This is a genomic window from Rhodococcus sp. S3 (assembly GCF_058211795.1).
Genome location: NZ_CM177074.1, coordinates 1665028 through 1895713 on the forward strand (window position 1 = coordinate 1665028; position 230686 = coordinate 1895713).

At 68.6% G+C, this 230686-nt stretch carries 194 protein-coding genes, 7 tRNA genes, 3 rRNA genes and 4 pseudogenes (2 of these 208 running past the window's edge); 120 read left to right on the top strand and 88 right to left on the bottom strand.

The features are described 5' to 3' along the window. The 4 genes from AC0LPE_RS07785 to AC0LPE_RS07800 all read left to right on the top strand — a co-directional run. Window positions 1-357 carry the 3' portion of an ABC transporter ATP-binding protein gene (locus AC0LPE_RS07785; RefSeq protein WP_490605977.1) on the top strand. The gene continues 387 nt to the left of window position 1, outside the view, so only the last 357 of its 744 coding nucleotides appear in the window; the start codon falls outside the window, past its left edge; the stop codon is at window positions 355-357. A 65-nt stretch (window positions 358-422) separates the two neighbouring features. Then, window positions 423-1493, top strand: a complete 1071-nt coding sequence (locus AC0LPE_RS07790; RefSeq protein WP_100226100.1) for a PhnD/SsuA/transferrin family substrate-binding protein — start codon at window positions 423-425, stop codon at window positions 1491-1493. Between the two features lie 51 nt (window positions 1494-1544). Next, window positions 1545-2462, top strand: a complete 918-nt coding sequence (locus AC0LPE_RS07795; protein ID WP_490605978.1) for a TauD/TfdA dioxygenase family protein — start codon at window positions 1545-1547, stop codon at window positions 2460-2462. Between the two features lie 5 nt (window positions 2463-2467). Continuing rightward, a complete protein-coding gene (locus tag AC0LPE_RS07800) occupies window positions 2468-3679 on the top strand; it encodes an MFS transporter (RefSeq protein WP_490605979.1) in 1212 nt (403 codons plus the stop codon). On the opposite strand, the gene AC0LPE_RS07805 is transcribed toward AC0LPE_RS07800, so the two are convergent. Continuing rightward, window positions 3661-4098: a PPOX class F420-dependent oxidoreductase gene (locus AC0LPE_RS07805; protein WP_490606325.1), complete on the bottom strand. Its 438-nt coding sequence runs from the start codon at window positions 4096-4098 to the stop codon at window positions 3661-3663. The two genes, AC0LPE_RS07800 and AC0LPE_RS07805, sit on opposite strands and share 19 nt — an antisense overlap. A gap of 58 nt (window positions 4099-4156) precedes the next feature. Between AC0LPE_RS07805 and AC0LPE_RS07810 the strand changes: the two genes are divergently transcribed. Continuing rightward, complete coding sequence (locus AC0LPE_RS07810) at window positions 4157-4936, top strand: maleylpyruvate isomerase family mycothiol-dependent enzyme (RefSeq protein ID WP_490605980.1); 780 nt, start codon at window positions 4157-4159, stop codon at window positions 4934-4936. 91 nt (window positions 4937-5027) lie between these two features. Here AC0LPE_RS07810 and AC0LPE_RS07815 read toward each other — a convergent pair whose 3' ends face one another. Both AC0LPE_RS07815 and AC0LPE_RS07820 read right to left on the bottom strand, forming a co-directional pair. Continuing rightward, window positions 5028-5303, bottom strand: coding sequence for a hypothetical protein (locus tag AC0LPE_RS07815; protein WP_016692063.1), 276 nt, complete (start codon window positions 5301-5303; stop codon window positions 5028-5030). A gap of 155 nt (window positions 5304-5458) precedes the next feature. Beyond that, a complete protein-coding gene (locus AC0LPE_RS07820) occupies window positions 5459-6331 on the bottom strand; it encodes a helix-turn-helix domain-containing protein (protein ID WP_088898737.1) in 873 nt (290 codons plus the stop codon). Window positions 6332-6367: 36 nt separating this feature from the next. On the opposite strand from AC0LPE_RS07820, the gene AC0LPE_RS07825 reads away from it, so the two are divergent. Together AC0LPE_RS07825 and AC0LPE_RS07830 are read left to right on the top strand one after the other, a co-directional pair. Next, a complete protein-coding gene (locus AC0LPE_RS07825) occupies window positions 6368-6928 on the top strand; it encodes a maleylpyruvate isomerase family mycothiol-dependent enzyme (protein WP_088898736.1) in 561 nt (186 codons plus the stop codon). Window positions 6929-6948: 20 nt separating this feature from the next. Further along, the gene (locus AC0LPE_RS07830; RefSeq protein ID WP_490605981.1) at window positions 6949-7857 is read left to right on the top strand and encodes a pseudouridine-5'-phosphate glycosidase; all 909 of its coding nucleotides are present in this window, start codon (window positions 6949-6951) and stop codon (window positions 7855-7857) included. A gap of 56 nt (window positions 7858-7913) precedes the next feature. Here AC0LPE_RS07830 and AC0LPE_RS07835 read toward each other — a convergent pair whose 3' ends face one another. Beyond that, entirely contained in the window at window positions 7914-8579 is a 666-nt protein-coding gene (locus AC0LPE_RS07835; protein WP_229567772.1) for an NUDIX hydrolase, read from the bottom strand. 61 nt (window positions 8580-8640) lie between these two features. On the opposite strand from AC0LPE_RS07835, the gene AC0LPE_RS07840 reads away from it, so the two are divergent. Beyond that, on the top strand, window positions 8641-9621 hold the full coding sequence (locus AC0LPE_RS07840; protein WP_229567774.1) for an ADP-ribosylglycohydrolase family protein: 981 nt from the start codon (window positions 8641-8643) through the stop codon (window positions 9619-9621). Between the two features lie 116 nt (window positions 9622-9737). Further along, window positions 9738-10343, top strand: a pseudogene (locus AC0LPE_RS07845) (iron-containing alcohol dehydrogenase); the annotation flags it as partial. 49 nt (window positions 10344-10392) lie between these two features. Here AC0LPE_RS07845 and AC0LPE_RS07850 read toward each other — a convergent pair. Then, window positions 10393-10587 carry a hypothetical protein gene (locus tag AC0LPE_RS07850; RefSeq protein ID WP_060654362.1) on the bottom strand — a complete coding sequence of 65 codons (195 nt, stop codon included), beginning with the start codon at window positions 10585-10587 and terminating at the stop codon, window positions 10393-10395. Between the two features lie 161 nt (window positions 10588-10748). Here AC0LPE_RS07850 and AC0LPE_RS07855 point away from each other — a divergent pair, with 161 nt between their 5' ends. Next, window positions 10749-11246, top strand: coding sequence for a beta-class carbonic anhydrase (locus AC0LPE_RS07855; RefSeq protein ID WP_229567775.1), 498 nt, complete (start codon window positions 10749-10751; stop codon window positions 11244-11246). 1 nt (window position 11247) lies between these two features. Here the strand turns inward: AC0LPE_RS07855 and AC0LPE_RS07860 are convergent, their stop codons facing one another. After that, window positions 11248-12021 carry a PIG-L deacetylase family protein gene (locus AC0LPE_RS07860; protein WP_490605982.1) on the bottom strand — a complete coding sequence of 258 codons (774 nt, stop codon included), beginning with the start codon at window positions 12019-12021 and terminating at the stop codon, window positions 11248-11250. A gap of 38 nt (window positions 12022-12059) precedes the next feature. Further along, window positions 12060-14102: an elongation factor G-like protein EF-G2 gene (locus AC0LPE_RS07865; protein ID WP_490605983.1), complete on the bottom strand. Its 2043-nt coding sequence runs from the start codon at window positions 14100-14102 to the stop codon at window positions 12060-12062. A gap of 100 nt (window positions 14103-14202) precedes the next feature. Between AC0LPE_RS07865 and AC0LPE_RS07870 the strand changes: the two genes are divergently transcribed. Then, the gene (locus tag AC0LPE_RS07870; protein WP_490605984.1) at window positions 14203-14577 is read left to right on the top strand and encodes an ArsR/SmtB family transcription factor; all 375 of its coding nucleotides are present in this window, start codon (window positions 14203-14205) and stop codon (window positions 14575-14577) included. Between the two features lie 22 nt (window positions 14578-14599). On the opposite strand, the gene AC0LPE_RS07875 is transcribed toward AC0LPE_RS07870, so the two are convergent. The 6 genes from AC0LPE_RS07875 to AC0LPE_RS07900 all read right to left on the bottom strand — a co-directional run bounded on the left by AC0LPE_RS07875 (window position 14600) and on the right by AC0LPE_RS07900 (window position 24584). Further along, window positions 14600-15352, bottom strand: a complete 753-nt coding sequence (locus AC0LPE_RS07875) for an energy-coupling factor ABC transporter ATP-binding protein (RefSeq protein WP_490605985.1) — start codon at window positions 15350-15352, stop codon at window positions 14600-14602. Then, on the bottom strand, window positions 15349-16107 hold the full coding sequence (cbiQ, locus tag AC0LPE_RS07880; RefSeq protein WP_490605986.1) for a cobalt ECF transporter T component CbiQ: 759 nt from the start codon (window positions 16105-16107) through the stop codon (window positions 15349-15351). Before cbiQ ends, AC0LPE_RS07875 begins: the two co-directional genes overlap by 4 nt. After that, window positions 16104-16472, bottom strand: a complete 369-nt coding sequence (locus tag AC0LPE_RS07885; RefSeq protein WP_490605987.1) for a PDGLE domain-containing protein — start codon at window positions 16470-16472, stop codon at window positions 16104-16106. Before AC0LPE_RS07885 ends, cbiQ begins: the two co-directional genes overlap by 4 nt. After that, a complete protein-coding gene (locus AC0LPE_RS07890) occupies window positions 16469-17143 on the bottom strand; it encodes an energy-coupling factor ABC transporter permease (protein ID WP_241387228.1) in 675 nt (224 codons plus the stop codon). The genes AC0LPE_RS07885 and AC0LPE_RS07890 overlap by 4 nt, the downstream gene beginning before the upstream one ends. A 185-nt stretch (window positions 17144-17328) precedes the next feature. Continuing rightward, complete coding sequence (locus AC0LPE_RS07895) at window positions 17329-19092, bottom strand: sulfite reductase subunit alpha (RefSeq protein WP_490605988.1); 1764 nt, start codon at window positions 19090-19092, stop codon at window positions 17329-17331. Beyond that, the gene (locus AC0LPE_RS07900) at window positions 19089-24584 is read right to left on the bottom strand and encodes a glutamate synthase-related protein (protein ID WP_490605989.1); all 5496 of its coding nucleotides are present in this window, start codon (window positions 24582-24584) and stop codon (window positions 19089-19091) included. The genes AC0LPE_RS07895 and AC0LPE_RS07900 overlap by 4 nt, the downstream gene beginning before the upstream one ends. 328 nt (window positions 24585-24912) lie before the next feature. On the opposite strand from AC0LPE_RS07900, the gene AC0LPE_RS07905 reads away from it, so the two are divergent. Beyond that, on the top strand, window positions 24913-26337 hold the full coding sequence (locus AC0LPE_RS07905; protein ID WP_490605990.1) for an aldehyde dehydrogenase family protein: 1425 nt from the start codon (window positions 24913-24915) through the stop codon (window positions 26335-26337). Between the two features lie 78 nt (window positions 26338-26415). Here the strand turns inward: AC0LPE_RS07905 and AC0LPE_RS07910 are convergent, their stop codons facing one another. Both AC0LPE_RS07910 and AC0LPE_RS07915 read right to left on the bottom strand, forming a co-directional pair. Further along, window positions 26416-27213, bottom strand: coding sequence for an SDR family NAD(P)-dependent oxidoreductase (locus AC0LPE_RS07910; RefSeq protein ID WP_060654350.1), 798 nt, complete (start codon window positions 27211-27213; stop codon window positions 26416-26418). A 155-nt stretch (window positions 27214-27368) separates the two neighbouring features. Beyond that, a complete protein-coding gene (locus AC0LPE_RS07915) occupies window positions 27369-27665 on the bottom strand; it encodes a chorismate mutase (RefSeq protein WP_085469565.1) in 297 nt (98 codons plus the stop codon). 319 nt (window positions 27666-27984) lie between these two features. On the opposite strand from AC0LPE_RS07915, the gene AC0LPE_RS07920 reads away from it, so the two are divergent. Both AC0LPE_RS07920 and AC0LPE_RS07925 read left to right on the top strand, forming a co-directional pair. Further along, on the top strand, window positions 27985-28932 hold the full coding sequence (locus tag AC0LPE_RS07920) for a hypothetical protein (protein ID WP_160876199.1): 948 nt from the start codon (window positions 27985-27987) through the stop codon (window positions 28930-28932). Between the two features lie 192 nt (window positions 28933-29124). Continuing rightward, complete coding sequence (locus AC0LPE_RS07925; RefSeq protein ID WP_490605991.1) at window positions 29125-30309, top strand: thiolase family protein; 1185 nt, start codon at window positions 29125-29127, stop codon at window positions 30307-30309. Window positions 30310-30386: 77 nt separating this feature from the next. Here AC0LPE_RS07925 and AC0LPE_RS07930 read toward each other — a convergent pair whose 3' ends face one another. From AC0LPE_RS07930 to AC0LPE_RS07940, 3 genes are read right to left on the bottom strand one after another with little or no spacing between them, the layout of a single operon-like run. Next, complete coding sequence (locus tag AC0LPE_RS07930) at window positions 30387-34616, bottom strand: TIGR02680 family protein (protein WP_490605992.1); 4230 nt, start codon at window positions 34614-34616, stop codon at window positions 30387-30389. Then, on the bottom strand, window positions 34613-35743 hold the full coding sequence (locus tag AC0LPE_RS07935) for a TIGR02678 family protein (protein ID WP_490605993.1): 1131 nt from the start codon (window positions 35741-35743) through the stop codon (window positions 34613-34615). The genes AC0LPE_RS07930 and AC0LPE_RS07935 overlap by 4 nt, the downstream gene beginning before the upstream one ends. Beyond that, window positions 35740-37299 carry a DUF2397 domain-containing protein gene (locus AC0LPE_RS07940; protein WP_088898723.1) on the bottom strand — a complete coding sequence of 520 codons (1560 nt, stop codon included), beginning with the start codon at window positions 37297-37299 and terminating at the stop codon, window positions 35740-35742. The genes AC0LPE_RS07935 and AC0LPE_RS07940 overlap by 4 nt, the downstream gene beginning before the upstream one ends. A gap of 173 nt (window positions 37300-37472) precedes the next feature. Between AC0LPE_RS07940 and AC0LPE_RS07945 the strand changes: the two genes are divergently transcribed. Both AC0LPE_RS07945 and AC0LPE_RS07950 read left to right on the top strand, forming a co-directional pair. Next, window positions 37473-37961, top strand: coding sequence for a MarR family winged helix-turn-helix transcriptional regulator (locus AC0LPE_RS07945; RefSeq protein ID WP_016694262.1), 489 nt, complete (start codon window positions 37473-37475; stop codon window positions 37959-37961). Next, entirely contained in the window at window positions 37954-39744 is a 1791-nt protein-coding gene (locus tag AC0LPE_RS07950; RefSeq protein ID WP_490605994.1) for an AMP-dependent synthetase/ligase, read from the top strand. The genes AC0LPE_RS07945 and AC0LPE_RS07950 overlap by 8 nt, the downstream gene beginning before the upstream one ends. Window positions 39745-39819: 75 nt before the next feature. Here the strand turns inward: AC0LPE_RS07950 and malQ are convergent, their stop codons facing one another. Then, entirely contained in the window at window positions 39820-41943 is a 2124-nt protein-coding gene (gene malQ / locus AC0LPE_RS07955; protein WP_301848475.1) for a 4-alpha-glucanotransferase, read from the bottom strand. A gap of 61 nt (window positions 41944-42004) precedes the next feature. Between malQ and AC0LPE_RS07960 the strand changes: the two genes are divergently transcribed. Next, the gene (locus AC0LPE_RS07960) at window positions 42005-42520 is read left to right on the top strand and encodes an O-acetyl-ADP-ribose deacetylase (protein ID WP_490605995.1); all 516 of its coding nucleotides are present in this window, start codon (window positions 42005-42007) and stop codon (window positions 42518-42520) included. A gap of 20 nt (window positions 42521-42540) precedes the next feature. On the opposite strand, the gene AC0LPE_RS07965 is transcribed toward AC0LPE_RS07960, so the two are convergent. After that, complete coding sequence (locus tag AC0LPE_RS07965; RefSeq protein WP_016693750.1) at window positions 42541-43974, bottom strand: TY-Chap domain-containing protein; 1434 nt, start codon at window positions 43972-43974, stop codon at window positions 42541-42543. A 197-nt stretch (window positions 43975-44171) separates the two neighbouring features. Between AC0LPE_RS07965 and AC0LPE_RS07970 the strand changes: the two genes are divergently transcribed. Further along, window positions 44172-44330 (top strand): hypothetical protein, encoded by a 159-nt coding sequence (locus AC0LPE_RS07970; RefSeq protein WP_229567795.1) that lies wholly within the window; start codon window positions 44172-44174, stop codon window positions 44328-44330. Between the two features lie 49 nt (window positions 44331-44379). On the opposite strand, the gene AC0LPE_RS07975 is transcribed toward AC0LPE_RS07970, so the two are convergent. Next, window positions 44380-45492, bottom strand: coding sequence for an alpha/beta hydrolase (locus AC0LPE_RS07975; RefSeq protein ID WP_490605996.1), 1113 nt, complete (start codon window positions 45490-45492; stop codon window positions 44380-44382). 341 nt (window positions 45493-45833) lie between these two features. Here AC0LPE_RS07975 and AC0LPE_RS07980 point away from each other — a divergent pair, with 341 nt between their 5' ends. From AC0LPE_RS07980 to AC0LPE_RS08000, 5 genes are all read left to right on the top strand, one after another. After that, window positions 45834-46148, top strand: a complete 315-nt coding sequence (locus tag AC0LPE_RS07980) for a hypothetical protein (protein WP_016693753.1) — start codon at window positions 45834-45836, stop codon at window positions 46146-46148. Window positions 46149-46242: 94 nt separating this feature from the next. Then, window positions 46243-47778 (top strand): carboxylesterase/lipase family protein, encoded by a 1536-nt coding sequence (locus AC0LPE_RS07985; RefSeq protein WP_490605997.1) that lies wholly within the window; start codon window positions 46243-46245, stop codon window positions 47776-47778. Window positions 47779-47884: 106 nt separating this feature from the next. After that, the gene (locus AC0LPE_RS07990; RefSeq protein ID WP_088898719.1) at window positions 47885-48541 is read left to right on the top strand and encodes a TetR/AcrR family transcriptional regulator; all 657 of its coding nucleotides are present in this window, start codon (window positions 47885-47887) and stop codon (window positions 48539-48541) included. Between the two features lie 10 nt (window positions 48542-48551). Beyond that, window positions 48552-49496: an ABC transporter ATP-binding protein gene (locus AC0LPE_RS07995; protein ID WP_160876181.1), complete on the top strand. Its 945-nt coding sequence runs from the start codon at window positions 48552-48554 to the stop codon at window positions 49494-49496. Continuing rightward, window positions 49493-51145, top strand: a complete 1653-nt coding sequence (locus AC0LPE_RS08000; protein ID WP_490605998.1) for an ABC transporter permease — start codon at window positions 49493-49495, stop codon at window positions 51143-51145. The genes AC0LPE_RS07995 and AC0LPE_RS08000 overlap by 4 nt, the downstream gene beginning before the upstream one ends. 4 nt (window positions 51146-51149) lie before the next feature. On the opposite strand, the gene AC0LPE_RS08005 is transcribed toward AC0LPE_RS08000, so the two are convergent. Genes AC0LPE_RS08005 through AC0LPE_RS08025 form a run of 5 tightly spaced genes read right to left on the bottom strand, consistent with a single transcriptional unit; the run spans window position 51150 to window position 54157 of the window. After that, window positions 51150-51440: a GNAT family N-acetyltransferase gene (locus AC0LPE_RS08005; RefSeq protein ID WP_016693758.1), complete on the bottom strand. Its 291-nt coding sequence runs from the start codon at window positions 51438-51440 to the stop codon at window positions 51150-51152. After that, the gene (locus tag AC0LPE_RS08010) at window positions 51437-52087 is read right to left on the bottom strand and encodes a Type 1 glutamine amidotransferase-like domain-containing protein (protein WP_490605999.1); all 651 of its coding nucleotides are present in this window, start codon (window positions 52085-52087) and stop codon (window positions 51437-51439) included. The genes AC0LPE_RS08005 and AC0LPE_RS08010 overlap by 4 nt, the downstream gene beginning before the upstream one ends. Window positions 52088-52091: 4 nt before the next feature. Then, window positions 52092-52946 carry a maleylpyruvate isomerase family mycothiol-dependent enzyme gene (locus AC0LPE_RS08015; protein WP_088898715.1) on the bottom strand — a complete coding sequence of 285 codons (855 nt, stop codon included), beginning with the start codon at window positions 52944-52946 and terminating at the stop codon, window positions 52092-52094. Beyond that, window positions 52943-53383 carry an HIT family protein gene (locus AC0LPE_RS08020; RefSeq protein ID WP_088898714.1) on the bottom strand — a complete coding sequence of 147 codons (441 nt, stop codon included), beginning with the start codon at window positions 53381-53383 and terminating at the stop codon, window positions 52943-52945. Before AC0LPE_RS08020 ends, AC0LPE_RS08015 begins: the two co-directional genes overlap by 4 nt. Window positions 53384-53392: 9 nt before the next feature. After that, on the bottom strand, window positions 53393-54157 hold the full coding sequence (locus AC0LPE_RS08025) for an SIR2 family NAD-dependent protein deacylase (RefSeq protein WP_088898713.1): 765 nt from the start codon (window positions 54155-54157) through the stop codon (window positions 53393-53395). A gap of 631 nt (window positions 54158-54788) precedes the next feature. Here AC0LPE_RS08025 and AC0LPE_RS08030 point away from each other — a divergent pair. From AC0LPE_RS08030 to AC0LPE_RS08040, 3 genes are read left to right on the top strand one after another with little or no spacing between them, the layout of a single operon-like run. Continuing rightward, window positions 54789-55916 (top strand): Re/Si-specific NAD(P)(+) transhydrogenase subunit alpha, encoded by a 1128-nt coding sequence (locus tag AC0LPE_RS08030; protein ID WP_006552915.1) that lies wholly within the window; start codon window positions 54789-54791, stop codon window positions 55914-55916. After that, window positions 55917-56246: an NAD(P) transhydrogenase subunit alpha part 2 gene (locus AC0LPE_RS08035; protein WP_006552916.1), complete on the top strand. Its 330-nt coding sequence runs from the start codon at window positions 55917-55919 to the stop codon at window positions 56244-56246. Further along, on the top strand, window positions 56246-57670 hold the full coding sequence (locus AC0LPE_RS08040; protein WP_088898712.1) for an NAD(P)(+) transhydrogenase (Re/Si-specific) subunit beta: 1425 nt from the start codon (window positions 56246-56248) through the stop codon (window positions 57668-57670). The genes AC0LPE_RS08035 and AC0LPE_RS08040 overlap by 1 nt, the downstream gene beginning before the upstream one ends. A gap of 85 nt (window positions 57671-57755) precedes the next feature. On the opposite strand, the gene AC0LPE_RS08045 is transcribed toward AC0LPE_RS08040, so the two are convergent. From AC0LPE_RS08045 to pdhA, 3 genes are read right to left on the bottom strand one after another with little or no spacing between them, the layout of a single operon-like run. Further along, window positions 57756-59069, bottom strand: coding sequence for a dihydrolipoamide acetyltransferase family protein (locus tag AC0LPE_RS08045; protein WP_490606000.1), 1314 nt, complete (start codon window positions 59067-59069; stop codon window positions 57756-57758). A gap of 9 nt (window positions 59070-59078) precedes the next feature. Then, a complete protein-coding gene (locus AC0LPE_RS08050; protein ID WP_016693765.1) occupies window positions 59079-60062 on the bottom strand; it encodes an alpha-ketoacid dehydrogenase subunit beta in 984 nt (327 codons plus the stop codon). Further along, window positions 60059-61156: a pyruvate dehydrogenase (acetyl-transferring) E1 component subunit alpha gene (pdhA, locus tag AC0LPE_RS08055; RefSeq protein WP_490606001.1), complete on the bottom strand. Its 1098-nt coding sequence runs from the start codon at window positions 61154-61156 to the stop codon at window positions 60059-60061. The genes AC0LPE_RS08050 and pdhA overlap by 4 nt, the downstream gene beginning before the upstream one ends. A 166-nt stretch (window positions 61157-61322) precedes the next feature. Between pdhA and AC0LPE_RS08060 the strand changes: the two genes are divergently transcribed. Beyond that, entirely contained in the window at window positions 61323-61811 is a 489-nt protein-coding gene (locus AC0LPE_RS08060; protein ID WP_490606002.1) for an Lrp/AsnC family transcriptional regulator, read from the top strand. Between the two features lie 4 nt (window positions 61812-61815). Here the strand turns inward: AC0LPE_RS08060 and AC0LPE_RS08065 are convergent, their stop codons facing one another. Beyond that, window positions 61816-62289 (bottom strand): acyl-CoA thioesterase, encoded by a 474-nt coding sequence (locus AC0LPE_RS08065; protein ID WP_024103679.1) that lies wholly within the window; start codon window positions 62287-62289, stop codon window positions 61816-61818. A gap of 184 nt (window positions 62290-62473) precedes the next feature. Here AC0LPE_RS08065 and AC0LPE_RS08070 point away from each other — a divergent pair, with 184 nt between their 5' ends. Beyond that, window positions 62474-63313 (top strand): sulfurtransferase, encoded by an 840-nt coding sequence (locus AC0LPE_RS08070; protein ID WP_490606003.1) that lies wholly within the window; start codon window positions 62474-62476, stop codon window positions 63311-63313. 132 nt (window positions 63314-63445) lie between these two features. After that, window positions 63446-64297, top strand: coding sequence for a DUF5995 family protein (locus tag AC0LPE_RS08075; RefSeq protein WP_160877180.1), 852 nt, complete (start codon window positions 63446-63448; stop codon window positions 64295-64297). Between the two features lie 28 nt (window positions 64298-64325). Here AC0LPE_RS08075 and AC0LPE_RS08080 read toward each other — a convergent pair whose 3' ends face one another. After that, a complete protein-coding gene (locus tag AC0LPE_RS08080; RefSeq protein WP_229567806.1) occupies window positions 64326-65144 on the bottom strand; it encodes a shikimate 5-dehydrogenase in 819 nt (272 codons plus the stop codon). Between the two features lie 92 nt (window positions 65145-65236). On the opposite strand from AC0LPE_RS08080, the gene AC0LPE_RS08085 reads away from it, so the two are divergent. After that, entirely contained in the window at window positions 65237-66019 is a 783-nt protein-coding gene (locus AC0LPE_RS08085) for an enoyl-CoA hydratase/isomerase family protein (RefSeq protein WP_088899332.1), read from the top strand. 62 nt (window positions 66020-66081) lie between these two features. Here AC0LPE_RS08085 and AC0LPE_RS08090 read toward each other — a convergent pair whose 3' ends face one another. Then, a complete protein-coding gene (locus AC0LPE_RS08090; protein ID WP_160877210.1) occupies window positions 66082-66753 on the bottom strand; it encodes an HNH endonuclease family protein in 672 nt (223 codons plus the stop codon). 70 nt (window positions 66754-66823) lie between these two features. Beyond that, entirely contained in the window at window positions 66824-67747 is a 924-nt protein-coding gene (locus tag AC0LPE_RS08095) for an alcohol dehydrogenase catalytic domain-containing protein (RefSeq protein ID WP_160877182.1), read from the bottom strand. A gap of 49 nt (window positions 67748-67796) precedes the next feature. Between AC0LPE_RS08095 and AC0LPE_RS08100 the strand changes: the two genes are divergently transcribed. From AC0LPE_RS08100 to AC0LPE_RS08135, 8 genes are all read left to right on the top strand, one after another. Beyond that, window positions 67797-70604: a DEAD/DEAH box helicase gene (locus AC0LPE_RS08100; protein WP_490606004.1), complete on the top strand. Its 2808-nt coding sequence runs from the start codon at window positions 67797-67799 to the stop codon at window positions 70602-70604. Then, window positions 70605-71375: an SWIM zinc finger family protein gene (locus AC0LPE_RS08105; RefSeq protein WP_145691552.1), complete on the top strand. Its 771-nt coding sequence runs from the start codon at window positions 70605-70607 to the stop codon at window positions 71373-71375. A 109-nt stretch (window positions 71376-71484) separates the two neighbouring features. Next, entirely contained in the window at window positions 71485-72036 is a 552-nt protein-coding gene (locus AC0LPE_RS08110) for a DUF1360 domain-containing protein (RefSeq protein ID WP_145691553.1), read from the top strand. Window positions 72037-72199: 163 nt separating this feature from the next. Next, window positions 72200-73732 carry a CoA-acylating methylmalonate-semialdehyde dehydrogenase gene (locus tag AC0LPE_RS08115; RefSeq protein ID WP_490606005.1) on the top strand — a complete coding sequence of 511 codons (1533 nt, stop codon included), beginning with the start codon at window positions 72200-72202 and terminating at the stop codon, window positions 73730-73732. 11 nt (window positions 73733-73743) lie between these two features. Continuing rightward, window positions 73744-74898, top strand: coding sequence for an isobutyryl-CoA dehydrogenase (locus AC0LPE_RS08120; RefSeq protein ID WP_088899327.1), 1155 nt, complete (start codon window positions 73744-73746; stop codon window positions 74896-74898). After that, window positions 74895-75959: an enoyl-CoA hydratase/isomerase family protein gene (locus tag AC0LPE_RS08125; protein ID WP_145691555.1), complete on the top strand. Its 1065-nt coding sequence runs from the start codon at window positions 74895-74897 to the stop codon at window positions 75957-75959. The genes AC0LPE_RS08120 and AC0LPE_RS08125 overlap by 4 nt, the downstream gene beginning before the upstream one ends. Continuing rightward, entirely contained in the window at window positions 75956-76864 is a 909-nt protein-coding gene (gene mmsB / locus AC0LPE_RS08130; protein WP_145691556.1) for a 3-hydroxyisobutyrate dehydrogenase, read from the top strand. The genes AC0LPE_RS08125 and mmsB overlap by 4 nt, the downstream gene beginning before the upstream one ends. Continuing rightward, the gene (locus AC0LPE_RS08135) at window positions 76861-77637 is read left to right on the top strand and encodes an enoyl-CoA hydratase (protein WP_006552563.1); all 777 of its coding nucleotides are present in this window, start codon (window positions 76861-76863) and stop codon (window positions 77635-77637) included. The genes mmsB and AC0LPE_RS08135 overlap by 4 nt, the downstream gene beginning before the upstream one ends. 74 nt (window positions 77638-77711) lie before the next feature. On the opposite strand, the gene AC0LPE_RS08140 is transcribed toward AC0LPE_RS08135, so the two are convergent. From AC0LPE_RS08140 to AC0LPE_RS08155, 4 genes are all read right to left on the bottom strand, one after another. Then, window positions 77712-78239 carry a MarR family winged helix-turn-helix transcriptional regulator gene (locus AC0LPE_RS08140; protein WP_006552564.1) on the bottom strand — a complete coding sequence of 176 codons (528 nt, stop codon included), beginning with the start codon at window positions 78237-78239 and terminating at the stop codon, window positions 77712-77714. 72 nt (window positions 78240-78311) lie between these two features. After that, a complete protein-coding gene (locus AC0LPE_RS08145; RefSeq protein ID WP_145691558.1) occupies window positions 78312-79460 on the bottom strand; it encodes a sulfotransferase family protein in 1149 nt (382 codons plus the stop codon). A 12-nt stretch (window positions 79461-79472) separates the two neighbouring features. Then, window positions 79473-80264 (bottom strand): SDR family oxidoreductase, encoded by a 792-nt coding sequence (locus AC0LPE_RS08150; protein ID WP_145691559.1) that lies wholly within the window; start codon window positions 80262-80264, stop codon window positions 79473-79475. After that, window positions 80261-81427 carry a hypothetical protein gene (locus tag AC0LPE_RS08155; protein ID WP_490606006.1) on the bottom strand — a complete coding sequence of 389 codons (1167 nt, stop codon included), beginning with the start codon at window positions 81425-81427 and terminating at the stop codon, window positions 80261-80263. Before AC0LPE_RS08155 ends, AC0LPE_RS08150 begins: the two co-directional genes overlap by 4 nt. Before the next feature lie 82 nt (window positions 81428-81509). On the opposite strand from AC0LPE_RS08155, the gene AC0LPE_RS08160 reads away from it, so the two are divergent. From AC0LPE_RS08160 to AC0LPE_RS08185, 6 genes are all read left to right on the top strand, one after another. Then, window positions 81510-82451 (top strand): IclR family transcriptional regulator, encoded by a 942-nt coding sequence (locus tag AC0LPE_RS08160; RefSeq protein WP_088899321.1) that lies wholly within the window; start codon window positions 81510-81512, stop codon window positions 82449-82451. Window positions 82452-82566: 115 nt separating this feature from the next. Then, window positions 82567-83499, top strand: coding sequence for a sulfate adenylyltransferase subunit CysD (cysD, locus tag AC0LPE_RS08165; protein WP_016693785.1), 933 nt, complete (start codon window positions 82567-82569; stop codon window positions 83497-83499). Next, window positions 83499-85334: an adenylyl-sulfate kinase gene (gene cysC, locus AC0LPE_RS08170; RefSeq protein ID WP_490606007.1), complete on the top strand. Its 1836-nt coding sequence runs from the start codon at window positions 83499-83501 to the stop codon at window positions 85332-85334. Before cysD ends, cysC begins: the two co-directional genes overlap by 1 nt. Next, window positions 85331-86512 (top strand): 3'(2'),5'-bisphosphate nucleotidase CysQ, encoded by a 1182-nt coding sequence (locus AC0LPE_RS08175; protein ID WP_160877190.1) that lies wholly within the window; start codon window positions 85331-85333, stop codon window positions 86510-86512. Before cysC ends, AC0LPE_RS08175 begins: the two co-directional genes overlap by 4 nt. A 52-nt stretch (window positions 86513-86564) precedes the next feature. Next, window positions 86565-87563, top strand: a complete 999-nt coding sequence (locus tag AC0LPE_RS08180; RefSeq protein WP_490606008.1) for an MBL fold metallo-hydrolase — start codon at window positions 86565-86567, stop codon at window positions 87561-87563. Beyond that, on the top strand, window positions 87560-87922 hold the full coding sequence (locus AC0LPE_RS08185; RefSeq protein WP_490606009.1) for a nuclear transport factor 2 family protein: 363 nt from the start codon (window positions 87560-87562) through the stop codon (window positions 87920-87922). The genes AC0LPE_RS08180 and AC0LPE_RS08185 overlap by 4 nt, the downstream gene beginning before the upstream one ends. Before the next feature lie 67 nt (window positions 87923-87989). Here AC0LPE_RS08185 and AC0LPE_RS08190 read toward each other — a convergent pair. The 3 genes from AC0LPE_RS08190 to AC0LPE_RS08200 form a co-directional block, all read right to left on the bottom strand. Further along, window positions 87990-88065 (bottom strand) — tRNA-Arg (locus tag AC0LPE_RS08190). 121 nt (window positions 88066-88186) lie between these two features. After that, complete coding sequence (locus AC0LPE_RS08195) at window positions 88187-88894, bottom strand: DUF305 domain-containing protein (RefSeq protein ID WP_490606010.1); 708 nt, start codon at window positions 88892-88894, stop codon at window positions 88187-88189. 2 nt (window positions 88895-88896) lie between these two features. Next, window positions 88897-89718 (bottom strand): thioredoxin-like domain-containing protein, encoded by an 822-nt coding sequence (locus tag AC0LPE_RS08200; protein ID WP_160877198.1) that lies wholly within the window; start codon window positions 89716-89718, stop codon window positions 88897-88899. Between the two features lie 155 nt (window positions 89719-89873). Between AC0LPE_RS08200 and argS the strand changes: the two genes are divergently transcribed. The 8 genes from argS to prfA all read left to right on the top strand — a co-directional run bounded on the left by argS (window position 89874) and on the right by prfA (window position 100304). Further along, window positions 89874-91526, top strand: a complete 1653-nt coding sequence (gene argS / locus AC0LPE_RS08205) for an arginine--tRNA ligase (RefSeq protein WP_016693792.1) — start codon at window positions 89874-89876, stop codon at window positions 91524-91526. Then, window positions 91523-92944, top strand: a complete 1422-nt coding sequence (lysA, locus tag AC0LPE_RS08210; protein ID WP_490606011.1) for a diaminopimelate decarboxylase — start codon at window positions 91523-91525, stop codon at window positions 92942-92944. The genes argS and lysA overlap by 4 nt, the downstream gene beginning before the upstream one ends. Window positions 92945-92982: 38 nt before the next feature. Then, the gene (locus AC0LPE_RS08215; RefSeq protein WP_016693794.1) at window positions 92983-94269 is read left to right on the top strand and encodes a homoserine dehydrogenase; all 1287 of its coding nucleotides are present in this window, start codon (window positions 92983-92985) and stop codon (window positions 94267-94269) included. Then, a complete protein-coding gene (thrC, locus tag AC0LPE_RS08220) occupies window positions 94266-95357 on the top strand; it encodes a threonine synthase (protein WP_016693795.1) in 1092 nt (363 codons plus the stop codon). The genes AC0LPE_RS08215 and thrC overlap by 4 nt, the downstream gene beginning before the upstream one ends. 37 nt (window positions 95358-95394) lie before the next feature. After that, window positions 95395-96324, top strand: a complete 930-nt coding sequence (gene thrB, locus AC0LPE_RS08225; protein ID WP_490606012.1) for a homoserine kinase — start codon at window positions 95395-95397, stop codon at window positions 96322-96324. Window positions 96325-96740: 416 nt separating this feature from the next. Then, window positions 96741-98780, top strand: coding sequence for a transcription termination factor Rho (gene rho, locus AC0LPE_RS08230; RefSeq protein WP_490606013.1), 2040 nt, complete (start codon window positions 96741-96743; stop codon window positions 98778-98780). A 122-nt stretch (window positions 98781-98902) separates the two neighbouring features. Beyond that, entirely contained in the window at window positions 98903-99136 is a 234-nt protein-coding gene (gene rpmE, locus AC0LPE_RS08235; protein ID WP_006552583.1) for a 50S ribosomal protein L31, read from the top strand. 88 nt (window positions 99137-99224) lie between these two features. Continuing rightward, the gene (gene prfA / locus AC0LPE_RS08240) at window positions 99225-100304 is read left to right on the top strand and encodes a peptide chain release factor 1 (protein ID WP_016693798.1); all 1080 of its coding nucleotides are present in this window, start codon (window positions 99225-99227) and stop codon (window positions 100302-100304) included. A 26-nt stretch (window positions 100305-100330) separates the two neighbouring features. On the opposite strand, the gene AC0LPE_RS08245 is transcribed toward prfA, so the two are convergent. Continuing rightward, window positions 100331-100816 carry a hypothetical protein gene (locus AC0LPE_RS08245; protein WP_145691568.1) on the bottom strand — a complete coding sequence of 162 codons (486 nt, stop codon included), beginning with the start codon at window positions 100814-100816 and terminating at the stop codon, window positions 100331-100333. A gap of 184 nt (window positions 100817-101000) precedes the next feature. Between AC0LPE_RS08245 and prmC the strand changes: the two genes are divergently transcribed. The 13 genes from prmC to AC0LPE_RS08310 all read left to right on the top strand — a co-directional run bounded on the left by prmC (window position 101001) and on the right by AC0LPE_RS08310 (window position 112235). Beyond that, window positions 101001-101924, top strand: a complete 924-nt coding sequence (gene prmC, locus AC0LPE_RS08250) for a peptide chain release factor N(5)-glutamine methyltransferase (RefSeq protein WP_016693800.1) — start codon at window positions 101001-101003, stop codon at window positions 101922-101924. Between the two features lie 51 nt (window positions 101925-101975). After that, complete coding sequence (locus AC0LPE_RS08255) at window positions 101976-102638, top strand: L-threonylcarbamoyladenylate synthase (RefSeq protein WP_016693801.1); 663 nt, start codon at window positions 101976-101978, stop codon at window positions 102636-102638. 19 nt (window positions 102639-102657) lie between these two features. Then, the gene (locus AC0LPE_RS08260) at window positions 102658-103863 is read left to right on the top strand and encodes an MraY family glycosyltransferase (protein WP_016693802.1); all 1206 of its coding nucleotides are present in this window, start codon (window positions 102658-102660) and stop codon (window positions 103861-103863) included. Window positions 103864-103874: 11 nt separating this feature from the next. After that, entirely contained in the window at window positions 103875-104354 is a 480-nt protein-coding gene (locus tag AC0LPE_RS08265; protein WP_020371189.1) for a Cg1360 family ATP-synthase-associated protein, read from the top strand. 327 nt (window positions 104355-104681) lie between these two features. Then, window positions 104682-105461: a F0F1 ATP synthase subunit A gene (atpB, locus tag AC0LPE_RS08270; protein WP_170318521.1), complete on the top strand. Its 780-nt coding sequence runs from the start codon at window positions 104682-104684 to the stop codon at window positions 105459-105461. 90 nt (window positions 105462-105551) lie between these two features. Beyond that, the gene (locus tag AC0LPE_RS08275) at window positions 105552-105800 is read left to right on the top strand and encodes an ATP synthase F0 subunit C (RefSeq protein WP_006552591.1); all 249 of its coding nucleotides are present in this window, start codon (window positions 105552-105554) and stop codon (window positions 105798-105800) included. A 13-nt stretch (window positions 105801-105813) separates the two neighbouring features. Next, a complete protein-coding gene (locus AC0LPE_RS08280) occupies window positions 105814-106374 on the top strand; it encodes a F0F1 ATP synthase subunit B (RefSeq protein WP_016693805.1) in 561 nt (186 codons plus the stop codon). A gap of 5 nt (window positions 106375-106379) precedes the next feature. Continuing rightward, window positions 106380-107195, top strand: a complete 816-nt coding sequence (locus AC0LPE_RS08285) for a F0F1 ATP synthase subunit delta (RefSeq protein ID WP_088899335.1) — start codon at window positions 106380-106382, stop codon at window positions 107193-107195. A 60-nt stretch (window positions 107196-107255) separates the two neighbouring features. After that, the gene (atpA, locus tag AC0LPE_RS08290) at window positions 107256-108899 is read left to right on the top strand and encodes a F0F1 ATP synthase subunit alpha (RefSeq protein WP_016692469.1); all 1644 of its coding nucleotides are present in this window, start codon (window positions 107256-107258) and stop codon (window positions 108897-108899) included. Between the two features lie 48 nt (window positions 108900-108947). Next, entirely contained in the window at window positions 108948-109931 is a 984-nt protein-coding gene (locus AC0LPE_RS08295; protein WP_006552595.1) for a F0F1 ATP synthase subunit gamma, read from the top strand. Between the two features lie 6 nt (window positions 109932-109937). Next, window positions 109938-111386, top strand: a complete 1449-nt coding sequence (gene atpD / locus AC0LPE_RS08300; RefSeq protein ID WP_016692470.1) for a F0F1 ATP synthase subunit beta — start codon at window positions 109938-109940, stop codon at window positions 111384-111386. 6 nt (window positions 111387-111392) lie between these two features. After that, entirely contained in the window at window positions 111393-111761 is a 369-nt protein-coding gene (locus AC0LPE_RS08305) for a F0F1 ATP synthase subunit epsilon (protein WP_006552597.1), read from the top strand. Between the two features lie 75 nt (window positions 111762-111836). Then, on the top strand, window positions 111837-112235 hold the full coding sequence (locus AC0LPE_RS08310; protein ID WP_370670867.1) for a DUF2550 domain-containing protein: 399 nt from the start codon (window positions 111837-111839) through the stop codon (window positions 112233-112235). 10 nt (window positions 112236-112245) lie between these two features. Here AC0LPE_RS08310 and AC0LPE_RS08315 read toward each other — a convergent pair whose 3' ends face one another. Next, window positions 112246-112818: a cob(I)yrinic acid a,c-diamide adenosyltransferase gene (locus AC0LPE_RS08315; protein ID WP_490606014.1), complete on the bottom strand. Its 573-nt coding sequence runs from the start codon at window positions 112816-112818 to the stop codon at window positions 112246-112248. A 58-nt stretch (window positions 112819-112876) separates the two neighbouring features. On the opposite strand from AC0LPE_RS08315, the gene murA reads away from it, so the two are divergent. The 8 genes from murA to ehuA all read left to right on the top strand — a co-directional run bounded on the left by murA (window position 112877) and on the right by ehuA (window position 123309). Beyond that, the gene (gene murA / locus AC0LPE_RS08320; RefSeq protein WP_088899309.1) at window positions 112877-114157 is read left to right on the top strand and encodes a UDP-N-acetylglucosamine 1-carboxyvinyltransferase; all 1281 of its coding nucleotides are present in this window, start codon (window positions 112877-112879) and stop codon (window positions 114155-114157) included. 559 nt (window positions 114158-114716) lie between these two features. After that, window positions 114717-116238: ribosomal RNA gene (locus tag AC0LPE_RS08325) — 16S ribosomal RNA — on the top strand. A gap of 298 nt (window positions 116239-116536) precedes the next feature. Further along, window positions 116537-119670: ribosomal RNA gene (locus AC0LPE_RS08330) — 23S ribosomal RNA — on the top strand. 105 nt (window positions 119671-119775) lie between these two features. Then, a 5S ribosomal RNA gene (gene rrf / locus AC0LPE_RS08335) occupies window positions 119776-119892 on the top strand. Together the 16S, 23S and 5S rRNA genes form the textbook arrangement of a ribosomal RNA operon. Window positions 119893-120197: 305 nt before the next feature. Then, on the top strand, window positions 120198-121091 hold the full coding sequence (gene ehuB, locus AC0LPE_RS08340) for an ectoine/hydroxyectoine ABC transporter substrate-binding protein EhuB (protein ID WP_039586823.1): 894 nt from the start codon (window positions 120198-120200) through the stop codon (window positions 121089-121091). Window positions 121092-121107: 16 nt separating this feature from the next. Next, window positions 121108-121842 carry an ectoine/hydroxyectoine ABC transporter permease subunit EhuC gene (ehuC, locus tag AC0LPE_RS08345; RefSeq protein ID WP_039586825.1) on the top strand — a complete coding sequence of 245 codons (735 nt, stop codon included), beginning with the start codon at window positions 121108-121110 and terminating at the stop codon, window positions 121840-121842. Next, on the top strand, window positions 121839-122483 hold the full coding sequence (gene ehuD, locus AC0LPE_RS08350; RefSeq protein WP_039586827.1) for an ectoine/hydroxyectoine ABC transporter permease subunit EhuD: 645 nt from the start codon (window positions 121839-121841) through the stop codon (window positions 122481-122483). Before ehuC ends, ehuD begins: the two co-directional genes overlap by 4 nt. Before the next feature lie 61 nt (window positions 122484-122544). Then, the gene (ehuA, locus tag AC0LPE_RS08355; RefSeq protein ID WP_172414895.1) at window positions 122545-123309 is read left to right on the top strand and encodes an ectoine/hydroxyectoine ABC transporter ATP-binding protein EhuA; all 765 of its coding nucleotides are present in this window, start codon (window positions 122545-122547) and stop codon (window positions 123307-123309) included. Window positions 123310-123318: 9 nt separating this feature from the next. Here the strand turns inward: ehuA and AC0LPE_RS08360 are convergent, their stop codons facing one another. Continuing rightward, a complete protein-coding gene (locus AC0LPE_RS08360; protein ID WP_088897440.1) occupies window positions 123319-124866 on the bottom strand; it encodes an adenylate/guanylate cyclase domain-containing protein in 1548 nt (515 codons plus the stop codon). Window positions 124867-124908: 42 nt separating this feature from the next. On the opposite strand from AC0LPE_RS08360, the gene nucS reads away from it, so the two are divergent. Together nucS and AC0LPE_RS08370 are read left to right on the top strand one after the other, a co-directional pair. Further along, the gene (gene nucS, locus AC0LPE_RS08365; RefSeq protein WP_006554723.1) at window positions 124909-125583 is read left to right on the top strand and encodes an endonuclease NucS; all 675 of its coding nucleotides are present in this window, start codon (window positions 124909-124911) and stop codon (window positions 125581-125583) included. Window positions 125584-125585: 2 nt separating this feature from the next. Further along, complete coding sequence (locus tag AC0LPE_RS08370; RefSeq protein ID WP_088897439.1) at window positions 125586-125909, top strand: Rv1322 family protein; 324 nt, start codon at window positions 125586-125588, stop codon at window positions 125907-125909. Here the strand turns inward: AC0LPE_RS08370 and AC0LPE_RS08375 are convergent. After that, window positions 125906-126157: a hypothetical protein gene (locus AC0LPE_RS08375; protein ID WP_490606326.1), complete on the bottom strand. Its 252-nt coding sequence runs from the start codon at window positions 126155-126157 to the stop codon at window positions 125906-125908. The genes AC0LPE_RS08370 and AC0LPE_RS08375 overlap by 4 nt on opposite strands. 150 nt (window positions 126158-126307) lie before the next feature. Here AC0LPE_RS08375 and AC0LPE_RS08380 point away from each other — a divergent pair, with 150 nt between their 5' ends. Then, window positions 126308-126898 carry a TetR/AcrR family transcriptional regulator gene (locus tag AC0LPE_RS08380; RefSeq protein WP_145693058.1) on the top strand — a complete coding sequence of 197 codons (591 nt, stop codon included), beginning with the start codon at window positions 126308-126310 and terminating at the stop codon, window positions 126896-126898. 40 nt (window positions 126899-126938) lie between these two features. On the opposite strand, the gene AC0LPE_RS08385 is transcribed toward AC0LPE_RS08380, so the two are convergent. The 4 genes and pseudogenes from AC0LPE_RS08385 to mce all read right to left on the bottom strand — a co-directional run bounded on the left by AC0LPE_RS08385 (window position 126939) and on the right by mce (window position 130457). Then, window positions 126939-127448: a hypothetical protein gene (locus AC0LPE_RS08385; RefSeq protein ID WP_088897437.1), complete on the bottom strand. Its 510-nt coding sequence runs from the start codon at window positions 127446-127448 to the stop codon at window positions 126939-126941. A gap of 72 nt (window positions 127449-127520) precedes the next feature. Next, the gene (locus tag AC0LPE_RS08390) at window positions 127521-128576 is read right to left on the bottom strand and encodes a DNA polymerase III subunit beta family protein (RefSeq protein WP_490606015.1); all 1056 of its coding nucleotides are present in this window, start codon (window positions 128574-128576) and stop codon (window positions 127521-127523) included. Between the two features lie 241 nt (window positions 128577-128817). After that, window positions 128818-129888, bottom strand: a pseudogene (locus AC0LPE_RS08395) (hypothetical protein); the annotation flags it as partial. 83 nt (window positions 129889-129971) lie between these two features. Beyond that, window positions 129972-130457 (bottom strand): methylmalonyl-CoA epimerase, encoded by a 486-nt coding sequence (gene mce / locus AC0LPE_RS08400; RefSeq protein WP_016694038.1) that lies wholly within the window; start codon window positions 130455-130457, stop codon window positions 129972-129974. 104 nt (window positions 130458-130561) lie between these two features. Between mce and AC0LPE_RS08405 the strand changes: the two genes are divergently transcribed. The 3 genes from AC0LPE_RS08405 to AC0LPE_RS08415 all read left to right on the top strand — a co-directional run bounded on the left by AC0LPE_RS08405 (window position 130562) and on the right by AC0LPE_RS08415 (window position 133223). Continuing rightward, entirely contained in the window at window positions 130562-131752 is a 1191-nt protein-coding gene (locus tag AC0LPE_RS08405) for an acetyl-CoA C-acetyltransferase (RefSeq protein WP_088897434.1), read from the top strand. Between the two features lie 105 nt (window positions 131753-131857). Further along, window positions 131858-132217 carry a DUF3817 domain-containing protein gene (locus AC0LPE_RS08410; RefSeq protein WP_016696456.1) on the top strand — a complete coding sequence of 120 codons (360 nt, stop codon included), beginning with the start codon at window positions 131858-131860 and terminating at the stop codon, window positions 132215-132217. A 115-nt stretch (window positions 132218-132332) separates the two neighbouring features. Beyond that, the gene (locus AC0LPE_RS08415; protein ID WP_160876456.1) at window positions 132333-133223 is read left to right on the top strand and encodes a tetratricopeptide repeat protein; all 891 of its coding nucleotides are present in this window, start codon (window positions 132333-132335) and stop codon (window positions 133221-133223) included. A gap of 58 nt (window positions 133224-133281) precedes the next feature. Here AC0LPE_RS08415 and AC0LPE_RS08420 read toward each other — a convergent pair whose 3' ends face one another. The 4 genes from AC0LPE_RS08420 to AC0LPE_RS08435 form a co-directional block, all read right to left on the bottom strand. Continuing rightward, the gene (locus AC0LPE_RS08420) at window positions 133282-134730 is read right to left on the bottom strand and encodes a neutral zinc metallopeptidase (protein ID WP_088897433.1); all 1449 of its coding nucleotides are present in this window, start codon (window positions 134728-134730) and stop codon (window positions 133282-133284) included. 28 nt (window positions 134731-134758) lie between these two features. After that, a complete protein-coding gene (glgB, locus tag AC0LPE_RS08425; RefSeq protein ID WP_490606016.1) occupies window positions 134759-136969 on the bottom strand; it encodes a 1,4-alpha-glucan branching protein GlgB in 2211 nt (736 codons plus the stop codon). After that, window positions 136966-138984 (bottom strand): maltotransferase domain-containing protein, encoded by a 2019-nt coding sequence (locus tag AC0LPE_RS08430; protein ID WP_016696452.1) that lies wholly within the window; start codon window positions 138982-138984, stop codon window positions 136966-136968. The genes glgB and AC0LPE_RS08430 overlap by 4 nt, the downstream gene beginning before the upstream one ends. 410 nt (window positions 138985-139394) lie before the next feature. Beyond that, on the bottom strand, window positions 139395-140585 hold the full coding sequence (locus tag AC0LPE_RS08435; protein WP_248690839.1) for an IS30 family transposase: 1191 nt from the start codon (window positions 140583-140585) through the stop codon (window positions 139395-139397). A 526-nt stretch (window positions 140586-141111) separates the two neighbouring features. Here AC0LPE_RS08435 and glgP point away from each other — a divergent pair. Continuing rightward, window positions 141112-143688 (top strand): alpha-glucan family phosphorylase, encoded by a 2577-nt coding sequence (gene glgP, locus AC0LPE_RS08440; RefSeq protein WP_490606017.1) that lies wholly within the window; start codon window positions 141112-141114, stop codon window positions 143686-143688. A 4-nt stretch (window positions 143689-143692) separates the two neighbouring features. Here the strand turns inward: glgP and AC0LPE_RS08445 are convergent, their stop codons facing one another. The 3 genes from AC0LPE_RS08445 to AC0LPE_RS08455 are packed head-to-tail and all read right to left on the bottom strand — an operon-like array spanning window position 143693 to window position 147718. Beyond that, the gene (locus AC0LPE_RS08445; RefSeq protein WP_172414889.1) at window positions 143693-145738 is read right to left on the bottom strand and encodes an ATP-dependent DNA helicase; all 2046 of its coding nucleotides are present in this window, start codon (window positions 145736-145738) and stop codon (window positions 143693-143695) included. A 25-nt stretch (window positions 145739-145763) separates the two neighbouring features. Further along, the gene (locus tag AC0LPE_RS08450; protein ID WP_160876352.1) at window positions 145764-146381 is read right to left on the bottom strand and encodes a nicotinamidase; all 618 of its coding nucleotides are present in this window, start codon (window positions 146379-146381) and stop codon (window positions 145764-145766) included. Between the two features lie 5 nt (window positions 146382-146386). Next, window positions 146387-147718, bottom strand: a complete 1332-nt coding sequence (locus tag AC0LPE_RS08455) for a nicotinate phosphoribosyltransferase (RefSeq protein ID WP_490606018.1) — start codon at window positions 147716-147718, stop codon at window positions 146387-146389. 69 nt (window positions 147719-147787) lie between these two features. On the opposite strand from AC0LPE_RS08455, the gene clpS reads away from it, so the two are divergent. The 7 genes from clpS to rdgB all read left to right on the top strand — a co-directional run bounded on the left by clpS (window position 147788) and on the right by rdgB (window position 152838). Then, complete coding sequence (gene clpS, locus AC0LPE_RS08460; protein WP_088897428.1) at window positions 147788-148144, top strand: ATP-dependent Clp protease adapter ClpS; 357 nt, start codon at window positions 147788-147790, stop codon at window positions 148142-148144. 24 nt (window positions 148145-148168) lie between these two features. Then, window positions 148169-148747: an oxidative stress transcriptional regulator AosR gene (gene aosR, locus AC0LPE_RS08465; protein ID WP_088897427.1), complete on the top strand. Its 579-nt coding sequence runs from the start codon at window positions 148169-148171 to the stop codon at window positions 148745-148747. Next, window positions 148744-149838 (top strand): P1 family peptidase, encoded by a 1095-nt coding sequence (locus AC0LPE_RS08470; RefSeq protein WP_490606019.1) that lies wholly within the window; start codon window positions 148744-148746, stop codon window positions 149836-149838. Before aosR ends, AC0LPE_RS08470 begins: the two co-directional genes overlap by 4 nt. Before the next feature lie 26 nt (window positions 149839-149864). Next, window positions 149865-150491: a rhomboid family intramembrane serine protease gene (locus tag AC0LPE_RS08475; protein WP_145692450.1), complete on the top strand. Its 627-nt coding sequence runs from the start codon at window positions 149865-149867 to the stop codon at window positions 150489-150491. A 143-nt stretch (window positions 150492-150634) separates the two neighbouring features. Further along, complete coding sequence (locus AC0LPE_RS08480) at window positions 150635-151396, top strand: cyclic nucleotide-degrading phosphodiesterase (protein WP_088897424.1); 762 nt, start codon at window positions 150635-150637, stop codon at window positions 151394-151396. 34 nt (window positions 151397-151430) lie between these two features. Beyond that, window positions 151431-152219 (top strand): ribonuclease PH, encoded by a 789-nt coding sequence (rph, locus tag AC0LPE_RS08485; RefSeq protein WP_490606020.1) that lies wholly within the window; start codon window positions 151431-151433, stop codon window positions 152217-152219. 7 nt (window positions 152220-152226) lie between these two features. Further along, window positions 152227-152838, top strand: coding sequence for an RdgB/HAM1 family non-canonical purine NTP pyrophosphatase (gene rdgB, locus AC0LPE_RS08490; protein WP_490606327.1), 612 nt, complete (start codon window positions 152227-152229; stop codon window positions 152836-152838). Between the two features lie 192 nt (window positions 152839-153030). Here the strand turns inward: rdgB and AC0LPE_RS08495 are convergent. Both AC0LPE_RS08495 and AC0LPE_RS08500 read right to left on the bottom strand, forming a co-directional pair. Continuing rightward, window positions 153031-153321, bottom strand: a pseudogene (locus tag AC0LPE_RS08495) (DUF3349 domain-containing protein); the annotation flags it as partial. A 142-nt stretch (window positions 153322-153463) separates the two neighbouring features. Beyond that, complete coding sequence (locus tag AC0LPE_RS08500) at window positions 153464-154087, bottom strand: TetR/AcrR family transcriptional regulator (RefSeq protein WP_229567846.1); 624 nt, start codon at window positions 154085-154087, stop codon at window positions 153464-153466. A gap of 56 nt (window positions 154088-154143) precedes the next feature. Here AC0LPE_RS08500 and AC0LPE_RS08505 point away from each other — a divergent pair, with 56 nt between their 5' ends. Further along, the gene (locus AC0LPE_RS08505) at window positions 154144-155385 is read left to right on the top strand and encodes an oxygenase MpaB family protein (protein ID WP_490606021.1); all 1242 of its coding nucleotides are present in this window, start codon (window positions 154144-154146) and stop codon (window positions 155383-155385) included. Between the two features lie 82 nt (window positions 155386-155467). On the opposite strand, the gene AC0LPE_RS08510 is transcribed toward AC0LPE_RS08505, so the two are convergent. Together AC0LPE_RS08510 and AC0LPE_RS08515 are read right to left on the bottom strand one after the other, a co-directional pair. After that, the gene (locus tag AC0LPE_RS08510) at window positions 155468-155935 is read right to left on the bottom strand and encodes an ATP-binding protein (RefSeq protein ID WP_088897419.1); all 468 of its coding nucleotides are present in this window, start codon (window positions 155933-155935) and stop codon (window positions 155468-155470) included. 55 nt (window positions 155936-155990) lie between these two features. Beyond that, entirely contained in the window at window positions 155991-156365 is a 375-nt protein-coding gene (locus tag AC0LPE_RS08515; RefSeq protein WP_172414886.1) for an STAS domain-containing protein, read from the bottom strand. Between the two features lie 158 nt (window positions 156366-156523). Between AC0LPE_RS08515 and AC0LPE_RS08520 the strand changes: the two genes are divergently transcribed. The 3 genes from AC0LPE_RS08520 (at window position 156524) to AC0LPE_RS08530 (ending at window position 159781) form a co-directional block, all read left to right on the top strand. Further along, window positions 156524-157708: a PP2C family protein-serine/threonine phosphatase gene (locus AC0LPE_RS08520; RefSeq protein ID WP_229568301.1), complete on the top strand. Its 1185-nt coding sequence runs from the start codon at window positions 156524-156526 to the stop codon at window positions 157706-157708. 70 nt (window positions 157709-157778) lie between these two features. After that, on the top strand, window positions 157779-159344 hold the full coding sequence (locus AC0LPE_RS08525) for a sensor histidine kinase (protein ID WP_490606328.1): 1566 nt from the start codon (window positions 157779-157781) through the stop codon (window positions 159342-159344). After that, window positions 159341-159781 carry a response regulator gene (locus AC0LPE_RS08530; RefSeq protein ID WP_016693400.1) on the top strand — a complete coding sequence of 147 codons (441 nt, stop codon included), beginning with the start codon at window positions 159341-159343 and terminating at the stop codon, window positions 159779-159781. The genes AC0LPE_RS08525 and AC0LPE_RS08530 overlap by 4 nt, the downstream gene beginning before the upstream one ends. Window positions 159782-159859: 78 nt before the next feature. Here the strand turns inward: AC0LPE_RS08530 and AC0LPE_RS08535 are convergent, their stop codons facing one another. The 5 genes from AC0LPE_RS08535 to AC0LPE_RS08555 form a co-directional block, all read right to left on the bottom strand. Further along, the gene (locus tag AC0LPE_RS08535; RefSeq protein WP_016934294.1) at window positions 159860-160237 is read right to left on the bottom strand and encodes a DUF3817 domain-containing protein; all 378 of its coding nucleotides are present in this window, start codon (window positions 160235-160237) and stop codon (window positions 159860-159862) included. After that, window positions 160234-160650, bottom strand: a complete 417-nt coding sequence (locus AC0LPE_RS08540) for a hypothetical protein (RefSeq protein ID WP_024100522.1) — start codon at window positions 160648-160650, stop codon at window positions 160234-160236. The genes AC0LPE_RS08535 and AC0LPE_RS08540 overlap by 4 nt, the downstream gene beginning before the upstream one ends. Window positions 160651-160719: 69 nt before the next feature. Next, window positions 160720-160804 (bottom strand) — tRNA-Leu (locus AC0LPE_RS08545). A gap of 17 nt (window positions 160805-160821) precedes the next feature. Beyond that, window positions 160822-161319, bottom strand: coding sequence for an HNH endonuclease signature motif containing protein (locus AC0LPE_RS08550; RefSeq protein ID WP_080968379.1), 498 nt, complete (start codon window positions 161317-161319; stop codon window positions 160822-160824). Continuing rightward, on the bottom strand, window positions 161316-161846 hold the full coding sequence (locus AC0LPE_RS08555) for an HNH endonuclease signature motif containing protein (RefSeq protein ID WP_490606329.1): 531 nt from the start codon (window positions 161844-161846) through the stop codon (window positions 161316-161318). The genes AC0LPE_RS08550 and AC0LPE_RS08555 overlap by 4 nt, the downstream gene beginning before the upstream one ends. A gap of 414 nt (window positions 161847-162260) precedes the next feature. Between AC0LPE_RS08555 and AC0LPE_RS08560 the strand changes: the two genes are divergently transcribed. Together AC0LPE_RS08560 and acpS are read left to right on the top strand one after the other, a co-directional pair. Continuing rightward, entirely contained in the window at window positions 162261-171572 is a 9312-nt protein-coding gene (locus AC0LPE_RS08560; RefSeq protein WP_490606022.1) for a fatty acid synthase subunit beta domain-containing protein, read from the top strand. Window positions 171573-171586: 14 nt separating this feature from the next. Continuing rightward, window positions 171587-171991 (top strand): holo-ACP synthase AcpS, encoded by a 405-nt coding sequence (gene acpS / locus AC0LPE_RS08565; protein ID WP_016694405.1) that lies wholly within the window; start codon window positions 171587-171589, stop codon window positions 171989-171991. Window positions 171992-172001: 10 nt separating this feature from the next. On the opposite strand, the gene AC0LPE_RS08570 is transcribed toward acpS, so the two are convergent. Then, window positions 172002-172802, bottom strand: coding sequence for a TetR family transcriptional regulator (locus tag AC0LPE_RS08570; protein WP_016694406.1), 801 nt, complete (start codon window positions 172800-172802; stop codon window positions 172002-172004). Window positions 172803-173030: 228 nt separating this feature from the next. Between AC0LPE_RS08570 and AC0LPE_RS08575 the strand changes: the two genes are divergently transcribed. Further along, entirely contained in the window at window positions 173031-174401 is a 1371-nt protein-coding gene (locus AC0LPE_RS08575) for a dipeptidase (RefSeq protein WP_490606023.1), read from the top strand. Between the two features lie 24 nt (window positions 174402-174425). Here the strand turns inward: AC0LPE_RS08575 and bcp are convergent, their stop codons facing one another. Beyond that, on the bottom strand, window positions 174426-174899 hold the full coding sequence (gene bcp, locus AC0LPE_RS08580; protein WP_016694409.1) for a thioredoxin-dependent thiol peroxidase: 474 nt from the start codon (window positions 174897-174899) through the stop codon (window positions 174426-174428). An 89-nt stretch (window positions 174900-174988) separates the two neighbouring features. Here bcp and AC0LPE_RS08585 point away from each other — a divergent pair, with 89 nt between their 5' ends. After that, a complete protein-coding gene (locus tag AC0LPE_RS08585; RefSeq protein WP_016694410.1) occupies window positions 174989-175213 on the top strand; it encodes a DUF3618 domain-containing protein in 225 nt (74 codons plus the stop codon). Between the two features lie 120 nt (window positions 175214-175333). On the opposite strand, the gene AC0LPE_RS08590 is transcribed toward AC0LPE_RS08585, so the two are convergent. Both AC0LPE_RS08590 and AC0LPE_RS08595 read right to left on the bottom strand, forming a co-directional pair. Then, window positions 175334-175406, bottom strand: a tRNA-Lys gene (locus AC0LPE_RS08590). A gap of 96 nt (window positions 175407-175502) precedes the next feature. Continuing rightward, window positions 175503-175575 (bottom strand) — tRNA-Lys (locus tag AC0LPE_RS08595). 258 nt (window positions 175576-175833) lie between these two features. On the opposite strand from AC0LPE_RS08595, the gene AC0LPE_RS08600 reads away from it, so the two are divergent. Next, window positions 175834-177054 carry a L,D-transpeptidase gene (locus AC0LPE_RS08600; RefSeq protein ID WP_186455151.1) on the top strand — a complete coding sequence of 407 codons (1221 nt, stop codon included), beginning with the start codon at window positions 175834-175836 and terminating at the stop codon, window positions 177052-177054. Window positions 177055-177071: 17 nt separating this feature from the next. Next, window positions 177072-178214 (top strand): lipase family protein, encoded by a 1143-nt coding sequence (locus AC0LPE_RS08605; protein WP_229567854.1) that lies wholly within the window; start codon window positions 177072-177074, stop codon window positions 178212-178214. A gap of 194 nt (window positions 178215-178408) precedes the next feature. Here AC0LPE_RS08605 and AC0LPE_RS08610 read toward each other — a convergent pair. From AC0LPE_RS08610 to AC0LPE_RS08620, 3 genes are all read right to left on the bottom strand, one after another. After that, window positions 178409-178481, bottom strand: a tRNA-His gene (locus AC0LPE_RS08610). An 86-nt stretch (window positions 178482-178567) separates the two neighbouring features. Continuing rightward, entirely contained in the window at window positions 178568-179167 is a 600-nt protein-coding gene (orn, locus tag AC0LPE_RS08615; protein ID WP_016694413.1) for an oligoribonuclease, read from the bottom strand. Window positions 179168-179239: 72 nt separating this feature from the next. Then, window positions 179240-180730, bottom strand: a complete 1491-nt coding sequence (locus AC0LPE_RS08620; protein WP_490606024.1) for a trimethylamine monooxygenase — start codon at window positions 180728-180730, stop codon at window positions 179240-179242. A gap of 273 nt (window positions 180731-181003) precedes the next feature. Between AC0LPE_RS08620 and AC0LPE_RS08625 the strand changes: the two genes are divergently transcribed. Beyond that, complete coding sequence (locus AC0LPE_RS08625) at window positions 181004-182545, top strand: helicase HerA-like domain-containing protein (protein WP_490606025.1); 1542 nt, start codon at window positions 181004-181006, stop codon at window positions 182543-182545. A 40-nt stretch (window positions 182546-182585) separates the two neighbouring features. Here AC0LPE_RS08625 and cmrA read toward each other — a convergent pair whose 3' ends face one another. Then, window positions 182586-183392 (bottom strand): mycolate reductase, encoded by an 807-nt coding sequence (gene cmrA, locus AC0LPE_RS08630; RefSeq protein ID WP_016694416.1) that lies wholly within the window; start codon window positions 183390-183392, stop codon window positions 182586-182588. Window positions 183393-183499: 107 nt separating this feature from the next. Between cmrA and AC0LPE_RS08635 the strand changes: the two genes are divergently transcribed. Further along, window positions 183500-184831, top strand: a complete 1332-nt coding sequence (locus tag AC0LPE_RS08635) for an MFS transporter (protein WP_490606026.1) — start codon at window positions 183500-183502, stop codon at window positions 184829-184831. Between the two features lie 6 nt (window positions 184832-184837). Here the strand turns inward: AC0LPE_RS08635 and AC0LPE_RS08640 are convergent, their stop codons facing one another. After that, window positions 184838-185728 carry an SGNH/GDSL hydrolase family protein gene (locus AC0LPE_RS08640; protein WP_442802276.1) on the bottom strand — a complete coding sequence of 297 codons (891 nt, stop codon included), beginning with the start codon at window positions 185726-185728 and terminating at the stop codon, window positions 184838-184840. 112 nt (window positions 185729-185840) lie between these two features. Continuing rightward, on the bottom strand, window positions 185841-186662 hold the full coding sequence (locus tag AC0LPE_RS08645) for an acyl-CoA thioesterase (protein WP_059383943.1): 822 nt from the start codon (window positions 186660-186662) through the stop codon (window positions 185841-185843). A gap of 96 nt (window positions 186663-186758) precedes the next feature. On the opposite strand from AC0LPE_RS08645, the gene AC0LPE_RS08650 reads away from it, so the two are divergent. Next, window positions 186759-187334 carry a TetR/AcrR family transcriptional regulator gene (locus AC0LPE_RS08650; RefSeq protein WP_026061615.1) on the top strand — a complete coding sequence of 192 codons (576 nt, stop codon included), beginning with the start codon at window positions 186759-186761 and terminating at the stop codon, window positions 187332-187334. 39 nt (window positions 187335-187373) lie between these two features. On the opposite strand, the gene AC0LPE_RS08655 is transcribed toward AC0LPE_RS08650, so the two are convergent. Continuing rightward, on the bottom strand, window positions 187374-188207 hold the full coding sequence (locus AC0LPE_RS08655) for an alpha/beta fold hydrolase (RefSeq protein ID WP_490606027.1): 834 nt from the start codon (window positions 188205-188207) through the stop codon (window positions 187374-187376). Between the two features lie 78 nt (window positions 188208-188285). After that, complete coding sequence (locus tag AC0LPE_RS08660; RefSeq protein ID WP_490606028.1) at window positions 188286-188939, bottom strand: TetR family transcriptional regulator; 654 nt, start codon at window positions 188937-188939, stop codon at window positions 188286-188288. Window positions 188940-189093: 154 nt separating this feature from the next. Here AC0LPE_RS08660 and AC0LPE_RS08665 point away from each other — a divergent pair, with 154 nt between their 5' ends. The 3 genes from AC0LPE_RS08665 to AC0LPE_RS08675 are packed head-to-tail and all read left to right on the top strand — an operon-like array spanning window position 189094 to window position 191755. After that, window positions 189094-190212, top strand: coding sequence for a ferredoxin reductase (locus AC0LPE_RS08665; protein WP_490606029.1), 1119 nt, complete (start codon window positions 189094-189096; stop codon window positions 190210-190212). A 42-nt stretch (window positions 190213-190254) separates the two neighbouring features. Continuing rightward, a complete protein-coding gene (locus AC0LPE_RS08670; RefSeq protein ID WP_490606030.1) occupies window positions 190255-191511 on the top strand; it encodes a fatty acid desaturase family protein in 1257 nt (418 codons plus the stop codon). Then, window positions 191489-191755 (top strand): hypothetical protein, encoded by a 267-nt coding sequence (locus AC0LPE_RS08675; RefSeq protein ID WP_059383938.1) that lies wholly within the window; start codon window positions 191489-191491, stop codon window positions 191753-191755. Before AC0LPE_RS08670 ends, AC0LPE_RS08675 begins: the two co-directional genes overlap by 23 nt. Window positions 191756-191767: 12 nt before the next feature. Here AC0LPE_RS08675 and AC0LPE_RS08680 read toward each other — a convergent pair whose 3' ends face one another. Together AC0LPE_RS08680 and AC0LPE_RS08685 are read right to left on the bottom strand one after the other, a co-directional pair. Beyond that, entirely contained in the window at window positions 191768-192715 is a 948-nt protein-coding gene (locus AC0LPE_RS08680; protein ID WP_490606031.1) for an alpha/beta hydrolase, read from the bottom strand. A gap of 37 nt (window positions 192716-192752) precedes the next feature. Beyond that, window positions 192753-194396 carry a flavin-containing monooxygenase gene (locus AC0LPE_RS08685; RefSeq protein ID WP_490606032.1) on the bottom strand — a complete coding sequence of 548 codons (1644 nt, stop codon included), beginning with the start codon at window positions 194394-194396 and terminating at the stop codon, window positions 192753-192755. A 177-nt stretch (window positions 194397-194573) separates the two neighbouring features. Between AC0LPE_RS08685 and AC0LPE_RS08690 the strand changes: the two are divergent. Beyond that, a pseudogene (locus AC0LPE_RS08690) lies at window positions 194574-196951 on the top strand (ATP-binding protein). A 27-nt stretch (window positions 196952-196978) separates the two neighbouring features. Here AC0LPE_RS08690 and AC0LPE_RS08695 read toward each other — a convergent pair. From AC0LPE_RS08695 to selD, 5 genes are all read right to left on the bottom strand, one after another. Further along, a complete protein-coding gene (locus AC0LPE_RS08695) occupies window positions 196979-198283 on the bottom strand; it encodes an L-lactate MFS transporter (RefSeq protein ID WP_088897399.1) in 1305 nt (434 codons plus the stop codon). A 33-nt stretch (window positions 198284-198316) separates the two neighbouring features. Beyond that, a complete protein-coding gene (gene nrfD / locus AC0LPE_RS08700) occupies window positions 198317-199336 on the bottom strand; it encodes an NrfD/PsrC family molybdoenzyme membrane anchor subunit (protein WP_088897398.1) in 1020 nt (339 codons plus the stop codon). Then, window positions 199333-200247 (bottom strand): 4Fe-4S dicluster domain-containing protein, encoded by a 915-nt coding sequence (locus tag AC0LPE_RS08705; protein ID WP_230823041.1) that lies wholly within the window; start codon window positions 200245-200247, stop codon window positions 199333-199335. The genes nrfD and AC0LPE_RS08705 overlap by 4 nt, the downstream gene beginning before the upstream one ends. Next, window positions 200244-203588: a formate dehydrogenase gene (gene fdh, locus AC0LPE_RS08710; RefSeq protein ID WP_490606033.1), complete on the bottom strand. Its 3345-nt coding sequence runs from the start codon at window positions 203586-203588 to the stop codon at window positions 200244-200246. The genes AC0LPE_RS08705 and fdh overlap by 4 nt, the downstream gene beginning before the upstream one ends. Window positions 203589-203697: 109 nt before the next feature. Next, a complete protein-coding gene (selD, locus tag AC0LPE_RS08715) occupies window positions 203698-204720 on the bottom strand; it encodes a selenide, water dikinase SelD (protein WP_230823039.1) in 1023 nt (340 codons plus the stop codon). Window positions 204721-204778: 58 nt separating this feature from the next. On the opposite strand from selD, the gene AC0LPE_RS08720 reads away from it, so the two are divergent. The 3 genes from AC0LPE_RS08720 to selB all read left to right on the top strand — a co-directional run bounded on the left by AC0LPE_RS08720 (window position 204779) and on the right by selB (window position 207953). After that, window positions 204779-204873, top strand: a tRNA-Sec gene (locus tag AC0LPE_RS08720). Window positions 204874-204906: 33 nt separating this feature from the next. After that, window positions 204907-206211 (top strand): L-seryl-tRNA(Sec) selenium transferase, encoded by a 1305-nt coding sequence (selA, locus tag AC0LPE_RS08725; RefSeq protein ID WP_490606034.1) that lies wholly within the window; start codon window positions 204907-204909, stop codon window positions 206209-206211. Beyond that, a complete protein-coding gene (selB, locus tag AC0LPE_RS08730) occupies window positions 206211-207953 on the top strand; it encodes a selenocysteine-specific translation elongation factor (RefSeq protein ID WP_490606035.1) in 1743 nt (580 codons plus the stop codon). The genes selA and selB overlap by 1 nt, the downstream gene beginning before the upstream one ends. Before the next feature lie 129 nt (window positions 207954-208082). Here the strand turns inward: selB and gdhA are convergent, their stop codons facing one another. The 3 genes from gdhA to AC0LPE_RS08745 form a co-directional block, all read right to left on the bottom strand. Then, window positions 208083-209426, bottom strand: coding sequence for an NADP-specific glutamate dehydrogenase (gene gdhA / locus AC0LPE_RS08735; protein ID WP_026061181.1), 1344 nt, complete (start codon window positions 209424-209426; stop codon window positions 208083-208085). Window positions 209427-209628: 202 nt separating this feature from the next. After that, a tRNA-Arg gene (locus AC0LPE_RS08740) sits at window positions 209629-209702 on the bottom strand. Between the two features lie 62 nt (window positions 209703-209764). Further along, entirely contained in the window at window positions 209765-210415 is a 651-nt protein-coding gene (locus AC0LPE_RS08745) for a DedA family protein (protein WP_490606036.1), read from the bottom strand. Window positions 210416-210669: 254 nt separating this feature from the next. On the opposite strand from AC0LPE_RS08745, the gene AC0LPE_RS08750 reads away from it, so the two are divergent. The 7 genes from AC0LPE_RS08750 to AC0LPE_RS08780 are packed head-to-tail and all read left to right on the top strand — an operon-like array spanning window position 210670 to window position 219574. Further along, window positions 210670-211554 carry an FAD binding domain-containing protein gene (locus AC0LPE_RS08750; protein WP_026061182.1) on the top strand — a complete coding sequence of 295 codons (885 nt, stop codon included), beginning with the start codon at window positions 210670-210672 and terminating at the stop codon, window positions 211552-211554. Window positions 211555-211558: 4 nt separating this feature from the next. Beyond that, window positions 211559-212044 carry a (2Fe-2S)-binding protein gene (locus tag AC0LPE_RS08755; RefSeq protein WP_490606037.1) on the top strand — a complete coding sequence of 162 codons (486 nt, stop codon included), beginning with the start codon at window positions 211559-211561 and terminating at the stop codon, window positions 212042-212044. Further along, a complete protein-coding gene (locus tag AC0LPE_RS08760) occupies window positions 212044-214437 on the top strand; it encodes an aerobic carbon-monoxide dehydrogenase large subunit (RefSeq protein WP_490606038.1) in 2394 nt (797 codons plus the stop codon). The genes AC0LPE_RS08755 and AC0LPE_RS08760 overlap by 1 nt, the downstream gene beginning before the upstream one ends. Window positions 214438-214483: 46 nt before the next feature. Continuing rightward, window positions 214484-215395 (top strand): XdhC family protein, encoded by a 912-nt coding sequence (locus AC0LPE_RS08765; protein WP_490606330.1) that lies wholly within the window; start codon window positions 214484-214486, stop codon window positions 215393-215395. Next, window positions 215392-216291: an AAA family ATPase gene (locus AC0LPE_RS08770; protein WP_016692461.1), complete on the top strand. Its 900-nt coding sequence runs from the start codon at window positions 215392-215394 to the stop codon at window positions 216289-216291. Before AC0LPE_RS08765 ends, AC0LPE_RS08770 begins: the two co-directional genes overlap by 4 nt. Then, the gene (locus AC0LPE_RS08775) at window positions 216288-217538 is read left to right on the top strand and encodes a vWA domain-containing protein (protein ID WP_088897389.1); all 1251 of its coding nucleotides are present in this window, start codon (window positions 216288-216290) and stop codon (window positions 217536-217538) included. The genes AC0LPE_RS08770 and AC0LPE_RS08775 overlap by 4 nt, the downstream gene beginning before the upstream one ends. A gap of 2 nt (window positions 217539-217540) precedes the next feature. Beyond that, on the top strand, window positions 217541-219574 hold the full coding sequence (locus AC0LPE_RS08780; protein ID WP_145691849.1) for a bifunctional copper resistance protein CopD/cytochrome c oxidase assembly protein: 2034 nt from the start codon (window positions 217541-217543) through the stop codon (window positions 219572-219574). A 76-nt stretch (window positions 219575-219650) separates the two neighbouring features. Here the strand turns inward: AC0LPE_RS08780 and AC0LPE_RS08785 are convergent, their stop codons facing one another. Beyond that, window positions 219651-220505: a TspO-related membrane protein gene (locus AC0LPE_RS08785; protein WP_490606039.1), complete on the bottom strand. Its 855-nt coding sequence runs from the start codon at window positions 220503-220505 to the stop codon at window positions 219651-219653. Between the two features lie 123 nt (window positions 220506-220628). On the opposite strand from AC0LPE_RS08785, the gene AC0LPE_RS08790 reads away from it, so the two are divergent. The 6 genes from AC0LPE_RS08790 (at window position 220629) to AC0LPE_RS08815 (ending at window position 230056) form a co-directional block, all read left to right on the top strand. Next, the gene (locus AC0LPE_RS08790) at window positions 220629-221732 is read left to right on the top strand and encodes a lipase family protein (RefSeq protein ID WP_490606331.1); all 1104 of its coding nucleotides are present in this window, start codon (window positions 220629-220631) and stop codon (window positions 221730-221732) included. Between the two features lie 141 nt (window positions 221733-221873). Further along, the gene (ettA, locus tag AC0LPE_RS08795) at window positions 221874-223547 is read left to right on the top strand and encodes an energy-dependent translational throttle protein EttA (RefSeq protein WP_026061184.1); all 1674 of its coding nucleotides are present in this window, start codon (window positions 221874-221876) and stop codon (window positions 223545-223547) included. Next, window positions 223540-223962, top strand: a complete 423-nt coding sequence (locus AC0LPE_RS08800) for an acyl-CoA thioesterase (RefSeq protein WP_301848698.1) — start codon at window positions 223540-223542, stop codon at window positions 223960-223962. Before ettA ends, AC0LPE_RS08800 begins: the two co-directional genes overlap by 8 nt. A 141-nt stretch (window positions 223963-224103) precedes the next feature. Then, window positions 224104-228912, top strand: coding sequence for an NAD-glutamate dehydrogenase (locus tag AC0LPE_RS08805; RefSeq protein ID WP_145691846.1), 4809 nt, complete (start codon window positions 224104-224106; stop codon window positions 228910-228912). Between the two features lie 3 nt (window positions 228913-228915). Continuing rightward, the gene (locus tag AC0LPE_RS08810; RefSeq protein WP_016691845.1) at window positions 228916-229350 is read left to right on the top strand and encodes an acyl-CoA thioesterase; all 435 of its coding nucleotides are present in this window, start codon (window positions 228916-228918) and stop codon (window positions 229348-229350) included. Between the two features lie 10 nt (window positions 229351-229360). Beyond that, window positions 229361-230056, top strand: coding sequence for a DUF8185 domain-containing protein (locus AC0LPE_RS08815; protein ID WP_088897383.1), 696 nt, complete (start codon window positions 229361-229363; stop codon window positions 230054-230056). 7 nt (window positions 230057-230063) lie between these two features. On the opposite strand, the gene AC0LPE_RS08820 is transcribed toward AC0LPE_RS08815, so the two are convergent. Next, window positions 230064-230686 carry the 3' portion of a glycoside hydrolase family 13 protein gene (locus AC0LPE_RS08820; RefSeq protein WP_490606040.1) on the bottom strand. It continues 1018 nt past the right edge of the window, so 623 of the gene's 1641 nt are visible here — the last part of the coding sequence; its start codon lies beyond the right edge, outside the window — the gene reads right to left on this strand; its stop codon occupies window positions 230064-230066.

The window sequence follows — 230686 nt, forward strand, 5'->3', positions numbered from 1 at the left end:
TTGTCCGGGGGAGAGGCCCAGCGGGTCGCGCTCGCCCGGGCACTCGTCCGCGAACCGCAACTGCTGCTGCTCGACGAACCCTTCGGAGCTCTCGACGCACTCACCCGCATCCGCATGCACCGCCTGCTCGAGAAGCTGGTGGCCAAGCACCGGCCCGCCGTGCTCCTCGTGACCCACGACGTCGACGAGGCGATCCTGCTCGCGGACCGCGTCATCGTCCTCACCGACGGCGCGATCTCCCTGTCGTCGCAGGTCGAGGTGCCGCGACCGAGGGGGCGCGACTCCCGTGAGTTCGTCGCCCTGCGACGCCGCCTGCTCACCGAACTCGGTGTCGGCGACCAGCCCGACTCGCGCTGAGTGCGGCCCGTATTCCCATCTGTGTCCGGACAGCAGGTCCGGATGCCTCCCGAGAAGGATCGACTGTGTTTCGTAGTGTTCGCTCGCGATGGCTCGTGGTGCCGTCGCTCGCAGTGTTGTTCGCGGCATCCGCGTGCGGCCTCGGCGGTGCCGACGGGCAGGAAGCCCTCTCCGAGGCCACGATCGCCCACACCGGCGAGGACATCCCCGACGGTGTGAAGCTCGTCGTCGCCGAGCAGAACGCGACCCGCTCGCAACCCCTCTACCTCTCCGGGGCGGGAGAGGACCTGCCGTATGACCTCGAGTTCGCCGATTTCAGTGGCGGGCCTGCCGTCATCGAGGCGTTGCGCTCCGGTGCCGCCGACATCGGTGCCCTGGGTGAGGCACCGATCCCGATCGCGGTCGCGAACGGGATCACCGACATCGTCGCGATCGCACTGGAAGCGAATCCCGGCAGCAGCGGTGGTTACTTCCTGGTGGCGCAGCCGGGCAGTGGCATCGAGACGGTGGCCGATCTGAAGGGCAGGAAGGTCGCCTACCCGCCCGGAACGGGACGGCACATGATCGTCGCGGGCCTGCTGGCGAAGGCCGGACTCGACCCGAAGACCGACATCGACGCGGTCGAACTGGCCGGTGCGGAGGTCGCGCCGACCTTCTCCTCGGGAGCCGTGGACGCCGCGATCCTCACGGGCGTGCAGTACTACAAGGTGGGCTCACCGCCGATCCTCGGCGACGGGTCGGGGATCAACACCGGCATCAACACCCTGATCGTGCGGAAGCAGACCCTCGAGGATCCCGCGAAGGCCGCGGCGATCGGCGACTACGTCGGACGCTCGGTCGCCGCGAACAACTGGATCGCCTCGCATCCCGACGAGTGGGTGGAGGCGTATCACGTGGGCACCCAGGGGATGACACCCGACGAGGGCCGTGAACTGCTCGATCACACGGGTACCGGACGGTTCTACCCGATCGACGAGAAGTCGATCGCGCTGTTCCAGAGTGTTGCGGACGGGCTCTACGAGACCGGCACCATGACCGTTCCCGTCGACGTCTCGCCGTATGTGGACGGCCGCTACAACGACATCGTCGTCGCGCAGAACGAGGCGGACGACAGCGTCCCGGATCCGCTTCCCTGATCCGATCCATCACCGCGTCACCGATGTTCCACCGATAGAAGGAGTAGTCCCATGACCCAGGCCGCAACCCGCCTCGACGTCGTCCCTCAATCCGGCCATGCCGGAGCCGAGATCCGCGGCGTCGACCTGACCCGCGAACTCGCCGAGGACGAGATCGCAACCATCCGCGACGCGCTGCTGAAGTGGAAGGTGGTGTTCTTCCGCGACCAGTTCCTCGACCACGATCAGCATCTGCGGTTCTCGTCGTACTTCGGGAAGCCGACCCCGGCGCACCCGCTGTTCGACTCGATCCCCGACCCGGACCACCCGACCATCTACCCGATCTTCCGCGACCGGTTCAAGGCGCGCATCGCGAACAGCAGCGGTTACGACAAGGTCCGCTGGCACGCCGACGTCACGGCGGCGGTCAACCCGCCCTTCGCGTCGATCCTGCGCGCCGAGACCCTGCCGCCCTACGGCGGCGACACCCAGTGGTCGAACGCCGTGGCGGCCTACAACGGTCTGTCGGCGCCCGTGCAGCGACTCGCCGACGAGCTGCGTGCGGTGCACCGGTTCACCCCGGGTGACGGTGCGAAGCCGACCGAGGACTACCTGCGCCGTGTCGAGCGTCGCCCCCTGGTGAGCGAGCACCCGGTGGTGCGGGTGCACCCGGAGACGGGGGAGAAGGCGCTGTACGTCAACCCCGGCTTCACGCAGTACATCTCGGGTGTCTCGCCGCACGAGAGCCGGCGTCTGCTCGGGTTGTTCTTCGAGGAACTCGGCCGTCCCGAGTACACGGTCCGATTCAAGTGGGAGCCGGGATCGATCGCGTTCTGGGACAACCGGTCCGCCGTGCATCTCGCGCCGAGCGATCTCGTCACCGAACACGACCGTCGCCTGTACCGCATCACCCTCGAAGGTGACGTGCCGGTCGGACCGGACGGACGCGAATCCGTCGCGCTCGAGGGCGAACCGTTCGAGGCGGTCTGAACCGCGTGACGGAACGGACGGAGCCCGAACCCGGGCTCCGTCCGTTCTTCCTGTCGCTGTTCGTCCCATCGGCGATCTTCGGTCTGGGCACCGGTGCCGGTGCTCCGATGATGGCGCTGCTCGCCCGCGAACTCGGCGCGTCCGTGCCGGTCGCGGGACTGATCGTCGCGCTGGTCGCGTTCGGTGCGGTCCTCGGCGACCTGCCGTCGGGCACGGTAGTTGCGCGCTTCGGGGAACGTCGCGCGATCGTCCTCGGATCGGCGCTCGGTGCGACCGGCGTCCTCGTCTCGTTGTCGGCGCCCATACCGGCGGTGCTCGCGGTGGGCGCGACGCTCACCGGTTTCGCGAACGCGGTGTGGGGGCTCGCGCGGCAGAGCTATCTCGCCGGTGCCCTGCCGCTGCACATGCGCGCCCGCGGTATCTCCGCGAACGCCGCCATGAGCCGGGCGGGTGTGTTCGTCGGTCCGTTCGTCGGGGCCGGCGCGGTGCACCTGACGGGCGTGAGCGGAGGGCTGATCGTCCAGGTGATCGCGATCGTCGTCTCCGGGGCGCTCGTCGCGAATGCCGCTGTGCCGGAACCGGACAGGTCGCAGCAGCGCAGCGGTGGCGTGATCGCGGTGGCGGCCTCCCACCGGACGGTCCTCGGAACTCTGGGGGTCGGTGCGATGCTCGTCGGCGCGTCGCGCGCCTCACGCGACGCGGTGCTGCCGTTATGGGCCGATCACATCGGGGTGGCGCCGGCGACCGTCTCGTTGATCTTCGGTGTCGCAGCGGCAGTGGATGTGGCACTGGCCTACCCGTCCGGAGTCCTGATGGACCGCTTCGGCCGCCGGGTGACGGCCGTACCGGCGCTGCTGCTGTTCGGCACGGCCTTCCTGATCCTGCCGCTGTCGCAGCAACTGTGGTGGCTCGTGGTCGTCGCGGTGGTGCTCGGGTCGGCGAACGGCATGAGCAACGGCATTGTCATGACGCTCGGCGCCGACGTCTCACCACCACACGCGCGTGCCGAATTCCTTGCGGCATGGCGACTGACCCACGACACCGGATCGTTCGCGGGACCTCTCGTCGTGGGGGCGGTGGCCACGGTGTCGCTCGCCGGTGGTGCCACCGCGATCGGGGTGCTGGCCCTCGTCGGCGCCGGAGTGATGTACCGGTACATCCCGCGATACGTGTCGGTGCCCGTCGCGGTGCCGCAGGATCAGCGCGCGAAGCCGTAGAAGCGGGAGACCCGCACACGCAGCAGCAACCTGCGATCGGCGACCATCGCGGTCCGGAAGTCGTCCCAGTCCGGATGCTCGCCCTGCACCGCCCGATACAACTCGACGAGCTGTTCGACGGTGTCGTCGTGGGGATCGGCCGCCACCGGCGACAGTTCGGCCTCGCCCTCCGCGACGGCGTAGGACCACTTGTCGTCGGAGTCGACGAACAGGCTCACACGCGGGTCGCGGCGCATGTTCCGGGTCTTCGCCCGATCGTCGGTGATGGAGACGGAGAACGTGCGGGTCGCGGGTTCGTACCGGTAGGTGATGTTCGACAGTTGGGGTCGTCCGTCGCGCTTGATCGTCGCGAGCGCGGCGATTCCGGTGGGCGGGAACAGGGCTTCGAGTGCACTCTCGTCGGCCGGCATGGCGCCCAGACTACGGCCGACCGTGCAGAATCGGGGCGGGTACGGGAGCCGAGCACGAAGGGCAGGCATGCTGGACTACGCGCGTTACTGCGGAGAGATCGTCGAACAGACGGAACTGCTGGTGGACTCACTGGCCGGGCAGGACATGACCACACCGGTGCCGTCGTGCCCGGGATGGAACGTCGGTCAGCTCGCGCGGCACATCGGCTACGGCCACCGCTGGGCGAGCGAGGCGGTCCGCGGTGAAGGGGCGATGCCGCGCACCGACCGCGCGATGAGGGAGCTGTCGGACTACGTCGACGAGAATCCGGACGAACTGATTCCGTGGTTGCGGGAAGGAGCGCGCGAACTCGACACCGCGCTGCGGGACGTCGGTCCGAACATGCGGGTGTGGACACCGATCCCGGGCGGCAAGAAGACCCCGGAGTTCTTCGCCAGACGCTTCGCCCACGAGACCGTGGTGCATCGCGCCGACGCCGCGCTCGCACTGGGAGCGGACTTCGAGCCGGCTCACGATCTCGCGGTGGACTGCGTGGACGAATGGCTCGACCTGGCGGTGGTCACCTGGCCCCGACTCGATGTCGAACGGCACCGCGCGTTGCACGGACCCGACCGGACGTTGCACTTCCACGCGACGGACACGTCGGCGGAGTGGGTCGTGGACCTGACCGGCGAGGACTTCGCGTGGCGGCATGCCCATGAGAAGAGTGCCGTCGCGGTACGCGGACCGCTGACGGAATTGCTGTTGGTGCTCTATCGTCGGCGCGCTGTGGACGCAGCCGACGTGGAGGTCTTCGGCGACTCCGGGTTCCTGGCGTCCTGGCTCGACGTCAGTCCCTTCGGCTAGCCCGAAGGCAGAACGCACAGCGGGTGGCCGCACCGCGACGGTGCCCGACTTGTCGCACCGCGACGGCGAGGCGCGGCCACCCGCCTGCGAGTCAGACCGACAGGCGCGAGGTCGAGTACGCGTGGCGGATCGCGTCGAGCGCGCTGGTGCAGGGAATGTGCGCTTCCTGCAGCGAATGGATCACCTCGGCGGTCGGTCCGGACTGCTCGAAGGCGCTGCCGGCGGCGACGGCCCAGGCGACTTCGCCGGGCTCGAACGTCCGGGTGGGCTTCCATCCTCGCTGAGGAGCAAGTTCGCGCAGAGTGCTCCAGTGCGCGACCTCGTCCGCATCCGGACGTCCGATGAAAAGTAGGCGGTCGTGTCCCACGATGAACCCCTTCGTTCTTTCTCGTGCTTCGACAGGTAGGTCGTCGTCACTGTGTGCTTCGTTACATTTACCTGATCGAGAAGCGTCGCAGGTTTAGGACGTTCCACTATGTGGTACATCCGCCCGAATCCGAGGGAACTGTCCGACGAGGGCGGTCATCCACCGCCGTAGCGAGCCGCGAACGCGCCCGGCGTCATGCCCACGACCCTCGCGAAATCCCGAACGAAATGCGGCTGGTCGGCGTAACCGAGGACCGCGGCGACCTCCGACAACGAGCCCGGTTTCTCGCGCAGGCGACCGGCGGCCTCCTGTAGTCGCCGCCGCTGGATCAGCCACTTCGGCGTCAGCCCGATCCGTCGCTGGACGAGGCGTTGCAGCGCGCGCTCACCGAGACCGAACTCCGCCCGCACCTGCTCGACCCGCAGGACGTCGGAGTTCTCCTCGACGAACGCCACCACCCGGTTGACGAGTCGCCCCTCCTCGTCGATCGGCAGATAGGCGCGCAGCAGGTCGTCGAACACCTCCGTCGCGGCGCGGTGCGACTCGCGGGAGTCCGGGCCGTGCGCCATCGCCTCGCGTACCCGCGTGATCAGACGCGCACCGGCATCTCCGAGGACGTCGGTGAGGTCGACGGCCCGGTCGGTGAATGCCGCGAGCGAGGTGCCGGTGATCAGGGCACCGGCCGCCGGACTGAGCATGGCCCCGACTGCCCAGCCCTCCCCGGTGAGGGTGACCGTGGACAGCCCGTGCTCGACGCCGTAGAAGCGCGCGTAGTCGTGCGCGACCACCAGTTGGCAGACCGGATAGCGCAGCACCCGCTGGGGTGCCTCCCGGCCGGCCGGCACCGACCAGACAGGGATCCAGTACCGCTGCATCAGATCCGTGAGGTCGGGCGCGGCGGGATAGCGGTGGATGGTGTGCGAGGCGTCGTGCGGATCCTTCAGGTGGGCGCGTTCGATGTCGTCACGACCGCCGACACGGTCGGTGTCGTCGCGACCGCCGAGGGGGTCGCTGCCGTCGGGTTTCATCAATACCTCGCCCTCGCCGGTCGTCAGTATCGAGTCATGAATACAACAGCACTGCGACACGCAGAGGCCGACAAGCCGCTCACCGACGTGATCTCGTCGCTTCGCGACACCGACTGGGACGCGCAGTCGCCGTGTGAGGGGTGGACGGCACGCGACGTCCTGGCCCACATCATCGACACGCAGCGGGACTTCTTCGCCGGACGGGGCGTCGAGGTGGGCGAGCGGCCCGATACCGACCGCCCGGCCCAGGCGTGGAGGACGCACACGGCACGAATCGCCGAGATCCTCGCCGATGACGCACTCGTCTCGACGACCTACGACGGATACTTCGGACCGACCACGGTGGGTGCGACCTTCGAGCAGTTCTACATCTGGGACATGCTCGTGCACCGCTGGGACATCGCGCGCAGCGCCGGGATCGATGCGACCTTCTCGGACGCCGAACTCGACCGGATGGAGGCCGGCGCCGACAGTTTCGGCGACGCGCTCTACATGGACGGTGTCTGCGCTCCGGCCGTGCCGGCTCCCGAGGACGCGGACCGTACGACCCGGCTCCTCGCGAAGATGGGGCGCCGCACGGCCGCGTCGATCGGTTAGGCCGCGTTATCGTCGGTCGTATGAGCGAAACGATCCGCGTCGCGGATTACGTGCGCGAGGCGATCGCGGCCGGGCGGCCGGTCGTGGCGCTCGAATCGACGATCTTCACGCACGGCCTCACCCGGCCACGCAACGTCGAGGTCGCGCTCGACGCCGAGCAACGTCTGCGCGATTCCGGGGTGTTGCCCGCGACCATCGGGGTCGTCGACGGGACCCCGACGGTGGGTCTGTCGGAACAGCAGATCCGCATGCTCGGCGCGGAGGACGTCCCGGTCGTCAAACTCGGTATCCGCGACCTGCCGGTCGCAGCGGCCAAGCAGCTGCACGGCGGGACGACGGTGTCGGCGACGGCGCTGCTCGCGTATCGCGCCGGCATCTCCGTCTTCGCCACCGGCGGTCTCGGCGGAGTACACCGCGGAGCCACGTCGACCTTCGACGAGAGCGCCGATCTCGTTGCGCTGGCGTCGCTTCCGATCCTTGTGGTGAGCGGCGGCGTCAAATCCGTCCTCGACATCCCCGCCACGCTCGAACGGCTCGAGACGCTCGGGGTGATCGTGGTCGGATACCGGACCACCCGTTTTCCCGGCTTCTACGTGCGCGACAGCGGCTGCGATGTCGACGAGGTGGAGTCGGCGCAGCAGACCGCGGAGATGGCGCGGGCGCGGGACGGGCTGGGCCTGCGGTCGGCGGTGCTCGTCGGGAATCCGGTGGCGGCCGAGGCGCAGATCGATCCGGAACTGCACGACCGCGTGCTCGCCGAGGCCGAACGCGCGGCTGTGGAGGCCGGGACGCGCGGGAAGGCGATCACCCCGTTCCTGCTCGACCACATGCACCGGGCCACCGAGGGGCGCTCGCTCGAGACGAATGTCGCGGTCTACCGTGGGAACGTCGCGGTCGCTGCGGAGATCGCGCACGCGCTGGCGGCCTGATTCCTCACTGCAGGCCGGCGGCCTGATTCCTCACTGCAGGCCGGCGGCCTGATTCCTCACTGCAGGAGGAAGGCGGCGGTGGACGACGGCAGGGGAGTGCTGCGCCGGCGGTAGATCTCGGCGGGCCGGCCCGTGCCCTCCCTGCGCAGTTCGCCGGTGGGTTCGAGGCCGTGCAGCAGGTGTCTGCGGAAGGTGTCCTTGGGATAGCTGCGGGCATAGACGGTTTCGTACAGCAGCCGCAGGTCGAGCACGGTGAACTGCTCGCCGAGGAAGTTGCCGGGGTCGACCTCGGCGGAGTACCGGCGTCGCAGGTCGGCGACGGCCAGGTCGACGATCTCGGCATGGTCGAAGGCGAGGTCGGCGGTCTCGGTGGTCGGCACGAGATGCGCCTCGGCGGGGATCTCGGCGACCGGCACCGCGGCGCCGTGGGCCATCGACAGCACCCACCCGCGGTCGTCGCGCTCGGGATCGTCGAGCATGGCCAGCTGGTAGAAGTCCACGCCCGTGAGTCCGGCCTTGTCGCGCAGGGCGCGTTCGGCGGCCTCGGCGAGTCGCTCGCCGGGGTGCAGGAAGGTGCCCGGGAGGGCGAAGGTGCCGTCGGGACGTTCGACGACCAGAACTTTCAGTACTTCGTCGACGGTGAGGACCGCGACGTCCACGGCCACCGAGGGGCGCGGGTAGTCGGTGAGCGACCTGCCGGTCGAGTCGGTCGGTGTGCCCATGGTGGACATTCAATCATTGATGCGCTAACTTTAGCGCAGACTTGATCGAATAGAGGGGTTCATGGAAACGACCGCAGCGCAGAACGACCGGGCCGCCGGAGTCCTGCTCGCCACCGCAGCAGGCGACGCACTCGGGGCCGGATACGAATTCACCTATCCGACGGACGCCACGCCCATCGACATGATCGGCGGCGGACTCGGGCCGTTCGCGCCCGGTGAGTGGACCGACGACACCTCCATGGCCCTCGCCATCGCCGAGGTCTCGGCGACCGGCGTCGACATCGGTGAGGGCGCCGGACTCGACGCGGTCGCGGCGCAGTTCCTCCGCTGGTACGCCACGAACCCCAAGGACATCGGCAACCAGACGCGTGCCGTCCTGCGCGAGGCGGGCCCCACCGCCGCCACCATGACGGCGCGCGCCCGCAGCCTCCCGGGGCGCACCGGCGGCAACGGATCGCTCATGCGCACCGCACCCGTCGGGCTCGCCTTCCTCGACGACGCCGAGCGGTGTCTGGCCGCGGCACATGCGATCAGCAGCCTCACCCACGCGGACGAGCAGGCATCCGAAGCGTGCCGGCTGTGGTCGTTCGCGATCCGTCACGCAGTCCTCCACGGCACCTTCGACGGGGTGCGGGTCGCCCTGGCCCACCTGTCGCAGCCCGCCGCACAGCGGTGGACGGCGCTGCTCGACGAGGCCGAGACCGCGCCGAGTCCGCGCGTGTTCGACAACAACGGCTGGGTCGTCCATGCCCTGCAGGCCGCGTGGTGGGCGATCACGCACGCCCGCACCGACGGCCCCGGACACCTGCCGGAGGCACTCGAACTCGCCGTGCGCGCCGGCAACGACACCGACACGGTCGCGGCCATCGCGGGCGGGCTGCTCGGCGCCCGGTGGGGTGCCTCCGCGGTGCCCGAGCGGTGGCGTCGCATGCTGCACGGATGGCCGGGCTACCGCGCGGACGACCTCGAGCGCCTCGGACTGCTCACCGCGCGGAAGGGCTCCGGCGAGCGCGAGACGGGACTGCGGGTCGTCGAGAGTTGAGACTCCCCGAGATCCGCCGGATGCCTCCGCTCGCGGCTGTGATGCGGTAGACACGAGGCGTCGGCCGGATACTCGAGGAGGGATCGCACGTGGCTTCCATCGCACTTCCACGCATCATGCGCGTCGGCGGGGGCGCCGTCGACGAGGTCGGGGAGGTCGTCGCCGGACTCGGACTCGCCCGGCCCCTGGTGGTGACCGACAAGTTCCTGGTCGGCACGGGTGCGGTGGACCGGATGGTCGCGCAGCTCGAGGCCGCCGGACTGCACCCCGCGGTCTTCGCCGAGACCGTGCCCGACCCCACCACAGCCTCGCTCGAAGCGGGTGTCGCGGCGGTCGCCGAGCACGACGCCGACTGCGTGATCGGGTTCGGTGGGGGAAGCCCGATGGCCACGGCCAAGGCGCTCGGGCTGCTCGCCCGGCAGGGCGGCCACATGCGCGACTACAAGGCGCCGCGCGACAACATCGGCCCGGCGCTACCGGTGATCGCTGTGCCCACCACGGCGGGAAGCGGCTCGGAGGCAACCCAGTTCACGGTCATCAGCGACAGTGAGACCGACGAGAAGATGCTGTGCCCGGGTCTGGCCTTCCTGCCGGTCGCCGCGATCGTCGACTACCGGCTCACCCTGACGATGCCCCCGCGCCTGACCGCGGACACCGGCGTGGATGCACTCACCCACGCCATCGAGGCCTATGTCAGCAGGAAGGCGAACCCGTTCTCCGAGGCCGACGAGATCCGCGAACTCTACGGGCGGATCTACGCGTGAGGACGGCTCATTCGGGGGCCTGATCGTCGGGTTCTACCTTCTCCGTCTTCACCCGGTCCGCGACATTGCCGGGCGCACCCTCCTCCTCGCGTTCCTTCTCGACCTTCTGTTCGAGCTTGTCGACGAGATGCTTGATCTTCTGGCCGGTGAGGTCGTCGTTGTCCTCGGGGCGGCCCGAGCCGTGCTTGGGGGCGTTGTCCATCGACGTCCGTCCTTCGTTCGTAGGGTGCAGGGGAGCGGTACCCGAGCGCCGGAACGGTCAAACGGGCAAACGGTTCTGCTCACGCCGATCACCACCCTGTACGGGCACGCCGAACCGGGCCATCATCGGGGCGGCCTGTCCGACGACGAAGGGGGACGAGGATGACCGTCACCGAGGAATTCCTGAAGAACAACGAGACCTACGCGGCCGGCTTCTCCGGCCCGCTGCCGCTTCCGCCCAGCAAACACATCGCGATCGTGGCGTGCATGGACGCCCGGCTCGACGTGTACCGGGCGCTCGGCATCGAGGAGGGCCAGGCCCACGTGATCCGCAACGCCGGCGGAGCCGTGACCGACGACGTGATCCGTTCGCTCACCATCAGTCAGCGACTGCTCGGCACCACCGAGATCGTGCTGGTCCACCACACCGACTGCGGCATGCTGACCTTCACCGACGACGAGTTCACGCGCGCGGTGCAGGACGAGATCGGTATCCGCCCGGCCTGGGCACCGGAGTCCTTCCGCGACCCGCACGAGGACGTGCGCCAGTCGCTGCGCCGCATCGAGACGAGCCCGTTCGTCACGAAGACCAGCTCGCTGCGCGGGTTCGTCTTCGACGTGGCAACCGGCAAACTCGAGGAGACCGTGCCCGCCGCCTAGTTCAGAGCGGGAGTTCGGTCTCCTGCAGGCCGGGCGGAAGGCTACGGCGCCGGAACCATTCGACACCGAAGGCGGCGCGCAGGTGTTCCTCGGGCATGTTCAGCATCGGCCCGAAGTCGCCGATCTGCGACTCGTAGCTGACCATCGCCGCGCGTTTGGCGCCCAGTGCCGTCGACACGTCCACGGCGGTGGTCAGTTCCGATTCCGGCAGGCCGAAGGTCCCGAGGTCCGGTGGGCGCACGTCGTCGGGGGTGTCCGGCAGCGCCGAGAGCAGCCGCATCAGGTGGTCCCGGTTGCTCGACGCCTCGTAGACGGCATCGTGTCCGGTGATCCGTTCGGCGTGGACACCGGCCCGGTGGACCTGGACGTGATCGGGATGGCCGTAGCCGCCGTGCGCGTCGTAGATCGTGACGACATCGGCGCGTTCCTGCTCGATCATGGCGGCCAGCCTGGCCCCCACCTCGCTCGGATCGGCATTGGCGAAGGCATTCGGATCGTGGTTGCCGACCGTGCCGGCCATCCCCGAATCGCCGTATCCGAAGGGCACCACTCGCGTCGCACCCAGCGCCCGGGCCGATTCCTCGAGCTCCTTCGTGCGGCGGGCGGCGAGGGATTCGCCGGGCGCGAGCAGCCCATCGGGATATTCGCCGCGGGCACCGTCGGTGGCGACGACGAGCACGACGCGATGCCCGGCGTCGGCGGCCCGGCGCATCACGCCACCGGTGAGGAACACCTCGTCGTCGGGGTGTGCGTGGAAGCACAGCAGAACGCTCATGGCGTTCATGCTGACACGCTGCCCGTCCGGTGCAGTGGTCAGTCCGACTCGCCGTATCGGGCCGCGAGGTTCTCGGGCATCGGTTCGTGCCGCAGATACTGGCGGGCGAAATCGGCGGTGCCCTGCGTGATGGCCCGCAGTTCGACCGGATAGCGGCCGAGTTCGAGTTCGGGAACCTCCGCGCGCAGCAGAGCCACACCGGGCTCGGGGGATTCGGTGCCGAGCACCCGTCCGCGCCGGGCCGACAGATCGCCGAGGACCGCACCGAGATACTCCTCGGGCACGATCACCCGCACGGCGGCGACCGGTTCGAGTACGCGAACGGTGCTGTGCGCGGCCGCATCCCGCAGGGCCAGCCCGGCGGCCGCCTGGAAGGCCGCGTCGGACGAATCCACCGAGTGGGCCTTGCCGTCGACCAGGGTGACCTGCACGTCGACGAGCGGATATCCCGTCGTCACGCCCTTCTCTGCCTGCGCGTACACGCCCTTCTCCACGGACGGGATGAACTGGCGCGGAACCGCACCGCCCACCACCTTCTCGGCGAAGACGACCCCGCTGCCCACCGGCAGTGGTTCGACCTCGACGTCGACGACCGCGTACTGGCCGTGCCCGCCGGATTGTTTGACGAGCCTGCCGTGGCCTTTCGCGGGGCCGGCGAAGGTCTCCTTCAGCGGCACCCGATGCTCGACCGTGTCGACCTGGACACCGTGCCGGGTGCGCAATCGTTCGAGGACCAGTTCGGCGTGCGCCTCACCCGTGCACCACAGCACGAGCTGGTGGGTCTCGGGATTCTGCTCGACGCGCAGCGCGGGATCCTCGGAGGCGAGGCGCGACAGGGCCTGGGACAGCTTGTCGTCGTCGGTGCGGGTGTGTGCCTCGATCGCGACGGGGAGCAGAGGAGTCGGGGTGGGCCACCGGTCGAGTGGGACCGGATGGTCGGGGTCGTACAGGACGTCGCCGGGTTGTGCCGTCGCGAGCTTCCCGACGGAGGCGATGTCTCCCGCCACGGCCTCGCCGACCGGGCGCTGTTGCTTGCCGAACGGGCTCGTCAGGGCAGGAATGCGTTCGCGGCTGTCGCGGTCGCCGTCGGCCAGCGCGACGATCGTGTCGGGTCGCAGCGTGCCGGAGTAGACGCGCACCAGGCTGATCCGCCCGACATAGGAGTCGCCGGCCACGCGCACGACCTGCGCGGCGAGCGGACCGTCCGGATCGCACGGCGGTGCCCCGCGACCGCGCTGCGTCGGTGCGGGGAATCCGGTGGTGATCAACTCGAGCAGTTCGACGGCGCCGATCCCTGTCTCGTCGGCGGGGACGGCCGGGTGCAGGGTGCACGCCAGGATCTCGCGGGTGAGTCCTTCCTGCAGGGAGGCCGTGTCGAGTTGCTCGCCGGCGATGAACCGTTCCATGAGCGTGTCGTCCTGGCCGGAGATGGCCTCCACGAGGCTCTCGCGCGCTTCGGTGGACACCGGGCACGGACCGGGTTCGCCGTAGCTGCGGCCCGTCAGCAGACCCATCGACCCGATCGGGCGGTCGCCGTCGTAGACGGGATAGAACATGGCCCGCAGGGTGTCCGGTCCCAATCCGAATGCGTCGTGGCATTCGGTGAGCATCTCGTCGTAACTGCGCCGTGCGATGTCGAGCTTGTTCACCACGATCGCCCGGGGGATGTTCTCCTCGTCGCACTCACGCCACAGCGCGCGCGTCGCCGCGGTGATGGGGTCGGTGGCGGAGACGACGAAGACCGCGGCGTCGGCGGCGTGGAGTCCGGCGCGGACCTCCGCGTCGAAATCGGGATGCCCCGGGGTGTCGACGATATTGATCTTCACGCCCTTCCATTCGACGGGCACCACGGCGAGCTGTACCGAACGGTGATGGCTCTGTTCGATCTCCTCGTAGTCGGACACCGTCGTACCGTCGGCGACCCTGCCTGCCCGGCCCACCGCGCCGGCGGCGACCGCCAGGGACTCGGCCAGGCTGGTCTTGCCGGCACCGCCGGAGCCCACGAGCGCGACGTTGCGGATCCGGTCGGGACTGTCTGCGGTGGGTGCCTGTCGGCTGCGTGCTGCGGTGCGATCGGCCATCGACCTGCTCCTCGACTGTGCCCGTCCGGGGGTACGGGGCAGGTCCACAGTCTAGTGAATGATCCGTCGGCACAGGGCGTGGTGTTCGTACACTCGTGGCATGACCGGTGACGCGGAATTCGATTCCGAAGGTGTACGCCGAGCGACACTCGCCCTCCGGACACCGGATATCGATCGATGGGCAGATCGATTCGAGTTGCTCTCCGACGTGAACCGGCTACGGCTGCTGCTGTGCCTGCATCACGCTCCGGGCATCTGCGTCACGGACCTTGCCATCGCGCTCGGTATGACCGGCACCGCCGTCTCCCACGCGCTGCGTCTGCTACGGAGCCGCGGATGGGTGACGGCGGAACGGGAAGGCCGCATGGTGCGCTACCGGCTGACCGACGCGACCGTGCACGAACTCCTGCATTCCATCGGCGCGACACACGAACACGCAGGTCACTCTCACTCGCAGGTGAAGTCGCCGGACTGACACCGAACCGGCGACACGACCCTCACCGGGGTGTCGTGGACGCCGGGGTGAAGCCCCACGGCAATTCGAGTCGGTGCCGGGCGAGCAACTCGGAGTCCGCCAGGATCGTGGAGATCGGACCGTCCGCAACCACCCGGCCCTCGTCGAGGATCACCGCCCGGGAACACAACTGGGCGGCGTACGGCAGGTCGTGGGTCACCACCAGCATCGTGGCGGTGAGCCGCAACAGCACCTCCGCGAGTTCCCGTCGCGAGACGGGGTCGAGGTCGTTGGACGGTTCGTCGAGGACGAGTACACCGGGAAGACACGACAGGGCCGTGGCCAGAGCCACGCGTCGGCGTTGTCCGGCCGACAGGTGCATGGTCGTGCGGTCGGCGTGTTCGGTCATCGCCACGGCGTCGAGCGCGGAACGCACCCGGTGGCCGAGTTCCGGTTCGGACACCCCGAAATTCGCGGGACCGAACGCGACATCCTGCGTCACGGTGGGCATGAACAGTTGGTCGTCCGGATCCTGGAAGACGAGCCCGACCCGGCTGCGGATCTCCCGCACGGTGCTCCGGTCGACGACGGTGCCGTCGATCCGCACACTGCCGGAAGAGGGGGAGAGCACCCCGTTCAAGTGCAGCATCAAGGTGGTCTTCCCGGAACCGTTCGGGCCCAGGACCGCCACGCGCTCACCGGCAGGCACGTGCAGGTCGATTCCGCGCAGCGCATGCCGGCCGTCGGGGTAGACGTACCGCACCGCGGAGAGTTCGACGCTCGCCGGACCGCTCATACCGTGCTCCACGCAGCGGCGCACACCGCGGCGGCGAGCACGGCAGGGGTCAGTCCCTGCATCCAGGCGGTCGCACCGGCCGCAGCGCCCGTGGTGGGCACGGAGCCGGTGAACCCTCGCGAGAGCATCGCCGAGTGGACCCGTTCACCTCGTTCGTAGGCTCGGACGAACAGCACCCCCACCCCGCGCGCGGTCGCTCCGATCCTCGACAGCATCCTCGGATCGTCACCCCGTGAGCGACGCGCGACATCCATGCGTCTCGCCTCGTCGGTGAGCAGCCCCACGTAGCGGAGCATGAGCAGGACCACCGTGGTGACCAGCGACGGCACGCGCAGTCTCGTGAGGCCACCGGGAAGATCCTGTACCGGCGTGGTGGCGGCCAGCACCAGGGAGGCCAGGACGCCGAGAGTGCCCTTGACCAGAATTCCCCACGCCGCGTACAGGCCGGGAACCGACAGCGACAGTCCGAGCACCTCCACCCGCGATCCGGACTCGGCGAACGGCAGGAGCACCGCGAGTGCGACGAAGGGCACCTCGATCGACAGCCGGGGCAGGAGCCACGACAACCGGATCTGTGCGGCAGCACAGACCGCGACGACGATCGAGAAGTAGAGCGCGAACGCCCAGAGCACCTCGCGAGGGGTGGCCACCACCGCGAACGTGAAGGCGATCGCCGCCACGATCTTCACCTCGGCGGGAAGCCTGCGGGCGGGAAGCCGTGCCGGGGCCGAGACCTGCTCGAGGACCGCGGTCACGGTCCGCCCTCCTCAGGTGCCGGGTCGCGGGCCGGCACCCGCCGGCGCCGCGCGAGCAAGCGGAACATCCCGATCGCGACCGCCAGGGTCACGAGGGCGCCGACCACACCGGCGATGCCGGTCGATCCGTCACGGTCGCCGACGCTGTAGTCGGCCAGCGGGCTCGTGGCGAACGCGTGGTCCTCCGCGACGGCAGCGGGACAGTCCCCGGCGATGACGTCCTCTCCCTCGCTCTGCACGACCTCGCATCCGCGGGTGGTCGCTGCTTCGAGTCCGTCCGGGTCCGGATCCGCGAGATAGGACATCAGTCCCGCGATCAGCAGGACTGCGACCCCCAGGACGACGAGGATTCTGGACGTTCTCATATCGTGCTCGGCTCGGTCTGCCGCAGCGGACGGAGGAGGAAGACGAGGTCGGGGCGTGCCCGGGCCACCGCCATCACCGTGGCCGCGGTGATCACGCCTTCGCCGATACCGATGAGGAGATGGACTCCGAGCATGAACGGGGCGATGGTGCCGAGCGAGCCGGCCGTGCCACCCAGTGCGTACTCGACGAGGAAGGCACTCGCCGCCACGACGGTCGCGCCTGCGGCCGCCACGAACGAAACGGCCCCGAGCGGAGCGAGACCCCGATAGCGCCGCAGCACGGGTCGCAGTGCCACTGCGATGCCGTAACCTGCCGCGACGCCCACGAGTGCCAGATTGGTGATGTTGGCGCCGAGCGCACTCAGACCGCCGTCCGCGAACAGAAGTGCCTGCACGACGAGCACGACCGTCAGGCAGATCACCGCTGTCGCCGGGCCGACCAGGATGGCGGCGAGCGCTCCGCCGAGGACATGGCCGCTGACACCGGGCAGGACCGGGAAGTTGATCATCTGGAGGGCGAAGACGAACGCGGCGACGAGACCGGCCAGGGGCGCGGTGCGATCGTCGAGTTCTCTCCGGGCGCGGGGCAGAGCCACAGCCAGTCCGGCCGCGGCGATCACGAACAGGACCACCGACGCGGGGATGTCGATGAGGCCGTCACTCATGTGCATTGCCGAAACGTCCACGGGGACCACCCTTCGACGTGGAGTGCTTGTCCGGCACACTACCTGATCATCTGAACAGTCACGCAGTATTCGAGAGGCCGGATCGCGGTGAATTCCGTTTCAAGATCATCGAATTCGGCCGCGACGCTCGACGCGCGCGAGCGCCGGGGACGCCCGCCCCGGCGCCTCGATCAGTACACGTCGCGTACGTACCGCTTCTCGCGCTTGAGTGCGGTGACGTACTCGGCGGCCCCATCCTCGCTCAGCCCGCCGTGCTCGGCGACGATCTCGTGCAACGCGCGGTCGACGTCCTTCGCCATTCGCGAGGCGTCGCCGCAGATGTAGAAGTGGCCGCCGTCCTCGAGCCAGGCGAACAGTTCCGCGCCGTTCTCCTTCATCCGGGTCTGGACGTAGATCTTCTCCGACTGGTCGCGGGAGAACGCCAGGTCGAGCCGGGTGAGCACGCCCGAGTCGACGAACTCGGCCAGTTCGTTCTCGTAGATGAAGTCGCAACTGCGCTTCTGGTCGCCGAAGAACAGCCAGTTCCTGCCCGTCGCCCCGCGGGCGCTGCGTTCCTGCAGGAACCCCCGGAACGGCGCGATGCCCGTGCCGGGGCCCACCATGATCATCGGTGCGGTGTCGTCGGCGGGGACGCGGAAGGCCTTGTTCTTCGACACGAAGATCCCGACCGTGCTCTCGCCCACGCGATCGGCGAGGAAGGTCGAGCACACACCTCGCCGCTCGCGACCGTCGGTGCCGTAGCGCACCGCCGCGACCGTCAGGTGCACGGAACCCTCGCACGCCTTCGGGCTCGACGAGATCGAGTAGGCGCGGTGCTGGAGCGGACGCAGCAGCGCGAGGAACTGCTCGGCCGACAGTTCGGGTGCGGGGTCGAGCAGCAGCACATCGAGAATGTCGCGGCCCCACAACCATTCGTCGAGCGCGGCCTTGTCTCCGTGTCGCAGCACGTAGGTGAGTTCCTCGTTGCCCGTGTGCTTCTCGATCTCCTCGAGCAGGTCGACAGACGGCGCAGTGATCTCGTAGTTGTAGGTGAGCAGGTGCCCGAGGGTCTCGTCGTGCTCCTCGGGTACCACCGCGCCGTCGAGACCCAGCCGGGTGAGGATCGCCTCGACGAGTTCGGAGTCGTTGACGGGCACGACGTTCAGCGCATCACCGGCCTCGTATTCGAGACCGGAATCCGCCAGCGCGAATTCGTAGTGGCGGATCTCCTTGGCCGAATGCTCGCCGGACAGCAGGACGTTCGATGTCAGGGTCGCGGGGTAGGGATTCTTGCGGGTCCACTGCGACTTCGCCCGGGCCGGTGCCGCCGGTGCGGGCGCGGCGGGAGTGCCGTCGCCCACGATCCCCTCGACCGCGGCGACGAGCGGCAGCGTTTCGGCGATCCACGCCGCGGCGAGCTCCTCGAACTCGACATCGCAGTCCACCCGCGGCACGATGCGCTGCGCACCGAGCTGCTCGAGGCGCATGTCGATGAGCTTGCCGGCTTGGCAGAAACCGTCGTAGCCGGTGTCGCCGAGGGCGAGCACCGCGAAGTGCATGCTCTCGAGGCGCGGGGCGCCCTCGGCCGACAGTGCTTCCCAGAACAACTCGGCGTTGTCGGGCATTTCACCCTCGCCGTAGGTGGACGTGACGATCAGGACCTGACCCAGGCCGGCGAACCGATCGGGGTCCATGTCGTCGAGGGCGCACACGACCGGCGCGAAGCCCTGGGCGCGGGCCGCGGCCGCGGCGTCCTCGGCGACGGATTCGGCATTGCCGGTCTGCGAGCCGTACAGCACGTGCAGAGCGGGTGCCGAACCGGTGGTCCCGGCATCGTCGGCGGGACCACCGGAGAACAGGCGGGTCTGCATCCCGGCGACGAAGCCGGAGAGCCACGACCGCTGATCCGCGGTGAACGGAGCATCGAGGGGAATGAACGGGCTGGTGGTGGTCACGCGGAGGCTCCCATCGTGGACGCGAGAACGCTCGGCACGGCGTTGCGCGCGAACAGTTCTTCGTAACCGGGCAGGCGACCTGCGGCGTCGAGATTCTTGCGGCTCTGCAAGAGGATCCAGCCGTAGGTACCGGGCGCATCGACCGAGCGGACGTTGCGCAGGGCCAGGGCCTGCTTGTAGTCGTTCAGGCGCTTGTCGGCGACCAGCGCCGCGAGCTGCTCGTCGGTGTGGTCGGCGATCGCCGCGAGGGCGTAGCGCTCGAGCTTCGCGACGAGGAAGAAGTCCTCGGTGAGCAGCAGATTGCGTGCGGCCTTCTGCACCGCCGGATCCGACACGTCGGTGGCGCCGGGGACCTTCTGCAGCGCCATCTCCTGCGCGGCGGTGAGCACCGTGTAGTTGTTGAGCAGCGCGTACATGGCCTCGGTGTCGGTCGCGTCCGGGGTGACACCACCGGCGACGGGAACACCCGAGCGGTAGTTCTCCTTGAACTTGCGCACCTGGTGCGCGACCAGCGCGGTGGCGACCTCGGCGGCGAGGTCCTTGCGCGACGCTGCGGCGAGGATCTCGCCGAGGTCCTGGTACTGCAGCAGCGCGCGCGGCATGCCGTACGCGAAGCGGTGCTGCTCGACCTGCCAGTTGTCGATCAGGAAGCGGGCCTTCACCGAACCGGTCGCCTCGACGTGCAGGTGCAGCAGCTGCAGTACCGCGGCGTTGTGGATCGCGGCCTGCGGGTCGTCGCCGGTGATCGACCCGAGGACGATCGAGTCGGCGCTGGCCTTGCGGGGGAGCAGGCCCTCGGGGTCGTACTGGTAGACGAACCCGCCCGACATGCCGTTGCCGAAGCCCTTGCCGAACTCGCCGATGTTGAGCACCGCACCGTTGGTCATGTACTCGCAGGCGAACTCGCCGACACCCTCGACGACGGCGGTGGCACCGGAGTTGCGCACCGCGAAGCGGTCGCCGGCCTCGCCCTCGACGAACAGGCGACCGCCGGTCGCACCGAAGAGTGCGAAGTTGCCGATGAGCACGTTGCCACCGCGATCGTCGCTGCCGCCGCCGGGGGAGCGCAGCACGATCTGCCCACCGCACTGGCCCTTGCCGACGCCGTCGTTGGCGGTACCGGTGTGCACGATGTGCATGCCGTCGTTGCAGAACGCCCCGAAGGACAGGCCCGCCGAACCGGAGGTGGTGATGGTGACGGTGCCGTCGCGCAACCAGCGGCGTCCACGCTCGTCGTCGAGCACGGCCGGCAGGGCGCCGAGATCCTCGTGGTTGAGCATGCGCTCGATGTCGATCGCCAGCTGCGCGCCGACGCTCTTGTTGTTGTTCGTCAGCTGCACGCCGTCGCCGAGCGAGACGGTGAGCTCCTTCGCATCGACGAGGGCCTCGCGCAGCCGGGCCACCCACGCGTCGTCGAGCGAGTAGTCCTTCTCCATGTAGACCGGGTTGTCGATGTGCACCTCGGGCAGCACCGCGAGCATCGCCCGCAGATCCAGCCGGCCCACGCTCGACGGGTGGTCGAGCAGGTGCAGCAGGTCGGCGCGGCCACGCGCGTCGCGCAGCGACCGCAGACCCAGGCGGGCGAGCAGCTCCCGGGTCTCGTGCGCGACGTTGAGCAGGTACTGGGCCATCGCCCGCGGATCACCGTTGAACACTTCGGGATTCGTGGTCAGACCGGCGGGGCACTTGACGTTGCAGTTCTTCGCCATGACGCAGCCGAGCATCATCAGCGCGGTGGTGCCGAACTCGAAGCTGTCGGCGCCGAGCAGCGCGGAGACGATGACGTCCGACGCGGTCTGGTGCGCACCCGAGCAGCGCAGCACGACCTTGTCGCGCAGACCGTTGGCCGTGAGGGCCTGGTGGACCTCGGCGACACCGATCTCCGCGGACCGGCCCGCGTACTTCAGCGAGGTCACCGAGGCGGCGCCCGTGCCGCCGGTGTTGCCGGCGACGTTGATGACGTCGGCGCCCGCCTTCGCGACACCCACGGCGATCGTGCCGATGCCCTCCGAGGAGACGAGCTTGACGATCACCCGCACCCGCGCCGCCTTGGCGTCGTGGATGAGCTGGGCGAGGTCCTCGATCGAGTAGGTGTCGTGGTGCGGCGGCGGCGAGACCAGCTCGACGCCCGGCGTGGCGCCACGTGCCGCGGCGATCTCCACGGTGACCTTCTTGGCGGGAAGCTGGCCGCCCTCGCCGGGCTTGGCGCCCTGCGCGATCTTGATCTCGATCTCCTCGAGCATCGGATCGGCGAGGTAACCGGCCCACACACCGAAGCGGCCGGACGCGAACTGCTTGATACGCGAGCCGCGGATGGTGCCGTAGCGGGAGATGTGCTCGCCGCCCTCACCGCAGTTCGACATGCCGCCCACCATGTTGGTGCCGTGGGCGACGGCCTCGTGGGCGTTGGAGTTGAGCGCGCCGTGGCTCATCGCACCCGACGCGAGCGCCGGGGTGATCTCGTGGGCGGGCTGCACCCGGTCGAGCCGCACGCTCAGCGGGGCCTGACGGACCTGCTCGAGATAGCGCGCGGCATCACCGATCGCGTGCACGGTCAGGGTGTCGCCGTAGCAGCGGTGCGAGACGATGGCGTCCCCGAAGCGGGCGACGAGCGAGGCCGCGAGCGCATCGGGACGACGGTGGTCGTCGGCGAGCGGACCGGTCAGACGCAGCACGAACTCGCTCTCACCGACCCGAGCTGCGGAGATCCCGCGCACGAGCATCGAGTTGTTGCCGAACCGCGCGAAGCGGCCCATCTCCTTGGTGAAGTCCTCGGCGGTGACGGCGTAGGTGACGTCGGCCGGCAGGGCGAGCACGTCGCGCAACGCCGCGGGACGCTGCGCGCGCTCGTCGGCCATCGTGCGGGCGAACGCGCGGTAGCCCGGGGTGATCTCGAAGGCATCGATCTCGGCGGGTGTCAGGGCGCGGAAGCCGCCGTAGCGGTACGACGCGTCGTCGAGACCGTGCGCGTCGGAGAGGCGGTGCAGCGGCAGCAGACGCAGCGCGTCGGTCAGATCCGGCTCGGCCTCCTTCTCGACGGGCAGCGTGAACGGCTCCTCGGTCATGTCCACGAAGCCGCGCACGGCGGTCGTGCCGAACGAGTGACCGGCGCCCTCGGCGCGCTCCTTGAACAGACCCAGCAGCGGGACGTCCTTCTCCGTCTCGACCGTGAGAGCGCGACGGTGCCAGTCGGCGACGGCCTGCGCGAGGGTGGTGAAACCGACACCGCCGACCGGGGACTTCACGTTCGGGAACCAGCGCGCGAGCACCTCGTCGCTCGTGTCGAGATAGCTCGGCTCGAAGAACTCACCGCCGATGTACGACTCGACGGTGCACAGGCCGACGCGTCCCATCGTCTTCATGAGCGACTTCTCGGCCGCCTTGCGGAACTTCAGGAAGGCCGCGTCGGCATCGTCGCCGAACTTCTCCTCGGCGCGCATCTGCACCGTGAGCGGATACACCGCAGCGGCACCGAAACCGAGGGTCGCAGCGATGTGGTGCGACGAGAACAGCTGTCCGGACTCGACGATGACGGACACGCGCAGACGCAGTCCCTCGTCGATCAGGCGCTGGTTGACGGCGGCGACGGTGAGTACCATCGGCAGTCCGGCGCGGTCGGTGGAGACGTGGCGGTCGGTGAGCACGGCGATGCCACCGGATTCGCGGGCGAAATCGGCAATGGCCTCGGCAGTACCGTCGATCGCGGCGGCGAGTGCGGCCGCGTTCGCCTTGGCGTCGTCGAAGACGGGGGAGTACAGCATCTCGAAACGCCGCACCGGGGTGTCGGACTGCTCGCGGATACGCAGCATGTCGAGGTGCGTGAGGATCGGGGTGGGCACCACGATCTGGGTCGCGGACGAGGCGGGAGCACCGCTACCGGGGCGAGCGCCGAGCGCGACGCGCAGGGTCATGCCGTCCGCCTCGCGGATCGAGTCCAGCGACGGGTTGGTGACCTGGGCGAAGCGCTGCGAGAAGTACTTGGCCACACCGCCTTCCTGATCCGACAGCGCATTGATGGCGTTGCCGTAGCCCATCGCGGAGATGCGCTCCTGACCCGACGCGAGCATCGGGTCGAGCATGAACCGGAAGGACTCCTGGTTGATGCTGTAGGACACGTAGCGCTGGTAACGCTCGAGATCGCCGTTGTAGCGCAGCGGGGAACCGGCCTTCTCGGCGGGAACCTCGGGCAGGGCATCGAGATTGCGGCGGGCATCGTCGACGAGCGACGCGTAATCCTTCCGGGCGGCAAGAAGTTCGAGCGCCTCGACGGTTCCGTAGGAGCGGCGCGTGCGGTGATCGAAGTACAGCATGCCGCCGGCCTCGATGCGGCCGCGGCGCAGCACGGTCTCGGGCGCGAAGTCGAACTGGCCGGCCTCGGAGGTGACGGCGAAATACTCCTCGGTCTCCACGGTGCGCAGCGGGCGCAGGCCGAGGCGGTCGAGGCGCGCGCCGACGACGGCGCCGTTGCCGAAGATCAGCGCGGCGGGACCGTCGTTCTTCTCCTCGTACAGCGAGAAGAACTCGAGCATCGCGCGGACCTGCGGCGACAGCTCGGTGTCGTTCTCCCAGGCCGGGGGCATCATCTGCACGACGGCGGTGACGAGGTCGAGGTCGTTGTGGGCGATGCGCGAGGCCAGGGTCTGATCGAAGCGGCAGCTGTCGGACTGTCCCGGCGGGCGGATGATGTCGCGGCCCATCGCGCGGGCGAGAGCGCCCTCGAACAACCGGTTCTTGCGATCGGTGTTGAGCTCGCCGTTGTGCGCCATGAGGCGGAACGGCTGCGCCATCGTCGGATGCGGATCGGTGTTCGTCGAGAACCGGGTGTGGAAGAACAGGGTGTGCACCGCGTGCCGCGGGTCGGTGAGATCGCGGAAGTACGGGATGACCTCGTGAGAGTTCAAGCGGTTCTTGAGAACCTGCGTGCGCGCACTGAGCGAGAGCGGGTACAGCCCGCCCAGTTCGGGCTCGGTGTAGGCGCGGGCCTCGACCTCGAGAAGCACGCCGTGCAACAGCCGGTCGAACTCGTCGACGGAGTCGCACGCATCGGGCCGGGTGAAGATCCACTGCCGGATCGGCAGCTGGTATTTCGGTGCGGCAGGACGCAACACGCTGTCGTCGACGGGAACGTCGCGCACCGCGAGCACGGTGACCCCGGCTCCGGCGAGCGCCGACGAAACGAGTTCCTCGGCATCGGCATGCGCCGCGGAATCGGTGGGGAGGAAGAAGTTCCCGGCACCGAAGTATCCCGCCTGCAAGGGTTTTCCGGTGATCTGGGAGAAGAAGGCGACCGACAGGTCCACGTTGATGCCGGCTCCGTCGCCGACACCCTCGGCGGACATGCCACCGCGGTGCGGCACGACGCACAGGGCCTCGTGGCCGCGGGTGAGCACGTCGTGGGTCTGCACGCCGTCCTTGCGGGTGATGAAACCGACACCACAACTGCTCTTGTCCAGCGTGCTGTCGTACAGGCCGGTGTCACTGGCGTGCGTCACGGACGTCCTCCTCGGTGCATCGAATTCGGCGTCGACCGGCAGTGACGATGCGAAGAAGGGGAACGCGTGGGAAGGCGCAGCTCCTGAAGTGCATAGACGTGTGCCGGAGACGATATAGGTGAATGCAGACGTCTTTGTCCGAATGCGCCGTGCGTTGCGACGGTGGAGCGCGCGAGCAGCAATCGCCAGTGTAGCGCACGTGTTAACTCCGATGACGGCGGGATACATCACAACCCGCCGGGAGTAAACGCTGTATTGCGGGAGGGGTCTTCGCTACGCTCGCGCCCAACGGCGTCGACAGGCCGGCCTACGAGCAGGGGAGAGCGATATGACCGACATTCTCGACCGTACGCAGATCTACATCGACGGACAGTGGGTGGACTCCGACGGCAGCGGCCGCATCGAGGTCGTGAACCCGACGACCGAAGAGGTCGTCGCCGTGGTCGCCGAGGGTGTCGCCTCCGATGTCGATCGGGCGGTCGCCGCAGCCAAGGCCGCCTTCCCGGCCTGGTCCGCGCTCAGTGGTGCGGCGCGCGCCGCCTACCTGGAGAAGGTCTCCTCGCTGGCGAACGAGCGCGCCGACGAGCTCACGCGGGTCGTCTCGCAGGACATGGGGATGCCCGCCCACTTCGCACGTGCCATCCAGGTCGGGATGCCGCTGAAGAACATCGCGAGCTATGCGTCGCTGGCCGGGACGTACGACTTCGACGACCAGGAGATCGGCAACGCCCTCGTCGTACGCGAACCCATCGGGGTCGTCGGGGCGATCACCCCGTGGAACTACCCGCTGCACCAGGTGGTGCTGAAGGTCTTCGCCGCGCTCGCCGCCGGGTGCACCGTGGTGCTCAAGCCCACCGAGGTCGCCCCGCTGGTGACCTACGCGCTCGTCGACATCGTCGACGAGGCCGGCCTGCCGCCGGGCGTGTTCAACCTCGTCAGCGGCTACGGGCCGGTCGTCGGCGAGGCCATCGCCGCGCACCCCGACGTCGACATGGTGTCGTTCACGGGCTCGACGCGCGCCGGCAAGCGTGTCTCGGTCGTCGCTGCGGAAACGGTGAAGAAGGTCGCGCTCGAACTCGGTGGCAAGTCGGCCAACATCATCCTCGACGACGCCGACCTCACCGCCGCCGTCACCGAGGGTGTCGGCAAGTGCTTCCTCAACTCCGGCCAGACCTGCACCGCGCTGACCCGCATGCTCGTCCCCGCCGACCGTCTGGCGGAGGCCACCGCCATCGCCGAGCAGGTCGCGCGGGCCTACACCGTCGGGCTGCCCGACGATCCGTCGTCGAAGCTCGGTCCGCTCGTCAGCGGAACGCAGCAGAAACGTGTGAAGGCGTACATCGACAAGGGTGTCGAGGAGGGTGCCGAACTGGTGCTCGACGGGCGCGAAACCGAGTTCACCACCGGTTACTTCGTGGGCCCGACCGTGTTCACGAACGTCGCGCCGGAGATGACGATCGCCCGCGAGGAGATCTTCGGGCCGGTGCTGTCGATCATCGGATACCAGGACGAGGACGACGCGGTGCGCATCGCCAACGACAGCGAGTACGGCCTGTCCGGCGGGGTGTGGTCGGCCGATCCGGCGCGAGCGGAGGCCGTGGCCCGCCGTATGCGCACCGGCCAGGTCTACATCAACGGTGGCGCCTTCAACACCGACGCACCCTTCGGTGGTTACAAGCAGTCGGGTATCGGACGCGAGGCCGGTGTCTTCGGGCTCGAGGAGTTCCTGGAGATCAAGACGATACTGCGCTGACGGAGGACGTATGCGGCACCGGTCGGGGTTTCCCGGCCGGTGCCGCATCGTTTCGGGGGTGGCGTTTCGGGAGCTTGCTCAGTAGTAGACCGCGCCGGGCACGCCACCGCCCACGGCGATCGCGTCGCCGGTGATGCCGATGCTGCGCGGGCTCGCGAGGAACGCGACGACATCGGCGACCTCGCTCGCGTCGATGAGGCGGTTCACGGAGTTCTTCGCGATCTGCTGTTCGAGTTCGGCTACCGGCGTGCCGGTCTCGGCCGACTCCTCGGCCAGCCGTGCCGCCAGCCGCTCGGTGCGGGTCCGGCCGGGGTGCACCACGGTGACGTTGATGCCGTGCGGGCCGAGTTCGTCGGCGAGGTTCTTCGTCACAGCGGCGACGCTGACGTTCCGGACCGTCTGGGCGATGGAGTTCGCGCTGCGTGCGCCGAGACCGCTGATGTTGATGATCCGGCCCCAGCCCTGCTCGATCAGGTAGGGGGCGACGGCCCGTGCGGTGCGCAGGCAGCCGAGGACCTTGATCTCGACCTCGTTGCGCACGACGTCGTCGGTGGTCGCGGCGAAGTCCGTCGGCTTGTTGGCGCTCCAGGGAGTGGCGGCGGAGTTGACGAGGATGTCGACCCCGCCGAGTTCGGCGACGGCCCGCGCGACCAGCGCGTCGACCGAGGCCTGGTCGCCGGTGTCGGTGGGCACGGGAACGATTCGTCGCCCGGTCTCCTCCGAGAGGGTCTTCGCTGCGATGTCGAGATCGGCCGCGGTACGGGCCGCGATCACCACGTCGGCGCCTTCGGTGGCCAGTGCCCGCGCGATGGCATAGCCGATGCCGCGGCTACCGCCGGTGACGATGGCCCTCTTCGCGGTGAGTCCGAGATCCATGCTGCTCCTGTCCGTTCTTCGGGGATGTCCCGACGGTATGCCGACTTGGGAGCGGGCGGCCACGTTTGCGACCGGGGTGATGCGAATCGGTGGACGGCCCCGGGTACGGCGACGGCCCCCGCACCGTGTGGTGCGGGGGCCGTCGGTTGTAGGTCTCAGGCCTTGCGGGTGCGGCCGAGGCGCAGCAGCGTCATCGCGAGCGTGCTGCCGTCGGTGCCGAGTTCGGCGAAGCGTCCCAGGACGGCCATTTCCTCGGCCTGTGCTTCGCGGCTCGCGTCGGTGCCCTTCGCGGATGCTCCGGCGCGCTGAACGAGCTCCGAACGCCGCTTGATCACCGCGAGCAGCTGAGCGTCGAGCTCCTTGATCTGCTCGAACAGCTCCCCGAGCTCTGCCTCGGCCGACGAAGCTTCGCCGACGGACGCGATGCCAGGCGAATCAAGCTGGACAGTCATGCAGACTCCTCCGGTCTCGTCTGAATCGTCACAGATTGTGTCGTGCTCACGCCTATAGGTGTTACCGACACGTAGGGAAAAATTCTCGCGAGACTCTCCCATACGCGTCCTGTCCCTTCAGAAACGGCCGTGACCTGGTTCAACACTCTGATGACCGAGGGGTATGTTAATTGTCACACCGACCGGTGCCAACTCGTGTGCCCGTCGGTGACATCGCGCCCGAAGGGTCCGCATCGGGTCCGCCGCTCGAGGTAGCGTTCCGGCCGACCGGCAGGGTCGAGGACGTCGGGGCTCCTCGGTACGCCGGGAGGGGAGACCGATGCGACGACCAGTTGTCCCGTGGGGTGGGCGCGGCACGGAGGCTGCGACTTCCGACACCGATGCGACGTCCGACACCGAACCGACGTCCGACACCGAACCGCCGAGCGAATGGCAGCACGGCACGCGCAATCTGCACGTGTACGCAGCGGCCGGCGCGGCGGTGCTCGTGGCGGTCTTCGCCGCGGCCCGCGGAGCGGGGGCGTGGAGCACCGGTTCGGTGGGTGCCGACCGCTTCTATTCGATCCTGGCGCTGCTGATGCTGCTGACGGCGGCCTTCGGCGCCACCTTCTGGTGGCCTGCCGGATCCGGGGGTCGGCGACCGCCGTCGTCGCCACCGAGCCGCACACCGCGGGTTCGGTACCTCGAGACGGCCGGTCGCGGCGGTACCGAGATCGGGGGCCGCCGTCCCGTCTTCGGTCTGCTGCTCGCGATGGTGCTGTGTGGGACGTTCCTCTCGCTCGGCGCCGCCGTGGAGATCGTGGTCGGGAACGAGGGGCTACCCCTCGTGGCGCTGGTGCTGGCGCTCGTCGCCGGGGTGTGCCTGGCCTTCCTCGTGGAGGTGGCACTCGGGCGCATCCGGGCCGGTTCGCTCGTTCTCGGACCGGACGGGATCAGGTTGCGCGGCTGGTTCGTGGAGTCCTACCTGCCGTGGGTCTCGGTGCGGGGTCTCCGTGCGGTCGACCGGGGGTTCCCGGAGATCTGGATCGAGGGGCACGGGTCGGCGGCGTGGGCGCGTCGACGCACGAGTCGGGTGTTCCTCTTGGAGCGCCTGCCGCCCGAACCCCGGATCGAGGTGGACTCACGGCATCTGGCTGTCGATCCCGTGCAGTTGTACCGCTTCCTCGAGTTCTATGTGGAGCATCCTCGCCACCGCCGTGAACTGGGCACACCGGCGGCTGCGGAACGTCTCGCGGAGGGTCCTCCGTTCACGGTCGACGACGAGTGAAAATGGCGTAGTCGGTATTGTAGAATGGCATTTCCGTTCCCGTTCCTGAAACGTGTGTTCGGGCCATCGCGATCGCGGCACTCGGTGCCGTAGCATCGAGTCAGACGCTTCGGGAGGACGCCTTCCCGAAGATCCGTGCGCTCGGCGGTGCCGGCGCGTGGACCCCAGGTGTTCGACCAGATTGGACGAGAAATGACCGCTCCGGAACGCATCGTCATCGTCGACGGCGCACGCACCCCCGTCGGCAGCTTCGGCGGCGCACTCAAGGACGTACCCGCGCACGAACTCGGCGCCACCGCCGTACGCGAGGCGCTGCAGCGCTCGGGTGTCGCAGGTGAGGACATCGACGAGGTCGTCATGGGCTGCATCGGTCAGGTCGGTGCCGACGCCTACAACGCCCGTCGTGTCACCCTCGCCGCCGGACTTCCCGTCTCCACCCCGGCCCTGACCGTCAACCGCCTGTGCGGCTCGGGTCTGCAGGCCGTGTGGTCCGCGGCGCAGGAGATCCGTTGGGGTGCCGCCGAGATCACCGTCGCCGGTGGCGACGAGAGCATGTCGCGCATGCCGTTCTACGACTTCGGTGCCCGCAGCGGTTACAAGCTCGGCAACCGCGAACTCGTCGACGGCACCGTCGGCATGCTCACCGACCCGTTCAGCGGACAGCACATGGGTGTCACGGCCGAGAACGTCGCCCGCGAGTACGGTGTCAGCCGCGAGCAGCAGGACGAGTTCGCTCTCGAATCGCAGCGCCGCGCCGCCACCGACGCCGCGAAGGCGGCCTTCGCCGAGGAGATCACCCCGGTCGAGATCGGTGGCCGCAAGCCCGTCACCGTCACCGAGGACGAGCACCCCAAGCCCGACACCACCCTCGAGGTGCTCGGCAAGCTGCGCTCGGCGTTCATCAAGGACGGCACCGTCACCGCCGGTAACGCCTCCGGCATCAACGACGGCGCTGCTGCGCTCGTCCTGGCCCGCGAGTCGGTCGCCCGCGAACGCGGCCTCGGTGCCTCCGTCGTACTCGAGTCGGTGGTCACCGCGGCGATGGAGCCCGAGCTGATGGGCTACGCCCCGACCCTCGCGCTGGCGAAGCTGTTCGAGCAGAACGGCCTGACGCCGGCCGACATCGACACCGTCGAGCTCAACGAGGCCTTCGCCTCGCAGGCCCTCGCGGTGGCGCGCGACGCCAAGCTCGACCCGGAGAAGACCAACCCCTACGGCGGTGCGATCGCCCTGGGCCACCCGGTCGGCGCGACCGGCGCGATCCTGACGCTGCGCGTCGCCAAGGACCTGATCCGCCGCGATCTCGAACTCGGCGTCGTCACCATGTGCATCGGTGGCGGACAGGCACTCGCCGCGCTGCTGCGCCGCGTGTCCTGATCCGGGCAGGTTTCGAAGGCCTGACAGTGGCGGGAGCGATACGTATCGCTCCCGCCACTGTCATGTCTGCAGCTCGGTCATGTCTGCAGCTCGGTGAGCGGGCGGAGTTGCCGGACGCGGCCGTCCCAGTGCACGCGGGTCGTCACGGCCGCGCCGTCGGCGAGTCGCCGGACCTCGTAGACGTCGAGCTCGGGCACCTCGGGCACACAGCCCCACAGTGCGTGCCCGGTCATGACGAAGTCGATGTCCTGCCGCACGAGCAGGCCCATGAGTTCACCGATCGTCGGGTCGTCGATCTTGGCGAACGCGTCGTCGAGCAGCACGAGCCGCAGTGCGGTGCCGGTGTCGGGGAGGCCGGAGAGATAACCGTCCGCCGCCGCGAACAGCGTCACGTACGACACGAACCGGGTCTCACCCTGGGATATCTTGGCGCGCGCGGAGATCCGTCTCTCCCGGCCCGGTTCGGGGTCGAGGATGGTGACCTCGACCTCGTGCCAGCGCCGGTAGTCCAGTGCCTGCGACAGGTGCTGCGCGTAGCCGGCGGACGGATCGGCGGCGTGAGCGGATTCCACCCGGCGCCGCAGCATCCCGACCAGGTCGGATGCATCTCCGGGTGACCGTTCGGGGGCGGTGAGCAGCTGCGTCAACCGCGCCGCGTCGGCGTCCTCGCCACCGGGACGCCACTCGATCCGCACGCCGATCCCGTGCGTTGTGCGGCTGTCGGCGAGACTGTCGTTCATCGCGGCGATCACCTGTCGTGCCCGCTCGATCCGGCGGCGCAGTTCGTCGGCCACACCGCCGAGCACGAATCCCGTGAACACATCGTGTTCGCGTTGCGACAGTGCGCGCCGGCCGTCCTCGACCTGCCGGGTCAGAGCGGCGCAGACACCCGCGGGCGTGGCGTCGTCGCCCGCTCCGGCGATCCGGACGCGATGGGCGCCGTGCGTCACCGTGTGCTCGATGTCGAACCGGGTCGTGATGTCGCGGTCGAACTGCTGCAGCGCGACCAGCATCGCGTTCTCGTCGACTCCCGTGCGCGGCGGCAACGCGGCCAGCAGGGTGCGGGTGACCGAGAGCACGTGATCCGGATCCTCGAGGTGGACCGGAGGCAGAAGCGTCCGGGCAGACGCGGTGGAGTCCTCTCCCGGATCCTCCTCGAGCGCGGCGCGCAGTTCGGGGAGCTGCAGGTGAGCGGCGAGCAGTTCGGCGGCCGCGGCGAGTTCGCGACGGTCGCGGTCGAGCCGTTCGCGTGCGGCAGCGCATCGCTGCAGCACCTCGGCGACGGCCCGGCCCAGATGGTCGCGGTGGGCGACCGTGCGCCGGAACTGTTCGTCGGCGCGTGCCCGTTCGGCTTCCGAGTCGCGCAGTTCCCGCGCCAGGTCGGCGGCGTCGACGTCGACAGCGGCGGTCTGGGCAGCGACCACCGCGGCCTTCGCGTGCCATTCGTAGCGGCACGATTCGGCGATCTCCTCCGCGTCGACCCGTTCGACAGTGGCCTGCGCATACCGCTCGGTGGCATCCGTGAACCTGGCGTGGGCGGCGAGGACGTCACCGAGATCGCGTGCCAGCTCGGTGCACAGCGTGTCGGCGGACGCACATCCGGCGACCAGCGCCTCCAGTTCTGGAACGTCGCAGGGCACGCCGAAGTGCTCGCACGCCGTGCGGTGGGCGTCGAGCTCGGCGGTCCAGCGAGCACGCAGCGTCGTCGCCCGCTCGCGCAGTTCCACCGCGGTGTTCGCCGCGGACCGCACATGCGCGTACGCGTGCCGACGTCGTTCGAGCGCGGCGCGCAGGGCGTGCGAGGTCGGCGCGGTCGACAGGTGCGCGTCGATCTCCGCCCGCCGGTGCGCCGCGTCGGGATAGTCGACGCGCAGCTGTTCCACCGCCAGGTCGATCCGGGTGAGTTCGGCGCGGATCTCGTCGAGACGCACCCGCCGTGCCGCGGTCGCGGCCTCCCTGGCAGGCCCGCCGATGCAGTGCGGGGTCTCGGCGGTGTGGCGCCCACGCAGAACGCCGTTGTGCCAGCGGCCGTCCCGCGAGACCGAAGCCACCGCGGTGGCGTCCTCGAATCCGATCGTGTTGAGGACCGCCTCGATCGCCGGGCGCGGCACGTCGGCCTCGGGGTCCGGGCGCAGGACCGTCGACAGGGACTGCGCCGGTGGTTCGCCGCGCGGCGAGACGAGGACCTGGCCGCCCAGCGCACGCAAGCGACCCTCGCCGTCGACCGTGGCGGTGAGGAAACCCGCGGAGAGCAACGCAGCCTCGATCCCGGCACGGTCGTCGTCCCCGAGCGTGTCGACGAACTCGACCGCCCGCCACAGGGGGACACCGTCGGTGCGCACGTGCCAGGGTGCCTGTTCGGGTCCCTCACCGATCGCGTCGAGTGCCGCCTGTTCCCGGACGAGATCCTCGCGCATGGTCCGCGCCTCACGTTCCCGGCGCTCGCGCTCGGCCGGGGCGCCGGCGAGGTCGCTCAGAGCGGACCGAGCGGCAGCGGCGGGCAGCGAATCAAGCTCGGCGAGCGTCGAATCGAGATCGACGCCCTCGGAGTCCGTCTCGGTGGGGCCGGCGGGGGAGGAGTCGATCAGTGCGTCGAGTCGCGTGGACAGTCCGCGCATCAGGACGACCCGATCCCGCTCGAGTTCCGGCAGCAGAGCCGTCGTGCGGTCGGCGGTGATCCACTCGCGCCACCGGTGCTGCAGACCCGCAGCGGCCGCACCGACACCGGCATCCGTCTCGGCGGCATCGACGGCACGCTGCTCGGCATCGCGGGCCGCGCGGTCGGCCGCCGCCTCGGCTTCCCGGACAGCGTGCGCGGCAGCGTCGAGACGACGCGCCTCGAGCAGTCTCCGGCCCGCCTGATCTCGACGGCGACTGGTCGCCTCGGCGGCACGCAGGACCGCATCACGGACCTCGTCGACGTGTCCGGCGTCGAGGAGGACCGTCGCGACGACCGGCCGCACCACCTGCTCGGTGGTGTCGTCGATGCCGGTGCGCACGGATTCGAGCACAGCGGGTGGACGGTCGACGGAGAAGTGCAGCGTGGTCGGCACGGTGTCGTGCGGAAGACCCACCGACAGCAGGTCGCGGCCTGCCGTCGCAAGCCGTCGCGCGGCACGCGTGACCGAACAGGACAGTTCGTCGAGGGCGCGGGCCGCATGGTCGGCGTCGCGCCGTTCGTGCAGGCGGCTGCGATCGGCGGCAGCGGCCGCGTGCTCGGCGGCGCGGCGGAGCGCATCGACGGAGAGCCGGCGCTGCGCGAGATCGTCCGCGGACCGGAACACCTGGTGGGTCTCGAGTCCGCGGATCGCGCGGTCGAGTTCGGCGACCTGGTCGCGGCGCTCCTTCAGGCGGGTGTCCGCCGCGGCGGCCTGCGTGTCGAGGTCGGCCGCCTCGGCTTCCGCGGAGGTGAGTGCGCGTCGCGTCTCGACGACCCGCTGCGCGAGGTCGCGGGCGGTCTCGGCGTCGGCGCGCAGCAGATCCGCCGCGTACTTCCGGTACACCTCGTGGAAACGCAGAACATGTGCGTGCGCCGCTTCGAGACGGACCTGCTCCTGGCGGGTGTCACCGAGCAGGTCGAGACGGCCTCCCGCTTCGGCGAGCATGTTCTCGGTCAGCGGTGGAAGCGCGTCCGACAGGATCTGTGGGAGGCGGCCCTCGTCGATGCGGTGGCCGACATCGGGTGAGCGCAGGGTGTGCAGCAGTTGCAGCAGGCCGTCGTAGCGTTCGCTTCCGGCCTCCCCGTGCAGCCCGAACACCAGCCTCCGCACGGCCTCGCGATGCCGCTCCGGATCACGGGTGAGGTTGTCGGTACCGACGAGCTCGGCGAGTCGCTCCCGCGAGAGCGGGATACGGGCGTCGTCGACGAGGTGCAGGTCGGTGCCGACACGGAGGGGTGTCGTGAAGAAGTGCACGTCGCTGCGACGGGCGTCGGCGCGGTGCCGGATCTGTGCTCCGACGGTGAGATGTCCGCTGGGGCGCGCCAGTTCGAGCCACAGATATCCGACACGGTCGGTGGTGTCCGACGCCCCGGTGCGCATGAGTTCGTCCAGATCGACCTTCGCGGCGCCCGTCGCGTCCATGCGCCTGCGGTCGGCGTCGAGCAGGAAGGGCAGCAACATCTCGAGGGCGCGGGACTTCCCCGATCCGTTGGTGCCGCGCAGAATCATCCGCCCACCGGACAGGACGAACTCGACGTCCAGGTAGTGCCAGACGTTCACGATGCCGGCGCGGTGGAGACGCCAGCGATCCGGGAAACGGGGTGGAGGAATCTCGTCGAGGGCGGAGGGATCGGACGAGTGGGTCATCGACACGTGCTTTCGGCGGGGACGGGGCGGTAGCGGGCGGCGGGTGCGGTCAGTTCGAATCCGTTCTCGTGCGGGCGCGCCAGCCCGAGCCGGACGAGCAGTGCGACCACGTCCCGGCGCAGGAGTGCGAGATCGCGGACGTAGATGCTCTTCCAGGTGCGGGAACGTGCGGCGGCGAGGTCGGCGAGAACCGAGTCGAGCGTGTGGACGTCGACGTGCAGCGTGGTCGCCGCCGAGGCACCGAGCTGCTCGGTGAGTTCGGTCAGGAGCAGCAGGCAGGCGTGCTTCAGGGTGCCGGACCCCGGGAACGCCTCGTCGGTGAGCATGCCGGCCGGGTCGTACGCGAGCGCACCCTCGGTACGCACCTCGAGCACAAGACCGAAGTCGTCCTCCAGCATCCGGGCGAGCTCGTGCCGGTCGCGGGCGAGGATTGCCGCCGCCTCGTCGTCCAGTTCGTCACGCGCGACGAACGGATCCTCGACGAGCCTGCGGTACAGGCGGCGGGCGGCGGGTTCGTGCTCGTGACGTGCGAGTGCCGCTGCAGGACCGGGCATCTCGTGCAGGGGAGTGTCGAGCAGATGGGGGAGCAGGTCGCGGTGGACGTCGAGATGCGGCTCGTCGCCGCTCGCCTCGTCCCCGCGAGCGGACTCGGTGATCACGCCCCATTCCTCGAGGACGCGCAGGGCCGCGGCGAAGTTCCGCTCCTCGGACACCGGGTCGCCGAACACGATCCCGTTCTCGCGCGCGTCGGCGCGTACCTGCTCGAGAAGGTCGTCGACGGACACCCTCTCGCCGGTCCCGGGTTCGATCAGTGCCGCGCACACCAGCGCGAGACACGCATAGGTGATCGCGCCGAACTCGGAACCGTCGGCGTGGCGGAGAGCACGGTGCGGTGACGTGGGACCGAGCGGTGCCTTGATCAGGCGGGCGAAGGTCGGTTCGACGACGAGCCGGTATCCGAGGCGGTCGGCGAACATCGACTTCAGAGCCGGGGCGTGACACCGAACGAGGTCGAAGGTCTCCCGATCGGTCGCGGCGGTGACGATCGGCTGTTGCAGCAGCGCCCGTGCGGCGTCCCGCCGACCGGAGACGTCGCCGGACACCGCGCTCGCGTACGAGGTGCTCACGGCGCCACCGCACTGTGGTCGAGCGATGTCGTGACCGACATGTGCAGCGAGAAGCCGTGCACGGTGAGATCGCCGTCGGGGGAGTGCACCACGGTGTCGGCGCCGGGCTCCGCCGTCAGCGACAACCCGAGATCGCGATCGTCCACATGCATCGGACCGTCGGTGGTGCGGTGGCCCGCGAGCGCAGCGGCGAGGACGTCGAGCAGGATGTCGCGCGCCTCCGTCGACAGGTCCGCTCCGTGCAGGTCGCCCGCCGCACCCAGTTCGGCGACGGCGTCGGAACGGCGGCGCGACTCGCGCCGGGCGAGTTCGTCGGCCCGGACCCGGCCGGGCAGCGAATCGGGGAGTCGGCCGACGGCCCCGCGGGACGTGTGGTCGCCGCGTTCGCGCAACGACACGGGCACGACGACGGGATCGGCCCGCCACCACGACGTGCCCGCACCCACTCGCGGGTCGGTCTCGTCGGGGCCGAGCAGCAGGTGCCGGCTCGGGAAGGCACCGAAGGTCGCGGCGAACAACCGGTGGGCCTGTTCGTCGGACGATTCGGTGAACCACCGGGCCAGGCGCAGGAGATCTGCGCGGTGCGAGAAGCCCGACGTGCTCGTCGTGATCCGCCGAGTGCGCACGAGCAGCCGGTTCAGCGCCGCCGCCGCTGCCTCGCGCATGCGGCGCGGGCCGGCGTCCTCGGCGTACCACTGCGCCAGTTCGTCCCAGTCGATGCGACGGCGACCGGGCGACCGGCCGGGCACTGTGTTCGTAGGCACGGTGTTCGGCAGGCCGGACTCGCGCAACGCGGCGATCAGGGAGTCCAGACGCGACCTGATCCGGTCGAGCCTGCCGGCGATGAGAGGGGCGAGACGCTCGACGTCCGAACCGATGACGTCGACGTAGTCGAGGAGCAGGTTCTTGGTCTCGGCGTAGTCGTCGACCACCCCGGCGTGTTCGCGCTCGGATGAGTGTCCGAGACGGCCGGAGTGCTCGAGACGCCTCAGGATCTCGGCGAGGTGCGCGTAGAAATCGGCGACGCTGTCGGTGAACGACCGGTGGTGCGAGAACAGGGCGGTGACATGGGCGGCCAGTTCGTCCCGGTCGAGCACGCTCCCGTCGTCCACCAGCAGCTCCTCGATTCGGGCGAGCCCGTCCGCGACACACCGGAGCGACTCGCGTGCCACGCCGCGCACGTCGTCGGAGGTGGAGAGGAGCCTGCCGGTCTCGCGGTGCACCCGCAGCCCGGCGGGTGTCGGCCGGTACCGGGCGAGGCTCTCGGTCGAGGCGGTCTCGGGGGCGCTCCGCCGGTGGGAACCGCCGCCGGTGCCACCGCCGTCGGTTCCGCCGCTCGTGAGCGCGAGATTGCCCCACCGGACCAGGCTGCGGCACCGGGCGGCGACGACCGTGATGTCGAGCGCCACCCCGCGCCGGGCACACGAGACCGCGATATCGTCGGTGGACAGATCGGCGAGCAGGAGGTCGGTGAAGCAGTCCATCACCGCGAGGTACTCGTCCGCTTCGTCGGCGACGAGATGACGGAACAGGTCGCGACCGATGTGTTCGCCCATCCGACCTCTTCTCCCGAGTGCTGACGCCGTACGGACAGACAGGCTAGCCCGGTGAACGCCGAGCGGGGTGGGCGAGTTCACCGGGTGCGCACGGGCTGTGAAGAGACAGACCGGGAATCGGCAGGACACCGCGCGGATTCGTGCCGTGCCTCACTCGCGTTTATAGTTGCCCTGTGCAACACAATCGGCAGGCCCGGCGGCCGTCTGCGGACGGCGTTGCCCGCGTATACGAGGAGTTCGTGCTTCTCGTGCGCTTCCTGACGTCCGGAGCACGAACGCAGGACAGCGGACTCTCACTGGTCCAGCATTCGCTTCTCGGCTTCATCTCCCGAAATCCGGGCTGCCGCGCCACCGACATATCCGAGGTCTTCGGTGTCCACCGCTCGACCGTGTCGCGCCAACTGCGTCACGCCGTCGATGCGGGCTGGGTCGAGGCGGGGACGGGTCCGGCACGTGCCGGACATCCGCTCCGGCTCACCGACCACGGAGCGACAGTTCTCGAAGGTGCGGTCGTGCGTCGTCTCGACGACGTCCGCGCCGGCCTCGAGGGCTGGGACGAGAACGAACTCGAACGCTTCGTGGATCTCCTGCGCCGCTTCCGCGCAGGAATCGATTCCGACGACCGGACTCCCGACCAGAACGATGGAGATTGCAGTGCGTGAGTACTCGACCCCGGCCCCGTTCACCATTGGTGACGACGAATCGGTCGTCCACACGGTGTTCACCCATGCGGAGAAGACTCCGCACCGCGTGATGTACTCCCGGCCGCAGGGTGACGACTGGGTCGCGGTCACTGCGCAGCAGTTCGCCGACCAAGTGAAGGCCGTCGCAAAGGGCCTGATCGCCAACGGTGTGCAGCCCGGCGATCGTGTCGCGCTGCTCTCGGCCACCCGCTACGAGTGGTCGCTGTTCGACTACGCGATCTGGACGGCCGGCGCGGTGTCGGTACCGATCTACGACTCCTCGTCCACCGAGCAGATTCGCTGGATCCTCCAGGACTCCGGGGCCGTCCTCGCTGTCGTCGAAACCGCGCGGCACGAGAAGCTCTTCGTCGACATGCCCGACACCCTCCGTCGCATCCTGCAGATCGAGGACGGCGCGGTGAACACGCTTGCGGCCGATGGTGCCGAGGTCGACGACGCCGAGATCACCACGCGTCTGGCCGGAATCCGTTCCGGCGGCCTGGCTTCCCTCGTCTACACCTCGGGAACCACCGGGCGACCCAAGGGCTGCATGCTCACCCACCGCAACTTCCTCGCCGAGGTCCGGTCCATCCTCACCTCGGACATCGGTATCGTCGCCAAGCCCGGCAACCGCGGCCTGACCTTCCTGCCCCTCGCGCACGTGCTGGCGCGCGCGGTGTCGCTCGCGCTCTTCGAAGCAGGCACGGCGCAGGCCCACTGGGCGGACTTCTCGACCGTCTCCGCGCAGTTCGCCCGGTACTCGCCGAACATCATCCTCGGTGTGCCGCGCGTCTTCGAGAAGGTGCGTGACGCGGCAGCGGGCAAGGCGGCGGCCGGCGGACCGGTCAAGGCGGCGATCTTCGATTTCGCGGAGCGCACCGCCATCGCCTACAGCGAGTCGCTCGACCAGGGCGTCCCCACCCTGACGCTGAAGGCCAAGCGCGCCGTCGCCGACAAGCTGGTCTACTCCAAGCTGCGCGAGGCCATGGGCAACGAGTGCTGGTACGCGATCTCCGGCGGCGGTGCCCTGAGCCCCCGCCTCGGTCACTTCTTCCGCGGCGTCGGCGTACCGATCTACGAGGGCTACGGCCTCACCGAGACCACGGCCGCACACAGCGTGAACACGCCCGGCGCGCAGAAGATCGGCACAGTCGGACGTCCCATGGGCGGGAACTCGGCGCGCATCGCGGACGACGGCGAGATCGAGCTGCGCGGCATGGTCGTCTTCGACGGCTACTGGCGCAACGACGAGGCCACCGAGGGAGCCTTCCACGACGGCTGGTTCCGCACCGGCGACCTCGGCTCGCTCGACGAGGACGGCTACCTGTCCATCACCGGGCGCAAGAAGGACCTCATCATCACCGCCGGCGGCAAGAACGTCTCGCCCGGGCCGATCGAGGACCGCATGCGGTCGCACACCCTCGTCTCCCAGGCCGTCGTCGTCGGCGACGGACGCAGCTTCGTCACAGCCCTGGTGACCGTCGATTCGGACGTCTTCGAGAACTGGAAGACCGAGAACGGAAAGCCCGCCGGCGCGACGATCGCGGACCTGCGCCACGATCCCGCGCTACGCGACGCGGTGCAGACCATCGTCGACGACGCCAACACCCTTGTCTCGCACACCGAGGCGATCAAGAAGTTCGTCATCCTCGACCGCGATCTCACCGAGGAGTCCGGTGAGCTCACACCGACGCTGAAGATCAAGCGCAACGTCGTCACCGAGCGTTTCGCCCACGAGATCGACGCCCTGTACGCGAAGTAACCTCCTAGAGGCGCGTACTCGAGCCGCGGCCGCCGATCCGACATCCGGATCGGCGGTCGCAGCGTTCGTGTGGTGTCACTCCACCGGTGAGGTGTCTCCGGAGACCGCACGGGCCAGTCTCGCGAATCCGTCGTGGTCGACGAGATCCTCGACGAGCACGACCTTGCCGCGGGCATCGGCGAGCGGAACCCGCCAGTTCGGATACTCGTCGACGGTGCCCGGCTGGTTCTGGCTGCGACGCTCACCGGTCGCATCTGCCAACGAAACGCCGAGCAGCGCAGACGGACTCGCCGCGATCAGCCGGTGAAGCGCCTCGACCTGGCGATCGACGTCGGTCTCGCCCTCGTCGAGCAGACCCCGTTCGACCGCGAGCGCCAGAACCGAGTCGCGTTCGGCCGCCGCATCGGCGAGTTCGGCGTCGAGGTCGCCCTCGAGCAGACCGAGCTCCGACCGCAGCCGGATGTGGTCGCCCGCCAGATATCCCGCCGTGGGCGCGAGGTCGTGCGTGGTCACCGAGGTCAGGCACAGGGAACGGTAGGTCTCCGGCCCACGCGGAGCGTCCTCGTCGCGTTCGAACCACAGGATCGACGTCCCGGCGATGCCGCGCTCGGCAAGATACTCCTGCACCCACTCCTCGAAGACCCCGAGGTCCTCACCCACGACCACGGCGCCGGCGCGATGCGCCTCGAGCGTGAGGATGCCGACGAGTGCCTCGTGGTCGCTGCGGACGTACGCGCCGTCGGCCGGCGACATTCCCTCCGGCACCCACCAGGTGCGGAACAGTCCCAGGATGTGATCGGCCCGGACACCACCCGCGTGCCGCAATGCCGAGCGCACCACATCGCGGAAGGGGATGTATCCCAGCTCCGCGAGGCGATCCGGTCGCCACGGCGGTTGATTCCAGTTCTGGCCGTTGCGGTTGAAGTCGTCGGCGGGGGCGCCCACTGTGACGCCCGACGCCAGCGCGTCGCCCAGCGTCCAGGCGTCGGCGCCGTGCGGACCGACACCCACCGCGAGGTCGTGCACGATACCGATATCGGAACCTGCTGCGAGCGAAGCGGTTTGGGCGTTCGCGAGCTGCTCGTCGCACAACCACTGCAGCCACCGGTGGAAGTCGATGCGCGAGGCGAGCCGCTCGCGCAACCGGGTGACCTTCGGGTGGTCGGGGCTCGGAGCGCGCGACGCCCACCGGTCGGCGCGGTCGCCGAACTTCTCGTACAGCGCGCACCACAACGCGAAGTCGTCGAGCGCCTGCCCGCCCTCGGCGCAGAACGCCTCGTACCGTGCCCGCCGGGCGGGGCCGAGCGGCACCCGGTACACGCGCTCGAGGACGTCGAGCTTCGCGCGGAAGGTCGCATCCCGGTCGAGACGCCGCGCCTTCCGGTTCGCCTTGGCCGCGCGCTGCGCGAGCTCGTCGAGTTCCTTGCGGTGTTTCGCCGGGAGATAGGCGGTCTCCGGGATGTCCTCGATCCGCAGATACAGCGGGTCGACGAAACGCCGCGACGACGGCAGATAGGGCGACGGTTCGTGCGGGGGCACCGGCTCGGCCGCGTGCACGGGGTTGATCAGGACGAAGTTGCCGCCGTAACCGGCTGTGATCGCCGCCAGATCGGCCAGGTCGGCGAAATCGCCGATGCCCCAGGACCGGCGGCTGCGAACCGAATAGATCTGGGCGGCAAGGCCCCAACGCTTCTTCTCGAGCAGCCGGTCGGCGGTGGACAACCGACGCGGGGTCACGACCAGGACCGCGGTGGTCTCGATGTCGTTGGTGCGGGCGTGCACGACGTGCCAGCCGAGGGGCAGCCGCGGAACGGCGAAGGTCGCGCGGCCCACGAGCCGGCCGTCGACGGTCCGCGGGTCCACCCACACGTCGAGCTGCTCGACGTCGACCTCCTCGCCGTCCTCGGTGACGACCCACACCGCGACCGGGTCGCCGTGCGGTACGTGCACCGGAAACGTCCGGTCGTCACCCTCGACGACCACGAGTGCGGGCGGGAGCATGCTGCGCCACGGGCGGTCGTCGAAGTCGGCGAGCGACGCCACGACCTCGTCGTCCGTCCCGGCCGGGACGTCGAGCGCGGCGAGTACGCGCCGCAACGTCTCGTCGGAGACATCGTGGTCGCGTCCACCCCACCCTGTGTAGGTGGTGGTGATGCCGTGCTTTCCGGCCAGTTCGCGCAGCTTCGCCGAGGACGTCACGGTCCTGAATCATGCCAGCAAAACGACTCGGGGGCAGCGCGCGGAACATATGGTCGACAGGGTGACCGCTCTCGACATCGCGCACGGCGACATCACCACCATGGCGGTGGATGCGATCGTCAACGCCGCGAACTCCTCCCTGCTCGGAGGCGGCGGAGTGGACGGTGCGATCCACCGGGCGGGCGGCCCGGAGATCCTCGCGGCCTGCCGCGAACTCCGCGCGACCTCGCTACCCGACGGGCTCGAACCGGGCCGTGCGGTGGCGACTCCTGCGGGTCGCCTCCCGGCGCGGTGGGTGATCCATACCGTGGGCCCGGTGTGGTCGGCGCACGAGGACCGATCCGGGATCCTGCGTTCGGCGTACCGCAACAGTCTGCTCGTCGCGCAGGACCTCGGCGCCCGGACGGTGTCGTTCCCGCTCGTCTCGGCAGGTATCTACGGCTGGCCGCTCGACGACGCCGCCCTGCAGGCCGTCACCACGATCCGGGAGGCACAGACGGACGTGGAGACCGTCGTGCTCGTCGGTTTCGGCGACGCCGCCGTCGACGCGCTCCGTCGCGCCGTCTCCCAGACGTGAGCAGCCCGGTCGGGACCGGTTCAGGAGTAGTCGCCGAAACCGTCGAAGAGGGTCGGTTCGTCGGGGTTGTCGAACAGGGCGGGCTGCTCGGGCGCCGCCTCGCGGCCGGCGCTCGACTTCGACGCGCGTGATCCGGCCGAGTCGGTGCCCTCGCCCTGTTCGAGGAACTGCAGGGCCTCCGCGAGCGAGCGGCTCGTCGCCTCCCATTCGAGTGCCCGCGCCCGTGCCTCGCGTGCGCCGTCGGTGTTGAGCGCCGCCTCGCGGGTCTGCGACTCGCCGTCCCACCACACCTGCAGTTCGGTGCTGATGGTGAGGAACCGCCGCAACTGCTCGGGATTGCGATCGCCGATCGCCGCGACCGTGCTCGCGGCGACATCGGTCGCGCCGTCGAGATGGAAGTCGCGCACCGCGAGCAGGGCCACCGGCAGATCGTCCTCGGCGTCGGGCAACTGCGAGATGTCGCCCCAGGGCGGATCGGCCGCACCACCCGGCGCCCCGTCGAATCCCTGATCGCGCAGCAGCGAGCCACCGATGTGGGTGGCGAACGAGCCGTCGACGGTGTCGAGGAACTGCGTGATGGTCTCGAGCGACCCGAGCAGGTGCGCCGGAGCGAACGGTGAGGCCGGAACGTGGTCGACGATCGCGAGACGGTCGTCGACCAGGACGAACTTCAGGTGCGGCCACCGGCGGTTGAGGTCGACGCAGATCTCGGCGGCCCGCGTGCGTCCGGTGATGGAATGGACGATCGGCGCGAACAGGTCGACGGTGCCGCCACCGGGGCCGACACCGACGAACACCAGCACCCCGGCAATCCGCAGGACGAGATCGCCGTCCTCGTCCCAGGCGGGCAGATCGTCGATCCGCTCGTGCAGGGTGGATTCGATCAGCTCGCGCACGTGGTCGTCGCCGGTGGGGACGACCGCGAGCGGCATCTCCGGGGTCTGCGTGCGACCGGCCTGAGGCGTCTCGGGCACGAGGAACGAGGTGAGTTCGGCAACCGAGCGCTCCGTTCCGAACGTCTCGGCACGCAGGAAGAGTGGATGGGGAACGCCCCACACCGAGCGCAGGGCGCGCACGGCGATCACGGCGAGCTGATCGGCCCAGCTGCCCGGACGATCGATCCAGAACGCCGGGGATCCGCCGTCCTCCGGATCGTCCGGTCCGCGGGAGGGAGCCTGCAGCCCGAGATCGAGGAGCATCTGCTCGTCGACCGGGGTGAGGTGCCGGTCGGGGGCGAGGTGGGCGTTGGACGGGACCTCGCAGCGGACCAGCCGGTCTCCCCATGCGTAGAACTGCACGCACGGCCCGGCCGGGCCGCCGGCCTCGTCGGTGAAGGGTTCGAGGACCAGGCCGTCGCCGTCGCTCATGGCCGCGACATGGTCGGCCAGGCGCGTGCGGAACTCGCGCCAGGCCGCATCGACGTCCTGGTCGAACCGGGTCTGCGCGTCGGCCATGATCGGACCCCCTTCTCTGTGCGGTCGAGCCGAGAGAAAGACTAGTCGCCGGCACCGACAGGCCTTCCTCCGCTCGGTCGCACGAGCGACGGCTCGCCGGAGCGCACGGTTCTCGACCGCCGACGGCCCGCCGGAGTGTTCCGATCCCGGCGAGCGAAACCGTGTCGATCCGTCCGGAGGTGTTCGATCATCGACGCATGATCGACGCCATCATCCGTCTCGTCCGGACGCTGCCGGCCCGCATCCCCGCAGTACGGTCGGCGGATCCGTTCGTGGGGATCGCCGCCGTATCGGCCGGGACGGCCGAATGCACCGTAGATGCCGTGGCGGACTACGCGATCCGCGTGTCGATATGACCCTGCTGGGTGGGGCAGGGTCGAGGGCGGCGACGTCGGGAGAGCAGGTTCACCGCAGTTCACGCACGAAGCGGCCGATCTCGGCGATCGCGCGGCCGCTCTCCGGGACGACCCCCGCCGCGGCCTGGAAGACGTGCACCTGTCTCTCCCACACCTGGAGTTCGGCGGAGACCCCGGCGAGTTGCAGTCGCCGGGCCATCAGCTCGGCGTCGACGTAGGTCATCTCCTCGGATCCGGTCTGGATGAGTGCGGGAGGCATCTCCGACAGATCGAGATCGACGGGGGAGGCGACCGGTTCGGCACCTTCGCCACCGAGACGTTCGGCGCGTTCGACGAGGGTGGACAGCACAGCGACGGCGCGTCGCGGGAAGACTGCACACCGGTGCGAGTTGGGATGGTCGAGTTTGCCCCGCGGGTCGAGATCGGTCAGGGGTGACAGCGCGACGGTGCCGGCCGGGCGGCCGATGCCGAGTCGTACGGCTTCGTGGGCGACGGCGAAGGTGAGGAAGCCGCCCGCGGAGTCCCCGGCGATCACGACACGCTCGACCGGATAGCCGTGTGCCACGAGCCAACGCAATCCGTCGAGTCCGTCCTCGACCGCGCGCCGGATCGGATGGCGCGGCAGCATGCGGTAACCGACCGCCAGGACCGGCGCGCCGGTGGCGGCGGAGATGCGGGAGACCAGATGGCGGTGCGTGGTGAGGCCGCAGCACAGGAACGCGCCACCGTGCAGGTACAGGACGGCGGTACCGCGGATGCCGCCCCGGGCGGCGGTGCCGTCCATACCGCCCCGGGCGGCGGTGCCGTCCATACCGCCCCGGGCGGCGGTGCCGTCCATACCGGCCCGGGCGGCGGTGCCGTCCGTACAGCCCTGGGCCGGGGGTGCGGCACCCGGCGCCCACAGCAGTTCCGCCGGGCACGTCGGGAGATCGACCCGCCGGCGGTGCGTACCGGGCACCGGCACGAGCGGGAACGCGAGGTGATCGATCATCGACGCCGGCCAGGGGAGGGTCGGGGCGTACGACCACGCCTCGATGAACGGCCGCACGGTACGACGCACGGAGAAGGACAGGGCACGGGACTGAGTGCTCACCCCCGCGAACTCGCGCGTCGTGGCGCTGTGCGCGGGCAGAGGGAGCAACTCGGTGCGAGCGATACTCACGACCGGCACCTCCTCGGTCTGCCCGGAGTCGTGGTCGGACCCGGTCGGGGTGGCTGCACGGACTTCGGATTTACGAGGATACGCCCGTTCATCCAGGTCGCGAGGGTTCGCGGAGCAATCGTTGTGGTCCTGGTCTCAGGGTGATGATTCCGGGTGAAGGCGGGTTCTCGGCGATGTACCTTCTGTCAGGTACCGGCAGTGCAAAAAGTTTTCCGGACCTTCTACACATTCCGTACTTTTCGGGCCACACTGACTGTATGTTTCGACTGCGGCGCGCGGCCCGGCGTCGCTCCTGGGGGACGAACGAAGGCGAGATGTTGCGTAAACTCGACGTTGCAAGCATGAGTGCCGACGAGATCACCGCGGAGGACCTGCCCCGGATGGTGGCGGACGCCGCGGCATGCGAGCCCGACCGGATCGCCGTGGCGCACGGCGTGGACACCACCACCTACGCCCGCCTGCACGACGAGGTCGTCAAGCTCGATGCGGCCATGGGGATCCTGCTCGGACAGGCCTCGCTCGTGCCCATCGCACTCGCAACCGTCTTCCCGGCACTGGCCGACTCGGCGCGCGACGACCTGCGTGACGTGCTCGACGCACTCGTCATCGACCTCGTCGACTGCGTGGCCCCCGAACCTCTCTCCGCAGCCGGCTGACGAACCGCCCGGCATCCACCATCATGGGATGGGTAGGTCGACGAACGAAGTGATCGGTGCTCGCACGGCAGTACCGGTTCGGGTGGGAGGTCACGTGGAGGACGACACGCTCACCGTTGCCTGCAAGTACGGAGAGGTCCGCGGATATCGCGACGGCGACGTCTACGCCTGGAAGGGCATCCCGTACGCGGCCCCGACCGGTTCTCGGCGGTTCCGGTCGCCATTACCGCCGGAACCGTGGGACGGCGTCCTCGACGGCGCGCGGTTCGGGCCGATCGCTCCGCAGAGTCGACAGAGCCCGATCGGGATCGACCCCGAGATGACGTTGAGCGAGGACTGTCTCTCGCTCAACATCTGGGCGCCGCCGCCCGACGGCCGCCGCCCCGTCATGGTCTGGATCCACGGTGGCGCCTACATACTCGGATACTCCGGTCAGAAGATCTACGACGGCCGAATCCTGTGCGAGAGCGGCGATGTCGTGGTGGTCACGATCAACTACCGGCTCGGCGCGCTCGGTTTCCTCGACCTGTCGTCGTTCTCCACACCCGAGGTCACCTTCGAATCCAATGTCGGTCTCCGGGACCAGATCGCCGCCCTCGAATGGGTGCGCGACTGCATCGCCGACTTCGGTGGCGATCCGGACTGCGTGACGCTCTTCGGTGAATCGTCGGGTGCGGGGTCGATCACCACGCTCATGACGGTTCCGAAGGCCGAGGGTCTCTTCCATCGCGCGATCGCCCAGTCGCCGCCCGCCACCTCGGTGTACGGCAGCGAACGTGCCGCGACGGTCGCGCAGCGCTTCCTCGAGATCCTCGACCTACCGCCGTCCCGGGCCGCCGAACTGCTCACGATGTCGACCGACAGGCTGGTCGAGGCGTCGGAAGTGCTCGTCGCCGAGACCCCGACGAAGGTGCCGGGAACGCTCGCCATGGCCCCGGTCGTAGACCGCGACCTGGTGCCGAAGTATCCGGTCGCGGCCTTCCAGAAGGGGCTGTCGCACCGGATCCCGCTGATCATCGGCTCGAACAAGGACGAGCCGTCGATCTTCCGCTTCATGAAGTCGCCGTTGATGCCCGTGAACGACACGGCCGTGCAGGCGATGTTCGCGGCGCTGGCCGACGACCGGACGGATCTGCCTCCCGAGCGTCTCGCCGAGATCGTCGCGGCGTATCCCGACCTGCCCAAGGCCGCCGGGGCGATGGCACTCTCGCGCGATGCCGGTTTCCGCATGCCGGTGCTGTGGGTCGCCGAAGCACACAGCGCGCATTCGCCGACCTGGGTGTACCGCTTCGACCACGCCACCCCGATGCTCAAGGCCGCGCGGATCGGTGCCGGGCACGCAACCGAATTGCCGTACGTCTTCGGTCATTTCGGCACCCTCGGCCGGGATCCGACCTTCTGGCTCGGTGGTCGCAAGGCCGCCGGTGAGGTCTCCGGGCGTGTGCAGCGGCGCTGGCTCGCGTTCGCGCACCACGGTGTGCCGGCGGCACTGGACGGCTCGAAGCACTGGCCGCAGTACGAGGTGGAGGAACGCTCGACCCTGCTCATCGACTCCACCGACAGAGTCGAGTCGGATCCGGACGGCGAGATGCGCCGGGTCTGGGGCAGCCAGGTCATGGCCTTCACCTGAGCGCACCCGCAAGCACCTGGGGCACATCGACAAGCACCGACGACACGCGTTCGGATGGCACAAACAGTGCGTTGATCGGGTTGAACACGTGTGCAACGCTTGAAACGTGCGTTCAACCGCCGCCGGTGACGACCTCACCACCCGTGCCCGGATCCGCGACGCTGCCATCCGGTGCATCGCCGCGTACGGCGTCGGCGTGCCATTGCGTACCATCGCCGCCGAGTGCGGCGTCAGCGCCTCGCTGATCGTGCACCATTTCGGATCCCGCGCCGGATTGAAGGAACACTGCGACCGGTACGTGCTCGACGGGATCCGGCAGGCGAAGAGTGCCGTCCTCGACCCCCGGCTCGGGTCGGATGCTCTGCACGATCAGATGGAACACATCGAGACCTACGCGACCACGGTCGCATATCTCTTCCGCACCCTCCGAGCCGGCGGTGCCGCCGCCGCCGACTTCCTCGACCGACTCGTCGCCGACACCGAGGCCTATCTCGAGGAGGCGGTGGCCGCCGGAACCGTGCAGCCGAGCCGGTTCCCGTCCGAACGAGCACGCGCCCTCATCTCGTTCAGCGTCGGCGCCGTGCTCATGGACCTTCCCGGTCCCGACGAGTACCTCGATCTCGAGACGTTTCCTGCCAGGCTGCGTTCCTACACCGAACGCCTCATGCTGCCGATGCTCGAGCTCTACACCGAGCCGTTGCTGACGGACTCGACCCTTCTCGACGCCTATCTGGCAGTGCGCGAGGCACCCCCCGACTCCTGACGGAGGAAAGATGGACACCCAGATCATCGAAATCCGCGACGTCGTCAAGACATTCGGAACCACGAGAGCCCTCGACGGGTTCTCGATGACCGTCGAACGCGGTACCGTCGCCGGATTCCTCGGACCGAACGGCGCCGGCAAATCCACGGCGATCCGGGTGCTGCTCGGAATGCTGCGTGCCGATTCCGGCACCGCCCGTGTCCTCGGACTCGACCCGTGGACCGACGCCGTCGCGATCCACCGCCGGCTCGCGTACGTGCCCGGCGACACGAACCTGTGGCCCACCCTCACCGGGGGCGAGATCATCGACGTCCTCACCCGCATCCGCGGGGGAGAGGTCCGCACGCGCCGACGCGCCGAACTCCTCGAGCGGTTCGAACTCGACCCGACGAAGAAGGCCCGCACCTATTCGAAGGGCAACCGGCAGAAGGTCGCACTCGTCGCCGCACTCGCATCGGACGCCGAGCTCTACCTGCTCGACGAACCCACCTCGGGTCTCGACCCGCTCATGGAGGCGGTGTTCACGGACGAGGTGCGAGGGCTCCGTGACCTCGGCGCGACCGTGCTGCTGTCCAGCCACATCCTCGCCGAGGTCGAGAAGCTCTGCGACACGGTGACGATCATCCGTGCAGGACGCGATGTCGAGACCGGCACCCTCGCGCAACTGCGGCACCTGACGCGCTCGTCCGTGCGGGCCACCACGAGCGCCCCTGCCGAGCGTCTGGCCGGTCTCTCCGGGGTCCACGACCTCTACGCCGACGACGGCCGGCTCGCGTTCGACGTCGACAACACCGCCCTCGCACCGGTCCTGCAGGAACTCGCCGGACTCGGCGTCGAGAACCTCACCATCACGCCCCCGTCGCTCGAAGAGTTGTTCATGCGGCACTACGGCGACACCTTCGACACCGGTGACGGGAACGGTGCCGGTGCCGTGGAGGAGGTGTCCTCACGATGACCACGACGACACCGACAGCAGTACCGACCCCCAGCGGTACCTCCGCGACGTCCGCGGCACCGTTCACCGGGCTCGGCACCCTGCTGCGGCTCTACCTGCGGTTGGACCGCGTGCGCATCACTGTCTGGACCCTCGCGCTCGCCTTCACGGTGTGGTCGACCGCCCTCAGCCTGGCCGCGGTCTATCCCGACGAGGCCTCCCGGCAGGCCCGCGCGGCCCTGCTGGAGAATCCGGCAGCCGTGCTCATGACGGGACCGGCCTACGGGATCGACAACTACACGCTCGGGGCGATGACCGCGAACGAACTGAGCCTGACCGTCTTCGTCGCCACCGCGATCATGAGCATCCTGCTCGTCGTGCGGCACACCCGGGCGCAGGAGGAATCCGGCCGGCTCGAACTCCTGCGGGCCCTCCCCGTCGGGGCCTACGCTCCGCCGGCGGCCGCTCTGATGCTGGTCTCGGTCGCGAACCTCGTCGTGGGCACCGGCATCACCGTCGCGCTCATCGCCGGCGGGCTCGATGTCGTCGGCTCGGTCGCCTTCGGTGTGGCCTCCGCCGTCACCGGGGTGCTCTTCGGTGCGATCGCCGCGGTGACCGCCCAGTTCGGCGAGCATTCCCGCTCGGCCACGGGCACGGCGCTCGCCGTGCTCGCCGCGGCCTTCTTCGTCCGCGGCGCGGGCGACATCATCGAGGCCACCGGGTCGTGGCTGTCGTGGCTCTCGCCGATCGCCTGGGCCCAGCAGACCCGGCTCTACGTCGACGAGCGGTGGTGGCCGTTGCTGTTGTCCGTCGCCACGACGGTCGTGCTGCTCACCGTCGCCGTTGCACTGTCGCGGCGCCGCGACCTCGGAGCCGGTCTACGGGCACCGAAACCCGGACCCGCCGAAGCGGATTCCGCGTTGCTCGGTCCGGTCGGCCTGATCCGTCGCCTGCTGCGCGGAGCGTTCGTGGGCTGGTTGACGGGACTGGTGCTGTTCGGTGTCGCGATGGGCGCCCTGGCGAGCTCCGTCGAGGACCTCATCGACGAGATGCCGCAGGTGCTGGACATGGTCGGCGTGGACCCCGACGCCCTCACCGCCTCCTTCGCCGGGATGATGTTGATGTTCCTCGCCCTCGGCGCCACCGCCTTCGGTGTGTCCGCCGTGATGCGGATGCGCAGCGAGGAGGACGGCGGACGGTCCGGTCTGGTGATCGTCACCGGAACCGGGCGCAGCGCATGGCTGTTCGCGGCGCTCGCCGTGATCGTCGTCCAGCTGGTCGTGGCGCTGCTCGTCTCCGGTGCTGCGACCGGACTGGGGGTCGCACTCGCGGTGGGCGACTGGGGATGGGTGCCGCGGATGATCGCGGCGTCCCTGGTCTACGTCCCGGCGGCGATCCTCGTGGTCGCCGTGGCGTTCGCGCTGCTGGGCTGCGTGCCGCGCGCGACCGGGCTGGTGTGGGTGCTGGTGGTGTGGACGGTGTTCGTCGCGTGGCTCGGCGAGATGCTCGACCTCCCCGACGAACTCGTCGCACTGTCGCCGTTCTCGCATGTCCCGCTGGTGCCCGCAGAGGGGGTGACGGCGATGCCGCTGATCGTCCAGGCGGTCGCAGCGGTACTGCTCGTCGCAGCGGCGATCGTGGGTTTCCGCCGCCGCGACGTGCAGGTGTGACGGATCAGTTGCGGTATTCGGGATGTTCGGAGACGAACTTCTCGACGTACGAGCAGGACGTACCGATCTTCAGTCCCTGCTTCTTGGTCTCGTCGAGGGCGTGCTTCACCACGATCCCGGCGAGACCCTTACCGCGGAACTGCGGGTCGGTGACGGTGTGGTCGAAGTCCCGCAGGTCGCCGTGCTGCGTGTAGTCGGCGTAGGCCGCGAGGGCGTCGCCGAGATAGAGCGCGAAGCGGGCCTTGTCGGCGTCGTGCTCGATCCGGGGTTCGGTGCCGTCGATGTTCTGCGTCATGATTTCACCGTACTCGGAGCGTGCCCCGGAGGAGTGTCGACGACGATCGCGTCGTCGTCGGTCAACGCGACGTGTTCGACGCCGTGTTCGCGCAGATATTGCAGGGTCCGCTGTATCCCGTCGTCGCCCAGCAGCGAGTCGCCGGCGTGCGGCACGATCGCGTGCCCGACCCAGCCGAGTCCGTCCCACACCACCGGGACACCGCAGGTCGCGGCGACCTCGTCGGGGTCGTCGGAGAACTCGATGCCGCGCAGCGACGGTGTCGCGACGCAGGCCCCGGCGCTGTATCCCCCGTACACGAGGCGGTTGCTGTGCACCAGCTCGGTGAGCACGGCGTCGCCTCCGCTGCGCGCCAATTGCGCTCGCAGGACGAAGGTGTTGCCGCCGCGTACCCACACGGAGGTGAAGCCCGACAGACGCTGCCGCAGCGAGTCGGGATCGTCGAGGTGATCGCGCAGATCCACCTCCTCCGGCTCGAAGCCGAGCGACCGCAGCGGGCCCATCTCGCTCGTGACCGCCGCCGCGCGGGCCGAGGCCGGCCACGCGTCGGCAGCGTTCGCGATCACCGCGATCCGGCCCGGCACCCCCAGACGGACGAAGGCGTCCGGGTCGGTGCCGAACCGGTAGGAGGACAGGAACAGCCGCACGACGTCAGATCGTGAACGCGAGGTTGTCGACGATGCGGCGTCCGACCTCGGTGTCGTCGCCGAGGGAGATCTCGTCGATCCGGTCCTCGGCGCGCACGCGTCCACCGGCGAGCCGGACGAACAATCCGGAGTCCATCGCGATCGTCGACGTAGCCGGTTCGGACAGGGCCGCGACCTCGGTGGCCCGTCCGTGCACCTCGACGTGGACGGTGCGCGCGAGGGGACCGGAGAGCTCGATCGTGATGCGTGCTCCCTCGGGGGCCTTGCCGCGCTTGCCCACGATGAACGGAACCGCGCCGAAGACCTCCGCCGATCCGAGTTCGGCACGTGGGCCGCCCTCGCTGCCCGTCCTGCCGAGCGCGTCGCAGATGTCGAGTTCGTGGAGCCAGCAGTCGAACACGCGGATCCGCATGAAGCGCCCGTAGGGCGCCGGCCCGACGGGAGTGTTCGACTGCTTCCCGAAGTCCTCCTGGGTCATCGCGCCGAGTTGCTCCGTGCGCAGGGCGACGATCTCCCGGTAGCGCTCGAGCACGTCCGCGCCGGGGACGGGACGCAGCGACTCCACCCACAGCTCGTTGAAGGCCGCGATGTCGTTGCGCACGTGGTCGAACGAGCGCACGTCGCGTTCTACGCGCGGAGTCTCGATGCCCGCGAGCATCGACTCGGTGCCGATGAGATGCGCAGTGATGTCCTTGATGGTCCATCCCGGCAGGCAGGTGGCGGTGGTCCACTCGTCCTCGGTCAGTCCCGAGAGCAGGTCGTCGAGCACGGCGAACTGCTCGAGCAGCAGCGGCCGGATCGTGTCGATCGGGAACTCGGCAGCGGAGGTGTCGGAGGTGGTGTCGGGCTGCGATGTCACTGGTGCTCCTCGGCGGTGAGACGTTCGAGACCGGCGCGGATGAGTGCCGCAGTGGTCTCGGGGTCGTGGGGTCGACGGCGGACCAGACCGATACCCATCCGGACACGATCGCCGTCCCAGCGGGGAAGGACGTGCAGATGCGTGTGGAAGACGGTCTGGAACGCTGCCCGTCCGTCGTTCAGGACGAGATTGGTTCCGTCGGTGGCGAGTTCGGAACGGGCCATCGCCCGGGCGATCCGTTGTCCGGCGCGGAAGACGGCCGCACCCGACGCCGGATCGAGGTCCTCGAGGCGTGCGGCGTGCATGCGCGGGATCACGAGGGTGTGTCCGCGCGCGATCGGCCGGATGTCGAGGAAGGCCACGACCTCGTCGTCCTCGTACACCCGTGTCGCCGGACCGCTGCCGTCGGCTATGGCGCAGAACACACAGGAACTCACCGGGTCACCTTAACGCGGTGTGTCGGTCCCGATCCTCAGCGCGTCGACGAGGGCGGGAAGACCCACGGCGGCTGTGGTGCGCCAGGCGTGGTCCACCTGATCGCTCAGATCGGTCTCGCGCGGATCGATCTGCACCACCGGCACGCCGTGACTGCGCGCGAGCGACGGCAGGCCGGCCGCCGGGTAGACGACACCCGAGGTGCCGACGACCAGCAGCAGATCCGCCTCGCGCAGGGATTCGGTCGCGGTCTCCCACGGTTCCTGCGGCAACATCTCGCCGAACCACACGACGCCCGGCCGCCCGTCGCCTCCGCATGCGGGGCACGACGGCGGAGCGAGACGGGCGACGGGATCCTCCGGCGGGTCGGGGAGGTCGACGGCACGCTTGCACCGGCTGCACCGCGGGGCGAACAGACTCCCGTGCAGATGGGTGACCTCGGTGCTTCCGGCCCGCTCGTGGAGGTCGTCGACGTTCTGCGTCACGATCTGCACGTGGGCCGCCCGTGCCCAGTCGGCGAGGGCCCGGTGTCCGGCATTGGGTTGCACCCGCCGGACGAGCGCGACCCGCCACTGGTACCAGGCCCAGACCGTCGCGGGATCGTCCGCCCACGCCTCCGGTGTGGCGAGCGCGGTGGCGTCGAAGTTCTCCCACAGTCCGGTCTGCGCGTCGCGGAAGGTGGGGACACCGCTCTCGGCGGACATCCCGGCGCCGGTGAGGACGGCGACGCGCCGGGCCGAGCGGGCGAGGTCGAGGACGGGTTCCGGCACGTTCATGAGGCCAGGTTAGGTGCTCGGGTCAGGAGGGACCCGGGGTCGGGTGCTCCCTGCCGCATCGCGGGCACGGCTCCTCCTCGGACGTGAGCATCGCCCCGCAGTCGGGGCAGAGGAGATGGAGCCAGCAGACCGGGTCGCCGCCGAGGTCCTCGGTGCTGTCGTTCGCGGGGTCCTTCCGAGGTTCGTGTGTCACGGACGCCCCTCTACGCCGACTGCCGGACGAGCGCAAAGGTCGGGTCCGGCGACCGGTCATCTGAATCGATTCCGACGTGTTCTGAATCGGTACACACCGTCGTTCGGTACACGCGGAACGAATCCGTTTGCACACCGCCTTCTTTCGCATCGGAGGCCGTTCCCCGGGCCGTTTCCGGGACCGATTCCGATCGTCCTACACGGTCTTGCTCACCGGAGGAAAATGGCATTTGTGAGGTGAGCTGCCTCACAAACTTGCGCCATCTTGCTGTTCGGACTCGATTCAGATGATCCGACCAGGTTGCGAGGTCACGGGAGGGCACGGTAGGTCTGCTTAAGCCTTTCAGTGCATGACAGGCCGTCACATGGCCTTCGATAACGCATCTTTCGCCGCCGATCGCGGCACGACGCGCACTTTCATCGACGCAGGAGTCAAGAATTGAGTACCGAAGGATCGAACACGGGGAGCGGAGCGCACCGCCGTCCGACCGTCGGCGTGGTTCGTGAGACGAACGACGGGGAACGGCGGGTCGCGCTCGTACCGAAGATCGTGCCCTCCTTGATCGGCAAGGGGCTCGACGTCGTCGTCGAGTCCGGTGCCGGCCAGGGCGCGCTCATTCCGGATGCGGCCTACAAGGAGGCCGGCGCAACCGTCGGCGACGCCTGGTCCGCCGACATCGTCGTCAAGGTCGCTCCGCCGAGCGACGCCGAGATCGCCCACCTGAAGTCCGGCCAGCGACTGATCGGCTTCCTCGCCCCGCGCAACGCCGACAACCAGATCGGTGCCCTGACGCAGGCCGGAGTCGAGGCGTACGCCGTCGAGGCCATTCCGCGTATCTCCCGCGCGCAGGTCATGGATGCCCTGTCGTCGCAGGCGAACGTCGCCGGATACAAGGCCGTGCTGGTCGCGGCGAGCGAATCCACCCGCTTCTTCCCGATGCTCACCACCGCCGCCGGCACCGTGAAGCCGGCGACCGTGCTGGTGCTCGGTGTGGGCGTCGCGGGTCTGCAGGCGCTGGCCACGGCGAAGCGTCTCGGTGGCCGCACCACCGGTTACGACGTGCGTCCCGAGGTCGCCGACCAGGTCCGGTCGGTCGGTGCCCAGTGGCTCGACCTCGGCATCGACGCCGCGGGTGAGGGCGGCTACGCACGCGAGCTCACCGAGGCCGAGCGGGCCCAGCAGCAGCAGGCGCTCGAAGACGCCATCAAGGGCTTCGACGTCGTCATCACCACCGCGCTCGTGCCGGGCCGCCCGGCGCCGCGCCTGGTGACCGCCGCCGCCGTCGAGGGGATGAAGCCGGGTTCGGTGATCGTCGACCTCGCCGGCGAGACCGGTGGCAACTGCGAACTCACCGAGCCCGGGCAGACCGTCGTCAAGCACGACGTCACCATCTGCTCGCCGCTCAACCTGCCCGCGACGATGCCGGAGCATGCCTCCGAGCTCTACTCGAAGAACGTGTACGCGCTGATCGAGCTCCTGCTCGACGAGTCCGGTGCCCTGGCCCCGGACTTCTCGGACGAGATCCTCGAAGCCGCCTGCGTGACGCGTTCGAAGGAGAACTCCTAGATGTACAACGAACTACTCGCGAACATCGCGATTCTGGTCCTGGCCGGATTCGTCGGTTTCGCCGTCATCTCCAAGGTGCCGAACACGCTGCACACGCCGCTGATGTCGGGCACCAACGCGATCCACGGCATCGTCGTGCTCGGCGCTCTCGTCGTGCTCGGTCATCTCCCCGGTGATGCCCACTGGGGCATCAAGATCATCCTGTTCGTCGCTCTGGTCTTCGGCACCCTGAACGTCGTCGGTGGCTTCGTCGTCACCGACCGCATGCTCGGGATGTTCAAGCAGCGCAAGGACTCCCCGGCTGCACAGAAGAAGGGGGCTGACGCCTGATGGGCTACCTCGTCTCGGTCCTGTACATCATCGCGTTCGCGATGTTCATCTACGGTCTGTCGGGTCTGACGGGCCCGAAGACCGCAGTCCGCGGCAACTACATCGCCGCCGTCGGTATGGTCATCGCGGTCGTCGCGGTGCTCATCGACATCCGTGAGACGGAGAACTGGGGTCTGATCATCGGCGGCCTGGCCGTCGGCATCATCCTCGGCGTCCCGCCGGCACTGAAGACCAAGATGACGGCCATGCCGCAGCTGGTCGCACTGTTCAACGGCGTCGGTGGTGGCACCGTCGCACTCATCGCGTGGGCCGAATATCTCGAGTCCATCAGCTTCACGACGCTGGACGACGACCCGACCGTGGTCATGATCGTCGGTTCGCTGTTCGCCGCGATCATCGGCTCGATCTCGTTCTGGGGTTCGCTCGTCGCCTTCGCGAAGCTGCAGGAACTGCTGAACAAGAACCTCGAGAAGAAGCTCGTCGCGTCGGCGAAGCTGTTCCAGCTGGCCAACATCGTGCTCGTCCTCGCGTCGATCGCCATCGCCGTCTACATCGGCATCAGCGCCGACGGTGAGCCGCTGGCCTCGTGGTGGATCCTGGCGCTGCTCGTCGCCGCCGGCCTGATGGGTCTGTTCGTCGTGCTGCCGATCGGTGGCGCCGACATGCCCGTCGTCATCTCGTTGCTCAACGCCCTGACGGGTCTGTCGGCCGCGGCCGCCGGTCTTGCGCTGAACAACCAGGCCATGATCGTCGCGGGCATGATCGTCGGTGCTTCGGGCACCATCCTGACCAACCTCATGGCCAAGGCCATGAACCGGTCGATCCCCGCGATCGTCTTCGGCGCCTTCGGTGGCGGCGAGGCGGCCGGCGGTGTGGCGTCGGCGTCGGGTGGCACGGTCAAGGCCACCTCGGCCTCGGACGCCGCCATCCAGATGGCGTACGCCAACCAGGTCATCGTCGTCCCCGGTTACGGTCTGGCCGTCGCCCAGGCGCAGCACGCCGTCAAGGAGATGGCCGCGCTGCTCGAGGACCGCGGTGTCGAGGTCAAGTACGCGATCCACCCGGTCGCCGGTCGTATGCCCGGCCACATGAACGTCCTGCTCGCCGAGGCCGACGTCGAGTACGACGCGATGAAGGAGATGGACGACATCAACGGCGAGTTCAACCGCACCGATGTCACCATCGTCATCGGCGCGAACGACGTCACCAACCCGGCTGCCCGCCTGGACTCGTCGAGCCCGATCTACGGCATGCCGATCCTCAACGTCGACCAGTCGAAGTCGGTCATCGTGCTCAAGCGCTCGATGAGCTCCGGTTACGCCGGTATCGACAACCCGCTGTTCACCGCCGACAACACGTCGATGCTGTTCGGTGACGCGAAGAAGATGGTCTCGGAGGTCACCGAGGAACTGAAGGCCCTGTAGGCCTTCCGGACCTGTCGCTGCTCCGTCACGGCGCCCACGCGGATCACCGCGTGGGCGCCGTCGGCGTCGGGGCGGCCGCGCTCACCTACTTGTCGGCGAGGAGCATGGGCACGGGATCGCCCAGGAACGCACCGATCGTCGCGAGTGCCCGTCCTGCCTGCTCCCCATCGACGAGCCGATGGTCGAACGACAGCGACAGCGTGACCACCTTCCGGATCGCGAGAGCACCGTCCACGACCCACGGGCGGTCGGAGATCGCGCCGACGGCGAGGATCGTCGACTCGCCGGGATTGAGGATCGGTGTTCCCCCGTCCACGCCGAACACTCCGACGTTCGTCACCGAGACCGTCGAACCCGTCAGCTCGGACGGCGTGGAGCGGCCCGTCCGCGCACGGTCGGCGACCTCGGCGATCGACCGGGCCAGGTGCGGCAACGACAGGCGCTGGGCCTCCCGGACCACGGGAACCTTCAGGCCGTCCGAGGTCGCGGTGGCGATCCCGAGATGCACGTCGTGGTGGAGCACGATCTCACCCGTGTCGTCGTCCCAGTGCGCGTTGAGCGACGGTTCGTCGGCGATCGCGTGCACCAGCGCGCGGGAGACGATGCTCAGCGCCGTCGGACGGACACCCTCGAAGGCCGGCGACGCGCGCAGGGTCGACACCAGATCGACGGTGGCGGTCGCGTCGCACGTGAGGAAGACACTGGCGTGCGGGGCGGTGAAGGCGCTGTGGGAGACGGCCTCGGCGGTCCGCTTGCGCACCCCTCCGACGGGTATACGCGTGATCCGCTCGGGGGACGGCTCAGGGGAGGGCGGGTGTGGTCGTCCGGCGGTGGGTTCTTCGCCGTGCCCGGCGGTGGGTTCTTCGCTGTGCCCGGCGGTCCGCCGCACGTCGTCGCGCGTGATCACACCGCCGCGTCCGGTGCCCGTCACCGTGTCCAGATCGACCTCGAGGAGGGCCGCGAGTTTGCGTGCGCCGGGCTTCGCGTCGGGTCGGGCGGGTGGGGTGTCGCGGTCCCGCCCGGCGTCCGGTGAGGCGCGGCGGGTGGCGCGCCTGCTCTGCGGGGCGTCGCCGGGTCCGTAGCCGACGAGCACCGACGGTCGGGACGGGCCGCTGCTGTCACCGGCCGGTTCGGCGGGCCCGTCCTCGGTGGCGATCCGCAGCAGGGGTGCCCCGACCGGCACCGTCTGCCCCGGTTCGACCAGCAGTTCCTCGACCGTGCCGGCATAGGGCGACGGCAGTTCCACCGTGGCCTTGGCAGTTTCGACCTCACCGATGACCTGGTTGAGTTCGACACGATCGCCGACCGCGACGACCCAGTGCACCCAGTCCGCTTCGGTGAGTCCCTCACCGAGATCGGGAAGACGGAATTCCTGTACTGCGCGTGTGGGATTGGTCATCGGTGCGCCTCACGCTGCGAGTGCGCGGTCGACCGCGTCGAGAATGCGATCCGGGTCGGGGCGGTGGTGGGATTCGAGTTTGGCCGGGGGGTAGGGGATGTCGAATCCGCCGACCCGCAGGACCGGTGCCTCGAGCTGATAGAAGCACCGCTCGGTCGTGCGGGCGGCGATCTCCGCGCCGATGCCGCAGAAGACCGGCGCCTCCTGCACGACGACGAGCCGGCCGGTCCGTCGCACCGACGCCTCGATCGTGTCGAAGTCGATGGGGGACAGCGACCTCAGATCGACGACCTCGAGCGAATGTCCTTCCGCCTCGGCGATCTCGGCTGCGCGCAGCGCGGTGCCGACCAGCGCACCGAAGGTCACGACCGTCGCGTCGGAACCGGAGCGGACGACCCGCGCGGACGTGAGCGGGAGGTCGGGTGCGGTGTCCGTGTCGACCTCACCGCGTTCCCAGTAGCGGTGCTTCGGCTCGAGGAAGATCACCGGGTCGTCGAGCGCGACGGCCTGCTGGATCATCCAGTACGCATCGGATGGAGTGCTCGGGCTCACGACCCGCAGACCCGCGGTGTGGGTGAAGTACACCTCCGGTGATTCCGAATGGTGTTCGACCGCACCGATGCCGCCACCGTAGGGGATCCGGACGGTCAACGGGGCCACCACGGCACCGGCGGTGCGGTAGTGGATCTTCGCGACCTGCGAGACGATCTGGTCGAAGGCCGGATAGACGAAACCGTCGAACTGGATCTCGCACACGGGCCGATAGCCGCGCAGCGCCATCCCGAAGGCCGTTCCCACGATCCCGGATTCGGCGAGCGGAGTGTCGATCACGCGACCCTCACCGAAATCCTTCTGCAAGGTGTCGGTGATGCGGAAGACACCACCGAGGGTGCCGACGTCCTCGCCCATGATGACGACCTTGGGGTCGTGTTCGAGTGCACGGCGGAGTCCGGCGTTGAGGGCGCCGCCGAGGGTCATCGTCGTGGTGGTCATCGTCGCGCCTCCTCCGTGGGTCCGAAACTCGCCAGATACTCGGCGTAGTCAGCACGTTCCTGTTCGACGAGCGGATGCTCGGTGGCGTAGACGTGGTCGAACAGGGCGTCGGGTTCGGGGTCGGGCATCCCGAGCGTGCCGCGTCGTAGCCGCATCGCGGCATCGTCGGCGGCCGACCGGACCTCGTCGAAGAAGTCCTCGTCCGCGTGCCCCTCGCGTTCGAGCAGTCGTCGCAGCCGATCGATGGGGTCGCGTGCCTTCCACTCCTCGATATCGGCGGGTGTGCGGTAGCGGGTGGGGTCGTCGGAGGTCGTGTGCGGGCCCATGCGGTAGGTGAGTGCCTCGATGAAGAACGGTCCGGCACCCTCGCGGGCATGCCGGACGGCGCGCCGGGTCACCGCCAGGACTGCGAGGACGTCGTTGCCGTCGACCTGCACGGCCGGCATCCCGAATCCGGCGGCGCGCCGGGCCAGAGGGACCGGGCTCTGCACATGGGTGGGCACGCTGATCGCCCAGTGGTTGTTCTGGCAGATGAACACCACGCCGACACCCCAGCTGACGGAGAAGACCATGGCCTCCGAGAGGTCGCCCTGGCTCGTGGCGCCGTCGCCGAAGTACACGACGGTGGCGATCTCGGCACCGTCGAGCTTCGCGCCCATCGCGTAACCGGTGGCGTGCAGGCCCTGGGCGCCGACGACGATCGCCGGGTTGGTGGTGCCGACCGTCTGCGGATCCCATCCGGACAGGCCGCACCCACGCCACAGGCGGGTCATGTCGGCGGGGTCGACGCCGCGGCACAATGCGACGGCGTGCTCGCGGTAGCTGGTGAAGACGTAGTCGTCGGGCGCGAGTGCCCGGGCGGAGCCGACCTGCGCGGCCTCCTGGCCCTGGAGCGGCGCCCAGAGGCCGAGCTCGCCCTGCCGTTGAAGGGCCGTGGCCTCCGCGTCGACGCGTCGCGCGACGACCATGTCGCGGTAGAGCCCGCGCAGTTCGTCGGGGCCGACGTCGGCGACGAGTGGGCCGTACTCGGTGTCGAGGACGCGTCGCCCGTCGGGCTGGATCAACTGGACCGGATAGGCGGTCGGTACAACCATCTGATCACCTCGTCGGTGCGGATCCGGCGTGCCCTCGTGAGGCCCGGCCGGATGATGTGTGCCGTACATCACATCATCCGGGCAAATCGCGCGTGCGCAATCGATCCGCCCCCGACCGTGCAGAAAGCACGGTTTCAGGGTGCGTACAGCTGGCAGACTGCGAAGAATGACCAGTCTGGATGCCACCGATGCGCGTCTGCTGCTCGAACTCGCGCGCACACCACGGGCCACGGGAGTGGAACTCGCGCAGCGTCTCGGGTTGTCCCGCAACACCGTCCAGGCGCGTCTCGCCCGATGGGAGGCCGAGGGCGTGCTCGCCTCGTTCGACCGGCGGGTGGATCCCGTCAGCCTGGGTTATCCGCTCGCCGCCTACGTGGCCACCCGGGTCGATCAGCACCGTCTCGACGAGGTCGTCGACGAACTCGCACAGATCCCCGAGGTCACCGAGGTCTACGGGCTGACCGGGCAGATCGACCTGTCGGTGAAGGTGGTCGCCCGTGACGCCGACGACCTCTATCGGCTCGCGGGCCGGATCCTGAAGATTCGCGGCGTCGAGCGCACGGACATGTCGCTGGTCATGCAGGACCTCGTCCCGCAGCGGACGGCTCCGCTGCTGGCCCGGGCGGCCGGGCGCAGCGGAGACGACGCGACGTAGGGCGTCAGCGGCCCGCGTTCGGCGTGGCCAGCTGGGCGGCGGCCTTGCGGATCTGATCGGGGATCGGGACGGGGCGGCGCGTCTGCGGATCGACGTAGACGTGGACGAACCGGCCGGTCGCCGCCGGGATCAGGGTGTCGTCGGCCTCCCGGAAGATTGCGAGCGAATAGGTGATCGACTGTGTGCCCAGACGTTCGACCGCCAGTCCGACCTGCAGGCGGTCGGGGAAGGACAATTCGGCGAGATAGCGGCAGGAGGTCTCGGCCACGACCCCGATCGCGTCGAGTTCGCGGATGTCGACACCGGTGGTGGAGATGAGCCACCCGTTGACCGCCGAGTCGAAGTACGAGTAGTACGTGACGTTGTTGACGTGGCCGTAATGGTCGTTGTCGGCCCAACGCGTCTGCATGGGCCACAACACCGGGAACTGCTCCGGCTCAGGCGGGGCGGCTGGGCTCGTCGGTTGGCGGTTGCTCACGTCTCGACGATAGTGCTCTCCGCACGTCAAATCAGACCAACCCCCACGCCAATCCCGAACCGAGACGCAAAACCCTCGAATCGGACGTGCACAGGGCGTGTCCGCTTGCCGGGGTCGTCCCGGCACGCACGGCGTGTCGCCCCAAAGCCGGAACGGCGTGTGCCGTTCGTGTCAGGATCGGATCATGTCCGATACTCCCGTTCTCCTCTCCACCGTCGAACTCGCCGAGATGATCGAGCAGGGCCGGTCGCCGGTGATACTCGACGTCCGCTGGGCGCTCGGTGACAGACACGGGCGGGACCGATTCCTCGAAGGACACATCAGCGGCGCGGTCTACGTCGACCTGGACGAGGATCTCGCCGATCCGCCCGCGCCCGAGCTCGGCCGTCATCCGCTGCCCGACATCGACCGTTTCCAGGCCATCGCACGCCGGTGGGGGATCGACGACGGTGCTCTCGTCGTCGCATACGACGACAGCGGCGATCTGGCCGCGGCCCGCGCGTGGTGGCTGTTGCGCTGGGCCGGTCACTCCGAGGTGCGGCTGCTCGACGGCGGACTGCAGGCGTGGATCGCCGGTGGGCACCCTCTCTCCGCAGGTCCGGGCGGCGAGAAGAAGCCCGGCAACGTGACGTTGAGCCCCGGCCACATGCCCACGATCGGTCCCGACGAGGCCGCGACCTACGCGTCCCACGGAGTTCTGCTCGATGCGCGCGCCCACGCGCGGTACCGCGGCGACGAGGAGCCGGTGGACCGCCGGGCGGGCCACATCCCCGGGGCGGTCAGCGCGCCGACCACCGAGAACCTCCGTCAGGACGGGTCGTTCCTGCCCGCGGATCAGATCGCATACCGCTTCTCGAAGCTGGGCGTGAAGCGCACCGACGTCGCCGTGTACTGCGGATCCGGAATCAATGCCGCACACGAGATCGCTGCACTGGAGATCGCGGGCATCGACGCCGCCCTGTATCCGGGTTCGTGGTCGCAGTGGTCGGCCGACCCGAAGCGGGAGGTCGCCACGGGCAGCTGAGCGGCGAGCCGCCGACCGATGCGTAGTTCTCGTCGACGATGCGCGAGATCGCCGACGAGAACTGCACGCCGGAGCCGGCCGCGAATGGGAAACCCGGAGTATCCCGGAGAAACGCCCGGTAAATTAACGCAAATGAAACATTTCGCCCGAGGCCGTACGACGCTCACGGTAGGTGCTGCAGTCCTGGCGACGCTGCTCGCCGCACCGACCGTCTCGGCCGCGCCGGTGCCGGCCGATACGGCACCGTCCCACTGCGTATCCGCCGCTCCCCAGGCCGAGATCGCCGCCCTGACCGATCCCGCGGGAATCGACACCTTCGACGACGCCCGCACCCGGATCGCCGAGCTGCGCGACCTCCTCACCCGCAGCGACGACTACCGCGGCACGTTCGTCCTCGCCTTCGACGAGATCCTCGAACTCACCGGCCCGACCCTCGACTCCGGGATCTATGACGATCCGGAATGGGCGTCCGCGCTCGCCGTCGAAGTGGTGCGTCTCTACCTGGCGAATCTGCACGAGTACGTGGCCGGCGGGTCGCCGGCGCCGCACTGGGCGGAAGCGCTCGCGCTCACCGAACAGTGCGACCGCAGCCCCGGTCGCGTGTTGCTCGGCGCGATCGTCGCCCACCTGGTGGTCGACTTCCCGGAAGCGCTCGTGACCATCGGATCGACGCCCGAGCACACCCGCGACTTCTACACCTTCGGTGAAGCGCTCGTCGATGCTGCGCCCGTGATCGCCGAGGAGTTCGAGGCGGTCTACAGCGTCGACCTCGGACCGTTCTTCACCGGCTGGTTCGTCGGCGACCTGGTGGGGGACACCGAGACCACCACGTTCATGTTCCAGTCGGCACGAACGGCCGCGTGGGTCAACAACTTCGGTCTGCAGAACCCCGCCACGCACGACATCACCCGCCTCGAGATGAACGTCGCGGTCGACGCCGCCACCGTGGTGCTCGACGGTCTCGAGCAGGGCGGAATCGTCTGACGGCGGAGTCGTCCTCGGTTCCTGCCGTTCAGGAACGGGAGTACTCCGACGCGCGGCGCACCTGCTCGCGCGTCGGGGTCACCCCCGTGTAGAGCTCGAACTGCAGGGCCGCCTGCAGCGCGATGACCTCGTCGCCCGTGATCACCGGGATGTCGTGCTCGCGGGCGAAGCGGACGAGCGGGGTGTCCGGCGGGACGGCCACGACGTCGAAGACGGTCGACGCTGCGGCGACGAAGTCGTGGGGGAGCGGCAGGTCGCCCGATTCGGCGCCGCCCGTCATCCCGATCGGAGTGGCGTTGACGATCAGCCCGGGCGCGACGTCGCTCGTGTCGGCGCGCCATTCGTAGCCGTACTTGCGCGCGAGCGGCCGTCCGGTGTCCTCGTTGCGCGCGACGATCGTTCCGTCGGTGAATCCGTTGTGGCGCAGCGCCGCTGTCACTGCCTTCGCCATGCCGCCGCTGCCCACCACCGTGACGGGCAGGGTGGAGTCGACGCCGTGCTCGACGAGCAGATCGCTCACCGCCTGGTAGTCGGTGTTGTAGGCGTGCAGGACGCCGTCGTCGTTGACGATCGTGTTCACGGACTCGATGGCCCGCGCCGAATCGTGCAGTACGTCGACGAGGGGCAGTACGGCTTCCTTGAACGGCATCGACACCCCGGCGCCGCGGATGCCCAGGCCGCGTATCCCCGCCACGGCGTCCTCGATGTTCGCGGGCGCGAACGCCTTGTAGACGAAGTCGAGGCCGAGTTCCTCGTAGAGATAGTTGTGGAACCGGGTGCCGATGTTGCTGGGACGGCCGGACATCGAGATGCACAGCCGGGTGTCCTTGGAGATGCGCTCGAGCATTTCCTCACCGTAGACCCGACGCATGCGGAAACATCGATGTTCTCGGACGAGCATGCTGTTCTCACTGGAAAGAATGATATACTGTCCGATGCATGGGAGACGATCTGGGTGCAGGTGGACTGAGATTCGAACGGGAAGGCGCGATCGGCTGGTGCATCATCGACCGGCCCGCAGCACGCAACGCGTTCACCCCGGCGATGTACTACGGGCTCAAACGTGCGGTGCGACTGGTCAATTCCGATCCCGACCTCGCCGCCCTCGTCATCACCGGTGTCGACGACGTCTTCGCGCCCGGCGGTGACCTCGGCGGTCGCGCCGAACCCGGCGACGATCTGCCCGAGGGCCTCTCGGGAGTGGACGTCGTCCCGTTCCTGACCATCCGCGACAGTCGCGCCCCCGTCATCTCCGCCGTCAACGGCATCTGCCAGGCGGGGGGACTGCTGGTCGCGATGATGTCCGACATCGCCGTCGCCAGCGAGCGCGCGACCTTCCGTGTCCCCGAACTCCTCCGGGGCATCCCCGACGCGACCTTCGCCGCCGCGCTGCCCGCGCACGTCGGTCTCGCCGTCGCCCGCGACCTGCTGTTGTCGGCGCGGGTCTTCGACGCCCACGAGGCGCAGCGCCTGGGTGTCATCTCCCGCGTCGTCCCGCACGAGCAACTGCGCGAGGCCGCACTCGAGGCCGCGCGGCAGGTCCTGCGCACCGCACCCATCGCGCGCGCCCAGGTCAAGCGCATGCTCAACGAGCGCTACGGACAGTTCGACTACCAGACGATGTTCGGTGCCCTCGAGACCTCACCCGAACCCCGCGAAGGGATGCGGGCGTTCATGGAGAAACGCGAACCCGACTGGATCCCGCGCAACCTTCCCGCCTGAGCGGTGGCACGGGCACGGCTCCGCCGCGCAGGTGTCACGGGCACGGCTCCGCCGCGACGGTGTCACGGGCACGACTCCGCCGCGCTCACCAGGGCGCGGTGGTCGTCGACCGTGATCGGCAACGCGTAACGCACCGCGACGGTCAGGTACCGGCCGGCGAACCAGCAGCGGTAACCGGCGGCCGGTGGCAGCCACTGGGCCGGCGTGCCGTCGCGCTTGTCGAGGTTGGCCTGCCCGTCGACAGCGACGAGGTTGTAGGTGATGTCGTTCGCGAACCGGAGTCGACGTTCGGCGGGCCATGCTGCGGCACCGAGATCCCAGGCCGCAGCGAGCGGATAGATGTGATCGATGTGCACGGCGATCGCCTCGGCACGCCGGAACTCCACGCGCGCCCCGGTGTACGGATCGTTCAGGACCCCACTCGTCACGACACAGTCGTCGCTACCGGCCCGGAAGGTGGGGGAGGTGAGGTCGCGCGCGAGGACGTTGTTGCGGGTGTCGCAGCCGTCGTGCCCACCGGCACCGGGGTGATCGTCGGACCAGGCCGGGCCGAACACGCATCGCTCGCCCGGGCCGCAGCCCCGCTGATAGCCGGGCACCCGTCGGCGCTGCTCGACCACCGTCACCTGCTCGAGCAGAGCATGCACCTCGGCTCGGGTGGGGCTGCCCGGCACCGTCCCGGACTCCGGCGCGGTGCGGTCCCACAGCCAGGACACCGCCACCGCGATCACCACTGCCGCCACCCACCACGTCGCGTTCCCCCCACGCACGCGGCGATCCTGGCATGCCCTGCCGACAGGATCTTCAGGGCACGGTGACGACGATCTTCCCGCCGGCGTGCCCGGACTCGACAAGTTCCAGCGCGGCCCCGGCCTCGGCGAGCGGGAAGGTCCGCTCGATGCGCGGCGTGAGGGCACCACGCTCGACGAACGCCGCGACCCGCTCGAACACCTCCCGGGTCCGTCGCCGCGTGATTCCCGAACCGCCCAGCGTCGCCGCGCGGGCCGGATCGGCGACACTCACGACCCGTTCCGGCGCCCGCGTCAGCGCGACCGCCCGCTCGAGTACGTCGCCGCCGACGAGGTCGACGACCGCGGTCACCGCCCCGCACCGCTCCGCGGTGGCCGCGACCCGCGCGTCGAACCCGTCGCCGGACTCGATCCACAGACCGCCGCACGACTCGACGAGATCCCGTTTCCCCGCACTCGCCACGCCGAGCACGGCGGCACCGGCGTTGTGCGCGAGCTGCGTCACCGCCGACCCGACGCCCCCACCGGCACCCAGGACGAGGACGGTGTCCGCATCGACGATCTCGAGGTGCTCGACGATGTCGAAGGCCGTTCCGGCCGCGACCGGGAGGGTTGCCGCCACCTCGAACGGCACCGACTCGGGCACGAGCGCGGCAGCCCGCGCGTCGACGAGGGTGTACTCGGCGTAGCCGCCGTAGCCCTCCGCGGTGGCCCCGAAGACGGCATCGCCCGGCCGGAAGCCGGTGTCCGGACCGGCGGCCTCCACCACACCCGCGACCTCCCGTCCGAGCACCGCCGGGAAGTGCACCGTGACGCTGCCTGTGCGCCGTCCGGACCGCACCTTCCAGTCGGCGGGATTCACGCCCGCGGCCCGGACCGCCACGAGGAGCTGCCCCGGACCGGGCGAGGGGACGGGGGTGTCGAACAGCTGCTGTGTCTCCGGACCGCCGTACTCCGCGAAGCCGTATGCGCGTGCCATGGGACCCAGCCTGCCATCGGGGTCGGGTGCGGCTGGCACGATAGTGGGCATGTTGCACGGGCTGTGGTCACCGGGATCCGGCCTGATGCTGTGGTGGGACCCCGCCGCAGAGCCCGATCCCGACGCGCTGCCGTCTGCGCTGCGCCGGTGGATCGACCGCCCGTTCCGCCATCGCGTCACCCTCACTCTCCCCACGGAGACCGAGCCGAGCACGCTGCCCGCCGTCGCGGTCGCGCCGTCGGATGCAGCCGAGCTCCTGCTGGACATGCCGCGCCGTCCCGGGGGTGTCGGTGGCGACCTGCGGTATCTCGCGCACGTCGCCCGCGGCATCGAGAGGTGGGCGCAGGCCGGCCGCGTCGCACCGGAGCTCGTGCGTGTCGAGAAGCAGTGGTGGGCGCGGTGGCGTCTGCTCGGTGGCGAGAAGACGCGGGCCTGGTCCGCCGAACTGGCGGCCGCGATGTCTCCGGCGCAGCGACAGCTCGGTCGACCGGTCGATCTCCTCGACGATCTGTGCCGCGAACTGACCGACCCGATCGTGCGCACCCTGCACGGCTCGTCGACCTCGCTGCACCCGCTCGTCGCCGCACTGGCCGAGGGGAGTCCCCATCCCCGCGGCACCCAGCGCATGGCCGATGCGCTCGAGGAATGGCGTGCCAGCCTCGCCGGATACGAACCCGACCTCGTGTTGCGCCTCGTCGAGCCGGACGATGCCGACGACGGGGTCGGAGCCGACTCCATCTGGCGGCTCGAGGTGTGCCTGCGACCGGAGGGCCAGTCCCCGACGCCGCTGCCCGTCGAGGACACCGACCCGCACCTGCTCCAGATCGGCGTGCGCAAGCTCGGGATCGCACTCCAGGCCTATCCCCGCCTGCAGGACGTGCCCCGCGATCCCGACAGTCTCGACCTGCTGCTGCCCACCCCGGTCGTCGTCGACCTCGTCGAACACGGCGCCCGGGAGCTCGACGCCGCGGGCATCGCGGTGCTGCTGCCGCGCGCCTGGACCCGGGTCGATCCGTCGCTGCGTCTGCAGGTCGAGTCGCCCGTCGCCCCTGTGAGCGCCGACGACAGCGTGGTCGGGATGAGCGCGATCGTCTCGTACGAATGGCAGCTCGCCGTCGGCGACATGCTGCTCACACTCTCGGAGATGGAAGAGCTCGTCGCGGCCAACAGTGACCTGGTCAAGCTGCGCGGCAAGTGGGTGCGGGCCGATGCCGAGGCACTGGCCCGCGCGGCCCGGTACGTCACGGCGCATTCCGCCGAGGATGCGACCCTCGGGTCGTTGTTCGCCCAGTTCACCGGCGACGATGCTCCGCCCGCGGAGGTCACCGAGATCTCCGCTTCCGGCTGGGTCGAGATGCTGCTCGACGGTCAGGCGCACCCCGAGTCGGTCCCCGTGCCGGCGGGACTGAACGCCGAACTGCGTCCCTACCAGCAGCGCGGCCTCGACTGGCTCGCGTTCATGAGCCGGCTCGGTCTCGGTGCCGTGCTCGCCGACGACATGGGCCTGGGCAAGACCATCCAGGTCCTCGCGTTGCTCGCCCACGAACGCGAGTCGAACCTGCGGAAGGCACCGACACTGCTCGTCTGCCCGATGTCGGTGGTGGGCAACTGGCAGCGCGAGGCCGAACGGTTCGTGCCCGACCTGCGGGTGCACGTCCACCACGGCGCCCAGCGGCTGAGCGGACCGGCACTCGCCGCCGCTGCCGCCGACCATGATCTCGTGGTGACGACCTACGCCATCGCCGCCCGCGACGTCGCGCAGCTCGCGACGCTGACCTGGCAACGCGTGGTCCTCGACGAGGCCCAGCACGTGAAGAACACCGCGACGGCGCAGTCCCGCGCCACGCGCGCCGTGCCCGCGGCGCACCGGATCGCACTCACCGGCACCCCGGTGGAGAACCGGCTCGAGGAGCTGCGCGCGATCCTGGACTTCGCGAATCCGTCCCTGCTCGGCAGCGCGGCGTCCTTCCGTGCCCGGTTCGCGGTGCCGATCGAGCGCGATCACGACGCCGTCGCCGCGGCGCGGTTGCGGGCGCTGTCCGCACCGTTCGTGATGCGCCGCGTCAAGACCGATCCCGACGTGATCTCCGATCTGCCCGAGAAGTTCGAGCAGACCGTGCGCGCCAACCTCACGGCCGAGCAGGCCGCCCTGTACCGGGCCGTCGTGGACGACATGATGCGCCGGATCCGCGACAAGGAGGGCATGGCCCGCAAGGGTGCGGTGCTCGCGGCGCTGACCCGGCTCAAGCAGGTGTGCAATCATCCGGCGCACTATCTGGGCGACGGCTCGCCCGTCCTGCGTCGCGGACGGCACCGCTCGGGCAAGCTCGGTCTGGTCGAGGACATCGTCGAGTCGGTGCTGGCCGACGGCGAGAAGGTGTTGCTGTTCACGCAGTTCCGCGAGTTCGGTGAGCTCGTCGTCCCCTATCTCGAGGAGCGGTTCGCGACGACGGTGCCCTTCCTGCACGGGGGAGTGTCCAAGGGGCGGCGCGACGCGATGGTCGACGGCTTCCAGGGAGAGGGCGGTCCTCCGATCATGGTGCTCTCGCTCAAGGCGGGCGGGACCGGACTGAACCTCACCGCTGCGAACCACGTCGTGCATCTCGACCGGTGGTGGAATCCGGCGGTGGAGAACCAGGCCACCGACCGCGCGTTCCGGATCGGGCAGCGCCGCGACGTCCAGGTCCGCAAGCTCGTCTGTGTGGGGACGGTGGAGGAGCGTATCGACGAGATGCTCACCGGCAAACAGGAACTGGCCGAGATCGTGGTCGGGGCGGGGGAGAACTGGATCACCGAGTTGTCCACCGACCAGCTGCACTCCCTGCTCACCCTCGGCGACGACGCGGTGGGGGACTAGATGGCACGGGGCAACGTACGCCGCTACGGCACGGCCCGCCGGATCGACGGCGGCATCGAGGCGCGCACCAAGCGGGGCGCGATCGGCCGCAGCTGGTGGTCGAAGGAACTGATCTCGACGATGGAGGAGGTCGCCGAGAAGGGGCGACTGACGCGGGGCCGTGCCTACGCGCGCGCCGGGCAGGTGATCTCCATGCGACTCGAACCCGGAGTGGCGGTGGGAGATGTGCAGGGCAGTCAGCTCACCCCGTTCACCTCGGCGGTGCGGGTGCGCACGCTCGACGAGGAGGCGGTGGGCGAACTCGTCTCGCTCGTCCGCTCGTCGCCGGGCATGCTGGCGCGGCTCGCCGCGGGCATCCTTCCCGAGGAGCTGGGATCCTCCCTGCTGCCGCGACGCGCGGGCGAGCTCGACTTCGACTGCACGTGCCCCGACGACGGGTGGCCCTGCAAGCACGCCGCGGCCGTCGCCTACCTGCTTGCAGAACACGTCGACGACCAGCCGCTCGCGGTCCTGACCCTGCGCGGGGTGGACCTCGCGACGCTGATCGGCGGCGTCGACGATGCGGACGCCGACGACGACCCGGCCGCAGCGCAGGACTTCTACGGCGACGACACCGAGTTGCCCGAGCTGCCCACGGAACGGTTCCGCCCCGCACCCGAGGACCTCGACCCGATGCTGCTGCGCCGCGCGTTGCGGGCCGGTGGAACCGACGAAGCCGTGGTGATCCGCGGCATCACCGATCTCGAGGATCTCTACCGCCGCATGCGCTGACCGCGATCGGGCGCCGGTGGTTGTGCTGTCCGCCCTCGGGGTATGCCGCCCGATGAAGGTGACGGCTCCGGTCGCGCCACCGACAGCACATGCCACGAGTGGAGGATTCATGCGGACACCGGAAGCACCGTCGACAGCGCGAGAGAACGCAGAACGTGCGGTCCATGCGGTCCAGGACGAGGTCGACACCTATCGGAACGGAGAGGATCGACCCCTCGGCGGATATGCGGTGCTCATGTCCGTGTACGCCACCATCGTCGGCACGCTCGGCGCCGTCGCGGCCAAGCGAGGGCGGCCGATGCCGAGGCCCGATGCCGGCGATCTCGTCGTCACCGCGCTCGCGAGCCACAAGATCTCCCGCATCGTGAGCAAGGCGGCGGTGACCAGCCCGGTCCGGGCACCGTTCACCAAGTTCGACGGCCCCGGTGGTCCGGCCGAGGTGATGGAGCAGCCCCGCAAGTCGTCGCGGGTCCGTCACGCCGTCGGGGAACTGCTGGCGTGCCCCTTCTGCCTCGACCTGTGGACGGTGACGGCGCTGGTCTTCGGCCGTGTCTACGCTCCGAATCTCACGCGTCTGGTGGCGGGGTCGTTCGCGGCGTTGACCGGAGCGGACTTCCTGCACCTGGCGTACGCGAAGGCGCAGCAGCTCGCCGAGGGCTGATATCGACCCTTCGTGAGGGGTGCCGGCCGATCCGGTCCGGTGTGACGGTAGACATACGTGGACTTCCAACTATAGGATGAGCGAAGACTTCGGGCCTTCGCCCGTTCGCGCCGAAAATCGCACATCCCACGTCATCGCACACCAGTAAAGGACGGGATCGGACATGAGCGTTCGAGAATTGACCCACTTCGTCGGCGGACAGCACGTCGCCGGCACCTCCGGCCGCTTCGCCGACGTCTTCGCCCCCAACACCGGAGGGGTCCAGGCGCGCGTGCCGCTCGCGGCCGACTCCGAGGTCGACGCCGTCATTGCCAACGCCGCCGAGGCGCAGAAGGTGTGGGCGTCCTGGAATCCTCAGAAGCGCGTGCGCGTCCTCATGAAGTTCGTGTACCTCGTGCAGGAGAACATGGACGAGCTCGCCCACCTGCTGTCGAGCGAGCACGGCAAGACCGTCCCCGACGCGAAGGGCGACATCCAGCGTGGCCTCGAGGTGATCGAGGTCGCCATCGGAGCCCCGCACCTGCTCAAGGGTGAGTACACCGAGTCCGCGGGCGGCGGAATCGACGTCTACTCGATGCGTCAGCCCCTCGGCGTCGTCGCCGGCATCACCCCGTTCAACTTCCCGGCCATGATCCCGCTGTGGAAGGCCGGCCCGGCTCTCGCCGCCGGAAACGCGTTCGTGCTCAAGCCTTCCGAGCGCGATCCCTCCGTGCCGCTCCGCCTGGCCGAGCTCTTCCTCGAGGCCGGTCTGCCCGCCGGTGTGTTCAACGTCGTCAACGGCGACAAGAGCGCCGTCGACTACCTGCTCAACGACCCGCGCATCAAGGCGATCGGCTTCGTCGGCTCGACCCCCATCGCGCAGTACATCTACGAGACGGCCGCGAAGAACGGCAAGCGCGCGCAGTGCTTCGGTGGTGCGAAGAACCACGCGATCATCATGCCCGACGCCGACCTCGACCAGGTCGCGGACGCACTCGTCGGCGCCGCCTACGGCTCGGCCGGTGAGCGCTGCATGGCGCTGTCCGTCGCCGTCCCCGTCGGTGAGGAGACCGCGGACCGGCTCGTCGCCAAGCTCACCGAACGCATCGCCGAACTGCGTATCGGCACCAGCTTCGACGAGAAGGCCGACTTCGGTCCGCTCGTGACCGCCGCCGCCCGCGATCGCGTGCACGGTTACATCGCCCAGGGCGTCGAGGAAGGCGCGGAACTGGTCGTCGACGGCCGCGACTTCGTCCTCGAAGGACACGAGAACGGCTTCTTCTCCGGCGCCACCCTGTTCGACAAGGTCACCCCCGAGATGTCCATCTACAAGGAGGAGATCTTCGGCCCCGTGCTCACCGTGGTGCGTGCGCGCGACTACGAGGACGCCCTGCGCCTGCCGACCGAGCACGAGTACGGCAACGGCGTCGCGATCTTCACCCGCGACGGCGATACCGCCCGCGACTTTGCGGCCCGCGTCGAGGTCGGCATGGTCGGCATCAACGTTCCGATCCCCGTCCCGATCGCGTACTACACCTTCGGCGGCTGGAAGGCGTCGGGCTTCGGCGATCTCAACCAGCACGGCCCCGACGCCTTCCGCTTCTACACCAAGACCAAGACGGTCACGCAGCGCTGGCCGTCCGGTGTCAAGGAAGGCGACATCGAGGGTGCGCACGTGGCCGACACCGACCACTTCGTCATCCCGACGATGAACTAGGCGGTCCATCGATGTTCGTTCTCACCGACGACGACCGGGCGATCCGCGACACCGCCCGCGACTTCGCCACCGAATATCTGGCCCCGAACGCGGTCGAGTGGGACCAGAGCAAGCACTTCCCCGTGGACGTGCTGCGCAAGGCTGCCGAACTGGGCATGGGCGGGATCTACGTCCGCGAGGACGTGGGCGGATCGGGGCTGCGACGCCTCGACTCCGTCCGCATCTTCGAGGAACTCGCGAAGGGCTGCCCGTCCATCGCCGCGTACATCTCCATCCACAACATGGTCACGTGGATGATCGACAAGTTCGGCAACGACGATCAGCGCAAGCAGTGGATCCCGAAGCTGTGCACGATGGAGCATCTCGCGAGCTACTGCCTCACCGAGCCGGGCGCCGGATCCGACGCAGCGGCCCTGAGCACCAAGGCCGTTCGTGACGGCGACGAGTACGTGCTCACCGGGGTCAAGCAGTTCATCTCCGGAGCCGGCACGTCCGACGTCTACGTGGTCATGGCCCGCACCGGCGACACCGGCGCCCGCGGTATCTCGGCGTTCATCGTCCCGAAGGACACCCCCGGGCTGTCCTTCGGTGCCAACGAGAAGAAGATGGGCTGGAACGCGCAGCCCACCCGCCAGGTCATCCTCGACGGCGCCCGCGTGCCCGCCGAGAACCTCCTCGGCACCGAGGGCGGCGGCTTCCGGATCGCCATGCACGGTCTCAACGGCGGCCGCATCAACATCGCGGCGTGCTCGGTGGGTGGCGGCCAGACCGCCCTCGACCGGGCGGTCGCCTACCTCGCCGAGCGCAAGGCCTTCGGCGAGCGGCTGCTCGACTCGCAGGCGCTGCAGTTCCGCCTCGCCGACATGCGGATCGAACTCGAGGCCGCACGCACGATGCTGTGGCGTGCCGCCGACGCGCTCGACCGTGGCGCCGACGACGTCGTGGAGCTGTGCGCGATGGCCAAGCGCTTCGCCACCGACACCGGTTTCGAGGTCGCGAACGAGGCGCTGCAGTTGCACGGCGGATACGGTTACCTTGCCGAGTACGGGATCGAGAAGATCGTGCGCGACCTGCGCGTGCATCAGATCCTGGAAGGAACCAACGAGATCATGCGGGTGGTCGTCGCGCGGAGCGTGGTGGCCGCAGCGCAGAACGGAGCGGCATGACCGGGCAGGAACCCGAGATCCTCATCGACGTGAAGGACGGCATCGGCCGTATCACGCTCAACCGGCCCAAGGCCATCAACGCCCTCAACCACGCCATGGTCCTCGAGATGTCGAAGGCCCTGAGCGCGTGGGAGAACGACGATTCGGTGCGTGCCGTGCTGGTGCGCGGTGCCGGTGAGCGCGGTCTGTGCGCCGGCGGCGACATCGTCTCGATCTACCACGACGCCAAGGACGGCGGCACGGGATCGCAGGACTTCTGGCGCGACGAGTACATCCTCAACGCTGCCATCGGTCGCTACCCGAAGCCGTACATCGCGATCATGGACGGCATCGTCATGGGCGGCGGCGTCGGGATCTCGGCGCACGGCAACGTCCGGATCGTCACCGAACGCTCGAGCATCGCGATGCCCGAGACCGGGATCGGATTCGTTCCCGACGTCGGCGGCACCTACCTGCTCTCGCGCACGCCCGGCGAGATCGGCACGCACATCGCGCTGACCACCGGACGGATGAAGGCAGGCGACGCCATCGCTCTGGGCTTCGCCGACCACTACCTGCCGTCCGAGTCACTCGACAAGTTCGTCGCCGCACTCGAATCCGGCTCGCTCGAGGACGCGCTCGCCGAATACTCGCAGCCCGCACCGGAATCGGCGCTGCTCGCACAGCGCGAGTGGATCGACGCGGCGTACTCCGCCGACACCGTCGAGGAGATCGTCGAACGCCTCCAGGCCTCCGATGTTCCGGAGGCACGCGAGACCGCCGACCAGGTGCTCGCGAAATCGCCTGTCGCACTGAAGGTGACCCTGCGGTCGCTGCGTCACGCCCGGCAGCTCGGCAGCCTCGAAGAGGTGCTGAACGAGGAGTTCCGGGTCTCGACCGCCTCGCTGAAGTCGCACGACCTCGTCGAGGGCATCCGCGCACAGGTCGTCGACAAGGACCGCAACCCGCAGTGGTCGCCGGCGACCCTCGCCGATGTCACCGAGGCCGACGTCGACGCCTACTTCCAGCCGCTCGGCGATCTCGAACTCGGGCTCGCCGCTCCCAAGGAGAACGACCGATGAGTGAACTTCCCACCGTCGCCTTCCTCGGCCTCGGACACATGGGCGGGCCGATGGCCGCGAACCTCGTCCGCGCCGGGTACACCGTCACCGGGTACGACCCGGTTCCCGCTGCGCAGGAAGAGGCCACGAAGAACGGCATCACCGTCGCCGAGGCCGCGATCGATGCGGTGCGCGGTGCCCAGGTCGTGATCACCATGCTGCCCAACGGCAAGCTCGTCCTCGACCTGTACGACGAGATCCTGCCCGCGGCCGGGGCGAACACACTGTTCGTCGACAGCTCGACGATCGACGTCGCCGACGCCCGCGCGGCGGCGGAGAAGGCTCAGAAGGCCGGTCACCGTGCCGTCGACGCCCCGGTCTCCGGCGGTGTCGCCGGTGCCGCCGCAGGCACCCTCGCGTTCATGGTCGGCGGCAGCGAGGACGACTTCGCCACCGCGAAGCCGCTGCTCGAGGCCATGGGACGCAAGATCGTCCACTGCGGCGGGTCGGGCAACGGCCAGGCCGCGAAGATCTGCAACAACATGATCCTGGGCATCTCGATGATCGCCATCAGCGAGGCGTTCGTCCTCGGCGAGAAGCTGGGCCTCGACAACCAGGCACTGTTCGACGTCGCGTCCAACGCGTCCGGTCAGTGCTGGGCGCTGACGAGCAACTGCCCGGTGCCGGGCCCCGTCCCGACCACCCCCGCGAACAACGACTACCAGCCGGGCTTCGCGGCCGCGCTCATGGACAAGGATCTCGGACTGGCCGCGAACGCGGTGCGGGCCAACGGTGTCGAGGCCGAACTCGGACTGCGTGCAGCCGAGCTCTACCATCGTTTCAACACCGAGGGTGGTGGAGGACTCGACTTCTCCGCCATCATCACCGACATCCGAGACCGCTCGACCGCGAAGGACAGCCAGTGACCGATTTCGAGACCATCCTGCTCGACCGCAAGGGCCGCGTCGGCATCGTCACCCTCAACCGGCCGAAGGCGCTCAACGCCCTCAACAGCCAGTTGATGCGTGAGGTCGTCGCCGCCGTCGAGGAACTCGACGCGGACGACGAGATCGGTGCGATCCTGCTCACCGGCTCGGAGAAGGCGTTCGCCGCCGGTGCCGACATCAAGGAGATGGCTCCGAAGACCTTCGCCGAGGTCTACGCGGAAGACCTGTTCTCGCAGTGGGATCGGCTCTCGTCCGTCCGCAAGCCGATCGTCGCCGCGGTGTCGGGCTACGCGCTCGGCGGCGGCTGCGAGCTGGCGATGCTGTGCGACTTCATCATCGCGTCCGACACCGCCAAGTTCGGTCAGCCCGAGATCAAGCTCGGCGTCATCCCGGGCATCGGCGGATCGCAGCGCCTCACCCGCGCCGTGGGCAAGGCCAAGGCCATGGACATGTGCCTGACCGGCCGCAACATGGACGCCGAGGAGGCCGAGCGCGCCGGACTCGTCTCGCGCATCGTTCCTGCCGCCGAACTGTTCGACGTGGCACTCGAGACGGCGACGACCATCGCGTCGATGTCGCTGCCCGTCGCGATCATGGCGAAGGAGGCCGTCAACCGCTCCTTCGAGACGACGCTGGCCGAGGGCGTGAAGTTCGAGCGCCGCGTGTTCCATTCGACGTTCGCCACCGCCGACCAGAAGGAAGGCATGGCGGCCTTCGTCGAGAAGCGCGCGCCGGAGTTCAAGCACGCCTGATCCGCACCATCTGTACGACGAAGGGCCGCCCCGAACGGGGCGGCCCTTCTCGTTTCTCGGCCGTCTCTTGCGCCTCACCACTTGGAAGGCGCACCGCCGGTGTCGAAGTCGCCGGCGTCGTGCCGCATCGTCGCGATGATGCGCAGCAGTGTGTCGATGTGCTCCTCGGGGATACCCGGCCGGGCGAAGACCTCCGTGTTGAGCTTCTCGGTTGCCTGGATCGCCAATGCCCGTCCCTCGTCGGTGAGTTCGATGAGTGTGGCCCGTCGATCGCTCGGATGCGGGGTACGCCGGACCAGTCCGGCCTTCTCGAGGCGGTCGACGGCGTTGGTGACGCTGGTGGGGTGCACCTGCAGGCGCGCACTGGCCTTCGCCATCGGCAACGCCCCCGACCTGGTGAAATGCAGCAGCGTGAGGAGTTCGTAGCGGGCAAAGGTCAGGCCGAAGGGCTTGAGCACCTCCTCGACCCGCGCCATCATGATCTGCTGCGCCCGCATCACCGAGGTGACCGCGGCCATGCCGTCGGCGACTTCGCCCCAGCCGTGGGCGGTCCACTGGCGGTGGGCTTCGGCGATGGGGTCGAGGGGGAGTGGTGCGGGCATGCCTCCATCATCCCACGGACGAACGCGCGGGTAGCCAGGGCACACCGGTTTCCGGTGCCTTTCGTGCCGGGTTCAGCGGTACGCGTAGTCGCGGAAACGCTCGTCGACCTCGCCCACACTCAGCCCGAACTCCTCGAGTGTGTACCGGTGCGCGGGTTTCCTTGCCCCGCTGCGGCTTTCTTCGTGCAGGTCGGCCATCGCGCGTTCGGCTTCCGCGGTGAACGGCAGACCGAACCGGTCGTACAGACCGCCGACGGTGCCGAGCGGATCGGCGACGAAATCCCGGTAGTCCACGTCGACGAAACGGGCGGGATCGTGCCGGCGGCGCACCTCGGTGAAATGATCGAAACCCCGTGCCCAGAGGTCGAGCTGGCTGCGCCCGATCGTCTCGCCGACGAACGCTTCGGACCATCCTTCCGTGGCCTGCGCTGCGAGGCTGCACACCGACGGGATCACGGTGCGCGGATCGCGGTGGGTGACGACGACGAGCGCGTCCGGATACACCGCGAGCAGTTCGTCCAGTGCGAACAGGTGGCTGGGATTCTTGAGCACCCACCGCTTGTCGGCGTCCGGCAGCCCGATGAGCTGCAGGTTCCTCCGGTGCCGGGCGTAGGCCGCCGTCCAGTCCTGCTCCGCGAGCCACTGCGAGTAGGTGGGCAGGTGGGCCAGGCACTCGTAGGAGATCGAGCGGAACGACTGGCGCAGAAGCTGCCAGCATTCCTCGACCTCGGCGGCGGACATGTAGTGCACACCCATGAACTCGGGATGCTCGATGTGGTGCTGCGCGAACCCGGCCTCGATACCGGCGAAGACCGGGTTCTCCGCCCAGGTCTCGCGGGGCGGCCGGGGCTGCGGCATCTCGGTCAGCCACATCTCGAGTCCCTGATGGGCGGGATCCGCGGCGAGCAGACGGTGCAGTGCCGTCGTGCCGGTGCGGGGCAGGCCGGTGACGAAGATCGGCCGGGTGATCGGGACGTCGGCGTGCTCGGGATGGGCGGCCCAGGCCGATTCCGACAGCAACCGCGCCACGAGGGCGCCGCGCAGGAAGACCCGCGACATCTTGCTGCCGAGCGGGGTGAGCTTCTCGTCCCGCGCATACGATTCGAGCAGGATCCCGAGCCCGTCACGGTAGTCGTCGTCGCCGAAACCGGTCAGGCCCGTCAAACGGGTCGCGGAGGCGTGCAGGTCCTCGACGGTGCCGACGGTGGTGCGTTCGCTCATGTGCTGTCCCGTTCAGTGGTGGTATTCGCCGCAGTTGACGTCGAGGCACTGGCCGGTGATCGCCGACGCCATCGGCGAGGCCAGGAAGATCACCGCATCCGCGATCTCCTCGGTGGTCGGGAGACGCTTCAGATCGGAAGCGGCGGCGGTGTGCTCGTAGATCTGTTCGACGGTGGTGCCGTACTTTCCCGCCTGGTGTTCGAAGTACCCCTGCAGAATCGGACCCCAGATGTACCCCGGTGCAACAGAGTTCACTCGAACTCCCTGCGGTCCGAGTTCGGTCGCCAGGGACTGCGACATCGCCAGCAACGCCGACTTCGCGAGTTTGTAACTGCCGTAACGTTCCTGGGAGTGACGCAGCACCATCGAATTGATGTTGACCACCGCGCCGGCCGACTCGGCGAGGGCGGGGGTGAACAACTGTGTGAGCCGCAGCGCGCCGAGGACGGTGAGTTCCACGCTGTCGCGAATCTGCTGGAAGTCGGTGCGCGACAACGGCTTCATCGACGGAACGGAGAAGGCGTTGTTGACGAGCACGTCGACACGCCCGAACTCCGAGACCGCCGCCTCGACGAGTGCGGCGGCGGACTCGTCGTCGGTGATGTCGGTGGGCACGACCAGTGCCCGGCGGCCCGTGCTCTCGACTTCCGCTGCAACCTTCTCGAGCCGCTCCCGGGTCCGGGCGGCAAGCACCACGTCGGCGCCGTGTTCGGCGCACCGCAGCGCGAGCGTGCGCCCCAGTCCCGGACCGACACCGGAGACCACGACGACGCGGTCGCGGAGCAGTCCCGCTGCCGCGCTCATGCGAGCATCCGATCGGCGACGCCCCGCTGGCGCTCCGCGATGCGCTGCGCCCACGCCTCGGGTGTGATGCGATTCGAGTCGTGGAAGGGCAGGACCTCGGGGAGCCGATCGAACGGCACCACCTCGGCGGTCGGGCCGTCGGCCGCGGTCAGTTCGCGATCGAGGCGCTGCCAGCGGAACTGCAGGATCCCGCGGCTGCGGCCGAGGGTCTCGACCCAGTTCGTCAGCCCCGGATCGCGAGCCGAGACCACGAGCCGGACCATCCCGTCGGGATCGACCTGCGCCTGACTGTTGTTCAGGGAGGTCTGGTGGTGGATGTAGTCCAGGGAGATGTACCAGAGACTGCCGATCTGGAAGCCCAGATAGGGCGCGTCGCTCGCCGGGAGGGTCAGGACCATCGCCTCGTCGTCGGCGAGTTCGTAGTGCCCGACGGACGAGTACTGCGTGTCCAGGCCGCCGGGGGTGCGGCGCGGCTCGGTCACCGTGTTCACCGGCAGCTTCAGGTAGAACCACTCGGGGAACTGCAGCCAGGTCTTCACCCGCGAGACCAGCGCGCGACCGGCACGTTCGTAACGGGTGACCACGTCCTGGTGGGTGGGTTCGGGAGCCGGGGTGCCGAGGCTGTCGAGCCGGTGGATGCTCAGTGTGCCGCGGCGTTGCGTCCAGTCGCTGTAGACCTCGCGGACCACGAGCTGCGACGAGCCGGGCGCGAGCGGGAAGTAGTTCCGTTCCGGATCGCGCGGGCCGGGTCCGAATCGCACCTCGAAGGTGCCGTCGTCGGCGATGTTCAGTGCGCGGTCGTCGAAGGCCGTGACGTTGCCGGGCACCCCCGCATCGGTGTAGTTGCCGGCCAGCACCTGGAAGCTGAGATCGCAGGTCGTGCCGCGGCGCCCGGTGACGACGTACTCGGCGTCGTCGCGGATCGACGCGCCCCAGTAGAGGGTGTCGGGATTGTCGAGGCCCATCTTCGCGTAGGGACCGGTGCCGGTGACGAAGACCGGATGGGAGCGGCTGTACGCGAAGGTGGCGTGCACGCACGCCGAGATCCCACCGGCCAGATATCCGTATCCCTCGACGAGGTCCTGTTCGGTGCGGATGTGCGGGGCGGTGGCGACGAGTTTCTCGGCCTCGGCTATCGCCGCGGTGAGCGGATCGGTGAGCACTGCGATCTCCTGTGGTCCAAATATGTACCGCTGCGGTAGTCTTCCGTTGCGCTGAGAGTAGAACGTGTTCCAGGGAGGGTCAATGGCTCGTCGCGAGACCGGAACGCTCGGAGAGTCCACCGCCGGGGCGGGAGCAGCCCGCCGGTCGCCACCCACGGAACGCGTCGTGCAGGTCCTCGACCACCTCGTCGCGCGACCCGGCGTCCGGTTCGGACTGTCGGAACTGGCACGCGAACTCGACCTGAGCAAGCCCACCTGTCTGGGCATCCTCACCGTCCTCGCCGACGCCGGCTATCTGATCCGCGACCCCGTCGACAAGACCTACGGGCTCGGTCCGGCGCTGATCGTCGCGGGACGCGCCGCCCAGCGCGGCTTCGCGTCCGGGCCGGTCGCGCACCGTCATCTCGCCGCACTCGCCGAGGAGTTCGGCGTGATGTGCTCCGCGTCGGCGGTCGTCGGCGACCGGATCGCGGTGCTCGACGTCGTCGGTGGCCACGGCACGGCCGCGGCGGCGCGTGTGGGGGAGGTCTATCCCTTCGCACCCCCGGTGGGGCTGATGTACGTGCTGTGGGACACCGACGAGCGCATCGAACAGTGGCTGCGGCGAGAGCCGACCCTGCCGGTCACCGTGGACCGCGACGACCTGTGGCGGATCGTCACCGAATGTCGCCGGACGGGTTATCTGGCCGAGTCCCTCACGCCCGGCGGCCGCCGCCTCTACGCGCTCATGGCCGGGGTGGTCTCGCACGATCTCGCGCCCGAGATGCGGGAGATGCTGGCGGAACTCGTGGCGAGCCCCGGTGAGCGCGTGCTGCTGCCCGACGCCTTCGCCGCGGGGGAAGAGCGGGCGGTCAACCTCATGGCCGCCCCGGCCTACGATCCCGACGGCCACCAGTCGCTCGTGCTCACGCTGCACCTCGAACGGGAGGTGGACGCGGCCGGGATCGAGCGGTGCGGTGCGGCGCTCGTGGCGGTCGCGGATGCGATCACCGCGGATCTCGGCGGACGCCGGCCGGCGCGCTGACGGAGCGCTGCGGAGACTACCCGTTGACCTGGAATTGAAACTCGTTCTACTGTTACGGAGTAATCTTCGACCGCATCGGTACACATGTGTACCGAGCCGGGTGAGAGGGGCACGAGTGACCACGGTGCCACCGCAACGACCACCGATCTACGAACTTTCGCTGCTCGGTGCGCTCGAAGCCGAGTCCGTGCATATCTTCCGCGAGGTCGCCGCGACCTTCTCCCGTCCCGTCCTGCTGTTCTCGGGTGGCAAGGACTCCGCGGTCATGCTCCACCTCGCGGCCAAGGCGTTCTGGCCCGCGCCGCTGCCGTTCCCCGTGCTGCACATCGACACCGGGCACAACTTCGACGAGGTGATCGACTTCCGCGACCGCACCGTCGAGCGCCTGGGACTCCGGTCGATCGTCGCCTCGGTGCAGGACGACATCGATGCCGGGCGTGCCGTCGAGGACGACGGACCGCACGCGACCCGCAACCGGCTGCAGACCGGAACCCTCCTGCGCGCATTGCAGGAAGGGGGATTCGACGCCGTCTTCGGGGGTGCTCGTCGCGACGAGGAGAAGGCCCGCGCGAAGGAACGCGTCTTCAGCCTGCGCGACGAGTTCGGGCAGTGGGACCCGAAGGCGCAGCGACCCGAACTGTGGCAGCTGTACAACGGCCGGCACCGCCGCGGCGAACACATGCGGGTCTTCCCGCTGTCCAACTGGACCGAACTCGACATCTGGCGGTACATCCGCGACGAGGGTGTCGACCTGCCGTCCCTGTACTACGCCCACCGGCGCCCGGTGATCGAGCGCGACGGAATGCTGCTCGCACACACCCGCTTTCTCACCCTCCTCCCCGGGGAGACCCCGCGCGAGAGCCTCGTCCGATTCCGCACCGTCGGGGACGCGACGTGCACCGGCTGCGTCGAATCCGCCGCCACCACCGCGGACGAGGTGGTCACCGAGGTCTCCGCCAGCCGGGTCACCGAACGCGGCGCGACGCGGGCGGACGACCGGATCTCCGACGCCGGGATGGAAGACCGCAAGAGGGAAGGATATTTCTGATGTCCCGCCTGCTGCGCATCGCCACCGCCGGCAGCGTCGACGACGGCAAGTCCACGCTGATCGGCCGATTGCTGTTCGACTCGAAGGCCGTCTTCGAGGACCAACTCGAGGCGGTGACCCGCACGAGCCTCGACCGCGGCGCCGACCGCGCCGATCTCGCGCTGCTCACCGACGGCCTGCGCGCCGAACGCGAACAGGGCATCACGATCGACGTCGCCTATCGCTATTTCGCCACGGCGCACAGAACATTCGTCATCGCCGACACTCCCGGTCACGAGCAGTACACGCGCAACATGGTCACCGGGGCGTCCACCGCCGACCTGGCGCTCGTCCTCGTCGATGCCCGCAACGGCATCGTCGAGCAGACCCGCCGGCACGCCTTCCTCGCGTCGCTGCTCGGGGTGCGGCACGTGGTGCTGTGTATCAACAAGATGGACCTGGTGGACTGGTCGCAGAGCCGGTTCGACGAGATCTGCGACGATTTCCGGAATTTCGCGGCGAAGCTCGACATGCCCGACCTCGCGTTCGTTCCCATCTCCGCGCTGCACGGCGACAACGTCGTCTCCCGCACCGCGAACATGCCGTGGTATGAGGGGACTTCGCTGCTGCATCACCTCGAACACGTCCACATCGCGTCGGACACCAACCTCATCGACGCGCGACTGCCCGTGCAGTACGTCATCCGCCCGGGCGAGGGCGAGCACCGCGACTTCCGCGGCTACGCCGGAACGGTCGCCGCCGGCGGATTTGCATCCGGCGACGACGTGGTCGTTCTCCCTTCCGGTTTCGGAACACGGGTACGGACGTTGTGGGGGCCGGGCGGAACGGAACTCGAGCACGCCTTCGCCGGTGCGGCGGTGTGCGTCGAACTCGAGGACGACCTCGACGTCGGACGCGGTGACATGCTGTGCCGCCCCAACAACCGTCCACTCGTCGGGCACGAGATCGACGCCATGGTGTGCTGGTTCGACGAACGCTCCGCACTCGACCCGGACGCCCGCTACGCCCTGCTGCACACCACCCGCTCGACCACCGCGCGGGTCGCGCGGCTGGACTACCGGCTCGACGTCAACAGCCTGCACCGCGACGAGGCCGCGACGACGCTCGGCCTCAACGAGATCGGCCGCGTGCAACTGCGTACGCAACAGCCGCTGCTGTTCGACCCCTACCGGCGCAACCGCACCACCGGAAGCTTCGTGCTCGTCGACGAACGCACCGGCAACACCGTCGCGGCCGGGATGATCACCGGGCCGACGCTGGCGGACAGCCGGGTGGTCTGGCACTCGGCGGCGGTCTCGCGGACCGAACGGGGGAGAGCCGGGGCGACGGTGTGGCTCACCGGGCTGTCCGCCTCCGGCAAGTCCACGCTCGCCGTCGAACTCGAACGACGACTGCTCGCCGAAGGCATCCCCGCCTACCGCCTCGACGGCGACAACCTCAGGCACGGCCTCAACGCCGACCTCGGATTCGGCCCCGAGGACCGCGCGGAGAACGTCCGCCGCGTCGGCGCGGTCGCACAACTGATGGCCGACGCCGGACTCGTCGCGATCTGTGCGCTCATCAGCCCCTACCGACAGGACCGCGACCGCATCCGCCGCCAGCACGAGGAGGCGGGGATCCGTTTCGTCGAGGTCTTCGTCGACACCCCGCTCGCCGACTGCGAGGCCCGCGATCCGAAAGGCATGTACGCGCGGGCACGCGCCGGCGAGATCACCGGATTCACCGGCGTCGACGATCCCTACGAACCACCGTCCGATCCCCAACTGGTCGTGCGCCCCCACGACGGCACGCCTGCCGTGCAGGCGGGCCTCGTCGTGGAATTGTTGAGGACATGACGCACGACTACAGCGACGATGCCCGCCTTGCGGCCGGGGGCGACGACGCTCGACCCGCGGCCGAGAGCGACGACGCCCGACTCGCAGCCGAGACGGCTTCCGGCGCAGGTGAACTGTTGCTCACGGTCCGCGCCATCGAATCGGATGCCCTCACCGGGCGCGAGCTGGGCCGGCGCGGCGATCACGCCGCCAACACGTACATCCTCGAACGGCTGGCGGCCGCGCGCCCCGGCGACGCGGTGCTCTCGGAGGAATCCGCGGACGATCCGGCGCGGGTCGGCGCCGACCGCGTCTGGATCATCGACCCGCTCGACGGGTCGAAGGAGTACGGGATGCCCGACCATGTCGACTGGGCGGTCCACATCGCGCTCTGGGAGGCAGGGCGAGGGCTCACCGCCGCCGCGGTCGCGCAACCGGCGATCGGCGTCGTCCACAGCACCGCAGATCCGGTTCCGGCGCCGCGGCCGGCCCGCCGTCGCCCCCGCATCGTCATCAGCGGGAGCAGGCCGCCTGCCTTCGTGTTCGATCTGGCCCGCGATCTCGGTGCCGACCTGATCCGGATGGGTTCGGCCGGTGCCAAGGCGATGGCGGTGGTGCGCGGGGAGGCCGACGCCTACATCCACGCGGGCGGTCAGTGGGAGTGGGATTCGGCGGCACCGGTCGCGGTCGCGCGTGCCGCGGGTCTGCACTGCGCCCGCATCGACGGCAGCGAACTCGAATACAACCGGCCGCATCCGTATCTGCCCGACCTGGTGATCTGCCGCGCCGACTGGGCGCCGGAGGTGATGTCCGCGCTGGCCGTGCACGCCACCGGGCCGACCGACAGCCCTCGGGTCGCGATGGCACGCGCCTACATCCGATCCCTGGTCAGTCACGACGCGTCCCACGTCCGGCTCGCCGAGGACGCCTGGCGGGTCGAGAACGGGGAGCGCACCGGCGACAGCGGCATCGAGATCCGCGACCGCCTCGAGAACGGCCCGGAATACCGGCCCATCCGCCGTGTCCGCGACCTGCAGTTCCGCGAATGGCACCACAGTGTCGTCGCGCGGTTCGTCCTGGACATCGCGGCGGGCCCGAGCGCGGAGATGTCGGTCGCGGTGACGGAGCACTTCGACATCCCGGCGGGGGAGATCAGGTCGATCGTCGCGATCATCGAGCCCGCGCAGGGTAATAGTTGAATTCATTGTTGTAGCTTTCGAAAGAAAGTCACCATGACCGAGAGGCATCACCATGGTCGAAGCGCGTGACATCGGGGACGGCATCCACGTCGTTCCCGTCCCGGTGGCGGACCTACCCGTCGGCGACACCCAGGTCTACGTGATGGAATCCCCGCGCGGCGTCGTCCTCGTCGACGTCGGCTGGAACGACGACCGGTCGTGGGCAGCGTTGCAGGACGGCCTGGCCACCGCCGGCCTGTCGGTCACCGACGTCGAGGGCGTGGTGGTCACCCATTTCCACCCCGACCACGTCGGGCTCACCGGGCGCATCCGGGAGGCCTCCGGCTGCTGGGTCGCGATGAACGAGGCCGACTTCGCCCACCTCGAGGTCATGCTCTCCGACGACGACCGCCGTCCTCAGGAAGCCGATCTGCTGCGCCGCGCCGGGGCACCCGAGGACGCGATCGAGGAATCGCTCGCTACCCTCGTACCGGCGGTCGGCCGTCCCGACGCGCTGCCCGACCGCAAACTTGGTGCCGACGAGGCGATCCCGCTGACGGGGCGGTCACTGCGCACCGTGCTGACCCCCGGTCACACGGCCGGCCACGCGTGTTTCCTGCTCGAGGAACACGGTGTGCTGTTCAGCGGCGACCACGTCCTCGCGACCACGACCCCGCACGTCGGCGAGTTCGATTTCCCTCTGCCGCAACGCGACGCACTGGGGGAGTACCTCGACTCGCTGCGCGCGGTCGCCGACCTGCCCGTGCGACGCGCACTGCCCGCGCACCGGCAGCAGATCGACGACCTGCCGCACCGCGTCGGCGAACTGATCGCCCACCATGACCAGCGCCTCGACGATCTCTACGACGCGTTCGGCGACGAGGAACTCACGCTGTGGGAGGCCACCGCCCGCATGCGCTGGTACCGGCCGTGGGACGAGACTCCCTTGCACGGCAAGCGGATGGCGCTCGCAGAGGGCTCGGCGCACGTCCGGCAACTCATCGAGCGGGGACGGGTCCGTCGCGTGCCCGGTACGGAACCCGCCCGCTTCGCGCGCGTGCAGACCCGATGACCCCGGACGAGCTGGTCGTCGAGTTCTGCCGGCGCTGGGCCGATCCCGATCCTGCCGAGCTCGCGGCCTTCTTCGCCGAGGATGCGGTCTTCCACAACATCCCGATGGAACCGATCCGCGGCCGCGCGGCGATCGAGGAGTACATCGCGGGCTTCGTGACGTCCTTCGGGGCGATCGACTACCGCATCCACCATCAGGCGGTCTCCGGCAACGTCGTGCTCAACGAACGCACCGATGTGTTCACGATGAACGGCCGGACGATCGAGCTGCCTGTCACGGGCGTCTTCGAGATCGTGGACGGGAAGATCGCGGCCTGCCGCGACTACTTCGATCCCACACCCTTCACCGCCGGAAACTGACCGGCCCCTGGGCACCGAAGGCCCCTGGAACGCCGAAGGCCCCGCTTCGTGAGAAGCGGGGCCTTCGTGGTGCCCTCGGCAGGATTCGAACCTGCGACTTCTTGCTCCGGAGGCAAGCGCTCTATCCCCTGAGCTACGAGGGCATCCGGACCACCGGATGACCGGAGGTGCGGGAGTTAGCCTAGCGCATCGAGCGCTCAACTCCACATCGCCAGGTCAGAGCCGGTTTTCGGCCCGAAGTCGCGGTTTCGCCCGATCGGTGGCTCAGTTGAGGGGCAGGGGTTCGGCGCCGCGCTCGGCGAGCAGCGACCTCATCAGATCCGATTCACCCTGCTGCGTGGCGACCATCGTGCCCGCCAGATTGCGCACCGCCGAGGTGCTCGCGTACTGCTCGCCGTACTCCATCATCGGCAGACCACCCTCGTGGTGGCGCAGCATCAGCTGGAGGAAGAGCACGTCCAGTTCGGGACCGCGCGCGGCCCGGAGATTCGCGAGATCCTCGGAGGTCGCCATGCCCGGCATCAGATGTGAACCACCGGAATCCGCGGAGTCCGCGGCCGTGCCGTGATCACCGTGACCGTGACCCGGTTCGGTCATCCACGCCATGTAGTCACCTGCCGGCAGCGCAGGCTGTCCCCACAGCGACAACCAGCCCTGCATCTGACCGATCTGGTTCTGCTGGGTGGTGAGGATGTCGTACGCGATGTTGCGGATCCGATCGTCCTCCGAATTGGAGACCACGACGGCGGCCATCTCGACGGCCTGGTCGTGGTGCACGATCATGTCCTGCGCGAACCCGACATCGACCGAGCCTGCGCCCGGCGCGGCCGGGGCGGAATCCTCGAACGGGATCCGGGACAGGAACCCCGCGAGGAAGCCGACCGCGACCGCGGTGGCGGTGAGCAGCACCAGCAGCAGCCGGTTGTGCCCACCGCGCTCGGAGGTGGAGATGGTGGGGGAGGTTTCGCTCATCGTCAGCTCCCGGCCGGTGCCTGCTGCATGTCGCCGATGGATTCCCCGTTCATCGGCACCGCGTCGGGGCCGGGCTCGGAGGCGTCGAAGGGCGGCGGGTTCGCCGGATCGAACGAGCCGGGGATCGTCGAGCAGCTCGCACCCACCTCGGGATAGGTGTACTGGTTCAGACGCAGCGCACTGATGAACTGGTCGATGCGTTCGTCGTCGACGCTCTCGACCTCGAGCCGGTGACCCCACGACTGCAGTGAGACGGGAGCCTCGAGTCCCGGATAGGGTGACATCACCATGTAGGTGCGGCCGTCGACCTTCGCGCGGAGCGTGTCGACCTCGGCGTCGTCGAGCAGATCGGGGTTGTAGGCCACCCACACCGCGCCGTGCTCGAGCGAATGCACCATGTTCTCGTTCCGGACCGGCTGCTCGTAGACCGTGCCGGTGCAGGTCGCCCAGACGGAGTCGTGGGGGCCACCGAAGGGCGGCGACTGGTCGTAGGCGACGCGCTGGCCCGGCGCGACGTGCACACCGGCCGGATACTCGATCTTCAGCACGCCCTCGATGTCGTCCGACGGGTCCTGATTGGACTCCGACGGCGTCCACGCCGACATCTCCTGCTGGTTCTGGTACTTCGGGATCAGGCTCACAGCGATCACGCCGACCAGCACGACGACCAGGGCCACGCCGCCGATCGTCAACCACGGGATCTGACGCTGCGCGGGGACCCCGCGAGCGCCGCCGCTCTTCTTCTTGGCGGCCTGGATGGCCTTCGACGACTTGGCTCCGGTCTTCTTGTTACCGGAGCCGCCACTAACCGAACCGCTGGGCATCGCTGTGTGCTCTTTCGACGGGTGGACAGGCGGACGCGCGCCCATCGGGCGCACAAACACCCACAACTCTACGGGCGTGCTCTCGCGCGGTGCCCGGAGCTGCCGGTAGGGGGAGCGTCGGCGCCGCAATCGACCAGCCAATAGGATGGACACCTGTGACTCCCTCCGACCTTGCTCAGCTGCTCCGCGGAACCGCCGCCGGTGTCCTCACCGACCGTGGTCTCGACGCGTCCGTTCTTCCCGAGACCCTCACCGTCGAGCGCCCGCGCAATCCGGAGCACGGCGACTACGCGACCAACGTCGCGATGCAGGTCGCGAAGAAGGTCGGTGTCAATCCCCGCGAACTCGCCACCTGGCTCGCCGAGGCCCTGACCGCCGCCGACGGCATCGATTCCGCCGAGGTCGCGGGCCCCGGATTCCTCAACATCCGGCTCGCCGCCGACGCCCAGGGAGCGATCGTGGCGAAGGTGCTCGCGGAGGGCGCCGCCTACGGCAACGGCAGCGACCTCGCGAACACCAAGATCAATCTCGAGTTCGTCTCCGCCAACCCCACCGGCCCGATCCACCTCGGTGGCACCCGCTGGGCCGCGGTCGGCGACGCGCTCGGACGCATCCTCAGCGCCCAGGGCGGCGAGGTCACCCGCGAGTACTACTTCAACGACCACGGCGCGCAGATCGACCGCTTCACCCGGTCGCTCATCGCCTCCGCGCTCGGACAGCCCGCCCCCGAGGACGGCTACGCCGGCGCGTACATCGTCGACATCGCCTCCTCCGTGCTCGAGCAGCGCCCCGACGCCCTCGAACTCCCCGAGGCCGAGCGGCACGAGACGTTCCGCTCGATCGGCGTGGACCTGATGTTCGCGCACATCAAGCGCACCCTCCACGAGTTCGGTGTCGACTTCGACGTGTACTTCCACGAGAACTCCCTCTTCGAGAGCGGAGCGGTCGACAAGGCCGTCGAGACGCTCAAGGCGTCGGGCAATCTGTACTTCGAAGACGGCGCCTGGTGGCTCAAGAGCACCGACTACGGCGACGACAAGGACCGCGTCGTCATCAAGTCCGACGGCAACGCCGCCTACATCGCCGGCGACATCGCCTACTTCCAGGACAAGCGCTCGCGCGGCTTCGACCTGTGCATCTACATGCTCGGGGCAGACCACCACGGCTACATCGCGCGCCTCAAGGCCGCCGCAGCGGCCTTCGGTGACGACCCCGACACCGTCGAGGTGATGATCGGCCAGATGGTCAACCTCGTCCGCGGTGGCGAGGCCGTGAAGATGAGCAAGCGGGCCGGCACCGTCATCACCCTCGACGACCTCGTCGAGGCGATCGGCGTCGACGCCGCGCGCTACTCGCTCGTGCGGTCGTCGGTCGACCAGAGCATCGACATCGACCTCGAACTGTGGGCCAGCACCACGAACGAGAACCCGGTCTACTACGTGCAGTACGCCCACGCGCGACTGTCGTCGATCGCGCGCAACGCCGCCGATCTCGGCCTGACCACCGAGGGCGCCGACTTCGCACTGCTCACCCACGAGCGCGAGGGCGACCTCATCCGCACCCTCGGCGAGTACCCCCGGGTGCTCGCGAAGGCGGCCGAACTGCGTGAACCGCACCGCGTCGCCCGGTATCTCGAGGAACTCGCGGGCACCTACCACCGCTTCTACGACGCCTGCCGGATCCTGCCGCAGGGCGACGAGGAGGCCGGTCCGCTGCACACCGCGCGACTCGCGTTGTGCGCGGCCGCACGTCAGGTACTCGCCAACGGCCTCGGCCTGCTCGGCGTCAGCGCCCCGGAGCGGATGTGAACGCGCATCCGGCGGGACCGCGCCACGCCCAGATCCCGCACGCCCCGAACCTGCCCGAACGCCCCGTCGACGCCGCGGCGCTCAATGCGCTCGCCCCGCACGTGTGGCCGCGCAACGCGTCGCGCGGTGAGGACGGCGTCATGCGCATCGCCGGCATCCCGGTGACCGAGCTCGCCGAGAAGTACGGCACCCCGCTGTTCGTCGTCGACGAGGACGACTTCCGGTCCCGCTGCCGGGAGATCGCGGAGGCCTTCGGCCCGTCGGCGAAGGTGCACTACGCGTCGAAGGCGTTCCTGTGCAGCGAGATCGCACGGTGGGTCCACCAGGAAGGGCTCTCGCTCGACGTCGCGTCCGGTGGTGAGCTCGCCGTGGCCCTGCACGCCGGCTTCCCCGCCGGGAAGATCGCGATGCACGGCAACAACAAGTCCGTCCGCGAACTGCAGGCCGCCGTGACCGCCGGGGTCGGGCACATCGTGCTCGACTCGCTCGCCGAGATCGACCGGCTCGACGCGGTCGCCGGTGAGGCCGGTGTCGTCCAGGACGTGCTCATCCGGGTGACCGTGGGCGTCGAGGCCCACACCCACGAGTTCATCTCCACCGCGCATGAGGACCAGAAGTTCGGGCTCTCGCTCGCCGGCGGAAACGCGATGCAGGCCGTGCGCCGCGTCGTCGCCGCCGACAATCTCCGCCTCGTGGGTCTGCACAGCCACATCGGCTCGCAGATCTTCGACGTCGACGGCTTCGAGCTGGCCGCCCACCGCGTCATCGGCCTGCTGCGCGACATCGTCGCCGAGTTCGGTGTCGACAAGACCTCGCAGATGAACATCGTCGACCTCGGTGGTGGCCTCGGCATCTCGTACGTGCCGAGCGACGACCCGCCGCCGGTCGCCGATCTCGCCGCGAAGCTCAACGACATCGTCCGCACCGAGTCCGCGCTCGCCGGGCTGCCGGCCCCGACCCTCGCGGTCGAACCCGGCCGCGCCATCGCCGGGCCGGGCACGGTGACGCTCTACGAGGTGGGAACCCTCAAGGACGTCGAGGTCGGTTCCGGGCACGTCCGCCGCTACATCAGCGTCGACGGCGGCATGAGCGACAACATCCGCACGTCGCTGTACCAGGCGGAGTACGACTCGCGCCTCGTCTCCCGCGTGAGCGACGCCGAACCGGTGGTCTCGCGCGTCGTCGGCAAGCACTGCGAGAGCGGCGACATCGTCATCCGCGACGCCTGGATGCCCGCCGACGTCGCAGCCGGTGATTTACTGGCGGTCGCGGCGACGGGTGCATACTGCTACTCGATGTCGAGCAGGTACAACCTGCTGCCTCGCCCCGCCGTCGTGGCGGTCAAGGACGGTGTCTCGCGCGTTCTGCTGCGCCGCGAGACCGTCGAAGATCTGCTCAACTTGGAGGTTTCGGAGTGACCAGTGCAACGGCGACCGATGCTTCGGACCGGCGTCCGGTGGGTGTGGCGGTTCTCGGGCACGGCACCGTCGGTGCCGAGGTCGCGCGGATCATCCGCGAGGACGCCGCGGATCTCGAGGCGCGCATCGGTGCCCCCCTCGAGCTGAGGGGCGTCGCCGTGCGCGACGCCGCCCGCGACCGGGGTCTTCCCGCGGAACTGGTCACGACGAACGCCGAGGCGCTGATCCGCCGCGACGACGTCGACATCGTCGTCGAACTCATCGGCGGCATCGAACTGCCCCGCAAGCTCGTGCGCACGGCGCTCGACGCCGGCAAGTCCGTCGTCACCGCCAACAAGGCGTTGCTCGCCGCCTACACCGGCGAACTGGCCGAGGTGGCCGAGGCCCGCAACGTCGACCTGTACTTCGAGGCGTCCGTGGCCGGCGCGATCCCGGTGATCCGTCCGCTGACCCAGTCGCTCGCGGGCGACAAGGTCAACCGGGTCGTCGGCATCGTCAACGGCACCACGAACTACATCCTCTCGGCCATGGACGAGACGGGCGCCGACTACGGCGAGACGCTCGCCGAGGCCGGCCGCCTCGGATACGCCGAGGCCGATCCCACCGCCGACGTCGAGGGTTTCGACGCGGCCTCGAAGGCGGCGATCCTCGCGTCGATCGCCTTCCACACCCGCGTGACGGCCGCCGACGTCTACCGCGAGGGCATCTCCTCGATCACCGCCGCCGACCTCACCTCGGCGCGCGCGCTCAACTGCACGATCAAGCTGCTCGCGCTGTGCGAGCGCGTCCCGTCCGCCGACGGCAAGGACCGCGTGTCCGCCCGGGTCTACCCGGCGCTCGTGCCCCGCGAGCATCCGCTGGCCTCGGTCAACGGCGCGTTCAACGCCGTCGTCGTCGAAGCGGAGTCCTCGGGCCGGCTCATGTTCTACGGCCAGGGTGCCGGTGGCGCCCCGACCGCCTCCGCCGTGATGGGCGACCTGGTGATGGCCGCCCGCAACCGGGTGCAGGGTGGTCGTGGTCCGCGTGAGTCGAAGTACGCGCAGCTGGAGATCGCGCCCATGAGCGACATCCTCACCCGCTACTACGTCAATCTGAAGGTCGCCGACCGCGCCGGCGTGCTCTCCGCGGTCGCCGCCGAGTTCGCCACGCGGGGCGTGAGCATCGCAGCGGTCCGCCAGGAAGGCGCCGGCGACGCTGCCCGTCTGGTGGTACTCACCCATCAGGCCACCGACCGTGCGCTGGCGGATACCGTCGCAGCGCTCGACAAACTCGAATCCGTGATCGCTGTGACCAGCGTCCTGAGACTGGAGGGATCCGCCGAATGAGCGCGGCCGAGAAGAACACCACCCCCGTGCACACGCCGTGGCCGGGCCTGATCGAGGCGTACCGTTCGCGCCTGCCGATCGGTGACGACTGGAAGACGGTCACGCTGCGCGAGGGTGGCACGCCGCTGCTCCCGGCTCCGCGTCTGTCGGAGATCACCGGCTGCGAGGTCCACGTGAAGGTCGAGGGGCTCAACCCCACCGGCTCCTTCAAGGACCGCGGTATGACCATGGCGGTCACCGAGGCCCTCGCAACCGGCAAGCAGGCCGTGCTGTGCGCCTCCACCGGCAACACCTCCGCGTCGGCTGCCGCCTACGCCGCCCGCGCCGGTATCGGCTGCGCGGTGCTCGTGCCGCAGGGCAAGATCGCGATGGGCAAGCTCGCCCAGGCCGTCATGCACGGCGCGAAGATCGTCCAGGTCGAGGGCAACTTCGACGACTGCCTCGAACTCGCCCGCAAGACCACCGCCGAGTTCTCCACCATCGGTCTGGTCAACTCGGTGAACCCGGTGCGCATCGAGGGCCAGAAGACCGCGGCCTTCGAGATCGTCGACGCGCTCGGCGACGCTCCCGACGTGCACATCCTGCCCGTCGGCAACGCCGGCAACATCACGGCCTACTGGAAGGGCTACAGCGAGTACGCGGCCGACGGCCTCAGCACGCGCCGCCCGCGCATGCTCGGTGTCCAGGCGGCCGGTGCCGCACCGCTCGTCCTCGGCCATCCCGTGAAGGATCCCGAGACCATTGCGACCGCCATCCGCATCGGTGCCCCCGCATCGTGGAACGGCGCGGTGGCCGCCAAGGAAGAGTCGAACGGCGCGTTCCGCGCGGCGACCGACGAGGAGATCCTCGAGGCGTACCGGCTGCTCGCGAAGTCCGAGTCGATCTTCGTCGAGCCGGCCTCGGCCGCGTCCATCGCCGGCCTGCTCGCCGCGAGCAAGGAAGGCTGGCTCGAGCGCGGCCTCAAGGTCGTGTGCACCGTGACCGGCAACGGTCTCAAGGATCCCGATACGGCCCTGCGCGACGTGCCCGTGGTCGAGCCCATCCCGGTCGACCCGGTCGCGGTCGCCTCCGCGCTCGAGTTGGCCTGAGTTGACCGCCACGCCTTCCTCCGTTGGGAATCAGGACATGACGCAGACGTTGCCCGTGGGGCTTTCGGTGACGGCACGGGTTCCCGCCTCGAGCGCGAATCTGGGCCCCGGCTTCGACTGCCTGGGTCTCGCCCTCGGTCTGTACGACGAGATCACCGTCACCACAACGGCTTCCGGGCTCGACGTGAAGGTGGAGGGGGAAGGCGCCCAGGAGGTTCCGTGGGGACCCTCGCACCTCGTGGTCCGTGCCGTCGAGCGAGGACTCGAGGCCGCCGGTGTGTGGGCGGACGGACTGGACGTCGTGTGCCACAACGTCATCCCGCACTCGCGTGGCCTGGGGTCCTCCGCTTCGGCGGCGGTGGGAGGACTGGCGGCGGCCAACGGGCTCGTCCGCAAGATCGCTCCCGAGCGCGTCCTCGACGACGAGCAGCTCGTGCAGCTCGCCTCCGAGTTCGAGGGCCATCCCGACAACGCCTCCGCGAGCGTCCTCGGTGGGGTAGTGGTGTCGTGGACCGAGGCCGAGGTCGACTCCGAGCAGCGGACCTACCGCGCGGTGAACCTGCGCGCGCACCCGGACATCAAGGCGTACGCCTTCGTCCCGTCGGTCCGTTCGTCGACGGCCCACACCCGGGGCCTGCTGCCCGAACTCGTCCCGCACCGGGACGCGGCGTTCAACGTCAGCCGGGCGGCTCTGGCGGTCGTCGCGCTCACCGAGCGCCCCGAACTGCTGATGCCGGCGACGCAGGATCTGCTCCACCAGGCCCAGCGGGCGCCCGCACTGCCGCTCACCACCAAATGGGTGGCCGCACTGCGCGAGGCGGGCATCCCCGCCGTCGTCTCGGGCGCCGGGCCGACGGTCCTCGCGCTCACGACCTCCGCGCTGCCCGACGAGCTGCGGGCCGCCGCCGAGGCCGACGAACTGACGGTGCTCGACCTCGAGATCGCCGAGGGCGTCCAGGTCGACTGAGACCGACACGCGGTGCTGGACGGCCCGAGGGGCGGTGCTGGACGGGCCCGAGGGGCGGGGCCGGACGGGGGTCGACGGGTGGTGCAACACACACGTCCCATCCGGCACGGCGATTCTTGCTCTACGTACAGATCGTCGCTATTCTGTGGGGTGTCCGCACGTCGTGCGTATCAGTCGCCGGATTCTCCAGGGCAATCACTCCAGCTCCATCGGGGCGTCGAGCCTGGATCGATCCTCACCTGCTCCCGGATCCGGGAGGGGGACAGACCGCACCTACCGGATTTCGGTGTGGTGGCGGACGTGCCGACCGTTCGTTTTCCCTGAACTCGTACGGCAAATCCCAGCTCAGTGGACGAACTGATCTGCGGGACGAACCCTCTGCTGCGCATGAGCGAGCGAGGGAAGGAAGGATCTCCGTGACAGATACGGACCTGATCACTACACCTGCACTCGACATTCCTGAGGCCGGTAGCCGGACGACCACGCGCGGTCGCCGCGGAGCAGGCCTTTCGGGCATGGTGCTCGCCGAGTTGCGGACTCTTGCCGCCGAGCTCGGAATCAAGGGCACCTCCGGGATGCGCAAGGGTGATCTCATCGCTGCGATCAAGGAGAAGCAGGGAGGCGGCGCCGCCGCACCTGCCGAGCAGCCTGCCTCCGGCGCCGAGAAGACGGCTGCCCCCGAGAAGGCCGAAGCAGCAGCGAAGACCGAGACGGCCGACAAGCCCGAGGGAGCGCCCTCGCGTGGCACCCGCGGTCGCCGTGGCCGGGCCGCCGCCGACGAGACCGCCGCGCCCGAGCAGAAGGCCGACGCCGCGCCGGCCGAGCAGAAGGCCGACGTGAAGTCCGGCGACGAGGGCTCGCAGGAGAAGCCGCAGGGCGGCCAGACCTCCAGCGGCGACAACGAATCCGACGGGAACCGTCGCGGCCGTGGCCGTCGCGGACGCCGCGGTGGCGACAACGCCGACCAGAACCAGCAGACCGAGGGCGCCGACGCGTCCGAGGACGGTCGCCAGGATCGCGACTCGCAGCGCGACAAGGGCCAGGATCGCGACTCGCAGCGCGAGCGTGGCCAGGACCGCAACTCCGGCGACGGCTCCTCGCGCCGCGACCGCAACCAGAGCGACCGCAACCAGGACGGTGGCGATCGCGACGGCGGTAACCAGGGTCCGCGCCAGGGCCAGGACAACCGTGGGGGAGACGACGAGGAAGGCGGCCGCGGACGCCGGGGTCGTCGCTTCCGTGAGCGTCGTCGTGGACGCGACCGCGGCGAGAGCGGTTCGGACTCGCGCGAGCCCGAGATCCGCGAGGACGACGTCCTGCAGCCGGTCGCCGGAATCCTCGACGTCCTCGACAACTACGCGTTCGTCCGCACGTCCGGATACCTCGCCGGCCCGAACGACGTGTACGTCTCGATGAACATGGTGCGCAAGAACGGCCTGCGTCGCGGCGACGCCATCACCGGCGCCGTGCGTGTTCCCCGCGAGGGCGAGCAGAGCAACCAGCGTCAGAAGTTCAACCCGCTGGTCCGCCTCGACACGGTCAACGGCCGCGACGTGGATTCGGCCAAGCGCCGCCCCGAGTTCAACAAGCTCACGCCGCTGTACCCCAACCAGCGTCTGCGGCTCGAGACCCAGCCGAACATCCTCACCACGCGCGTGATCGACCTGGTCATGCCGATCGGTAAGGGTCAGCGCGCACTGATCGTGTCGCCGCCGAAGGCCGGTAAGACCACGGTCCTCCAGGACATCGCGAACGCGATCGCCGTCAACAACCCCGAGTGCTACCTGATGGTCGTGCTCGTCGACGAGCGTCCCGAAGAGGTCACCGACATGCAGCGTTCGGTGAAGGGCGAGGTCATCGCCTCGACCTTCGACCGGCCGCCGTCGGATCACACCTCGGTCGCCGAGCTCGCCATCGAGCGTGCGAAGCGTCTCGTGGAGATGGGCCAGGACGTCGTGGTGCTTCTCGACTCCATCACCCGTCTCGGCCGCGCGTACAACAACTCGTCGCCGGCATCCGGACGCATCCTCTCCGGTGGTGTCGACTCGACCGCGCTGTATCCGCCGAAGCGTTTCCTCGGTGCTGCCCGCAACATCGAGAACGGCGGATCGCTCACGATCATCGCCACCGCGATGGTCGAGACCGGTTCCACCGGCGACACCGTGATCTTCGAGGAGTTCAAGGGCACGGGTAACGCCGAGCTCAAGCTCGACCGGAAGATCGCCGAGCGACGCGTGTTCCCGGCGGTCGACGTCAACCCGTCCGGTACCCGCAAGGACGAGCTGCTCATGAGCCCCGACGAGTTCGCCGTGGTGCACAAGCTGCGCCGCGTGCTCTCGGGCCTCGATTCGCACCAGGCGATCGATCTGCTCATCGATCGGCTCAAGAAGTCCAAGACGAACATCGAGTTCCTCATGAATGTGGCGAAGACCGCACCGGGGGCACTCGACGACTGACGTCGGCGCCCCGGGGAATTTCTTCCCGGGGCCCTTCGTTTGGCATAATCGACAGGCTCAGTCCGGCTCCGGTTCACGTCTTCGACCCGCGAAGGCGACCCGGCGGCCACGAAAGGGACACCATGAAGGCAGGAATCCACCCCAACTACGTGACGACGACCGTCGTCTGCGGTTGCGGTAACACGTTCGAGACGCGCAGCACCAAGGAGTCGGGACGTATCAACGTCGAAGTCTGCTCCAACTGCCACCCGTTCTATACCGGCAAGCAGAAGATCCTCGACACCGGTGGACGCGTCGCGCGCTTCGAGGCTCGCTACGGCAAGCGTGCGCCGAAGAAGGCCGCTTCCGACAGCTAGCTGTCACGCCGACGCCCGGTACTGCCCTCGTGCAGGCCGGGCGTCGGCTTTTTCATTGCAAGGATCGAAACCAGAGCGGAGCACACTCATGGCGGGGCAGACCAAGCCGTCGGCCATCGACGACATCCTGGCCGAACACGCGGGTCTGGAGCAGCAGCTGTCCGACCCGTCGCTGCACGACGATCCTGCGGCAGCGCGTCGGGTGGGCAAGCGGTTCGCGGAGCTCGCCCCCGTGATGTCGACCTACAACGCTCTGAAGCAGGCCCGCGAGGATCTCGAGGCGGCGCGCGAACTCGCCGCCGACGATTCGTCGTTCGCGTCCGAGGTCGACGACCTCGAGGCGCAGGTCGCCGAGCTCGACCGTTCGCTGACCGACCTGCTCGCGCCCCGCGACCCGCACGACAGCGACGACGTGGTCCTCGAGGTCAAGTCCGGTGAGGGTGGCGAGGAGTCCGCTCTGTTCGCCGGTGATCTCGCCCGGATGTACACGCGCTACGCCGAACGTGCCGGTTGGCGCGTCGAGGTTCTCGGTGCCACCTACTCCGATCTCGGCGGCTACAAGGACGTCACGCTGTCGATCAAGTCGCGGACCGACGTGCGCGACGGCGTGTGGTCCCGTCTGAAGTTCGAGGGCGGCGTGCACCGTGTCCAGCGTGTGCCCGTCACCGAGTCGCAGGGACGCGTGCACACCTCCGCGGCCGGCGTGTTCGTCTATCCCGAGCCCGACGAGGTCGAGCAGGTGCAGATCGACGAGGGCGACCTGCGCATCGACGTCTACCGGTCGTCCGGCAAGGGCGGTCAGGGCGTCAACACCACCGACTCGGCCGTGCGCATCACGCACCTTCCCACCGGCATCGTGGTGACCTGCCAGAACGAACGCTCGCAGCTGCAGAACAAGGCCCGCGCAATGCAGGTCCTCGCGGCGCGCCTGCAGGCGGCGGCGGAAGAGGCGGCCGAGGCCGAGGCATCGGCGGGTCGCGCCAGCCAGGTCCGGACCGTCGACCGGTCGGAGCGCATCCGCACCTACAACTTCCCGGAGAACCGGATCACCGATCACCGCATCGGCTTCAAGTCCCACAACCTCGACGCGGTGCTCGACGGCGAACTCGACGCGCTGCTCGACGCCCTGGGCGCTGCGGACAGAGAAGCCCGGCTCGCGGCGGAGTAACCGCGAACCGGGCTCGTCGGCAGGGATCAGGCAGGAGCTTCGTCGCCCTCACCGGCCTCGCCGCCCCCGTTGTCGTCGGGCGCCGGTGCCGGCGGAACGTTCGTGAGATCGACGCCCGGCAGCAGGAAGCAACCCTGACCGTCGGCGTTCTGATGGGCGCCCCAGACTGCGCTGACGACGAGTCCGTCCCCGGTCTGGAGGGCGACCGCAGGCTCGTCCTCGTCGATTGCTTCCGGAAGGACACCGCCGCCCAGCTGCAGCGTCCGCAGGTTCAACCAGTTGATCTGGCCTCCTCCGCTGCCCTCCTGCTCGATCTCGTACTCGATCTGGCCGGGCTCCGCGTCCTCCTCGGCGAGAACGGTCTCCGTGTCGACCGAGCCGATGCCCGCCGGGCATCCGATGGGGATCGGCTGGAAGTCGATGGGCTCGGCACTCGCGAGAGCAGGGGCCGCGAAGGCGGTCGCGCCCGCAGCGGCAAGAACGGTGATTCCACGCACAGTCCGCGTCTTCATGAAGCAATCCCTTTCTGTCGATGAAACCGACCGGAAGGTATCGGTCCTCGTTCGGGTGCCCCTCCCGGCGTGCTGTCAATCACGTTGCCGGAAACACCCCCGATGTCCGGTCCGTGACTTCTGCGTGCAATGCGAGGGCTACCTCGGCGTAGTGCAGGTCCGAGGTCGTGGCACGCTGTAAGGCGTGAGCCGTCAACCTCTGCGCCTGGCCATCATCGAAGCGGCATCGGTCCTCGAGGAAGCAGGAGTCCCGAGTCCCCGGGTCGACGCCGAACTTCTCGCAGCCCACCTGCTCGGCATCGAGCGGGGGCGACTCGGTCTGGTCCCGCTCGTCGATGCGACGACCATCGACGCCTACCGGTCGATGGTCGAACAGCGGGCGAAGCGGATTCCTCTGCAGTACATCATCGGTACCTCGCCGATGGGGGAGATCGACCTCGCGGTGGGGCCGGGGGTGTTCGTCCCGCGGCCCGAGACGGAACTGCTGCTCGGATGGGCGCTGGCCTTCCTCGAACGCCACGGCAGCCGCAACCCGGTCGTCCTCGACCTGTGCACCGGATCCGGCGCGCTGGCCCTGGCGATCGCTCATGCGCGTCCCGACGCCGAGGTCCACGCCGTCGAGCTCGAGGCGAAGGCCCTTGCGTGGGCACGACGCAATGCCGAGACCCGCGCGGACGAGGGGGACACCCCGATCCGGCTGTACCAGGGCGACGTCACCGACCGCACCCTGCTCACCAACCTCGAGGGCAGTGTCGACCTGGTGGTCGCCAACCCGCCCTACATCCCGGAGGGGGCGGACCTCGAACCCGAGGTCATCGAACACGATCCGCATTCGGCGCTCTTCGGGGGAGCGGACGGACTGTCCGTCATCCGGCCGATGGTCTCCAACATCGCGCGCTGGCTGCGGATCGGGGGAGCGGCAGCGGTCGAGCACGACGACACGCACAGCCTGCTGGTCGCCGAACTGTTCGAGCAGCGTCGGGTGTTCGGCGACGTCGTACGGCACCCCGACCTCGCCGGGAAGGCCCGATTCGTGACCGCACATCGTGTGCCCACCGCGGTGGAGGCCGACCGCATGAAGTCGGTACGGTCTGCGGCGGACGGCTGACGGGCAGGACCCGTCCGGTGCCGATTGCGGCCGAAGTGGAAGGATGAGCGCGTGAGCACCGTGTACGACTGCAACAACGAAGCTTCGCGCGCCGCCGGACTCAACGCGGCGCGCGGCGCACTCAAGGCCGGACGACTCGTCGTCGTACCCACCGACACGGTGTACGGCATCGCTGCCGATGCGTTCGACTCCGACGCCGTGACCGCGCTGCTACGCGCGAAGGGACGCGGCCGCGACATGCCGGTTCCGGTCCTCGTCGGCTCCTGGACGACCATCGACGGCCTCGTCGCCTCGGTGCGTCCCGAGGCGCGGGAGTTGATCCGCGCGTTCTGGCCGGGCGGGCTCAGCCTCGTGGTGCACCAGGCGCCGTCGCTGGCCTGGGATCTCGGCGACACCCGCGGCACTGTCATGCTCCGCATGCCGCTGCACCCCGTCATCCTGGAGCTGCTGCGCGAGGTCGGTCCGCTCGCGGTCTCCAGCGCCAACGTCTCCGGCCGGCCTCCTGCCACCGACGTCACCGAGGCGCGTGAGCAACTCGGAGCGTCGGCGAGTGTCTATCTCGACGGTGGCCCCGCCGAGCACGGGGTGGCATCGACGATCGTCGACCTCACCGGCGACCGCCCGCGCATCCTGCGCGAAGGTGCGGTGACGGCCGAAGCACTCGCGGAGGTGCTCGGCGACGATCCCGAGCGCCTTCGGTCCGGCGGGGAGTAGCGGCGGAGGAACGGAGCACGTGACTGCAGCCGACACCACCGCCGTACTGCTCGCCCAGGCCGGGCGCGGCGCCGGCGTTCCCATCCGGGAGCTTCTCCTCGTCCTGCTCACCGCCGCGGTGGTGACCTTCCTCGCGACCGGTGTGGTGCGGATCCTCGCGCTGAAGTTCGGAGCGGTCGCCGTGCCCCGCGACCGCGACGTGCACGTGACCCCGACTCCGCGGATGGGTGGGGTCGGCATGTACATCGGCCTCGTCGCGGGAATCGTGTTCGCTCAGCAATTACCTGCTCTGACAAGGGGTTTCGAATTCACCCCGGATATGGGGGCGGCGCTCGTCGCGGCCTCGATCATCGTCGTCGTCGGCATCGTCGACGACCGGTGGGGACTCGACGCACTCACCAAGTTCGTCGGCCAGGTCACCGCGGCCGGCGTGCTCGTGATCATGGGCGTGAGCTGGATCGTCATCTACGACCCGTTCAGTGCCTCGACACTCGTGCTCGACCAGCTCCAGGGCGGTCTCATCACCGTCGCCGTCGCCGCGGTGACGATCAACGCGATGAACTTCGTCGACGGGCTCGACGGTCTCGCGGCCGGACTGGGTCTCATCGCCGCACTCGCGATCTGCGCGTTCTCCGTGGGTCTGCTGCTCGATCAGGGCGGCGACGTCTCCGCCTACCCGCCGGCCCTCATGGCCGCGGCCCTCGCCGGCGCCTGCCTCGGCTTCCTGCCGCACAACTTCCAGCCCGCCAGGATCTTCATGGGCGACTCCGGGTCCATGCTCATCGGTCTCATGCTCGCCGCGATCTCCACGAGCGCCTCGGGCCTCATCCCGCTCAGCGCCTACGGTTCGCGCGACCTGCTCGGTCTGCTCTCGCCGCTGATCCTGGTCGGTGCCGTGATGTTCATCCCGATCCTCGACCTGCTCCTCGCGATCGTGCGGCGCACCCGGGCCGGCGTCAGCCCGTTCAGCCCCGACAAGATGCACCTCCACCACCGCCTGCTGCAGATCGGGCACTCGCACCGTCGCGTGGTGCTGCTGCTCTACCTGTGGGTCGGCATCCTGGCCTTCGGAGCCGTCGGTTCCTCGCTGCTCGATCGGCGGGCGGTGGTGTTGATCCTCGCGGGCGGTCTCGTGTTCGCCCTCGTCGTGACCGCCGTGCCGTCGCTACGGCGGCACGACGAGTCGGGGGAGACGCCACCGGAGCACTCCCGAGAGGTCGGTTAGGCTCGGATATCGTGACGAACCCGGATCATCCCGAACCCGACCACGGTCTGCCCTCGCTGCCCGACCCGATCGCACCGATGCGCGCGGCCGTGCGGTACGGCGCCCTCGGTCTTCTCGCGCTCGCCGTCGTGGCGTCGGTGGTCTCGGTGCTCGTCGCCGGGATGCCCGGCCTGTGGGGTGCGCTCATCGGAGCGGCCGTCGGCGGAGGTTTCATCCTCTTCACCGCACTCGGCGTTCTCCTGACGTCGAAGTTGCCGGCGATGACCGCCGGAGCAGTACTTCTCGGCACGTGGCTGCTGAAACTGATCCTCGCCATCGTCGTGATGGGTTCGCTCGACTCGCTCGACTTCTACAACCGCAACGCACTCGTCCTCACGATCGTGTTCGCCCTGGTCATCGTTCTGGGGGCCGAGACCTACGGCGTGCTCTCGCAGCGCGCGCTGTACGTGGATCCCCAGGCGTCGTCCGGATCCGACAACGACGATCGGTAGTAGTGCCGCTTGTCCATAACCCCCACGTAGGAACCCACCTACGCACTGTCGTAGAGCAGTTGATAGGGTGAGTTCTACGAGAGTGACGCTGCACGCATCGGGTTTGAAGAGGGTGCGCAGTTGTGACTTCGTAGGCGGTCGTGTTCAAATGGCCGCCGAGTCGACGAGAGTCGCCGACACCGGCAGGAAGCGGGACCGTTCACTCGGTTCGGACCACTGGCGAATACGCGAGCCGACCTGGTCGACTTCAGGATCGTCAATGTCCGATCGAACCGCAGACGGCATGCCTGCGGCCGACTACGGGAGAGAGCGCTGAGCGTCACCACCTTGGCAGCCGGAGAATTCCACGCGCCGTCACTAGCTGATTTTTTCCCACCGGCAGTCCTGTTCGAAGGCACCCCCTTCGAGATGGACCGGCTGATGCTCATCCGCGTCGCCGTCGCCCTGATCGTTGCGCTGTTCTTCTTCTTCGCACTGCGGAGTCCGAAGATCGTGCCGCGGGGCGTGCAGAACGTCGCCGAGATCATGCTCGACTTCGTCCGGATCCACATCGCCGAGGACATCCTCGGTAAGGAACAGGGACGCCGGTTCCTCCCGGTGATCGTCACCATCTTCTTCCTGGTGGTCGGTCTGAACCTGACCTCGGTCATCCCGTTCCTCAACATCTCGTCCAACGCACGAATCGGTATGCCGATCGTGCTCGCGGCACTGGCCTACATCGTCTTCAACTACGTGGGCATCAAGAAGTACGGATTCTTCCGTTACGTCAAGAGCAGCATCGTCATCCCGAACCTGCCGCCGGCTCTCCACGTCCTGGTGATCCCGATCGAGTTCGTCTCGACCTTCATTCTGCGGCCGTTCACGCTGACCATTCGTCTCATGGCCAACATGCTGGCCGGTCACATCATGCTCGTGCTGTTCTTCAGCGCCACCCAGTTCTTCTTCTTCGATTCCGACGGCTTCATGAAGGTGTTCGGTATCGGTTCTCTCATCGGCGGAATCGCGTTCACCTTCTTCGAGCTCCTGGTGATCGTCCTGCAGGCCTACATCTTCGCGCTGCTCACCGCGGTGTACATCGATCTGGCCCTGCACGCCGAAGAGCACTAGCTCGACGGACGGCACGACCTACATCTACACACAGACTGACTCGGTTGCCGACTCCCGGGGCCGAGCCACAAGAAAGGGAATGGAACACCAATGAGCGTTGCGCTTCAGGCAGCAGACGTCCTCGCCCAGGAGACCACGATCTCGGGTGCAGGCGCCATCGGCTACGGCCTCGCCGCCATCGGCCCCGGCATCGGCATCGGCATCGTCGTCGGCAAGGCGATCGAGGGCATGGCTCGTCAGCCCGAGATGGCCGGCCAGCTGCGCACCACGATGTTCCTCGGTATCGCATTCACCGAGGCCCTCGCGCTGATCGGCATCGTCGCCGGCTTCATCTTCTGATCCGACGATCACAATGGCTGACAGCATCCTGATTCTCGCGGCAGAGGCGGAGGACCAGAATCCTCTCCTCCCCGCGACGTACGACATCGTCTGGTCGCTGGTCGCCCTGATCCTCGTCGGATTCGTCTTCTGGAAGTTCGTGCTTCCGATGTTCCAGAAGGTGCTCGACGAGCGTTCGGAGCTGATCGAAGGCGGCATCAAGAAGGCAGAGGAAGCTCAGGCGGAGGCTGCGGCCGCGCTCGAGCAGTACCGTAGCCAGCTCGCCGAGGCCCGCACCGAGGCGGCGCAGATCCGTGAAGAGGCCCGTGCACAGGGCCAGCAGATCATCGCCGACATGAAGGCGCAGGCCCAGGAGGAGAGCGACCGTATCGTCGCCGCCGGTCACAACCAGCTGCAGGCCCAGCGCCAGCAGATCGTGGCCGAGCTGCGTAGCGATCTCGGACGCAGCTCCGTGGATCTCGCCGAGAAGATCCTCGGCGAAGCGCTCGCGGACGACGTGAAGCGTGCCGGCTCGATCGATCGGTTCCTCGACGAACTCGACTCCCTCAGCGCTGACTCTGCATCCGGAAAGTGAGCACCATGTACGCAGCAAGCCGTGAGGCACTCGCTCATACGCGTTCCGCGTTGCAGTCCGCCCTGGGCTCGGGTGCCGCGACTGCCGCTGCGGCTCAGGCCGGTTCCGAACTCTTCTCGGTGGTCGAGGCGCTCGACAGCCAGCGGGCTCTCCGGACCGCGCTGGCCGACGCCTCGGCCCCGGCTGCCGTTCGCGAGCGGCTGGCCGAGCAGGTCTTCGGCGGCAAGGTTTCGGCCCAGACCCTCGCGACCGTCAAGGCCGCAGCGGGGCAGGACTGGTCGGCACAGTCCGACCTGACCGGCTCGCTCGTCCAGCTCGGCCGTGAGGCACTGCTGAAGGCCGCAGCGGACCAGGACCAGCTCGACACCGTCGAGGACGAACTGTTCCGCCTCGGTCGCATCGTGGCCGGCGACCCCGAGCTCGAGCAGACGCTCTCGGATCGCAGCACCCCGGCTTCGGCCAAGCGCGATCTGCTGACGCGCCTGCTCTACGGCAAGGTGACCGCGGTCACCGAGGCGCTGGCGGTCCACGCGGTCGGTCGGCTGAGCAAGTCGCCGGCCGAGACGTTCGACGAGTTGTCGGCGCTCGCCGCGGCCCAGCGGGACCGTGCCGTCGCGCACGTCCGCAGTGCGGCACCGCTCGATGCGAAGCAGGAGGAGCGGCTCACCGCGACCCTGACCCGCATCTACGGGAAGCCTGTGACGGTGCACGTCGAGGTCGATCCCGAGCTTCTCAGTGGATTGGTCGTCCGGGTGGGCGACGAGGTCATCGACGGTAGTGCCGCGGGTCGACTCGCTGCAGTGCGCAAGAGCCTCACGTAGTCCACTACCGAACACACACATAGATCTTTTCGAAGACCAGATACCGAGAGCAGGAAGAACATGGCGGAGCTGACGATCTCCTCCGACGAGATCCGTAGCGCGATTGACAATTACACCGCGAGCTACTCCCCGGAGGCCTCCCGCGAGGAGGTCGGCGTGGTCGTCGACACCAGTGACGGCATCGCGCACATCAGCGGTCTGCCGTCGGCGATGGCGAACGAGCTGCTGGAGTTCCCCGGTGGCGTCCTCGGCGTGGCCCTCAACCTCGAGGCCACCGAGATCGGTGCCGTTATCCTGGGCGACTTCCAGACCATCGAAGAAGGCCAGGAAGTCAAGCGGACCGGCGACGTTCTGTCGGTGCCGGTGAGCGACAACTTCCTCGGTCGCGTCGTGAACCCGCTCGGTCAGCCGATCGACGGTCTCGGCGACATCGAAGCCGATGAGACCCGCGCCCTCGAGCTGCAGGCCGCGACCGTGCTGGAGCGCCAGCCGGTCGAGGAACCGCTGCAGACCGGCATCAAGGCCATCGACGCGATGACCCCGATCGGCCGCGGCCAGCGTCAGCTCGTGATCGGCGACCGCAAGACGGGCAAGACCGCGGTCTGCATCGACGCGATCCTGAACCAGAAGGCGAACTGGGAGACCGGCGACCCGAAGCAGCAGGTCCGCTGCATCTACGTCGCGATCGGCCAGAAGGGCTCGACCATCGCGGGTGTCAAGCAGGCACTCGAGGAGAACGGCGCGATGGAGTACACCACCATCGTCGCGGCTCCGGCCTCCGACTCCGCCGGCTTCAAGTGGCTCGCCCCCTACACCGGTTCGGCCCTCGGCCAGCACTGGATGTACCAGGGCAAGCACGTCCTCATCGTGTTCGACGACCTGACCAAGCAGGCCGAGGCCTACCGCGCCATCTCGCTGCTGCTGCGTCGTCCGCCGGGCCGCGAGGCATACCCCGGCGACGTGTTCTACCTGCACTCGCGTCTGCTGGAGCGCTCCGCCAAGCTCTCCGACGAGCTCGGTGGCGGCTCGCTGACGGCCCTGCCGATCATCGAGACCAAGGCGAACGACGTGTCGGCCTACATCCCGACCAATGTCATCTCCATCACCGACGGCCAGGTCTTCCTCGAGTCCGACCTGTTCAACAAGGGTGTCCGCCCCGCCATCAACGTCGGTATCTCGGTTTCCCGAGTCGGTGGCGCCGCCCAGACCAAGGGCATGAAGAAGGTCTCCGGTTCGCTGCGCCTCGAGCTCGCGCAGTTCCGTGAGCTCGAAGGCTTCGCCGCCTTCGCCTCCGACCTCGACGCCGCTTCGAAGGCTCAGCTCGAGCGCGGTCAGCGTCTCGTCGAGCTCCTCAAGCAGGACCAGTACGCGCCCATCGCGGTCGAGGACCAGATCGTGTCGATCTACCTCGCCGGCGAAGGTGTCTTCGACTCGGTTCCGGTCGAGGACGTGCGTCGCTTCGAGACCGAGCTCCTCGAGGATCTGCACCGCAACGCCGCAGGCGTCTACGAGCAGATCGCCGGTGGCAAGGCCCTGTCCGACGAGTCGATCGAGGCTCTCACCGCCGCGACCGCCAAGTTCAAGGAGGGCTTCATCGCCTCCGACGGCAGCCGTGTCGTGAACGAGGCAGAGGCCGAGGCCCTCGGTGCCGACGAGGTCCAGCAGGAGCAGGTCTCCGTCAAGCGCACCACCGTTCGCAAGTGAGCGGGGAGTCCATGACCCAGCGTCCAGTGAAGGGAGTGTGATCGACGAATGGCGAACTTGCGCGAACTGCGCTCGCGGATCAAGTCGGTCAACTCGACCAAGAAGATCACCAAGGCGCAGGAACTGATCGCGACGTCGCGTATCACGAAGGCCCAGGCCCGAGTGGCAGCGTCCAAGCCGTACGCCGAGGAGATCACCAAGGTGCTCTCCGAGCTGGCGAGTGCGTCGGCCTCGTTGGATCACCCCCTGCTCAACGAGCGCGAGAACCCCAAGCGTGCCGCAGTGCTGGTCGTGACCAGCGACCGCGGTATGGCCGGCGGTTACAACTCCAACGTCCTCAAGGAAGCCGAGGAGCTGCGTCAGCTGCTCCTCAGCGAGGGCAAGGAGCCTGTGCTGTACGTGATGGGCGGCAAGGGCCTCGGCTACTACACGTTCCGTGAGCGTGAAGTGGCCGCTGCCTGGACGGGCTTCTCGCAGGACCCCCGTTACACGGACGCCGCGAAGGCGAGCCGTCACCTGGTCGAACTGTTCATGGCGGGTTCGGGCACCGAGGTGCCCGCCCCGAACGGCGAGGGCACCATCGAGGGCGTCGACGAACTGCACATCGTCTACACCCGCTTCGTGTCGATGCTGACCCAGACCCCCCAGGTTCGCAGGATGGCTCCGCTCGAGGTGAGCATCACCGAGGACGAGATCGACCTCGGCGAGGACATGCTCACCGACGGACGCCGCGCCACGGACAACGAGGGACCGCAGGCCGTGTACAACTTCGAGCCGGAGGCCGGAGTTCTGCTCGAGGCTCTCCTGCCGAAGTACATCAGCACGCGCATCTACGCGTCGCTGCTGGACGCGGCGGCCTCCGAGTCGGCAGCCCGTCGTACCGCCATGAAGGCCGCGACGGACAACGCCACGGAACTGGTGAACACCCTCAGCCGTCAGGCGAACCAGGCCCGCCAGGCCCAGATCACCCAGGAAATCAGCGAGATCGTCGGCGGTGCCGGTGCGCTCGCCTCGAGTGCAGGAAGTGACTGAACCACAATGACCGCAGCAGTAACCGACAACAACGCCGGTGCGGCGTCGGCCCTTGCCGGGCGCGTCGTCCGCGTCATCGGCGCCGTCGTCGACGTGGAATTCCCGCGTGGCGCCGTGCCCGAGCTGTTCAACGCCCTGCACGCAGAGGTCACTCTGCCGTCCGTGGCGAAGACCCTGACCCTCGAGGTCGCGCAGCACCTGGGTGACAACCTGGTCCGCACGATCTCGATGCAGCCCACCGACGGCCTGGTGCGTGGCGCCCCCGTCAGCGACACCGGCAAGCCGATCTCGGTTCCCGTCGGCGACGTCGTCAAGGGCCACGTGTTCAACGCGCTGGGCGACTGCCTCGACGCGCCGGGCACCGGCCGCGACGGCGAGCAGTGGGGCATCCACCGCAAGCCCCCGGCCTTCGACCAGCTCGAGGGCAAGACCGAGATCCTCGAGACCGGCATCAAGGTCATCGACCTGCTGACCCCGTACGTGAAGGGCGGCAAGATCGGTCTGTTCGGTGGTGCCGGTGTCGGCAAGACCGTTCTGATCCAGGAGATGATCACCCGTATCGCGCGTGAGTTCTCCGGTACGTCGGTGTTCGCCGGCGTCGGTGAGCGCACCCGTGAGGGCACCGACCTCCACCTCGAGATGGAAGAGATGGGCGTCCTCCAGGACACCGCCCTTGTCTTCGGTCAGATGGACGAGCCGCCGGGAACGCGTATGCGCGTCGCCCTGTCGGCCCTGACGATGGCGGAGTACTTCCGCGACGTCCAGGGACAGGACGTGCTCCTGTTCATCGACAACATCTTCCGCTTCACGCAGGCCGGCTCGGAGGTTTCGACCCTCCTCGGTCGTATGCCGTCGGCCGTGGGTTACCAGCCCACGCTCGCGGACGAGATGGGTGAGCTCCAGGAGCGCATCACCTCGACGCGTGGCCGTTCGATCACCTCGCTGCAGGCGATCTACGTGCCCGCCGACGACTACACCGACCCCGCGCCGGCCACGACGTTCGCTCACCTCGATGCGACCACCGAGCTCTCGCGTCCCATCTCGCAGATGGGTATCTACCCCGCTGTGGACCCGCTGACGTCGACCTCGCGAATCCTCGAGCCGGGCATCGTCGGTGCCGATCACTTCCGGGTGGCCAACGAGGTCAAGCGCATCCTGCAGAAGTACAAGGAACTGCAGGACATCATCGCCATCCTCGGTATGGACGAGCTCTCCGAAGAGGACAAGGTCACGGTCGCCCGTGCCCGTCGTCTCCAGAAGTTCCTCGGCCAGAACTTCATCGTCGCCGAGAAGTTCACGGGTCAGCCGGGTTCGGTCGTGCCGCTCGCCGACACCATCGAGGCCTTCGACCGCGTGTGCAAGGGCGAGTTCGACCACCTGCCCGAGCAGGCGTTCAACAGCTGCGGTGGACTCGACGACGTCGAGGCTGCAGCCAAGAAGATCGCCGGAAAGTAGGCCACCGTGGCTGAGATGAGCGTGGACATCGTTGCCGTCGAGGAGCGTGTGTGGTCCGGATCGGCGACTCTCGTCACCGCCCAGACCACCGAGGGCGAGATCGGCATCATGCCCGGTCACGAGCCCGTGCTCGGCCAGCTCGTCGAGGGTGGCGTCGTGTCCGTCAGGACGGCGGACGGTGAGCGGATCGTCATGGCCGTCCATGGCGGATTCCTCTCGGTGACCGCGACGACGGTGACGGTGCTCGCCGAAGCCGCCGACCGCGTGGAGGACATCGACGTCGAGGCAGCCAAGTCGACTCTGAACGATGCAGATCGTGACGAGTCGGAGATCGCAGCGGCCCGCGGCCGCCTGCGGGCTGTCGAACGAGCCTGATCGTCGAACAACGAGAAGCCGCGACGGAGCCGACGAGCAGTGTCACCTGGATTTCTGATTCTCAGTATCCTTGTGGTGCTGCTCGCGGTCTCCGTCGCGGCTTTGTTGTACCGCCTCTTCACCCTGCGCGGCGGGGGTACCGCCGCCATTCTGCGAGTGATGCCTCAGAACGAGGGTTCCGGCTGGAGGCATGGAATCGTTCGGTACGGCGACGAGACACTCGCGTTCTACAAGCTTTCGAGCCTTCGGCCCGGACCCGACGTACGACTGACCCGTCAGGGCATCGATGTGCGTTCGCGACGCAAGCCGGAAGGCAGTGAATTCGACATCATGACCGAGGACATCGTGATCCTCGATGTGATCGACCGCGACGACTCCTACGAGATCGCGCTCGACAGCGGCGCTTTGATGGCCTTCATGTCCTGGGTCGAATCCAGGCCCGACGGCCGGTCGCAGCGCCGCCGCCCCCTCTAGAGGGACTTCCTCACGCGCCCGCTCCCGGCTTCCACAGCACGTCGCCGTCCGGGTTCGCGATCCGGCACAGGATGAACAGCAGATCCGAGAGCCGGTTCAGGTACTTCGCCGGCAGGACGTTCGTGTCGTCCGGAGCCGCGTCCACCGCCGCCCACGCCGACCGTTCCGCACGTCGTGCCACCGTCCTGGCGGTGTGCAACAGAGCAGCCCCCGGCGTGCCGCCCGGAAGAATGAACGAGTTGAGCGGTTCCAGCTCCTCGTTGAACTCGTCGCACCAGCCCTCGAGCCGGTCGATGTACTGCTGGGTGATCCGCAGCGGCGGGTACTTCGGGTTCTCGACCACGGGCGTCGACAGATCCGCGCCGGTATCGAAGAGATCGTTCTGGATCTGCCGGAGTACCGGGACGAGCCGTTCCGGGAGCGCTCCCAGTGCGAGCGCCACACCGATCGCCGCGTTGGTCTCGTCGCAATCGGCGTAGGCGACCAGACGAGGGTCGTTCTTCGAGACGCGCGAGAAGTCGCTGAGCCCCGTCGTTCCGTCGTCTCCGGTGCGGGTATAGATCCGTGTCAAGTGGACTGCCATGAGCGTCACGGTACCGGCTCTGCTCTCCCCACGGACACGCCCGTTACGCTGTGTCGTTGTGAGTGAACGCTTTCTTGTCACAGGTGGGAACCGCCTTTCCGGCGACGTCGTCGTCGGGGGCGCCAAGAACAGCGTCCTCAAGTTGATGGCTGCGGCGCTGCTCGCCGAGGGCACCACCACGATCACCAACTGCCCCGACATCCTCGACGTGCCCCTGATGGCCGATGTCCTGCGCGGACTCGGATGTGAGGTCGTACTCGAAGGCGACGCCGTGCGCATCACCACGCCTGCCGAACCCGAGTACCGCGCCGACTTCGCGGCCGTCCGGCAGTTCCGGGCGTCCGTCTGTGTACTCGGCCCGCTGGTCGCACGCTGCCGCAAGGCGATCGTGGCGCTGCCCGGCGGCGACGCCATCGGCTCCCGTCCGCTCGACATGCACCAGGCGGGTCTGCGCCTGCTCGGCGCCCATTCGTCGATCGAGCACGGGTGCGTCGTGGCGGAAGCGGACGACCTGCACGGCGCGACCATCCGCCTGGCGTTCCCCTCGGTGGGAGCGACGGAGAACATCCTCATGGCCGCGGTCCTCGCCAAGGGGGACACGACCATCGACAACGCGGCCCGCGAACCCGAGATCGTCGACCTGTGCAACATGCTCGTCCGCATGGGGGCGCGGATCACCGGAGCGGGCAGTACGACGCTGCGGGTCTCGGGAGTCTCGTCCCTCCGTCCCACCGAACACCGGTGCATCGGCGACCGGATCGTCGCGGCCACATGGGGGATCGCAGCAGCGATGACGCGGGGCGACCTCACCGTCCGTGGCGTCAATCCGAAGCACCTCGCGTTGGTGCTGGACAAATTGCGAAGTGCCGGCGCCGAAGTCACGCCGTTGGCCGACGGATTCCATGTCGTGCAGAAGGAGCGGCCCCGTGCCGTCAACTTCGCGACGCTGCCGTATCCGGGATTCCCGACCGACCTGCAGCCCATGGCCATCGGTCTCGCGGCGATCGCCGACGGGACGTCGATGATCACCGAGAACGTCTTCGAAGCGCGGTTCCGGTTCGTCGAGGAGATGGTGCGTCTCGGAGCGGACGCCCGCACCGACGGTCATCACGCGGTCGTGCGGGGAGTGGAGCAGTTGTCGAGTGCTCCCGTGTGGGCATCGGACATCCGTGCGGGCGCAGGTCTGGTGCTCGCCGGCCTGTGTGCGGACGGGGTCACGGAAGTGCACGACGTCTACCACATCGATCGTGGTTATCCGCGGTTCGTCGAGATCCTCCAGGAGCTCGGCGGAACCATCGAGCGGGTGGGTGTCGAAGAAGGCCGGCTCCTGTCGCACTAGGGAGAAACCCTTGATCGTGGCCTGTGTCCGGCGTCACCGGAAGCGATTTCGGTCCGGTCGGCGCCTTTCACGGACATCCACCTGGGCTTTCCTCGAGGCTTACCCCCTCTGAACAGGCGATTTGGCAGGCAGTTGATCCTCGCGTAACTTATTCCAGGTCAGAGCGACACGGACACCGACCCGGGCCGAGAGGAACGGGACAACGAGGTTGGACGAAGGCGCCTGAACTTGGTTACGAGCCCCCGATTCTTCTGGTAAGGTCGGTGGCCCCGGAGGTCGAAGAGACCTCCTGATGAACAGTCACCCCGGAGTGAACGAACCGGAAGGTTCGGGATCGATGGTGTGTGCGTGTTCTTTGAGAACTCAACAGTGTGCCGATGAATGTCAGTGCCAAATAATATTTGGTGCGACCACTTCACTTTTTGTGGGTGGTTGTTGCTGGACATCGCATTCTTCCGTCTGCGGTGATCCAGTGTTTAGCTAGTTTGAGTTTTTATGCTAGTGATTTGACTCGATGTCTTTGACTGATTGCCTCGCTTCGGTGGGGAATCTTGAGTCTTCAACGGAGAGTTTGATCCTGGCTCAGGACGAACGCTGGCGGCGTGCTTAACACATGCAAGTCGAACGATGAAGCCCAGCTTGCTGGGTGGATTAGTGGCGAACGGGTGAGTAACACGTGGGTGATCTGCCCTGCACTCTGGGATAAGCCTGGGAAACTGGGTCTAATACCGGATATGACCTCGGGATGCATGTCCTGGGGTGGAAAGTTTTTCGGTGCAGGATGAGCCCGCGGCCTATCAGCTTGTTGGTGGGGTAATGGCCTACCAAGGCGACGACGGGTAGCCGGCCTGAGAGGGCGACCGGCCACACTGGGACTGAGACACGGCCCAGACTCCTACGGGAGGCAGCAGTGGGGAATATTGCACAATGGGCGCAAGCCTGATGCAGCGACGCCGCGTGAGGGATGACGGCCTTCGGGTTGTAAACCTCTTTCAGCAGGGACGAAGCGCAAGTGACGGTACCTGCAGAAGAAGCACCGGCCAACTACGTGCCAGCAGCCGCGGTAATACGTAGGGTGCGAGCGTTGTCCGGAATTACTGGGCGTAAAGAGCTCGTAGGCGGTTTGTCGCGTCGTCTGTGAAATCCCGCAGCTCAACTGCGGGCTTGCAGGCGATACGGGCAGACTCGAGTACTGCAGGGGAGACTGGAATTCCTGGTGTAGCGGTGAAATGCGCAGATATCAGGAGGAACACCGGTGGCGAAGGCGGGTCTCTGGGCAGTAACTGACGCTGAGGAGCGAAAGCGTGGGTAGCGAACAGGATTAGATACCCTGGTAGTCCACGCCGTAAACGGTGGGCGCTAGGTGTGGGTTTCCTTCCACGGGATCCGTGCCGTAGCCAACGCATTAAGCGCCCCGCCTGGGGAGTACGGCCGCAAGGCTAAAACTCAAAGGAATTGACGGGGGCCCGCACAAGCGGCGGAGCATGTGGATTAATTCGATGCAACGCGAAGAACCTTACCTGGGTTTGACATGTACCGGACGACTGCAGAGATGTGGTTTCCCTTGTGGCCGGTAGACAGGTGGTGCATGGCTGTCGTCAGCTCGTGTCGTGAGATGTTGGGTTAAGTCCCGCAACGAGCGCAACCCTTGTCCTGTGTTGCCAGCACGTGATGGTGGGGACTCGCAGGAGACTGCCGGGGTCAACTCGGAGGAAGGTGGGGACGACGTCAAGTCATCATGCCCCTTATGTCCAGGGCTTCACACATGCTACAATGGTCGGTACAGAGGGCTGCGATACCGTGAGGTGGAGCGAATCCCTTAAAGCCGGTCTCAGTTCGGATCGGGGTCTGCAACTCGACCCCGTGAAGTCGGAGTCGCTAGTAATCGCAGATCAGCAACGCTGCGGTGAATACGTTCCCGGGCCTTGTACACACCGCCCGTCACGTCATGAAAGTCGGTAACACCCGAAGCCGGTGGCCTAACCCCTCGTGGGAGGGAGCCGTCGAAGGTGGGATCGGCGATTGGGACGAAGTCGTAACAAGGTAGCCGTACCGGAAGGTGCGGCTGGATCACCTCCTTTCTAAGGAGCAACTTCCGATACAGACACAACACAGGTTGTGCTCTGATCGGCAGAGCCATTACGGATTCACAGGTAATCCGGTGGTGCTCATGGGTGGAACGCTGACAAGCATTTTCTTCACTACTGCGGGCCCGAGTGCCGGCAGGAGGAAAGTTATATCGGTGCACTGTTGGGTCCTGAGAGAACACGCGAGTGTTTGATCAGCGACGATGTCGAAGAAAGTTCCGTGGTGTCCATGGGGTGAGTATTCGGTGTTGTGTGTTGTTTGAGAACTGCACAGTGGACGCGAGCATCTTTGTTGTAAGTGTTTATGAGCGTACGGTGGATGCCTTGGCACCAGGAGCCGATGAAGGACGTGGGAGGCTGCGATATGCCTCGGGGAGCTGTCAACCGAGCTGTGATCCGAGGATTTCCGAATGGGGAAACCCAGCACGAGTGATGTCGTGTTACCCGCATCTGAATATATAGGGTGTGTGGAGGGAACGTGGGGAAGTGAAACATCTCAGTACCCACAGGAAGAGAAAACAACAGTGATTCCGTGAGTAGTGGCGAGCGAAAGCGGATGAGGCTAAACCATGGGTGTGTGATAGCTGGCAGGCGTTGCATCCGTGGGGTTGTGGGGCTTTTCTTCCCGTCACTGTCATGACGGGCGAGAGTAAGAAACCGGTTGGTTAGTCGAAGTGGTCTGGAACGGCCTGTCGTAGAGGGTGAGAATCCCGTAGACGAAAACTTGCCGGCTCTCGTGAGAAGTACCCGAGTAGCACCGGGCCCGTGAAATCCGGTGTGAATCTGTCGGGACCACCCGATAAGCCTGAATACTCCCTGGTGACCGATAGCGGACTAGTACCGTGAGGGAAAGGTGAAAAGTACCCCGGGAGGGGAGTGAAATAGTACCTGAAACCGTGCGCTTACAATCCGTCAGAGCCGATGCACGATTCAGTTCGTGGTGGGTGATGGCGTGCCTTTTGAAGAATGAGCCTGCGAGTTAGTGGCATGTCGCGAGGTTAACCCGTGTGGGGTAGTCGTAGCGAAAGCGAGTCCGAATAGGGCGCATCTAGTGGCATGTTCTAGACCCGAAGCGGAGTGATCTACCCATGGCCAGGGTGAAGCGATGGTAAGACGTCGTGGAGGCCCGAACCCACTTAGGTTGAAAACTGAGGGGATGAGTTGTGGGTAGGGGTGAAAGGCCAATCAAACTCCGTGATAGCTGGTTCTCCCCGAAATGCATTTAGGTGCAGCGTCGCGTGTTTCTCACCGGAGGTAGAGCTACTGGATGGTCTAGGGGGCCCACAAGCTTACCGAAATCAGCCAAACTCCGAATGCCGGTGAGTGAGAGCGCGGCAGTGAGACTGCGGGGGATAAGCTTCGTAGTCGAGAGGGAAACAGCCCAGATCGCCGGCTAAGGCCCCTAAGCGTGTACTAAGTGGAAAAGGATGTGGGATCGCTGAGACAACCAGGAGGTTGGCTTAGAAGCAGCCACCCTTGAAAGAGTGCGTAATAGCTCACTGGTCAAGTGGTTCTGCGCCGACAATGTAGCGGGGCTCAAGTACACCGCCGAAGCCGCGGCATTCACACAAGCCCGCTTTCTTCCCACGGGGAGGGAGCCAGGTGTGTGGATGGGTAGGGGAGCGTCGTGCAGCCGTGGAAGCGCCGGAGTGATCCAGGTGTGGAGGCTGCGCGAGTGAGAATGCAGGCATGAGTAGCGAAAGACGAGTGAGAAACTCGTCCGCCGGATGACCAAGGGTTCCTGGGCCAGGTTAATCCGCCCAGGGTGAGTCGGGACCTAAGGCGAGGCCGACAGGCGTAGTCGATGGACAACGGGTTGATATTCCCGTACCCGTGTATCCGCGCCCAATGGCGAATCAGTTGTGCTAACCGTCCAAAAGGTCGGTCGTCTCCTTCGGGAGTCGACTGGCTGGCTGCACGGGACCCCGATTGTAGTAGTCAAGCGATGGGGTGACGCAGGAAGGTAGCTGGGCCAGGTGATGGAATACCTGGTGTAAGCCGGTAGGGCGAATGGTAGGCAAATCCGCCATTCATACAGCCTGAGAGGTGATGCGTACCCGTTGAGGGGAATTCAGTGATCCTATGCTGCCGAGAAAAGCCTCTAGTGAGTTGGTACACGGCCCGTACCCCAAACCGACACAGGTGGTCAGGTAGAGAATACCGAGGCGATCGAGAGAACTGTGGTTAAGGAACTCGGCAAAATGCCCCCGTAACTTCGGGAGAAGGGGGACCACGCCCGGTGACGGCCCTTGCGGTCCGAGCTGGGGGTGGTCGCAGAGACCAGAGAGAAGCGACTGTTTACTAAAAACACAGGTCCGTGCGAAGTCGTAAGACGATGTATACGGACTGACGCCTGCCCGGTGCTGGAAGGTTAAGAGGACCGGTTAGCCATTTCGGTGGCGAAGCTGAGAATTTAAGCCCCAGTAAACGGCGGTGGTAACTATAACCATCCTAAGGTAGCGAAATTCCTTGTCGGGTAAGTTCCGACCTGCACGAATGGCGTAACGACTTCTCTGCTGTCTCGACCACAGACTCGGCGAAATTGCATTACGAGTAAAGATGCTCGTTACGCGCGGCAGGACGAAAAGACCCCGGGACCTTCACTATAGCTTGGTATTGGTGTTCGGTTCGGTTTGTGTAGGATAGGTGGGAGACTGTGAAGCGGCCACGCCAGTGGTTGTGGAGTCGTTGTTGAAATACCACTCTGATCGTATTGGACCTCTAACCTCGGACCATGATCTGGTTCAGGGACAGTGCCTGGTGGGTAGTTTAACTGGGGCGGTTGCCTCCCAAAATGTAACGGAGGCGCCCAAAGGTTCCCTCAGCCTGGTTGGCAATCAGGTGTCGAGTGCAAGTGCACAAGGGAGCTTGACTGTGAGACTGACAGGTCGAGCAGGGACGAAAGTCGGGACTAGTGATCCGGCACCGGCATGTGGAAGCGGTGTCGCTCAACGGATAAAAGGTACCCCGGGGATAACAGGCTGATCTTCCCCAAGAGTCCATATCGACGGGATGGTTTGGCACCTCGATGTCGGCTCGTCGCATCCTGGGGCTGGAGTAGGTCCCAAGGGTTGGGCTGTTCGCCCATTAAAGCGGCACGCGAGCTGGGTTTAGAACGTCGTGAGACAGTTCGGTCTCTATCCGCCGCGCGCGTTAGAAACTTGAGGAAGGCTGTCCCTAGTACGAGAGGACCGGGACGGACGAACCTCTGGTGTGCCAGTTGTCCCGCCAGGGGCATGGCTGGTTGGCTACGTTCGGAAGGGATAACCGCTGAAAGCATCTAAGCGGGAAGCCTGTTCCAAGATGAGGTTTCTCACCCCCTCGAGGGGGTAAGGCCCCCGGCAGACCACCGGGTTGATAGGCCGGAACTGGAAGCCCAGCAATGGGTGGAGGTGACCGGTACTAATAGGCCGAGGACTTACCACGAAGATGTTACGCGTCCACTGTGCGGTATCTGAAACAACACACACATCAGATATCCGGAATCCCCTTGGGGGAGAACCGAATCCGATGCGTGAAGTTTCATAGAGTTACGGCGGCCATAGCGACAGGGAAACGCCCGGTCCCATTCCGAACCCGGAAGCTAAGCCTGTCTGCGCCGATGGTACTGCACTCGACAGGGTGTGGGAGAGTAGGACACCGCCGAACACCCGTTCCGAAAGGGGACCCACACTGTGGGTCCCCTTTCGTGTTCTCCGGGTTCTCCCCGGACCTGTCGGGGGATCCCACCTCACGGGAAAGTCCTTACGCTCCGAACGCTTTTCGGGTACGGTACGCCCGCTCCGATCGCCGGTGCCCAGCGGATCACGACCTCGTAACAAACACGCTCTGTTCCAGGCTATGCCTACTTATGCCGGTAACGTCCGCTCATGCACGATCGCACGGTTCGTGTGGGTTCGGCGTGTGAGCGCCTGTCGGGGGCGTTCTCGTCGACGACGAGGAGGGGCGAGACGATGACGAATCGATCGACTACGGGTACCGCCGGCAAGTTCACGGCGGTGATCGCGGGACTGGGACTCATCGGCGCGGCCGTCACAGGATGTACGAGCGTCGACACCGACAGCGAGGGTTCGACCCTCGAACGACTCCAGCAGGAAGGCACCGTCACCGTCGGTTTCGCCGGCGAGGCGCCCTACAGCTTCATGCAGGACGGCGAACTCACCGGCGCCACCGTCGCTCTGCACCGCGAGATCTTCAAGAACCTCGGCATCGACAACGTCGAAGGTGTGGCCACCGACTTCGGTGCGCTCATTCCCGGCCTGCAGGCCGGACGGTTCGATGTCGTCAGTGCCGGCATGTCGATCCTGCCGCAGCGTTGCGAACAGGCACTGTTCAGCGAGCCGGAGTTCAACTACACCACTGCGCTCATGGTCCCGCAGGGCAATCCGGAACAGCTCGCCGACATGCAGTCGATCGCCGAGAGCGGCGTCCGGATGGCGGTCATGACCGGCGCGATCGAAGCCGACTACGCCTCTGCGCTCGGCATCGACGCGATGCAGGTGGCGTCTCCCCAGGACGGGATGGATGCCGTCGTCAACGGACGCGCCGACGTCTTCGCGCTGACGGGTATCTCCCTGAACTGGATGAAGCAGAACAACGAGGGTGCACCCGTCGACGTCACCGAGTCGTTCGTCGCGGAGATCGACGGGGTGCCTCAGGTGGGCGCCGGCGGAACGGTCTTCCGCAAGGAGGACACCGAACTGCGCGACGCCTACAACGAGGAACTCGCGAAGATCACGTCCGACCCGCAGAAGTACCTGTCGATCGTCGGCGAGTTCGGGTTCACGGAGGCGGAGATGCCCGATCCGGGGCTGACGACCGAGATGCTCTGCGAGGGCGTTTCCTGATCTCGGCTGCGTCGTAATGGATTTCGGTTCCAAGATCGAACTGCTGTGGAACTCCTTCCCGCAACTGTTCGACGGTCTGCTCGTCACCGTCGAACTGACCGTGGGGAGTGCGGTCTTCGCGTTCCTGCTCGCCGTGGCCCTCGGACTGGCGGCAGGCGCGAAGAACCTCGCCCTGCGCGGCAGTGCGCGGGTGTTCATCGAGTTCTTCCGCGGCACTTCGCTTCTCGTCCAGCTGTTCTGGTTCTTCTATGTCCTTCCGTTGTTCGGGTTCCGGCTCGAATCGATCGTGTGCGGGATCCTCGCCCTGTCGCTCAACTACGGCGCCTACGGAGCGGAGGTGGTGCGCGGTGCGATCGCGTCGGTGCCCAAGCCGCAACTGGAGGCGGCGACGGCGCTGAATTTCGGTTACTGGCAGCGCATGCGACGAGTGATCTTCCCGCAGGCCTGGGCCGAGATGATCCCGCCGCTGACGAATCTGCTTATCCAGTTGCTCAAGGGAACGGCACTGGCGAGCTATATCCTCCTGCAGGACCTCACGTTCCAGATCGAGCAGCTCCGTAGAGGAAGCGGCGACACCATCTTCGCGTTCGGCGTGGGGTTGGTGCTGTACTTCGTGCTCGGCTATCTGCTGACGCTGCTGATGAATGCGCTCGAGGTGCGGGCGAAGAGCCGACTCGGGACCGGTCCCACTCTGCGTGAGATCTTCGGGCTCGCCCCGGTCTTCGATCAGCCGTTGGGGGCACGCTCATGACCGTCGACTGGAGTTGGGAACGCGCGGCCGAGGCCCTTCCGGTACTGCTCGAAGGATTCCGGATCACCCTGCTGGCCACGGTCCTCGGATTCGTGGTCGCTGCGGTGCTCGGGCTGGTCGTGGCCGTCGCCCGTCGCTCGTTGCCGAAGGTGCTCGCGACGGCGCTGTCCGCCGTCGTCCAGTTCATCCGGCTCACCCCGCTCGTGGTGCAGCTGCTCTTCGTCTACTACCTCCTCCCGCAGTTCAGTGCGCTGCAGATCGGCATCGCCGTACTGGGGATCCATTACTCGACCTACATGGCCGAGGTGTACCGGGCGGGCATCGACGCGGTGCCGAAGGGACAATGGGAGGCGTGCCGCGCCCTGTCGTTGTCGCCCATGCGCACGTGGCGTGCGGTGATCCTGCCGCAGGCCGTGCGCCGTGTCGTGCCTGCGCTGGGCAACTACGCGGTGTCGCTGTTCAAGGACACCCCGTTCCTCTTCACGATCTCCGTCGTGGAGATGGTGACCGCGGCCCAGCAGTTCGGTGCGCGCAACTTCCAGTACCTCGAGCCGCTCACACTGGCCGGCCTGATCTTCCTCATCGCCAGCTACCCGACGTCGTTGCTCGTCCGCCGATTGGAGCGTCGCCTTGCCTATTGAGATGCACAAGGAAGCCGGTGCCGACGGCGACTCGCTGCCCGCCGCCACCTCCGACGGATCCATGATCCGTTTCGACTCCGTGGTCAAGCAATTCGGTAATCACGTGGTCCTCGACCACTTGGACTTCACCGTCGCCCCGGGGGAACGGGTCACGTTGATCGGACCGAGCGGTTCGGGCAAGACGACCATCCTGCGCCTGCTCATGACCCTCGAGAAGATCGACGACGGCGTGGTGTGGGTCAAGGGCGAACCACTGAGCCACGAACGCAAGGGGACGCGTCTCGTCCCGGCCTCCGAGCGCTACCTGAGGACGATGCGTCGCAGCATCGGGATGGTCTTCCAGCAGTTCAACCTGTTCCCCAACATGAACGTGATGGAGAACCTCACCGAGGCTCCGGTCCACGTCCTCGGTCGCAGCAAGGCCGAGGCACGCGACCGTGCGCGGGAGTTGCTCGCGATGGTCGGTCTGTCCGACAAGGAGACCGCCCATCCCACGCAGCTGTCGGGTGGTCAGCAGCAGCGGGTCGCGATCGCCCGTGCCCTCGCGATGGATCCGGAGATCCTGCTGCTCGACGAGGTCACCTCGGCCCTCGACCCCGAACTCGTCGCCGACGTGCTGGACGTGCTGCGGACGATCGCCGAGACGACCGACATCACGATGCTCATCGTGACGCACGAGATGCACTTCGCCCGCGACGTCTCCGATCGAGTGCTGATGTTCGATCAGGGACGCATCGTGGAGGAGGGGCCGCCCGAGCGCATCTTCACCAGTCCCCGTGAGGAACGCACTCGCAAGTTCCTCGACGCGGTGCTGGCGGGGGAGTGAGGCCGGCCGTCAGTCCGCGCGCGGAATCGCCAGGCGCGTCGGCTCGGAGCGGCCGCGCAGGGTGATTTCCTCACCCAGCTCCCACCGTGCGCGTTCGTCCTCGGGAGCGAGCTGCACGGTGCGGGCCGACGCCGCGACGTAACCCGGAACGGTCTTCGCGAGATCGGACAGTCTCGCCGCTTCGTTGACCGGATCGCCGATCACGGTGTACTCGAAGCGTTCCTGCGCGCCGATGTTCCCGGCGACCGCGCGACCTGCCGTGACCCCGATACCCGCGCGACACTCCGGCACTTCGTCGGCGAGGCGTCGCGCCATCCTTCTCGCGGCGCCGAGCGCGGAGCCGGCGGCGTTGTCGAGGGCGACCGGCGCCCCGAAGATCGCGAGCGCTGCATCGCCCTCGAACTTGTTGACGAATCCTTCGGCCGCGTGCACCTCTTCGACGACGACCGCGAAGAAACGGTTGAGCAGCGCCACCACTTCGGTCGGCGGGCGACTCGCGGCCAACGCGGTGGACCCGACGATGTCGACGAACAACACTGCGACGTCCCGTTCCTCACCGCCGAGGACACCGGGATTGGCCAGCGCCGCGGCCGCGACCTCCCGTCCGACATGGCGGCCGAATACGTCGCGCAGCTTCTCCCGTTCGCGGAGGCCTTCGGCCATCCGGTTGAATCCCGTCTGCAACTGTCCCAATTCGGTTCCGTCGTAGACGACGACCGCGGTGTCGAAGTCGCCCGACGCGATGCGTTGCATCCCGGCGCGCACCGATTCGATCGGCGCGATCGTCGACCGGATGGTGAGGAACATCAGCAGCGAGCCGGTGAGCAGACCGAGTCCGCCGATGGCGAGGATGGTGATCGCCAGTCGCGTGGGCGTGACGGGACGGATGAAGCTGAACACCGCGATGAACAGCAGACCGACGACGGGCACGGCGCTGCCCAGGGCCCATGCGAGCATCACCCGTCCGGTGGTGCCGGCCAGTCGCGGGCGACGAGGCGTCCCGACCTCGAGCGCACGCGCCGCGATGGGGCGCAGCGCGAAATCGGTGAACATGTACGCGAATCCGCATACCGTGACGCCGGCCAGAGTGATGGTCAGCGCGACCTTCGGGATCGTCTGCGGGTCGATGACCCCGAACCCGACGGTGAACAGGATCAACCCGATGAACCACAGCGCTCCCTGCTGGAGGGTGGTACGCCAGGGCATCCGCAACGCGATCCGCTGTTCCTGCGGGGTGGGCGGGCGGTTCTCCAGCGCCCACCGCAGCCTGCGGAGCGTCGCCCGGGTGCCGAGCACCGAACCGACCACGACGGCCGAGACCACGTAGACCGGAGCGAGGATCGCGGTCACGATGAGGAAATCGGAGGTCAGTACCGACGGGCCCGGGATCACGACGTTGATGAGAGCGGCCACGATCAGGGCACCGACGAGATGCGTACCGATCAGCGAGAACGTCAACAGGGTCTGGATCCTGATGCGTTGCCGTCGGATCGGTTCGGCAGGCTCTCCCAGGATCGCCGATCCGAGCGGGGCCGTGCGGTGACTGCGTGCGGGCATGGTCGTTCGAGACTAGTCGAGTCGATCCTCTAGGGTGGCTGTGTGCGTCTTGTGATTGCCCGTTGCCGTGTGGACTACATCGGACGCCTGACGGCTCATCTGCCGACGGCCCGACGTCTCCTCCTCGTCAAATCCGACGGTTCGGTGAGCGTCCACGCCGACGACCGTGCCTACAAGCCCCTGAACTGGATGAGCCCACCCTGCTGGCTCGAGGAGGAGTCCGTCGAGGACGCCGAGGCCCTGTGGGTGGTCACCAACAAGGCGGGCGAGCAGCTGCGCATCACTCTCGAAGAGATCGACCACGATTCGAGCCACGAACTCGGTGTCGACCCCGGTCTGATCAAGGACGGTGTCGAGGCGCACCTGCAGGAACTTCTCGCCGAGCACGTCGAGACCCTCGGGACGGGCTTCACCCTCATCCGGCGCGAATACCCCACGGCGATCGGCCCTGTGGACCTGTTGTGCCGCGATGCCGACGGAGCGACCGTCGCCGTGGAGGTGAAGCGTCGCGGCGAGATCGACGGCGTGGAGCAGCTCACCCGTTATCTCGAACTGCTCAACCGGGATCCGTTGCTCGCTCCCGTCAGCGGCGTGTTCGCGGCTCAGCAGATCAAGCCGCAGGCACGGACGCTGGCCACGGACCGCGGCATCCGCTGCCTCGTGCTCGACTACGAGGCGCTGCGGGGCACCGAGAGCACCGAGTTCAGATTGTTCTGATCGTGCCGCGCCGCAACAGATCCCGCACCGGCCGCAAGCGCGGCGGGGCGGCCGACGAATCCCCGACCTACTTCGGGGCGACGGTGCGCACCGAGAACGGTCCCGCGGGGGCCGAAGGGGAACGCTTCACCGTGCGCACCGTGCCGGGTTCGCGTGCCACCAAGCCGTACCGGTGCCCGGGATGCGATCACGAGATCGCGCCGGGAACACCCCATGTCGTCGCGTGGCCCACCGATGCGCTCGGCGGTGCGGAGGACCGGCGGCACTGGCACAGCGGATGCTGGTCGGGACGCGGGACCCGCCGCCCCACGCGACGCTGGTCCTAGCGTCCGGTCGCCGTTCGGCCGTCGCCTCGGGGAAGGTCGGCGAACGCCTTCTTGACGTCGCGGTACCACCCCATCGCTTTGATCGGGTGCCGCCAGCGTCCTTTCATCTGTTCGTGTGCCGGCTGATGGGTCGCGTCGCCACCTCGAGCGGCTTCGCGCAGATGACGATCCTGTGCCTTGATGATCTCGTCGGCGGTCTCTCCGCTGAGCTCCAGGTCGCAGGGGCCACCCAGCTGTCGGCAGGTCATGGTCTTCACGGCGTCTCCTCTGTCGGTGAGGGTCGGTTGCACCCGAGATACTGCGTCGAACTATCGGTACGGTGTGTGTCGATGGCGAGAATCATGCTCCCGATTTCGGTGACCGTCAACGGCACGGAGCGTGTCGATAGAATGGCGGGTATGACTGATTCGCCCGCCGGCCCGCGGCGCCGCGGCGCTGCGCGTACTCGAGAGTTGCTGCATGCGGCGCTCGAACTCGCGGCCGAGGTCGGTTATGCGGGGCTGAGCATCGAAGCGGTCGCACGACGGGCGGGAGTCGGGAAGCACACGATCTACCGGCGCTGGCCGTCCATCGCAGCGCTCCTGCTCGACGCGCTCGGCCTCGTGTGGGTCAGCGATCTGGATTACCGCACGGACGGGGACATCAGATCGGACCTGCACGAGCAGTTCGTGCGCTCGTGCCACGCCCTGTCCACGCCGCCGATCGGACCCGTCTACCGAGCCGTCATCGCCGAGGCCCAAGCGGACCCACAACTCCGGGCCACGTTGTACGAACGGTTCCTGTCCACGGTCGAACAGCGCACCTACGATCGGATCCTGCGAGCCCAGCGCAACGGTGAACTCGTACCCGGCGCGGATCTGGAGTATCCCGCGGAAGTGCTGTGCGGAACCCTCTACTACCGCTGGTTGTTGACACCCCGGCCTGTCGACGAACACGCGATCGACGGCCTGATCGACATGTTCATGGCCGCCTACGGGAACCGGGCATAGGCGGCCGCTGCCGGTCGAACCGGCGCGTCCGTTCCGCGCCTCAGCGGGCGGTGCCCGGTGCGGACGCTCGTGGTGTGGTGTCGCGGTCGGCGATCGCCTGTCGCACCTCGTGCACGGCCGTGCGGATGGTGTCGCCGTAGGGATCGTCGGGGAGCGCGGACAGGTGGTCCTGCGCGCGGTCGAGATGTTCCGCGGCCACTCGGAACGATCCGAGGCGTCGGAAGTCGTCGGCCAGGTTCAGGTGCAGGCTCGGATAGAAGCCCGCGACCCGGAGGGCGTCGTGGTGTTCCCGGGCACGCTCGTCGGTGAGGGCATCGGCAGCGTCGAGGGCGCGGACATCCCAGACCAGGGACTCGGCGGGATCGTCGTACAGGTCGGCGAGATAGTGCGCGAGCGTGCAGCGATGGAACGCGTCGCCCGCCGCACCGATCCGCTCCCACAGGGACAGCAGGTCACGCCGGGCCGACTCGGTGTCGCCGTCGCGGCCGCGGAGGACCGCTGCGCCGATCGCGTCCATCGTGGGATCGGGTGTCGAGGGGGAGGTGGACATGAGACTCCTGTCGAGGTGTTCGGCGAATGCGGGGGCGCTGTATCGGAGAACGCTGTGTCAGGGGGCGCTGTGTCAGGGGGCACTGCGCGGCATGACGAGCGTGGTGAGATCCCCGTCGTCGGCCGATCGGACGGTGACCGGCAGATCGGGACCGCGCACGTCGAGCATCAGGTCGTCGCCGAGCGCGTGACTCCATGCCGGATACACGGTGACCAGGTCGAACCAGATCGTCAGCTCCGGTCCGGTGGCCGTACCGTCGAGCGGCACCTCGTCCCCGTCGGGGAACACCAGGACCGGCCGGTCGGGGGAGGTCCGTAGGCCGACGGTCTCCGGTGCTCGCTGCTCGAGCACTGTCACCACGCGGCGTTTGCCGAGGGTGACCCGCTGCGTCACCGCGGGGAGCGAGTCCAGGAGGAGTCGGTGGTCGGGGAACGGCTCGGGAAGCAGACGGCAGTGGAGGACGTCACCGGCGGAGGTGCGGAAGGTGACCGCCCGCTCATCCGCTTCGACGATCACCGACGGGCTGCACCGGAGCCGGGAGGTCGCGACCCGCAGATCGTCGCCGGCGAGTGTGCCGGCCCAGGACGGGCAGATCGGATCGGTGGGCACGAGCGTCCGGGTGGCGAGCCGGTACCGGTCGGTGGCGGTCAACCTCACGCAGCCGGATCCGGTTTCCATGTGCACGCCGTTCAGCACCGGGATGTCGGGGTCGTGACCGGTGGAGGCGGAGACCTGATCGACGGCCCCGGCGAGGACGGGTCCCGGCACCGTGCAGACCACGCGGCGTGATTCGGCACGTAGGGACGCGCCGAGGGTCTCGGCGGCCCGTCGGAGCCTGTCGGCCTCCGAGGTCATCCCCGCAACGTGGTCGTCGAGCAGTCGCACTGCCTCGTCCGCGTCGGCGGCGAAGAACTCGCCGATGGCGGGCAGCGGCATTCCGATCTCCCGCAACTGCCGCAGCCGGCAGGCGCGCGGGACCTGGGACCGGCAGTAGAACCGGTATCCCGTCGAGGGATCGACGTGCGCGGGGCGCAACAGGCCGGCGTCGTCGTAGAACCGCAATGCGCTCGCGGTCAGTCCGACGAGTTCGGCGAACACGCCGATCGACATCATCTCCGGGTCGGTCACCGGCCCATCATGAAGCTTCGACCGACTCGAAGGTCAAGCCGACGGCTACCGATCGTCAGTTGCGGACCTTGCTGGCCACGGCGGGGGAGCGACCCTGCGCACCGGCACCGACGGAGGGGGAGCGATGCGGTGCCGAGGCGTTCGGCGTACGCGGAGTGGACTGCGATCCCTGCCCGCCGGTGTTCGGCTGCCCGGCCGAGTTCGGGCCGGAGGCCGAGCCGGGGGCATCGCTCTTCGGGATACGCACCGTCCGGTCGGCCTGCGGCAGGGGCGTGGTCTTGTCGGTCTGCGGCAGCGGCGCGGTCTTGTCCGCCTTCGCGTCGGCCTTGACGGATGCCGGCTCCTCCGGGCTCTCGTCGTCCGAACCCTGCTTGTCGCCGCCCTGCTTGTCGCTGCCTTGCTTGTCGCGCGCCGTGCCGAGGACGGTCGTGCGGGGCTCGTCGAGGGAGATCTCCCGATCGAGCAGTTCGCCTTCGCGGTTGATCGCCGCGAGCAGCGTGGGGACGTCGTCGAGCTGCTCGCGAACGGCGTCGAGCTGGCCGAGGATGCGTCCCCGCAGCACGCGGAGTTCCTCCGTGAGGTCGCGCGCGTTGGCGACCTTCCGCTCGGACTGTTCGGTAGCGCGGGTGAGCCGCCGTTCGGCTTCCTGCGTGGCATCCTCGACACGACGTTCGGCCTCGGCCTTGCTCGTCCGTTCGAGTTCGTCGAGGGCGCCGAGCAACTTCGTGCGGCGCTCGGACATCGTGATCTCGAAGTCCTGCTGCACCTGCTCGCGCTTGGCCTCTGCCTCGGCGTCGAGTCGCTCGGCCTCGGCGCGGGCAGCGGCCACGATCCGCTCGGCCTCGGCGCGGGCCGCGGTCATCGTCCGCTCGTGCTCGGCCGCGAAGGCGATGCGGGTGTCCTCGAGTTCGGCGAGCTTCTTCTCGTAATCGCCCCGGAGGCGGATGCCCTCCTGCTCCGCCAGCGAGATCATCTCGGCGGCGTCGGCCTCGGCGCGGGCACGCAGCTCGGAGGCCTCGTCGGAGGCGAGACGCAGCATCCGCGAGATGCGGTCGCTCATACCCTCGGCGGTGGTGGGAGGCACCGACAGACGGTCGACGTCCTTGCGCAGTTCGTCGATCTCGTTGCGGGCGTTCTCGAGCTGACGGGCCAGATCGCGGGCCTGCGCGGCAGCAGCGTCGCGGTCGGTGGCGGTCACGCGCAGCTCGGCCTCGAACCGTGCGAAGTAGTTGGTCACCTCGTCGCGGTCGAAGCCCTTCCGCACGATGGAGAACGGCAGGTGGCTGGGTGCGCGATCACGATCGAAGACCATGGAGACAATCTACCCGGTCCCTGCGGGTACGACCCGGGTGCGCTCCCGCCCCATCCGTCTTCGGGAGCGCACCGGAACGGCCGTCAGTGAGCGGGATGTGCCGCCGGCTCGACGAGCTCGACGAGGACGCCGCCCGCGTCCTTCGGATGCAGGAAGTTGATGCGCGAATCGGCGGTACCGCGACGGGGAGCGTCGTACAGCAACCGGACGCCGCGCTCGCGCAGCGCCGTGGAGACGGCGTCGATGTCGGAGACGCGGTAGGCGAGCTGCTGCAGGCCCGGTCCGTTGCGGTCGATGAACTTCGCGATCGTGGAGTTCTCGTTCAGCGGGGCGAGCAGCTGGATCATGGTGGACCCTTCGGGGGTCCCCGGAACGGCCAGCATCGCCTCGCGCACGCCCTGCTCCTCGTTGACTTCCTCGTGGGTGGACACGAGGCCGAGGTTCTCGGCGTACCAGGTGAGAGCGGCATCGAGGTCGGGTACCGCGATGCCGACGTGATCGATGGCGGTGACGAGTCCGGAAGCGAGAACGGACGCCGCCGGAGTGGATGTGGGAGAGGTCTCGGTCATGCTCTAGACGGTAGCGGTACCGTTGAGTGCACTCCTATCGGGATTCAGGTGAATATCCGAGTGGAGTTTTCCGATCACATGCCGATCTTTCGGAGGAATGTCCCGTGAGCAGTTCTGTCATCGTCGCCGGAGCCCGGACGCCCATGGGGCGCCTGCAGGGTTCGCTCAAGGATTTCTCCGGATCGGATCTCGGTGGCGTGGCGATCAAGGGCGCACTCGAGCGCGCCGGCGTGGCTCCTGAACAGGTCGAATACGTCATCATGGGCCAGGTGCTCACCGCCGGCGCCGGCCAGATCCCGGCCCGTCAGGCGGCCGTCGCCGCCGGCATCCCGATGGATGTGCCGGCGCTGACGATCAACAAGGTGTGTCTGTCGGGCATCAACGCGATCGCGATGGCCGACCAGCTGATCCGCGCGGGCGAGTTCGACGTCGTCGTCGCCGGCGGCCAGGAGTCGATGAGCCAGGCCCCGCACATGCTCGAGAAGTCCCGCGCCGGCTTCAAGTACGGCGACGTGACCCTGCGCGACCACATGGCCTACGACGGCCTGCACGACATCTTCACCGACCAGGCGATGGGCAACCTCACCGAGTCGGCCAACTCCGGCGACCGCTTCGTCTCCCGCGAGGAGCAGGACGCCTTCGCCGCCGCCTCGCACCAGAACGCTGCCCGTGCCTGGAAGGACGGCCTGTTCGAGGACGAGGTCGTGCCGGTGTCGATCAAGCAGCGCAAGGGCGACCCGATCGTCTTCGCCGCCGACGAGGGCATCCGCCCGGAGACCACCGCCGAGTCGCTCGGCTCGCTGCGTCCGGCCTTCTCGAAGGACGGCACCGTCACCGCCGGGTCGGCCTCGCAGATCTCCGACGGTGCCGCCGCGGTCGTCGTGATGAGCAAGGCCAAGGCCACCGAGCTCGGGCTGAGCTGGATCGCCGAGATCGGCCGTCACGGCGTCGTCGCCGGACCGGACTCGACCCTGCAGTCGCAGCCGGCCCGGGCGATCGCCAAGGCCTGCGAGCGCGAGGGCGTCGACCCGAAGGACCTCGACCTCGTCGAGATCAACGAGGCGTTCGCCGCCGTCGGCATCGTCTCGGCCCGTGAGCTGGGCATCGATCCGGCGAAGGTGAACGTCAACGGCGGTGCGATCGCGCTCGGCCACCCGCTCGGCATGTCGGGTGCGCGCATCGTGCTGCACCTGGCGCTCGAGCTGAAGCGCCGCGGCGGTGGCGTCGGCGCTGCCGCCCTGTGCGGTGGTGGCGGCCAGGGCGACGCGCTCATCGTGCGGGTGCCCAAGAACTGACCCTCTTCCCGAGAGCATGATCACGGCCCCGGCGCAAGCATGCCGGGGCCGTGATGTCTCTCACTGAACTACGGCTTGTCGTAGGCCTTTCGGCACAATGGCCGCATGACCAACATCCTCGACGTGTCCACGCCCGCGAAACGATTCCGGCTGATCGCGATCTGGGAGGCGGTGACCTGGCTCGCCCTCCTGATCGCCATGTTCTTCAAGTGGGTGCTCGGCTACGAAGAGGCCATCGCGATCCCGGGCATGGTGCACGGCGTGGCCGGTTTCATCCCGTTCGTGCTCATCGCGCTCCTCACGGCGTGGTCGCTGAAGTGGGATCTCAAGACGACCTTCCTCGCCCTCGTGTCGAGCGTGCCCCCGTTCGGCACGATCGTCTTCGAGCGCTGGGCCGTGCGTACCGGTCGCCTCGGAGAGCTGTCCGCTCCGGCGACCCGCGAGGACGTCACCGCGACCGTCTGATCTCACGGCTGCGTCCCCCGGTCCGCGCAGCACGATTCGGACCACTCGTGACAAACTGGTGGACGTGACTCGACCCGGTTCCCGTCCAGCACGTTCTGCCGCCGTCGCCGCGGCGATGTCCGGCGCGGTGGATCTCTCACCGCTCAAGGAGAGGGCCTCCGCGCCGCCGCCTCCGCCTCCGTCCGGGGGCGACGGCGCCGCACCCGCTGCCATCGCCCCGATCGTGGACGTCACCGAAGCGACATTCGAAACCGAGGTGCTGCAGCGGTCGACGCAGGTGCCCGTGATCGTCGACCTGTGGGCGACCTGGTGCGAGCCGTGCAAGCAGCTCTCGCCCGTTCTCGAGAAGCTCGCGAACGAAGCGAACGGCGCGTGGGTCCTCGCGAAGGTCGACGTCGACGCCAACCCGCGGATCGCGCAGGCCTTCGGCGTCCAGTCGGTGCCCACGGTCGTCGCGATCGCGGCCGGCCAGCCGCTCGCCGACTTCCAGGGCGTGCAGCCCGAGCCCGCGTTGCGTCAGTGGCTCGACGCCATCCGGAACGCCGTCGCAGGCAAGCTGTCCGGCCCTCCCGGCGCCGAACCGGAGGAACAGCCCGCCGACCCGCGTTTCGAGGCCGCCGAGCAGGCGCTCGAGAACGGCGACTTCGAGGGCGCCGAGGCGGCCTACCAGCTCGTCCTGAACTCCGAGCCGAACAACACCGAGGCGCAGGCCGCGCTGCGTCAGGTGCGTTTCCTGGCCCGCGCGAGCACGGTCCCCGAGGATGCGATCGAGCGCGCCGATGCCGCTCCGAACGACCTCGAAGCCCAGTTCACGGCGGCCGACGCCGAACTGTTCGCGCAGCAGCCGGAGGCGGCCTTCGGTCGTCTCATCGAGTTCGTGCGCCGCAGCGCCGGGGACGAACGCACCGCGGCACGCACCCGGCTCCTCGAACTGTTCGAACTGTTCGACGCCGCGGATCCGGTCGTGGTGTCGTCGCGTCGCAAGCTCGCGATGGCCCTCTACTGATCCCTACGCATCCGTCGGCCCGGCCGCTCACCACTCGTGGTGGGCGGCCGGTGTCGTCTCAGCGGTAACGGCCGGTGCAGGCGGCCTCGCCGCCGAGGACGCCGGTGCGGAAGGCATCCACCCGGGCGAATCCGCTCGGCACCGTGTTGCCGTTGACGTCGCTCGCCGCCAGTCCGTCGGTGAGCAGACCCGAGACCGCTTCGTCGAGGTCGCCGGGGGACAGCCACACGAGCACCTGGCTCGGGTCGACGTTCGAGGCGAGGGTGCTGTCGGGGCTCAGCGCGGCACTGATCACCCCGGACAGACAGGCCGCCCGCAGAGCCGTGCGCGGCTCGGTGAGCGACTGGCCGGCTTCCTTCTGCACCGCGAGGGCGTAGCGGGAGGCGACGAGCACGTAGGCGTTGTAGTCGCCGCGGACACCGGGATCGAATCCGCTTCCCGGCGGGGCGGCCGTACCGCGCTCACTCAGTGCCTCCATGTCGACGCCCACGGTGTTCGTCGCGGGGCAGTACGACACCGGTGAGGTGGCCCGGGCGTCCGAGCACCCGAGGTCGGCGCCCGACAGATCGAGTTGCGGCAGGGCGTCGAGGTCGAAGACCTGGTGGAACGACTCGAAGATCGCCTCGACCGACTCGCCGGTGACCGGTAGCTCGCCGTCGTCGGCGGAGTCGTAGTACTGCGGCAGGTCGGCGCGGCGCGACTCGATCTCGGCGGAATCGATGCGCGCACACGAGCCGGCCCCGTCGGTGAACCCGATCTGCACGGCCGTCACGCGTTCGAAGGCCGAACCGTGGATCGAGTCGGGATCGTTCGGATCGGCGTCGCGGAAGAGCACCATCGACGCGAGCACGTTGTTCAGCCCGTCGGAGGTGTCGAGCTGGAAGTGCGTCGAGCGGCCCTCCGCGACGTGCCGCATGAAGGCACCGGCGAAACAGTCGGCCTGCTGCTCGAACACGATGCCGGGATCGTCCTCGGCGACCAGCCCCGCCGTGTGCTGGACGGCGTGCCCGTACTCGTGGGCGAGGACCGTCACCGCGGCCATCGGCCCGAAGCTGTCGATGAGCTGCGGCATGAGGTAGGTGCGGTCCCATCCGATCTCGTCACCCCCGCTGCAGTAGGCCGCGTTGATGAAGTCGTAGGTGGGTTTGCCGCAGAAACGCGGACCCCGGCGCTCGGACGGATCCCACGACACGATCGTCTCGACCGGGCGGAAGGTGCCCCGGGCGACCGACGCGAACTCCTGACGCCAATACTCCTCGATGTCGGCGATCGCGTTGCCGGCCAGGACGTCGACGGGACCGCCGTCGGTGTTCTCGATCTCGATGTCCGCATCGGGCACCCCGCTGCGTGGACCCGACGCCCCGGAGGTGACGGGCAGCCCCGCCACGGTGAAGGGGTTGTCGTAGATCGACACCGCCGTTCCTTCGATCCGCTGGGCGCATCCCGCCAGCAGGACGACGGTCAGTGCGGGCACCACCAGTCGCGCGAACCGGTGCGTCCGTCGCATGTCGTTGTGCTCCTGTCGTCGGGCAGCGTCACCTCCGCAACGACAACCAGATGGCGCCGTGCGCAGGCAAGGTCACCCGAGCCGAGGCGGGACGCCCGTGCCACGAATGTTCGTCCGCCTCCACGGCGCCGAAGTTGCCCGCTCCGTTGCCCTGGTAGGCGGTCGCGTCCGTGTTGAGGACTTCCTCCCACGTGCCCGGTTCGGGCAATCCGACACGATAGTCGGCGTAGGTGGTGCCCGAAAAGTTGTGCAGGCACGCGACCACCGAGCCGTCGCTGCCGTAGCGCAGGAACGACAGGACGTTGTTGTGCGCATCGTTGGCGTCGATCCACGAGTATCCGCCGGGCGTGGTGTCGAGCGTGTAGAGCGCCGGGTGCGAGCGGTAGATGCCGTTGAGATCGCACACCAGCCGGTGGATACCGGCGTGGAGCGGTTCGTCGAGCTGCCACCAGTCGAGGCCGCGTTCTTCGGACCACTCGGCGACCTGCCCGAACTCCTGGCCCATGAACAGCAACTGCTTGCCGGGATGGGCCCACATGTAGGCGAGCATCGAGCGCAGGCCGGCGGCGCGTGTGGCGTCGTCGCCCGGCAGTCGCGTCCACAGCGTGCCCTTGCCGTGGACGACCTCGTCGTGGCTGATGGGGAGCACGAAGTTCTCGCTCCACGCGTACACGAGCGAGAACGTGATCTCGTGGTGGTGATAGGTGCGGTGCACGGGATCGCGGCCGAGATAGCCGAGGGTGTCGTGCATCCAGCCCATGTTCCACTTCATGCTGAACCCGAGCCCGCCGACGTTCGTCGAGCGGGTCACGCCCGGCCAGGAGGTCGATTCCTCCGCGACCGTCACGATCCCCGGATAGTGCTTGTGGACGGTGGCGTTGAGTTCCTGCAGGAACGCGACGGCCTCGAGGTTCTCACGCCCGCCGTAGATGTTCGGCGTCCAGCCGCCCTCGGGGCGCGAGTAGTCGAGATACAACATCGAGGCCACGGCGTCGACGCGCAGACCGTCGATGTGGAACTCCTCGATCCAGTACAGGGCGTTGGCGACGAGGAAGTTCCGCACCTCGGGGCGGCCGTAGTCGAAGACGTAGGTGCCCCAGTCCAGCTGTTCACCGCGGCGCGGATCGGGATGTTCGTACTGGGGGCTGCCATCGAAGCGCGCGAGCGCCCACTCGTCCTTGGGGAAGTGGGCGGGCACCCAGTCCATGATCACGCCGATCCCGGCGGCGTGGAGACGGTCGACGAACGCGCGGAACTCGTCGGGTGTGCCGAACCGGGAGGTGGGGGCGTAGTAGGAGGTGACCTGGTAGCCCCACGACCCGCCGAAGGGATGCTCGGCGACCGGCAGCAGCTCGACGTGCGTGAATCCGGTCTCGAGGATGTACTCGGCCAGCTGATCGGCGAGTTCGACGTAGTTCAGGCCCGGGCGCCACGAACCGAGGTGCACCTCGTAGACCGCCATCGGTTCCTGCCAGGGCTGCGCCTTCTCGCGGGTCGCGACCCAGTCGTCGTCGTTCCAGGTGTAGCGGCTCTCGGTGACCTTCGACGCGGTTGCGGGCGGCACCTCGGTGGCGAACGCCATCGGATCGGCCTTGTCGCGGACGGATCCGTCGCGGCCGTGCACCCGGTACTTGTACAGCGCGCCCGGTTCGATGCCGGGAACGAAGACCTCCCAGACGCCGCTCGAGCCGAGCACCCGCATCGGGGCGGTGCGTCCGCCCCAGCCGTCGAAGTCGCCGGTGACGGTGACCCCGCGTGCGCCCGGCGCCCACACGGCGAAGGACGTGCCCGTCACCGGGCCGTCCGGGGTCTCGTAGGTCCGCGGATGGGCGCCGAGCACCTCCCACAGCCGTTCGTGCCGGCCTTCGCGCAGCAGGTGACGGTCGAGTTCGCCCAGCGTCGGCATGAAGCGGTAGCCGTCCGCGACGACCTCGACGTGATCGAACGGATAGGTCACCACGAGCCGGTAGTCGGCGAGATCGAAGACCGGGATCAGGGCGCTGAAGACGTCCTCGCCCACGGGTTCGAGCGAATGGTCGCGACCCCCGATGCGGGCGGCGACCTTCTCGGCCCCGGGGCGCAGTGCCCGGATGACCGTCCCCTCCGGATGCGGATGGGCCCCGAGCACCGCGTGCGGATCGTGGTGCTCGCCGGCGGCGAGCAGGTCGAGGTCCTCCGGTCGCGGGCTGTGGCGCCGGCGCGGAACATCGGCGCCCGGCGTCTGGGGCGGCACGGTCACGACTGCCTCCTGTAGGCGAGCGTTGTGCGGGTGGGGATGCCGATCGGGGGCAGGACCAGGATGTGTGCCACCGCCCGCCACGGCTCGAGGCGCACGTAGTTGGCCTGTCCCCACGAGTACTGTTCCCCACTCACCTCGTCGTAAACGGGGAAGTGGTCGTGCCAGTCGTGTCCGATCGCCGGCATGTCGAGCCAGACCGTGCCCTGTTCGGCCCCGTAGGGGTTGAGGTTGATCACCGTGAGCACGCAGTCTCCGGTGGACGGATCGAACTTCGAATAGGCGATCAGCGCGTCGTTGTCGACGTGGTGGAAGGTGATGTTGCGCAGCTGCTGCAAGGCCGGATGCGCGCGCCGGATGCGGTTGAGGGTGGTCAGCCACGGTTCGAGCGACTCGCCGCGCCGGCGGGCCTCGTCGTATCGGCGCGGCCGCAACTGGTACTTCTCCGAGTCGAGGTACTCCTCGCTGCCCGGCCGCACCGCGAGGTGCTCGAACAGTTCGTATCCCGAGTACACGCCCCACGAGGGAGCCAGGGTGGCGGCGAGCGCCGCACGCAGCGCGAACATGCCGGGCCCGCCGTGCTGCAGCGTCTCGTGCAGGATGTCGGGGGTGTTGACGAACAGGTTCGGCCTGGCCTCGTCGGCCTTCGCGGCGAGCTCGGTACCGAACTCGGTGAGCTCCCATTTCGCGACCCGCCACGTGAAATACGTGTAGGACTGCGTGAATCCGCGTCGCGCGAGCCCGTACATGCGGGCGGGCCGGGTGAAGGCCTCCGACAGGAACAGCACGTCGGGATCGGTGCGCTTGATCTCGGCGATGAGCTGCTCCCAGAAGTTCGGGGGCTTGGTGTGCGGATTGTCGACGCGGAAGATGTCGACGCCCAACCGGATCCAGTGCCGGACCACGCGCAGGACCTCGGCGTAGATGCCCTCGGGGTCGTCGTCGAAGTTGATCGGATAGATGTCCTGGTACTTCTTGGGCGGGTTCTCCGCGTACGCGATCGTGCCGTCGGGCAGCACGGTGAACCATTCCGGATGCTCCCGGGCCCACGGGTGGTCGGGGGCGCACTGCAGGGCGAGATCGAGGGCGACCTCGAGCTCGAGTTCCTTCGCTCGGGCGACGAAATCGCGGAAGTCCTGCTCGGTGCCGAGTTCGGGATGGATGGCGTCGTGACCGCCCTCGTCGGAACCGATCGCCCAGGGCGACCCGACGTCGTCCGGGCCGGCGACGAGGGTGTTGTTCGGTCCCTTGCGGTTGACCTTGCCGATCGGGTGGATCGGGGGGAGGTAGACGACGTCGAATCCCATCGCCGCGATGCGCGGCAGATCGGCGGCGGCCGTGGCGAAGGTGCCGTGCCGCGGGGTTCCGTCCTCGTGCCAGCCGCCGGTGGACCGGGGGAAGAACTCGTACCAGGAACCGAACAGCGCGCGGCGGCGATCGGCGAACGCCGTGAACGCCTTTCCGCGGGTGACCAGCTCGCGGAGGGGATGGGCGCGGAGGATCTCGGTGACGTCGGGGGAGAAGGCCGGAGCGACGCGCTCGGCCAGCGGACGGTCGGACCGCAGGGACGCAGCGACCGCGAGCAGAGCGGGACGGTTGCCGCGCGGTGCGCCCTTCGCGGCCTTCTCGAAGATCCGTGCGCCGACCTCGAGATCGTTCGCGAGTTCGGTGGCGTCCTGCCCGGCGTCGGTCTTCGCGGTGACCGCGTGGCGCCAGGTCGCGACCGGGTCGCTCCACGCCTCGACCCGGTAGGTCCACGCGCCGACGCTCGTGGGGGAGAAGGTGGCGTGGAAGGTGTCGGGTTCGGTGCCCGGGACCATCGGGATCCGCACCAGCCTGCCCGCGGATTCGGGATCGTCGGCCGGTCCTCGGACGGCGAGTGTCGCGGCGATCGCGTCGTGGCCCTCACGCCACACGACAGCGGAGACCGGCACCACCTCCCCGACGACCGCCTTCGTCGGATAACGCCCTCCGTCGATGGAGGGTTGTACGTCGTCGATGGCGAGCCGACCTGTCACGCTAGCTCCGTTCCGTGCGGGTCCGGGTGGACGAGCAGGGCCGATGGGGGCAACGACCGTGTCTCGAACCACCGTAATGGAGGTCGCGCCGCGCGGCTGTGCATGCAGCGGGACCCGCGAAGAATCCCCTCTGCAGCACCGAAATTATCTGTAACTCACCGTTCACTTCAATTGACCGGACGGCAACACCCCGCTCCCTACTGTTTGTTCTGCAAGACAACAACAGCCTCCTCGGGGGCACGACGAAGGGAAGAACACATGGGTCTGGTTGCCGGTCTGATCGGAGTCGTCGGAGACCTGCTGCACCTGCTCCTCGGCGGACTCTGAGTCCACCGGCCGACGGGGGGTCGGCCACAGGAGAGAAGGCCCCGCGGTGTGGGCGGTTTCAAGGGGTCGACGCAACACCGCTGTTAGTTGGTGGTGATTAGATCACGCAGACGCTCGGCTGGAGTATCCCAGCCGAGCGTTTTGCGTGGCCGGCCGTTGAGCTCCTGGGCGACGTGCTCGAGGTCCGCCGGGCTGTAGACACTCAGATCGGTGCCCTTGGGGAAATACTGCCGCAGCAGTCCGTTGGTGTTCTCGTTGGTGCCGCGCTGCCAGGGGCTGGCCGGGTCACAGAAGTAGACGGCCATATCGGCAGCGATACCGAACTGCTTGTGCCGGGCCATCTCGGCGCCTTGATCCCAGGTCAGCGAGCCACGAAGATGGGCGGGCAGGTCTTTCATCGCGGCGATGAGCGCGTCCCGCACGGATTCGGCGTCGTGCCCGTTCGGCAGGTGCAGCAGCATCGTGTAGCGGGTGGTGCGTTCGACGAGGGTGCCGATCGCGGTCTTGTTCAGCTCACCGGTGATCAAATCGCCTTCCCAGTGCCCGGGCACCGCACGGTCGGCGACCTCGGCGGGCCGGTCACTGATCATCACCATCGGATCGGTGAATCGCTGATACCGCTGACCGTCCGCGCGGTGCGGTTTACGTCTCGCCCGTCCGGTCCGAAGTGACTGTTGTACTTGCTTTTTGAGGCCGCCTCGGGCTTGGAAGTAGAGGGCTTGGTAGATCGTTTCGTGGCTCACCCGCATACTTTCGTCGTCGGGATGATCCCGGCGTAGACGGTGCGAGATCTGCTCCGGTGACAACTTCCGGGACAGGCCTTCCTCGACCGCTGCCCGCAGGACCGTGTTCACCACCAGTTTGGACTGCTTGGGCCGCGCCCGGGCCGTGGCGGCGGCTCGATCGGCCTGATACGGCAGGTAGCTGCCCTCGATGCTGTGCCGACGAATCTCCCGCGAGACGGTCGAGACGTTCTTGCCGATCCGAGCGGCGATGGTTCGCAGCGAATCCTCGACGAGCAGGCCGTCGGCGATCGCGATCCGGTCCTCGGTCGACAGATACCGGTCGCTGATCGCCGGCCGTCCGCTGCCCTCACAGGTCACACTGGTCACAGACTGTGTGTAGACGGTTCCGTGGTGGTAGTCCACCACCCGCCCATCGGGATGGATCCGCTTATTGTTCGAGCGCCGGATTCCCTGCCGCCAGTCCCGTGCGGTGCGTTCGTTGACCCCGACCTCACGGGCTGCTCGTCTGGCCGACCAGCCCGCTGCGATCAACTCCAGGCAACGACGCTTGGCTTCGAGTTTGCCCTTCGGTGAGATTTTCTCCCTGCCGACCAGTCCCTCGTCCACCAGGATCCGGCGGGCCACCGAGTGCGCGACCTTCGATGCCTTCGCCGCCCGATTGATCGACCCGGTCTCGTTGTAGACAGACACGATCAGCGCACGGTCGGCGGTGCCGGCCGGGCCACGGGATCTACCCGCCGGCCGGTCGATGGCCCTCAAGATCGCGTAGCACCGCTGCCGGGGCAGCCCGATCGCGGCCGCGGCCTCCTTGACCGGAATCCCGGCATCGATCAGTCGTGCCAGTTGGTTACCGAACCGGTCGCAGTCCTCCGTGAACGACATGATCGTCGCAACCTCTCGTTGAGAGTGTTGCGACGATCATGTGAACCCGCCGTGCACGCCGCGGGGCCTCTCCGTGTGCCGGGCGATCCCGTCCGCGACCGGCGTGGATCCGGGCACGTGAGATCCGCCGCCCGGCCGTCACGAAGCGCGGTCGGTCGGTAGTGTGCTCCCCGTGAAAGCACTGCGCCGGTTCACCGTACGAGCCCATCTTCCCGAGCGGCTGGCTGCGCTGGGAGCCCTGACGGCCAACCTCCGATGGTCCTGGCACCCGCAGACCCAGGACCTGTTCGAATCGGTCGACCCGGACCTGTGGCGCCGGTGCAGCAACGACCCCGTCCGGCTGCTCGGCGAGGTGCCGCCGGCCCGCCTCGACGCGCTCGCCGAGGACGGCGACTTCCTCGCCCGCCTCGACGCCGCCGCCGCCGACCTCGAGCACTACCTCACCCGCCCCCGCTGGTTCCAGGAACAGCAGGAGCGCGGCACGACACTGCCCGCCGGCATCGCCTATTTCTCCATGGAGTTCGGTGTCACCGAGGTGCTGCCGAACTACTCCGGCGGCCTCGGCATCCTCGCCGGCGACCACCTCAAGGCCGCCTCCGATCTCGGCCTGCCGCTCATCGGCGTCGGCCTGCTCTACCGGTCCGGCTACTTCCGGCAGTCGCTCAGCGCCGACGGCTGGCAGATGGAGCACTACCCCTCCTACGACCCGCAGGGCCTGCCGCTGCGACTGCTCACCGAGGCCGACGGCACCGCCGCGCTCGTGCAGGTCGCCGTGCCGGGCGGACGCACACTCGACGCGCGGATCTGGATCGCCCAGGTCGGGCGCGTCCCGCTGCTGCTGCTCGACTCCGACATCCCCTCCAACGACGAGGAGCTGTGCGGGGTCACCGACCGCCTCTACGGCGGCGACCAGGACCACCGCATCAAGCAGGAGATCCTCGCCGGCGTCGGCGGTGTCCGCGCGGTGCGCGCCTACACGCGCATCCACGGTCTGCCCGACCCCGACGTCTTCCACATGAACGAGGGACACGCGGGTTTCCTCGGCGCCGAACGCATCCGCGAACTCGTCACCGGCGCCGGACTCGACTTCGACGAAGCGCTCGCCGCCGTGCGGGCCGGCACGGTCTTCACCACCCACACCCCCGTGCCCGCGGGTATCGACCGCTTCCCGATCGATCTCGTGCGCCACTACTTCTCGGGCACCAACGGCGAGAACGAGTCGGCACTGCTGCCCGGCCTCACCGTCGACCGCATCCTCGCGCTCGGACGCGAGAGCAACCCGAACGTGTTCAACATGGCCCATCTCGGTCTGCGCCTCGGCCAGCGCTGCAACGGCGTGTCGAAGCTGCACGGCGAGGTCAGCCGCGGCATGTTCGAAGGACTGTGGCCCGGATTCGACGCCGCCGAGGTGCCCATCGGCTCGGTCACCAACGGTGTCCACGCCCCCACCTGGGCCGCGCGCGAATGGATCGCGCTCGCCAACCGCCTCGCCGGACCCGACCGGGTCGAGGAGGCCCGCGGCTGGGAACTGCTCCAGACCATCGACCGCAAGGAACTGTGGTCGACCCGCAACACGTTGCGCGCGCAGCTCGTCGCCGAGGTGCGTCGCCGGCTGCGCGAGTCGTGGCTCGAACGCGGCGCCACCGAAGCCGAACTCGGCTGGATCGAGTCGGTCTTCGATCCGAACGTGCTCACCGTCGGGTTCGCGCGGCGCGTGCCCACCTACAAGCGCCTCACCCTGATGCTGCGCGACCCCGAACGGCTGCGCGCGCTGCTGCTCGACGACGAACGGCCCGTGCAGCTCGTCGTCGCCGGCAAGAGCCACCCCGCCGACGACGGCGGCAAGGCGCTCATCCAGCAGGTCGTGCGGTTCGCCGACGAGTACGACGTGCGGCACCGCATCGTCTTCCTGCCCAACTACGACATGTCGATGGCCCGCTATCTGTACTGGGGTTGCGATGTGTGGCTGAACAACCCGCTGCGCCCGCTCGAGGCGTGCGGCACGTCGGGCATGAAGTCGGCTCTCAACGGCGGTCTCAACCTGTCCATCCGCGACGGATGGTGGGACGAGATGTTCGACGGCGAGAACGGCTGGGCCATCCCCACCGCCGACGGTGTCGACGACACCCGTCGCGACGATCTCGAGGCCGCCGCGTTGTACGAGTTGCTCGAACGTTCGGTGCTGCCGCGCTTCTACGACCGTGACTCCGACGGGGTGCCGGCCCGCTGGATCGAGATGGTGCGCCACACGCTCGAGAATCTCGGCCCGAAGGTGCTCGCCTCGCGCATGGTGCGCGACTACGCCGTCGACTACTACATCCCCGCGGCCGCGGCGGCCGCGAAGGTGACCGCCGACGACTACGCGGGCGCGCGGGCGCTGGCCGACTACCGGCACCGCATCGAGGCGTCGTGGCCGGGAGTGCGTGTCGCGCAGGTCGATTCGACGCCGATCCCGGACGTGCCGCAGATCGGCCTGCCGCTGGGGCTGACCGCGCACGTCCAGCTCGGCGACCTGACCCCGGAGGACGTCGAGGTGCAGGCCGTGGTCGGGCGCGTGGGCTCCGACGACACGATCGGCGACCCCGTCACCGTGGCGATGGAGCACATCGGTACCGACCCTCTGGGGGAGGAGTTCACCGCGACCGTGCCGCTGCCGCTCGCCGGCGCCGTCGGCTACACGGTGAGGGTACTGCCCAGGCACGGGCTGCTCGCCTCACCCGCCGAACTCGGCATGGTCGCGCTCCCGTAGGAGATCAGGACCCGCCGGGTGCTCGGCCGCGCAGACGCGTGAGTGCCCGGCGGACCACCGCCGGATCGGCCGTCTCCCAGAACGGCGGCAGCGACGCACGCAGATAACCGCCGTACCGCGCGGTCGCCAGACGCGAGTCGAGCACCGCCACCACGCCCCGGTCGTCGGTGCTGCGCAGCAGACGCCCGACACCCTGCGCCAGCAGCAGCGCGGCGTGGTTGGCGGCGACCGCCATGAACCCGTTGCCGCCGCGAGCCTCCACGGCGCGTTGCCGGGCGACCAGCAGCGGATCGTCGGGGCGGGGGAACGGAATGCGGTCGATGATCACCAGCGACAGCGACGGGCCCGGAACGTCGACACCCTGCCACAGCGACAGGGTACCGAACAGGCTCGTCGCCTCGTCGGCTGCGAACTTCTCGACCAGCGCGCCGGTCGCGTCGTCGCCCTGGCACAGGATCGGTGTGTCGAGACGCTCGCGCAGTGCCTCGGTGGCGGCCTTCGCGGCGCGCATCGAGGAGAACAACCCGAGGGTGCGCCCTTCGGCGGCGGTGACGAGTTCGGCGATCTCGTCGAGATGCGAGGGCGGCAGACCGTCGCGGCCGGGTGGCGTCAGATGCTTCGCGATGTAGAGGATGCCCGCCTTCGCGTGATCGAAGGGCGACCCCACGTCGATCCCGTTCCACGCGAGATCGCCCTTGTCGGACGGAGGTTCGGCACCGGAGGCGGAGGTGGTGTCGCTGCGGGCCGGCGACTGCGGCGGCAGACCCCAGTTGACCGCGAGTCCGTCGAACGACCCGCCGACCGTGAGGGTCGCGGAGGTGAGGATGACGGTGGACTCACCGAACAACCGGCTGCGCAACAACCCACCGACCGACAGCGGCGCGACCCGCACGGTGCGGCGCACGTTGCCGCGGAACTCGTCGGCGGCGAGCCACACGACGTCGGGTCGCTGCGAAGGGTCTCGCTGCTCGAAGGTCGTCAGCACCCGGACCGCGCAGTCGTGCACCTCGTCGATCTCCGCGAGCGCCTGACTGCGGGCCGCGGCGACCTCGGGATCGGTGCCGGGCTTGGCCGGTCCGATCGCCGTGTGCACGGCCCAGGCGGCATCGCGGATCGAGGCCAGCGCGGCCGCGGCGCCCTCGGGCAGCTCGTCCCAGCGACCCGCCGGTAGTTCTTCGAGGAACGACTCCCAGTTCTCGGCGGCACCGTCGAGCCGGTCGATCTCCTCGTCCTCGACGAGCTTGACGCAGCGCCGCGCGGCCGCCGACACCGTGCCCGGCGACAACTCGGCGGTGGCGACGTTCGTGATCCGATCGACGAGTTCGTGGGCCTCGTCGACGACCACGACATCGTGCTCGGGCAGGATCGAGATGCCGGTGATCGCATCGATGGCGAGCAGCGCGTGGTTGGTGACGACCACGTCGACCTGCGCGGCCTCGGCGCGCGCGATCTCGGCGAAGCAGTCTTCTCCCACCGGGCACCGCGACTTGCCGAGGCATTCGCGCGCGGTGACGGACAGCTGACGCCAGGCCTGATCGGAGACGCCGGGGGACAGGTCGTCGCGGTCGCCGGTCTCGGTGGTGGACGACCACTCCGTCACCCGCCGCACCTCGCGGCCGATGCGCGAGAGGGCGAACGCGTCGAACAACTCGGCGTCGGGCGTCTCCTCGGCGAGACCGGTATGGATCTTGTTCAGGCACAGGTAGTTTCCGCGACCCTTGAGGATCGCGAAACGCGGGCGCCGGCCGAGCGAACCGGCGAGGGCGTCGGCGAGTCGTGGCAGGTCGCGTTCGACGAGCTGCCGCTGCAAGGCGATGGTCGCGGTGGAGACCACCACGGTGCGGCCCGTCTTCACCGCGTACCGGATGCTCGGCACGAGATAGGCCAGCGACTTACCGGTACCCGTGCCGGCCTGCACGGCGAGGTGTTCGCCGGTGTCGATGCTGTGCGCGACGGCCGAGGCCATCGTCAGCTGGTTGCGCCGCTCCTTACCGCCCAGCGCGTGCACCGCGGTTCGCAGCAATTCTGGGACTTCGGGGAGATCCGGCACCGGCACAGGGTATCGGTCCCCACCGTCACCTTCGGCCTGCGGCCCCGCTACCTGTGACTTCGGTGATATCGGTGACGCCGGGAAGGTCGGTGACCAGCTCGACACCGGCCTCGCGCATCCGCTCGAGGGCGGGGCGGATCGTCGTCTCCGACACCCCCGCGGTGTAGGGCAGCAGCACCTGGGCGCCGAAACCCTCCTCGATCGCGTCGAGCGCGGTGGCCCGCACGCAGTGGTCGGTGGCGATCCCGACGATGTCGACGTCCGTCACGCCGCGGTCGCGCAGCCACGACGCCAACGTCGTGCCCTCGTCGTCGGTTCCTTCGAAGCCCGAATAGGCGGCGTCGTCGGCACCCTTGGAGAAGACGGCCTCGAACCGGTCCGTGGTCAGCTCCGGGTGGAAGTCCGCGCCCGGCGTCCCTGCCCGGCAGTGCGGCGGCCACGAGTCGACGAAATCGGGTTCGGGAGAGAAATGGTCTCCGGGATCGACGTGGTGGTCGCGGGTCGCGACGATGTGCGCGTAGTCGTCACCGCGCGCCTGCAGGAACCGAGTGATGTCGGACGCCACCCGCGAGCCGCCCTCCACGGCGAGCGAACCGCCCTCGCAGAAGTCGTTCTGGACGTCGACCACCAGCAGTGCGCGCATGGCACTCACCCCTCACGGACGAAGCGGGTGGGGATGGCGGGATCCCCGGCCGAGAGCGTCAGGCCCTCCCACGGCAGACGCACCATGCCCTGCCGGAAGTACTCCCGGCTCTCCTCCAGGGTAGGCAGATCGCCGACCGCCTCGCCGCCGCGGACCAGCGGGATCATCAGTTCGTGGACCTGCGAACCCTCGCCCGGCGGGACCTGCTCGGCGCGGGCCGGGTACACGACCTCCTCGACGAGCGTGCCCGTCCTCCGCGCGTACCGGACGGCCCGCTTCGCGCCCCCGCGGGACTCCTTCGACGCACTGCGCTTCTCGACCGCGAGGCCGTCGACTTCCACGAGCTTGAAGACCATGCCCGCCGTCGGAGCCCCCGAGCCGGTCACCAGCGACGTGCCGACGCCGTAGCCGTCGACCGGTTCGGCGCGCAGACCCGCGATCCCGTATTCGTCGAGATCACCGGACATCACGATCTTCGTGCGGGTCGCGCCGAGTCCGTCGAGCTGTTCGCGCACCTGGCGGGCGAGCACACCGAGATCGCCCGAATCGATCCGCACGCCACCGAGTTCGGGGCCGGCCACCGCGATCGCCGTGTTCACGCCCTCGGTGATGTCGTAGGTGTCCACCAGCAGGGTCGTCCCCACACCGAGGCTCTCGACCTGGCTGCGGAAGGCGGACGCCTCGTCGCGGCCGGCCGTCGTGGTGTGCAGCAGGGTGAACGCGTGCGCGGCGGTACCCGCCGCGGGGATGCCGTACCGCTGCGCGGCCTGCAGATTGGACGTCGAGTCGAAGCCCGCGAGATAGGCCGCGCGCGCCGCGGCGACCGCCGCTTCCTCATGGGTGCGCCGCGACCCCATCTCGATGAGCGCGCGGCCGTCGGCCACACTCACCATGCGCGCCGCCGCGGAGGCGATCGCACTGTCGTGGTTGAAGATCGACAGTGTCAGCGTCTCGAGCAGCACACACTCGGCGAAGGTGCCGCTCACCGACAGGATCGGTGAACCCGGGAAGTAGAAGTCACCCTCGCGGTAGCCGTCGATGTCGCCGGAGAACCGGAAGTCGCGCAACCACTCGACGGTCCGCGGAGCCAGGAAACCGGCGGCGAGTTCGAGTTCGGCCTCGTCGAACCGGAACGATTCGAGTGCCTCCACCAACCGTGCGGTGCCCGCGACGACGCCGTACCGCCTGCCCGGGGGAAGGCGCCGGGCGAAGACCTCGAAGACGCACGGGCGGTCGCCCGTGCCGTCCGCCAGGGCAGCCTCGAGCATGGTCAACTCGTACTTGTCCGTGAACAATGCGGTACCGGGACGACCGGCACGGTGAATGGCTTCGGGCACCCGATCACTGTAGAGCCACGCCCTCCGAGGCGGGTTTTTCGCGATGCTCCGAAGTCGTACCCTGGGAACATGGCGCCGTGTAGTACGACCACTCCGCTCGACGTCCGATCGACGGCGGCCCAGGCCGTTCGGGCCATGGCGGGACAGGCCGTTCCGGCCGAGGCCGAAATCGTCGAGGAGATCGAAGCGGTCGACAGGCCATGGGTGACCGTGGTCTGGGACGACCCCGTCAATCTCATGCACTACGTGACGTTCATCTTCCAGAAGCTGTTCGGGTACAGCAAGGCCAAGGCCACCGAGCTCATGCTCAAGGTCCACAACGAGGGCAAGGCCGTCGTGTCGAGTGGTTCGCGTGACAAGATGGAACACGACGTGCAGCGTCTGCACGCCGCCGGACTGTGGGCGACGATGCAACGCGACGAATGATCCCCACAGGAGGGCCCGACCGACGTGCGGCAGTGGACCAGGAAGAACTCGCTCAGCGGCCCCAAGCTCCGGTCGGAGATGGACGCCCACGAAGCGTCGGTGCTGCGGTCGCTCGTGTCCTCCGTGCTGGGCATGCTCGAGGAACGCGCCGGACAGGCCCCGCAGGACGACCTCGCGGCGCTGACCGGCCTGCGCACCGGTAACGCCACCCCGCCCGAGATCCCGGCGCTGCGACGCCTCCTACCCGAGTTCCACCGCCCCGACGCCGATGCCGTCGCCGATGTCGGCGACGACGCAGCCGACCTCAACGGTGCGATGCGGAGCCTGCACGAACCGAGCATCATCGACGCCAAGCTCGCCGCCGGCGCGGTCATCCTGCGCACCGTGCCGGAGGGCGGCGGCAAGGTGGTGCTCAATCCCGAACAGGCCGAGGCCTGGCTGTACGGACTCAACGACGTGCGGCTCGCGCTCGGTACCACCCTCGGCATCGACGCCGACACCCCCGACGTCCTCGACGACGACGATCCGCGTGCCCCGCATCTCGACGTCTACCACTGGCTGACGTGGATGCAGGACTCCCTCGTCCAGGCGCTGCAGCCGTGATCGTGCCGGGACCGACCGATTCGCTGCTCGACGTGGCGGGTCTGAGTGTCGGTCACTGGCAGCACCTCGATCCCGAGGTCACCGTCGGCACCCCCGAGGTTCCCGGTACGGGCGCCGCCACGGGATGCACCGTCGTGCTCGCCGACCCGTCCGCCGTCGCCTCGGTGGACGTGCGCGGCGGGGGACCGGGCACCCGGGAGACCGACCTGCTCGATCCGAGCCACTCCGTGCAGCGCGTCGACGCGGTGCTCCTCACCGGAGGCAGTGCATACGGGCTGGCTGCCGCCGACGGCGTGATGCGCTATCTCGAGAAGAACGGCAAGGGGATCCCGATGGGCGCGCCCGGCGCGGTCGTCCCGATCGTCCCCGGCGCCGTCATCTTCGACCTGCCGGTGGGGCAGTGGTCCGCGCGCCCGACCGCCGATTCCGGTTGCACCGCCGCGGCCACCGCCAGTTCCACACACTTCGCGCGCGGCAGTGTCGGTGCGGGCACCGGTGCCCGCGCCGGGGCGCTCAAGGGCGGCATCGGATCGGCGAGCGTGCGGATCACGGACGGCCCCGCGGCCGGGGTGACCGTGGCGGCGCTGATGGTGGCGAACCCCGTCGGCTCGGTGTTCGACCCCGTGACCGGCCTGCCCTGGGGTGTCGACGCCGCGCGCGCCGAGGAACTCGGACTGTCGTCGCCCTCCGCGTCGGATCTGGCCGCGGCCCGCGCGCTCGGCGACAAGGGCACCGTCCTCAACACCACGATCGGTGTGGTCGCCACCGACGCACCGCTGTCGAAGGCCGCGTGCCGTCGCGTCGCGGTCACCGGACACGACGGTCTCGGCCGCGCGATACGTCCCGCGCACTCCCCGCTCGACGGCGACACGATCTTCGCGCTCTCGACCGGCACTGCCGACGTCTCCGACGCACTGGGCGATGCCCCGTCGATCCCGGCCTTCGCCGCCGAACTGCCGATCCTCGCCGCGGTGTGCGAGGCCGCGGCGGTGGTGGTCGAACGCGCGATCGTCGACGCCATCCTGTCCGCGACCTCGGTGGCCGACATCCCCGCCTACCGCGACGTGCTGCCCTCGGTCTTCGGCCGCTGACCGGTACGTGACGGCAGAATGGTGCCATGACCATTCCCAGCGGTACCGGCGCCGACACCCGCATCCGGCCGATCTGGCAACGTGCCGGTCTGTGGATCGGCGGGTTCGTCGCGATGCTCTACGGCATCGAGGCCGTCGATGCGGTGCTCCCCGCCGATCTCGACGCGGCCGGTGTCGAACCACGCACCGCCGACGGGCTGTGGGGCGTGTTGTTCGCGCCGATCCTGCACGCCGACTGGGCCCACCTCACCGCCAACACCGTGCCCGCACTCGTCCTCGGCTTCCTGGTGCTGCTCTCCGGCATCGGGCGCGGCCTGGCCGCGACAGCGATCATCTGGGTCGTCGCCGGGGTGGGGACGTGGTTGATCGCCGGCTCGGGTGAGACCCACATCGGAGCGTCGAGCCTGATCTTCGGGTGGCTCACCTACCTGATCGTGCGCGGGGTGTTCACCCGCAAGGCCGGGCAGATCCTGCTGGGAGTCGTGGTGCTGTTCCTCTACGGCGGCATGCTGTGGGGCGTGCTGCCGAGCGAACCGTGGATCTCCTGGGAAGGGCACTTCTTCGGTGCGGTCGGCGGCGTCCTCGCGGCATGGGCGCTGTCCGCGGACGCGCGTCGCGCCCGCCGCACCACCACCTCCGTCATGCCACGCTGACCACCCACGTCGACAACCCACCGATCGGCCGCGCGAAGAGGCAGAACGATCCGCGCGTCACACCTTCCCGGCCACTGTGAGTCTGCGCCGCAATACGCGCGTTGGCTTCATCGAGGGACCTTCGGCATGGCAGCATGGCTGATATGCGCATGACCGTTCTGGGGTGCTCGGGCAGTGTGGCCGGGCCTGATTCCGCAGCCTCCGGCTATCTGCTGACGGCACCGGACACCCCACCCCTGGTCATCGACTTCGGTCCCGGCGTCCTCGGTGCGCTCCAGCGCCACGCCGACCCCGGCGAAGTGTCGATCCTGCTGTCGCATCTGCACGCCGATCACTGCCTCGACCTGCCCGGTCTGCTGGTCTGGCGCCGCTATTCCCCGTCGCCGCCGCAAGGTCGCGTCCTCACCTACGGTCCCGCCGGCACCGCCCACCGCATCGGCGTGGCGTCCGCGGAGATCCCCGGCGAGGTCGACGACGTCAGCGACACCCTCGACGTCCGGATGCTCGGCGACGGCGAGCAGATCCGGTTCGGGAGCCTGACCATCTGTCCCGGCCGCGTCCACCACCCGCCGGAGGCCTACGGCTTCCGCATCACCAGCGACTCCGGCCGCACCCTCGTCTACACCGGCGACACCGGGATGTGCGATTCGGTCGTCGAACTCGCCCGCGGCGCCGACGTGCTGCTCGCCGAGGCGTCGTGGACCCACGCGCCGGGGGAACGCCCCGAGGGCGTGCACCTGTCGGGTACCGAGGCCGGTCGCGTCGCAGCCCTCGCGGGTGTCGGCGAACTCCTCCTGACCCACATCCCGCCGTGGACCTCCCGCGAGGACGTCATCGCCGAGGCCAAGGCCGAGTACTCCGGACCGGTCCACGCGGTCACCGCCGGAGACGTGTACCGCATCTGAAAGGCCCGTCCCCGGATCGCCTAGGCTCGGACGAGTGACGACACGAGAAGACGGCAGAGCGGACGACGAACTCCGGAACATTCGCATCACCCGGGGTTTCACCAACCACCCGGCGGGCTCCGTGCTCGTCGAATTCGGACAGACCCGCGTGATGTGCACCGCCAGCGTCGAGGAAGGCGTCCCGCGGTGGCGTAGGGGCTCCGGTCTCGGCTGGCTGACCGCCGAGTACGCGATGCTTCCCGCCGCCACCCACACCCGCAGCGGACGCGAATCGGTCAAGGGCAAGCTCGGCGGCCGCACCCAGGAGATCAGCCGGCTCGTCGGCCGGTCGCTGCGCGCATGCATCGACCTCGCCGCGCTCGGCGAGAACACCATCGCGATCGACTGCGACGTGCTGCAGGCCGACGGGGGCACCCGCACCGCGGCGATCACCGGCGCCTACGTCGCACTGTGCGACGCGGTGACCTACCTGCGTGCCGCCGGCAGCCTCGCCGACCCGCAGCCCATCTCGTGCCAGATCGCCGCTGTCAGCGTCGGCGTGGTCGACGGACGTGTCCGTCTCGACCTGCCCTACGAGGAGGACGTGCGCGCCGAGGTCGACATGAACGTCGTCGCCACCGAGACGGGCACCCTCGTCGAGGTCCAGGGCACCGGCGAAGGCGCGACCTTCCCGCGTTCCACGCTCGACGCGATGCTCGACTCCTCGCTCGCCGGTATCGAGGAACTGTGCCGCATCCAGCGCGAGGTGCTCGCCGAGCCGTACCCGGGCACCCTGCCCGAGCCGATCGAGGCCGAGGTCGTCAAGAAGAAGTTCGGAGTCTGACGTGCGGGTGCTGGTCGCAAGTCGCAACGCGAAGAAGCTGCGCGAACTGCAGCGCGTGCTCGACCGCGCCGGGATCGAGGGCATCGAACTCGTCGGCCTCGACACCCTCCCGCCCTACCCGGAGGCACCCGAGACGGGGGAGACCTTCGAGGCGAACGCCGGAGCCAAGGCCCGCGACGGCGCCGCAGCCACGGGGATGCCCTGCGTCGCCGACGACTCCGGTCTCGAGGTCGACGCCCTGCGCGGCATGCCCGGCGTGCTCTCGGCGCGCTGGAGCGGACGCCACGGTGACGACGAGGCGAACACCGCACTGCTGCTCGGCCAGATGCAGGACGTGCCCGACGAGCGTCGCGGCGCGGCGTTCGTGTCGGCCTGCGCGCTCGTGGTGCCGTCGGACGACGGATTCGTCACGACCGTCGTGCGCGGCGAATGGCGCGGCAGCATCGTGCGCGAGCCGCGGGGCGAGAACGGTTTCGGCTACGACCCGATCTTCCGCCCCGAAGGCGAGGAACGCACCGCCGCGGAACTGTCCGCGGAGGAGAAGGACGCACAGTCGCATCGAGGACGGGCACTCGCCCAGCTCGTGCCCGCCCTCGCTGCGCTCGCCGCAAGCGCCTGATTCGCGGCTCGCCGCGAGCCGCTAACGCGCGCCGGCCTGCGTCCCACGCTCCTCGCGCACGGGCTCCTCGGCGCCGGTATCCGATGCAGCATCAGCGTCGGGTGCCGGCGCCGCAGCCGTCTCGGCCGTCGATTGCGTATCCGGTTCGGAGGGTCCGGTCGGCTCGTCGCCGCGGGAGAGTTCACCGCCCACGACGGGCCAGCCCGCAGCGACCAGCTGTTCACGGACGCGCTCGACGTCCTGCGGGTCCGGTTCCTCGTGGATCACCCCTGCCACGATCTTCCGCAGGGTGTCGTGGTCGACCTGCCGCTCCGGGTGCTCGGACGCGGTCGCCGCTGCCGTCTCGATCGCCTCGAGGAGTTCCTCGTCGGTGAGACGACGCTTGAGCACGGCGAGCAACGCGAAGTGATCCTTCGCCGGGATCCCCTCGGGATATCCCGCACGCAACCAGTCCAGTACCACCCGTGGATTCCAACGCGCCATCGTCGCCTCCTCACTCACCGTCCCGCACGGACCGTTCGAACCCGAAATGTCCGGCCGGGACCCCCTGTCAGGGTCACAGGGTTCCCGCCACGATAGCGAGGAACACCTGATTCGCCCCGTCAGGGCAGTGACATGTCCCCCGTCAGGGCAGTGACATGTCCCGCAGATACGCCGTGACCATGGCGGTGAGCTCGTCGGCCACGACGTCCCGATGCACCGGGGGACGGTCGAGAACGTACGAGACGGCCACGTTCTCGACCGTACGCACGAGAATCCACGCGATCGCCTCCACCGGACGGTCGCCGCGCCCGCGGAGATGGAAACGCAGCCACATGTTGAGCAGGTCGTCGATCCGTCGTTCGAAGGCGGCGAGCCGGCTGTCGGACGAGCGCGGTAGTTCCTCGATGAGCACCTGGAGCAGGCGCGGATTCTCGGCGAGCGCGTCGAGCAGTTCGCCCATCGTGTCGCGCACCGATACGGGGGTGGGCGGGCCTTCGAGAGCGTCCGCGAACACGCGCGAAATGCGAGCATGCATCCCGTCCGTCCAGCGGTCCACCACCTCCGCGACGATGGCGTCCTTGTCGGGGAAGTACTGGTACAGCGAGCCCGGACTGATCCCCGCCACGCGCGCGATCCGGTTCGTCGAGGCACCTTCATAGCCGTTTTCCAGCAGAACCGTGCGACCTGCGGTGATGATCCGTTCGACCATCGCGCGGGAACGTTCCTGTTGCGGCGCGCGCCGCCGGCGCCGGTCGCTCGGGCTCATCGCCGCACCGGAAACGCGAATTGAACGCGAGTAACAGCTCGTGTGAACATCGCCTCATGGTGACACAGGAGTTGCTACGGGACGAGAGCACGCGCCCGTACCCCACGCGGTACGAGGGCAATCGGCCCCGCAACGAGCGCATCGGGAGACCGCTGAAGAAGTTCGCCCGGATCCACGAGGTGGATCAGCACCTGCTCGACCGCATCGGCCGGAGGATGTTCGCCCGCGACGAGGTGGGGGCCGCGCTCGTCCGCGGTATGCGCCGCGACCGGGACGACCCGGAACGCGTCACCATGAAGCAGTTCCACCGGGCACTGGCACACGGGATCGACGCGGTACCCGATGCACCCGCTGCGCTGCGCGAGTTCTTCGCCGTCGTCGACACCGTCCCCGACTGGGTGGACCGGGACCTGCTCGAGAAGGGTGCACGGGCATTCCGTCGCATGGGCCGCACCCGCAACGACGTGCTGCTCCAACTGTCGCTCATCGGTGGCTACCGCTTCGGCGGGCCGCCGGACCTCCTCGTCGAGACCGGCGGACTCACCGGATCCACCGCCATGCGCCGTCTCGGCGAGACCCAGAAGTGGGGCACCGCCGTCGGTGAGCCCGGCGGCATGCGCCGGAACGGGGACGGCTTCAAGCTCACCGTGCACGTACGCGCCATGCACGCACTCGTCAACGACCGGTTCGAGAACAACGGCCGATGGGACATCGAGCACTGGGGACTGCCGATCAACCAGACCGACCAGGCCGCGACCCTCGGACTGTTCAACGGCACCCTGCTCCTGGGTGTTCGCGCACTCGGCTACACCGTGAGCCGCGACGAATCCCGCGCCGTGATGCACCTGTGGAAGTACGTCGGCTGGCTCATGGGCGTGGACGAAGAATGGTTGTTCGACTCCGAACGCGAGCAGCACCGCTTCAACTACCATGTGGTGCTCGTGCAGGACGACGTCACACCCGCGGGCGCCGATCTGTCCCGCGCGCTCGTCGACGGTCAGCGCACGCTCGACTACGGACGCTTCTCCCGGGTCCGGGGTGCCTACGAACGACTGCGGCTGCTCAGCATGCTGCGCTTCTTCCTCGGGGAGCAGGGACTCCACGATCTGGGGCTACCGGTCACCCCGCCCTGGGCGGTCGTCCCCGTCGTCGCGACGAACATCGTCAAATCGCAGGTCCTGAAGAGATCGGCTCCCGGGCGCCGGTTGCTCGAACACCTCGGCGAACGTGCGGCACGCCGCGAACTGGCACTGAAGTTCGGTGCCGCGAAGCCGGACGTGGGCGCCCTGCAGGTATGACGAAAGCGGCCGCGGGAGGAGCATCGTGCTCCTCCCGCGGCCGCTTCGATCGGGAACTCGCGACGCGTGCCTACCGCGCAGATCAGCTCGCGTCGTGGGACGAGAGTTCGTCCTCCGCCCTGTCGTCCTCTGCCCCGTCCGTCTCGTCGAGGATCCAGCGCATCTCGACCACCGTGCCCTTCGGGCCGGCCGAGACCTGGACGTCGCTGGCCAGATTGCGGATCAGCGTCAGCCCGTGACCGCGTGAACGTCGGGCATCGCTGTCGACGGCGTCGTGCCAGGAGCCGTGGTCGACGACCCGCACGACCACCTCACCCTCGTCGGGCAGATACGTCGCCTCGTAGTCGAGCGTCCCGTGCGCATCGTCCGGCGCATAGGCGTGCTCGACGGCATTCGCGAGCGCTTCGTAGCTCGCGAGCAGTATGTCCTGTCGTTGGTCCTCGCTGAGGGGAAGCTTCGCCAGCCACCGCCTCGTGACGACCCGCAGGCCCGCAATCTCGGTCGGGTCGGCGTGCACACCCGACGAACGGATCTCGTCGGGAAAGAGCAAGGCTGACTCCTCGGGCGCAGACGACATGGCTCCTCGGTTCGTCGGGTACGGCGGTCTACTCGGAGACGCCTTCCGGCGAGGCACCGAGGCCGACGAGCGCGTCGTCGAGCTTCGGATGGATCGCCAGGACCTCTCCGAGGCCGAGGAGTTCGAGCGGGCGTGCCGTGGCACTGCCGTGTGCCACGACGGCGAAACCGGTGCTGTCGGCGGCTCGCTTGGACAACTCGACCAACAGAGCGATACCCATCGAAGCGAGGAAATCAACCCCGCTGAGGTCGACGATCAGTCCGGAGATGTCGGAGTCGAGGAGCGCGAGGGCTTCCTGCTCGAGGAGCGGGGCACTCGTCATGTCGACTTCGCCGTTGGCGGACAGCACGGCCACGGAGCCGTTGCGGGTCGTGGAAAGAGTCATATGCGGATGCGCGGTCATGGGATCGTTCACCTTGCCATCATGCAAGATCGTGCCGATAGATGCACACAACGGTCCATCGGCCGCGGCCGCGACCCGCCGTGACCACCCTGTGACCATGCTGTCGTCGAGTCTGTAATGTTCCCTTTCGAGCAGGGAGGGAGGGGCGCCGAGTGGACATGCACCGAGCGCAGAGCGAGTCGGTCGAACCACCGTCGTTGCTCCTCATCGAGGACGATCCGGGTGACGCGCTCATCGTGGAGGAACTCGTCGTCGACAGTGCCCCCGAGATGACCGTCGTGTGGGTGCAGACACTCGCGCAGGCCCGCGACGAACTCGCCACATCGGCTCCCGATTGCGTACTTCTCGACCTCCACCTGCCCGATGCGAGCGGCCTCGAAGCCGTCGCCCGTATCCAGGAAATCACCGATTCCGTCCCCATCGTCGTCCTCACCGGCCTCGCGGAGGAACAGACCGGCCTCGCCGCGCTGTCCGTGGGCGCCCAGGACTATCTCGTCAAGGGACGCGTCGAACCCGATCTGTTCGGCCGCGCCGTCCGCTACGCCATCCAGCGAAAGCAGACCGAGATCGCGGCGGCGGAACTCCAGGCGAGTCAGCTTCACGCGCAGGAGAACGCCCGACTCGAACGCGGCCTGCTCCCGTCGCCGCTCCTGCACGACGGGCAGGACTTCGACGTCGTCGCCCGTTACCGACCCGGCCGGTCGTCGGCTCTTCTCGGCGGCGACTTCTATGACGTCGTGCAGACCGGCGACGGCACCGTCCACGTCCTCATCGGCGACGTCTCCGGTCACGGTCCCGACGAGGCAGCCCTCGGCGTCGGGTTGCGCATCGCGTGGCGCACGCTCGTGCTCAGCGGGGTCGACGGTCCCCGCCGCCTGCACCAGCTCGAGGAGATCCTCGTCGCGGAGCGCACCGAGAGCCGCTTCTTCGCGTCGATGACGAACCTCACGATGTGTGCCGACCGCAGCACCGTCGAGGTCATGCGGGCCGGTCATCCCGGGCTGTTGCTCCGCCACGGCGGAACCATCGACTGGGTCGAAGCGCCCGGTGGTCCGGCTCTCGGCCTGCTGCCGGGAGTGGCCACCTGGCCCGTCCACAAGCTCGACCTGCCCGAGGACGGCGCGATCGTGCTGTTCACCGACGGATTGTTCGAGGGTCATCGCGGCGACGGCCCGGAACGACTCGGTGAGGAAGGACTCCTCGAGCTCGCGCGCGAACGCGCCCATCTGCCGGCTGCCGAGTTCACCGACTCGCTGATCGACGGTGCCGAGAAACTCGCGGACAGTAGGGGAGGGCTGTCCGACGACGTGGCAGTCGTCCACGTGCAATGGAACAGGAAGTGATCACCACCGCATGACGAACAGCGACGCAACGGCGGAGGCGGGGGACGTGCGTCGCCCTCCGTCTCGCAGGATGACGGTCCAGGCATGGTTCCTGCTCGTACTCGGCGTGATGGGTGTGTTGGTGGTCGTCGGCACCGTGGTCGGCAGTCACTTCCTCCGGGAGACGACGGAGTACTCCAATTACGTGCGCGACCGCATCCAGCCCGCCCGCGTCGAGGCGTACCGGTTGCAATCGGCACTGATCAATCAGGAGACGGGCGCGCGGGGCTACATCCTCGCCGCCGATCCCGATTTCCTCATGCCCTACGAGGAGGGGCGGCGCGAGGAGGAGGCCGCGGCCGCCGAGTTGCGCGCCCTCGTCGGCGACGAGGAGGATCTCATGGCGGACCTCGACGCGATCGAGGCACACGCGGCGGAATGGCGGCGCGTGTACGCCCAGCCGCTCATCTCCACGGTCGTGCCGGGGCAGCCGCAGTTCGTCGACCCCGCCGTCGTCGCAGCGGGACGGGACGCCTTCGACCGGATCCGGGCCGCGTTCGCCGTCCAGAACGCCGACCTCACGCAGGCCCGAGAGGACGGCATCGCCACGCTCGAGGACACGCGGATCACGCGCGATCGCATCCTCGCCGGCATGGTCGTGGTCTTCCTCCTCACCGGTGTGGGCCTGGCAATCCTGCTCCGGGCGATCGTGGTCCGGCCGATCCAACGCCTGCGGCAGGCCTCGCGCAGCGTCGTCGCGGGGCAGAACTTCGAGCGCGAGATCGAGCCGCAGGGCCCCGCCGACATCTATGCGCTGGGCCGCGACGTCGAGGACATGCGTGAGCGCATCGTGCGCGAACTGCAGGTCGCGCACGACCGCGAGGAGCAACTCGAGAACCAGGCGACGGAACTGCGACGCTCGAACTCCGAACTCGAACAGTTCGCCTACGTCGCCTCGCACGACCTGCAGGAGCCGCTCCGCAAGGTCGCGTCGTTCTGCCAGCTGCTCGAGAAGCGCTACGGCGACAAGCTCGACGAACGCGGCACCCAGTACATCGCCTTCGCGGTCGACGGTGCCAAGCGGATGCAGGTGCTCATCAACGACCTGCTGACCTTCTCCCGCGTCGGACGCGTCAGCGACGCGCACGTCCGCACCGAACTGGACGTGACCCTCGACGCGGCCCTGACGAACATCTCCCAGGCGGTCGAGGAATCCGGCGCGAGGATCGCCCGGCCCGAGTCGCTGCCGACGATCGTGGGCGATCCCACACTGATGATCATGTTGTGGCAGAACCTGATCGGAAACGCGATCAAGTTCCGCCAAGAAGACCGGCCCGTGGAGATCCGTGTCGACTGCGAGGAGATCGTCGACGGGGACGACGAGTTCTGGCGATTCTCCGTGCAGGACAACGGCATCGGTATCGCCGAGGAGTTCGCCGACAAGGTCTTCGTGATCTTCCAGAGACTGCACGGCCGGGACGTGTACACCGGCACCGGCATCGGCCTCGCGATCTGCCGCAAGATCGTCGAATACCACGGTGGAGAGATCTGGCTCGACCCGCAGTATCGGGAGGGCAGTCGGTTCTGCTTTACGATTCCCAAGGCAGGCGACGACATGTCTGCAACCGAAGTCGCTCTGAAAGGGGCATCTGCATGAGCGTTTCCGGGCGGCCGATCGACGTCCTCCTCGTCGAGGACGACCCCGGCGACGAATTGATGACGCGCGAAGCGTTCGAGGACAACAAGATCGGAAACACCCTTCACGTGGTCCGCGACGGCGAGGAAGCACTCGACTTCCTCTACCGGCGCGGGGAGTACGAGAACGCCCCTCGGCCCGACCTGATCCTCCTCGACCTGAACCTGCCCAAGTACGACGGACGGCAGGTCCTCGAACAGGTCAAGTCCGACACCGACCTCACCGACATCCCCGTCGTCGTCCTCACCACCTCGGCAGCGGAAGAGGACATCCTCCGCAGCTACAAGCTGCACGCCAACGCGTACGTGACGAAGCCGGTCGACCTCGACCAGTTCATCCGCGCGGTGCGCCAGATCGACGAGTTCTTCGTCCAGGTGGTGCGCCTGCCACGACGCTGAGCGCGCGTGGTCTACAGACGACATCGGGCGGATCCTGTCGAAGGATCCGCCCGATTCGTGTTCGAGGAGGTTGCCGGCTCAGACGCCGAAGTCGGCCTTCACCTGCTGGGTGCGCTTGTGCTCGACGAAGAAGGACAGGAACGGGATGGTGCCCGCCAGGAGCGTCCACACCGTCCGGGCGATCGGCCAGCGCACCTTGATCGACAGGTCGAAGGTGAGGACCAGGTACACCGCGTACACCCAGCCGTGCACGATCGCGATCCAGGCCGGCACGTTCTCGACACCGATGATGTACTTGGCGACCATCTCACCGGTGAGGATCAGCAGCCAGATACCGGTCGCGTAGGCGAGCACGCGGTAACGCAGCAGAGCGGACCGGATCTTCTTCCGGTCGGCGTCACTGACGACGCGCGGCGTGGTGGCCTGGCCGGACGCCTGCTCGGGGGTCGTGCTCACTGAGCGCTCCTATCGGACCTGCGCGCGAGCTGCGCGAGGTACTCGTTGTACTCGTTGATCTGTTGTGCGTCGGGATCCGCGGCCTCCTGCTCGCGTGCCTCGGCGAGCGTGCGCGGACGGGTGGGAAGAAGATCCTCGGGGATCTCGGTGGGCTCGTCCGGCTCGGACGGGCGTCGTCCGCCGGTGCTCTCGGCTTCCTGCTCCTCGGCCTCGAGGCGGACGAAGCGCCGGTATGCGTAGACGCAGAAGAAGGCGAAGGCGGGCCACTGGAGGGCGTAGCCGAGATTCTGGTAGGTGCCGCCGACCGCTTCGAACCGGACCCACTGCCAGTAACCGAGGCCGAGGCATCCGGCCGCGGCCACCAGAACCAGGATGATCAGGGCCAACCGGCGGGGAGGGCGATGCTCGGACACGCCCTCGACGGTACCCGAACGGTGCACCGACCTGCCAAGACCGGTCGGTGCACCGTGGGTGAGGTCACGTGGTGCGCGAGGGGGGACTCGAACCCCCACGTCCTATGGACACTGCGTCCTAAGCGCAGCGCGTCTGCCGTTCCGCCACTCGCGCGTCACGGACACAATACGTCACGAGGACGGCTCTTCCCTACGGAAGGTGAAGCGGCGCCGCCCGGCCCAGGTCGGTGTCTGGGTGTGGCAGTTGGGGCACAGAAACCGGACGTTGTCGGGTCTCGAATCGTTGGGATTTCCGTCGATGTGGTCGACGTGGAAGACCAACGGCCGGCCGTACCAATATGGCTCCGTGCCGCAACCTTCGCATTCGTGTGGGCGACCGGACTCGATGAGAGCCCGACGCAGCAGATGAGGTTTGGTTCGTGGCGAGCCTGCCGGTGTCTCGACCAGGATCGTGGTCCAGTGCCGCTTCACCACAGGTCCACCCTGAACGGGAGGGCGGCCGGTGAAGTGGGACGTATCGATACCGAGTGCCCGGATCCTGCGGGTCAGATGCGTGTGATGTCCTCCGTTGGGTTTGAGACCGAAGTACCGCATGACGTCGGCGAAGTTGACGCAGCTGCGAACTGCCTCTTCGAGCATCTCCTTCGTGTACTTGACCGGTCGCGTCACCGTGCCCCCGCTTCCACCTCGATGCTCGACTCGGCTGGAGCCGCGTCGAGAGCTCGGATCGGTCGGTTGTGTCGGATCCTCCTGCCCCAGGTGGGTGTCTGGCTGTGGCAGTTGGGGCACAGGAAGCGGAGGTTCTCCGGACGGGAATCGTTCGGATTGCCGTCGATGTGGTCGACGTGCAGTGCGAGCGGCGATTTCTGCCATTCCGGACCGGTGCCGCAGTTCTCGCACCTGTGCGACCGCCCGAATTCGATGAGCGCTCGTCTGAGGCGGGCAGCTTCTCTGCGGTTGGAGCCGGCCGGTGAGACCGTGAGCACCTCCGACCAGTGCAGGCGGTTCCGAGGCGGTATCCCCTTCTGGTGGGCCATACCCCGGAAGTGGGACCTGTCGATTCCGTAGAGCTTGATTCGTCGGCTGATGTTGGCATGGTTGCCGCCGTCTTCCCGTAATCCGAATTGCCTCAACACGCCCGCGACGCTGGTCGCCTTCGCGACTGCCTCCTCGAGAACCTCCCGCGTGTACTTCACCCTTCTCCCCACCGTGCCCCCTATCGAATATTTGTTCGATTCGCTCGAAAAGCTATCGCGGGGGTCCGACACGTTTTCGATCTTGCGATGCACGATCCGCGACGCCCGTCAATAGGTAACGATTTGATAACGAAAAACGTGAGGGATTCCTCGGGTTCATGGACGTCCAGGCATCGGCGCAGCCAGGAGTGATTCGGGTTACCGACCAGTTACTTTCGAGCGGGCATGTGAGGGAAATCACTGGTGGGGGAGGTGCTGGGCAAACTGCGCGAAACAAAACATGAGGAACCCCTCATGATTTTGTGCGAACCTGGGCGTGCCCGAACAGCGGACCACTAGTCCAGCAGCACACCGGCGCGCAGCGCTGACATACGAAGCCTCGACGCCGGGGTGTTCAGGAGAGGAACCACACGCGTGACGATCGACGAGACCACACCAGGCGACAACGGACGGAACTCGAAGGCATCACGACGCACCACCGATCGGTCCACGGCAGCCGCTCCGGCCCGTGCCCTGGTCGACAAGCTCCTCGCGGGTGAGCCCTACGCGCTCGCATTCGGCGGCCAGGGTGCCCCCTGGCTCACCTCGCTCGAGGAGCTCAGCCGCGACAACGGACTCGAACCGGTCCTCACCGACCTGGTCAACCGCGCCACCGCGCACCTCGCCCCGGTCGCGAGCGACCTCGTCGTGGTCCGCCCGACGGGCTTCGACCCCGTCGCGTGGATCCTCGAGGCCGAACTCGCCGACGAGGACGACGCGCCCGCCGGCCCCTCCGAAGCAGCTCTCACCTCTGCCGCCGTGTCGCTTCCCGGCGTCTTCCTCACCCAGGTCGCCGCGCTGCGCGCGCTCGCGAACCAGGGCCTCGACGTCGACTCCGTCGCGCCGAGCGCGGTCATCGGCCACTCGCAGGGCGTCCTCGCCGTCGAGTCCGTCGCCGCCGCCGGCCGCAAGGACGCCGAGATCCTCGCCATCGCCCAGCTCATCGGTGCCGCCGCGACCCTCGTCGGTCGCCGCCGCGGCCTGATCTCCGGCGCCGGCAATAACCCGATGCTCGCCGTCGCCAACGTCGACCCCGAGCGCCTGCGCGCGATCGTCGCGGAGGTCTTCGAGGGCCAGGATCCCGAGCGCAGCGCCGTCGTCGCCATCCGTAACGCCCGTCGTCGTGTCGTGCTGTCGGGCCCGCCCGCCGCCCTCGAGCGCGTGCAGCAGCGCTGCGAGCAGATCTCCGCCGCGGAGACCCGCGAGCGCGAGGCCAAGAAGCGCGGTGGCGCCGTGTTCTCCCCGACCTTCGAGCCCGTCGCGGCCGAGGTCGGCTTCCATCACCCTGCCTTCGCGGACGCCGTGGACCAGGTCGCCGACTGGGCCGCCCGTTGCGAGCTCGACGCCGAGCTCGCGCGCAGCCTGGCGCAGGCCATCCTCGTCTCCCCGATCGACTGGGTCGAGCAGGTCGACTCCGCCGTCGCGTCCGGCGCCTCGTGGATCCTCGACCTCGGTCCGGGCGAGCTCCTCACCCGCATGACCAGCTCGGGCCTGCGTGGTCAGGGCGTCGGCATCATCGCCGCCGCGACCCGCGGCGGTCAGCGCAACCTCCTCACCCCGGGCGCCGAGCCCGAGGTTCCGCGTGCCTGGTCGGAGTTCGCTCCGAAGCCGGTCGCGCTGCCCGACGGCCGCATCGCCGTCGAGACGGCCTTCACCCGCCTGACGGGCCGCTCGCCGATCCTGCTCGCGGGCATGACCCCCACGACCGTCGATCCGAAGATCGTCGCCGCGGCCGCGAACGCCGGACACTGGGCCGAGCTCGCCGGTGGCGGCCAGGTCACCGAGCAGATTTTCGCCGACCACGTCGCCGAGCTCACCGAGCTGCTGGAGCCGGGTCGCGCCGTCCAGTTCAACTCGATGTTCCTGGACCCCTACCTGTGGAAGCTGCACGTCGGCGGCAAGCGCCTCGTGCCCAAGGCCCGCGCGGCGGGTGCGCCCTTCGACGGTGTCGTCGTCACCGCCGGTATCCCGGAGCTCGACGAGGCCGTGCAGATCATCTCCGACCTGCGTGAGGCAGGCATCGAGCACGTCGCCTTCAAGCCGGGCACGGTCGCGCAGATCCGTTCGGTGATCCGCATCGCCAACGAGGTCCCGGACTACCCGGTCATCGCCCACATCGAGGGCGGCCGCGCCGGTGGTCACCACTCGTGGGAGGACCTCGACGACCTGCTCCTCGACACCTACGCCGAGCTGCGTACGCGCCCGAACCTGGTGCTGTGCGTCGGTGGTGGCATCGGTACGCCGGAGAAGGCGGCCGAGTACCTGACCGGTCGCTGGTCGACCGTCTACGGCTTCCCGGCCATGCCGCTCGACGGCATCCTCGTCGGCACCGCCGCGATGGCGACCCTCGAGGCCACGACGGCTCCCGAGGTCAAGCAGCTTCTCGCCGACACTCCCGGCACCCCCGACTGGGTCGCCGCCGGCACCGCAACCGGTGGTATGGCCTCCGGCCGCAGCCAGCTCGGTGCCGACATCCACGAGATCGACAATGCCGCATCGCGCACGGGTCGCCTGCTCGACGAGGTCGCCGGTGACGTCGACGCCGTGGCAGCACGCCGCGACGAGATCATCGAGGCCCTGAACGGAACGGCGAAGCCGTACTTCGGTGACCTCGACACCATGACCTACCTGCAGTGGCTCGAGCGCTACCTCGAGTTGGCCGTCGGCGCGGACAACGGTGCCGAGTTCGATTGCGGCACCGATCTCGCGGACGTCCTCGCCGAGGCGCACACCAGCCCGTGGCTGGACGTGTCGTGGCGTGAGCGTTTCCGCGACATGCTGCAGCGCGCCGAAGCCCGTCTGCACCCCGTCTGCCGGGGCCCGATCCCGACGCTGTTCGACGACGACGCGGTGCTCGAGCGCCCGTACGCCGCGATCAAGTCGCTGCTCGCGCAGTACCCCGACGCGGGCGACGTCGTGCTGCACCCTGCCGACGTGCCGTTCTTCGTGTCGCTGTGCCGCACGCCCGGTAAGCCCGTGAACTTCGTGCCGGTCGTCGACCAGGACGTGCGTCGCTGGTGGCGTTCGGATTCGCTGTGGCAGGCCCACGATCCGCGTTACTCCGCCGACCAGGTCTGCGTCATCCCCGGCACCGTCGCCGTCGCCGGCATCACCCGCGTCGACGAGCCGGTCGGTGAACTCCTCGACCGCTTCGAGAAGGCCACGGCCGACGAACTCGTCGCCGAGGGTGCGGAGCCGGTGGAGCTCGCCGCGCGTCGCCACCGCGACATCGCGCCGGGTCTGCTCGACGCCGTGCTGTCCTCGCCGGACGTCTCGTGGGCGGGCCGCCAGACCCGCAATCCGATCCACCGTCTCGGTGATCTGGACGAGTGGACCGTCGAGTCGGAGACCGCTGCCTCGCACGCCCCGACGGGTGCGACCCTGACGATCCTCGACGACGAGCGTGTCGGCCTGCGGGTTCCGCTGGTGCGCGACAAGGCCGTCGAGATCCGCCTGACCGTGCCCGGCTCGGTCGTCTCCGGTGGCGCGCCCGTCGTCACCGAGGCCGACGCCGATGCGTCGATGTCCGCTCTGCTCGGTGTCGCCGCCGGTCAGGAACTGCCCGAGGTCAAGAAGGGCGCTGCCCGCATCACCCTCGGCTGGCTGCCGGAGAAGATCGCCGACCATGCCGGTGTCACCGGTTCGGGTCTGCCCGCGACCCTGACGCCGAGCGGCAACGGTGTGCCCGATGTGCTCGTCGGTGCCTGCTGGCCGGCCGTCTTCGCCGCGCTCGGCGCCGCCCGCACCGAGACCGATCTCTCGGTCATCGAGGGCATGCTCGACCTGGTCCACCTGGACCACGCGATCGACGTGAAGAACGGTCTGCCCACCGATCCCGCCTTCCTGGGTGTCAAGGCCGAGGTCACCGGTGTCTCCGACACCGACCTGGGTCGTGTCGTCGAGGTCGACGTGGTCATCACCGCCGACAGCGGTGACGGCTCGGGCGACCGCGTGGTCGCCACCCTGGCCGAGCGGTTCGCGATCCGCGGCCGCACCGGCACCGCCGATCTCGCCGATCCGGTCCGCGCCGGTGGCGCTCTCACCGAGGCCGTCACCGACACCCCGCGTCGTCGCCGCCGCGACGCCGTGATCGTCGCGCCGACCGACATGAGCGCCTTCGCGAAGGTCTCCGGCGACCACAACCCGATCCACACCTCCGACAACGCCGCGCTGCTCGCCGGTCTCGGAAGCCCGATCGTCCACGGCATGTGGCTGTCGGCCGCGGCCCAGCAGGTCGTCACCGCGATCGAGCAGGACGCGAAGCTGCCGGTCCGTCGCCTGACGGCGTGGACCGCCCGCTTCCTGGGCATGGTCCGTCCGGGCGCGAGGATCGACGTGCGCGTCGACCGCATCGCCACCGACGGTGGTGCCGAGGTCGTCGAGGTCGGCTGCCGCGTCGACGGTGATCTGGTGATGGTCGCGACCGGCCGTATCGCCGCCCCGAAGACCGTCTACGCCTTCCCGGGCCAGGGCATCCAGCGTCCCGGCATGGGCCTCGACGCCCGTGCCCGCTCGAAGGCCGCCCGCGGGATCTGGGAGCGCGCCGACAAGCACACCCGCGAGGCGCTCGGCTTCTCGATCCTGGCCGTGGTCCGCGACAACCCGACGGTCCTCAAGGCCCGCGGCGTCACCCACAAGCACCCCGACGGCGTGCTGCACCTGACGCAGTTCACCCAGGTCGCGATGGCGACCCTCGGTGTCGCGCAGATCGCCGAGCTCAAAGAGGCCGGTGCGTTCGTCGACGACGCCTTCCTGGCCGGTCACTCGGTGGGTGAGTACAACGCTCTCGCCGCGGTCGCCGGTGTGCTGCCGCTCGAGGCCGTCCTCGAGGTGGTCTTCCAGCGCGGCTCCGCGATGCACGCCCTCGTGCCGCGCGACGAGCACGGCCGCTCGAACTACCGCATGGCCGCGATCCGGCCGTCGCAGTTCGGTGTGGACGATGCGGACCTGCAGGCCTTCGTCGCCGGTGTCGCCGAGGAGACCGGGGAATTCCTGGAGATCGTCAACCTCAACCTGCGCGGATCGCAGTACGCGATCGCCGGTACGGTCGCCGGCCTCGAAGCCCTCGAGTCCGTGATCGAGCGCAAGGTCGCCGAGTTCGGTGGCAAGCGCGCGTTCATCCTGGTTCCGGGCATCGACGTGCCGTTCCACTCGACCGTGCTGCGCGGCGGTGTCGACGACTTCCGCGAGCGCCTGCTCGCCCTGCTGCCGCAGGAGATCGACCCGAACATCCTCATCGGCCGGTACATCCCGAACCTCGTACCCAGGCCGTTCAACCTGGGTCGCGAGTTCATCCAGGAGATCGCCGACCTGGTGCCGTCGCAGCCGCTCGCCGATGTCCTCGCGGACTTCGACAGCTGGTCGGCCAAGCCGGTCGAGCTCACCCGCGTGGTGCTCGCCGAGCTGCTGGCCTGGCAGTTCGCGTCGCCGGTGCGCTGGATCGAGACGCAGGACCTGCTGTTCGCCGACGAGGCCGACGGTGGTCTCGGTGTCGAGCGGTTCGTCGAGGTCGGCCTCGGTGGCGCGCCCACCGTCGCGAACCTCGCGTCGCAGACGCTGAAGCTGCCCGGTCGTTTCGGTCAGCCCGTCGAGGTGCTCAACATCGAGCGCGAGGCGTCGATCGTGTACTCGACCGACACCGATCCCGCTCCGGTCGAGGACGACGAGCCGGCCGCACCGGCCGCCGAGGCTGCTCCCGCCGCTGCTGCGGCCCCGGCGCCTGCCGCGGCTCCCGCTGCGCCGGCCGGTGGACCGACCCCGGACGACATCGCGTTCAAGGCCGCCGACGCCACCAAGGTGCTCATCGCCCTGTGGACGAAGCTGCGCCCGGACCAGATCGGCCCCGCCGACACCATCGAGGCGCTGTGCGACGGCGTGTCCTCGCGCCGCAATCAGCTGCTCGTCGACCTCGGTTCCGAGCTCTCGCTCGGCGCGATCGACGGTGCCGCCGACGCCGACATGGGTGCCCTCGCCGGCACGGTCGACCGTCTCGCCCGCACCTACCGCCCCTTCGGCCCGGTGCTGTCGGACTCGATCAACGACCATCTGCGCAAGGTGTTCGGTCCGTCGGGCAAGCGTCCCGCCTACGTCGCCGACCGCGTCACCAAGGTGTGGGGTCTCGGCGAGGGCTGGGCGTCGCACGTCACCGCCGAAGCTGCTCTCGGTAGCCGCGACGGTTCGTCCGTCCGCGGTGGTGACCTGGGCGGCCTGACCGACGGTGCCCTCGCGGATGCCGCTTCGGTCGACAAGCTGATCGACGCCGCCGTGCAGTCGGTGGCCTCGCGTCGCGGAATCGCCGTGTCGATGCCGTCCGCCGGTGGCGGCGGGGGAGCGACGGTCGACGCCGCTGCCCTCGGCGAGTTCGCCGAGCAGATCACCGGTCGCGACGGGGTGCTCGCCGGCGCCGCCCGCCTCGTGCTCGAGCAGCTCGGCCACACCGAGCAGGTCTCGGGTCTGGCCGACAAGGCCGACGACGAACTCGTCGACCTGGTCTCCGCCGAGCTCGGCTCCGACTGGCCGCGTCTGGTCGCTCCGGCATTCGACGAGCGCAAGGCCGTCCTGATCGACGACCGCTGGGCCACCGCCCGTGAGGACCTGGCCCGCGTCTGGCTCGGGGAAGGGGCGAGCGGAGCGACGGGGGATTCGAACGGCTTCGACGTCGAGCGCTTCACCGGTGCGGGTCGGACCGTGGCTGCGCACGCCGAGTTCTGGGGCCGCAAGGCCACCGAGGCCGGTCGTACGGAGCTCGCGCAGACCTACGCCGCGATCGCCGAGACCGCCGTCGTCACCGAGGGTGCCGAGTACGCGGACGAGGTCGCCGTGGTCACCGGCGCCAGCAAGGGCGGTATCGGCGCAGCCGTCGCCGCGAAGCTGCTCGCCGGCGGTGCGACGGTCGTCGTCACCACCTCCTCGCTGAACGACAGCCGTCTGGGCTTCTACAAGGAGCTGTACGCACGCAACGCTCGCGCCGGTGCCGCACTGTGGGTGGTTCCCGCGAACATGGCGTCCTACAGCGACGTCGACGCCCTGATCGAGTGGATCGGCACCGAGACCGTCGAGGTCGCCGGTGGCGCCAAGAAGCTGATCAAGGACGCGCTCACCCCGACGCTGCTCTTCCCGTTCGCCGCGCCGCGCGTGGCGGGCTCGCTCGCCGACGCCGGTGCGCGCGCCGAGATGGAGATGCGGGTGCTGCTGTGGTCGGTCGAGCGACTGATCGCCGGACTGTCGCAGATCGGGTACGACCGCGACGTCGACACCCACCTGCACGTCGTGCTGCCCGGTTCGCCGAACCGCGGCAAGTTCGGTGGCGACGGTGCCTACGGTGAGGCCAAGGCCGCACTCGACGCGATCATCAACCGCTGGAGCGCCGAGCGCACCTGGGCCGAGCGCGTCACCCTCGCCCACGCTCTCATCGGCTGGGTGCGTGGCACGGGTCTGATGGGCGGCAACGACCCGCTGGTCGAGGCCGTCGAGGCTGCTGGTGTCCGCACCTGGTCGACCGACGAGATGGCCGGCGAGCTGCTGAAGCTGGTCGGACCGGAGGCCACGCGTCTCGCCGCCGAGGCTCCGCTCGTCGCGGACCTCACCGGCGGACTGTCCGAGGTGGACGTCGACCTGCCGGCGCTCGCGAAGCAGGCACAGGACGCGGCCGACGCCGTCGAGGCGGACGAGGACGACACCGCGACCATCGCGGCGCTGCCCGAGCCTCCGCGCGCCGAGGCGCTGCCGACCCCCGAGTGGGGCCCGGTCACCGCCGACCTCGCCGACACGGTCGTCATCGTCGGTGCCGGTGAGCTCGGCCCCTACGGCTCCGCTCGCACCCGCTTCGAGATGGAGGTCGACGAGGAACTGTCGGCCGCCGGTGTGCTCGAGCTCGCCTGGGTCACGGGACTGATCGGCTGGGAGAACGATCCCAAGCCGGGCTTCTACGACACCGAGACCGGTGAACTGGTGCCCGAGGCGGAGATCGCCGACCGCTACCACGACGCGGTGGTCGAGCGTTGCGGCATCCGCCGCTACGGCGACGACGGCGCGATGATCGACAACACGGCTCCGTTGCTCACCTCGGTCTTCCTCGACAAGGACCTGTCCTTCGTCGTCGGTTCCGAGGCCGAGGCCCGCGCGTTCGTCGACTCCGATCCGGAGAACACGGTCGCGTCGGTCGACGCCGAGTCGGGCGACTGGACGGTCACCCGCAAGGCCGGCACCGAGATCCGCGTGCCGCGCAAGGCGAAGCTGACCCGCACGGTCGGCGGCCAGATCCCGACCGGCTTCGACGTCACCAAGTGGGGCATCCCCGCCGACATGGCGGACTCGGTGGACCGGGTGGGCCTGTGGAACATCGTCAGCACGGTCGACGCCTTCCTCACCGGTGGCTTCACCCCGTCCGAGCTGCTCCGCTGGGTGCACCCGTCGATGGTCGCCAACACGCAGGGCACCGGCATGGGTGGCATGTCCTCGATGCGGTCGCTGTACATCGACACGCTGCTCGGCGAGTCGCGGGCGAACGACATCCTGCAGGAGGCCCTGCCGAACGTCATCGCCGCGCATGTCGTCCAGTCGTACGTCGGTGGCTACGGCGCGATGGTGCACCCGGTCGCGGCGTGCGCCACGGCTGCGGTCTCCGTCGAGGAGGGCGTGGACAAGATCAAGCTCGGTAAGGCCGATCTGGTCGTTGCCGGTGGCTTCGACGATCTCGGTATCGAGGGCATCGTCGGCTTCGGTGACATGTCCGCGACCGCCAAGTCGGAGGACATGCAGGCCAAGGGCATCAGCGATCGTCGCTTCTCCCGCGCCAACGACCGTCGTCGCGGTGGCTTCGTCGAGTCGGCAGGTGGCGGCACGATCCTGCTCGCCCGCGGCGATGTCGCGCTCGAGATGGGCCTGCCGGTGCTCGGTGTGGTCGCCTGGGCCGGATCGTTCGCCGACGGTGTGCACACCTCGATCCCGGCGCCCGGCATCGGTGCGCTCGGTGCGGGTCGCGGTGGACGCGAGTCGGGTCTGGCGAAGGAACTGCGCAAGCTCGGTCTCACGGCCGACGACATCGCGGTGATCTCCAAGCACGACACCTCGACCGCTGCGAACGACCCGAACGAGGCCGAGCTGCACGAGCGTCTGGCCGCTGCGCTGGGCCGCAGCGAGGGCAACCCGATGTTCGTGGTCTCGCAGAAGTCGCTGACCGGTCACGCCAAGGGCGGCGCCGCCGCCTTCCAGCTGATCGGCCTGTGCCAGGTCCTCGCGCAGGGTGTGGTTCCGCCGAACCGCAGCCTCGACTGTGTCGACGAGAAGATGGCGGAGTTCGAGCACCTCGTGTGGCCGCGTACCCCGATCCGGTTCGGCGAGCAGCTTCCGCTCAAGGCGGGTCTGCTCACGAGCCTCGGCTTCGGGCACGTGTCGGGTCTGATCGCGGTGGTCCACCCGCAGGCGTTCGTCGAGGCGATCCCGGCCGAGCGCCGGGAGGCCTACCTGGCAAAGGCTGCCGAGCGCACCGTGGCCGGCAAGCGTCGCCTGGTGGACGCGATGACCGGTGGAGCGTCGCTCTACCAGCGGCCCGCGGATCGTCGCCTCGGCGGCGACAGCGTGCCGGCACCGGCCTCGCGTCAGCTCGAGGCGGACGTGCTGCTCTCGCCGGAGGCCCGCCTCGGTGAGGACGACGTGTACCGCTCCGGTCTGCCCGGCTGCAAGTAGGCGCGGGTCTCGGGATGGGAGTTGCGGGTGTCGGGTTCGACCTCGTGTCGGTGCCGGAGTTCGCGGAGCAGCTGAGTCGGACGGGAACGACGATGCTGGCGAACTTCACACCGGGTGAGCGTCGCGACGCGAACACCCGCAGCTCCGATCCCGCCCGTCACTTCGCCGCCCGGTGGGCGGCGAAGGAGGCGGTGATCAAGGCGTGGTCGGCGTCGCTGTTCGGCAGTCCACCGGTGTTACCGGAGACGATCCATCAGCAGATCGAAGTGGTCTCGGACGCGTGGGGTCGCCCGAGCATCCGGCTGCACCGGCAGGTCGCCGAGAAGCTGACCGGCGTCCGGATCCATGTGTCGTTGACCCACGACGGTGACATGGCCGGCGCGTTCGTCGTCCTCGACGAGGACGACCGGCGTACGTAGATGTGGGGACTCAGGCCGAGGGAGCGCGAGCTTCCTCGGCCTGATCCGTTTCGGTGTCCTGCCGGTCGGCTTGTTCGCGTGCGGATTCCTCGCGCTCCTCGCGGCGCTTGCGTCGCTTGGCCTGGGCGCGTGAGTCCTGTTCGGCGATCTGCAGATAGGCGACCATGATGCGCTTGAGCTCGACGACGGCGTCGGCGTGGGTCTGGTCGTCCTGCACCGAGAAGTTGAGCATCGAGTACACGATGTGGACGAGCACCTCGGCCATGAGCTTGCGGCGCGGCCGCGGGGTGTCCGGGGTGAGCGGCGCGAGCATCCGCGCGACCTGCTCGGCGAACTCGCGTTCGTGGATGGCACCGGTGGCCCGGGTGGACGGGGTGGACTGCATCGCGAGCCACACCTCACGGCGTGACGGATCGGTGGTCCACAGTCCGGCGAGGTGGTCGACGAAGCTGTTGAGGAAGCGCAACCAGTCGACGGACGGGATCTTGCCGTTGAACTGGGCGAGTTCGCTCTGGACGCCGACGAGGTCCTGACGGTTGAGCTCGCACACGATCACGTATTTGTTGGCGAAGAACTGGTAGAGCGTGCCGATGGGGACGTCGGCGCGGGACGCGACCTCCTCACAGGTGAACGACTCGAAGCCGACCTCGGTGAGCAGTTCACGCGAGGCGGCCAACAGGGCGTCGAACTTGCGGCGGCTCCGCTCCTGGGTGGGCCGCCGACGCGGCACGAGCTCCTGGGGCTCGGCCTGAACCTCGAGCGCCGGATCGATCCGGCGCGGGGCGCGGCGGCCGTTCGTTGCTGACTCCACGCGCCCAGGCTAGCCGGACGTCCGTCCTTTCCCGAATACTTGTTGTGAGTCCGAGTGTCACAAACCGGGCAGCCACAGGTCACCGTGCGGTTCGCTGCAGAACAGTGCGGGGGCAGCGACCGGGCCGATCGCGGCCGGGGCAGTATGGCACGAGCAGGACCACCGTTTCGGTCTCGAACGACTGCCGGACCGAATCGACGTATTCATCCGACGTGCGGAGGACGGATCATGACAGCGACAGACACCGACGCGACGCAGCGCATCCGTGAGCGGATCCGGGAGGCGATGCCCGCCGCGCGCGACGACCTCGCGCGGCTCGTCGCGTTCCGTTCCGTCGCGGATCCGCGCCAGTTCCCGGTGGAGGAATGCGTCGGTGCGGCGAACTGGGTGCGGGATGCCTTCGCCGAGGCGGGAATCGAGAACGTCGAGACGATCGAGACCGCCGACGGCTCCCTCGCGGTGCTGGGTCACACACCCGCCCCCGAGGGCGCCCCGACGGTTCTGCTCTACAGCCACTACGACGTTCAGCCGCCCGGCGACGAATCGCTCTGGCACAGCGAACCCTTCATGCTCACCGAACGGGACGGTCGCTGGTACGGCCGCGGCGCCGCCGACTGCAAGGGCAACGTCGTCATGCACCTGCTCGCGCTGCGCGCGCTGCGTGTGGACGGCCCGCTGCCCGTCGGTGTCCGCATCGTCATCGAGGGTTCGGAGGAGATGGGTGGCGCCGGCCTCGACCACCTCGTCGCCGAACGACCCGAGCTGTTCGACGCCGATCTCATCGTCATCGGCGACAGCGGCAATGCCGGGGTCGGCCGGCCCACCCTCACCACGACGCTGCGGGGCATCGCGAACGTCGACGTCCACATCGAGACGCTGAAGGGCGAGATCCACTCCGGGATGTACGGGGGAGCGGCACCCGACGCGCTGGCCGCGCTGATCCATCTGCTCGGCACCCTGCGCGACGAGCACGGCAACACCGTCGTCGATGGACTGGACTGCACCGCCACCTGGGACGGTGTCCCGTATCCCGAGGACCGTTTCCGCACCGACGCGGGTGTGCTCGACGGTGTCTCGCTGCCCACCTCCGGCACCGTCGCCGACGCGGTGTGGGCGCGACCGGCACTGACCGTCCTCGGTATCGACGCCCCGCCCGTGGTCGGATCGGCCGCGGCGGTCGTGCCGCGCGCGTCCGCGCGCCTGAACCTGCGCGTGCCGCCCGGCATCGACGCCCGCACCGCCCAGGACGCGCTCGTTGCCCACCTCGAGACGCACGTGCCGTGGGGCGCGCGCCTGCGCATCGACCGCGACGTCCTCGGCGAGCCCTTCCGGGCGGCGACGGACGGTCCCGGTTACGCCGCGCTGCGCGCCGCGCTCGAGACCGCCTACGGCCGGGAGGTCGGGACGGCCGGTCAGGGCGGCTCGATCCCGCTGTGCACCGCGCTGCAACGCGCCGTGCCGCGGGCCGAGATCGCCCTGATCGGCGTCGAGGAACCACGCTGTGTCATCCACGCGCCGAACGAGAGTGTCGATCCCACCGAGATCGAGAATCTCGCCGTGGCCGAGGCGTTGCTGCTGACCTCGCTGGCGCCGCGGTAACGCTGCCGGCCGAGCCGCCGGGCGTCAGACGGACAGGTCGCGGCGCAGCTTCGCCACGTGCCCGGTCGCGCGGACGTTGTACTGCGCGACCTCGACCTTCCCGTCCTCGTCGACGAGGAAGGTCGAGCGGATGACGCCGGTGACGGTCTTGCCGTACATCTTCTTCTCGCCGAAGGCACCCCACGCCTGGAGGGTGGTCTTCTCGGGATCCGACAGCAGCGGGAAGGTGAGCTGCTCGGCGTCGCGGAACTTCGCGAGCTTGGCCGGCTTGTCGGGCGAGATGCCGATCACATCGAGACCCGCCTCGTTCAGCTCGGCGAGACTGTCGCGGAAATCGCACGCCTGCTTCGTGCATCCCGGGGTGCTCGCGGCGGGGTAGAAGTACACGATGACCTTGCGTCCGCGATAGTCCGACAGCGACACCTCGTTGCCGTCGGCATCGGGAAGGGTGAAATCAGGTGCGGGATCGCCGGGGGCGAGTCTGCTGTTCTCGGTCATGAAGGCGACAGTAGTGGACCGTGCAGCCATTCCCGGTGCGCGTCCATTACCGTGGTCGCAGCACACTGCAGCGACCTTCTGGAGGACACGTGGCTAGGGACACCGAGGACATCGAGCGGGAGATCGAGAAGGCCCGCAATCAGCTCGCGAGCACACTCGACGAACTGAGTGTCCGCGCCAACCCGAAGAATCTCATGGAGAGCACGAAGCAGACCCTCATCGCGAAGGTGAACCAGCCGCAGGTGAAGAAGTACGCAGCGATCGCGGCCGGCACGGTCGTCGGGTTGCTGGTGCTGCGCAGGATCCTGCGCTGACCCGTCCGCTCCACCGCTTCACAGGACACCCACGCCGACCCGGCGTGGGTGTTCCTCGTTCCGGGACCGTCGCGAACGACGAAGGCCGGACACCGTTTCCGGTGTCCGGCCTTCGTGTTGTGCGCCATCAGGGACTCGAACCCCGAACCCGCTGATTAAGAGTCAGCTGCTCTGCCAATTGAGCTAATGGCGCGTGGCGATGTGTCTCCCGGTCGTCGTCCCGACGATGCGGAGGACGGGGTCACCGCCAGAACGAAGGCCGGACACTGGGTGTCCGGCCTTCGTGTTGTGCGCCATCAGGGACTCGAACCCCGAACCCGCTGATTAAGAGTCAGCTGCTCTGCCAATTGAGCTAATGGCGCTTGACGATCTGTTCCCGGGATGCCGTCCCAGCAACGAAGAGAACATTACACACCGTCGCGCGACGCGCCAAATCGCCTGGTCAGAATGTTTTCTGTAAGGTTGTGGATGTAACGGATCGGACGGTCGGAGCGATTGTCATTCGAACGTTACCGACGTACGGGGGAGTCGCGTCGGGTCGGCCGCAAGAGGGGCTGGCATCATCGTGTTCGGTGTTGTGACGTGCGTTTTCGGTGCCTTGGGGGAGGCGGGATCGGAGTATGGAAGTGACGGAGTCGAGTGCGGGGAACCCCCGGGGTCGTCGGGTACGGGGAATCCTCGGAGTGGTCGTCGTCGGCGTTGTTGCGTTCGTCACGGGATGCGCCGGAGGTTCGGGAACGGGCGCCGAGGAGGTGCCGATCGATTCCAATCCCGTGGCCGCGCTGATCAAGCCGACGGTGTCGTCGAGTGTGGCCGACGCCTCGGTCGGCTTCTCGCCGATCGATCCGGTGACGGTCTCGGTCGTCAACGGCAAGCTCGACTCGGTGACCCTGCTCAACCCGGCGGGCGAACCGGTGCAGGGCGAACTCGCCGCCGACGGACTCACCTGGGTGAACACCGAACCGCTCGGGTACAACCGCTCCTACACGCTCGAGACCGTCGCGTACGGACTCGGCGGCGCGACCACGTCGACGGCGTCGTTCACGACCTCGTCGCCGGCCAACCTCACCCAGCCCTACGTGCTTCCCGGTGAGGGTTCGATCGTGGGCATCGGTCAGCCGATCGCCGTGCAGTTCGACGAGAACATTCCGGATCGGCTCGCGGCCGAGGCGGCCATCACCGTCACCACGAACCCGCCCGTCGAGGGCGCCTTCTACTGGGTCAACAACCGCGAGGTGCGGTGGCGGCCGGAGAACTACTGGGTGCCCGGCACCGCCATCACCGTCGACGTGAACGTCTACGGCAAGGATCTCGGCGACGGCCTCTTCGGCCAGTCCGACGTCCACTCGTCCTTCACCATCGGCGACGCGGTGGTCATCACCGCGGACGACGTGACCAAGCAGGTCACCGTCAACCGCAACGGGGTCGACGTGATCACGATGCCGACCTCCTTCGGCAAGGACTCCTCGCCCACGCCCAACGGCGTCTACATCATCGGCGACCGGTTCGAGAACATGATCATGGACTCGTCCACCTACGGGGTTCCCGCCGACTCGGCGCAGGGTTACCGCACCCCGGTGGAATGGGCGACGCGGATGTCCTACAGCGGCATCTTCTTCCACTCCGCACCGTGGTCGCTCGGCGACCAGGGTGTGCGCAACGTCAGCCACGGCTGCCTGAACCTCAGCCCCGCCAACGCCAAGTGGATCTTCGACAACACCAAGCGCGGTGACATCGTCGTGGTCCGCAACACCGTAGGCGGTACTCTCCCCGGAACGGACGGACTCGGTGACTGGAACATCCCGTGGTCGACGTGGAAGGCCGGCAACGCTGCGGCGTGACGGGTGAAGGGGGATCGATGGCCGTTCGGGGGAGATGGTTGCGTGCTGCCTGCTGCGGTGCCGTGCTGCTCGCGGCCCTGACACCGACCGGGGCTGCGGCTTCGCCGGTGGGGCCGTCCGCGCCGACGCCGGGTTCGGTGGTCTCGCAACAGCCGCTGCCCGACGAACTGTCGGTGCCCGGTGCTGCCACGGCCACCAAGCTCGAATACTCCACCGAGTGGCGGTCCGGTGAGCCGACCCTCGCCACGGGCGCGTTGTTCCTGCCCGAGGGCGACGCCCCCGAGGGTGGCTGGCCCGTCATCGCGTGGGCACACGGCACGACCGGCGTGGGCGACGACTGCGCACTCACGACCCGCACGCCGCGTTCCGATCTCGAGCGGACCTATCTGCAGCACTGGCTCGATTCCGGGTACGCTGTCGTCTCCGCCGATTTCCCGGGTCTGGGCTCCGAGGGGCTCCACCGCTATCTCGACGGCCCCAGCGCCGCGAACAGCATCGTCGACATCGTCCGGGCCGCCCGCGACGGTGGGGCACCGCTGTCGGAGCGCTGGATCGTGATGGGGCAGTCGCAGGGAGGGCACGCGGCGCTGCACACCGCCGCGATCGCGACCTCCCGCGCTCCCGAACTCGACTTCCGCGGAACGGTCGCCACGGGCGCCCCGGCGAACCTCGAGCGGGCCTTCACGATCGGTGTCCCGGGCTTCCCCGATCCGGGCCTGTGGGGCCTGGTCAGCTTCAGCGGATACATCTTCGCCGGGTTGCGCGACGCCTACCCCGAGGCCGACGTCGAGGGCTACCTGACCCCGGTCGGCCGCGAGGTCGTCGATCGGGCCGAAGAGCTCTGCTACGACGATCTCGAGGAGTCGGTGCGCGACATCCCGGTCGGGGACCTGCTCGCGCGCCCGCTGGCCGAGGGCCAGATGCCGGCGCTGCTGGCCGACTATCTCGCCGCCCCGACGGACGGCTACGACCGGCCGGTCTTCCTCGCCCACGGAATCCACGACGTGATGGTCCCGTTGCCGCTGTCCGCGGCGCTCGCCGCCGACATGAAGGCCGCAGGGGCGGACGTCGACTACCGCGTCTACATGGCCGGGCACTACACGACGGTGGAGCGCTCCCGGGCCGACGTCGACGCCTTCGTGACGCGCTCGTTCGAATAGACCGGCCTTCGCGCCCCGAACCGGGCCGTGCGCGCGCTGCAGCGGCGGCGAACCCCGGTTCGGCGCGCGAGGAGCCCTGCGCGTGAGGAGCCCTGCGCGTGAGGAACCGCCGTGCGTGAGGATCCGCCGTGCGTGAGGATCCGCCAGGAACGAGAAAACCCCCGATCGGAAATCCGATCGGGGGCTCTCTTCGGGGTGAGTGACGGGACTCGAACCCGCGACAGCCAGGATCACAACCTGGTGCTCTACCAACTGAACTACACTCACCATCGCATCCGCCGGCAACCTCTCGGTCGCTTGCGCCTGCGGTACAGATACTAGCCTGACGAAGTCGAAAAAGACGAATCGGCTGGTCAGGCCGGTCCCAGGTCCTTCACGACGGCCGCGAGGTCGGCCGGAGTGGGGCCGGGAGGCGCCACGAACGCCGTGCGCCGGTAGTAGCGCAGTTCGCGGATCGACTCCTTGATGTCCGCGAGCGCCCGGTGCGACAGCCCCTTCTCCGGCTGACCGAAGTAGATGCGCGGATACCAGCGCCGGCACAGCTCCTTGATCGAGCTGACGTCCACCATCCGGTAGTGCAGATAGTTGTCGAGCTCGGGCATGTCGCGGGTGATGAACGCGCGGTCGGTCGCGATGGAGTTGCCGGCCAGCGGCGCCGTACCCGCCTCGGGGACGTGCTCGCGGATGTACGCGAGGACCTGCTTCTCCGCTTCGGCGAGGCTGACCGTCGAGCGGCGCACCTCTTCGGTCAGGCCGGATCGCTCGTGCATCTGCTGCACGACCTCCGGCATGTCGGCGAGGGCGTCGTCATCGGCGTGGATCACGATGTCCACGCCCTCGCCGAGCACGTTGAGATCACTGTCGGTGACCAGAGCCGCGATCTCGATCAGTTTGTCGCTGCCGAGACGCAGCCCCGTCATCTCACAGTCGATCCATACGAGTTTGTCCTGCACGACAGACAGACTATCGACCGGAGCTGCACCCACGAGGCGCGGCGTCGACGGTCCGGGACGAAACGGGCACCGTCACGCCTTCACGGAGACGGTGCGCGACGCTGCCGGACGGGCAGGACGACGTGCCGCCGGGGTGTGCTGACGGTCGAGGGTCCGCCCCTCCGAGGTCACTTCCGGGGCGGTGAACCGCCCCTCTGCGGTCACTTCAGGCGCGGTGAAATCGTGTCGAAGGAAGGACTCGGGGGAGTCGTCGAGGATCTCCATCCACGGTGCCGGCAGCGGCGGAGCGACGGTGCCGGTGAGCGTCGAGGGGTAGCTGTTGTTGCGGTAGCCCATGATGTCGCGCTTCTTGTCCTGCTTCCACTGCTTGAACACCTCGCCCTGGCGTTCGACGTGGAACTCGGGGTAGTCGGTGCGGTCGACGAGATCGCGGATGTAGGCGGCCTGGAAGTCGATGTCCTCCACCGGCGACGACAGCTTCTCCTCGCGTGCCCGCCAGTGGTCGATGTCCTGCTCGCGGGTGTCGACGTCGGGCAGGTCGACGCGGCCGAGCATGAAGTCGCGTGCGTACCAGGCCTGCGCGTCGAACATGTTGAACGTGAAGTACTGGTCCTGCGCACCGAGGTACATCAGCTTCGGGTTGCGCTGGAGGAAGATCCCCTTGTAGATGTCGCGCGGGTAGAGCCGGTTGCTGGTGCGCAGTGCGAGTTCGTCGGGCAGGAACGGGTAGTGGTGCTTGTATCCCGTGCACAGCACGATGGCGTCGACCTCGCGGGTGCTGCCGTCGCGGAAGTGGGCGACCTTGCCGTCGACGTGGGTGAGCAACGGCACCTCGGAGAACTGCTCGGGCCAGTCGTGACCCATCGGTGCGCTGCGGTAGCTGAAGGTGACCTGTTCGGCGCCGTACTTGATGCACTGCGTTCCGATGTCCTCGGCCGAGTAGCTGCTGCCGACGAGCAGCAGTCGCTTGCCGGTGAACTCGCGGGCGTCGCGGAAGTCATGGGCGTGCAGCACGCGTCCCGGGAACCGGTCGAGGCCGTCGAAGTGGGGGACGTGCGGGGTGGAGAAGTGTCCGGTGGCGACGACGACGTAGTCGAACTCGTCGGACTCCAGCGCACCCCGGTCGTGGTCCATCACCGTCACGGTGAACTTCTGCGTCTCGTCGGACCACTCGACCCACCGCACCGCGGTGTTGAACCGGATGTACTTGCGCACGTCGCTCTTCTCGACGCGACCCATGATGTAGTCGAGCAGGACGGCGCGCGGCGGGTACGACGGGATGGGGCGCCCGAAGTGCTCCTCGAAAGAGTAGTCGGCGAACTCGAGGCATTCCTTCGGGCCGTTGGACCACAGGTAGCGGTACATGCTCCCGTGGACGGGCTCACCGTGCTCGTCGAGTCCCGTGTGCCAGGTGTAGTTCCACATTCCTCCCCAGTCGGGCTGCTTCTCGTAGCAGACGATGTCGGGGATCTGCTCCAGACCGGCCTTTCGGGCTGCTTCGAAAGCGCGCAGCTGTGCGAGTCCACTGGGACCTGCTCCGAGAATGGCGATCTTGGGCGTCAATGTGTTTCTCCTGTGTTCGTGGAATATGTCGCGTAGTTCGTTGCTAGCACACGTCGTTGTTTTTGCGAACGATCCTTGCGTCGTCGACGGCACGGATTCTCGCGGAGAAAGTGCAGGTCAACGCGGTTCGCTGAGCGGGAAACCTCCCCGCTGCTGTTGTGAGGGGAATCACTGTAATGCGACAATTCTGGCACCCGATAATAATGGTCCTTCCGTGGGTTCGGCGGCCCGGTACCGTCGCGGTGGGCGAGGTCGAGGCCGGAGGGGGCGAGCATGACCGACAAGCCGGAGATCACCGCCGCGACCATCGCGGCCGGGTACGAGGTGATCGGCGAGGCGCTGGAACTGGGCACGGTGGTGCTCGACGGCGTCGCCGATCCCGACGCGCCGGTGCGCATCCCGCTCGCCACGCTCAATCGTCACGCGCTGGTCGCCGGTGCGACCGGCAGGGGCAAGACCAAGACGCTGCAGGTCATGGCCGAACAACTGTCGGCGGCGGGGGTGCCGGTGGTGATGGCCGACGTGAAGTCCGACCTGTCGGGTCTGTCGGCCGCCGGCGAGCCGGACGATGCGGTGCTCACCCGCGCGGCCGACACCGGTGACGAGGACTGGACGCCCACGGGACATCCCGTGGCCTTCTACTCGCTCGGCACCGAGGGGGTCGGTATCCCCGTCCGCGCCACCGTCACCTCGTTCGGGCCGATCCTGCTGTCGAAGGTGCTGGGGCTCAACGCCACTCAAGAGTCCACCCTAGGCCTGATCTTCCACTGGGCCGATCGCAACGGCCTGCCGCTGCTCGATCTCGCCGACCTGCGGCAGGTGATCCGGCACCTGACGAGCGACGAAGGGCGCGACGCACTCGACGATCTCGGTGCCGTGTCGCCCGCGACCGCGGGCGTCATCCTCCGTGCGGTCGTCAACCTCGAGAACGCGGGCGGGGAGGGATTCTTCGGCGAACCCGAACTGGAGGTCGAGGACCTGCTGCGGGTGATCGACGGTCAGGGCACGATCAACCTGTTCGAGTTCGGCGCCGAGGCCACCCGGCCGACGCTGTTCTCGACGTTCCTGATGTGGTTGCTCGCCGACCTGTTCCAGTCGTTACCGGAGGTCGGCGACGTCGACAAGCCGCGGCTCGTGTTCTTCTTCGACGAGGCGCATCTGCTCTTCACCGATGCGTCGAAGGCATTCCTGCAGCAGATCGAACAGACAGTGAAGCTCATCCGGTCCAAGGGCGTCGGCGTGGTCTTCTGCACGCAGTCGCCCACGGATATGCCCCGGAGCGTGCTGTCGCAGCTCGGAGCGCGGATCCAGCACGCGCTGCGCGCCTTCACACCCGAGGACGAAGCCGCACTGTCGAAGGTCGTGCGCACCTTCCCGAAGACCGACGCCTACGACCTCGCCGACGCACTGACCGGCCTGGGGACCGGTGAGGCGATCGTGACGGTCCTGTCCGAACTGGGTGCGCCCACCCCCGTCGCCTGGACGCGGCTGCGACCGCCGCATTCGCTGATGGGCACGGTGGGGGAGAGCGCGATGCGTGCGTCGGCGCAGGCGAACCCGCTCTACGGCAAATACGGCCGCACCATCGACCGGGAATCGGCCTACGAGAAGCTCACCGCCTCGGTGGTCGGGGCGACCGACGTCGAACCGGTCCCGGACGTGCCGTCGCAGGCACCGGACGACGCCGAGGTGTCGGTCGTGGAGCAGGTGCTCGGCAGTGCGGCTGTGCGCAGCTTCATCCGTTCGGCGGCGTCCGCGGCCGGCCGGGAGATCGGCCGGAGCCTCTTCGGCACGGGACGCCGCCGAAGGCGGTGAAGTGTTGCTGCCGCCGAAGGCGGTGAAATGGTGCTGCGTGTCAGTTGCCGCCGAGCTTCTTGTAGAACGCGCCGGCGATGGGGGCCGAGATCGACCGCGGCGAGAACTGACCGGCGGCCGACATGGCCTTGCTGATCACACCGGGCACGATGCGCATCCGGTTCGCGGCGAGCGCGTCGAGCGAGACCTTCGCGGTGTGCTCGCTCGAGATCCACAGGAAGTCCGGGACCAGCTTGTCGACGATCGACGCCTCGGCGGGGTCGGGTTCCTCGGTGCGCACCGGGCCGGGGGCGAGCAGCGTGACGTGCACGCCGGTGCCCTTGAGTTCGCCGCGCAGCGACTCGGAGAAGGTGTTGACGAACGCCTTCGTCGCGGCGTAGGTGGCATTGTTCGGGATCGGCATGTTGCCGGCGGCCGAACCCACCATGAGGATCGCGCCGGAGTTCCGCTCGACCATCTGCGGCAGCACCGCGAGGGTGAGGTCGTGCACGGCGACGGCGTTGAGCTCGACCTGTGCCCGCTCGTAGGCCGCGTCGAGCTCGGCGACCGCGCCGAAGGTGGCGATACCGGCGTTGTTGCACAGGATGCTGATGCGCCGACGTCCGAGTTCGTCGACGAGCGGTGTCCGTGCGTCACGGTCGGACAGATCGCACGCGCGCACCTCGACGGTCACGCCGTGCTGCGCGCGCAGGGTCTCGGCGAGCGCCTCCATCACCTCGCCGCGACGGGCGACCAGGATCAGCGAGTGGCCGCGGGCGGCGAGTTCGGTTGCGAGGGCCTCGCCGATGCCGGAGGACGCTCCGGTGACGACGGCACGGGCATCGGGATGGGGATTCGGCAGAGTCACAGTGGGTCAGCGTAGCGGCAGGCGCAGGAGTGGTGACCGGGCCCGCCCCCGGCTCGAGGCCGAGTCGTTCGGTGCTGCGGGGACTCCGGAAGCCTAGGCTCCGGGGCATGAATGCGTTCACGGACACGGCGAGCGGGGCCGGGGAGGCCACGACACGTCGTCAGGTCGTCTCGTGGGGTCTGTGGGACTGGGGTTCCGCGGCGTTCAACGCCGTGATCCTGACGTTCGTGTTCTCCGTCTATCTCACCGACGCGGTCGGCGACGACCTGCCGGGTGGGATCTCGGCGAGCACCTGGCTCGGATGGTCGCTCGGCATCGCCGGGTTCGTCATCGCCGTGACCGCCCCGGTGTCGGGTCAGCGGTACGACGCGGCCGGGCGACGGAAGTGGTCGCTGGGCATTCTCACCGCGGTCACCGTCGCGGCGATGGCGGCGATGTACTTCGTGCGCGACGACTACCACTATCTGTGGCTCGGCCTGGTCCTGCTCGGCGTGGCGTCCGTGATGGCCGAGCTCGCGCAGGTGCCGTACAACTCGATGCTGCGTCAGGTGTCGACGCCGGACGACATCGGCCGGGTCTCGGGTTTCGGTTGGGCGATGGGCTATTTCGGCGGCATCGTGCTCCTGCTGCTGTGCTACACCGGGTTCATCGCCGGTGACGGCGACACCCGCGGTTTCCTCGGGGTGCCCACCGAGGACGGCACCAACATCCGGCTCGTCGCGCTGTTCGCGGCCGTGTGGTTCGCGGTGTTCGCCGTGCCCGTGCTCCTCGCCGTCCCGGAGAAGCCGGTCGCGCGTGGCGACGTCGCCCGCCGCGCCGGTTTCGTCGAGTCGTACCGCGTGCTGTGGCGCGACCTGACGGAATTGTGGCGGGCGGATCGTCGCACCATCTGGTATCTCGGGGCGTCGGCGTTGTTCCGGGACGGTCTCGCCGGTGTCTTCACCTTCGGGGCGGTCCTCGCCGTCACGGTCTACGGGATCGGAGCGGGCGACGTGCTGATCTTCGGTGTCGCCGCGAACGTCGTCTCCGCGGTGGGCGCACTGGTGGCCGGACGCGTCGACGACCGGGTCGGGCCCAAGGCGGTCATCGTGGGCTCGTTGGTCGCCATGATCGCGACCGGCATCGTCCTGCTGGTGGTGTCGGGTCCCACGATGTTCTGGATCTTCGGTCTGGTGCTGTGCCTGTTCGTCGGCCCCGCCCAGTCGTCGGCGCGCACCTTCCTGGCGCGACTGACCCCGCCGGGCCGGGAGGGGCAGATGTTCGGTCTCTACGCGACGACGGGACGCGCGGTGTCGTTCCTGGCGCCGACGCTGTTCGGGTTCTTCGCGTGGTGGTTCGGCACCGACCGCGCGGGCATCGTGGGATTGCTGATCGTGCTCGCCGCGGGTCTGGTGGCGCTGCTCGCCGTGCGGGCTCCGGAGACGTCCGCGACGGCGTGAACCGGCTCAGTCGGTGATCGTGGCCAGCACCTGGTCGGCGGCGTTGCGGTGCCCGGCCGCGTTCGGATGCAGCGGGATCGATCCGGCGGTCGGTTGCAGGCCGGCCATCCACCGGGTCTCGGGGTCGGCGCACGCGTCGTGGTCGCGGGTCGAATCGCGCAGGTCGACGTAGTCCACGTCCGCGGCCTCGGCCTGCTCGCGCATGACGGTGTTCAACCGGTCGATCTTCTCCTGCAGGTAGGTCGCGTCGTCGGGCCAGATCCGCTGTTCGGGGAAGCACCCGCCGTCGCGGATCCCGGTGGGGTAGCCGACGAGCACGATGCGTGCCTCCGGGGAACGGCGGCGGATCTCGTCGATCACCGTGGTGTAGACGGGAGCGAAGGTGTCGATGGCGGCATCGATGCGGTCGGTGCCGTCCGGGGCGTTCGTGATCGCGCACGAGGTGCCCTGGGGCGGCGCGGCGAGATTGACGCATCCCAGCGCCAGCTGGACGAGACCGATGTCGTTGCCGCCGATACCCACGGTGACGAGTTCGGTGTCGGGGCGCAGCGCGTCGTACTGCGGTGGCACCGTCGCGCCGCGGAAGGTGGTCTGCGGCATCGCGAAGTCGAGGGAGGTGGCGGCGCCGCACGAGGCGTCGACGAAGTCCTCGATGCCGAGATCGGTCGCAACGAGGGTGGGGTAGTTGCTCGCCGACCGCCCGCACGGATCGCCTTCGGTCTGCGGGGGGATGCCGGGTCCGGAGGTGAACGAATCTCCCAGGGCGACGTACGACGCGTAGTCTGCGGCCGCTTCCGGCTCCTGTGTGTCGGCGCAGGCGACCGTGCCCACGGTCGCGAACGCGATTGCGGCGCAGGCGATGACACCCGACCGTCGGAGGAGTCTCGGCATCGTCACAGTGGATCTCGCAATTCGGGGAGAAGATGTTTCCGAGGCTACAGGTGTGCCGGTGACGCGGGCGGGCGCCGAACACGGACCGCTCGGGTCGGCCGGGCACCGACCGCTGCGATCATGCCTTGAAATAGACGATCTGGTGCGAGGTCGCGAGCAGGATGCCGTCGCGTCCCCACAGATGTGCGCTCTGGTCGAAGAAGCCCTGTTCGAAACGATTCGCACGTGCGGTCGCGAGCACGGGACTGTCGGATTGCGCGGCAACGGTCTCCGGGTCCGCGTGGAAGTAGACGGTCATCGAGACCGTGCCGGCAGGCAGCACTCGACCCAGACGTAGGAAGGCGCGGGGATAGAAGATGTCGCACATCGCGGTGAGCGAGGCGAAGTCGAGCGGACGCGACGGGACGTCGCGGACCCACAGTGTCGACGTGGAGTCGGCGACCTCCGCGCTGCCCTCCTCGGGAACGGCTCCCGCGGCGTACCTCATCTCGTAGTTGCGTGCCCACGCGATGTAGTCGGGCAGAGGTGTCGGCTCGAGCGAGTCGGGTGCCGGGGCGGTCGGTGCCTGCAGTTCGGTCGACGACCAGGTGGGGCGACGAAGACCGAAGACGGCTGTCGCCGTGGTGGTGACCTCACCGCCCTGCGACAGCTCGATCGACCAGTGCTGGGTGGTCCGATTCGTGCGCACCGGGCGCACCGCGATGTCGAACGGGCCGTCGGCGATGGGGCCGGCGTAGTTGACGGTCAGGGACAGCGGCATGCCGAGGACATCCGGGTGTCGTTCGACCGCGCGGAGGAGGGTCGCGGCGGTGATACCGCCGAACGGGCCGACCATGTTCGCGTAGGCGGGGTGCGTGTGCCCTTCGGTGTGATCGTCCCGGACCTCGAACAGGTCGACGGCAGCGTCGAAGACGTGAGTGGTCACCGAGACGTCGGTCATGGCAGGGTCTCCTCGGAAAATGGTGTCGCGCAAGATCGGATCCGTACGACAACATACATAGAATATGGGGGACAACCACCACTGCCGGAGGAACGGGTGAGCGCTGCAGAACGGCGGGACGGACCGCGCGCGGCGATGATCGCCAGCGCGATCGCGCTGATGAGCGAACGAGGTGTCGCGGCCACGTCGTTCCGGGACGTGCTCGAGCACAGCGGGGCACCGCGCGGCTCGATCTACCACCACTTTCCCGGCGGTAAGGCGCAACTCGTCGAAGAGGCGACGGACCGGGCGGCCACCCGGATCGAGCGGTCGCTGACGGCGAAGGTCGACGGTCTCGGCGTGGTGGACACGGTGCGCGCCGTCGTCGACCTGTGGCGCGAAGGTCTGGTGGCCACCGATTACGTCGCGGGGTGTCCGGTGGTGGCCGCCGGTCTCGGGACCGAACCGCGGGCGCGCGCACGAGCGGGGGAGGCCTTCGACACCTTCGTCGACGTAGTCGCGCGGTCCCTGGTGGCCGACGGCGTCGGCGCGGAGCGTGCGCGGTCGTTGGCGAACCTGGTCATCGCCGCCCTGGAGGGCGCGTTGGTCGTGGCCCAGGCGCAACGCAGTCCGGCTCCGCTCGATGCGGTCGTCGCCGAACTCGAGGTGCTGCTCGCCCCGGTGGTGGGCTGACCGAAGCTGCAGCGGCCGGAAGCCGCGGTCGGTGGACTCTCAGCCGTTCCGTCGCCGCGAGATCGCGTTCGCGATCTCGTCCGGGGCTTCCTCCGGAATCCAGTGCGAGACGTCGGGCAGGACCACGAAGTCGTACTCGGCGTCGACGAACTCGCCGCACCGTTCGGCGCCGGCGCGGCCGATCGCGATGTCGGCGGTGCTCCAGATGTAGGTCGTCGGGACGCGGACCGGGGGAGTCGAATCGAGATCCCGCGTCATGGCGCGATACCAGTTCAGGGCGGCGGTGAGAGCGCCCGGCGCGGACATGGCGGCGACGTAGTGGTCGATCGAGTCGTGGTCGACGGCGGAGGTGAACATCGCCCGCAGGCGCCGCGCGCCGTCGGTGAGGAGAAGGTCCTCCGCCTTGCCCTCCTCACGGAAGAGACCGATGTAGGAGGAGCGCTCACGCTGGTCGGCGTCCTCCCGCAACGCCCAGCCGTAGGCCGCGAGGTGGGGGACGGAGACTGCCGTCAACGCCGAGACGCGGTCGGGATGGTGGGCGGCGAAATACCAGGCCACGGCGGCGCCCCAGTCGTGCCCGACGAGGTGGACGCGATCGAGCCCGAACTCGTCGAGCAGGCCGAGGACATCACCGGCGAGCGCCGGCACCCCGTAGTGCTCGACGCCGGTCGGTCGGGCACCGGGGGAGTATCCGCGCTGGTCGGGGGCGATCACGCGGAAACCGCGCTCGACGAGCAGTCGCGCCACCGGCGTCCAGCTGCGTGATGTCTCGGGGAAGCCGTGCAGGAGCACGACGGGCGTGCCGTCCCTCGGACCCGCCACGCGCACGTCGAAGGTCAGGTCGTCGTAGGTGGCGGGTTCGGTCGATGCCATGGGAACCACGTTACGGAAGGCAGGTGTCTCCGACAGGATTTCCCGTCCACCTCGACGAACCGGCGTCGCGCCGACCCGTCATCGGTCGTCGGACGTCCGTCGTGGTCGCCACGCCGCCGCTCCCAGCAGGATCAGACGCATCTGCTTCTCCGCGCGGGTGACCACCTCTGCTTCCTGCGCGCTCCCGGGACGTTCGATGGCGAGCAGGTCGAGGACGAAATCGAGCATGGCGGTGACCAGCAGGTCGGCGGCCATCTCGAGATCGTCGAAATCCCAGTCCTCGAGGCCCGGGGAGCGACCCAGGTCGGCGGCGAGCTCGCTGGTCAGCAGGCGCAGCTCGACGGAGATCGCGGCGGCCACCTCGGGAACGCCGCCGTGGCGTTCGCGTGCCAGGAACCGGAAGGCCGCCTTGTGAGCCCGTACCTGCTGGACCAGCACGTCGAGCGATTGCCGCGCCCCTGCCGGGCCGGGTGTGCGCCGCGCGTCGCGCAGCAGGCGCCGCAGCACCCGCATCGTGTCGGCGGCGAGAGTGACTCCGAGCTCGTCCATGGACGAGAAGTGCCGGTAGAACGCGGTCGGCACGATGCCCGCGCTGCGGGCCACCTCCCGCAGGCTCACCCCGCCGAGTCCCCGGTCGGCGGACAGTTCGAGGGCGGCGTCGAGAAGCGCCTGACGTGTGCGTTCCTTGCGTTCGGCGCGGGTGGTCGGCGGGGGTACGGAAGCGGTGGACACCCCCCGAGTCTAGGCACGACGTTCCGGGCGGTGTCCGGTCATCTGTGTCTGCGGTCACATCAGGGTTGACAGACAGGTGTGTCCGACTGTCACACTGATTTCAGTGCACATTCGTTCACTGAGCACGCAGAGGTCTACCGAAAGGCGGACAGACATGATCGTGCGCGACCGTCCGACACCCGTCCCGCACTCGGGTTCGTTGCGGAAACTCCTGGTAGGAGCACTCGGGATGCTGTCCTATCCGCATCACCCGGACCGCTACCTGGAACTCGCCGACCCGCTTCTCGTCACGTCGGCGAACTACGCCCGGATTACAGATGTGGACCGAAGTGCCACCGACTCGCTCACGGTCACGGTGCGGCCCGCGCAGCCGTGCCGACCCCTTCCCGGGCAGTACGTGACCGTGTCGGTCCGCGTCGACGGTGTGCGGCACACGCGCTGCTACTCGCCGACACTCGTCGACGTGGAGTCGAAGCGCAGGCCCGACCTGCGGTTCACCATCGGCAGGCATTCCGAGGGCACCGTCTCGCGCCACCTCCACGACCGTGCGCAGGTCGGAGATGTCGTCGAACTCGGTTCTCCCGCGGGCGAGTTCGTGCTGCCGAGCCCACGCCCTCGACGCCTGCTGTTCGTCGCCGCGGGTTCCGGGCTGACGCCCGTGCTGTCGATGCTGTCCGGTCTCCTCGCCGAGGGGTACGACGGGTCCGCAGTGCTGCTCTACTACACCCGTACGCCCGGGCACGTTCCGCGTCGCGCCGAACTCGAGGCGCTCGCCGACCGCCCCAACATCGAGATCGTCCACGCCCACACCCGCTCCGACGACGGGCTGCTGCAGGGGCGGTTCGACCGTAACCACCTCGCGGCCGTCGCGCCCTGGTATGCCGACACACCCACCTTCGTGTGCGGTCCGGCGGAGATGGTCGCGCGCATCCGCGAGGTCTACGCCGAGCGGGGTGCCGAGACCATGGTGAACACCGAGGAATTCGTCCTCGCACCACCGGTCGTGTCGACGGACGATGCCGGCGGCGAGATCTCGTTCGCCGAATCCAGCGTCGTTGCCGAGAACACCGGGTCGACGCTGCTCGAGCAGGCCGAAGCGGCAGGGCTCACGCCCGAACACGGATGCCGCATGGGCATCTGCCACAGCTGCACCGCAGTCCGGCTGTCGGGCTGCACGCGCGACGTGCGTACCGGCGACGTCGATTCGGAACCCGGTCGCCGCATCCAGATCTGTGTCAACGCCCCGGTCGGCGACGTCGCCGTCGAACTCTGAACCGGCCATCGGACGACACCACCGAAAACCTTGGAGGACATCATGTTCGGATTGTCCCTACCCACCGTCCCCTTCCTGCCCTTCCTGTCCGGCCGCAGTTCTGCGGCCGAGAACGAACCGCTCGTCCTCGACCACGACAGCGTCGAGGAGATCGGTCGCGAACTCGACGCACTGCGGGAGCAGACGCTCGCATCCCTCGGTGACGAGGATCGCGAGTACCTCTACCGGATCATCAAGGCGCAGCGCGGATTCGAGATCGCCGGTCGCGGTCTGCTCTTCGTCGGATTCCTCCCGCCCGCATGGGTCGCCGGGGTCGCAGCACTGAGCGTGTCGAAGATCCTCGACAACATGGAGATCGGGCACAACGTGATGCACGGTCAGTACGACTGGATGCGCGAACCGTCATTGAATTCCCGTGTCTTCGAGTGGGACACGGTGTGCCCGTCGGACCAGTGGCGGCACTCGCACAACTACGTGCACCACACCTACACCAACATCCTCGGCCAGGATCGCGACATCGGATACGGGATCCTGCGTATGGACCCTGCCCAGAAGTGGCATCCCTACTATCTCGGCAACCCGGTCTACGCGACCGCACTCATGTTCCTGTTCGAATGGGGCGTTATGATGCACGACGCGGAGGTCGACCGGATCGTCGCCGGGAAACGCTCCTGGCGCGACGTGATCCCGATCGCGAAGGGCTGGTGGCGCAAGGCCGGTCGCCAGGTGATCAAGGACTACATCGCCTTCCCGCTGCTGAGCGGACCGATGTTCGTCCCGACCCTGCTCGGTAACGCGACCGCCAACCTGGTGCGCAACGTGTGGGCGTACTCGATCATCTTCTGCGGCCACTTCCCGTCCGGCGTGCAGTCCTTCACCGAGGAGGAGACCGCCGACGAGACCCGGGGCGAGTGGTACGTCCGGCAGATGCTGGGCAGCGCGAACATCACCGGCTCCCCGTTGTTCCACATCATGTCCGGCAACCTGTCGCACCAGATCGAGCACCACCTGTTCCCCGACCTGCCGGCGCACCGTTATCCGGGGGTCGCCCCGAAGGTCAGGGAACTGTGCGAGAAGCACGGACTTCCGTACAACACCGGTGGCCTCACCGCCCAGGTGACGTCGGTCTGGAAGAAGATCTTCAAGTTCGCCCTCCCGCCCGGTTGGCTCGCGCCCGAACCCGAGTCGCAGGTGATCATCCAACGTCACCGCTCCACCGATCGCCGGCTCGACGATGCGGGTACCCTCGCGGACGACACGATCGAGGGGGTCGAACATGGTGGGAAGATTCGAGCGTAACAAGGACACGATCCAGGAGGTCACCGAGTCGGCGGCCACCCACGTCGGCGCGATCGCGGGGATCATCACCGGAGCGGTCCGGGACGTCACCCGCGAGATCGGCGAACTGATCACCGACGCGATCGAGATGCGCGAGGCCGCCCGCGCGGCGCGCGACGACGACGAGCGTGCGGCGCGCGACGGCGAGGAAAGCGGAGAAGGGCCGGCGACGTCGGATCGTCGCTCGGCCCCTCCCGCGGAATAGCGGATCGAGTTCCTACCGCGCGGGGACGCCCGAGATGGTGCGGGTGACGAACTTCGCCACCTCGTCGCGCATCTCGCCGCTGCGCGGCACCGCGCCCGACATCCAGAACGCGCCGTGCACGAGCCCGTCGAACCGGCGGATCGTCACGTCCACGCCGGCTTCGCGCAGCCGCCGTCCGTAGAACTCACCTTCGTCGCGGAGCACCTCGTTCTCGGTGGTGAGCACCAGGGTCGGTGGCAGACCGTCCACACGGGGCGCGCGTGCGGGAAGCGCATACGGTGTCTCCGCGTCCCCGGGTGAGGCGAAGTACCGGTCGAGGAACCAGTCCATGTCGGCGGCGGTGACGATGTACCCCTCGGCGAACTCGCGGCGCGAGGGCAGGTCGGCAGCGCGGTCCAGCGCCGGATAGATCAGCACCTGTCCGCGCAGCACCGGTGCGCCTTCGTCACGAGCCCGCAACGCGACTCCGGCTGCGAGGTTGCCACCGGCACTGTCGCCCATCACCACCAGGTTGTGCGGGTCGCCGCCGCACTCGGCGATGTGCGCGGTGACCCACTGCAACGCAGCCCACGCGTCGTCGGCCGCTGCGGGGAACGGATGTTCCGGCGCCAGACGGTATCCCGCGGTCACCACGGTGGCCCCGGTCGCGCGGGCGATCGCCCGCGCCGGTTCGTCCACGACGGTGAGGTCGCCCGCGACGAACCCGCCGCCGTGGAAGTAGAGCACCACCGGACGCGGCCCGGTGTCCGCCCCGGGGGTATGGATCCGCAGGGGGAGATCGACGCCGTCGCTCTCGTAGTGGGTCTCGTCCACACGCTCGACGTCCTGCGGTGGAAGTTGGAGATCGGTGAAGGTCGCGATCGTCGCGCGGACCTGATCGACCGTCATCTGCGAGAACGACGTGAATCCCTGCTGCCGAAGTCCTGCGATGAGGCCGGCGGCGTGGTCGTCGAGTGCCATGGGTGGTTTCCTTCCGAAAGGTGGGGAGATCGGTGCGCTACGAGGCGGCCGGGACGGTGGCTCGTGCCGGGGCGAGGTCGAAGCCGACGTAACCGCCGTCGACGACCTCGGCGCAGACCTGCCGGTAGGTGGGGGCACCCCCGAGGTAGACCATGCAGGCACGCGGTTTGCCGGGGATGTTCGCGCCCATGTACCACGAGTCGGTCTGCGGCAGCAGCGTCTGCTCGGCGATCTCGGTGGTGGTGCGCACCCAGTCGGCTTCGGCTTCCGGGGTGGGTTCGATGACGTGGAGATCGTGTGCGCGCAGATACGCGATCGCGTCGGTCGCGAAGTCGACGTGGTCCTCGATCGCCAGCGGCATGTTGTAGAGCACCGAGGGCGACTGCGGTCCGGTGATCGTGAAGAGGTTGGGGAACTCGTCGATCATGATGCCGAGATAGGTGCGCGGCCCGTGTGCCCACCTGTCGGCCAGGCGCACACCGTTGCGGCCGCGGATGTCCATGGCCATGAGCGGTCCGGTCATCGCGTCGAAGCCGGTCGCGAGCACGATGGTGTCGACCTCGTAGGTGCGGTCGCCGACGCGCACACCGGTTTCGGTGATCTCGCTGATCGGAGTGCTCTTCACGTCGACGAGGTGCACGTTGTCGCGGTTGTAGGCCTCGTAGTAGTTCGTCTCGAGCGGGGGACGTTTCGTGGCGTAGGCGTATCCCCGGGGTGCGAGCGTGTCGGCCTTGGCGGGGTCCTGGACCCGCTCGCGGATCCGCTCGCGGATGTACTCGGCGGCGGTGTCGTTGGCCTGCCTGTCGAAGAGGATGTCCTGGAAGCTGTCGATGAACAGGCGGAACCCGCCCGCGTTCCAGCGTTCGTCGAACACCCGCCGACGCTCCTCGGCATCGACGGCGAGCGCCGACGGCTGCACCTGGTCGAACGGAACACCCAGGAAGTGGTTGCGTGCGGCCTCTCTCAGTTCGGGGTAGATCTTCTTGGCCTCGTCCAGCACCTGCGGGTCGAGCGGACCGTTCCCGAGCGGGGTGGCGAACTGGGGCGTGCGCTGGAAGACCACCAGTTCCGCGGCCTGTTGCGCGATCAGCGGGATCGCCTGGATCCCACTGGCGCCGGTGCCGATGACCGCGACCCGCCTGCCGGTGAAGTCGACGGGCTCGTGCGGCCAGTTGCCGGTCAGCAGCACCTGCCCACGGAAGTTGTCGATGCCTCCGAACTCGGGCTTCTTGGGAACCGAGAGGTTGCCGGCGCCGGAGATGAACCACCGGGCCGTCACGGTCTCACCGGTGTCGGTGCGGACGGTCCACCACGAGTTCTCGTCGTCCCAGTGCACGCCGATCACCCGCGTGCCGAATGTGATCGTCTTCCGCAGGTCGAAGCGGTCGGCCACGTGGTTCAGGTAGCGGAGGATCTCCGGTTGCCCGGCGAACTTCTCGCTCCACTGCCACTCCTGCTGCAGGTCCTCGTCGAACGAGTACGAGTAGTGGATCGACTCGATGTCGCAGCGGGCGCCGGGATAGCGGTTCCAGTACCAGGTGCCACCCACATCGTCGCCGGCCTCGAAGACCCGCACGGACAGGTTCATCCGGTCGCGCAGTTTGTGCAGCGCGTACAGGCCGGCGAATCCGGCTCCTACGACGACGACGTCGGTGTCGGGGGTGGTGGAGGAAGTGGTCATCTGTCCTGGCTCCTCGGTATCGGTGATGTCGCTCCGGCGGATGAACCGAAGGTCTGCATCGACGATGACGTGGATCGCACACGAGAACGCGGGGCGAATTACCCCATCGAGTACCTGTGTTGGCCGTCACACGACCACCCGGGTATGTTGGGCCCACTATCTCTGAGAAGCGTGACGATGGAATCTGCCCTGCCGGAAGCTGCACCACCCCGCACCCCGGGGCCCACCCGTTCGGTGACGACCTTCATCGGTCGCCGTCGCGAGATCGACGAGGCCCGGTCGTGCCTCCAGCGGACCCGGCTGCTGACGATCCTCGGTCCGGGTGGAGTGGGGAAGACCCGGGTGGCCGAGGAGCTGGCGGTGCGAACCTCGCGCGCGTTCCGCGATTCGTTCCGCTGGATCGATCTGGCGGTGGTGCGGGATCCGGAGTCCGTTCCCTCGGCTGCAGCGGCCGCTCTGGGCGTGACCGACCAGTCCACCAGACCCGTGATGGACAAGATCATCGACCGTCTCCGCGACGAGCACATGCTGATCGTGGTCGACAACTGCGAACACCTGATCGCGACCGTGGCCGACTTCGTCGCTGCCGTTCTCGGTGATGCACCGGAGGTGCGGATCCTCGCGACCAGTCGTGAGCCGCTCGCGGTGGCGGGGGAGGCGGAGTACGTGCTTCCACCTCTGACGACACCGGACGGATCGACGGGGAACCGGGCGGCCGATCTCGAGCGGTTCGAAGCGGTGGGTCTGCTCGTCGAACGGGCCCGGCAGGTGGTCCCGGGCTTCGAGGTGACCGACGACAATGCCGATGCCGTTGCGCACCTGTGCATCGCGCTCGACGGTGTGCCGCTCGCTCTCGAACTCGCGGCCACCCGGCTGCGTTCGTTGTCTCCGGCACAACTCGTCGACCGGCTCGATCGTCGTTTCGCACTGCTCACCGGGGGCAGTCGCGTGGCGGTGCCGCGGCAGCAGACCTTGCGCGCCCTGATCGACTGGAGCTACGAACTGTGCTCCGATGCCGAGCGGACGCTGTGGGCACGGTTGTCGGTGTTCACCGGCAGTTTCGACCTCGAAGCCGCGGAGACGTCTGCGCCGACGACGATCTGCCGAGCGAACAGGTCATCGACCTGCTCGACAGGTTGATCGCGAAATCGCTTGTGGGTGTCGATCGTTCGTCGTCGGTGTTGAGGTACTCGCAACTGGTGACCGTGCGCGAGTACGGACACGAACTGCTCGACGCCCGCGGGGAACGGGAACAGCTGTACCGGCGGCATTGCGAGCACTATCTCGACCGTGCCCGTCGCTGCGCCGAGAGTTGGTACGGGCCGAGGCAATCCGCCCTGCTGTCGTCGATGCGCGCCGACCACGCGGATTTCATGGCAGCGCTCGACCGATCGATCCGGGACGACGACGAACTCGCCACGGGGGCGGCGCTCGCCGTCGCGCTGCGCTATCACTGGATCGCGGGTGGCTACCTGTCCACCGGGCGGGCCCGGCTCGAACGACTCCTGCAACGACTTCCGCGCTCGAGCAGCGAGCGCGGCAACGTGCTGTGGGTGACCGCGTGGACGGCCCTCATCCAGGGAGACCGCGACGGAGCGGCGGTCCACCTCGACGAGTGCCGTTCGATCGCAGACGGATCCGGTGATGTACGGTTGCGAGCCCACTGCGATCACTGGAGTGCTCTGCACGCACTGTTCTGCGGGGCGACGGCCGAGGCGATCGACCTCTACCTCCGTGCGGCCCGGGTACATCGTGCGCACGGCGACCACGCCGCCCACCTGACCTGCCTGTTCCAGCTGGCGATGGCGCAGACCTACGATGGACGACTCGACGACGCCCTGGAGACGTGCGCTCGCGTCGTCGAGATGGCGGATCAGCACGGCGAGCGGTGGAACAAGGCCTATGCGCTGTGGGTCTCGGGGCTTGCGCATTACCATCTCGGGCGCCTCGGCCCTGCGGTCGAAGCGGCGAACGGCGCGCTGGCCGTCCAGCGCGACTTCGAGGACAAGATCTGCACGACACTGTCGCTCGAACTGCTGGCTTGGTCGGCAGGCGCCGAAGGCGACACGGAGAAGGCCGCACGGCTGTTCGGGGCCGCACGGACGGTGTGGCAGCGCCTCGGTACGACGATCGCAGCATTCGGGCCGCACATCGAGCAGGACTCGATGGCAGCGGAGCGTCGCCTCCGGGAACGGATGGGCGAGACGGACACCGCCGAATCGCCCCACCCGCAGTCCGGCATGCGCATCGTCGATCTCGTGGACAGCGCTCTGGAGCCGAGAGAGTCCTCGGGGAGGCGGACCTCGCGTGCTCCGGGCTCCGCCCGACGGCAGCGCGGGGGAGGCGAGTCCGCCTCCCGGACATCCCCGCTGACGAAGAGGGAGCAGGAGATCGCGGGACTCGTCGCCGGAGGCCTGAGCAATCGCGCGATCGCCGACCGGCTCGTGATCTCACGCCGGACCGTCGACGGTCACGTCGAACGGATCCTCGACAAACTCGGCGTGCACTCCCGCACGCAGGTCGTCTCGTGGTTGCACACCCACGAAGCGCCCTGAGCGTGACGAGCAGGACGGCGATCCGGCTCAGGACCGGGACGGGACCGATTCCCGGCGCGCCTCCGGCACCTTCGTGATAAGTGTGAGCACGACCGATACGAGCGCGATGATGCCGATGGTGGTGTAGGCGAGGGTGTACGCCTTGTCGTCACCGAGGAGCGTGGACGCGATGATCGGACCGATGATGCCGCCGATGCTCCAGCCGATGAGCATCAGGCCGTAGATGGCGCCGGCGTTGCGGACCCCGAAGAAGTCGCCTGCAGTGGCCGGCATGGTGCCGAAAGCACCGCCGTAGCAGAGGTAGACGATCGCGGCCAGGATCGAGAACAGCACCACTCCACTGGCGTGCGGCAGCACGATCAGGCACACGCCCTGCAGCACGAGCAGTGCGGTGAAGGTCTTCATCCGGCCGATGCGGTCGGAGATCGCCGCCCACACGATCCGGCCGGCACCGTTGAAGATCGCGAGCGCGCCCACGAGTGCCGCCGCGCCGGAAGCACTGAAACCGGCGATGTCGGACGCGCTCGGCTTCGCCTGCGAGATCAAGGAGATGCCGGCGGTCACGCACAGGGTGAGGATGGCGGTCAGGAGGTACCACTGGGGCGTGCGCAGGGCCTCGCCCTGGGTGTACTCCTTGCCGCGGTCGGTTCCGCTGCCGTCGCTGCCGGTGGGTTCGAAGCCCGGCACGGTGTATCCCTCGGGCGGGTTGCGGAAGAGTGCGGCACCGGCCAGCGACATCACGAGGTAGGCGATACCCAAGGGCAGGAAGGCGCTCGTCGGGTCGTCCGGGTTCCGGTCGATGAGCCACTGCGCGACCGGCGAGGTGAGCACCGCGCCGAATCCGAAGCCGCCCACCGCGAGTCCGGTGATGAGACCGGTCTTGTCGGGGAACCACTTCTGCAGCATGGCGATCGGGACGATGTATGCGAAGCCCAACCCGAAGCCGCTGATGATGCCGTATCCGAGGATGAGCAGCCAGTAGTCGTCGGCTCCGTCGGTGAACGAGGCGAGCAGGATACCGAGCGCGTAGATGATGCCGCCGATCAGCGCGACGACGCGGGGGCCTTTCAGATCCTGCAGTCGGCCACCGAGATAGGTGCCGATGAAGATCATGCCGATGGTGACGGTGAACGGCAGTGAGGCCCGGACCGTGCTCAGTTGCCAGGAGTCGGCGCTCTCGAGGGCTCCGCCGAAGACCGACCACGCGTAGACCGCGCCGATCGAGAACTGCAACAGCAGACCTCCGGCGACGAGCAACCAGCGGAAGCTGCCCGGAGGCTGTGTCGTCGCGGTGTCGCCGTGTGGTTCGCGCGTGGGCTTGCCGGAGTCCATGCGTTCTCCTTCGTTCTGCCCGCGAGCCGGATCTCAGCCGCGGTAGCGAACGGGTTCCCCGCGATCGACTCGTTCACGCTGGGGAACGACGGTGTACTTGGGATCCTTCGCCGACGCGATGCCGGCTTCGTAGACGCCGAGTCGCGTGCACAGCGAACCGACCATGAGGGCGGCACCGGACACGGCCGACACCACCCGATTGCGGCGACCGACGAGCGCGCCGAGCGCACCGGCCACCGTCAATGCCTTGCTGGCCTTCATCAGTCGTCCGGGGCGACCCTGGTGGAGCGTCTCGGCCGACAGTCCCATCGACTTCTCCATCTGCTGCTCGGTCGCGAGTTCGACGAGCGCACCGCCGACAGCGAAGGCGCGCGCCGGTCCGGCCTCGGCAACCGGCGCGCCCAGCAGTCCGAGACCACCCGATGCGGCGGCCGCCGACCCGCAGAACACGAAGGGGATCTCCTTGAAGGCGGAATGCCAGGCCGGAGTTGCGGTATCGGACAACAGGACTCCGGTATACGCGGCGACCGGCGGTGCGGTCAGTGCGCCCACGATCCCGGCGGGCCGGCCGAGGGCGAGCAGCAGGCGCACCGGCCCACGCTTCCACCGGGCGGGGAGCATCTCGGCGATCTCCGCGACCGCCGCGACGCCCGCGAACGGACCGTGCAGCGACAGGATCCACGTCCCGACCGACATCGGTGAGGTCGGTTTGGCGACCCGCAGCATGTTGAGGAAGCGACTCGGTTTGCCGAGATCGTGGACCAGTGCACCGACACTGACGAGCAACGATGTGAGCGAACCGAATCGGGCCACCCGGCGCAGGGCGGGCCGCCCCGTGAGATCGGCACCCGCGGCGAGCAGCGAACTGCCCGCGGCCACGCCGCCGGTGAACAGGTAGATGGCGATGTCGTGTTCCCACGGAGCCGGTTTCACGATCTGACGTCCGTAATAGGACTCGAAGTCGGCCTCCGGCACCATCACCCGGTCGCCGCCGCGACCGCCACCGGACCGGCGGGGGTTGCCCGGGCTGCCGCCGTGCTGCACCTGGGTCATCCGCGCCTCCTCAGGAACGACACGGCGGCGCCCGCCAGCATCGCGACGGCCGCGACGGCGGCGCGCGTCCACATCTCCGGAAGATCCTTGGTCGTCACCACCGGATCCGGCGGCAGGCCGTAGACCTCCGGTTCGTCGAGGAGCAGGAAGAAGGCGCCGGTTCCGCCGACCCCGTCCTCGGGATCGTTGCCGTAGAGCCGTGCCTCGCCCACACCGCGCTCGTGCAGGGTGGCCAGTCGTTCCTCGGCGCGGGCGCGCAACTCCTCGACGTCGCCGAACTGGATCGACTCCGTGGGGCATGCCTGCGCGCACGACGGTGTCTGGCCGTCGGTGAGCCGGTCGTAGCAGAGCGTGCACTTCTGGGCGATACCGACCTTCGGGTCGCCCTCCGGACCCTTGCGACGGTCGATGACGCCGTACGGGCAGGCGGCCACGCAGTATCCGCAGCCGTTGCAGATGTCGTCCTGCACGACCACCGTGCCGAACTCGCTGCGGAACAGCGACCCGGTCGGGCACACGTCGAGGCACGCCGCGTGGGTGCAGTGCTTGCACACGTCCGAGGACATCAACCAGCGGAAGTCCGGCTTCTCCTCCTCCGGGAGCTCCGTCGGGGTCGCCCCGACCGTCGGCATCCCCAGCGACACCGGCGGTTTCGACTCGGCAGGACGCTCGATGAAGGCGACGTGCCGCCACTGATTGGCGTTGAGCGAATGACTGTTGTCGTACGAGGTGCCGAGCATCGCGAAGGCGTTCTCGGGGACGTCGTTCCACTCCTTGCAGGCCACCTCGCAGGCCTTGCACCCGATGCACACACTGGTGTCGGTGAAGAAGCCCTTGCGAGCCGGCGGATCCTCGTACCCGGCATCGGGTGCCGGGTCGATCGGTCCGAAGAAGCTGTTGGGACCCGTCACTCGTCCTCCTCCAGGGCACGTGGGTCGTCCGAGGTCTCCGGGGCACGTGGGTCGTCCGAGGCCGTATCGCCGTCCGGGACCGTCACGATGGGTGGGTACACGTGATCGGTTACCCCGGCCCGCCGCGCATATCCCTCGACGTACTCCCGCAGTGCCGCTCCGGACGGTCGGCGTCCTGCCCGGACGTCGCACGTACCGACCTTGGTCTCCTGGATGAGCACGTTGGGGTCCAACGTGATTCCGAACAGATCGTTGGTCGAGTCGCCGGTCACCATGCCGCCGCTGCCCCAGTGATAGGGCATCCACACCTGGTGGACGGTCCGTCCCTCCACCTTCAGCGGACGCAACCGCTCGGTCACCAGGGCCCGGCCCTCGATCGCAGAGCGGGCGGTGACGACGTGGCACCAGCCCATGTGCTCGAGTCCGCGTTCGGCCGCCAGGGCGGGGGAGACCTCCACGAACATCTCCGGTTGCAGTTCGGCGAGATGTTCGAGATAGCGGCTCATGCCGCCGGCGGTGTGGTGCTCGGTGAGACGACTCGTCGTGAACACGAAGGGGAACACGTCGCTGTGTTCATCCGGCGGTGAGGGGTTCATCGGATTGTCGTCACGCCGGTACTCCATGCGCGTCGGGTTGGCCTGCTGCGCGTAGAGCGGATTGCGGAACGGCGACTCCACCGGTTCGTAGTGCGTCGGCATCGGACCGTCGACGAGCCCCTGGGGGGCGTAGAGGGCACCCTTGCCGTCGCCCTGCATGATGAACGGATCGATCCCTTCGAGCGCCTCGACACCGTCGGCGCCGTCGGGGGAGCGGTAGCTCGGCGGCTTCGTCTTCTCGAAGTCCGGCACGTCCGCACCCGTCCACTGCTGTGCGTCCTCGTCCCACCACACGTAGGCCTTGCGTTCGCTCCACGGCCTGCCCTCGGGGTCGGCGGATGCCCGGTTGTACAGGATGCGGCGGTTCATCGGCCACGCCCAGCCCCACTCGGGAGCCACGAACGACTGCTCGTGCCGGGACTTACGCCGGTTGGCCTGGTTGACGCCGTCGGCGTAGACCCCGGTGTAGATCCAGCAGCCACCGAGGGTGGAGCCGTCGTTCTTCATCTCGGTGAACGACGACAGTGGCCGACGGGTCGCGACGTCGTAGCCGTTGATCTCCATGAGCACTGCGTCGGCACTCGGCTCGTCGTACTCGCCGTGCACGGGGTAGTCCCATGCCAGGTCGAGCAGCGGACGGTCGCGCTCGTCGGTCGACTCGGCCAGACGCTCCCGCATCATGCGGCCGAGGTGGTAGAAGAACCACAGTTCCGAGCGGCAGTCCTCGGGCGGCTCGACGGCCTTCTCCCGCCACTGCAGCATCCGCTGGGTCTGCGTGAAGGTGCCTTCCTTCTCGGCGTAGGAGGCTGCCGGGAAGAGGAACACCTCGGTGGCGCACTCCTCGGTCACGATCTCACCGGTCTCGATCTCCGGGGAGTCCTTCCAGAAGTTGGCGCTCTCGATCTCGAACAGGTCGCGCACCACGAGCCAGTCGAGGTTCGCCATCCCGAGCCGCTGCGCGCGCCCGTGAGCGGAGCCGACGGCCGGGTTCTGCCCGAGGAGGAAGTAGCCCTTGACCTTTCCATCGATCATGTCGAGCACCGAACGGTAGGTGCCGTGGTCGCCGGTGATCTTCGGCATGTAGTCGAAGCAGTAGTCGTTGTCGGCGGTCGCCGCGTCGCCCCAGTATGCCTTGAGCAGGTTCACCGCGTAGGCGTCGGCCTTCGACCAGAAACCCTTGCTGCCCGGGTTGCGCACGCTGTCGACCCAGTCCGTGAACGAGTGGTGCTTGTTCGCGTCGGGCATCGGCAGGTAGCCGGGCAACAGGTTGAACAACGTCGGGATGTCGGTCGAGCCCTGGATGCTGGCATGACCGCGCAGCGCCATGATGCCTCCGCCGGGGCGGCCCATGTTGCCGAGCAGCAGCTGCAGGATCGCGCCGGTGCGGATGTACTGCACACCGACACTGTGCTGGGTCCAGCCCACGCTGTAGACGAGCGCCGTCGTCCGCTCCCGACCGGAGTTCTCGGTCCACGCGCGGCAGACGTCGAGGAAGTCCTCCTGCGAGACGCCGCACACCTGCTCGACCACCTCGGGGGTGTAGCGGGCGAAGTGCCGCTTGAGCACCTGGTAGACGCACCGCGGGTGCTGTAGGGTCTCGTCGCGCCTCGGGTGGCTCGCCGTCTGCATGCCGTGCGACTCGTTCTGCAGGCCCGCGGCCGTGTCCCGATGCTCGGCGTGCTCGTCGGAGCCGTTGGCCTGCGACTTGTGCAGGTCGCCGGATTCGTCCTCCACGTCGTACTGCCAGCTCGTCGGATCGTAGGTCCGCTTCTCGGGGTCGAAGCCCGAGAAGAGCCCGTCGAGATCGTCGGTGTCCTCGAACTTGTCGCTGACGAGCACCGCGGCGTTCGTGTAGTTGACGACGTACTCGCGGAAGTCCAGCCCGTTGCTCAGGATGTAGTTGACGATGCCGCCGAGGAAGGCGATGTCGCTGCCGACCCGGATCGGGACGTGCTTGTCCGCCACCGCGCTTGTACGGGTGAAGCGCGGGTCGATGTGGATGACGCGGGCACCGCGTTTCTGGGCCTCCACGACCCACTGGAAGCCCACCGGGTGGGCCTCGGCCATGTTGGAACCCTGGATGATGATGCAGTCAGCGTTGGCCAGGTCGGCTGTGTAGCCGGTGGCGCCGCCGCGCCCGAAGCTGGTCCCCAGACCGGGGACGGTGGCGGAGTGTCATATGCGGGCCTGGTTCTCGATCTGGACCGCCCCCATCGCTGTGAACAGCTTCTTGATGAGGTAGTTCTCCTCGTTGTCCAGCGTGGCACCGCCGAGACTGGCGATGCCCATCGTGCGCCGGACACGGTGGCCCTTGTCGTCGAATTCCTGCCAGGTCTCGCGGCGGGTCTTCAGCACGCGGTCGACGACCATCTCCATGGCCGTGTCGAGATCGAGGTCTTCCCATTCGGTGCCGTAGGGCCGGCGGTAGCGGACCCGGGTCTCGCGCAGCTCGCTGGTGACGAGGTTTTTGCTCGCCGAGCCCTTGGGGCACAGGCGCCCGCGGTTCACGGGGCTGTCGGAATCGCCTTCGATCTGGACGACCTTTTCGTCCTTGACGAAGATCTTCTGTCCGCATCCGACAGCGCAGTAGGGGCACACGCTGCGGGCGACACGATCGGCGGTGGAGGTGCGCGGTTCGATCTCCTCGGTACGACGGGACCGTGCGGCCTTGCCGCGTCCGAGCAGGTCCTTACCGAGTAACTGGCGCAGGACGGGCCAGGGGAGGGACGTGTCCTTCTCCGCCATCGGTGCTCCTTTCCTGCGCTCTCGTTCCGAAGTTACCGTCTACCCGCGCTTCGTGCCGGTTAATCCGGATCCCGTGCAGGTGTGTCGGCATGTCCGGCGGTCGTCGGGGTCAGCGCACCCGGATCGCGTGTTCGCCCGCGGGGACCACCTCCCCGATGACCGGATGGCCGGGGAGCTCCCCGACGACCAGGAGACCGCCGGACGTCTGAGCGTCGGCGAGCAGGAGTAGTTCGTCGTCGTCCACCTCGGAGTCGACCTGCTCGCGGACCCAATCGAGATTGCGACGGCTCCCGCCGGGCACGAATCCCTCCGCGAGCGACTCGCGCGCTCCCGCGACGTACGGCACGGCCACGGAGTCGATCACAGCGGTCGTGCCGCTGGCCCGCATCATCTTCATCAGATGGCCGAGCAGACCGAAACCGGTGACGTCGGTGGCGGCGCGGACACCGGCCTCGTGCGCAAGTTGTGCCGCCTCGCGGTTGAGTGTCGTCATCACCGCGACCGCTTCCTCGAAACGCTCGCCGGTGGCCTTGTGACGGTTGTTCAGGATGCCGAGACCGAGCGGCTTGGTGAGAGTCAGCGGCAGGCCGGGCGTGGCAGCGTCGTTGCGCAGCAGGCGATCCGGATCGCCCAGACCGGTGACCGCCAGTCCGTACTTCGGCTCCCGGTCGTCGATGCTGTGCCCGCCGGCGAGATGGGCACCCGCCTCGGCGCACGCGTCGGCGCCGCCGCGCATGACTTCGGCGGCGAGTTCGAACGGGATGAGCTCGCGCGGCCAGCCCAGGAGGTTGACCGCGATGATCGGCGTGCCACCCATCGCGTAGACGTCGGACATGGCGTTGGTGGCGGCGATCCGTCCCCAGTCGTAGGCGTCGTCGACGACCGGGGTGAAGAAGTCGGCCGTCACGATGACGGCCCGGCCGCTCCCGTCGGGCGCCGGATCGATCCGGACCGCGGCTCCGTCGTCGCCGTTCTCCACACCCACCAACAGTTCGCCGGAGGCCCGTCCACCCTGCAGACCGCCGAGCACCCGCTCGAGTTCACCCGGCGGAACCTTGCATGCGCACCCGCCGCCGGCGGCGTACTGGGTGAGTCGGATGGCGCCCTCGGGAAAGTCGACGTGTGCGGTCATGAACCCAAACATACGGGCGAGTCGTAACCGAGGGCCCGACTTCGGTTAGGGTGAGCGCGGAGGTGGTTCTCGTCTGGTGACGGTCGCGGTCTTCAAAACCGTTGTGGCCCAGTATCTGGGCTGGGCGGGTTCGATTCCCGTCCGCCTCCGCCAAAAGTTTTCGTCGACCGTGGGATTGAGGAGCGCGTGCCGGATCCGAGACGGGACGTTCCCCGCACCGACCAGGTCCTGGCCGATCCGCGCCTGCGAGAGGCCGTCGACCGGCTCGGCGCCCGACTGGTCAAGCAGACCGTCGTCGCGGCCCAGCAACGGTGCCGCGACGGCGAGATCGCGCCCGACGCCGTCGCCGACATCGCGGTCGCGTCGTTACCGCAACAGGCGACCACCCTGCGCCGCGTCGTCAACGCCACCGGCGTGGTCGTGCACACCAATCTCGGTCGCGCCCCGCTGTCCCGAGCGGCGGTCGAGGCCGTGTCCACCGCGGCCGGCGCCACCGACGTCGAACTCGACCTGACCACCGGCCGGCGCGGACGGCGAGGACGCGGCGCCCTCGAAGCACTCGCCGAACAGGTACCCGACGCCGGCGGCATCCACGTCGTCAACAACGGTGCCGCGGCTCTCGCCCTGGTCACCCGGGTGCTCACACGCGGTGGTCGCTCGATCGTGATCGCACGGGGCGAACTGGTCGAGATCGGCGACGGCTTCCGGATCCCGGAACTGCTGGAATCCGTGGGCGCGACGCTGCGTGAGGTCGGCACCACCAACCGCGTGCGCCTGAGCGACTACGCCGCGGCCCTCGACGACGACACCGCCTTCGTCCTCAAGGTGCACCCCTCGAACTTCACCGTCAGCGGCTTCACGTCGTCGGTGTCGGTCCGGGAACTCACCGGGCTCGGACCACCCGTCGTCGTCGACATCGGATCCGGTCTGCTCGCGCCGCATCCGCGGCTGCCGAACGAACCCGACGCCACCACCGCCCTGCGCGCCGGCGCCGACCTGGTGACCGCCTCGGGCGACAAGCTCCTCGGCGGCCCGCAGGCCGGCCTGCTGCTCGGACGGGCCGAACTCGTGGAACGCCTGCGCCGCGACCCGTTCGCGCGGGCGCTGCGCGTCGACAAACTCACCCTCGCCGCTCTCGAAGCGACCCTGACGGGACCGATGCCACCCGTGGCGGCGGCGCTGGCCTCCCGCCCGGAAGATCTCCGCGCCCGCGCACAGGCGATCTGCGTGGCGCTGCCCTCGGAGTGCCAACCCGAGGTGGTCGACTCCGACGGCGTCGTCGGGGGCGGCGGCGCCCCGGACGTCGTCCTGCCGAGCGTCGCGATCGCCCTGCCCGAACACCTCGCTGTTCCGTTGCGGCTCGGTGAGCACCCGGTCGTCGGCCGCGTCGAACGCGGCCGGTTGCTGCTCGACCTGCTCGCGGTCGACCCCGCCGAGGACGGCGAGCTGATCGACGCCGTGACGCGCGTGGCCGCTCGCGAAGGATCCTGATGCAGGTCGTCGCGACCGCCGGTCACGTCGACCACGGCAAGTCGACGCTGGTCGAAGCGCTCACCGGGGCGAACCCGGACCGGCTCGCCGAGGAACGGCGACGAGGACTGACCATCGAGCTCGGCTACTGCTGGACGTCCTGGCCGGAGGTGGGGGAGGTCGCCTTCGTCGACGTCCCCGGACACGAGCGATTCCTCACGACGATGCTCTCCGGAGTGGGATCGGTCCCCGCCGCGCTGTTCGTGGTGGCCGCCGACGATCCGTGGATGCCGCAGGCGGCCGAACACCTCGCAGCGCTCGACGCGCTCGGCGTGCGCCACGCGGTCGTCGCCGTTACCCGGGCCGATCTCGCCGATCCGGGACCCGCGGCCGCGCGGGCCGCGGCGGAGGTCGCCCGCACGAGTCTGGCGGGGGCGCCCGTCGTCGCCGTGAGCGGGCGCACCGGGATGGGCCTCGACGATCTCCGCAGCGCACTGACGACGATGGTCGCCTCGCTCCCGGACCCCGATCCGCAGGCCGACGTCCGGCTCTGGGTGGACCGCCGGTTCACCGTGCGTGGATCCGGAACCGTCGTCACCGGAACCCTTCCCGCGGGCACGGTGCGTGTGGGGGACACCCTCGTGCTGGGGGACACGCCGCTGCGGGTCCGCAGCGTGCAGGCACTCGGTCGTGACCGGAGCGCGGTGAGCGGCGTGGCCAGGGTCGCCCTCAATCTCACCGGTCGGGTCGACGACCTGGGACGGGGCAGTGTGCTCGTCACGCCCGGCGCGTGGCACCACACCTCCGTCGTCGACGTGCGGATCAGCGGCGAGGACCGGCCTCCGGTCGCTCCGGTGCTGCACATCGGAGCCGCGGACGTCGGCGTCCGGTGCCGTCCGCTGGGAGACGATCTCGTTCGGCTCACCCTCGACCGCCCGTTGCCCCTGCGGATCGGCGACCGCGCCCTGCTGCGCGACCCGGGCCGTCGGATGATCTGGCGGGCCGACGTTCTCGACCCCGATCCACCCCGGTTCCGGCGGCGCGGTGCGGCGGCACGCCGCGCGCTGCAGCTGGCGGGGGCCGACGGGACGCCGCGCCTGGCCGACGAGCTCGCCCGCCGCGGACTCCTGCATCGGCAACGGTTGCGGCAGTTGGGCATTCCGCTCGAACAGGGAGAACACCTGACGGTCGGGCCGTGGCTCGTCGCACCCGGCCTCGCGAAGGCCGTCGCCGACCGGCTGCCCGCACTCGTGCAGGCCCACGCCCGCGCCCATCCATTGGATCCGGCGGCACCGTTGACGGTGCTGGCGTCGCAGCTGCGTCTTCCCACACCCGACCTCGTCCGGGCGCTGGTGCGGCCGCCACTCGAAGTGGCCGGGGGACGGGTGATCGCTCCCGGCGCCGACGGTCTGCCGCCGAAGATCCGCAAGGCCGTCGAGCAGGTGCGCCGCGATCTGTCGGCCGCTCCGTTCGCGGCCCCGACCGCCGATCGCCTGCGCGAGCTCGGCCTCGACGATCGTGCCCTCGGCGCGGCCGAACGGAGCGGACGGTTGTGGCGGGTGGGCCCGGGCATCGTCCTGCTCCCCGACGCCGCCGATACGGCTGCGGAGCTGCTGGGGGAGTTGGATCAGCCCTTCACGACCAGCGCCGCGCGCGAGCGGCTGGGAACGACACGGCGGGTGGTCCTGCCGTTGCTCGACCGGCTCGACAAGGCGGGTCGCACCCGCAGGCTCCCCGACGACCGGCGCGAGATCGTCCGCTAGACCGCCGTCCCGCCCTCCCCGGCGGGACGACCCTTCACCCGAAACGCGAAGTGCGGGTACCGAACTCGTCGGTACCCGCACTCCGTGTGAGACTTCGGTCGTCGGATGACGCCCGGTGTGAACGCAGCGTCAGATGACGCCCAGTGCGAACATGGCGTCGGCGACCTTCACGAAGCCGGCGATGTTGGCGCCGTGGATGTAGTCGCCCGGCTTGCCGTACTCGGCAGCGGTCTCGACACACCGGCCGTGGATGTCGGCCATGATGCCGGCGAGACGCTCGTCGGTGTAGTCGAAGTGCCACGAGTCGCGCGAGGCGTTCTGCTGCATCTCCAGTGCGGAGGTCGCCACGCCACCGGCGTTGGCGGCCTTGCCGGGCGCGAAGGCGACTCCGGCGTCGCGGAAGACGCTGATGCCGCCCGGGGTGGTGGGCATGTTGGCGCCCTCGGCGACGATCTTGACGCCGTTGTTGACGAGGGTCTTGGCCGACTCCTCGTCGAGCTCGTTCTGCGTGGCGCACGGCAGTGCGATGTCGCAGGGAACGTTCCAGATGTTGCCGCCGGGGTAGAACTCGGCGTCGCCGCGCTCGTCGACGTACTCGGAGATGCGTCCGCGACGGACCTCCTTGATCTCCTTGAGCAGCTCGAGGTCGAGGCCCTTGCGGTCGACGATGTAGCCGGAGGAGTCGGAGCACGCGATGGCGGTGCCGCCGAGCTGGTGGATCTTCTCGATGGCGTAGATCGCGACGTTGCCCGAACCGGAGACGACGGCGGTGCGGCCCTCGAGCGAGGTGCCGGCGGTCTTGGCCATCTCGTTGACGAAGTAGGCCGCGCCGTAACCGGTGGCCTCCTTGCGCACCTGCGAACCACCCCAGGTGAGGCCCTTGCCCGTGAGGACGCCGGACTCGTAGGAGTTGGTGAGGCGCTTGTACTGGCCGAACAGGTAGCCGATCTCGCGGCCGCCGACGCCGATGTCACCGGCCGGGACGTCGGTGTACTCACCGATGTGGCGGTGCAGCTCGGTCATGAACGACTGGCAGAAGCGCATGATCTCCTGCTCGGAGCGACCCTTGGGGTCGAAGTCCGAGCCGCCCTTGCCGCCGCCGATGGGCAGGCCGGTGAGCGCGTTCTTGAAGATCTGCTCGAAGCCGAGGAACTTGACGATGCCGAGGTTGACGCTCGGGTGGAAACGCAGGCCACCCTTGTAGGGGCCGAGAACGCTGTTGTATTGCACGCGGAAGCCACGGTTGACGTGGACGTTGCCCTGATCATCGATCCACGGCACGCGGAAGATGATCTGCCGCTCCGGCTCGCACAGGCGCTCGATCAGGCCGGATTCGAAGTATCCGGGGTGGCGCTCGAGCACGACATGCAGAGACTCGAACACTTCGGCCGCAGCCTGGTGGAATTCGGGTTCACCTGCGTTGCGGGCCTTGACCTGCTCGTAGATCTCTTCGATGCGGTCCGATGTCGACACGCCCACCTACCTGACTCTGTGAGGATTCTGTAACAAGGGTTTTACGACGAAAACTATAGGGCGTGGCCCTTAGCATGTGTTAACCCGGCTCCAAGGTGGGATGAGAAACACACGGCCGGAACGGCCTGTCCGTCGGGCGAATTGCCCGGTTCATCGGTACGATGTGCGACCCCGTGGCGGACGATGCGCCGACGGTCGGAGGTGCCCCCGGCAGGACTCGAACCTGCGACCTAGAGATTAGAAGGCTCTTGCTCTATCCAGCTGAGCTACGGAGGCGCGGCCAGAATCTTAGCGGGTGCTCCCCGAGGTCGCCGCACACACCCTCGTACCCGCCGGGGTCAGCGCTCGAGCGTGCTGCCCCGTTCGTCGTCGGGGCTCGATTCGCCCCGCGGAACGTCCACTCGACCGGTCTTGAACCGCTGCAGGAGGTGGTCGATTCCGACACCCAGGACCACCGCGACGCAGATGGCGACCGCGGCGCCGAACAGCGGCTGCGATTCGAACCAACCGCCGACGAGGCGCCCCACCAACGCCGAGTACAGCGCCCAGGTCGTGCCACCGAGGATCGTGAGCGGCACGAACTTCTGCCGCGGGTAGCGGGTCGCTCCGGCCGTCATGTTCACAGCGATCCGGCCGATCGGGATGTATCGCGCCGTGAGGATCACGGCCGCGCCGCGCTTGTCGAGTCCGCGCCGCGCCCACGCGAAGGCGGCCTGCGCCTTCGGGCGCCGCATCCACCGGAACCGTTCGGTACCGACCTTCCGCCCGATCGTGTACGCGATGTTGTCGCCGACGATCGCGCCGAGCGCCGCGAGCACGATGACGAGCCACAGATAGGGACGCCCGGTCGAACCGGAGAGGGACGCCAGGGTCACCAGAACGGTCTCGCTGGGCACCGGCGGGAAGAAGCCGTCGAGGATGCACACGGCGAAGACCAACGGATAGACCCACAGGGCTGCGGCCTGGCCGATGATGAATTCGTTGATCACGTCAATGGATATGCGTGGTGCTCCCGTCGCGTCCGCCGGATCGGCTGCTTCCACGCTATCCGTTCGCGCCGCCGAGGGCTCCTGACGAGCGCGGTTCGGCTCTCGACCCGCCGGCGCGGACATGGGGGTTCGGTCCAGATCGTCCGTTTCGACCCGCGGACCGTGGCTCGGGGCTAACCTGGGCGCCGAAGGGGGAAGTGCGGACGGATCGGCGGGGGAAAACCGATGCGTCCGCCCGAGGGTGGGAGTTCTTCATGCAGGTTCCTGGCCCGTTCGAATACGCGCGCGCAACCGGAGTGGAGCACGCCGTCGAGCTGCTCGACCGGCACGGAGAAGGTGCCCGCGTCGTCGCCGGCGGACACAGCCTTCTTCCGATGATGAAACTGCGGCTCGCGAATCCGGAATACCTGATCGACATCAACGACCTCGGGGACGAACTCGACCACATCACGGTCGAACCCGAGGTCGTTCGCATCGGTGCCCTCGTGCGCCACCGTCGGCTGCTCGAATCCGACGAACTCGCCGAGATCTTTCCGATCTTCCGGGACGCGGAGAAGGTCATCGCCGATCCGATCGTCCGCAACCGCGGGACCCTCGGAGGGTCGATCTGCCAGGCCGACCCCGCCGAGGATTTGTCCACCGTGTGCGCCGTGCTCGGCGCGACGTGCGTCGTCCGCGGCCCGGCGGGGGTGCGTGAACTCGCCTTCGACGACTTCCACCTCGGTGCCTACGAGACGGCGGTCGCCCCGAACGAGTTGCTCGTCGAGGTGCGACTGCCGCGGAAGGGCACCGCCTCGAGCGCGTACGAGAAGGTCGAGCGTCGCGCGGGGGACTGGGCGGTGGCCGCGGCGGGCGCCGCGCTGTGGATGGCGGACGACGGACGCATCACCGACGCGCGTGTCGGGCTGACGGCCGTGCGCCCCGACGAGGCGGCACTGTCGAGGGTGTCCGAGCTGTTGCGCGGCTCGCCGCCCTCGGAGGAACTCTTCCGCGAGGCGGGAGCGGCGGCCGCGTCGGCATGCGATCCCGAGACCGATCAGCGCGGCACCGCCGCCTACAAGCGTCACCTCGCATCGGAGTTGACGGTGCGGGCCCTGCGCCGATCCGCCGAACGTCTCGGCGTCACCGAAAGGGTGTGAACCGATGCAGATCTCGATGACGGTCAACGGCGAGAGTGTCACCGCCGACGTCGAACCCCGGACACTGCTCGTGCACTTCCTGCGCGACCACCTCGGTCTGACCGGAACGCACTGGGGATGCGACACGAGCAACTGCGGAACGTGTGTCGTCGCCGTGGACGGCGAGCCGGTGAAGTCGTGCACCACGCTGGCGGTCATGGCCGCCGGCCACGAGGTGCTCACCGTCGAGGGACTCGAACGCGACGGTGTCCTCGACCCCGTGCAAGAAGGCTTCGTGCGCTGCCACGGACTGCAGTGCGGCTTCTGCACCCCGGGAATGATGATCACCGCCCGGTCCCTGCTCGATCGCGATCCCGACCCCGACGAGGCGACGATCCGCGAGGCGATCTCCGGGCAGATCTGCCGCTGCACCGGCTACACCACCATCGTCCGGTCGGTCCGGTGGGTCGCCGAACACTCCTCGAAGGCGCAACCCACGGAGGTGTCGTGATGACCGCCGTCGAACCGGACACACGCCCGGAGGAACAGGACAACGATCGCAAGCCGTGTGGTCACGGCCGGATGCTGCGCAAGGAGGACCCGCGATTCGTGCGCGGACGCGGCAACTACGTCGACGACGTCCGGCTGCCCGGCATGCTGCATCTCGCGGTGCTCCGCTCGCCGGTCGCGCATGCCCGCATCAACGGCATCGACACGTCCGCCGCCCTCGCGCACCCGAAGGTGCGGGCGGTGATCACGGGTGCCGACCTGGCCGAGAAGGGCCTGGCCTGGATGCCGACGCTGTCGAACGACGTGCAGGCCGTGCTGGCCACCGACAAGGTGCGCTTCCACGGTCAGGAAGTCGCCTTCGTCGTCGCCGACGATCACTACTCGGCGCGCGACGCCCTCGAACTGATCGACGTCGACTACGAGATGCTCGACCCGGTCGTCGACGTGCGCACGGCCCTGTCGCCCGAGGCGCCGGTGATCCGGACCGATCTGGACGGCAAGACCGACAACCACTGCTTCGACTGGGAAGCCGGCGACGCGGCGGCGACCGACGCGGTCTTCGCGAAGGCCGACGTCGTCACCCGGCAGGAGATCGTCTATCCGCGGGTGCATCCCGCCCCGATGGAGACCTGCGGTGCGGTCGCCGACTACGACCGGATCTCCGGGAAGCTGACGCTCTGGTCCACCACGCAGGCCCCGCACGCCCACCGCACGCTGTACGCGCTGGTCGCGGGTCTGCCCGAGCACAAGATCCGCGTCATCTCACCCGACATCGGCGGGGGATTCGGCAACAAGGTCCCCATCTACCCCGGCTATGTCGGGGCGATCGTGGCGTCGCTGGTCACCGGGCATCCGGTGAAGTGGATGGAGGACCGCAGCGAGAACCTCATGAGCACCGGCTTCGCGCGCGACTACATCATGGTCGGCGAGATCGCGGCGACGAAGGAAGGCCGCATCCTCGCCATCCGGTCGCAGGTCCTCGCCGACCACGGTGCCTTCAACGCCACCGCCGCCCCGGTGAAATATCCGGCCGGCTTCTTCGGCGTGTTCACCGGCAGCTACGACATCGAGGCCGCCTACTGCCACATGACGGCCGTCTACACGAACAAGGCGCCCGGCGGCGTCGCCTACGCCTGCTCGTTCCGCATCACCGAGGCCGTGTACTTCGTCGAACGGCTCGTCGACTGCCTCGCCTACGACCTCGACATGGACCCGGCGGAACTGCGCCTGAAGAACCTCCTGCGCCCCGATCAGTTCCCCTACACGAGCAAGACCGGCTGGAAGTACGACTCGGGCGACTACGAGACCACCATGCGCAAGGCCATGGACATCGTCGGCTACGACGAACTGCGCCGCGAACAGGCCGAACGCCGCGCGCGGGGTGAGCTGATGGGTATCGGCATGTCGTTCTTCACCGAGGCCGTCGGAGCCGGTCCGCGCAAGGACATGGACATCCTCGGTCTCGGCATGGCCGACGGATGCGAACTACGCGTCCATCCCACCGGCAAGGCCGTCGTGAGGTTGTCGGTGCAGTCGCAGGGACAGGGGCACGAGACGACCTTCGCGCAGATCGTCGCGGAGGAGATCGGCATCCCGCCCGACGACATCGACGTCGTGCACGGCGACACCGACAACACCCCGTTCGGGCTCGGCACCTACGGAAGTCGCTCGACACCGGTGTCCGGGGCGGCCGCCGCGCTCGTCGCGCGGAAGGTGCGCGACAAGGCGAAGATCATCGCCGCCGGCATGCTCGAGGTCTCGGTCGCCGACCTCGAATGGGAGAAGGGCCGCTTCCACGTGAAGGGCGACCCGGGAGCGTCGGTGACCATCCAGGACATCGCGATGCGCGCCCACGGCGCCGGCGACCTGCCGGAGGGTCTCGAAGGTGGTCTCGAAGCGCAGATCTGCTACAACCCCGAGAACCTCACCTACCCCTACGGGGCCTACTTCTGCGTCGTCGACGTCGATCCCGGCACCGCGCAGGTGAAGATCCGCCGGTTCCTGGCCGTGGACGACTGCGGCACCCGCATCAACCCCATGATCATCGAGGGCCAGGTGCACGGCGGCATCGTCGACGGGATCGGCATGGCCCTGATGGAGATGATCGCGTTCGACGAGAACGGCACCTGCCTGGGCGGGTCGTTCATGGACTACCTGATCCCCACGGCCCTCGAGGTGCCGACGCTCGAGACCGCGTTCACCGTCACCCCGTCGCCGCACCATCCGATCGGCGCGAAGGGCATCGGCGAATCCGCCACCGTCGGTTCGCCACCCGCGATCGTCAACGCGGTCGTCGACGCGTTGAAGCCGTTCGGCGTCCGGCACGCCGACATGCCGCTGACGCCGTCGCGGGTGTGGGAGGCCATGCAGGGCCGCGCGACCCCGCCGATCTGAGCGACGCGACCGGAGGATGCCAGTGGAGCGATCGGAGGACGGGGACATGGATCTCGCGGTGCGGGCGGAGCAGTTGCGCAGTGAACGACGCCCGTTCGTCGAAGCGACGGTCGTGCGGGCGCAACCACCGACGTCCGCGCACTCGGGCGACCGGGCGCTCGTCCTCGCCGACGGCACGATCGAGGGGTTCGTCGGCGGGCAGTGCACCGAGAGTTCCGTGCGCGAAGCGTCCCGCACGGTGCTCGAACGAGGGGAGAGCATGCTCCTGCGGGTGCTGCCCGCCGGGGCCGGCGAGTTCCCCGACGCCCCGGGAGCGACGATCGCGGTCAACCCGTGCATGTCCGGTGGGGCCACCGAGATCTTCCTCGAACCGCGGATGCCCGCGATCGTGGTGGCCGTCTTCGGGGACTCGCCCGTCGCCGAGGCCGTGGGCGACTTCGCGCGGCGCGTCGAGTACTCGGTGGAACCGATCCGGGGGACGCGCGTGCCCGCCGAGGCGTCGGTGGTGATCGTCGCGAGCCACGGGGGCGACGAGGCGACCGTGATTCGCGCGGCCCTCGACGCCGGAAGCCGATATGTCGGCCTGGTCGCGAGTCGCACCCGGGGCGCCGCGGTGCTCGACGAGGTGGAACCGACCGACGACGAGCGTGCCCGCATCCACACCCCGGCCGGCCTCGACATCGGTGCCCGCACCCCGGCCGAGATCGGCTTGTCGATCGTCGCCGATATCGTGCGTGTCGCGCGCAGCGGCGGGCTCGCCCGATCCTCCGAGGAGACCGGTCGACGCATCGAGGTGCCGCGGGAGACGGGCCCGAAACCGCGCACGGCCGTCGACCCGGTGTGCGGGATGACCGTCACGGTCACCGAGTCGACTCCGCACCTCGTCGTCGCCGGGCGGACGGTGTGGTTCTGCTGCCCGGGCTGCCGCCGCCGCTACGAGAAGGACGACGTGGCGTGACCGATCCGTCGTCCCCGGGCATCTTCACCGACGTCGACGACGTGGTCGCCAGGTTCGACGACCACGACCATCTGCTCGATCAGGGCACCGCCGCCGCGATCCACCTCGCGGTCGCGCTGGGCCGACCGTTGTTGCTCGAAGGCGAACCCGGGGTCGGCAAGACCACCGCCGCCAAGGTGCTCGCGCAGATTCTCGGCAGCCCGCTGATCCGGTTGCAGTGCTACGAGGGACTGTCGGTCGCCGAAGCTCTCTACGACTGGAACTATCAGCGTCAACTGCTCGCGATCCGGCTCGCCGAAGCGCGTGGCGAGGTTCCCGCCGAGGCCGATCTGTACTCCGAGGAGTACCTCCTCGAACGCCCCATCCTGCGCTGCGTCCGCCATCGCGGCGACAGACCCGCCGTCCTGCTCGTCGACGAGATCGACCGCGCCGACGACGAATTCGAGGCGCTGTTGCTCGAGTTCCTGGGGGAGTTCGCCGTGACCGTCCCCGAGCTCGGCACCCTCACCGCGACCCGCCCGCCCGTCGTGGTGCTCACCTCCAACCGGAGCCGCGACCTGCACGACGCACTGCGGAGGCGCTGCCTGTACCACTGGATCGACTTCCCCGACCGTGCCCGTGCGGTGGCGATCCTGCGGCGCACGGTGCCATCGGCGAATGTCGCGCTCGTCGAACGCGCCACGGATTTCGTCGCGGTGGCCCGCGGACTCGATCTCGACAAGGCGCCGGGGATCGCGGAGACCATCGACTGGGTGTCGGCGCTCGCGGCGCTCGGCGTCGCCGACCTCGTCCGGCCCGAAGCGGCGATGTCGCTCGCCGCACTGGCGAAGACCCCCGACGACGTCGATGCGCTGGGGGAAGCGCTGACCGGGTTCGTCTCCACCGAGGTGTCGTGAGCGCCCGGTTGCTTCCCGGGGTCGATCACGCGGCCTTCGCGGTCGGACTGGTCGACCGGCTCAGGTCCGCCGGGATCGTGGTGCCGGCGGACGGCGCGGCGACCTTCACGCGTGCGCTGCGCGTGTGCCCTCCGAGCACCCGGAGCCGGTTGTACTGGACGGCGCGGCTCACCCTCGTCGACCGGCACGAGAGCCTCGCCACCTTCGACGCGGTGTTCGACCGGGTCTTCGGCGACGCTCCGCTCCCACTCGACCCGCACGCCCGCCGCACCGGACCCGAGGACGACGGCACGCCCGCGGCGCCCACGACGGACGCGTCCCGTCTCGGGCGGGATGCTCCGGCCGGTGGCCACGACGTCCCGTGGGTCACGAGGACCGTCGTCGAATCGGCGGAGGGGGAGCGGGCGGCCGACCGGCCCGGCCGCGAGGTCGCGAGTGCGCTGGCGGAGATCGCCGACCGACGATTCGACGACCTCGACCCCGCACGACTCGCACTGCTCGAATCGTGGATCGAGGAGGCCGGCGTCCGATGGGCGACCCGCCGCACCCGGCGCCGGGTCGAACGCCACACCGGACGCGTCGACGTGCGGGCGAGCATCGCCGCCTCGCACAGCACCGGGTTCGAACCGCTCCGGTTGATCCGCACCCGTCCCGGTCGACGGCGGCGGCAGATCGTCGTCTTCTGCGATGTCAGCCGGTCGATGCGGCCCTACGTCGGGGTGTATCTGCATCTCGTCCGTGCTCTTGCGCACACCGGAACGGCCGAGGTCTTCGTGTTCTCCACCACAGCGACGCGTCTGACGCCGGTCCTGCGGCACCGGTCGGTCGAGCAGGCGATCGACATCGCCAACGACCGGGTGCGGACGCGGTTCGGGGGCACCCGCATCGCCGGGTCCCTCGCCGAGGTGGTCGCCTCCCACCACGGCCACCTGTTGCGCGGAGCGATCGTCGTCGTCGCGTCGGACGGTTGGGACAGCGACGATCCCACCGCACTCGCGCACGTCCTGGCCAGGATCCGGCGACGCGCCCACCGGGTGGTGTGGCTCAATCCGCGGGCCGGGCAGTCCGGTTTCACGCCCTCCACCGGGGCGATGTCCGCGGCGCTCCCGCACTGCGACGCGTTGGTGGCGGCCGACACACTCCTCGCGTTGCAGCACGCCGTCGACGTCGTCACATGCGCCGATTCCGGCCCCGGAGGGCTCCGACGGCGTGTCGTAGGTCATGGCGTGGACGTCCTACCCTGGTAGGCATGGCAACATCCGAGCTCGCGTCTCCCGCGCAGCCTCCGGCGCCCGCCCCTACGAGGGGAAACCCGCCGGCACTGCTGATCCTCTTCGGCCTCCTCGCCGCCATCGTCGCGGCGTTCGCGGTCGGACTGTCCGCTGCGCAGGCTCTGGTGTTGCTCGGCATCCCCGATCCCGGTCCGCTCACCACCTACGGTCTTCCCGCGGTCCGTGCGATCTCCGAGATCGCGACCGTGATCACGATCGGATCGCTGTTCTTCGCGGCCTTCCTCGTGCCCCCGCAACGAGGGGGTGTGCTCGACGTCGGCGGCTACCGTGCCGTCCGGACCGCGGGCGTCGCGGCGACGGTGTGGGCGATCACCGCGGCGCTGATGGTGCCGCTGACCCTGTCCGACACGTCCGGCAGCCCGCTGAGCGAGGCCATCCGTCCGGAGAACCTCTTCTCGGCGCTCGGCCAGGTGGAAGTGTCGCTGGCCTGGGCCTGGACGACGGTGCTCGCCCTGATCACCGCCCTGCTGATCCGGCTCGCGGTGCGCTGGTCGTGGACGCCCTATCTGCTGCTGCTGTCGTTCATCGCGCTCATGCCGATCGCCCTGACCGGGCACTCCTCGTCGGGCGGTTCGCACGACATGGCGACCAACAGCCTCGTGCTGCACCTCGTCGCGGCGTCCGTCTGGGCGGGCGGGCTGTTCGCCCTGCTCGCGCATTCGATGCGGGGTGGCGAGCACACCGACATCGCGGCGCGGCGGTTCTCCTTCGTCGCCGGACTCGCCTTCGTCGTCATGGCCGTCAGCGGCATCATCAACGCCGCGGTCCGCATGTCGTTCGACGACCTGACCACGACCACCTACGGCCGGTTGCTGCTCGCGAAGATCGTCGCGCTCATCCTGCTCGGCATCTTCGGCTGGGCGCAGCGCCGCCGGGCACTGCCGGCCCTCGAAGCCGACCCCACCAACCGGTCCGCGCTCGTGCGGTTCACCCTCGTCGAGGCGTTCGTCCTCGCCGCGACGATCGGTCTGGCCGTGGGACTCGGCCGCACGCCCCCGCCGCCGCCGGCCTCGGTGCCGACGATCCAGGAGGTCGAGCTCGGCTACCAGCTCGACGTACCGCCGTCGTTCGTGAGCCTGTTCTTCGGCCAGTGGCGCTTCGACCTGATCTTCGGCACGGCTGCTCTCGTGTTCGCCGCCGCCTACGCCGTCGGACTGTGGACGCTGCGCAAGCGCGGCGACTCGTGGCCGGTCGGCCGGTCGATCGCCTGGTTCTCGGGTTGCTTCGTGCTGTTCGTCGCCACCAGTTCCGGCGTCGGGATGTACTCGCCGGCGATGTTCAGCGTGCACATGGGCGCGCACATGGCCCTGTCGATGCTCGCCCCGGTGCTCCTCGCGCTCGGTGGGGCGATGACCCTCGCCCTGCGTGCGTTCAAGCCGGCCGGACGCAACGCCCCTCCCGGACCGCGCGAATGGATCCTCGAGTTCCTGCACAGCCCGCCGTCGCGCTTCTTCACGCATCCGATCGTCGCGTCGGTCATGTTCGTAGGCGGCTTCTACGCCCTGTATCTCGGCGGGATCTTCTCCGCGACCATCGACAGCCACACCGCGCACGTCCTGATGAACCTGCACTTCCTGCTCAGCGGCTATCTCTTCTACTGGGTGGTGATCGGCGTCGACCCGTCGCCGCGCGACCTGCAGCCGGTGACGAAGCTGGCCATGGTCTTCGGCTCGCTCCCGTTCCACGCCTTCTTCGGTGTCACCCTCATGAGCATGGGCACGGTGATGGCCGAGAGCTACTACCGCGGCCTGGCACTGCCGTGGAACTACGACCTGTTCTCCGACCAGAAGGTCGGCGGCAGCATCGCGTGGTCGGCCGGTGAGATCCCGCTCGTGCTCGTGATGCTCGCCCTGCTCGTCCAGTGGTCGCGCAGCGACCGGCGCACGGCGCGACGTGTCGACCGGGCCGCCGAGCGCGACGACGACGCCGACCTCGCGGCACACAACGCGATGTTCGCCGAGCTGGCGCGCCGCGACCGCGAGGGTCGCTGACCGCACCCGCCCCGGACGTGCACATCTCGTCGCGACACGCCGAAACGGACCGACGAGACGTGCACGTCCGAGGAGATCAGGCCGTTGCTGTCGTGCGGGTGGGGGAGCGCTCGGCGCCGATACGGATCACCACGGTGGCCACGACCGCGATGACCGCGGCCGTCACGGCGGCGACCGCTGCGGGCGTGGACACCAGCCCACCGTCACCCGTGCGGGCGACCGCGATCCATGCCAGACCCCACACGAGCGCGCCGGTGACGGCCAGCCGGCCCCGGCCCGCAGTCGCGAGGAGGACGGAGACGGCCGCGACGACGGCCAGCACGATGATCGCCCAAACGTCGGCTCCCCAGCCGAACGGATCGATGTCCTCGTAACGCAGGGCCGCGGAGGTGTTGGCGACGGTCGCCACCGACACCCAGCCCAGGTAGACGAACATCGTGCCGTCGACGACCACCGCTTCGAGCCTGCTCGACGGCAGCACGCGCGTGAAGATCAGGAACACCCGGACGAGCACCGCGAGCAGCGCGACGATCACCACGACACTCAGCCAGACCTGGTCGAACTGGATCGCCGTGATCCACGCGGCGTTGAGCAGCATCGATGCGGCGATCCACCAGCCCGCCGCACGCTGCCGCGGATCGGTGTGGTTCGCCGGCAGCGCCTGCCACACCGCGAGCGCGAGCAGACCGGCGTAGATGAGGGTCCAGATCGAGAAGGCCGGGCCGCCGGGAGCGACCGCTGTGGCATCCGCCGACAACGCACCACCCGCGGCCTCCGCGACCGGCGTCCCACCGGCCGCACCCGAACCGAAGAACGACACCACGACGGCAAGCGGAGCGCTCACCGCCACGGCCACGATGCGGGCGATGTCGCGACCGGTGCGGGTCGCGGGAGATGTGGCGGGCGCGGATCCGTGGGAGTGGGATGTCATGCCGGGAGGGTGCCCGTCCTGCGGATCACTCAATCCCGGTCCGGCGAATCGGACGAATGCGGACGTAGCGGCCGCACGGCCCGTATCGTCCACGACGTGACCCGTACCGCGCGTGTCCCGGCCCTGCTGCTCACCTGTGCCCTGGCACTGCTGACACCACTCCTCGCACCTCCCGCGGTGCATGCAAGTCCGGCGCCGGGGACCGTCGTCGATGTCGCTCCGCTCGAGCCCGGGCTGTCGCTGCCCGGCGCGTCCTCGGCGCGGACCCTGGCCTACACGACGCAGTGGCGCAGCGGCGCTCCCATCACCGCGACCGGGGCATTGTTCCTTCCCCACGGCACGCCTCCCGAGGGAGGGTGGCCCGTCGTTGCGTGGGCGCACGGCACCGTCGGCCTCGACGACTCGTGCGCACCCTCGCGGCTGCCGCGCACACCGCGCGACACCGCCTATCTCGACCACTGGCTCGGGCAGGGCTACGCCGTCGTGGCGGCCGACTATCCGGGTCTCGGGTCGGACGGACTGCACCGCTATCTGGACGGGCAGAGCGCCGCGAACAGCGTCATCGACATCGTGCGGGCAGGACGCGCCGTCGAACCGTCGCTGTCCGACCGCTGGGCCGTGATCGGCCAGTCGCAGGGCGGGCACACCGGTCTGCACACCGCGCACGCGGCGACCACCCGCGCACCCGAACTGGACTTCCGCGGGACGCTCACGACCGGCGCCCCGTCCAACCTCGAGTACCTGTTCCCGCTCGGATTCCCGGGCTTCCCCGATCTCGGCCTCGACGGACTCACCGCCTTCGCCGCCTACATCTTCGCGGGCCTGCGCGCCGCCGATCCCGCCCTGGACCTCGACGGATACCTCACGCCCCTCGGCCGGGAGATCGTCGACGCCGCCGAACACCTCTGCTACGACGACCTGATCGACCGGTACGGCGAGGTCGGCATCGGTGAGGTCCTCGCCCGACCGCTGAACGACGACCGGTTCCGTGCGGCGTTCACCGACTACCTCGCCGTGCCGACTGCCGGATACGACCGGCCGCTGTTCCTCGCCCAGGGCCTGCGCGACACGACGGTGCCCGCCCCTCTCGCGTTCAAGCTGATCGCGGATCTGTGGGCCGGTGGTGCGAACGCGCAGTTCAGGACGTATCCGACGGGGCATTCGGAGACGATGTTCGCGTCGCTGCCCGACACCACAGGCTTCGTCGCGGAGCTACTGCGACCGTGACAGCTGCGCTGTTGCGACCCCGACAGCGGAGCTGCTGCGACCCCGGCAACTGCTCCGGCACCTGCCGGACTCCGGCGCCGGCCCCACCTGTCGTGCTCGCACGATGTGGGTTATCGACCGTCGACCGATACGCTGGTGGTCATGGCGGAGTTCATTTACACGATGAAGAAGGTGCGCAAGGCGCACGGTGACAAGGTCATCCTCGATGACGTCACCATGAGCTTCTACCACGGCGCGAAGATCGGCGTCGTCGGACCCAACGGCGCGGGCAAGTCGTCGATTCTCAAGATCATGGCCGGGCTCGATCAGCCCAGCAACGGCGAGGCCTTCCTCGATCCGGAGGCCACCGTCGGCATCCTCCAGCAGGAGCCGCCCCTCAACGAGGAGAAGACGGTCCGGGAGAACGTCGAGGAGGGCCTCGGCGAGATCAAGGTCAAGCTCGACCGGTTCAACGAGATCGCCGAGCTCATGGCCACCGACTACTCCGACGAGCTGATGGAGGAGATGGGCAAGCTCCAGGAGGAGCTCGACCATGCCAACGCGTGGGATCTCGACTCGCAGCTCGAGCAGGCCATGGACGCTCTGCGCTGCCCTCCGCCGGACGAGCCCGTCACCCATCTCTCCGGTGGTGAGCGCCGCCGTGTCGCGCTGTGCAAGCTGCTGCTGAGCAAGCCCGACCTGCTGCTCCTCGACGAGCCCACCAACCACCTCGACGCCGAGTCGGTGCTGTGGCTCGAGCAGTTCCTCGCGTCCTACCCGGGCGCCGTGCTGGCCGTCACCCACGACCGGTACTTCCTCGATCACGTCGCGCAGTGGATCTGCGAGGTCGACCGCGGCAAGCTGCACCCCTACGAGGGCAACTACTCCACCTACCTGGAGAAGAAGGCCGAGCGTCTCGAGGTCCAGGGCAAGAAGGACCAGAAGCTGCAGAAGCGGCTCCGTGAGGAGCTCGAATGGGTCCGCTCCGGCGCCAAGGCCCGGCAGACGAAGAACAAGGCGCGTCTGGCCCGCTACGAGGAGATGGCAGCCGAGGCCGAGAAGTACCGCAAGCTCGACTTCGAGGAGATCCAGATCCCGACGCCGCCGCGTCTGGGCAACGTCGTTGTCGAGGTCGAGCACCTCGACAAGGGATTCGACGGCCGCGTCCTGATCAAGGACCTGTCGTTCACGCTGCCGCGCAACGGCATCGTCGGTGTCATCGGCCCCAACGGCGTCGGCAAGACCACGCTGTTCAAGACCATCGTCGGTCTCGAGGAGCCGGACAGCGGCACCGTCAAGGTGGGCGACACGGTCAAGCTGAGCTACGTCGACCAGAACCGCGCGAACATCGATCCGAAGAAGACGGTCTTCGAGGTGGTCTCCGACGGTCTCGACTTCATCGAGGTCGGACAGAACGAGATGCCGTCGCGTGCGTACGTGAGCGCGTTCGGGTTCAAGGGCCCCGACCAGCAGAAGCCGGCCGGTGTGCTCTCCGGTGGTGAGCGCAACCGCCTGAACCTCGCGCTCACGCTCAAGGAGGGCGGCAACCTGATCCTCCTCGACGAGCCGACCAACGACCTCGACGTCGAGACCCTGTCGTCGCTCGAGAACGCCCTGCAGCAGTTCCCGGGCTGCGCCGTCGTGATCTCCCACGACCGCTGGTTCCTCGACCGCACCTGTACCCACATCCTGGCGTGGGAGGGCAACGTCGAAGAGGGCAAGTGGTTCTGGTTCGAGGGCAACTTCGAGGCCTACGAGGCGAACAAGGTCGAGCGTCTCGGAGCCGATGCGGCACGTCCGCACCGCGTCACGCACCGGAAGCTCACGCGTGACTGAGCACAACGGCCACCGGCCCTACCGGTGCCCGATCGAGGTTCGCTGGGGCGACTCCGACCGCCTCGGACACGTCAACAACGCCAAGGTAGTGGAGTACCTGCAGGAAGGGCGCATCAAGTTCTTCCGGAGCGAGCTGCCGGCACGCGACGCCGTCGTGGTCCGGAAGATGGACGTCGAGTTCCTGCGACCGCTCAAGGACTCGTCGGCGCCGATCGAGGTCGAGACGACGGTGCTGCGTCTCGGCACGAGCTCGTTCACGGTGCGTCAGACGATCCTCGACCGGGAAGGCGTGGTGTGCGCTGTCGCCGACACCGTGCTCGTCGGCTTCGATCCCGAGACCGACACGTCCCGGCCGCTGACCGACGAGGTACGGACGGTGCTCGACCGGCACCGTGCCGTCGCACCCACCGGCTGAGCCGGCACGTCGTGTCGGCCGGCCGAGCCGGCCATCCGACCCGCCGGTTCCGACCCCCCGACTGCGCGCCGCGGATAGGCTCGATCACGAGTCCGTCCGCGGCGCGCGGTGTATCCGCCCGAGAGTGCAGGAGGGGTGTCGATGGCCGATCCGGCTGTGGCGCAGACAAATTCAACAGGCAGCGATGCCTCTCCCGAGGCAGTCCTCGAGCGGATCTATCAAGGCTCCGGAGAGTTCACCACCGACCACGGCACAGCCGCGCTCGAGCACGTCCGCCTCGGTCGCCGCCGCGCGCCGGACACTGCTGTCGTCGGTGTGCGCCGCACCGAGGGTATGGGTGTCGCCGTGCAGATCGTCACCGACGACATGCCGCTGCTCGTCGAATCGGTGCTGGCACTGCTCTCGCGGCTGGGCGTCTCGGTGGGGACGGTCATCCACCCCGTCCTGTCGGCGCGTCGCACCGCCGAGGGCGATCTCGGGAGCCTGGCCGACGACAGCGGACGGGCCTCGGGCGGCGCCGCCGAATCGTGGATGCACATCGAGTTGCGCGGGCCCGTCGACGACGAGTCGGTCGAGGAGATCGATCACGGTCTGCGGCGCGTGCTCTCCGATGTGCGGCAGGTGGCGTCGGACTCCGGCGAGATGCACGCCCTGCAGCGCGACCTCGCGGACGCACTCGACGGCCTGGCCGCCCACCCGCCCGCGCAGTACACGGCCGACCAGCTCACCGAGACCGCCGAACTGCTGCGGTGGTTGAGCGGCGGGAACTTCACCCTCCTCGGCTACCGCCGCTACGACTTCGTACCCGACGGCGGCGACGGCAACGTGCGCGCGATGCCCGTGCCCGGAACCGGCAGGGGAGTGCTGCGCACGGATGCCTCGGTCGCCGACCCACTCGACCTGCCCGGTGAGGTCGGAACGGGCCACCGTCCGCTGCTCGTGCTCACTCAGGGCGCGCTTCCCGCCACCGTGCACCGGTCCGTCTATCCGTACTTCGTCGGCGTCGCCCGACTCGACGCCGACGGCGCGGTCGTCGGGGAGGATCGTTTCCTCGGTGTCCTCACGGTGACCGCTCTGCACGAGAACATCCTCGACATCCCCGTGGTGTCGCGCCGGGTGCGGGAAGTCGTCGCGCGGGCGCGGGTCGAGCTGTCGTCCTACAGCGGTCAGGCGATGCTCGAGATCATGCAGACGGTTCCCCGCGCGGAACTGTTCTCCATGGACACCGACACCCTCTACGAGACCGTCACGGCGGTCGTCGACATCCGCCGGCAGGTGCGGTTGTTCGTCCGCGTCGACACCTACGGGCGGTACATCTCGTGCCTGGTCTACCTGCCACGCGACCGCTACACGACGAAGGTGCGCGTCGCGATCCAGGACATCCTGTTGCGCGAGTTCGGAGGCGGCGTGCTCGACTACACCGCGCGGGTCTCCGAACGCGACCTCGCGTTGCTGCACGTGACGATCCGGTTCTCCGGGCGCGCCCGTCGCGAGGTCGACACCTCCGAGGACAACCGCCTGCGGATCCAGGCGATGCTCGCGGAGGTGACCCGCAACTGGGCCGATCGGCTCGGGGAGGTGGCAGCGGCGACCGGCGATCTCGACCCGTTGCTGGTACAGCGGTACGCCGAGGTCGTGCCCGAGGCGTACAAGGAGGACTTCGGCTCCGAACGCGCCCTGGACGACCTGCGGCGTCTGGAAGCCCTCGACTCCGGTGATCTCGACACGCACCTGTACCGCCCGGGCTCCGACGACCCGTTGTCGTTGCGCTTCACCCTGTACGTCGCGGACGAGACGGTCACCCTCGGCCGGATCCTCCCGGTGTTGCAGAGCCTAGGTGTGGAGGTCGTCGACGAGCGGCCCTACCGGCTGCCGCGATCGGACGGAATAGACTGCTGGATCTACGATTTCGGGCTCTGCCTGCCCGAGGACATCGAGCCCGACATCGTCGAGACCGACCCGACGCTGGCGGGTCGACTCACCGACACCTTCACCGTGGCATGGCGGGGGGCGGTCGAGACCGACCGGTTCAACCAGCTCGTGCTGCGCGCCGGGCTCACCTGGAATCAGGTCGTGCTACTCCGGGCCTACGCGAAGTACCTGCGCCAGACCGAATTCCCGTACAGCCAGTACAACATCGAAGGGGTGCTGCTCGGTGCCCCGCGCACCGCGGCCCTGCTCGTCGGGCTGTTCGAGTCCCGGTTCGATCCGGAGAACGCATCGGCCGAACGCGAACAGCAGATCGCCGAGGAACTCACGACGACGATCGCGGAGGTGACCGCACTGGCCACCGACCGCATCCTGCGGGGGCTGTTCTCCTTGATCCGTGCCACCCTGCGCACCAACTTCCACGTGGCCGGCGGAATCGGGCACGAACGTCCGGACGGCCGGGCGTTGTCGCTCAAGTTCGAGCCGCGGCGGATCGCCGAATTACCCCAACCGCGACCGGCTTTCGAGGTGTTCGTCTACGCCCCGGCCGTCGAGGGCGTCCACATGCGGTTCGGTCCCGTCGCCCGCGGCGGCCTGCGCTGGTCGGACCGCCGGGAGGACTTCCGCACCGAGGTGCTCGGCCTGGTCAAGGCGCAGGCAGTGAAGAACGCGGTGATCGTGCCCGTGGGGGCGAAGGGCGGCTTCGTCGTCAAGCACTCGCCCCGTCCGACCGGCGACGCCGAGGCGGATCGTCGTGCCGTCCGCGAGCGTGGCGAACGGTGCTACCGGTGCTTCATCGCCGGTCTACTCGATATCACCGACAACCTCGACGCCGCCCGTAACGAGACGGTCCCGCCGCAGCGGGTCGTGCGTCACGACAGCGACGACCCGTATCTCGTGGTGGCCGCGGACAAGGGCACCGCCTCGTTCTCCGACCTCGCGAATTCCGTTGCGGCGGAATACGGCTACTGGCTCGGCGACGCCTTCGCCTCCGGTGGTTCCGCCGGCTACGACCACAAGGAGATGGGCATCACCGCGCGCGGTGCGTGGGAGAGCGTCCGGCGGCACTTCCGCGAACTCGGATCCGACCCGCAGACGGACGATTTCACCGTGGTCGGCATCGGGGACATGAGCGGTGACGTCTTCGGCAACGGCATGCTACTGAGCCGGCACATCAGGCTCGTCGCGGCCTTCGACCATCGGCACATCTTCCTCGATCCCGATCCCGATCCGGAGCGGTCGTTCGAGGAGCGGCGCCGGCTGTTCGAACTGCCGCGGTCGTCGTGGAAGGACTACTCGGCAGAGCTGATCGCGGCCGGGGGCGGGGTGTGGGACCGGACGGCCAAGTCGGTGCCCGTCGGTCCCGAGGTGCGTGCCGTGCTCGACCTGCCCGACGAGGTCACGGAACTCCCACCGCCCGAACTGATCCGCGCGATCCTGCGCGCACCCGTCGACCTGCTGTGGAACGGCGGTGTCGGCACCTACGTGAAGGCGTCGACGGAAACCCATGCGGACGTGGGGGACAAGAGCAACGACGGCGTGCGCGTCGACGGGCGGGAACTGCGCGCCCGGGTCGTCGGCGAGGGCGGCAATCTCGGTGTCACGCAACGCGGCCGCATCGAGTTCGCCCGCGCCGGCGGGAAGATCAACACCGACGCGATCGACAACTCGGCCGGTGTCGACAGCTCCGACCACGAAGTCAACATCAAGATCCTCCTCGATGCCATGGTGACCGCCGGTGAGCTCGCGGAGGAGGACCGCAATCCGCTGCTCGCGTCGATGACCGACGACGTCGCCGAACTCGTTCTGGCCGACAACATCTCGCAGAACGCGGTGCTCGGCCTCGAACGGGCCGTCGCGCCGTCCCTGCTGGGGGTGCACCGTCGGCTGCTCGCGGCCCTCGAACTCGATCGCGGACTCGACCGCGACCTCGAGGCCCTGCCCGACGAGGCCGAGTTCGACCGTCGCGAAGCGGCGGGGGAGGGGCTGACGTCGCCCGAACTGTCACAGCTCCTCGCCCACGTCAAGCTCGCCCTCGTCGACGACCTGCTCGCCACGGACCTGCCCGACAGCGAGACCTTCGCGGCGATCCTGCCCGCCTACTTCCCGTCCGCTCTGCGCGAGCGGTTCCGGGCCGGGATCCGGGCGCATCCGCTGCGCCGGCAGATCGTCGCGACCATGCTGGCCAACACCACCGTCGACAACGGTGGCCCCACCTACGTCTACCGGCTCGCCGAGGAGGCCGGGGCGACGGCGACCGACGCCATCCGCGCCTACGCCGCCGTCACCACCATCTTCGGGTTGCCGGCCCTGTGGGACGAGATCCGGGCCGCCGGGCTGCCCGTCGACATCGAGGACGACCTGTTGCTCGAATCCCGCCGCGTGCTCGACCGGGCGTCGCGCCGGCTCCTCGCCACACGGCCGCAGCCCCTCGCGGTCGGCGCCGAGATCAGCCGCTACCGCGACGCCTTCGCGCGTCTCGCCCCGCGGGTCGCGGACTGGATGCGCGGGCACCACGCCGAGGACTTCGTGCGCCGCACCCGCCCGCTCCTCGAGCGGGGAGCACCGGAGGAGCTGACCGGCGTCGTCTTCCGGCTCCTCGACCAGTTCCCGCTGCTCGACGTCATCGACATCGCCGACATCGAACAACGCGACGAAGCGGAGGTCGCCGACCTCTACTACGCCCTCGACGCGCGCCTCGGTGTCGACCGCCTGCTCACGGCGGTCTCCGGGCTGGAGCGGGGCGACCGCTGGCATTCGCTGGCGCGACTCGCGCTGCGCGACGACCTGTACGGCTCGTTGCGTTCGCTCGTCCTCGACGTGCTCGCCGGCGCCGAACCCGGGGAATCGACCGAGGAGATGATCGAGGACTGGGAGTCGTCCAACGGATCCAAGCTCGTCCGTGCGAGGGCGGCGCTCGACGAGATCTTCGCGTCTGGAAGTCTGGACCTCGCCACCTTGTCGGTGGCGGCACGACAGATCAGGGGCATGGTGCGCACAGGCGCATCCGATCGGAGGTAACGAGTGAGCGGTGCGGGCGAACAGTTCGGTTTCCACACCGAGGTGATGGTGCGGTGGTCCGACATGGACGTCTTCCAGCACATCAACCACGCGCGGATGGTCACGCTCCTCGAAGAAGCACGGATCCCGTGGCTGTTCGCCGACGGTCGCCCCACCCGCGACCTGCGCGAAGGCGCTGTCATCGCCGATCTCCACGTCCGCTATCGCGGGCAGTTGCGTCACGACGACGGCCCGCTCGACGTGCTGATGTGGACCGAGAAGGTGCGGGCCGTCGACTTCACGATCGGCTACGAGGTGCGACCGGGCGGTGCCCCGGTCGACTCGGCGCCGGCAGTGGTCGCGTCCACCCAGATCGCGGCGTTCGACATCGAGACCCAGCGCCTGCGCCGGCTCAGCGACGACGAACGCGAGTTCCTGCGTCAGTGGCAGCGCAATTGACGAGGCCGACGTGACCGACGACCGGATCCGACACGCAGAGCGCCTCCTGACGCTCGCCGGCCCCGACGACAGCGTCGACCTCGCCGCATTCCTGGCCCGGGCCGCGCGTCTCGACGAGGCCGCCGTGGTGCGGTTGCGCCGCCGCGGCGACGGACTGCTCGGCGTCTGGACGCGCACCGGTTTCGAGGTGCTCGCCGGACGCGTCGTCCGCGGAACCGTGGCTCCGGCCGACACCTGCGTGGCCGCCGAATCGCTGCGGGCCGTGCTCCTCGCCGGGGCCGAACCGCGCACCGAGGTCGACCCGGGCTGGGCGATGGATTCCGCCTGGCGCGGCGCACTTCCGCCCGACGACGGCTACGTCCACGTCGACGACGTGCCGGCGCGGATCCTCGTCGAACTCGCGCAACGCGGCGTCGCCCTCACCCGCGAGCACGGTGCGCAGGGACCACCGGCGTCGTTGCTCGCCCAGGAGGTTCTCGAGGTGAGCGGCGCCGGAACGACCGTGGGGGTGCCGATGCGCATGGTGTTCGCGCTCGGTGCGATGGGCTTCGTGCCCGGTGCCGGTCGCGACAGCGTCGACTCGACGGGCATCGATCCCGCAGAGGTGGTGCGGGTCCGGGCGCACGCCACCTGGGTGCGCCTCGACGCCCGCTTCGGCTCGGTCTACCTGCGCCGCGGCGGTGGGCTCGGTCTGAGCGTCCTCTGACGAGGTCTCACGCCAGCCACGCGGCGGTGTCCGGTGGCAGTACGTGTCCGGTGAGCGGCGCACTCGCGAGCAGCACCTCACCGGGAGGCAGATCGACAGCGACGTCGCCGGCATTGAGCACACAGGTCAGGCCGTCGGGACGGCGGAACGCCAGGCACCCGGCCGGACTTCCGTACCAGCCGATCCCGCCGCTGCCCTCGGATGGCCTTCGCTCCGTGCTGATCGGTCGCCTTCGCTCCGTGCGGATCTCGATCGCCCTCCGGTACAGCGAGAGCGTCGAGCCCGCATCCTCGAGTTGCTTCTCGACGGTCAGGGCCGACCACTCCGGGGGCTGGGGCAGCCACGACGACCCGGCGGAAGTGAATCCGAAGGGTGGCGCCCCGCCCTCCCACGGCAGCGGCACGCGGCATCCGTCGCGTCCGCGTTCGGTGTGGCCGGACCGCTCCCAGACAGGGTCCTGCAGCACCTCGTCGGGCAGGTCGACGTTCGGCAACCCCAGTTCGGCGCCGTTGTAGACGAACACCGCTCCCGGCAGCGCGAGGGCGACGAGGATCATCGCGCGTGCCCGGGCGAGCCCGACCTCACCGCCGCCGTATCGCGTGACCTCGCGGTCGACGTCGTGGTTCGACA

Excerpts from the sequence above, each read along its gene's own strand:
- AC0LPE_RS07795 (WP_490605978.1), top strand. The coding sequence starts at position 1,545 with ATGACCCAGGCCGCAACCCGCCTCGACGTCGTCCCTCAATCCGGCCAT.
- AC0LPE_RS07810 (WP_490605980.1), top strand. The coding sequence starts at position 4,157 with ATGCTGGACTACGCGCGTTACTGCGGAGAGATCGTCGAACAGACGGAA.
- AC0LPE_RS07820 (WP_088898737.1), bottom strand. The coding sequence starts at position 6,331 with ATGAAACCCGACGGCAGCGACCCCCTCGGCGGTCGCGACGACACCGAC.
- AC0LPE_RS07825 (WP_088898736.1), top strand. The coding sequence starts at position 6,368 with ATGAATACAACAGCACTGCGACACGCAGAGGCCGACAAGCCGCTCACC.
- AC0LPE_RS07830 (WP_490605981.1), top strand. The coding sequence starts at position 6,949 with ATGAGCGAAACGATCCGCGTCGCGGATTACGTGCGCGAGGCGATCGCG.
- AC0LPE_RS07835 (WP_229567772.1), bottom strand. The coding sequence starts at position 8,579 with ATGGGCACACCGACCGACTCGACCGGCAGGTCGCTCACCGACTACCCG.
- AC0LPE_RS07840 (WP_229567774.1), top strand. The coding sequence starts at position 8,641 with ATGGAAACGACCGCAGCGCAGAACGACCGGGCCGCCGGAGTCCTGCTC.
- AC0LPE_RS07850 (WP_060654362.1), bottom strand. The coding sequence starts at position 10,587 with ATGGACAACGCCCCCAAGCACGGCTCGGGCCGCCCCGAGGACAACGAC.
- AC0LPE_RS07855 (WP_229567775.1), top strand. The coding sequence starts at position 10,749 with ATGACCGTCACCGAGGAATTCCTGAAGAACAACGAGACCTACGCGGCC.
- AC0LPE_RS07860 (WP_490605982.1), bottom strand. The coding sequence starts at position 12,021 with ATGAGCGTTCTGCTGTGCTTCCACGCACACCCCGACGACGAGGTGTTC.
- AC0LPE_RS07865 (WP_490605983.1), bottom strand. The coding sequence starts at position 14,102 with ATGGCCGATCGCACCGCAGCACGCAGCCGACAGGCACCCACCGCAGAC.
- AC0LPE_RS07870 (WP_490605984.1), top strand. The coding sequence starts at position 14,203 with ATGACCGGTGACGCGGAATTCGATTCCGAAGGTGTACGCCGAGCGACA.
- AC0LPE_RS07875 (WP_490605985.1), bottom strand. The coding sequence starts at position 15,352 with ATGAGCGGTCCGGCGAGCGTCGAACTCTCCGCGGTGCGGTACGTCTAC.
- AC0LPE_RS07885 (WP_490605987.1), bottom strand. The coding sequence starts at position 16,472 with ATGAGAACGTCCAGAATCCTCGTCGTCCTGGGGGTCGCAGTCCTGCTG.
- AC0LPE_RS07890 (WP_241387228.1), bottom strand. The coding sequence starts at position 17,143 with ATGCACATGAGTGACGGCCTCATCGACATCCCCGCGTCGGTGGTCCTG.
- AC0LPE_RS07905 (WP_490605990.1), top strand. The coding sequence starts at position 24,913 with ATGACCGACATTCTCGACCGTACGCAGATCTACATCGACGGACAGTGG.
- AC0LPE_RS07910 (WP_060654350.1), bottom strand. The coding sequence starts at position 27,213 with ATGGATCTCGGACTCACCGCGAAGAGGGCCATCGTCACCGGCGGTAGC.
- AC0LPE_RS07915 (WP_085469565.1), bottom strand. The coding sequence starts at position 27,665 with ATGACTGTCCAGCTTGATTCGCCTGGCATCGCGTCCGTCGGCGAAGCT.
- AC0LPE_RS07920 (WP_160876199.1), top strand. The coding sequence starts at position 27,985 with ATGCGACGACCAGTTGTCCCGTGGGGTGGGCGCGGCACGGAGGCTGCG.
- AC0LPE_RS07925 (WP_490605991.1), top strand. The coding sequence starts at position 29,125 with ATGACCGCTCCGGAACGCATCGTCATCGTCGACGGCGCACGCACCCCC.
- AC0LPE_RS07930 (WP_490605992.1), bottom strand. The coding sequence starts at position 34,616 with ATGACCCACTCGTCCGATCCCTCCGCCCTCGACGAGATTCCTCCACCC.
- AC0LPE_RS07940 (WP_088898723.1), bottom strand. The coding sequence starts at position 37,299 with ATGGGCGAACACATCGGTCGCGACCTGTTCCGTCATCTCGTCGCCGAC.
- AC0LPE_RS07965 (WP_016693750.1), bottom strand. The coding sequence starts at position 43,974 with ATGGCCGACGCGCAGACCCGGTTCGACCAGGACGTCGATGCGGCCTGG.
- AC0LPE_RS07970 (WP_229567795.1), top strand. The coding sequence starts at position 44,172 with ATGATCGACGCCATCATCCGTCTCGTCCGGACGCTGCCGGCCCGCATC.
- AC0LPE_RS07980 (WP_016693753.1), top strand. The coding sequence starts at position 45,834 with ATGAGTGCCGACGAGATCACCGCGGAGGACCTGCCCCGGATGGTGGCG.
- AC0LPE_RS07995 (WP_160876181.1), top strand. The coding sequence starts at position 48,552 with ATGGACACCCAGATCATCGAAATCCGCGACGTCGTCAAGACATTCGGA.
- AC0LPE_RS08000 (WP_490605998.1), top strand. The coding sequence starts at position 49,493 with ATGACCACGACGACACCGACAGCAGTACCGACCCCCAGCGGTACCTCC.
- AC0LPE_RS08005 (WP_016693758.1), bottom strand. The coding sequence starts at position 51,440 with ATGACGCAGAACATCGACGGCACCGAACCCCGGATCGAGCACGACGCC.
- AC0LPE_RS08025 (WP_088898713.1), bottom strand. The coding sequence starts at position 54,157 with ATGAACGTGCCGGAACCCGTCCTCGACCTCGCCCGCTCGGCCCGGCGC.
- AC0LPE_RS08035 (WP_006552916.1), top strand. The coding sequence starts at position 55,917 with ATGTACAACGAACTACTCGCGAACATCGCGATTCTGGTCCTGGCCGGA.
- AC0LPE_RS08040 (WP_088898712.1), top strand. The coding sequence starts at position 56,246 with ATGGGCTACCTCGTCTCGGTCCTGTACATCATCGCGTTCGCGATGTTC.
- AC0LPE_RS08045 (WP_490606000.1), bottom strand. The coding sequence starts at position 59,069 with ATGACCAATCCCACACGCGCAGTACAGGAATTCCGTCTTCCCGATCTC.
- AC0LPE_RS08050 (WP_016693765.1), bottom strand. The coding sequence starts at position 60,062 with ATGACCACCACGACGATGACCCTCGGCGGCGCCCTCAACGCCGGACTC.
- pdhA (WP_490606001.1), bottom strand. The coding sequence starts at position 61,156 with ATGGTTGTACCGACCGCCTATCCGGTCCAGTTGATCCAGCCCGACGGG.
- AC0LPE_RS08060 (WP_490606002.1), top strand. The coding sequence starts at position 61,323 with ATGACCAGTCTGGATGCCACCGATGCGCGTCTGCTGCTCGAACTCGCG.
- AC0LPE_RS08070 (WP_490606003.1), top strand. The coding sequence starts at position 62,474 with ATGTCCGATACTCCCGTTCTCCTCTCCACCGTCGAACTCGCCGAGATG.
- AC0LPE_RS08075 (WP_160877180.1), top strand. The coding sequence starts at position 63,446 with ATGAAACATTTCGCCCGAGGCCGTACGACGCTCACGGTAGGTGCTGCA.
- AC0LPE_RS08080 (WP_229567806.1), bottom strand. The coding sequence starts at position 65,144 with ATGCTCGAGCGCATCTCCAAGGACACCCGGCTGTGCATCTCGATGTCC.
- AC0LPE_RS08085 (WP_088899332.1), top strand. The coding sequence starts at position 65,237 with ATGGGAGACGATCTGGGTGCAGGTGGACTGAGATTCGAACGGGAAGGC.
- AC0LPE_RS08095 (WP_160877182.1), bottom strand. The coding sequence starts at position 67,747 with ATGGCACGCGCATACGGCTTCGCGGAGTACGGCGGTCCGGAGACACAG.
- AC0LPE_RS08100 (WP_490606004.1), top strand. The coding sequence starts at position 67,797 with ATGTTGCACGGGCTGTGGTCACCGGGATCCGGCCTGATGCTGTGGTGG.
- AC0LPE_RS08105 (WP_145691552.1), top strand. The coding sequence starts at position 70,605 with ATGGCACGGGGCAACGTACGCCGCTACGGCACGGCCCGCCGGATCGAC.
- AC0LPE_RS08110 (WP_145691553.1), top strand. The coding sequence starts at position 71,485 with ATGCGGACACCGGAAGCACCGTCGACAGCGCGAGAGAACGCAGAACGT.
- AC0LPE_RS08115 (WP_490606005.1), top strand. The coding sequence starts at position 72,200 with ATGAGCGTTCGAGAATTGACCCACTTCGTCGGCGGACAGCACGTCGCC.
- AC0LPE_RS08120 (WP_088899327.1), top strand. The coding sequence starts at position 73,744 with ATGTTCGTTCTCACCGACGACGACCGGGCGATCCGCGACACCGCCCGC.
- AC0LPE_RS08125 (WP_145691555.1), top strand. The coding sequence starts at position 74,895 with ATGACCGGGCAGGAACCCGAGATCCTCATCGACGTGAAGGACGGCATC.
- mmsB (WP_145691556.1), top strand. The coding sequence starts at position 75,956 with ATGAGTGAACTTCCCACCGTCGCCTTCCTCGGCCTCGGACACATGGGC.
- AC0LPE_RS08140 (WP_006552564.1), bottom strand. The coding sequence starts at position 78,239 with ATGCCCGCACCACTCCCCCTCGACCCCATCGCCGAAGCCCACCGCCAG.
- AC0LPE_RS08145 (WP_145691558.1), bottom strand. The coding sequence starts at position 79,460 with ATGAGCGAACGCACCACCGTCGGCACCGTCGAGGACCTGCACGCCTCC.
- AC0LPE_RS08150 (WP_145691559.1), bottom strand. The coding sequence starts at position 80,264 with ATGAGCGCGGCAGCGGGACTGCTCCGCGACCGCGTCGTCGTGGTCTCC.
- AC0LPE_RS08160 (WP_088899321.1), top strand. The coding sequence starts at position 81,510 with ATGGCTCGTCGCGAGACCGGAACGCTCGGAGAGTCCACCGCCGGGGCG.
- cysC (WP_490606007.1), top strand. The coding sequence starts at position 83,499 with ATGTCCCGCCTGCTGCGCATCGCCACCGCCGGCAGCGTCGACGACGGC.
- AC0LPE_RS08175 (WP_160877190.1), top strand. The coding sequence starts at position 85,331 with ATGACGCACGACTACAGCGACGATGCCCGCCTTGCGGCCGGGGGCGAC.
- AC0LPE_RS08180 (WP_490606008.1), top strand. The coding sequence starts at position 86,565 with ATGGTCGAAGCGCGTGACATCGGGGACGGCATCCACGTCGTTCCCGTC.
- AC0LPE_RS08185 (WP_490606009.1), top strand. The coding sequence starts at position 87,560 with ATGACCCCGGACGAGCTGGTCGTCGAGTTCTGCCGGCGCTGGGCCGAT.
- AC0LPE_RS08195 (WP_490606010.1), bottom strand. The coding sequence starts at position 88,894 with ATGAGCGAAACCTCCCCCACCATCTCCACCTCCGAGCGCGGTGGGCAC.
- AC0LPE_RS08200 (WP_160877198.1), bottom strand. The coding sequence starts at position 89,718 with ATGCCCAGCGGTTCGGTTAGTGGCGGCTCCGGTAACAAGAAGACCGGA.
- thrC (WP_016693795.1), top strand. The coding sequence starts at position 94,266 with ATGAGCGCGGCCGAGAAGAACACCACCCCCGTGCACACGCCGTGGCCG.
- thrB (WP_490606012.1), top strand. The coding sequence starts at position 95,395 with ATGACGCAGACGTTGCCCGTGGGGCTTTCGGTGACGGCACGGGTTCCC.
- rpmE (WP_006552583.1), top strand. The coding sequence starts at position 98,903 with ATGAAGGCAGGAATCCACCCCAACTACGTGACGACGACCGTCGTCTGC.
- prfA (WP_016693798.1), top strand. The coding sequence starts at position 99,225 with ATGGCGGGGCAGACCAAGCCGTCGGCCATCGACGACATCCTGGCCGAA.
- AC0LPE_RS08245 (WP_145691568.1), bottom strand. The coding sequence starts at position 100,816 with ATGAAGACGCGGACTGTGCGTGGAATCACCGTTCTTGCCGCTGCGGGC.
- AC0LPE_RS08275 (WP_006552591.1), top strand. The coding sequence starts at position 105,552 with ATGAGCGTTGCGCTTCAGGCAGCAGACGTCCTCGCCCAGGAGACCACG.
- AC0LPE_RS08280 (WP_016693805.1), top strand. The coding sequence starts at position 105,814 with ATGGCTGACAGCATCCTGATTCTCGCGGCAGAGGCGGAGGACCAGAAT.
- AC0LPE_RS08285 (WP_088899335.1), top strand. The coding sequence starts at position 106,380 with ATGTACGCAGCAAGCCGTGAGGCACTCGCTCATACGCGTTCCGCGTTG.
- atpA (WP_016692469.1), top strand. The coding sequence starts at position 107,256 with ATGGCGGAGCTGACGATCTCCTCCGACGAGATCCGTAGCGCGATTGAC.
- AC0LPE_RS08295 (WP_006552595.1), top strand. The coding sequence starts at position 108,948 with ATGGCGAACTTGCGCGAACTGCGCTCGCGGATCAAGTCGGTCAACTCG.
- atpD (WP_016692470.1), top strand. The coding sequence starts at position 109,938 with ATGACCGCAGCAGTAACCGACAACAACGCCGGTGCGGCGTCGGCCCTT.
- AC0LPE_RS08315 (WP_490606014.1), bottom strand. The coding sequence starts at position 112,818 with ATGGCAGTCCACTTGACACGGATCTATACCCGCACCGGAGACGACGGA.
- ehuB (WP_039586823.1), top strand. The coding sequence starts at position 120,198 with ATGACGAATCGATCGACTACGGGTACCGCCGGCAAGTTCACGGCGGTG.
- ehuC (WP_039586825.1), top strand. The coding sequence starts at position 121,108 with ATGGATTTCGGTTCCAAGATCGAACTGCTGTGGAACTCCTTCCCGCAA.
- ehuD (WP_039586827.1), top strand. The coding sequence starts at position 121,839 with ATGACCGTCGACTGGAGTTGGGAACGCGCGGCCGAGGCCCTTCCGGTA.
- ehuA (WP_172414895.1), top strand. The coding sequence starts at position 122,545 with ATGATCCGTTTCGACTCCGTGGTCAAGCAATTCGGTAATCACGTGGTC.
- AC0LPE_RS08360 (WP_088897440.1), bottom strand. The coding sequence starts at position 124,866 with ATGCCCGCACGCAGTCACCGCACGGCCCCGCTCGGATCGGCGATCCTG.
- AC0LPE_RS08375 (WP_490606326.1), bottom strand. The coding sequence starts at position 126,157 with ATGACCTGCCGACAGCTGGGTGGCCCCTGCGACCTGGAGCTCAGCGGA.
- AC0LPE_RS08380 (WP_145693058.1), top strand. The coding sequence starts at position 126,308 with ATGACTGATTCGCCCGCCGGCCCGCGGCGCCGCGGCGCTGCGCGTACT.
- AC0LPE_RS08385 (WP_088897437.1), bottom strand. The coding sequence starts at position 127,448 with ATGTCCACCTCCCCCTCGACACCCGATCCCACGATGGACGCGATCGGC.
- mce (WP_016694038.1), bottom strand. The coding sequence starts at position 130,457 with ATGACCGAGACCTCTCCCACATCCACTCCGGCGGCGTCCGTTCTCGCT.
- AC0LPE_RS08410 (WP_016696456.1), top strand. The coding sequence starts at position 131,858 with ATGACCAACATCCTCGACGTGTCCACGCCCGCGAAACGATTCCGGCTG.
- AC0LPE_RS08415 (WP_160876456.1), top strand. The coding sequence starts at position 132,333 with ATGTCCGGCGCGGTGGATCTCTCACCGCTCAAGGAGAGGGCCTCCGCG.
- AC0LPE_RS08420 (WP_088897433.1), bottom strand. The coding sequence starts at position 134,730 with ATGCGACGGACGCACCGGTTCGCGCGACTGGTGGTGCCCGCACTGACC.
- AC0LPE_RS08450 (WP_160876352.1), bottom strand. The coding sequence starts at position 146,381 with ATGCGCGCACTGCTGGTGGTCGACGTCCAGAACGACTTCTGCGAGGGC.
- clpS (WP_088897428.1), top strand. The coding sequence starts at position 147,788 with ATGGCGCCGTGTAGTACGACCACTCCGCTCGACGTCCGATCGACGGCG.
- AC0LPE_RS08475 (WP_145692450.1), top strand. The coding sequence starts at position 149,865 with ATGACCATTCCCAGCGGTACCGGCGCCGACACCCGCATCCGGCCGATC.
- AC0LPE_RS08480 (WP_088897424.1), top strand. The coding sequence starts at position 150,635 with ATGCGCATGACCGTTCTGGGGTGCTCGGGCAGTGTGGCCGGGCCTGAT.
- AC0LPE_RS08500 (WP_229567846.1), bottom strand. The coding sequence starts at position 154,087 with ATGAGCCCGAGCGACCGGCGCCGGCGGCGCGCGCCGCAACAGGAACGT.
- AC0LPE_RS08505 (WP_490606021.1), top strand. The coding sequence starts at position 154,144 with ATGGTGACACAGGAGTTGCTACGGGACGAGAGCACGCGCCCGTACCCC.
- AC0LPE_RS08515 (WP_172414886.1), bottom strand. The coding sequence starts at position 156,365 with ATGACCGCGCATCCGCATATGACTCTTTCCACGACCCGCAACGGCTCC.
- AC0LPE_RS08520 (WP_229568301.1), top strand. The coding sequence starts at position 156,524 with ATGCACCGAGCGCAGAGCGAGTCGGTCGAACCACCGTCGTTGCTCCTC.
- AC0LPE_RS08525 (WP_490606328.1), top strand. The coding sequence starts at position 157,779 with ATGACGGTCCAGGCATGGTTCCTGCTCGTACTCGGCGTGATGGGTGTG.
- AC0LPE_RS08530 (WP_016693400.1), top strand. The coding sequence starts at position 159,341 with ATGAGCGTTTCCGGGCGGCCGATCGACGTCCTCCTCGTCGAGGACGAC.
- acpS (WP_016694405.1), top strand. The coding sequence starts at position 171,587 with ATGGGAGTTGCGGGTGTCGGGTTCGACCTCGTGTCGGTGCCGGAGTTC.
- AC0LPE_RS08575 (WP_490606023.1), top strand. The coding sequence starts at position 173,031 with ATGACAGCGACAGACACCGACGCGACGCAGCGCATCCGTGAGCGGATC.
- bcp (WP_016694409.1), bottom strand. The coding sequence starts at position 174,899 with ATGACCGAGAACAGCAGACTCGCCCCCGGCGATCCCGCACCTGATTTC.
- AC0LPE_RS08600 (WP_186455151.1), top strand. The coding sequence starts at position 175,834 with ATGGAAGTGACGGAGTCGAGTGCGGGGAACCCCCGGGGTCGTCGGGTA.
- AC0LPE_RS08605 (WP_229567854.1), top strand. The coding sequence starts at position 177,072 with ATGGCCGTTCGGGGGAGATGGTTGCGTGCTGCCTGCTGCGGTGCCGTG.
- AC0LPE_RS08625 (WP_490606025.1), top strand. The coding sequence starts at position 181,004 with ATGACCGACAAGCCGGAGATCACCGCCGCGACCATCGCGGCCGGGTAC.
- AC0LPE_RS08635 (WP_490606026.1), top strand. The coding sequence starts at position 183,500 with ATGAATGCGTTCACGGACACGGCGAGCGGGGCCGGGGAGGCCACGACA.
- AC0LPE_RS08645 (WP_059383943.1), bottom strand. The coding sequence starts at position 186,662 with ATGACCGACGTCTCGGTGACCACTCACGTCTTCGACGCTGCCGTCGAC.
- AC0LPE_RS08655 (WP_490606027.1), bottom strand. The coding sequence starts at position 188,207 with ATGGCATCGACCGAACCCGCCACCTACGACGACCTGACCTTCGACGTG.
- AC0LPE_RS08665 (WP_490606029.1), top strand. The coding sequence starts at position 189,094 with ATGATCGTGCGCGACCGTCCGACACCCGTCCCGCACTCGGGTTCGTTG.
- AC0LPE_RS08670 (WP_490606030.1), top strand. The coding sequence starts at position 190,255 with ATGTTCGGATTGTCCCTACCCACCGTCCCCTTCCTGCCCTTCCTGTCC.
- AC0LPE_RS08675 (WP_059383938.1), top strand. The coding sequence starts at position 191,489 with ATGGTGGGAAGATTCGAGCGTAACAAGGACACGATCCAGGAGGTCACC.
- AC0LPE_RS08680 (WP_490606031.1), bottom strand. The coding sequence starts at position 192,715 with ATGGCACTCGACGACCACGCCGCCGGCCTCATCGCAGGACTTCGGCAG.
- AC0LPE_RS08685 (WP_490606032.1), bottom strand. The coding sequence starts at position 194,396 with ATGACCACTTCCTCCACCACCCCCGACACCGACGTCGTCGTCGTAGGA.
- AC0LPE_RS08695 (WP_088897399.1), bottom strand. The coding sequence starts at position 198,283 with ATGGACTCCGGCAAGCCCACGCGCGAACCACACGGCGACACCGCGACG.
- nrfD (WP_088897398.1), bottom strand. The coding sequence starts at position 199,336 with ATGACCCAGGTGCAGCACGGCGGCAGCCCGGGCAACCCCCGCCGGTCC.
- selD (WP_230823039.1), bottom strand. The coding sequence starts at position 204,720 with ATGACCGCACACGTCGACTTTCCCGAGGGCGCCATCCGACTCACCCAG.
- selB (WP_490606035.1), top strand. The coding sequence starts at position 206,211 with ATGCAGGTCGTCGCGACCGCCGGTCACGTCGACCACGGCAAGTCGACG.
- AC0LPE_RS08750 (WP_026061182.1), top strand. The coding sequence starts at position 210,670 with ATGCAGGTTCCTGGCCCGTTCGAATACGCGCGCGCAACCGGAGTGGAG.
- AC0LPE_RS08755 (WP_490606037.1), top strand. The coding sequence starts at position 211,559 with ATGCAGATCTCGATGACGGTCAACGGCGAGAGTGTCACCGCCGACGTC.
- AC0LPE_RS08760 (WP_490606038.1), top strand. The coding sequence starts at position 212,044 with ATGACCGCCGTCGAACCGGACACACGCCCGGAGGAACAGGACAACGAT.
- AC0LPE_RS08765 (WP_490606330.1), top strand. The coding sequence starts at position 214,484 with ATGGATCTCGCGGTGCGGGCGGAGCAGTTGCGCAGTGAACGACGCCCG.
- AC0LPE_RS08780 (WP_145691849.1), top strand. The coding sequence starts at position 217,541 with ATGGCAACATCCGAGCTCGCGTCTCCCGCGCAGCCTCCGGCGCCCGCC.
- AC0LPE_RS08785 (WP_490606039.1), bottom strand. The coding sequence starts at position 220,505 with ATGACATCCCACTCCCACGGATCCGCGCCCGCCACATCTCCCGCGACC.
- ettA (WP_026061184.1), top strand. The coding sequence starts at position 221,874 with ATGGCGGAGTTCATTTACACGATGAAGAAGGTGCGCAAGGCGCACGGT.
- AC0LPE_RS08805 (WP_145691846.1), top strand. The coding sequence starts at position 224,104 with ATGGCCGATCCGGCTGTGGCGCAGACAAATTCAACAGGCAGCGATGCC.